The sequence below is a fragment of the Demequina sp. NBRC 110057 genome (genome assembly GCF_002090175.1).
Classification (GTDB): domain Bacteria; phylum Actinomycetota; class Actinomycetes; order Actinomycetales; family Demequinaceae; genus Demequina.
Genome location: NZ_BBRN01000004.1, coordinates 55,683 through 279,660 on the forward strand (window position 1 = coordinate 55,683; position 223,978 = coordinate 279,660).

A 223,978-nucleotide genomic window follows, 5' to 3' on the forward strand; every position below is an offset into this window, starting at 1 on the left:
CCCCGGGAAGGCGCACCTGGACGGCAACCGAGAAGCTGTCCCCCGCGAGTGCTCGGGTCAACGCTGACGTGTCGAGGGTGGCACCAGCGAACTCGCTCACGCGGGTCTCACCCTGCAGGCTGGCCCCGGGGGCGAGCTCGGCGAGGCGCGAATCAGACGACTGCACGGTGGCCCGGTCCGTCGACGTGAACCACAGGTCGTCCGCAGCCATGGTGAGCATGGCGACCTCGGGAACCGTGGTGCCTCGGTCGCCCGGCGCCACCTCAAGCAGCACCGCCACTGACTGATCGTCCAGCGTGAGGGTCTCGTCGGAAAGATTCACGATGTCCCAACCGACCACGATGGCGTCGCCCGAACCCTCCCGCCGTAGTGTCGTGTCGACGTAGATCAGCGGCGCGTCGCCCACCCAGACTGCCGGGCATTCGGAAGCGACGACGCCAGTGAGCGGCAGGTCGCGCGGGTCATCTCCCTCGCCCCACGTGCACGCGAGTGCGGCCTGCGCCTCGTCGCTGTGCGTCGGGTCCTCCTGGGTTCGCGCCTGGGCGTCCTCCCACAGGGACGCGGCGTCGGCGGCTCCTGTCTCGGTAGCCGTCGTGGTCTTGGCGGCGGACGCGGAGGGGGAGGGCGAGCCGCTCGCAGGAGCGACGGTCGTCGGCTCGCCACGCAAGGCGAGCGGTCCCGCCACCGCGGCGGCGATCACGGCAACCGAGGCGACCGACGTCGCCGCGTAGCCGGCGGAGCGGCGACGCCTGGCGCGCCCCACTGCCGCCACGCCCGACTCCGGGTGCCCGCCGAGGTCGGTGTCGGCGAAGGCCCGGCCCTCGTCCTCGATCAGGGCCGCGAGGCCCCGGCTCAGCTGCTCGCTCATCGTGCTGCTCCCTTCGTCGCGACGGGGACGTGGCGGCCGCCGCCGGCCACCGCATCGGCCGTGTCGAGGCCCCAGTCGCCGTGGCGAGCCTGGAGGCGCGCCATGGCATCGGACAGGTACTTGCGAACGGTGCCGGCGGTGAGGCCGGTCTCCTCGGCGATGGCGACGGCGCTGAGGCCGTCGACGTACCGCATGACGATGCAGGCACGTTCGCGGGGGCTGAGAATCGACAGCGCCTGGATGAGGGCGGAACGGTCGGCGACGGCGTCCGCGTGATCGGGGCTGGGGGAGTCTGGCACTACGTCCGTCGGGGTGCTGGGCCGGGCCGATGCGCGACGATGCCCGTCGATCGCCGCCGTCTGCATGGCGCGCTTGACGAACGCGTGCGCCTCGTTGAGGGACGCGTCTCCGCGTCCTCGCTTGAAGGTGCGAACCAGGGCGTCCTGGAGGAGGTCCTCCGCCGCGTGCCGGTCGCCGGTGAGCGCCACGGCGTAGCCGAAGAGGGCAGGTCCGCGCTCGCGGATGAGCGCGTCCACGGTGACGGCCCACGGCTTTGCCGCGGCCCGCGGCCTCATCGCGCCGTCCTCGTCGTCATCGCGTCCCCCTGGGTGTCGTGCCGATGGTCTCACCAGGTCATACGCATCGGCGCCCAGAAACGCGGGGGTCGCTTTCGTGTTTGCGTCGTCCCCAGGCCTTGTGGTGGTGGGGTGTTGTCCACAGTTTTTGTGGGTTTACCTGGGATGTCAGTGGTCGGGGGCATGCTGGTGTCATGACCTTTTCCACGTCCGCTTTGGCCGACAGCGTTGCCGCTGCCGGCGTCTTTGAGGGAGCGGATCTGGCCTCGACCCCGGCATCCCGGCTGGTGGAGGTCAAGGACGCTGTCGCGCGGGTGCGGCGCATGGCCGATGCCCTGCTGGTCGAAGTGGCCGGGGAGATCGCCCGCCGCTCCACCAAGGACGACGGTGTGGGCGGGCTTGCCCGCACCCGAGGGTTCACTTCACCGGGCAGGATGCTGGCCGATGCATTGGGTGGCTCCGAGGCCGAAGCGCACCGGTTACTCAAGGTCGCCGAGGCTACGCAGCCTTCCCTTGATGCCGACAGTGGCAGCGAGACCGCACCGCGGTTCCCGGTGATCGCGTCCGCGGTGCGCTCCGGCAGGCTGTCGATGGAGATCGCCGCCGTGCTCACGCGCGCATTGGAGAGGATCGCACAGGTCGCCCCGGACACGGTGGCGGGCCTGGAGAAGCGGATGGTCGCCAAGGCCGCGACCCTGTCCTTGGCCGATGTGAGGCGCATGGTCGCCGCCCACGAAGCCGCACATCGGCCCTTGGATGTGAAGGAACGCGATCAGGCGGCGTTCGACAACCGATACGTACAGATCAAGGACGAGGCCGACGGATCGGTCGCCATCCATGCCCGTCTCGATGTCGCCACCGCAGCCCCCATCGTCACCGTCCTCAAGGCTGCGGTGAAGAAAGTCATGCAAGCCAGGCGTGACAGTGCCCACGACAAGGGCATGACCGGCATGGACTACACCGTCGATGAACGCACCCCCGGCCAAATCCACGCCGACACCCTGTCCGCCCTCGCCAGACACGCCCTGGGCTGCGAGACGGTGCCCACCGGGGTAACGACCACCATCGTGGTCCGCGTCAACCAGGCAGACCTCCAGTCCGGGACGGGCTGTGCGAGCGTGGACGGCATCGACTCCTTCATCCCCGTCACCACCGCAACCCAGATGACCGTCGACGCCGAGATTCAACCCCTGATCATGGGCGACAGCATCCTGCCGATCGGCAAAGGCCCCAAAAAGCGTCTATTCACCGAGGACCAGAAACTCGCCCTCCTCGAACGCGACGGAGGCTGCGCCTGGTGCCACGCCCCACCCTCCTCCTGCGAAGCCCACCACCTGCGCTGGTGGCAACACGGCGGCACAACCACCCTGGACAACGGCGTCATGCTCTGTGTCTCCTGCCACCACCGCATCCACGCCCACCACTGGGACATCACCATCCACCACCAACACGTCTGGTTCACCCCACCCGCCACCATCGACCCCACCCGCACCCCCAGAATCGGAGGCAAAACCCACTACCAACTCGACGGCTAGCGCGACGCCCGGGGCGCTTTGCCCCAGGCTGCGCGGCTAGACGAGGCTTCACCGCGGCATCGGCCCTGTGCCATACTGACCGCGATGCACACCGCGATGATCATTCCGTAGCGCGTCGGCGACACCCTCCCCGACGCGCAGCCTCCCCACCCCGGGAGGCTTTTTTTGTGGGGATGGCGGCGCCGAGGCGAAACGGTGTGACGTGACTGGCCGAGGAGGCACACGATGACGGATCTCACTGTGGAGGTCTACGACACCACGCTGCGTGACGGCGCCCAGCAGGAGGGCATGAACCTCTCGGTCGCCGACAAGATGGCGATCGCGCCCCTCCTGGACGAGCTCGGCGTGGGAGTCATCGAGGGCGGCTGGCCCGGCGCCGTGCCTAAGGACACCGAGTTCTTCGGCCTCGCCGCCAAGGAGCTCACGTTCCGTAATGCCCAGCTCGCCGCCTTCGGTATGACGCGCAAGGCCGGTACGACGGCCGGCTCCGACCCCCAGGTGCGCGCCCTCCTCGACTCCGAGGCGCCCATCATCACGCTCGTGTGCAAGTCGGATATCCGTCACGCCGAGCGTGCCCTGCGCGTTAGCCCCGACGAGAACCTCGCGATGATCGAGGAGACCTTCGCCTTCCTCACGGGCGAGGGCCGCCGCGTCATCATGGACGCCGAGCACTTCTTCGACGGCTACCGCTTCGACCCCGAGTACACCGTGCGCGCCCTCCAGGCGGCGGTCAACGGTGGCGCCGACACCCTGTGCCTGTGCGACACCAACGGCGGCATGCTCCCCGAGGACGTCACCGAGATCGTGTCCGCCGTCCGCGCCCGCGTGGACCTCCCGCTCGGCATGCACGCGCACAACGACTCCGGCTGCGCCGTCGCGAACTCGATGGCCGCCGTCGCCGCCGGCGCCACCCACGTCCAGGGCTGCATCAACGGCTACGGCGAGCGCACGGGCAACGCCGACATCGTCTCGGTGGTCGCCAACCTCGAGCTCAAGAAGGGCCTGACGGTCCTCAAGGGCGGCGGCCTCACCGAGGCCACCCGCATCGCCCACGCCATCTCCGAGATCACCAACATCGCCCCCTTCGCGCGCCAGCCGTACGTGGGCGCCAGCGCCTTCGCGCACAAGGCAGGGCTCCACGCGAGCGCCATCCGCGTCGACCCCGACCTCTACCAGCACACCCAGCCCGAGCACGTCGGCAACGGCCTGCGTATGCTCGTGTCCGACATGGCGGGCCGGGCGAGCATCGAGCTCAAGGGCAAGGAGCTCGGCTTCGACCTCGAGGGGCAGGGCGAACTGCTCGGCCGCGTCACGGACCGCGTCAAGCACGCCGAGGCCGCCGGCTACACCTTCGACGCGGCCGATGCCTCGTTCGAGCTGCTGCTGCGCTCGGAACTGGGCGAGGACAACGTGTACTGGGATGTCGAGACTTGGCGCGTGCGCGTCTCCTCGAAGCCGGGCGACCCCACCGATGCCGACGCCGAGGCAGTCATCAAGCTGCACGCCGGGGGAGAGCGCCACGTCGCCGTCGGCGAGGGAAACGGCCCCGTCAACGCCCTCGACCACGCCCTGCGCTCCTCGCTCAAGGCCGCCTACCCGGAGATCGAGGCCTTCGAGCTCACCGACTTCAAGGTGCGCATCATGGAGGCGAGCCACGGCACCGACGCCATCACCCGCGTCCTCATCACCACCGTCCACCGCGAGACGGGCCGCAGTTGGCGCACCGTCGGCGTCGGGCCCAACGTCATCGAGGCCGCCTGGGAGGCGATGGTCGACTCGCTCGTCTACGGCCTCCTCAAGGAGGGCGTCGAGCGGCGCTGAGCCGCGGCATCGGCCACACCTCAAACGGGGAGACAATAGAGCCATGCACGGTGAATACAAGGTTCCTGGCGGCAAGCTCGTCATCGCCGACGTCGAGGCGGACGGCGACACCCTCACGAGGGTCGTGATCTCCGGCGACTTCTTCCTGGAACCGGCCGAGGCGATCCACGAGATCCGCCTCGCCCTGACCGGGATGCCGGCCGCCGCATCGGTCGCCGACCTCGCCGCCGCCGTACAGCGGGCTGCCGGTCCCGACGCTCACTTCGTGGGCTTCAGCCCCGAGGCCGTCGCCATCGCCGTGCGTCGCGCCCTGGGCCACGCCACCGGCTGGCATGACCACACCTTCGAGGTGTTGCACGACGAGCCGCGCGAGCCCCACCTGCAGATGGCGCTCGACGACGTCATCTCCCGCGCCGTCGCCGACGGCAGGCGCGGCCCCACCCTGCGCATCTGGGAGTGGGCCTCCTCGGCCGTCGTCATCGGCTCCTTCCAGTCGCTCGCCAACGAGGTGGATCCGGAGGGTGCCGCCAAGCACGACGTCACCGTCACGCGGCGCGTCTCGGGCGGCGGTGCCATGTTCATCGAGCCTGGTAACACCATCACCTACTCGCTTTCGGTGCCGCCCTCGCTCGTCGAGGGGCTGAGCTTCGAGCAGTCCTACGCCTTCCTCGACGACTGGGTGCTTGGTGCCTTGGCGGACGTGGGTATCAAGGCTCGTTACGTCCCCCTCAACGACATCGCCTCCGATGCGGGCAAGATCGCCGGCGCCGCTCAGAAGCGGTACGCCTCCGGCGCCGTCCTCCACCACGTGACGATGGCCTACGACATCGACGCCGACGCGATGATGGAGACCCTGCGCATCGGCCGCGAGAAGATGTCCGACAAGGGCACCAAGAGCGCCAACAAGCGCGTGGACCCGCTGCGCAGCCAGACCGGCATGGCGCGCGAGGCGATTATTGACGCCTTCCTCGCACACTTCGCGAGCCGCTACGCGACCCACGCGGGCGCCGTCACTCCCGACGAGCTCGCCGAGGCAAAGTCCCTGGTGGACTCCAAGTTCTCGACGCCTGAATGGATCGGGCTGGTTCCCTAAGGACTCTGGGTCGGCGGGGGTCGCGGGTGTTAGTGGACCGCGACCCCGATGATCGAGCCGATCGCGTAGGTGATCGCCATCGCGAGCGATCCGCCCACGATGTTGCGGATGACCGAGCGGCGGCGGGGCGAGTGGGCCCAGCGTGCCGCCACGTAGCCCGTGACGGCGAGCGCCGCGATCACGGCGACGTAGGTGGCGGGCACCTGCGCGCTCGTCGGGACCAGCAGCACCGTCAGCAGGGGCAGCAGGCCGCCGCTCGTGAAGGCGAGCAGCGACGCCCAGGCTGCGTGCCACGGGTTGGTGATCTCGTCGGGGTCGATGCCGAGGTGCATGCGCGCATGAATGGAGACCGGGTCGTGCGCCGTCTGCTCCTGCGCGGCGATCGTGGCGGTCTCCCGGCTCATGCCGGTCTCCATGTTGAGCTCGACCAACTGCGCGAGCTCCCAGTCGGGGCGGACCTGGTGCCAGCGGTGCTCGCGGCGCAGCTGCGACTTCTCGGCATCGGACTGCGAGGACACCGAGACGTATTCGCCGACGCCCATCGACAGGGCGCCGGCCGTGAGGCCCGCGACGCCCGCCGCGAGGATGGCGCCGTGGTTGTCGGGGGTCGCCGCCGCCACGCCGATGACGAGGCCCGCGACGGACACGATGCCGTCGTTCGCCCCCAGCACCGCGGCGCGCAGCGCGTTGAGGCGGCGGGAGACGGATTCCTCGTCAATATCGTGGGGGTCGCGGGTGGCCATGGCATGAGGGTAGGCCGATGCCGGGGCCGCCCGCCAGCAAGGCAAGCCTTTCTTACGCGCCCCCGAAATACCTGGTAGACGCCCCGAAAAGGAGATTTCGGCGCGCCGTCGCCGGGCGCTACTGAGGGCCGACGTGCAGCAGCTCGATCACCGGCGCTCCCGCCTCGTCCGAGGCGTCGAGGTCCACGAGGGCCGTGATCGCCCAGTCGCGATCGCCGTCGAGGTCGTCGATGACCTGCCGCACCAGCCAGCGTCCCTCGGGCAGGGCGGCGTCGGGAGTCGAGGCGAGCGCGGCCTGCGCCCGCGCCTCGCCGTGGTCCCCGCTCGGCTCCACGAATGTGACGAGCGCGGCGGAGCGGGCGTCGGGGCCGATGCGGATGGCGTCGTCTCCCTGCGCCACGAACAGCGGATCCAGGGCGTCCCGCCAGGCGTCAGCGCTCCAGCCGGCACCGCCGTCGAGGGCGCCGAGCGCCGCGTAGTCCTCGCGCGCCGCGAGCTCCACGCGGCGGAACATGGCGCCCTGCACCAGGCGCCGCAGCGCACGCGGGTTGCCCGTCATCGGCTTCGCGGGACCGGCCGCGGAGAAGGCGCCCACCGCGGCGGCGGGATCCACGTCGTCGGCGACCACGGCATCGGGGTTCATGAGGCGCTCCCACTCGTCGAGCAGCGACGAATCAGTGGTGCGCACCAGGTCGCCCAGCCACTCCGTGATCGCGACCACCTCATCGGTGCGGTGCTCCTCCGGCACTGTCTGGCGCAGCGCCCGGTATGCCTCCGCGAGGTAGCGCAACACCACGCCCTCGGTGCGTTCAAGGCCGTAGGCGGAGACGAGGTCGCCGAACGACATCGCCTTCTCCAGCATGTCGCGCACCACGGACTTGGGGGAGAGCTCGGCGTCGAGGACCCAGGGGTTCGCGCGTCGGTAGGTGATGAAGGCGGGCTCGAGCAGGTCGGCGAGCGGCCGCGGCCACGTCACCTCCTCGAGGAGCTCCACGCGCTCGTCGTACTCGATGCCATCGGCCTTCATCGCGGCCACCGCCTCGCCGCGTGCCTGGTACTGCTGGGCAACCAGGACCTGGCGGGGGTCGGACAGCGTCGACTCGATGACGGAGACCACGTCGAGGGCGTGGTCGGGGGCCTCGACGTTGAGCAGGTCCATGGCGGCCAGCGCGAAGGGCGACAGCGGCTGGTTGAGCGCAAAGTGGCGCGGCACGTCCACCGTGAGCCGCACCGAGGGGCGTTCACCGCGCGGGTGGCTCACGTCCGGCACCCGCACGTGCTCGACGACGCCGGCGATCCTGAGCGAACGGTAGATCCTGAGCGCCTGCCTCACGTGCGCCGAGCGCTGCGCCTCCGTCTCGTGGATGGCGGCAAGGAGGTCGCGCATCGCGAGCACGGGGTCCTGCGCCTCGCGGCCCAGCGCGGCGTTCTCCTGGCCGCGCGCGAGGACGTTGAGCACCATCGCGTGCGTCACCACAAAGCGGCTGGTGAGCGGCTCCGGGGGAGCGTCGCGCAGGCGCTCGAAGGTGGCATCGGTCCAATTCACGGAGCCCGCCGGGGCCTTCTTGCGCACAATCTTCTTGCGCTTCTTCGGGTCCTCGCCCGCCTTCTCGAGGAGTTTGCGGTTCTCGATAACGTGCTCGGGCGCCATCACGAGGACCTCGCCCTCGGTGTCGAAGCCCGCGCGGCCGGCGCGGCCCGCGATCTGGTGGAACTCTCGCGCCGTGAGGTGGCGCATGCGTTCGCCGTCGTACTTGACGAGCGAGGTGAGCAGCACCGTGCGGATGGGCACGTTGATGCCCACGCCGAGGGTGTCGGTGCCGCAGATGACCTTCAGCAGGCCCTGCTGGGTGAGGCGCTCCACGATGCGCCGGTACTTGGGAAGCATGCCGGCGTGGTGAACGCCGATGCCCGCGCGCAGGAACTTCGACAGCGTCTTGCCGAAGCCGGTGCCAAAGCGGATGCCGTCCAGGGCATCGGCGATCGCCGCCTTTTCTGTCTTGGACGCGACCTGCATGCTCAGCAGCGCCTGGGCGCGCTCTACGGCGTCCTTCTGCGTGAAGTGCACCACGTAGACGGGGGAGCGGCCCGTCTGGACCACCCGCTCCACGACCTCGGGCAGGGGCTCGACCACGTAGTCGAAGCTCAGCGGGACGGGGCGCTCAAGCGTGGTGACCTCGGCGACCGCGCGGTCCGAGCGCGACGAGAGGTCCTCGACCAGCCACGCGGTGTCGCCCAGGGTCGCCGACATCAGCACGAACTGCGTGTCCGGCAGCTCCAGCAGCGGCACCTGCCACGCCCACCCGCGCTGGGGGTCGGCGTAGAAGTGGAACTCGTCCATGACGACCAGGGAGGCGTCGGTCGCGGCGCCGTCGCGCAAAGCGAGGTTGGCGAGGATCTCCGCGGTGCAGCAGATGATGGGCGCGTCGGCGTTCACCGCCGAGTCGCCGGTCATGAGCCCCACGTTCTCCGAGCCGAACATGTCGATGAGCGCGAAGAATTTCTCCGAGACCAGGGCCTTCAGCGGGGCCGTGTAGAACGTGCGGCCGCCGGTGCCGGCACGGTGGGCGGCAAGCGCGGCGAAGTGCGCCCCCGCCGCGACGAGCGACTTCCCCGAGCCGGTGGGTGTCGCCAAGATGACATGCGAGCCCGAGACGATTTCCATGAGCGCCTCGTCCTGGTGCGGGTAGAGCACGAGGTGCTGGTCGGCGGCCCAGGCTGCAAAGGCCTCGTAGATGGCGTCGGGGTCGGGTGCCTCACCCGGCGTGGCGGCGGGGAGGCGGCTGAGGAGGGTGGCGTCGGCGGCAGTCATCGCGACCATTGTCCCGTGTTGCCGGGCGTCGTGGGGCCGATGCCGGGGTCCCCGTCAGCCCCGGCGCGCCTGGATGGCGGCGGAGGCGAGGAAGGTGAGAAGTCCCGCCCAGACGACGATGCCGGCCACGCCCGCCGCGGGGAGGCCATAGAACGACGCGACGAGGCACGCGATCGCCGCGCCGCCCATCGCGCAGGCCGAGTGGGCGAAGGCGTGGGTGAGGATGCGGTTGTCGCGTTCGTCGGCGAGCCCGTTCGCGGTGCGGCTTGCGAGGCCGCGGCGCGGGTTGACGGTCCACAGAACGAGGATCAGGGCGAGAGTCACTGCCCCGCCCTGGATGGCGCCCTTGCCGATGGAATCGTGGCCGGTGGCGTAGGAGACGACGGCGATAGCGGTGACGGCGGCGATGGCGGCGGTGGCGCTCGCGATCTTGGCGATGAGGGGCGTGGGGCGGGCGTCAGTCGACATGGAAGATCTCCTCGATGGTGGCGGCGAAGAAGGCGGCGATCGCGAAGGCGAGTGGAAGAGAGGGGTCGTAGCGACCCTTCTCGATCGAATTGACGGTCTGGCGAGAGACGCCGAGCGCATCGCCGAGCGCGGCCTGGGAGAGGCCTCGGGCCTCGCGGCGCTCGCGGACGTCGTTGCGCATCGTGCTCCTTCGTGTGACAAGCGACCTTGACATGTCAAGGGTGCTTGACATGTCAGGGCGTGTCAACAGCGAGGTGAGGGCTGATGTTCCTACGAGGGGCGGCGAGCGGCGGGAATGAGGGCTGACGTTCCTAGGCGGAGGGGCGGGAGCCCATCACCGCCGTGCCGACGCGCACCATGGTCGCGCCCTCGGCGATCGCCCACTCGAGGTCGTTCGACATGCCCATCGACAGATGCCACGCCGTCGACAGATCGATCGCGCCTCGCTCCGAGGAGATCAAGGCGGTATCCCGGATCTCGCGCAACGTGCGATACCCGGCCCGCACCTCGTCCTCCACGGGGGAGTTCAGCCCGATCGTCATGAACCCCACCACCTCGAGCGCGGGCAGCGCCTGGACGGCCGCCGCGAGGTCTAGCGCCTCCGCGGGCGCGACGCCCGCCTTCGACTCCTCGCCCGAGACGTTGACCTGGATCATCACCTGCAGGTCGCGCCCGGCCTCGAGGCACAGGCGCGACAGTCGCTCCGCGAGCCGCAGCGAGTCAACGGTCTGCACGCATGCCGCGTACTCGACGGCGATCGCCGCCTTGTTGCGCTGCAACTGCCCGATGACGTGCACCACCGCGCCGGCCTCGCGCAGCGCCTCACCCTTGTCGGCGAGCTCCTGCATTTTTGACTCTCCTACGAGGCGAGCCCCGCCGGCCACGGCCCTTGCCGCCGCCGCGGCGTCCCACGCCTTGGTGGCGACGAGCACCTGGACGCCGGATCCCGCGCGCCCCGCGGCGGCCTCGGCGACGTGCACCCTAGCGCGCACGTCGGCCAGCGCCGCCGCGTAGTCGTGTCCGGTGGGGGTGGTGGAGAGCGTCATGAGTCCTTCCCGATGGGGGCGGTCGAGGCGCCGGTGAGGCGCACCAGGTCGGCGGGGGCAAGCGACACGTCGAGGCCGCGCCGGCCTCCCGAGACGTAGACGGTGTCGTGGTCGAACGCCGACGAGTCCAGCACGGCCGGAAGTCGCTTGCGCCCTCCCAGCGGCGAGATGCCGCCCACCACGTAGCCGGTGGCGCGTTCGGCATCGGCCGGATCCGCCATCACGGCCCTCTTGGCGCCCACGGCCTTCGCCGCCGCCTTGAGGTCAAGCGAGCCGGACACGGGAACGATCCCGATCGTTAGCACCCCGTCGGCAAGGAAGCACAGCGTCTTGAACACCTCGCGGGGAGAGACGCCCAGCGCCTCGGCGGCCTCGAGACCGTAGGACAGCGAGGAGGACGCGTCGTGCTCGTAGGGGTGGACGCCGTGGTGCACGCCCTCCTTCTCGAGCAGCGCCAGGGCGGGGGTGCCGGTGGGGGACGTGCGGGCCATGGCCCCATTGTGGCCTATCGTTTCCGCGTGACTTCCGACGCCCCCGCACACGTGGACATGTGGACCGACGGCGCCTGCAAGGGCAACCCCGGCGTCGGAGGCTGGGGCACCCTCATGGTGTGGAACGGCCGCGAGAAGGAGATCTTCGGCGGCGAGAAGGACACCACCAACAACCGCATGGAACTCACGGCGGTCATCGAGGGTCTGCGCCTGCTCAAGCGTCCCTGCCAGATCACGCTGCACGTGGACTCGCAGTACGTCATGAACGGCGTCACCAAGTGGATCCACGGCTGGAAGCGCAACGGCTGGAAGACCGGCGACAAGAAGCCCGTGAAGAACAAGGAGCTCTGGATCGAGCTCGACGAGCAGGTCGCGCGCCACGAGATCAAGTGGGTCTGGGTGAAGGGCCACGCCGGGGACCCCGGCAACGAGAGGGCCGATGCCCTGGCCAACAAGGGTGTCGACCAGGCCCGCCGCGGCTAAACCCATGAGCCTGCCGTCCACGATCGCCTCCGCGGTCGAGCACCGGCTCGAGATCAAGCGGTCCGTCTTCCTGACCCGGCTCACCCCGGTCTCCTCCCTGGAGGCGGCCGATGCCGTGGTCGCCTCGATCCGCAAGGCCGACTGGGACGCGCGTCACCACTGCGTCGCCCTCGTCATCGGCCCCCACGGCGAGCGCCAGCGCTCGACCGACGACGGCGAACCGGCGGGCACGGCCGGGGTGCCAATGCTCGAAGTCTTGCGCCACCGCGACGTGACCGACGTCGTGGCCGTCGTGAGCCGGTGGTTCGGCGGCGTCAAGCTCGGCGCCGGGGGACTGGTGCGCGCCTATGGCTCGGCGGTGTCGGCCGCGCTCGACGAGGCGCGCTGGGTGGACCGCGTGCCCCTCACCTCGCTGAGCCTCGAGGTGCCGCACGCCGACGCCGGCCGCGTGCTCGCGTCCCTGCACACCTGGGCCGATGCCCACGGCGCTGTCCTCGACGACCCCCTCTACGGGGTCGCGGCGACCCTGGGGCTGCGCGTCGCGCCCGAGGCAGTCGACGCCGCCCGCGCCGAGGTGGCGGCGCTCACGCAGGGCGCCGTCGAGGCCGTCGTGGGGGAGACAACGATCGTCGACCGGCTCCGCTGAGTCCCCGCGGGCGTGGCGTGTACCAGGATGGGCGCATGACAGCCGACGCCCGCACCGCCGGAATGCCGCTCCTCGTGGTGCTCGGGCTCGTGTGCCAGGAGGCGGGGGCCGCGGTCGCCGTCAATCTCATGCCGGACGTGGGCCCCTGGGGCGTCATCGCGATGCGCCTCGCGTTCTCGGCGGTCGTGCTGCTTCCCCTCGCGGTGGTCAGCCTGCGGCGAGGGGGCGCCATCCATTGGCCCACCGTCGTCGCCTTCGGCGTGGCGCTCGCTGGAATGAACGCCTTCTTCTACCTCGCGCTCGAGCGCATCCCGCTCGGCATCACCGTCACCATCGAGGTGCTGGGCCCGCTCGTGCTGTCCGTGGTGGCGAGCCGCTCGTGGCAGGGGCTCCTGTGGGCGGCGCTCGCGGCGGCCGGCGTGATCCTGCTGGGCGGGGGAGCGCACGACCTCGACCTGCTGGGAGTGCTCTTCGCCGCCGGCGCCGCCGTCATGTGGGCCGCCTACATCCTCACGGCCCGCGCCGCGGGCGCCGCCATGCCCGGCGTCGTGGGACTCGCGCTCGCGATGGTGGTGGGGTCGGTGCTGACCCTCCCCGTCGCCGGAGCCGTGGTGGGGGCGGCCCTGCTGCAACCCCACGCGCTCGCGCTCGGCCTCGCCGTCGCGGTGCTGTCCTCCGCTATCCCCTACGGCATCGAGCTGTCGGCCCTGCGGCGCATGAAGGCCGAGACCTTCGCGATCCTGCTCGCCCTCGCTCCCGCCATCGCCGCGCTCGCGGGCCTTGTGCTTCTCGACCAGCGCCTCACCTGGGCGGTCGCGGCGGGCATCGGGCTGGTCACGATCGCCGGAGTGGGCGCGGTGATCTCCGCGGGCCGACGGGCCGTGCCGGCCTCCGAGGAGGCCGTGGTCGACGTGATGATGGACGAGGCTGACCAGGGCCCATCGTCCCGGCCGGACCAGGGCAGCACCGCCCTAGACTGACGCGCGATGAGCGCCGTCGCCCCCTCCGCCCGTCGCGCCCGCAGCAGGCTCGCGACGCGCTGGGCCGTGCTTGCGAGCCTCCTCGCGCTGGGCCTCGGCCTCGCGATGGGTGCCGCCCACGCGGCCGGTGCCGTGGGCGACGCGACCACCACCGTCGCCGCGACGCACGCGGGGCTTCACCCCGTCGAAAGTGCCACGGGAACCACCTGCGCGACCTGCGGGGACCACGACGATGGCGTCATGGTCGCGTGCCTCATGACGCTTGCCGTCATCGCCCTCGTCGCAGCAGTGCGCCCCCTACCAGTGGCGACGCTGATCACCCGCCGCGCGCCGGCATCGGCCGCCGTCCCGCTTCCGCGCGCGCTCGCGCGCACCCCCGACCTCACCGCCTTGGGCGTCTGCCGGACGTGAGCTGAGCGCGCCCCGCTCACCACTTCCGTTTCAGACAAAGGACAACCCCATGTTTTCGACCCGTACCCTGGCGCGCCACGGCGCCGCCGTGACAGTGCTCGCCCTCGCCCTCGCCGCCTGCGCGGCCGACCCCGCCGAGGCGCCGAGCGCCGACGCGTCGGCGACCACCGCATCGGCCGCCGACGAGATCCTCGCGGCCCACGACCTCGCCGGCCTCACCGCCCGCGAGGTGATCGACACGCTCGACGCGACGGCGCTCGAGGACCGCGACGCCGAGCTGATGGCCTCGATCCGCCCCGACGAGCTACTGCTCACCGATGCCGACGGCACCGAGGCGAGCCTGCCCATGCCGGACGACGCGTTCTACGTGTCGCTCGCGCCGTACGTCGACTCCACCCATGAGTGCTACTTCCACTCCCTGACCACCTGCACGGGCGAGATGCAGGCCGAGGATATCGATGTCACGGTGACCGACGTGGCGACGGGCGAGGTGCTGGTCGACGAGGAGATGACCACCTTCGCGAACGGCTTCGTGGGGCTGTGGCTGCCGCGCGACGCCGAGGTGGACGTCACCATCACGCAGGATGGCCTGACCGCCACCGAGCGGCTCACGACCGACGACGCCGACGACGCGACCTGCGTCACCACGATGCAGCTCGCGTAGCGGCGCGGCCGCCGGGGTCGGCGTCGGTGGCGCGCGCTACTGTGCACGCGTGGACATCGACGTCGTCAATCCTGCCGACGGGACCGTGCTCGCCACGGTCCCGCTGACCTCGGCGGCCCAGGTCGCCTCGCTTACTGCCGAGGCGGAACGGGTGTTCCGCTCGCGCGTCTGGTCGGGCCTGGCGCCCCGCGAGCGTGCCGCGGCGATGCTGCGGCTCGCCGACCTGATGGAGCGCGACGCCGAGGTGCTCGCGCGGCTCGACTCTGAGGACGCCGGCAAGCCCATCACGGAGGCGCGCGAGGGCGACATCCCCGGCGCCATCGAGTCGATCAGGTGGTTCGCCGAGGCGGCGGACAAGCTCGCGGGCACGGCCCCTGCCACGGCCCCCGGCGTGCTCGCCTACACGGTGCGCGAGCCGTTCGGTGTGGTCGCCGCGATCCTGCCGTGGAACTATCCGCTCGCCATGGCGGCCTGGAAGATCGGCCCGGCCCTCGTCGCCGGCAACTGCCTCATCCTCAAGCCGGCCGATGCCACGCCCAGGTCGGTCCTGCACGTCGCCTCGCTCGCGCTCGAGGCCGGGATCCCGCCCGCCGTGCTCACCGTCGCGACGGGGGACGGGCCCACCACGGGCGCCGCGCTCGCTGCCGACCCGCGCATCGGTGCCCTGTCCTTCACCGGGTCGACGGCGACCGGCCGCGCGATCCTCGAGGCGTCGGCCCGCTCCAACCTCAAGCGCGCGAGCCTCGAGATGGGCGGCAAGGCGCCCCACGTCGTGATGCCCGACGCGCTCGGCCTGGGCGACGCGCTCATCGATGGCATCACGGAGGCGGCGTTCCTCACGGCGGGCCAGAACTGCACCGCCGGCTCGCGAATCCTGGTGCACGAGTCGATCCACGACGAGGTGGTAGAGCGGCTCGCCGCAGCCGCGTCCGCGCTCGTGCTGGGCGACCCTGCCGACCCGGCGACCCAGGTGGGGCCGGTCATCAATGTTGCGGCGGCCGACCGCATCCTCGCGGCCATCGACGGCGCGGTGTCCCGCGGCGCCGTGGCGGTCGCCGGTGGCGGCGAGGTAGCGGTGGTGGAGGGAGGGCGCTACGTCGCCCCGACGGTCCTCGCGAACGTTGACCCCGCCGACCCGATCCTCACCACGGAGATCTTCGGGCCCGTCACGACCGTGCAGCGCTTCTCGACCCGCGAGGAGGCGATCGCGCTCGCCAATGCCGTCGAGTACGGCCTCCAGGCCACGGTGTGGACGGCGCGCCTGGACGATGCGCTCGCTTTGGCCGGTGGGATCGAGGCGGGCACCGTGTCCGTGGGGGCGTACAGCGAGGGCGACATGACAGTGCCGTTTGGCGGCTGGAAGGCGTCGGGATTCGGCGGCGCCGAGAAGTCCCTCGCGGCCTTCCACCAGTGGACCCGCGAGAAGGCGGTGTGGATCGAGCTGCCCGCGGACTGACGCTCCGTCGCGCGCCGACCCCCGACGCGACGACGCCCCCGGAGCGTGGCTCCGGGGGCATCGTGCGGCGGCTGGACGGGGACGCTTCGCAGCGTGCCCGGCTCGCCGGAGGTGGCGAGGGTTAGGGACGCGTCACCGCGTGCCAGCCTCGCCGGATGGGGAGCCGTCGGCGGCATCGGCCACCGCGACGGGGACCTCGGCGCCCGACAGGGGTGCGGCGGCCAGCTCGGCCTCTGCGCGCTCCTCGGCCGTGGGCTCCGTGATGGTGACCTCCTGCGTGGGACGGAAGCGCACCAGCAGCGCAGCCGTGACGGCGGCGACCAGCACGGCAGCGACCGACACCCACATGGCGGTGGTGAAGCCGTGGACCGCGGCCTGGGCCTGGTCCGCGTCGAGCCCGCCGTTGTCGGTGATCCACCGCGCCGTGGCGTTGGCGGCCACCGTGTTGAGCAACGCGATGCCGATCGAGCCGCCCACCTGCTGGGTGGTGTTGAGCGTCGCCGAGACCACGCCCGCATCGGTGCCGCGCACCCCGCCGGTGGCGGTCGCCATCGACGGCATGAACGTCATGCCCATGCCGAGCCCCAGGAAGATCAGGCCGGGGAACACGTGCAGCCAGTACGAGGAGCCGACCTCGATCTGCGTGAGGAACGCGAGGGATCCCGCCGCCAGCAGCAGGCCGGGGATCATGAGGCGGCGCGGGCCCACCCGGGGGAGCAGGCGGGCGGAGATGCCCACCGAGCCGGTCATCATGCCGACGACCATGGGAAGGAACGCGACGCCCGTCTTCATGGGGGAGAAGCCCTGGATGCCCTGCAGGTAGTAGGTGAGAAACAGGAAAACGCCGAACATGCCGATCTGGCTCAGCCCCACGGCGGCGAGCGCCCCCACGCGGTTGCGGTCGCGCAGCAGGTGCAGGGGCAGGAGGGCGTGCGGGGTGCGGCGCTCGACGGCGACGAACACTGCCATGAGGATCACTCCCGCCGCGAGCGAGCCGAGCACGATGGCCGAGCCCCAGCCGTCCGTCTCCGCCTCCGACAGGCCGTAGACGATCGCGAGCAGTCCGGCCGAGGCGAGCACGGCGCCGGGGATGTCGAGGCGCACGCGCACGTCGCCGCTGCCGCGGTCGTGAAGGAACAGCGAGGCGCCGATGACGGCGACGATGGCGATGGGCACGTTGACCATGAGGGTCCAGCGCCAGTCGACGTACTGGGTGAGGGCGCCGCCGAGGATGAGGCCGATCGCGGCGCCACCTCCCGCGATCGCTCCGTAGATGCCGAGCGCCCTGGCGCGCTCCTTAGCTTCGGTGAAGGTGACGTTGAGCATCGACAGTGCCGCGGGAGCGAGCAGGGCGGCGAAGACACCCTGGAGGGCTCGGGCGGAGATGAGCATCTCGAAGTTGCTGGCGACGCCGCCGAGCGCGGAGGCGCCGGCGAAGCCGATGAGGCCGATGAGCAGGGTGCGCTTGCGGCCGATGACGTCGCCGAGGCGCCCGCCGAGCAGCAGCAGGCCGCCGAACGCGAGCGTGTAGGCGGTGATGACCCACTGGCGGTCGGCGTCGGAGATGCCGAGGTCGGCCTGCGCGGTGGGCAGCGCGATGTTGACGATGGTCATGTCGAGCACGACCATGAGCTGCGCGAGGCCGATGGCGGCCAGTCCCCACCAGCGGCGGGGATCGGGGGTGGTGTCCATGGGGGACCTTTCGTGGAAGGGCGCGCACCGGCACGGGTGGCCGATGCGGGCGGCGCTGTCCGTGGGGTGCCGGAGGGCGGTGGCTTGCCCCGGGCGTGCGGCCCCGGTGGGGCCGCGGTTGACGGCGAGGGCTCTTGTGGAACTTCCTAGCCGTCCGGTAAGTTACGTAGATGACGATAGGCGTCTGCTAGCCGGGCGTCAAGTAAGTTTGCCGAAGTTTTTCTGTCAGTGCCAGCGAGGCACGAAGGAGGCATCCGTGATGGCCGAGGCCGCGACGCGCAGGCGTGGTGACACGCGCGAGCGCATCCAGGAGGTCGCTCTCGAGCGGTTCACCGCCAACGGCTACGACCAGACGTCGCTGCGGGAGATCGCCGAGGACCTGGGCGTCACGAAGGCGGCCCTGTACTACCACTTCAAGTCGAAGGAGGAGATCCTCGACGGTCTCCTCGCGAGCGTTGCGCAGCAGGTGGACGATCTTGTCGCCTGGATGCGCGAGGAGCCGCCCACGCACAAGCGGCGCATCGAGATGATCCGGCGCCTGGGCGACATCACCCGCGGCGCCGGCGGCGGCGTGCTCCAGTGCGTGCAGCAGAACGAGGTGGCGCTGGCCAACATGGGCCGCACCACCGAGCTGGTGCACCACATGAAGCAGCAGTTGTGGGACGCCGCGCTTCCCGCTGACGCGCCCCTCGAGGACAAGCTCAGCATGCGCATGGCCGTGATGGCAGTGCTCATCTCGTCGAAGCCCGACTCGGACCTCGGCGGCACCGCGACCGAGCGCGCCGCCGCGGCGCAGGTCGTCGCTGCCCGCCTCGTGCCTTAGTCGCTCTCGCGGTACTCGAGCACCGCGTCACATGCTTCGAGGAGTCGCTCGCGCAGCGGCGCCGCCCTGCGCGTGAACTCGCGCTGACGCGACGCGTACTCGCTCTTTCCCTCGGGCGTCTCCACGGCGATGGGGGCGAGCCCGTACGAGGACACGTCGTACGGCGAGGCTTGCATGTCGACGTAGCGCACGTCGCGCGCCAATGCGAAGCAGTCGAGAAGGAGGTCGCCCGGCACGGCGGGCCCCAGCTTGAATGCCCACTTGTACAGGTCCATCGTCGCGTGGAGGCAGCCGGGCTGATCCATCGCCACTTGGTTCTCGCGCGTCAGCCGGTGCGCGTTAAGCGGCGCGGCCTCGGGCGTGAAGAAGCGGAACGCGTCGATGTGCGTGCACACCAGGGGATTGGCCTCCACGGCGGCATCGGTGCCGCCCTGGCCGAGCCGCAGGGGAAGCGGGTGGCGCAGGTCCTCGCCGGCGCGGTAGACCATCGCCCACTCGTGCATCCCGAAGCAGCCCAGTAGTGGTTTGCGGCCGGCGGTGGCAGCCAGAAGCCGACGGATCTGCGCGACGGCGTCGCCGCGCTCGGCAGCGAAGGCCGCCGCGTCCATCGTCGTCACGCCGTCGCTCGAGGTGACGTACCAGCGGTAGCCCGCGTGCGCATCGGCCACCTGCAGGCCGACGCCGATGCCCGGGTGCCAGCGCCGCACCTGGGCGGGCTTCAGGCCGTAGTACTCGAAAAGGAAGTCCTCGATCGCGTGCCGCTCACCGCGTGCGACGCGCTCGCGGCGGCCGGCGGTGAGGGCATCGGCCCGCTCCTCGTGGGCCGATGCCCGCTCGCGCCAGGCGGCGGGGCTCAGCACGGTGGCGGCGAGGGTGGGCATGGCGCCCATTGTCTCAGGGCGCGAAGGGGGCACGACAGTACCTCCCTCCCGGGGCATGCGGCGGGGTGAACTGGGTGTTGGCATCGACGAGAGGAGTTTCTATGTCTGACGACACCATGACGCCCATGCAGCGGATGCTGGGCGACACCGCACCCACCTTTACCTCGCTCACGGACGACGTCCTGTTCGGCCAGGTCTGGTCGCGCACCGAGGCACTGAGCGCGCGCGACCGCAGCCTCGTGACCATCACGAGCCTCGTGACGGCGGGCAACACAGAGCAGCTGAGCGCGCACATCCCGATGGGGCTCGACAACGGGCTCACCCGCGACGAGATCGTCGAGGCGATCACCCACGTGGCGTTCTACGCCGGCTGGCCCCGCGCCGTCTCCGCTCTCACCCTCGCCCAGCGCCTCTTCGCCGAGCGCTGACGCGCGCCGCTCCCCATCGACAGGAGAACCCATGGACATCCAGCAGAAGGTACCCACCGTGAAGAATCCCCCCGAGCAGTTCGCCGGCGACGTGTGGGTGGACCCGCTCGTCGCGCCGCGCGACGGAGACCAGCGCACGGTCGTCGCGAAGGTGCGCTTCGCGCCCGGCGCGCGCACGGCCTGGCACTCTCACGAGCGCGGGCAGTTCCTGCATGTGACCGAGGGCGTCGCCTACTTTGGCGGCCGCGACGGCCGCATCATCGAGGTCCACCCCGGCCAGACGCTATACACGCCGCCGGGCGAGGACCACTGGCACGCGGCGGGCGAGGACACCTTCATGGAGCACCTCGCGATCCTCGAGAACGGCGACGACCCCGCGGTGACCACCACGTGGAAGGAGCACGTCACGGACGAGGAGCTGGGCAGGGCCTAACGGCCGCCGGCATGGTCGGAGGGCGTGGGCGCCACGCGCGGTGCCCACGCCTCGGCCGCCCGGGTGGACCACGCCGTGAGCCATCGTTCGAGCGGGCCGGCGCCGAGCCGCCAGCGCCACAGCGAGCACGTCAGCACGATGCCGGCCCACATCGCGACCAGCGATACGTTGGACGGCTGCCACACGATCTCGGTGCCGACCGCAGCGATGACGATGAGGTGGCCCACGTAGGCGGTGAGGGCCATCGCACCCACGGCCATCACCGGCCACAGCAGGGTGCGGGCGCGCCTGGCAAGCCACAGCGACGCCCCGATGGCGGCGCACGCTACGGAGACATCACCCAGCATCTCGGGCGGCGAATAACTGTGCGCCTCGAGGTCGAGCCACCACGACCCCGGGCTCACCCCGGCGGCCTCGGCGGCCATCACGGCGAGCCGCGACACGGCGAAGCCGCACGCGCCCAGCCCCACCAGGAGGAGCGCGGTCGCGTCCTCGCGAAGCCGCAGCCTGCCGATGCCGAGCCCCACCAGGACGTAGCCCATCCACGCGAGCGCCGGGTAGTACGGCCCCCACAGGGTTCCGATCACCGGGATGCCGGGGTAGGCGGGTCCCCAGAGGCTGTCCGCGGGGATGGCGGCAGCCAGCTGCGCGGCGGCGTACCCGCCCACGCCCAGGCACGCCGCCGCGAGGGCGAGCAGCCACGGGGTCGGCGCCCTGAGCAGCGGCAGCGCCAGCCAGAACATGACGCCGAGCGTGGGAAGGATCACGACGACGGGCGTCCCGAGCAGCGCGAGTAGAAGGCCGAGACCCACGAGGATGGCGCCGCGTACCGCGATGCGGATGCGGGTGCGTCGCGCGTGGCGAGACTCCACCTCCGTCACGGCGACGCGGCCACGCGAGGTGAGCATGAGCGTCATCGACACTCCCGCCAGCACCGCGAAGAGCGCCGAGGGGAACCCGTGGGTCACCACGAGCCACGGCCAGTCGTCCTGGTTCCCGACGTGGGCGCCCACCATGCCGAGCACGGCGATGCCGCGCGCGAGGTCGAGCCCGTCGATGCGTGACGCGGTGGGGGAGCCGGTCACTCGGCCTCGGCCTTGAGGAGAACCGCCTCGCCCCACGCGTAGTGGTTGCCCAGGCACTCGTGAGCAACCTCCGCGAGCGACTCGCGTCCCAGCCACGGCCGGGCCTCGGTGTCGAAGAGGCGGTCGTCGTCGAGCCGGCGCAGCAGGGCACACATCCTGGCGTGCGACTCGATGAGCAGGTCACGCGCCTGCCCATAGCTCCAGTGACGGTGGGCCATGTAGAGCGCGTCGTTCAGGGCGGTGAGGTCCCGCCACGTGTAGCCGGGGGCAGGGAAGTCGGGCTCCTCCTGCGCAAACTCGGCATCCAGCCAGTCAAAGAACAGCAGGTGCCAGGCGTGGAGATGGGTGAGGACGTCCGCGGTGCGGCGCCCCAGGTAGGCGTCGGTCAGGATGCGGTCGCGTCCGGCATCGGCCCGTGCCAGGAGCGCGTCGAGCCGTGCGTCGCCCTGGCTGATCAGCTCATCGACCGTGATGGGGGACATGCCTCCTCATCGTAGGGGCGGGCGGCCCGCCGCGACAGGTGAGGGCTCACCGGGCACCCCTCGCCGCGCGTTGCTACTGTGGCGCGCATGGGCTCTCGCGAGCCCGCCCGTCTGGTGGGGCGCGAGGCGGAGCGGCGCAGGCTCGAAGCGCTCCTGGGCGAGGCGCGCAACGGGGACGGTGGTTGCCTCCTGATGGTCGGCGATCCCGGGGTGGGGAAGACGTCACTCCTGGAAGGTGCCGTTGTCGCCGCTCGTGGGCTTTCCGTCTCGCAGGTCACCTGCTGCGACGTCGAGTCGGCGATGCCGTACGCGGCACTTCAGCGGCTCGTGGGTGCGATGAAGGGGCACCTTCCCGCCCTGCCGTCGTCGCACCGCGAGGCGCTCACGGTCGCGCTGGGCCACGGGGAGGGGCCGCCCCCACAACGGGCGCTCGTCGCGCTCGCCGTCCTCGGTCTCGTCGCCGCCGCGTCCGAGGAGGAGCCATGGCTCCTCGCCGTCGACGACGCCCATCTCCTCGACGCGGAATCCGCCGAGGTGCTCGGCATCGTGGGACGTCGGCTGGGAGCGGAGTCCGTCGCCCTCCTCGTCGCGAGCCGCCCCCATCAGGCGACCCACGCTGCGTTCGCCGGCATCGATGCAGTGACCGTCGACCCTCTCGGCCCCGACGCCGCCACCGAACTCCTCCGGGGCCTTGTGGAGGGGCCGCTCGACGCCGACGTGGCACGGGCCGTCGTGCGCGATACGGCCGGGAACCCTCTCGCGCTGTGCGAGGTGGCCCGCGAGTGGGACGGTCACGGACTCACTCGATTGACGCTCGCCGGATCTCCGGGGCCCGTGGGCGATCAGTTGGAGCGTCACTTCTCGGCGCTCGCGGGCTCGCTGAGCCCCGACGCTCAGACCTGGCTCCTGGTGGCGGCCGCCGAGTCCTCCGGTGACCTTGCCGTCATCCGCGCCGCCGCTTCGGCGCTCGACGCCGCGCCGGGCGCCGAGGCAGAGGTGGAGCGCGCGGGCCTGGTGCGCATCCGCGAGGCGGCACACCTGCGACACCCGCTCGCGCGAGCCGCGATCTACGGTGCGGCGTCGGACTCCGACCGCCGGGACGTCCACGGCGCGCTCCGTGACTACTACGCGCGTGTAGGACGCCGCGACTTGTCCGTGCAGCATGCGGCGGCCGCGAGCGCGGGACCCGACGACGCCATCGCCGGCGCGCTCCGCGAGCTCGCCGAGGACGCGGCGCAGCGAGGCGCCCAGGTGACGCGTGCGCGGCTGCTCGCTTCCGCGGCGGCCCTCTCGGCTCGCCCGGCCGCGCGGGCATCGTGCCTGATCGACGCCGCGCAGGCCGCGGTGTCGAGCGGACATCCGCACCTGGCGCTCGAACTCATCGCCGACGTCGACAGTGCGACGCTCGACGCGGTCGCGAGTGCGCGGCTGCTCATCGTCACCACCCGGTGCGCCCTCTTCTTGTCGAGCCTGGCGAACGCGGACGAGGTGATCGCGGAGGTGCTCGACGCGGCCGACGCGGTGGCGGGGGAAGCGCCGGGGCTCGAGCGCACCTTGCTGCTGTTCGCCTTCGAGCTGCTCCAGGTCACCCTGGCGCCCGGCGTGCTCGCCCGTCTCGAGGGCTTTGGCGCACGCCTGCGCGCGGCCCGCGACCCCGGAGACGACGCATGGGGACTCGTCCTCGCGGCCATTGCCGCGTTCATCCTCGACGACTATGCGGAGGCGGTCCCCGCGCTCGAACGCGCGCGCATCGCGCTCGAAAACCTCGACGACGCCGCGCTCATCGACACCTCCTCGTACCTCGTGGTGCCCGCGCTGGGCCTGTGGGACGCCGACGGCGCCGTCGCGATGCTCGAGCGTGCCGCCTCGAGTGCGCGACGGCTGGGTGCCCTGCGCGAACTCGACGCGATCCTGTGGACCCACAGCACGGTCGAGATGTCGAGGGGCTGCCCCTCCGCCGCGCGTCGGCTGCTCGTGCAGGTCGAGGGGATCCGGCAAGCGCTCGGCTACGCCGAAGTCTTGGCGGTGAACCCCGCGGTGCTGGCCTGGACGGGCGTGCCGCGCGCGCACATCGAGCCGATGGAAGCCGTGCTCGACGGCATGGGCTTTGGCGGGGTCGTGCGGATCAGTCGCGCGCACTGCGCCGTCGCCGACATCGCGGCCGGCGAATACGCGGCGGCGCTGCCGGTACTACTGGAGGTCCTGGACACTCCCTTCCTCCAGGCGTCCCTGCCGCAGCTCTCCGATGCGGTCGAGGCTGCGGTGCGCAGCGATCGCCCCGAGGTGGCGCGTCGCCTCGCCGACCACCTTGCCGCACACGCCGACGCGTGCGGGAGGCCGTGGGCGAGGGCGCTGGCGGCCCGCGCCGCGGCGCTCGTGACCGATGGCCCCGACGCCGAGCCCCTGTATGCGGAGGCCATCGCGAGCATCGACGCGACGGGACTCACGGGAGAGCAGGGGCGCACGCGACTGCTGTACGGGGAGTGGCTGAGGCGCAGGGGCCGACGCCTCGATGCGGCGCGCGAGCTCACTCGCGCCCACGAGATCCTCACCGAATGCGGCGCCACCGTGTTTGCCGAGCGCGCCAGGCGCGAACTCGCCGCGGCGGGGATGGCCGCGCCCCGGCGCGGCCCGCGCAACCCGCGCGAGGACCTGACGGCGCGCGAGGCCGCCATCGCCGCCCTCGCCGCGAAAGGCCGCACGAACGCCGAGATCGGCGCGCGCCTCTTCATCAGCGCCAACACCGTGGACTACCACCTGCGCAAGGTCTTCAGAAAGATGGGCGTGACCTCGCGCCGCCAGCTGGCCGATGCCCTCGCCGACCAGGGAGCCGACGGCACGTAGTCCGCGACGACTACGCGCCACGCGTGGTGACGCGGGCGAGCCCGGCTCGAAGCATGGGAGGACGGGCCCGCCGATCCACGGGAAGGCCCCCGGCGCCTCGAGGAGGCCCCTCATGCCCTTCGTCACCACCGAGGACGGCTCGCAGATCTTCTATAAGGATTGGGGATCCGGAGGCAGCCCCGTGCTGCTCAGTCATGGATGGCCGCTCAACGCCGACGCGTGGGAGGCCGCCGCGCTCTTCCTCGCCGAGCACGGGCATCGGGCCATCGCGCACGACCGGCGCGGCCACGGCCGCTCCAGCCAACCGTGGGGCGGCAATGAGATGGACACCTACGCGGATGACCTCGCTTGCCTGCTCGACCACCTCGACGTCACCGACGTCACCCTCGTGGGGCACTCCACGGGTGGCGGCGAGGTGCTTCACTATCTCGCGCGGCACGGCTCGGCGAGGGTTGCGAAGCTGGTGCTGGTGTCGGCGGTGCCGCCGCTCATGGTGCGCACCGACGACAACCCCGAGGGGCTGCCGCTTGACGTGTTCGACGGCATCCGGGCAGGCGAGGCGTCCAACCGCTCCCAGCTCTACCGAGACCTCGCGGACGGCCCGTTCTTTGGTCATAACCGCGGCGGCGACGTGCCGCAAGGGTTCCGCGATGCGTTCTGGCTGCAGGGCCTCGCCTCGGGCACCCGCAACGCGTACGAGTGCATCGCGGCGTTCTCCGCCACCGACTTCCGGCCCGACCTTGCCAAGGTCGACGTCCCGCTCCTGGTGATTCACGGCGACGACGACCAGATCGTGCCGTTCGAGATCTCCGGCAAACTCTCCGCCGCGGCAGTGCCGGGAGCGCGGTTGCTGGTGTACGAGGGCGGATCGCACGCCCTTCCCGATACCTCGCGGGACCGCCTCCATGGCGACCTGCTGGCCTTCATCGACGAGTGAGGTGACCCCCATGTCCACTCCGACCACCATCGTGCTCATTCACGGTCTTTGGATGACTCCCTCAAGCTGGGACACCTGGGCAGCGCGCTTCCGCGACAAGGGATTCACGGTGCTCACGCCCGGATGGCCCGGCGTCGGCGACGCGAGCCCCGCCAGCCTGCGCGACGACCCGTCGTCACTCACGAACAGGTCCATCACCGAGATCGTGGATGCGTACGACGAGATCATCCGCGGCCTCGACGCCCCGCCGATCATCATGGGCCACTCGTTCGGCGGGCTCTTTGTCCAGATGCTCCTCGATCGCGGACTCGGGGCCGCGGGCGTGGGCGTCGAGCCCGGGCAGCCGGCCGGCGTGCTGACGCTGCCGTGGCCGACGCTACGGTCAGGCCTGCCGGTCTTGTCCAACCCCTTCGCCAAGAAGGGAGCTAAGGCGCTCACCCCACAGCACTTCCACTACACGTTTGGCAACGACCTCAGCCGCGAGGACTCGGACCGCGAGTTCGAGGCGAGCGGCATCCCCGCCGTCAACCGGGTGTTCTTCGAGGGGGTGCTGTCGTTGCCGCGCACGCGCACCGGCATCACTCGCGTCGACTACACCAAGGCCGACAGGGCTCCGCTGCTCATCATCTCGGGCGAGCTCGACCACGTCGTGCCGCCATCGGTGCACCGCAGCCTGGTGAAGCAGTACGCGCGCGGGTCGGGCGTGGTCGAGCACATCGAATACCCGGGCCGGACCCACCGCATCGTCTCGCAGCCTGGCTGGGAGGAGGTCGCCGATCACGCGCTGCAGTGGTCGCTCGATCACGCGCGCCCGGGTGTGCCCAGCGCACAGGGGTGAGTGGCGGTGGACGTCACGGCGATCGGTGGGCCCACCATGCTCCTCGAACTCGACGGATGGCGGCTGATCGTCGACCCCACGTTCGATCCTGCCGGCGGCCGCTATCCCTTCGCCCTCGGCACGGCGTCTACCAAGACCGTTGGCCCCGCGGTCGCCGCAGCGGACCTGGGCCCGATCGACGCGGCTCTCGTCAGTCATGACCAGCATGCCGACAATCTCGACGCGGCGGGGCGCAGACTCCTGGAGCGAATCCCTGTGGTGATCACCACGCGTGCGGCGGCGCGCCGACTGCGTCATCCCGATGCGCGGGGCCTCGCGCCGGGGCGGGCGACTGCGCTCGCCGCGCCGGGGCGACCGACCCTCGTCGTCACCGCCACGCCGGCGCGTCACGGGCCGCCGCTCAGTCGTCCCATCCTCGGACCGGTCGTGGGGTTCGCGATCTCTCGGGTCGGCACCGAGGGGACGCGAGTATGGCTCACGGGGGACACCGTGGCGAGCCGGCGCGTCAGGCGTGCGGCGTCGCGCCTGGCGCCGGACGTCATGGTGGTCAACGCCGGGGGAGTGGCGTTTGGGATCACCGGACGCCTGCGGTACACGATGACCGGCATCGCGGCCGCGCGCCTCGTCGAGGCGGCGGCCCCGCGCGTGGCCATCCCCGCTCACGTTGAGGGGTGGTCACACTTCGTGGACGGAGTCGACGGCATGCGTGCCGGGCTCGCCCACGTGCCCGCGGCCCGCGCGGTCACGCGCTGGCTCCAGCCCGGGGAGGCCGTCTCGATCCCCGAACCCGACGGTCCCGCGCGCTCGCGGGCATCCGCCGACACCTGACCGCCGTTCGGCGGCACCTCACACTGCTCCTGGGAGTCCTCATGTCACCCTCGTTTTCCCCCGCGCGCCGCCTCATCGTCGTGGCGCTCGCCCTGATCGCCACCCTGGTCGCGGCAAGCCAGGCCGCGACGGCCAGCCCGTCCCCGTCCACCGCGGCGGCACCCCGCCCGGCAATACCCAGCGCGGCGCTGCCCGCCGCCGTCGCGGAGACGGCCTCCTCGCGAGGCCACGCGAAGCCAAAGCCCACGATCGTCCTCGTCCATGGCGCCTTCGCCGACTCGTCCGGGTGGGCGCTCGTGACGCCGGCCCTCGAGGCCGCGGGCTATCCCGTGATCGCCTTCTCGAACCCCCTGCGCGGGCCCCAGCACGACGCGGCATACCTGCGCGCCTTCCTCGACACGCTCGAGGGCCCCATCGTGCTCGTCGGACACTCCTACGGCGGCGTGGTCATCACCAACGCTGCCACGGGAGACGACGACGTGACCGACCTTGTCTACATCGCCGCGTATGCACCCGCCGAGGGAGAGTCGGTGCAAGCCATGAATGCCCTGGGAGGAGGCCACTCCGACGTCACGAACCATCTCGTCGTTCGCCCCTTCCCCGGAGCGTCGGAGGGCGACGCCGACGCCTACATCGACCCCGCGTACTTCCGGCAGCTCTTCGCTCAGGACCTCCCGCGGTCCGTCGCGGCCACCATGGCCGGATCCCAGCGCCCCGGCGCGCTGGCAGCACTCGTCGCGCCGTCCGGTGAGCCCGCGTGGGAGACGATCCCCAGCTGGTACATGGTCGCCAAGAACGACCGGATCATCCCGCCGGAGGCGGAAAGGGTGATGGCGGACCGTGCCGATGCGACAACCGTGGAGGTCTCCTCGTCGCACGTGCCCATGCTGTCCAAGCCCGCCCAGGTGGTCGCGCTGATCCTGCGCGCGGCCCGTTAGCCATCCCAGACCCCGTCCCCGTCGGGCTCGCCATCGCCCGGCGGGGGCGGCCCGCCGCGACAGGTGGGGCGCGGGCACTACGCTGGAGACCATGCGTATCGCCCGATTCACCACTGGAGACGAGCCCCGCTACGCGATCGTGGACGGCGCCCCGGGCGAGGAGGAGCTGGTGGTTCTCACCGGCGACCCCATGTACACCCCGGGCAACGTCACGGGCGAGCGGGTCAAGCTCACCGACGACGTCCGCCTCCTCGCGCCCGTCATCCCGCGCTCGAAGGCCGTGTGCCTGGGCAAGAACTATGCCGCCCACGCCGAGGAGATGAAGGACATCACCGGCCCCGCCGGCGAATACCCCATCGTCTTCCTCAAGCCCAACACCGCCGTCGTGGGGCCGGACGACCCGATCGTCCTTCCCTCCTACAGCGACGACGTGCAGCTCGAGGCTGAACTCGCCATCGTCATCGGCCGCATGTGCAAGGACGTGCTCCCCGAGCACGCCGAGCAATACATCTACGGCTACACCTGCGCCAACGACGTCACCGCGCGCGACGTCCAGAAGCAGGAGGGTCAGTGGTTCCGTGGCAAGGCGTTCGACACGTCGCTGCCCATCGGCCCCTGGATCGAGACCGAGCTCGACACCGAGGACGCGCGCATCACCGGCTCCATCAACGGCACCGTGGTTCAGGAGGGCAACCTCAAGGACATGATCAACGGCATCCACGAGGCCGTTGCGATCGCGTCCGAGGTGACCACCCTGCTGCCCGGCGACCTCATCCTCACCGGCACCCCCGCGGGCGTCACCCGCCTCAGCCACGGCGACATCGTCGAGGTCGAGATCGAGGGCCTTGGCACCCTGCGCAACCCGGCCATTCGCCGCTGAGGCGGCGGCGCCCCTGCCCGGCCGCAGCATCGGCCACCCGTACCACTCGCACCACCCCAGCACCAGGAGAACCTGACACCGTGAGCGACACCACCGCCCAGGCACCCGAGGTCCGCGTCCGCTTCTGCCCGTCCCCGACCGGGACGCCGCACGTGGGCCTCATCCGCACCGCCCTCTTCAACTGGGCGTACGCCCGCCACACCGGCGGCAAGATCATCTTCCGCATCGAGGACACGGACGCCGAGCGCGACTCCGAGGAGTCCTTCGAGCAGCTCCTCGACGCCCTCGACTGGATGGGCATCGACTACGACGAGGGCCCCGGCATCGGCGGCCCCTACGGCCCGTATCGCCAGTCCGAGCGTCACGACCTTCACAACGACGTCGCCAACCGCCTCCTGGGCGCCGGCTACGCCTACGAGTCCTTCTCGACCCCCGAGGAGATCGAGGCGCGCCACAAGGCCGCCGGCCGCGACCCCAAGCTGGGCTACGACGGCTTCGACCGCGACCTCACGGACGAGCAGAAGGCGGCCTTCCGTGCCGAGGGCCGCGTCCCCGTCATCCGCGTCCGCATGCCCGACGAGGACATCACGTTTACGGACCTCATCCGCGGCGAGATCACCTTCCGCGCGGGCACGGTTCCCGACTTCGTCATCGTTCGCGGCAACGGCGTCCCGCTGTACACGCTCGTGAACCCCGTGGACGACGCGCTCATGAAGATCACCCACGTGCTGCGCGGCGAGGACCTGCTGTCCTCCACCCCGCGTCAGATCGCCCTGTACCGCTACATGGTGGACCTGGGGATCGCCGACCGCGTGCCTCAGTTTGGCCACATGCCGATGGTGACCGGCGAGGGCAACAAGAAGCTGTCCAAGCGCGCCCCCGAGTCCAACCTGTTCCTGCACCGCGAGCGCGGATTCATCCGCGAGGGCCTGCTGAACTACCTGGCGCTGCTGGGCTGGAGCATCGGCCCCGACCGCGATGTGTTCACGCCCGACGAGCTGGTGGCGGCGTTCGACATCAGCGACGTCAACCCCAACTCGTCGCGCTTCGACCTCAAGAAGGCCGAGGCGATCAACGCCGACCACCTGCGCATGCTGCCCGTGGGCGAGTTCGTGGCCCGCATGGTTCCCTACCTGCACGCCTCCGGCCACCTGTCGAGCGCGGACCCGCAGGAGCTCACGCCGCACGAGGAGCAGGTGCTCGCCGAGGCCGCTCCGCTCGTGCAGACCCGCATGAACCTGCTGGGAGAGGCCCCCGCGATGCTGGGCTTCCTCTTCGAGGACGACCACGGCTACGAGTACGACGAGAAGGCCATCGCTAAGCTTCCCGAGAACGCCGCCGAGATCCTCGACGCCGCGATCGGCGTGCTCGAGGGGCTCGAGGACTTCGGCGCCGAGGCGCAGCAGGAGGCGCTGCAGGCGAAGCTCGTGGACGAGATGGGCATCAAGCCGCGCTTCGCGTACGGCCCGCTGCGCGTCGCCGTGACCGGGCGACAGATTTCGCCGCCGCTGTTCGAGTCGATGGAGATCCTGGGCCGCGAACACGCTCTCGAGCGCCTGCGTCGCCTGCGCGCCACCCTGTGACGGTGTCGCGGGGCTCTGGGGCCGATGCGGTGGCGGGCCCGGGTGACCGGCCCGCCATCCGCGGCATCCTCCTCGACGTCGACGACACCCTCGTCGACACCAGGGGAGCCTTCCGTCACGCCCTCCTGAGGGTCGCCGACGAGTACCTGGACGCCGGGGCCGATGCCGAGGCGGTGCTCGCGCACTGGCGTGACGACCGCGGCGGCTGGTACCGGGCTCACACCCGCGGCGAGATGAGCCACCGCGAGCAGCGCAAGCGCCGCGCCCAGGACCTTCACGCGACGTTCGGCGGTCCGGACCTTGACGACGACGCGTACGACGTCTGGGACGCCGGCTTCGAGCGTCACTTCCGCGAGGGCTGGAAGCCGTTCCCCGATGCGGCGCCGCTGCTTGATGCTCTCGACGCGGCAGGCATCCCCTACGGGTCGGTCTCCAACGCGAATCTCGCCTACCAGGAGCTCAAGCTCGCCGCGTGCGGCCTGGAGCGCGTGGAGATGTTCGTGGGCGTGGACACCTTTGGGGTCGGCAAGCCCGATCCTCGCGTCTTTCTCGAGGGCTGCGCACGGCTGTCCCTGCCGGCCGACGCCGTGGCCTATGTCGGCGACGAGCCCGACCTGGACGCCGCCGGAGCGGCAAGGGCAGGGCTCACCGGCGTCTGGCTCGACCGGCCCGGCACGCGCAGGACCGGTCACGACGGCGACGACCTGGGTGACCTGGGCGACCGCACGGTGCGCGCGAGCGGCCTCGACGACGTGATGGCGGCGCTCGGCCTGTAACTCTCTCGCGCGCGTCTGTCGCAGCCGCGGCGTAGCCTGAACGGCACGGGTCCTGAGGGGCCCATCGGAGGGGCCGATGAGCGGCGAGTTCATCGTCGTGGAGGAGCCGGCGTCCCATCGCGGGCGCCGCTCCCGCTTGCGCGCCCGGGAACGGCCGACTCGACGCCAGGTGAGGCGGCGTGCGGCGGTGGTCGCGGGCGCGGCCCTCCTCGTCGGGGCGCTCGTGCTCAGCGATCGCGCGGCGGGCGGGGCGGGGGACGCCGCGTCGGCCGTCACGCCTACGCCCTCCGCGACCCTCGCGAGCGCCACCTCCGCGCAGCAGGCCACCGCGATCGCGTACACGGAGTATCGGGCGCGGGTCGAGCTTGCGGCCTGTCTCAACGGCATCGGCGATCCGTACGAGCCGCGGGTGACGCGCCACGAGCCGCTGGTGGCCGACGTGGCGGCATACCTGGGCATCGATCCCGCGCCGATCGACGCGGCGGCCCCGAGCCCGGAGTTGCGCCATCCCCGGTACTACCTGGACTCCGTCCCCGCACCGCCGCGTTCTCCCGCGTGCCCCGCCCCCAACACGGAGATGAGCGCCTCGGACGCCGCCGAGATCGCCGCCACCGTACGCCAGGCGGTGGCGGACGACGGGTTTCGTGCGGCCATCGCCGAGCAGGAGTGGCTGCGCCGGCATCCGGCCGAGGCGTCGCACTTCTTCGCGCTGTTGGGGGCGGACGGCGCTGAGGCGCCCCGTAGCGACCCGGCCGCCAGCGAGCGCTGGGAGGTCTCCCTCGCCGAGGTCACGGAGTCCCTGGCCGACGTGGTGTGGATTCCCGTGACCCAGGAGGCGACGGACATGTTCGCCCAGGCGAGCGGGCTGACAGAATCCGGCAGCGCCATCGTGGTGCGCGTCAGCGGCGAGCCCTGGGCCCTCGTGCAGGGCGGCTACATGACCACTGTCATCGCCATCGAATGCGACGGCGCGGTGGTCTCCGTCGGGGCGCGCAGGCCGTGGGGAAACGCTCAAGAGGCCCTGGCCGTGGCGACGGCGGTGGCCGCCGCATGCGTCGCGACGGCGCCGGACGTAGCCTGACGGAGGCGCCCCTGTAGCGCCAGGAGGAGCGATGTCGCCCACCGAGTACGTCGTCGTCGACGATCCCCGTCATCACCGGGGTGCGGAGCCCGTCGAGGACGAGCGCGCCTCGCCCCGGCGTCCGTGGTGGAGGCTTCTCGCGGTGGCCGCGCTGGCGGTCATCGCGCTCCTGGTGGGGATGGAGGCGGGCGACGGCGGGGACGCGCGACCGGCTCCCGAGCCGACCCCGACGCCGCGGACGCTCGCCGTGGATCGCGCCGCCGCGCTTGCCTATCAAGAGTGGCGCGACCGCTCGGCCCTCGTCGAGTGCATGGCCGAGGGCGGCTACCCCTACGAGGCGCGGATCGTCGACAACGATCAGGACCTGGCGGGCGTGGCGGACTACCTGGGCGTCGACCCTGCGCCCATCGATCCCGACGCCCCCATCCCGCTGCTGCGCCAGCCCGACCTGTATCTGGGCCGCGGGGGTAGCGAGACCGTCGTCGCCACGGGCTCGGTGGGGTGCGACCTGGTGCGCACCGCGGTGGATGTCGCGAGCGCCGACGCCGTCGCGGCCTTAGTCGCGCAGGCGCGCTCCGACCGGAGCTTCCTGGCGGTCCTGGCCGAACAGGTGTGGGTCGCCCTCCATCCGGCCGAGGTCACCCAGCGCGTGGCGCTGCTGCGCGTGGACCGGGGCGAGCATCGGGCGGCCGATGCCGCGGCGCAGGCGCGCTGGACGGCCACCATGGGGGTGGTGTCCGGCTCCCTGCGCGACGGCACGGTGTGGGCCCCCGTCACGGTCACCACCACGGACACGTTTACGCAGACGGCGGGACTCACGGCATCGGGCGGCGCCCTGGTGCTGCGCGTGGGGGAGCGGGACGTCCCGCTTCAGGTGGGGTTCGTCATGAGTCGTGCGGACGTGATCTACTGCGGCCCCGTCGCGATCAGTGCGGCAGTGAAGACGCCGTACGGTGACGAGGGCGAGCTGCGGGACTTCGTGGGCGCGCTCGCGGGGGCGTGCGGCGCTCTGGCGAGCGCCGGGGTGGTCGAGGCGGAGACTCTCGCGGAGGTGTACTTCGAGTAGGTGGCGAGGGCCGGTTTGGAGCATTGGCTCGGACCCGGTACAGTTGTTCTCCGGTCGGCCCCCTGGGTTGATCGATCGGCCCGGCTTCTGTCGGGCCCGTTGGCCTATGGTGTAATTGGCAGCACGAAGGTTTCTGGTTCCTTTAGTCTTGGTTCGAGTCCAGGTAGGCCAGCCAGCAAAAAGCCCGCTACGGCGGGCTTTTTTGTTGCCCGGGCGAGTCCGGCATCGGCCGCCTCCCCCCCACTTTGAACCGGATCGCCGGGCGACACGCGGGCCGACCGGGCGTTTCGCCGGCGCCGGCCCGCGTGTCGCGGCTCGAATTGGTTCAAAGCGAGGGCGCGCGACGGGTTAGGCGACCTCGAGGGTGACGCCCTCGCCGTCCCAGCCGGCCGTGACGGCGTCGCCCTCGGCGATGCGCCCGTCCACGATCTCCCGCGCGAGAGCGTTGAGCAACCGGGTCTGGATGAGTCGCTTCAGCGGCCGCGCGCCGAACGCGGGGTCGAAGCCGTCGCGGGCGAGCGAGGCCCGGAGCTCGTCCGACACCGTGAGCCTCATGTCCTTCTGCGCCGCCATTCGCGCCACCGTCTTGGCGAGCTCGCTGTCGACGATGCCCTCCATCGCGGAGGGGTCGATGCGGTCGAAGATCACCACGTCGTCCAGCCGGTTGAGGAACTCGGGTCGGAAGGCCCGGCGCAGGACCGCCTGCAGGTCCGCCTCCAACGCGTCGCGATCGAGGCCGTCCCACGCGAGCACCACGTCGGAGCCCAGGTTGGACGTCATGATGAGGATCGTGTTCGTGAAATCCACGGTGCGTCCGCGGCCGTCGGTGAGGCGCCCGTCGTCGAGCACCTGCAGCAGCACGTTCCACACGTCGGGGTGCGCCTTCTCGACCTCGTCGAAGAGCACGATCGAGTAGGGACGCCGCCGCACCGCCTCCGTGAGCTGCCCGCCCTGCTCGTAGCCCACGTAGCCCGGGGGAGAGCCGATGAGGCGCGCCACCGCGTGGGACTCCATGTACTCGGACATGTCGAGCCTCACCATCGCGCGCTCGTCGTCGAAGAGCTGCTCGGCGAGGGCGCGCGCCAGCTCCGTCTTGCCCACTCCCGTGGGGCCCAGGAACAGGAACGAGCCGATGGGCCGATGCTCGTCGGCGATTCCCGCGCGGGCGCGCCGGATCGCATCTGACACGCTCTCGATGGCCCGGTTCTGGCCCACCACGCGCGCGTGGAGGCGCTCCTCGAGGTGGCCCAACTTCGCTGACTCGTCCGTCAGCAACTTCTCGACGGGCACCCCCGTCCAGCGCGCCACGACGGCGGCGATGTCCTCGCCGGTGACCTCCTCGCGCAGCATGCGCTCGGAGGCGGGAATGGCGTCGAGCTCGGCCCTGGCATCGGCCATCGCCTTCTCCGCCGCCGGGATCTCGCCGTAGCGGATCCGTCCGGCCGTCTCCAACTCGCCGAGCCGCTCGGCGCGCTCCAGGTCGCCCCGAAGGCCCTCCAGGCGTTCGGTGGCCGCCGAGACGCGCACGATGAGGTCCTTCTCGCGCGCCCAGCGCATGTTCAGGGCCTCTGACTCGGTGCGCAGGCGCGCGATCTCCGCGTCGATCTCGTCGCGGCGGGCCCGTGCCGCCTTGTCCTTGGCGACCTGGGTGCGCTCAATCTCAAGCTGCATGATGCGTCGGCGCTCGCGGTCGAGCTCCACGGGCATGGAGTCGAGCTGCATCTTCAGCGCGCTCGTGGCCTCATCGATCAGGTCCACTGCCTTGTCGGGGAGGAAGCGGTCGGCGATGTAGCGGTCGGACAGGCGCGCCGAGGACACGATCGCCTCGTCGGTGATCTTCACGCCGTGGTGGACCTCGTACTTCTCCTGAAGGCCGCGCAGGATCGCGACAGTGTCCTCGATCGACGGCTCGCCCACGTAGACGGGCTGGAAGCGGCGCTCGAGGGCGCTGTCGGCCTCGATGTGCTCCCGGTACTCGTTCAGGGTGGTGGCGCCGATCATGCGGAGCTTGCCGCGCGCGAGCATCGGCTTGAGGATGTTTCCCGCGTCCACGGAGCCGTCGGCCTTGCCCGCACCCACGATGGTGTGGAGCTCGTCGACGAACAGCAGGATGCGACCCTCGGCCTCCTCGACCTCGGCGAGGATCGCCTTGAGGCGCTCCTCGAACTGGCCGCGGAACGCGGCGCCGGCCACGACGGAACTCATGGCGATCTCGATGACGCGCCGGTCACGCAGGGAAGAGGGGACGTCGCCGGCGACGATGCGCTGGGCGAGGCCCTCGACGATCGCAGTCTTGCCGACGCCCGGCTCGCCGATGAGGACGGCGTTGTTCTTGGTGCGGCGCGTCAGGACCTGCATGACTCGGCGAATCTCCTCGTCGCGGCCGATGACGGGGTCGAGCGCGCCCGCCTCGGCGAGCGCGGTGAAGTCCTGGCCGAACTGCTCGAGCGCGGACTGCTCCTGCGTCTCAGGAGCCTGCGGCGTGGTGGTCATGGTGAGCCTCCTGTCGGGTTGAGGGGAGTGCGGCTCGGATTGAGTCGCCTACGCTCAACTTTACATAACCATATTCGACGAGCGCAAGAGGGGCGCGGGGGAGGGGTGGCTGCGAGAGGGCGCGCGAGGTTCTGCACAGGGGGTCTGCGGGGGTCCGCGCAGGGTGCCCGCGGCGGCCCGCGACGGGGGTCAACAGAGGGGCGCGGGGGCCGATTTGTTTTCTGCGCGATCCATGCTGTAGAGTCTTATCTCGCGCCAGCCGCCCGGAAGGGGGCCGGAGCAGCTAGGGCCCCGTTGTGTAGCGGCCTAGCACGCCGCCCTCTCAAGGCGGTAGCGCGGGTTCGAATCCCGTCGGGGCTACGGATAAAACTCCTCACCAAGCGGTGGGGAGTTTTTCTGTTTCCCGGCCGAATTTTACCGCCTCGCGTGGAGGGCCTCGACGTCCTCGAGCGTCGCCAGTCGCGCCCTCCAGTCGGCGACGAGCCCGGCCGGTGGGGTGCCGCACGCCGGGTCCTCGGCTGGCCGACGAGGGCGCCGAGCCGCAATCGCGTCGTAGACCCGGTTGCGCCAGCCTCGCGGCACGGCGCGTATGGCCGCGCCCAGCGTGCGCCACGGCCAGCTCAGGCGCGCGAGCACGGCGATCGTGGCATCGGACCTGAGGGCGGGGCCGGAGGGGCTCGCCACGACGAGCGTCGACGCCGCAATCTCCTGGGGTAAGCCCATTGCCGACAGCGCCGCGCGCCCCACCTCGCCCGCGGAGCCGGCGATGAGGAACTGCGCCTCGCGGTCGCGGCGGATCAGCCACGCGACGAACCCGTTGCAGAGTCCACAGTCGCCGTCGAAGACGACCACTGGTCGGATATTGGGACCGGACACAGGTGTCCACCTTTCTCGATTTTGAAACCGATTGTGCCTGGTAGACACGGGCACTGTGACCTATGTAACGTGACCACGGCCCGCGTGTCGAGGACGCATCGGGCACATGACCGACTCCGTCATCCGGCGGGGTCTTTTTCTTTTGCGCGATGCCACTGAGGGGCCTCGCGCTCAATCGCCGCGCTCGGGTGAATCCGTGCGCGCCCTGGGAGGGAACGATGGCAACTCCGAACGAGTCCATGACCGCCGTGATGAACATTGAGGGTGCGCTGGCCGCCGCTCTCGTCGATGCCGACTCGGGCATGACCCTCGCCACCGCTGGCGGAGGCCTTGACCTCGAGCTCGCCGCGGCAGGCAACACGGAGGTCGTGCGCGCCAAGATGCGCGTGATGGACTCCCTCGGCCTCGATGACCGTATCGAGGACATCCTCATCACCCTGGGCAAGCAGTTTCACCTCATCCGCCTGGTGAGCTCGCAGTCCGGCCAGGGCCTGTTCATCTACCTCGTGCTCCACCGTGACCGCGCCAACCTCGCGATGGCGCGCCGCCAGCTGCAGGGCATCGAGCAGGCACTCGACATCTGAGGCTCCGCGGGCGTTCCGCGCGGCTCGACCGCGCGGAACGCCTGGTGCCTCGTCGCGATATGACGGACATCACCAAGATCATCGTCGCCGGTCCCTTCGGGGCGGGCAAGACCACCTTCGTGGCCACGGCGAGCCCCAAGGCGCTGCGCTCGGAGCGCGCCGTATCCGACGACACTGCGCGGCTCAAGGAGCAGACGACCGTCGCGATGGACCACGGAACGCTGTCGCTCACGACGGAGCGTGGCGAGCACACCGTGACGCTCTTCGGCACTCCCGGGCAGGAGCGTTTCAGCTTCATGTGGCCGATGCTGTCGCAGGGCATGAGCGCCTACGTGGTGCTCGTCGACGCGAGCCGGCTGCAATCGCTCGCCCAAGTGAAGTCGGTGGTGCGCCGGTTCGAATCCTTCGCGCCCGGAGTGCCGTTTGTGGTGGCGGCCAATCGATGGGACCGCGCGACGCAAAGCGCGGCCCAACTTGCCCACTTCATCGGTGTGCCCGACTACTCCGTCGTCGCGTGTGACCCTCGCGATCGAGACGAGGTCCTCGCGGTCCTCCGGCTGGCGCTCGACTTTTCCGGCGCCCGCCGTGAGACGGGAGTGGGGCAGTGATCGTCGCTAAGCATGGCCTTCTCGCCGCTGCCCGGGTTCGCCAAGAACTGCCGGGAACGCGGCGCGTCATCGTCGCCCGCGCCGACGGCATCGCGTTGTACGACGACGTTCCCCTTGAGCAGCGCGACGGCGCCGCGGCCCTGACCGCGGCGGTCAACGGCCTCGCCGCGACCGCGGCCACGTCATTCGACCTGGGGATGGCGGGCGCCTCGATCACCATCGCGGAAGGGGGTGCGCTGGTGGTGTGTCCCATCGACGCCGGGCACCTGCTCGCGATCCTTACCGATGCCGAGGCCGACCTCCTCCGCGCGGCGACACTCGCGGGGCAGGAGGCCGAGCGCCTGCGTGTCCTGTCGGGAATGCGGATCTCGTGATCCTCTCGCGGGAGCGGTGCCTCGAGCTCGCCGCACCACTGGTCGAGCACTCGGGCGTGCGACGCGTCCTCGTGGCCCATGCCGATGGCGTGCCCCACGTGGATACCGAGAGCCTCGACGCCCGTTCCCATGGCGCCGCGGCGGCGGCGATGGCGGCGGGTACGGCGGCGATCATTGGCGACGGCATGCAGATCGATGCCGTGCAGGGGTTGGTCGTCTACGGCGTCGACGAGCAGGTCATCGCGCGCCAGGTCACCGCGGGGCTGATCCTCGTGGTGGTGGCGTCGCTCGGGGGCGACGGCGACGGCGTCTACGCCCTGGTGCGCAAGGTGGGACGCGACTTCGCCGCGGCACAGCGGTGAGGGGAGGGGTGACTACCCGACCTCGGCGAGCAGGCGTCGCAGCCGAATTCCCCATTCGAACGCGTGTTGCTCCTGGCCGGGCAGCAGCATCGCGCCAGGGGTCTCGGTGTGGGGCCGCATCGTGACGGTGAAACTGTGGGGCCGGTCCAGCTGCTCGTAGCCGGCGCCGGTGAGGGCGCGCGAGATGGCGGTGGCGGCGCCGTGGCCCAGCGGCCCCACGATCCTCGTCTCGAAGGCCGCGTAGAACCGCGGGCCGCGCGGCAGGTGCGTCAGCCATTCCCGCACGGGCAGGTGCCGGGTGTCCGCCGCGAGCGTCCCCGGCCGGTCCTTGGCGGCGGCCGATGCGCGGCTCACCTCCGTGGGCAGGCCGAGCGTGTGGACGGGGGAGCCGGCGACCACCAGCCGGGCGCCAAGGACGAGGTCGGCATCGGCCTGGTCCGTCGTCATCGCGGCGCTGCCGTCGCCGTAGCCGCGCGCGATCTCCCGCGCGATGGCGGAGGTGTTGCCCCACATCGACTCGAAGACCACGACGGCGTCCATGACTACCGGTCTACGCGGACGCGTGCCCGCGCGCGAGGGACCTACGTCCCGACGGCCGATGCGCCGGTCGCGCGGAGAGGGCGGCTTAGTGCTCCGTACGGCGCAGCACGTCGGAGAGCTGGCGCGCGGCGTCGACGACAGCGTCGGCGTGCTCGCCGGCCGGGTGGCTCGTGAGGCGGTCGATGGGGCCCGAGATCGACACGGCCGCGATCACGGTGCCCGCGGTGCCCCACACGGGAGCGGAGACGGACGAGACTCCGCTCTCGCGCTCGCCGGCGGACTCCGCGTACCCGCGCGTGCGCACGCGTTCGAGGTCGGCGGCGGAGAACACGGCGGCGGCGAGGGCGGCGTGCATGCGCTCGGGCTCGGCCCAGGCGAGCAGCACCTGGGCGGCGGAGCCTGCCGTCATCGTCATGGTGGTGCCCACGGGAATGGAGTCGCGCAGGCCCACGGGACGGTCCACGGCGGCGATGCAGATGCGCTGGTCGCCGTGCGGGCGGTACAGCTGGCTGGATTCTCCCGTGCGGTCGCGCAGGGTCGTGAGCACGGGAAGCGCGGCGGACACCAGGCGGTCCTCGCCCACGGACGCCGCGAGCTGCGCGAAGCGGGGCCCGAGGACAAAGGCCCCGGTAGTGTCGCGGCCCACCAGATGGTGGTGCTCGAGCGCGAGGGCGAGCCGGTGCACGGTGGGGCGCGCCAGATGCGTGGTGGCGACGAGCTCCGCGAGGGTGGCGGGGCCCTTCTCGAGCGCACCCAGGATCGCCGCCGTCTTGTCAACGACTCCGACGCCGCTATGATTGTCCATAGAGCGATACTAGCGTCTCAGATGGTGAGACGTCGAATGTTCGGAGGTAAGTCATGGGAACCACGCTCGCGGAGAAGCTGTGGGCCGATCACCTGGTCCGCAAGGGTGAGGACGGCGCGCCCGACCTCATCTACATCGATCTGCACATGTGCCACGAGGTCACGAGCCCGCAGGCGTTCGAGGGTCTGCGCCTCGCCGGCCGCCCTGTGCGCCGCCCCGATCTGACGATCGCGACCGAGGACCACAACACCCCCACCCTCGACATCGACAAGCCGATCGCGGACCTCACCAGCCGCACCCAGGTCGACACGCTGCGTGCCAACGCCAAGGAGTTCGGCGTGCGCATCCACTCGCTGGGCGACTCCGACCAGGGCATCGTCCACGTCGTCGGCCCCCAGCTCGGCCTCACCATGCCCGGCATGACGGTGGTGTGTGGAGACTCCCACACCTCGACGCACGGCGCCTTCGGGTCTCTCGCGTTCGGCATCGGCACCTCCGAGGTGGAGCACGTGCTCGCCACGCAGACGCTGCCGCTGAAGCCGTTCAAGACCATGGCGATCAACGTTGACGGCGAGCTGCCCGAGGGCTCGACCGCGAAGGACATCATCCTCGCGATCATCGCCAAGATCGGCACCGGCGGCGGCCAGGGCTACGTCCTGGAGTACCGCGGCGAGGCGATCCGCAAGCTGTCGATGGAAGCCCGCATGACGATCTGCAACATGTCGATCGAGGCCGGCGCCCGCGCGGGAATGATCGCGCCCGACGAGACCACCTTTGAGTACGTCAAGGGCCGTCCCCACGCGCCCGAAGGTGCCGACTGGGACGCCGCCGTGGACTACTGGCGCACGCTCACCACGGACGATGACGCCGTCTTCGACACCGAGGTGAACCTCAACGCCGCCGACCTCGAGCCGTTCGTCACCTGGGGCACCAACCCCGGCCAGGGTCTGCCGCTGTCCGCGACGGTTCCCAACCCCGCCGAGATCGCCGATGCCGACGAGCGCGAGGCCGCCGTCAACGCCATCCGTTACATGGGCCTCACGCCCGGCCAGCCGCTGCGCGACCTGGCGATCGACACCGTGTTCCTCGGCTCGTGCACCAACGGCCGCATCGAGGACCTGCGCGCCGCCGCGGAGATCATCCAGGGCCGCACCAAGGCCGCCCACACCCGCATGCTTGTGGTGCCAGGCTCGGCGCGCGTGCGCCTCCAGGCCGAGCAGGAGGGGCTGGACAAGATCTTCATCGAGTTCGGTGCCGAGTGGCGCAACGCCGGCTGCTCGATGTGCCTGGGCATGAACCCCGACCAGCTGAAGCCCGAGGAGCGCTCCGCGTCCACCTCGAACCGCAACTTCGAGGGCCGTCAGGGTAAGGGCGGTCGCACGCACCTCGTGTCGCCGCTCGTCGCCGCCGCCACCGCGGTCCGCGGCACCCTGTCCAGCCCCGCCGACCTGGCAGACGTCGACGTCCTCGTCGGCGCCGGCGCGTAAGGAGAAGCCGCCATGGAGAAGTTCACCACCCACACCGGCATCGGCGTCCCGCTGCGTCGTTCGAACGTCGACACCGACCAGATCATCCCCGCCGTCTACCTCAAGCGCGTCACCCGTACCGGCTTCGAGGACGCGCTCTTCGCCGCCTGGCGCGGCGACGAGTCGTTCATCCTCAACCAGGAGGAGTACAAGGCGGGCTCCGTGCTGGTTGCCGGCCCCGACTTCGGCACCGGCTCGTCCCGCGAGCACGCCGTGTGGGCGCTCAAGGATTACGGGTTCAAGGTGGTCCTCGCCTCGCGCTTCGCGGACATCTTCCGCGGAAACTCGGGCAAGCAGGGCCTCGTCACCGGCATCGTGAGCCAGGAGAACATCGAGCTCCTGTGGAAGATGCTCGAGACCGAGCCCGGCAAGGAGATCACCGTCTCGCTCGAGGACCGCACCGCCTCCTGCGGCGAGCTGACGGTACCCTTCGAGATCGACGACTACGTGCGCTGGCGCCTCATGGAGGGCCTTGACGACATCGGCCTCACCCTGCAGAACGAGGCCGACATCACTGCCTTCGAGGCGACGCGCGACGCGTGGCGTCCGAAGACCCTGCCGGCCAAGACCGACGAGAAGTTCGTCGTCGAGGTCGCCCGCCCCGTCGAGTAAGGACTCTCACGAGCGCCACAGACCAGCCTCAGCGACGCCGCGTCGCCCGACCGCTTCCGCATCGGGCCGCGGCGTCGCTTGCGTTGCCCGCGATCGCCTCCAACGTGGCGGTCCCCATCGCGGGTCTCGTGGACACCGCCGCGCTCGGCCACTTCTCGACGGCCACGGACATCGGCGCTGTGGGACTCGGCGCCGCCGTCATCTCGACGCTGTTCTGGATCTTCTCGTTCCTGCGCGCCGGCACCACGTCCCTGGTGGGCCGCGCGTTGGGTAGCGGCGACAGCACCGGCGCCGTCCGCCACGTGCAGCGCGCGGGGGCCCTCGCCGCGGCGATGTCGGTGGCATGGCTGATCCTGATGTGGGCGGTAGTCCCCGCGATCCTCACGCTCCTGGCGCCCGAGGGGCCGGCCCGTGACGCCGCGCTCACCTACACCCTCATCCGCGGGCTGTCGCTGCCCGCGCTCCTCGTGACGCTCATCGTGGCCGGCTACTTCATCGGCGCCAAGAACACCCGCGTTCCCCTGCTCGTCGCATCGGTGCAGGCGGTGGCGAACATCGTGCTCGACCTCGTCCTCGTCGGGGGAGCGGGCATGGGGGCCGCCGGCGCCGCCTGGGGCACCTTCGGCTCCGAGTGGATCGGCGCCGGCCTCGCCGTCGTGATCCTGTGGCGCCGCCTCGAGCCGGACCAGCGGGCCACGATGCGCGACTGGCGTGACGCCACCCTGCGCCGCGGCTGGGGCGCCCTCGCGCGCTTCAACGGTGCCCTCATGGGCCGCACCGCGCTCCTCACGTCGGTGGTGACATTTGTGGCGTCCATCGGATCCCACTTCGGGCCCGAGATCCTCGCGGCCAACGCGATCATGCTGCAACTGATGAACGTGGCGTCCTATGCGCTCGATGGGTACGCGAATGCCGCGGAGGCGCTCGTCGCGCACGCCGCGGGCGCCGGCGACGTGCCCGGCATGCACGCCGCGGTGATCGCCTCCGCGATCCCGATGGCCGCGATCGGTGCCGTCCTGAGCCTTGGGTATTGGCTGGGGCGCGACATCATCCTGGGCGCGCTCACCGACCTTCCCGAGGTGCGCGAGGCGGCCATCGGGTATTGGCCGTGGATCGCGCTGCTCCCGCTCGTGTCGTGGGGCGCGTGGTGGCTCGACGGCGTGTTCCTGGGAGCGGGCCAGTCCGGCCTCATGTTCGCCGCGATGACCGTCTCCGTGCTCGGGGTGTTCCTGCCGCTGCTGCTCGTGGGCGCGGCGGTGTGGGGGCTCAGCAACGGACTCGTCTGGACGGCGTTCCTGGTGCTCAACGCGGTGCGGCAGGTGACGCTCGGCGTGGCCTATCCACGCCTGACGCGCCGCGTTTCTCACCCCGCCCCCTCAATCTGAACCAGTTCTGCGGCGACACGCCGCGGCATCGGCCGTCCCCGGGCCGGATGCCGGCGTGTCGCACCGCGAGACGGTTCACAGTGAGGGGGAGGGGGCGCTGCAGACGTGGCATGCTGGCGCGCATGGCCGATGCCGTCGAGACCTCCGCACGCCCGGTACCGGCGTGGGAGGGGGACGCTCGCGACTGGTCGCGGCTCGGCGCGGCGGCGCTCGTGTGCGGAGCCGCCGTCCTGCTCTTCGCGGTGCACGTGCGCCCGCTGGGGTACATGCCGCTCCTCGTGGGGGTCGCGCTCGGCCTCGCCGTCGACCGGCGCCTGGGTCGCGACCTGGCGATCATCGCTGCGGGTCAGCTCATCATCTCGGCGATCTCCCTCAAGGCGGACCTGTCCGATGCCGGGATGGCCCGCTTCACCGCCGCGCTGGGCCTCGCCGTGCTGGTTCCGTGGGCGCTCGACCGATGGTGGACGCGCGAGAGGACCATCAGCTTCCCCGTGCGCACCGGCCGGCCGTGGACCCGCGCCCAGTGGATCTACCTGGGCGTCGTGGTGGTGGCCGGGTACCTCATCCTGCCGTTCTACTTCCTGGGCTCCGGCGCCTACCTCAACTGGCCCGACCTCGTGGGCGACACCGACGTCGCGAGGCTTTTCGTGGGCGTCAACGCGGTCGGCATTTGGGACGAGCTGTTCTTCATCTGCACGGTGTTCGCGCTCCTCGCCCGCCACTTCCCGATCGGGCTCGCCAACGTGTTGCAGTCCGTGGTGTTCGTGTCCTTCCTGTGGGAGCTGGGCTACCGCGAGTGGGGTCCGTTGCTGACGGTGCCGTTCGCGCTCGTGCAGGGCTGGATCTTCGCGCGCTGGAAGTCGCTGGGCTACGTGGTGACCGTGCACCTGCTGTTCGACGCCGTGGTCTTCGCCGTCCTTGTCCACGGCCACCTGGGCTACCTCGACGTGTTCGTGACGGCCCCATGACCCGCGTGGTGGGGCTCGCGGGGCCGCCGGGCTCGGGCAAGTCCACGCTCGCCGCACGGATGGCCGATGCCTGGGGCCCCGGGGTCGTCGCGGTCCCCATGGACGGGTTTCACCTCAGCAACGAGGTCCTCGCCAGCCGGGGCCTCGCCTCCCGCAAGGGTGCGCCCGACACGTTCGACGTGGACGGCCTCGTCGCGTTGCTCGGCGGGCTCGCGGACCCCGCCCGCGCCGACCTCGCGGCCCCGGCGTACTCGCGCGAGCTCCACGACCCCGTCCCCGACGCCATCGCCCTTCCCGCGGGCCTCGACACCGTCATCCTCGAGGGCAACTACCTGGGACTCGGGATGGGCGGATGGGAGCGGGTGCGCCCGCTGCTCGGGTACCTGTGGTTTCTCGACGTGCCGTGGGAGGTGACGCGAGAGCGGCTCATCGCCCGCCGCGCAGCGACGGGGCGGGACCCGGCGGAGGCCGTCGCGTGGGTCGACGCCGTCGACAGGGAGAACGATGCGCTGATCCGGGCCACGGCATCGGCCGCCGATGCGCCCCTCGCCGACGGCGAGGTGCCTCCCGCGCCCTAGGAGGGCAGAGGCTCCGCGAGCCAGGCCCGGGTGCCGAACGAGCGCAGCGACACCGCGACCACCCGCGAGGCCCACGCGAGGTCCTCGGGAAGCCGCGCCGCGTCGTAGCCCCGTGAGGCCAGCCGATGCGCCAGGGCCCCGTGCAGCACGTCGCCGGCCCCGAGCGTGTCGACCACGTCGACAGGCGCCACCGGCACCTCCCTCACGGGGCCGCCGGTCGTCACCAGGAGAGGGTCGCCGCCGCGACTGATGACGGCGGCGCGGGCGCCGAGCTCGAGGAGTCGCGCGAGCGTCGCGTAGGGGTCAGATCCGGCCTCGGGGAACGCGAAGTCGTCGGAGACCACCGCCACGTCGGTGACGGCAAGGAGAGCAGCGGTGTACTGCTTGTGGGACCCCGCGTCGAGGACGACGGGGATGCCGCGCTCGCGGGCCGCATGCGCCAACGGCAGGGACAGGTGGCGGTGATAGCCGTCGATCAGGACGGCGCCCGCGTCGTCCAGCAGCGCCGCAGGGTCGAGGCCCGCGGGCGTGCCAGGCACCGTCACGGCGGCGCCGGTGGGGGAGACCACGGCGCGCTCGCCGGTGGCGCGGGTGACCATGATCGCTGCCGTCAGCGGCGGCCCGGTGGGGGAGGCATCGGCCACCACCAGGTCGACCCCGCAGCCGGCGAGGTCGGCGGCAACGAGGTCCGACAGCGGATGAGACGGCAGCGCCGTCACGAGGCGCGCGGACCCTCCCAGGCGAGCGGCGGCGACGGCAGCGTTCGTCGCGGGCCCTCCCGCGGCCACGAAGAAGTCGTGCGAGGCGACCTTGCGGTTCGCGGGCGGCACGCCGTCCACGAGATGAGCGACATCAAGGGTCGTGAGACCCGCGCAGACCACCGTCGACCCCGTCATGCGGACGATCCTGCCACGCCCGGCCGCGCGCGCCGGGTGGGTGGGGGCCGCGAGGTAAGGGAAGATGGTCCCCATGATCGACTCCATCCGCGTCCATGGCGGGCGTGCGCTGCGTGGCGAGATCCACGTGCGCGGCGCCAAGAACTTCGTCTCCAAGGCGATGGTCGCCGCCCTGCTCGGCTCGACCCCGTCGACCCTGCGCAACGTGCCGCAGATCCGCGACGTCGAGGTCGTCTCCTCCCTCCTCAGCCTCCACGGCGCCCCGGTGGACTACGACGTCGAGACCGGCGTCCTGCACGCCGACACCAGCAACCTGTCGACCGCCGACGCCTTCCAGATCGCCCAGCACGCTGGCTCCAGCCGCATCCCGATCCTCCTGTGCGGGCCGCTGCTGCACCGCCTGGGCGAGGCGGTCATCCCCGACCTCGGCGGCTGCCGCATCGGCGACCGTCCCATCGACTTCCACCTGGAGATCCTCAAGAAGTTCGGCGCGCAGGTCTCCGAGGGGCCCGACGGCCTCCACCTCACGGCGCCGGACGGGCTCAAGGGCATCAAGCACGAGCTGACCTACCCGTCGGTGGGTGCCACGGAGCAGCTGCTGCTCACCGCCGTCATGGCCGAGGGCATCACCACGCTGCACAACGCCGCGGTGGAGCCCGAGATCAAGGACCTGATCGACACCCTGCAGCGCATGGGCGCGATCATCTCCGTCGACACCGACCGCTCGCTCACCATCGAGGGCGTCAGCGAGCTGCGCGGCTTCGACCACACCGCGCTGACGGACCGCATCGAGGTCGGCTCCTGGGCGTGCGCGGCCCTGGCCACCAAGGGCGACATCTTCGTGCGCGGCGCCCAGCAGCGCCACATGGGTTACTTCCTCAACGTGTTCCGCAAGGTGGGCGGCGAGTTCGACATCACGTCGGACGGCATCCGCTTCTACCACCCCGGCACCGAGCTCAAGCCGATCGCGCTCCAGACGGACGTGCACCCCGGTTTCATGACCGACTGGCAGCAGCCGATGGTGGTGGCCCTCACGCAGGCCACCGGCCTGTCTATCGTGCACGAGACCGTCTACGAGAACCGCCTGGGATTCACCGGCGCGCTTAACCAGATGGGGGCGCAGGTCCAGCTGTTCCGCGAGTGCCTGGGCGACAAGCAGTGCCGTTTCGGCCAGCTGAACTTCCAGCATTCCGCCGTGATCTCCGGCCCCACGCCGCTCGCCGCGGCGGACATCGAGGTCCCCGACCTGCGCGGCGGATTCTCGTACCTCATCGCGGCGCTCGCCGCCGAGGGCACGTCGACCGTGTCGAACATCGGGATCATCGACCGCGGCTACGAGAACTTCCGCGAGAAGCTCACGGCGCTGGGTGCGGCGGTCGACTGACCCATGCCCCGTCCCATGCCAGCGGGCTTTCGCGCCGCCGCCGTCTTCGTCAAACCCGTCCTGCTCGGCGTCACGCGCCGCGAGTGGTCCGGCGGCGAGAACCTGCCGACGGACTCGGGCTTCATCGCCGTGTCCAACCACATGACGTACGCGGACCCGTTCACGCTCGCCCACTTCCTGTACGACCACGGGCAGGCGCCGCACTTCCTCGCGAAGGCGTCGCTGTTCGACATCCCGGTGGTCGGCAAGGCGCTGCACGGCCTCGACCAGGTTCCCGTCCACCGCGGCTCGGCCAAGGCGAAGGACGCCGTCGACGCGGCGGTGACGCTCCTGAAGCGCGGCGACTCGATCGCCGTGTTCCCCGAGGGCACCCTCACGCGCGACCCCGACCTGTGGCCGATGCTCGCGCGCACCGGCGCGGCGCGCATGGCGCTCGATCACGACGTGCCCGTCGTGCCGATCGCCCAGTGGGGAGCGCAGGCGCTTCTCGACCCGTATGGCAAGAAGCCGCACCTGATCCCGCCCAAGAAGGTCATCGTCCGCGCTGGCCCTCCGGTCGATCTCGACGAGTTCCGCGGCCGTGACCTGGACATCGAGACGCTGCGTTCGGCGACGGATCGCATCATGGGTAGCCTGACGGGCATGCTCGAGGAGATTCGCGGCGAGAAGGCCCCCGAGAAGCCGTGGGACATGCGACGCGAGGGGGGCGGCCGATGACCCGGGCCGCCGTCCTCGGCTCGGGTGCCTGGGGCACCACGTTCGCGGCGGTCCTCGCCGATGCCGGCACGGACGTCACCCTGTGGGGACGCGACGAGGCGACGGCCGCGCAGATTGTTTCCGAGCGCCGCAACCAGCGCTTCCTTCCCGACCTCGACCTTCCCGAGGGCATCGCGGCGACCACGGACGTGGAGGCGGCGCTCGACGGTGCGGACATCGTTGCCGTGGCCTTGCCCGCCCAGATCCTGCGCTCCGTCGTCGCCGACTGGTCGGGCCTCGTCCCCGACGCCGCCGTCGTCACGTCGCTCATGAAGGGCATCGAGATCGGTAGCCACGAGCGGATGAGCGAGGTGCTCGCCGACGTGTGGTCCATCCCGGACGAGCGCATGACCGTCGTCTCGGGCCCCAACCTCGCCCGCGAGATCGCGGCGCGCCAGCCCACCGCGACGGTCGTGGCCGGCGCCCACCAGGAGGCCGCGGAACTCGTCGCCTCGGCATCGGCCTCCTCCTACTTCCGTCCGTACACGAATGCCGACGTGGTCGGCGTGGAGTTGTGCGGCGCCTTCAAGAACGTCATCGCGGTCGCCGTCGGCGTCGCCGACGGCCTCGGCTTCGGCCACAACACGACCGCCACCGTCATGACCCGCGGGCTCGCGGAGATCACGAGGCTCGGCACGGCGCTCGGCGCCCAGCCGGACACGTTCTCGGGGCTGGCCGGCATGGGCGACCTCATCGCCACCTGCGCGTCGCCTCTGTCGCGTAACCACACGCTCGGCGCCCACGTGGGCCGCGGGCTGTCGCTCGACGACGCGATCGCCCGCACCGGCGGCACCGCGGAGGGCGTGAAGACCTCCCAGTCCATCCAGGAACTCGCGCGCGCCCACGGAGTCGACGTGCCCATCTGCGACGCCGTGGTGGCGATGCTCCACGACGGCGCTCCCATTCAGGAGGTCCTGAATGCTCTCGTGTCTCGACCGCGCAAGGCGGAGGGGGTCTGATGTCGAAGCCCACCGTGGCCGTCCTGTTCGGCGGCCGCTCGTCCGAGCACGGGGTGTCGTGCGTCACCGCTGGCGGCGTCCTCGGCGCGATCGACCGGGACCGGTTCGACGTGGTCGCCGTCGGCATCACCCGTGAGGGACGCTGGGTGCCGGTGTCCTCCGACCCCGCCGACTGGCGCATCGTCGACGCGGGAATGCCCGAGGTCGAGGCGGGAGCCCAGACGGTGCTGCCCCCCGCCCAGGCGGGGGAGCGCACGTGGAGCGTGCTCGGCAAGGACGGCACGGTGACGGCGTTCGCCGACATCGACGTGGTGTTCCCGGTGCTGCACGGCCCGTACGGCGAGGACGGCACCGTCCAGGGCGCGCTCGAACTCGTCGACGTGCGCTACGTGGGATCCGGCGTGCTCGCCTCGGCTGCAGGCATGGACAAGCAATTCATGAAGACCGCGTTCCGGTCGGCAGGACTGCCGGTGACGCCCGATGTCACGCTGCTGCGCGGCGACAGCGTGGCCGACAGTTCCGCGCAGGTCGAGGAGCTCGGCCTTCCGCTGTTCGTCAAGCCCGCCCGCGCTGGCTCGTCGATGGGCATCTCCAAGGTGACTGACCTCGCGACGCTCGAGGCCGCCGTGGCCGATGCCGTCAAGCATGACCCGAAGGTGCTGATCGAGAAGGCCGTCGTGGGCCGCGAAATCGAGACCGCCGTCCTCGAGACGATCGACGGCGTGCGCGCCTCCCTTCCGGGAGAGATTGTCACGGGCGGCGACCACGACTTCTACGACTTCGAGGCCAAGTACCTCGACGAGGAGGCGGTCAACCTGGTGTCGACCGCGCAGCTCGCCCCCGACGTCGCCGACCGAGTCAGGGAGGTCGCCATCGCCGCCTTCCGTGCGGTGGGCGCCGAGGGCCTGGCTCGCGTCGACGTCTTCGTCGCGGACGACGGGGCCATCACGGTCAACGAGATCAACACGATGCCGGGCTTTACCCCGACCAGCATGTACCCGCGCATGTGGGCCGCTGCCGGGCTTCCCTACGAGGACCTCGTCGCGACGCTGCTCGAGACGGCGCTCGCGCGACCCGTGGGGCTGCGCTAGCCGCCTACAGGCATTCGAGGTTGTTGACCGGGGCAAGCGCTGCCGGGCCGGAGAAGTCCGCGAGGATCTCGTTGACGGCGTCGTCGGCACGCACCTTGGGCACCGTGACCTCGAGCGCGGGGGAGCGACCGAAGACGGTCGCGACCCACTGGTCGTCCTCCTCGCGCAGGAGCCAATCGACATCGGCCGATGCCGTGGTCACGTTGACGCACTGCTCGGTGGTGGGGCCGGGAGGCTCCACGCCGCAGCGGGCCACGATCTCGTACTCGTCGCCCCAGGCCTGCGTGGCCTGAGAGGTGGTGCCGCGCTGCTCGAGGCCGCCGATGGTCTCGGGGATGGCGAGCATGACCTTCGCGCAGTCGGGGTCCGCGGCGTACTCGGCGGGATCGACCACCAGGGGGTGCGTGCAGCCGGCGAGGGCGACGGTGGTGACGCCGGCGAGCGCGGCAAGGCTCAGGCGGGTCGCGGGCATGGGTCAAGGGTAGTTTGCGCGCGCGGCGTCGCCTGACACGTGGCCTACCCTCGTGCCATGGCTCGCATCAGTGACATGTCCGAGGACGCCCTCATCGCGCTGTTCGCGCCCCGCCTGCCGGAGACCGATGCCGAGGTGCTCGGGTCAGGGGACGACGCAGCGGTGCTCGCCGTGGACGGTCACCTGGTGGTCAGCACCGACATGGCGGTGGAGGACCACGATTTCCGCACCGCCTGGTCGACGGGCGCCGACGTGGGCTGGCGCGTCGCGATGCAGAACCTCGCGGATATCGACGCGATGGGGGCGGTGCCGACGGCCCTCGAGGTCGCGCTCGCGCTGCCGCGCGACACCGAGGTGGACTGGGTGCTCAGCTTCGCGGACGGCCTGCGCGAGGCGTGCGAGCCTCACGGCGTGGGGGTCGTGGGCGGCGACCTGTCCGGCGCCCCGCAGATCGTGGTGGCCGTCATTGCCTTGGGGGAGACGCACGGCACCGATCCCGTGACGAGGGCCGATGCCGCGCCGGGCGACGTGATCGCCGTCGCCGGGCCGCTCGGCGCGGCCGCGGCGGGGCTCGCACAGCTGGAGGCCGGCCGCCGCGTGGCTCCGGCCGCCATCGACCTGTTCCTGCGCCCCAGCCCGCGCATCGGCGCGGGGCTCGAGGCTGCACTGCACGGCGCGACGGCGATGATGGACCTGTCCGACGGCCTCGCGCGCGACGCTGCCCGCATCGCGAGGGCCTCACAGGCGCGGCTCGCCGTGGAGTCGGCGCTGCTTCCCGTGCACGAGGCCGCCGCGTTCGCGGCCCAGGCCCTCGGCGTCGACCCGCTCGCGTGGGCGCTTGGCGGGGGAGAGGACCACCACATGCTGGCGTGCTTCCCGCGCGAGTCCGCGGTGCCGGCCGGCTGGAGCATCATCGGAGTGGTGGAGGAGGGCGAGGGCCTCACGATCGACGGCGAGGCGCCTACCGTCAACGGCTGGGACCACTTCGCGTAGCGCAAGGGGCGCCGGGGGAAAGCAAAAGGCGCACGTTCCGTGAGGAACGTGCGCCTTGCTAGGCGACAGTCAGGTCAGACCGCGCGCTGCACCTTGCCGGCCTTGAGGCACGAGGTGCAGACGTTCACACGCTTGGGGGTACCCGCGACCACGGCACGAACGCGCTGGATGTTGGGGTTCCAACGACGCTTGGTGCGGCGGTGCGAGTGCGAGATGCTGTGACCGAAGGACGGTCCCTTGCCGCAGACGTCGCAGTTGGCAGCCACGATAGTTCTCCTCAAAATTCTGCGCGGCCGTGAGTCGGCGCGCCACGATGGTGAGCCCAGCCTCGCCGGGCAACCGCACTAGGGTAACCGACGACGCCCGGCGCGGGCAAATGCGCGCCTGCAACGCCATCGACGTCGGTGCTGCGTGACAGCATAGGCCAGGACGAGCCGCCGCACGGTGGCGCGAGGAAAGGGACGGATGGCGGACTCTCACGATCTGCGCCGATGGCTCGAATCAGGGGCCAGGGCGGTGAAGTCCGCACGCACGCGCCTGGACGCGATCAACGTGTTTCCCGTGCCCGATGCCGACACGGGCACCAATATCTATCTGACCCTTCACGAGGGAAATCGCGCCGTCGCCCGCCTTCCGGAGAGCGCGACGCACCGCGAGGTAGTCGCGGCCTTCGCCCGCGGCGCGCTGTTGGGGGCCCGCGGCAACTCTGGCGTCATCATGAGCCAGTACCTGACGACGTTCCTCACCGCTCTCGACCGGCACGGCGGGCTGCGACGGATCAGCGCCAAGCACCTTGCCGCGGCGCTGTCGCAGGCGGCCGATGCCGCGTACGGGGCCGTCGCCGAGCCCGCCGAGGGGACCATCCTGTCGGTCGCGCGCGCTGCCGCCGACGGCGCGGCGAGCGTCGCCGGCTCGCGGGCATCGGCAGGCGACACCGCCATGGCGGCGGTCGTGTCAGCGCGCGCCGCGCTGGTGCGCACCCACGACGACCTCCCCGCGGCGCACGACGCCGGCGTGGTCGACGCGGGCGCTGCCGGGCTGGTCCTCCAGCTCGAGATGCTTGCCGAGGTGATCGCGGGGCCCGAGGCGCTCGCGGCGCTTCCCGAGGTGCCGTGGGAGCTGCGCGAGGGGGGCGCCAGGGTGTCCACCGAGGGCCTCCACGCCCACCACGGAGGCGCCTTCGAGGTGATGTTCGTGACCCACGCCGAGGACGACATCCGCGACGCGCTCACCGGCGAGCTCGAGATCATCGGGGACTCGGTGGCCGTCACCGGAGCCAACGACCTGTGGCAGGCACACGTGCATACCGACGAGCCGCAGTCGGCCGTCGAGCGCGGGGTCGCGACGGGGGCCCGCCAGATCATCGTCCGCCACCTCACCCACGGCCACGACGCGGACCGCGCGTCGACGGGCATCGTCGCCCTCACCACGTGCCCGGGGCTCGCCGAGCCGCTCGCCGACGCCGGGGCGGTCGTCCTGGTCGTCCCGGATCCCTCGACCTTCACGCGCCGCTCCCTGCGACGCGCGGTCAAGGATGCCTCCGCCGAGCACGCGGTGGTGGTGGCGGGGCATCCTGAGTTGCGCGCCGCCGCGCGGGAACTCCAGGCGCGCCGCAGGCGGCCCGTCCTGACGGTCCTCGACGTTGACCACGAGGCGCGTGTCATCGCGGCTGTGGCCGCTGCCGCGCTGCTCACCCCGGGCCAGGATCTCGCCGAGGAGATGGCGAGGGCCGCGGAGGCCACCGCCGTCGGCGCCTCGAGCGGCGACGCGCTGGACGAGGACGTGGACCGCATGGTCGACCCCTCGACCGAGGTGGTGTCGCTCGTGCTGGCCGCGGGGGTGTCCGACGGGGTCGCCGATGCTGTGCGGCTGTCGGTCAGGGGTGCGGCCCCGCGCGCCGACGTGAACGTCTACCGCGGCGGCCAGCATGCTCCCGCTGTGCTCATTGGCGTGGAGGGGCGGGCGTGAGTGAGCGGCTCGGCGAGCCTCTCAAGGCTGTTCTCGGAGCGCGCACCGCTGGCGGGCTCGCCAAGCTCGGGCTCGAGACGGTCGGCGACCTGGTGCGGCATTACCCGCGCCGCTACGACTCGCCGGGAACGATGACGGACATCGCCGCCCTCGCCGTCGGCGAGCACGTGACGGTGATGGCGCAGGTGCGCTCCGCGCAGGTGCGGTCTATGCGTTCGCGCGGCGGGGCCATGCTCGAGGCGATCGTGACGGACGGCTCCGCCTCGCTTCAACTGACCTTCTTCGCCAAGCGCGCCGGCGTGCTGCGCATGCACGAGGACAAGTTGCGGGCGGGCCGCACCGGGTTGTTTACCGGCACGGTGGGGGACTACCGCGGGCGACGCCAGCTCACCCACCCCGACTACCTCATCGTCGGCGTGGACGCCCAGGACGAGGACGAGGCGGTGCTCGAGGCCTCGCGGCCCATCCCGATTTACCCGGCGACGGCCGCGGTTCCCACGTGGCGCATCGGGCGCTCCGTGCGCACGGTCCTCGACCCCCTGACGGAGGCCGACGTCCCTGACCCCCTCCCCGACGAGGTGAGGCGGGAGCGCCGCCTGCCGACGCTGCTCGAGGCGCTGCGCCTGGTGCACACGCCCGACGACGAGGCGGCCTGGCGGCGCGGCCGCGACCGCCTGCGCTACGAGGAGGCGTACGTCCTCCAGACGGCGCTGGCACGCCGTCGCGCGGCCCACGCCCAGTTGCGCGCGGTGCCGCGCCCGCGCACCACGGGAGGCCTGGCGCAGGCGCTCGACGCGCGGTTGCCGTTTCCCCTGACGGACGCACAGGTGGCCGTGGGCGAGGAGATCGCCGCTGACCTCTCGCAGGAGCGGCCGATGCTGCGGCTGCTGCAGGGGGACGTGGGCGCCGGCAAGACCGTGGTGGCGCTGCGTGCCATGGCGCAGGTGGTCGATGCCGGCGGACAGGCCGCGCTCCTGGCGCCCACCGAGGTGCTGGCGGCGCAGCACGCGCGCGGGTTGCGCGCGCTGCTCGGGCCCCTCGCAGACGGCGGCATGCTGACCGGGGCCGACGGCGCGACCCGCGTCGCACTGCTGACCGGCTCGCTCGGAGCGACGGCGAGGCGCCAGGCCCTGGCGGAGGCCGCCTCGGGCGCCGCGGGCATCGTGGTCGGCACGCACGCGGTGCTCGGCGAGCACGTGCAGTTCGCGGACCTGGGGCTCGTGGTGGTCGACGAGCAGCACCGGTTCGGTGTGGAGCAGCGCGACGCCCTGCGGGAGCGAGGGGAGCGTCCGCCCCACACGCTGGTGATGACGGCCACGCCGATCCCTCGCACCGTCGCCATGACAGTGTTCGGCGACCTGGAAACCTCCGTGTTGGCGGAGCGTCCCGCGGGACGCGTCGAGGTCGTGACGCACGTGGTGCCGGCGGACAACGAGGCCTGGCTGGCGCGCACATGGGCGCGAGCCCGCGAGGAGATCGACGCCGGGCGCCGCGTCTACGTGGTGTGCCCCCGCATCGACGCCGACGAGCCCGAGCCGGCGCAGGAGGCTGACGGCGACCCGGACGCGGAGGGGACGCTCGACCTCGACGGCGGCGCCGAGCCTGAGGTGCCGCTCGCGTCGGTCGCCGCGACCGTCGAGGCGCTCGCGGCGCGGCCAGAGCTCGCTGGCGTCACCATCGGCGCCATGCACGGCCGGCTCGCGGCCGACGACAAGGACGCCGCGATGTCCGCCTTCGCGTCGGGCCAGGCGCCGCTGCTGGTGTCCACGACCGTCATCGAGGTGGGCGTGGACGTGCCCGAGGCGACCATGATGGTGGTGCTCGACGCCGAGCGCTTCGGCATCTCGCAGCTGCACCAGCTGCGCGGCCGTGTGGGGCGCTCTGACCTGCCGTCGCTGTGCCTCTTGGTGAGCCGGGCCGAGGACGGCACCACTGCCGCGGAGCGCCTCGCCGCGCTCGCGGAGACCTCCGACGGCTTCGTGCTCGCCGAGAAGGACCTCGAGCTGCGCCGCGAGGGCGACGTGCTGGGGGCCTCGCAGAGCGGCGGCCGCTCGTCGTTGCGGCTGCTGCGGGCCGTGCGCGACGCGGCGCTCATCGAGGAGGCGCGTGTCGAGGCGGGGGCCGTGGTGGCCGCCGACCCGTCGCTCGCCGCCCACCCCACGCTGGCCGATGCCGTGGCCGCCTGGCTCGACCCCGAGCGCGAGGCTTTCCTCGAGCGAGGCTAGCCGGCGGCATCGGCCGTGAGTCAGCCGACCGAGGCGCCTCCGGCCTTGTAGTACTCGGTGACCGTCACGCCGCCAGACCCGAGGGGCACCTCGTGGTCGAGCCCCACGGCGGCGCCCGCGTCGTCGGTCCACAGCGCGGGGGCGAGCAGGGCGAGCTTGTCCTCGTCCCAGGTGGACCAGTCGTCGAGCAGCAGCCCGCCCGTGTCGCTCGAGTTCGGGTTGAGGGCCCAGAACGTGTGGTGAAGGTGGCGGTCGACGATGAGGTCGCGCAGGGCGGTGAGCCACTCGTCTTGGCGCGCGTCGTCACCGATCCTTCCGCCCCACTCGCCGATGAGCAGGGGAGAGATGCCCTCATCGTGAAGGTAGAGCCAGTTGGGGGTCCAGACGTCCGACTCGAGCGAGGCGGCGTCAAAGTCGCCCTGGAACCAGGGCTGCTCGTAGACCAGGGGGCCGTAGTCGTGGGGCGAGTACATGATCTTGCCGTCGGCGCCGGTGACGGGCTGGTCGCCCGCAAGGCGCAGGTTTCCTCCCCACCAGGTGGTGTCGTAGTCGCCCTCGTCGGTGCTGGACCAGGACTCGCCGTCCGCCGGTGTCGCCTCGATGCCCTCCACGAGGAGTAGGGCGTCGGGGTGCACGGCGTGGATGCGGGAGGCGGCCTCGGACGCGACCGCACGCCAATCGTCGTCTCCGCCGTCGCCCCAGGTGGCGCGCGGCGACTCGCTGGCCTTGCCGTGCGGCTCGTTCTCAAGGTCGAAGGCGACGATCGTGTCGTCGTCGCGGTATCGCTCGGCGACCCACTCCCACGCGACGTAGAAGTCCTCCTCCGAGACGTCGCCCGCGTACCAGACGGGGACGGTGTGGCCGGCGTTGTCCGCGAGTGCCGAATGCACGTCGAGGATCACCTTGATGCCCTCGTCGCGGCACCAGGCGAGCATCTTGTCGAAGATCTCGAGTGTGGTGAGGCCCACAAGCTCCTCGTTGAGGGCCTGGTTGACGCTCCCTGTGGTCTGCGCCTCACCTGCGCGCCACTCGAGCAGGAGCTCGGTGGAGATGGGCAAGCGCATCACGTTGAGGCCGTGGTCGGCGTACGCGGCAAGGGTGTCGCGCAGGTTCGCGGCCCACAGCCCGTGCAGCACGCGCTCGGACGTGTTGAAGCCGAACCAGTTGGCTCCGGTGAGCCACACGGCGTTGCCGTCCGCGTCGACGATGCTGTTGCCGTCGACGCTCAGCCAGTCGTCCCCGCTCGCGGGGTTGAGCGGGGCGGAGGCGTCGCCAGCGGCACCGGGGCCGTCGTCGCCGTCGTCGGCGGCGGCGGGGGTCGAGGAGGAGCCGGCCGCGGCATCGGCCACACACGAGGCGACGGTGACGGGGCCGGTGCCGCTCGCGGTGAAGCCGAAGTCTGTGCTCGCTTTCGCGGCGACGGCACCGTTGTAGTCCACGTTGCCCGCCTCGGCCGAGCCGGTGGCCCCTGACGACAGGGTGGAGTTCCACGCGCCGTCGACGCTCGCGTCGCCGAGGTCGAGGGTGACCGTCCACGAGGTGAGGTCGGCGCTGCCCGCCGTCACGGTGACGTCGGCCTGGAACCCGCCGTCCCACTCCTGCGACACGTCGACGGCGGCGCTACAGGCTGTGGTCGCGTCGGCAGGGGCGGCACTTGCCGAGGCCGATGCGTCCGGTGTGGCCGTCGCGCTGGGGGCGGGCGTCGTGGTGGCGTCGGGGTCATCGGACGATGCCCGCACGAGGCCCCACCCGGCGGCGACAAGGAGCACTACCGCGCCCGCAGCGACGGGCACGATGACGCGGGGACGGCGCCACCACGGCGCGCCCGGCGTGGGCGATGTGATCTCGGTCATAGGTGGCCTCCCCGCGCCCACAGTAGCGACCCCTCACGGCGCTGCACTATGTCCTTTTCGTGGGCACATGCCTAGTCTGAGAGCGTGGAGCCGGGCCCGGACCCACGCGCGGACGCACCCCGCGCAGCATCGAAGGCAGGGGAATCTCATGACGAACAAGGACGCGCGCCGCACCCGGCGCGACAGAGCCAAGCTGATCCTCGCAGGCGTTGCCGTCGCAGGCATCGGCGCGGCGGTCACCACGGCAGCCTGGACCGATGACGTCTGGTTCAGCGCGGAGGCGTCTGCCGCCGACTTCGACCTTCAGGGCCGAGTGGCTGGCACCAACGATTGGCTTGACTTGGGAGTCGACGCGTCGGTGGAGGATGACGCTGACGACACGGTGATCGCCATCCCCGCCACCTCCTGGCTGAGTGGTGGCGCTCCCGTCGATCTCACGAGCCTGGTTCCCGGCGACACCGCCACGGTCACGCTCGAGTTGTGCAACGCGGGTTCCACCGACATCACCCTTGCCGCGGCCGTCCCGCAAATGACAGGCACAATGTTTGAGGGGTCCGCGCCGGCGACCGTGACGGCGTCGACCTACACCTATGAGACGGCCGCTCCGCTGAGTCCTGCGGACCCCTACGTCGCCGGTGCCGACTGCGCCGGTGAAGAGGCGACCTTCACCGCCACGCTGACGATTCCTGAGGAATGGCCCGCAGGTGAGTACATGGGGTCCGAGGGCGACATCGCCATCCTGGTGGTCGGCACGGCCTCCTAACCTCGACCCTTCCTCGTCGTGACCCGCACCCTGCGCGCGCTCGGCGGCATCACCCTGTGGGTGGCCGCCGTCCTTGGCGTGCTCACGTGCGGGGTGTGGGCAGCGACGGCGCTGGGGTGGATCAAGCCCCTCATCGTGGTCTCGGGATCGATGGAGCCCGAGATCCCCACCGGTGCCCTCGTCATCGACACTCCCGTCGCCGTCGAGGACCTCGCGGTGGGCAACGTCGTGACCGTGTACTCGGACCTCGCGGACAATCTCGTCACGCACCGTGTCGCGGCGGTAGACGTGGACGGCTCCACGGCCACGCTGACGCTCAAGGGCGACGCCAACCCGATCGAGGACCCCGAGCCCTACGTCGTCGAGGACGAGACCTGGACCGTCTCGTGGGTCATCCCCGGCCTCGGCGAGGCGATTGCCGACGTGAGCCGCCCCGGCGTTGTCATCCCCGCCATGATCGCGATCGGCGCACTCCTGGGGCTGTCGCTGCTGCGTGACCGGGACGACGACGCCGATGGCGAGCCCGAAGACGACGCCAGTGCCGATGCCGAGCGCCCCGCGGCGCGCTCGGGAGGTGCGTCATGAGTCGCCTCGCACGGGCGCTGCCCGCCGCCCTGCTCGCCGTGCTGCTCGCCTGCGCCGCGGCGATTGCTGGCGGCGTCGAGACCACGCGCGCGGAAACCGACGTGGCGGTCGACATCGATCTTGGCGAGATCATGCCGGGCGAAACCGTGACGAAGTCCCTCGAGATTGAGGTTCCCGAGGACGCCCAGGTGGTGCGTTCGGAGTGGGTCCAGGTCGAGGGCGTCGCGGCGGACATGACCTGGGAAATCTCGCTGTGCTCCGACCCCGGCTGCCTGGACGTTGCACCGGTGAACACCGGCGCCAAGGTCGCGGCCGGCACCTGGACCATGACGGTGGCGGGTTCGCTCCCCGACAACGCGGAGGGCGACGGCTATGCGCTCGGCGTCGTCACGCTGCAGGCCGACGATCCCGACGGTGGCATGCTTCCCACGACGGGCGGCGAGGTGCCGTGGCTCGTGCTCGCCTTCGCGGCCGGCGCGGTGGCCGCGGGCGCCGTCGCGGTCGCCGCGGCGCGACGCCATGAGCCCGCGGGAGCCCGGTCATGAGGGCGCGGCGGCAGGGGCCCCTGCTCGCGGCGCTCGTGGGGCTTGCCGCGCTCGTCGCGCTGCCCTCGGTGACGGCGGCCGCGTGGACCGACGACGTGTGGTTCTCCGCCACGGCATCGGCCGGCACCTGGGACGACGGCGGCGGTGGTGGCGGCGGCGGGGGAGGCGGCATCGACGGCGGCGACGATGTCGACCTCGACATCACCTGGAACGTCTCCGGGCCTACCTCAACGTGCGCGACTGTCGACATCACGACCGATGGCACCGACGTCGAATGGGAACTGACCGTGGACGTGACGCAGCGCCCCTGGGACAACGGCCCGCCCTCGGAGGTGGAGGTCGACAACGGCGGCATCATCGTCAGCGATACCGACGTCAACCCCGTCGTCATCCACGGCAACACGGACTCGTCCGGCACGTTCAACAGCATGAGCAACAACACCCCGCTGAGCGCCGGGGAGACCGCCACTGTCGTGATCTGTGGGTTCAACAACGCGGGACCGGAGCCGCAGCCCGACGACGGCACGTGGTACACGACCGACTGGTCGGACGTGGAGGTTGTCGGCTCCGATTCCGTGTGCTCGACGCTCACGGTGCAGGGCCTCGTCGACCCCAGCGATCCGTTCTATTACGGATGGCAGACCGACGTGAACGTGCAGTGGCTGGTCGATGCGCTCGACGCGGAGGATGCCACGGTGTTCTATGTCAGTTCGTCGCCTTCTCCGTCGGGCGGTTACGACTTCACCTTCGAACAGGATCCCGACGACCCGTACTTGATCCACATCGAGTCCGGAGTCGCGCTCGCGCTTCAAGGCAACTCCTCCACGCCGCCCGGTCAACAGCAGGTCGAAGTCTGCGTCCATGGTTCCGTTCCCGAGACGTTTGAATTTACGCTGACCCCGTGACACGCATCATCGCTGGTGAGCTCGGCGGCCGCCGCCTCGCCGTCCCCGGCAAGGGCACGCGCCCTACCACCGACAGGGTGCGCGAGGCGCTCTTCAGTCGGCTGGACCACTCCGACGCGCTGCATGGCGCGCGCGTGCTCGACCTCTTCGCCGGCTCCGGTGCGCTGGGGCTCGAGGCCCTGAGCAGGGGAGCGGCGAGCGCCGTCCTCGTCGAGGCGAGCAGTGGGGCGGCGCGCATCCTCCAGCAGAACGTCCGCGACCTCGGCGTGGGCGCCCGCGCGCAGGCCGTGCGGGAGAAGGCCGCCGCTTACCTGGGGCGCGCCCCAGGCCCGTTCGACCTCGTCGTCATCGACCCTCCCTATGACCTCCCCGCCGCGGAGGTGGATGCCGTCCTCGCGGCCCTGCCCGCCGTGCTCGCGCCGGACGCGCTGGTGATCCTCGAGGGCTCCACCAGGGCATCGGCCCCCACCTGGCCGGAGGCGCTGGACGCGTACGACACCAAGGACTACGGCGAGACGCGGCTTCACTACGCCGAGGTCCGCCCCGCCGAGGCGCTGGGGTAGCGTCGCCGTCATGACCATCGCCGTCCTGCCGGGCACCTACGACCCCATCACCCTCGGCCACGTCGACATCGTGCGTCGGGCGAGCCGTCTGTTCGACGAGGTGATCGTGGCCGTCGCCCACAACTCGTCCAAGGCGCCGCTGCTGGGCGCCGAGGAGCGGGTGAGGCTGGCATCGGCGGCTATCTCCGGCATCCGCGGCGCGCGAGCCGTGCGCACCGACGGCCTCATCGTCGACTTCTGCCGCACGGTGGGCGCCGATGCGCTCGTCAAGGGCCTGCGTGGCGGCGCCGACTTCGACGCCGAGCGGCCCATGGCGCTGATGAACCGTTCGCTCACGGGCATCGAGACGGTCTTCGTGGTGGGCGACAACGCGCTCAGCCACGTGGCCTCCTCGCTCGTGCGCGACGTCGCTCGGCACGGGGGAGACGTATCCTCGTATGTGCCGCAGGGCGTGCCGGAGGCCATCGCGGCCGCCCTCGCGCGCGGGTAGTTCGCCGCATCGGCGCGCCCGTGTTGAGAACACCCCCAGTTGTCGCGTAAAGTAGTGCGCCGGTCCTGCCAACAGGTACGGGCCCGGGTCCAGTGCGGACCGGAAACGTGAGGAGGTGCGACATGTCGCACCGTCTGCAACCCTCGCCGTATCGATTCCCCGTCAGGGATCTCGTGCGGCGTCCGGGTGCTCACCACGAGGTGAGCGAGACGTTCCCGGCACCAGTGGTCCTGGGCACCGACGTGATGGGCGTGCCCGAGGGGACGGATATCGAGCTCAATGTGAGCATCGAGTCCATCTCGGAGGGCATCTGGGTCTCCGGAACTGTTCACACGCTCGCTGTCGGCGAGTGCGGACGCTGTCTGGACGAGGTACGTCGCGATGTCGACGCCGCCGTTCAGGGGCTCTTCGCGCTCGGTGAGATCGAGTCCGATGAGGACGGCGAGGAGCCCGAGGACGTTTTCGAGTTTGATGGGGAGACCCTTGACCTCGAGGACGTGGTGCGGGATGCGGTGGTGACATCGCTTCCCTTTACCCCACTGTGCAGTCCGGATTGCCCGGGCCTGTGCGACCAATGCGGCGCGCGGCTCGTGGATGACCCGGACCACACCCACGAGGTGATCGACCCGAGGTGGTCGGCCCTACAGAGTTTGACTGAACAGAAAGAGAGTTAGCCGTGGCAGTTCCCAAGCGCAAGATGTCGCGTTCGAACACGCGTGCCCGCCGTGCCCAGTGGAAGACCACCGCTGCGAACCTCACCACGTGCCCGTCGTGCAAGGCCGACAAGCTGGCCCACACCGCGTGCCCGTCGTGCGGTGCCTACAACGGTCGTCAGTACGCCGAGGCGCTTCGCACCGAGCACGAGGCGTAAGTCACGCTTTACCCCGTACGCGGACGCGAGGCGAGCAGTTGAGCATCCCGGGACAGGCCGCAGCCGACGCGCTGGTGGCCCGGCTCGGTGTGCCCGTCGACCCTGAACTGCTCGTCCTCGCGCTCACGCACCGGTCGTTCGCGTACGAGAATGGCGGTCTGCCGACCAACGAGCGCCTGGAGTTCCTGGGGGACTCCGTGCTCGGCATCATCGTCACCGACCGCCTGTACCGGGACCACCCGGATCTTCCCGAGGGTGACCTCGCCAAGATGCGCGCCGCGACCGTGTCGCAGAAGGCGCTGAGCGAGGTCGCGCGCGAGATCGACCTGGGCCCCTGCGTGCTGCTGGGCAAGGGTGAGACCGCCACCGGAGGTGCGGACAAGGACTCGATCCTGTGCGACTCCTTCGAGGCAGTGCTGGGCGCGATCTACCTCACCCACGGCATCGAGACCGCCCGCGAGGTGGTCGACAGGCTTGTGGGTCCCCACCTCGTCGCCGCCGCCCGCTCGGGTGTCGCGCTCGACTGGAAGACCTCGCTGCAGGAGGCCACCGCGGGGCGCAGCATGGGCGTCCCCGTCTATAGTTGCGTGGGCGAGGGGCCCGACCACGCCCGCACCTTCACGGCGACCGTCACCGTCGATGGCAACGCCTACGGCACCGGTGTGGGAAGCGCCAAGAAGCACGCCGAACAGGCCGCGGCCGCCGAGGCCTACGAGGCCATCACCGGCTCCGACGGCTCTGAGGCCGTCGCCTCCTGACCCCTTTCTCCGGTCCACGCGCGCATGCCTGAGTTGCCCGAGGTCGAGACCGTCCGCGAGGGCCTCGCCCCGTTCGTCACCGACGCAACCATCACCGCCATCGAGGTGCGTCGCGAGTCCGTCGCTCGGCTCCTTCCCGGCGCGGGCGCCGAGTTCTCCGCGCGCCTGGCGGGAGCGACCATCGCCGGTGCCGTGAGGCGCGGCAAGTTCCTGTGGCTGCCGCTGCGCCTCCCAGGAGATGCGGCCGATGCGCCCGCCACCGAGTCTCTCTCTGCCCACCTGGGCATGTCGGGCCAGTTCCGCGTCCACACGGCCGAGGACGCGCCAGACCCCCACCCGCATTGTCGTGCGCGCCTACACCTCAGCCGCCCGGGCGAGGACCTTGTCCTTGACTTCCTCGACCAGCGCACCTTCGGGTACCTGCACGTCGAAGAGCTGCTCCCGACGCCGGACGGGCTCGCCGGTGGGCACGGGCTCCCGGACGCGGCGGTGCCGCTGTCGGTGGCGCATATCGGCCGCGACGCGCTCGACCCGCACCTGGACACCCGCTCGGCGCTGCGCGCATGGCGGCGCGGCTCGCGAGGCGTGAAGCAGGTGCTGCTGGACCAGACCCTGGTCTCCGGCATCGGCAACATCTATGCGGACGAGGCGCTGTGGCGTGCCAGGGTTCACCCCGAGCGGCCCGCGTCCGCGCTGACCCCGGCCACCGCATCGGCCCTCCTCGAGGCCGCGCAGGAGGTGATGCGCCGCGCGCTCGCCGAGGGCGGCACGAGCTTCGACGCGCTCTACGTCAACGTCAACGGCCAATCGGGCTACTTCGCGCGCGGCCTGGAGGCCTACGGGCGCGGGGGAGAGCCCTGCCGGCGCTGCGGCAGGCCGCTGCGTCGCGCGACCATCGGCGGCCGCTCCAGCCACTGGTGCGCCACGTGCCAGTGCCGATACTCTCCGCGGCGCGCGGGCACGCGCTAGGTGTGAACGGCAGGTGACGCCTACGATGCAGGGTATGGCTGACGTACGAGTGCTGGTGCTGGACGATCACGAGGTGGTGCGTCGCGGCATCTGCGACATCCTCGACCGAGCCGAGGGTGTGGAGGTGGTCGCGGAGGCGGGCTCCGTCGCGCAGGCGGTGCGACGCGCCGATGCCGTGCGTCCCGACGTGATCCTGTCCGACCTGCGCCTTCCCGACGGCACGGGGCTGGACGTCATCGCCCACGTGCGCGAGTCGCTGCCGAACACCCACGTGGTGGTGCTCACGAGCTATGACGACGACGAGGCGCGCACGGCCGCCCGCCACGCCGGCGCCGACGCGTTCGTGGCGAAGACCGCCGGCTCCGCGGAGGTCCTCAAGGCTGTCCTCGATGCCGCCTCGGGCCGCGAGCACGGCCAGCACATCGCGGTGGGGGAGGACGAGGCGCTGGCCCGCCTGACGCCCACCGAGCGACGCATCCTCTCGGCGGTCGGCGACGGCCTGTCGAACAAGGAGATCGCTGACCAGCTGGGCATTGCGGAGAAGACCGTCAAGAACCACGTGACGTCGGTCCTCGCGAAGATGGGCCTCAAGCGCCGCACCCAGATCGTGGCCTGGGCCACGCAGCGCCGCGCGCAGTCCTTCCGCGGGTGAGTTAGCGCTTCACCTGAACGTTCCAGGTGGCGCGGGACCCTGGCATCGTCGCGCCGGCGTTCACCGGCTCCAAGGAGAAACTCCCGTCGCGCCTGATGGCGCGGTTGCCGAGGTTCGAAGTTCCCGAGTAGCGCTTGGTGGCGCCCGCGGGGCCGATGCCGTTGTCCTCCACCCCGAGCTCGAGCCTGTCACCCTCGAGGCGCACCCAGAGCTTGACCGCGCTCGCCTTGGCGTGACGCGCGACGTTGGACAGGAGCTCCCTCATCACGGCGATCGCGTCGTCCGCGAGCGTCGCGTCGATGGTGCAGACGCGGTCCAGATCGGCCCATGCCGCCTCCGTGTCGACCACGAACCCCAGCGTCGCCTGCGCAAGCGTGATCTCGCGCCGCATGCGGTCGCTGGCGGGCTCCGACGAGCGCTGGCCGGCGAGATTACGCATGACCCCGCGCACCTCGTACTGGGCGCGCTTGACGTGGTCGGCGGCGCTTGCCAGCCTCGCGGATTGCGCATCGGACGCGTCCTCACCCAAGGCCTCGAGGTGCATCGCCGCGGCGAAGAGCTCCTGGGAGACGAAGTCGTGGAGGTCGTCGGCGATCTGCTCGCGCTCCTCCAGCAGCGCCGCGTGGCTGCGCGCCTGATTGAGCTCCGACAGCGTGAGAGCGAGAGCGGCCTGGTGCGCGAAGCGCTGCGTCACCTCGAGGTCCGCCGCGGAAAACTCGTGGTCGCCCTTGTCGCGCCACAGCATGAGCAGGCCGATGGTCTCGCCGTCCGAGGCCAGCGGCGCGTACAGGCTGGGCCCGTACTCGGTGATCTCGTGCAGGACGTGGCGGCCGGGCGGCTCCGGCGCGACGATGCCGGTGGAGGTGCGGATGACGTCCATGGCCGAGCCCTGGTCGGGAAGCTCGAGGCCGATGATGTTGCTGGCGTAGTCGCCAGCTGCCATCTCGATCACCCAGGCGTCGTCAACACCTGGCAGCACGAGCGCGGCAGTGGGGGCGTGGGCGAGGATGCGCGCCGCGTCGACGATGCCCTGGAGGGCGGCCTCCTCGTCCTGGGTGGTGAGCATCTGGGTGGTGAGTCGCTGCGAGGCCTCGAGCCAGCGCTGCCTCTCCACGGCATCGTCGTGAAGCTTGGCATGGTCGATCGCCACGGCGGCCGCCGCGGCGAGGGCGAGGATCATGCGCTTGTCCTCGTCGTCGAAGGGCCCGCCCTTCTTGTCCGCGAGGTAGAGGTGGCCAAACACCTGCTCCCTGACCGTCAGGGACGTGCCGAGGAAGCTCTCGAGTCGCGGGTGCCAACGCGGCATACCGCGATGGTCGGGGTCCGCGTCGATGTTCTCGACGGCAAGGGTGCCGTGCGCGGGGATCTTCGCCAGCACCCCCACGCGGCCCGGAGGGTGGCCGATCCTGTCCTTCGCGTCGTCGGGGATGCCCTTGGTGAGGAACGCCACGGATTCGCCCTGCGCGTCGAACACGTGCAGCGCGGCGTAGTGCGCGTCGGTGAGCAGCCGCGCCGACTCGACCAACGTGTCGAGCACCGCTGACAGCGACAGGTCAGCGTTGAGCGCCGTGATGGCATCGGCGAGGGTGAGGCTCGCCTGGTGGTCATCGACCTCAGTCATCGAGGCTCACCACCGCATCGGCGAGCGCGGTCAGGTGAAGGTGATGGGTCACGATCACCACGGTACGGCCTTCGTCGCGCAGCCTGCCCAGGACAGCGTCGAGCGCGTCGCGGCCCGCCGCGTCCAGGTGCTCGGCGGGCTCGTCGATGAGGACCACCGGCTGCGGGGTCAGCAACGCCCGCGCGAGCAGCAGCCGGCGCCGCTCGCCTCCCGACACCGTGTTTCCTCCCGAGCCGAGCACCGTGTCGAGGCCGTCCGGGAGCCCGGCGACCCAGGCGTCGAGGCCCACGAGTGCGATCGTCTCCCGTGCGTCCTCCTCGGTGACGTCGCCGCGCGCCACGCGCAGGTTCTCGAGGACCGTGGTGCCGAAGAGGTGCGCGTCCTCGGCCGTCATGCCGATCGTGGGGCCCATCAGGTCGCGCCGTGTGGGGGTGCCGCCGATGCGAACCTCGCCCGCCGCGGGAGGGAGGACCCCCGCGAGGGTGAGCAGCAGGGTGGTCTTCCCCACGCCCGAGCGGCCGACGATCGCGAGGACGCCGCCTCCGGGGACCGCGGCGGTGGCGGGGTGGGTGGGGGCCATTCCCGGCCACGCGGCGCTGAGACGGTCCAGTTCGAGGGCGGGGCCGGTCACCGGGAATCGACCGCGAGGCGCGCCTGCCGGCGCTCCTTCCGCCGTGTATCTACCGCCAGCAGGCGAGGGGGCGGGGGCGGGGCTGGGGGAAGAGGCGGGGGATTCCGCGGCAGCCATCGCGACGATGCGGCGGGCCGCCTGCTGCGACCGGAAGAGCTGCTGCGTGGCGGCGGGAACGGCGTTGACGGCCTCGAAGGCGGCCAGCGGCAGCAGCGAGATCATCGCCGCCGTGGTGGCGCCGTAGTCGCCGGCGTTCGCGCTCGTGACGGCGATCGCGAGGGAGCCGATGAGGGCGGCGCCCGCGGCGAGCTGCTGGACCGCTGCGGCTAGCGAGGCGGGACGCGCTGCCGCCTCCTGGGCACGCTCGGAGGCGGCGTTGGCCTCGGCGAGGGCATCGTGCGCCGCGGCGGCGGTGCCCCACACGCGGTGCTCGGCGGCGCCATCGAGACCCGACAGGGCCGCCTCGGCGACGCGTGCATCGGCCGCGACCCCGGCGACGGCCGCGATGCGCGCCGACCGCCACGTGAGCAGCGCGGCGCCGATCCCTGCCACGAGGATCGCGGCCGCAAGGACGACGCCGGCGGCGGGGTCGAGGAAGCCCGAGATGCCCACGGCGATTCCCGAGACGACGACCGCCACCCCGAGGGGGATCACGGCGCGCACCACGGCGTCGCCCACGGCATCGACGTCGCCGCCGATGCGCGCGAGCACGTCGCCGCGCCGCAGACCGAGGACGGCGTCGACGCGGGCGTCGGCGAGACGCTCGTAGACGCGTGCCCGCAGCGCGACGACCCCACGTAGCGCGGTGTCGTGGCTGACGAGGCGTTCGAGGTACCTGAAGAGGCCGCGCCCGATGCCGAAGAAGCGCACCACGACGGCGGCGAGCGCCAGGTCGGCGGGGGAGGGCATGCCGGCCGCGCGCGCGATGAGCCACGCGGCGATCGCGGACAGCCCCACGGCGGACCCGAGGGCGGCCGATCCCGTGAGGATCGACAGCGCCACGCGACGGCGCGGAAGGTCGGACTCCCGCAGGAGGGAGCGCAGGGCGCCCTTGGCCGCGGTCATCGGGCGACCTCCAGCGCGGCGACGTGGACGGTGGTGTCGGCGGCGGCGATGAGGTCGGCCTCGTGGGTGGCGACGATCACCGTGGCGCCGGTGGCGGCGGCAGCGCCGATGCGGGCGATCACCTCGTCGCGGCTGGCGCGATCCAGGTGACTCGTGGGCTCGTCGAGCACGATCACGGGCCTGCCGGCGGACAGCGCTCGGTCGAGGGCGACGCGTTGACGCTGGCCCAGGCTGAGGGTGCGCCCCTCGGGACCGAGGTCGGGGCGCTGCGGGGCCCACGCGAACTGCTGCGACCAGTCACTCGCGATGACGTCCTGGGCGTCGGTGCGTCCCTCGGGAGTGAGCGCCGCGACGTATCCCGAGTCGGGAGTGAGCAGACCCATGAGAGCCGCGAGCGCGGTCGACTTGCCGTCGCCGTTGGGTCCCACGAGCGCCGTCACGGTTCCGGGCCGCGCCATCATCGATAGCCTCCCGGGTGCGAGGCGACGGCCGTCGGGGGTCGCGACGGCGAGGTCCTCGACCACGAGCGTGGCTCCCGCGAGGTTGGGCGCCGGGGCGGAGCCGCCGGGGGAGGCGACGGGGGTCTCGAGCACCTCGAACGCGGCATCGGCGGCCGCCATGCCGTCGGCGGAGGCGTGGAAGTGAGTGCCGACCATCCTCAGCGGCAGGTACACCTCCGGCGCGAGGACCAGCACCGCCAGCGCGGTCTCGATCGACACGGCGCCGTCGACGAGCCGGAAGCCGAGCGTGACGGCGACGAGGGCGACCGCGAGGGTCGTGAGCAGTTCGAGCACCATGCCCGACAGGAACGCCACCCTCAGGGAGCCCATCGTCGCGCGGCGCTGAGCGTCGCCGAGTTCCCGCACGCGCGCCGCGGGGCCGTGCTCGCGCCCGAGCGCGCGCAGCGTGGGCAGGCCCGCGATGAGGTCGAGGGTGCGCGATGCGAGCCGCTGCATGGCCTCAAGGTGGCGGGCGGAGCGGTCGCGGGTGGTGTAGCCGATGAGGATCATGAAGATCGGCACCAGGGGGAGGGTGCCGATGACGATCGCCGCGGAGATCCAGTCGAGGCCCAACACGACGACGATCATGAGCGGGGTCACCGTCGCGCTCAGCAGCAGCTGCGGCAGGTAGCGCACGAAGTACGGCAGCAGCGAGTCGAGCCCGCGGGTGACCGTGGTCGCCACCGCCGTGCCCTCTCCCGAGGCCGCCCAGCGGGGGCCGAGCGCCGCGGCGTGGTCCACGACCTGGGACCTCAGCTCGGAGATGACGCGCGCGCCGGCGCGGTGGGCGAGGCGCTCCTGCGTCCAGGTGAGGAGCACGCGGATCGCGACCACGACCGCGAGCCACGCGAGCGCCGTGTCGAGTTCGCGCGCATCCTCGGGCACGAGAGTGCCGAGCCACCCCAGCCCGTCCTCCTCGAGAGGCGCGGGGGCGAGCACGGGTGCCAGCGCGCGGGCGATGAGCAGCGCCTGGAACAGGATCGCGACGGCCGTCGCGAGGCCCAGCAGCGCGGTCGTGACGATGTAGCGGCGGGCGGGGCCGATGCGGCCCACGAGCCGGGGGTCAAGCGGTCGCATCGGGCGCTACGCCACTCCTCGTCGCATCGGCCGCGCGGCATACGCGACGAGGAGGGCGGGCGTCACGCGGACGCCTTGGACTTGCGCAGGGTGGGGAAGCCGTGCTGCTCGGGCATGTGCTCGAGCGACAGGCGGCGACGGAACACCCAGTAGCTCCAGCCCTGGTAGATCAGCACCACGGGGACTAGGAACACCGCGACCCACGTCATGACGGTGAGCGTGTAGTCGGTGGACGACGCGTTCTCGATGGTGAGCGAGTAGGCGGGGTCGGTGGTCGAGGGCATGACGTCGGGGTACATCGAGCCGAAGATCAGCACCACGGCCCCCACGATCGCGAGGGCGTTGGCCGCGAAGGCCTTGCCGTAGGAGCCCGCGTTTCCCCACAGCCAGGCGGCCACGAGCGCGACGGCGGCGACGGCCACCGCCGCCCAGGTCCACGCCACGGAGTAGGCAATCTGGGTCCAGATCGCGAACACCGCGGCGACCACGAGGGCGATGGGCGCCATCGTCTTCGCGGCGGCGCGGGCACGGTCGTGAACCTCGCCCGCCGTCTTCAGCGACAGGAAGATGGCGCCGTGGCTGAGGAACAGCACCAGAGTGGTGGCTCCGCCGAGCAGCGCGTAGGGGTTGAGCAGCGTCCACAGGGTGCCGGTGAACGTGCCGTTCTCGTCGATGGGCACACCGCGGACGATGTTCGCGAAGGCCACACCCCACAGGATCGAGGGGATCCAGGCGGTCACGATGATCGCCCAGTCCCAGCGCGAGCGCCACGTCTCGGAGTTGATCTTGCCGCGCCACTCGATTGCGCATGCGCGCACGATGAGCGCGACGAGGATCAGCAGGAGCGGCAGGTAGAACCCGGAGAACAGGGTGGCGTACCACTCGGGGAAGGCGGCGAAGGTGGCGCCACCGGCCGTGAGTAGCCACACCTCGTTGCCGTCCCAGACGGGGCCGATGGTGTTGAGGGCGACGCGGCGGCCCTTGTCGCCCTTGCCGACCTTCTCGAGCAGCATGCCGACGCCGAAGTCGAAGCCCTCGAGGACGAGGTAGCCGGTCCACAGGACGGCGATGAGGATGAACCAGAGGAGGGGGAGATCCATGTCAGCTCACTCCTAGTACGCGAAGGACATCGGGCGGTCGGGATCGGAGGACACTTCCTCCGGCTCGGGACTGGGTGCCCCCTCGGAGGCGTACCGCTTCATGAGCAGGAACCAGAAGACTCCCAGCACCGCGTACAGCAGCGTGAAGACCGTGAGGGAGATCGCGACTTCCGCCACGGAGGTCGCCTCGGAGACGCCGAACATGGTCATGAGCATGATCTCGTCGACGCCGTCGGGGTTGGGCGCGACCACGAACGGTTGGCGTCCCATCTCGGTGAAGATCCAGCCGAAGCTGGCGGCGAGGAACGGCATCGGCAGCGAGATCAGCGCGAGCTTCTTCATCCACGGCTGGTCGATGGCCCTGCCCTTGCGGGTGAACCAGAAGATGGCGACGCACAGCGCGGCGGAGAAGGCCGCGAGGCCGATCATGAGGCGGAACGACCAGTAGGTGATGAGCAGGTTCGGGCGGTACTCGATCTCCTCGCCGTCGGGCGTGGTGGCGCCGTAGCGCTCCGCATAGATCTCCTGGAGATCCTCGAGGCCGAGCACCTCGCCGTCGAAGGAGCCGGTGGCCATGAACGAGAGCATGCCCGGGATCTCGATGAGGTGCTGCACGGAGGCGGGATCGTCGCCGGCGAGGTTGCCGATCGACAGGATCGAGAACGGCGCCGGGCCGTCCGGTGTCTCGACGAGGCCCTCGGCGGCTGCCATCTTGATGGGTTGCTGCTGGAACATCAGCTTGGCCTGCTCGTCACCGGTGATGATGACGCCGAGCCCCGCCAGGAGCATGACGACGGCGCCGAAGCGGGCCGCGGTGCGGTACATCGGGAGGTCCGCGTGGTCCTTGTTCTTGCGGCTGTGACGCACCATCCAGTACACGGCGATGCCGGCCACGAACGTGCCGGCGACGAGGAACGCGGTGGCGATCACGTGCGGGAACGCCACGAGCGTCGTGTTGTTCGTCAGCACGGCCCAGATGTCGGTCATCTCGGCGCGGCCGGTCTCCTCGTTGTAGACGGCACCGACGGGGTGCTGCATCCACGAGTTCGCGGCGATGATGAAGTAGGCGGACAGGAGCGAGCCGATGGCGAAGGCCCACACGGTGGCGAGGTGCACCTTGCGGGGGAGTCGGTCCCAGCCGAAGATCCACAGGCCAAGGAACGTCGACTCGAGGAAGAACGCGGCGAGAGCCTCCATCGCGAGCGGGGCGCCGAACACGTCTCCCACGAAGCGCGAGTACTCCGACCAGTTCATGCCGAACTGGAACTCCTGCACGATGCCCGTGGCGACGCCGAGGGCAAAGTTGATGAGCAGCAGCTTGCCGTAGAACTTGGTCAGCCGGAAGTACTTTTCCTTGCCGGTGACGTTCCACGCGGTCTGCAGGATCGCGACGAGCGTCGAGAGGCCGATCGTGAGCGGCACGAGCACAAAGTGATAGACGGTGGTGATGCCGAATTGCCACCGCGCGAGGTCAAGAACGTCCACGGTGCGCCCCTTCATTTCCCATGGGTACGAACCTAACCGAAATCTCACGATTCGGACCCTGGGACCAAGGTCCTAGTCCGGGTCACGGTTGGGTCACGGTGCCCGATGCCGGGCCGCGAGACACGCCCTGACCTGCGACTTCGAGGCGTGTGCGCGGGGGTGTGTCACAATAGGCGCCAGGTCAGGCGCTCCTCCACACGGGGGCGTCAACCGCGCGACAGAAGCAGCGACTGCGCAGCAGCCAGTCCCGTCACGGTCCCGCCGGGCTACAGCCGGCAGGCGGAGACATCGGGGATAGGCGCTTCCACGCAGGCGCCGCTGTCCGCCGCGACCTGAAGACTTGCGTGGCCGCGACCGCGGATCACGAACGACGAGACAGTCGATGCGCAGTGTGGGCGCATTGATCCGAGGTACCCGCGTTGAGCGAGGACAGCACCACTCCCGAGAACCCCACGACCGCCGTGATCTTCCAGGCGCCCGAGCCGGCGAAGCCGCGCCGCGCCTCGGCGCCGGCGGGTCCCCCCGCCAGCTCCGCCGACCGCGCCAAGAGCGCTGCCGGCGCGACGACGGACGACTCCGGCAAGGCCCCCGCGGGGGACGGCGCCGCGAAGTCGGCCCCGAAGGGCCGCAAGCCCGCCGCCAAGAAGGCCAAGGCGGCCGCGACCACCGACGGTGACGCGGAGGCCCCCGCCGAGAAGAAGCCTGCGGCCAAGGGCGCCAAGGGTGGCTCGCGCAAGAACTCCAAGGCCGCGCAGACCGATGCCGGCGACGCCCCCGAGCAGCAGCCGGCAGCCGCCGAGTCCGCTGGCGCTGACGACTCGTCCGACTCCGGCGATGGCGACGGCGAGGGCGGTGCCGCCAAGCGCCGTCGCCGCCGTGGCGGCCGCGGCCGTGGCAAGAAGCGCACCGGTGGCGAGGACGGCGCTCAGGACGAGGCCGGCGAGGACGAGGGCGACACCTCCAAGCCCGCCGCGGCCCGCGCCGACGACGCGTCCCAGGAGGACTCCTCGCAGTCCGACGCCGACTCCTCGAGCGACTCCGAGGGCGACGACGACTCCGACGGCGAGGGCTCGAGCTCCTCGCGCCGCCGTCGCCGCCGCCGTGGCTCGCGGTCCGGCTCGAGCACCGGCGGCTCCAGCTCGTCCGGCGGCTCCGACGACCAGCTCCAGGGCTCCACGCGCCTGCAGGCCAAGCGCCAGCGCCGCCGCGAGTCCCGCGACGGCCAGCGCCGCCGCCCCGTGATTTCCGAGGCCGAGTTCCTCGCCCGCCGCGAGTCGGTCAAGCGCGACATGATCGTGCGCGAGAAGGACCACCGCGTCCAGATCGCCGTGCTCGAGGACGACGTCCTGGTGGAGCACTACGTCTCCCACCAGGCCCAGCAGTCGATGGCCGGCAACGTGTACCTGGGCCGCGTGCAGAACGTGCTGCCCGGCATGGAGGCAGCGTTCGTCGACGTGGGCCGCGGCCGCAACGCCGTGCTGTATGCGGGCGAGGTGAACTGGGATGCCGCCGGCCTCGAGGGCAAGCCGCGCCGCATCGAGCTCGCGCTGAAGCAGGGCGACACGGTCATGGTGCAGGTCACCAAGGACCCCATCGGCCACAAGGGCGCCCGCGTCACGAGCCAGATCTCGCTGGCCGGCCGCTTCCTCGTCTACGTGCCCGGCGGCGGCGTGACCGGCATCAGCCGCAAGCTTCCCGACACCGAGCGTGCGCGCCTCAAGAAGCTGCTGCGAGAGGTCATCCCGGCCGATGCCGGCGTGATCGTCCGCACCGCGGCCGAGGGCGCCTCCGAGGAGGAGCTGCGCGCCGACGTCGAGCGACTCAAGCGTCAGTGGGACGTCATCCAGGCCGAGGCCGCCGGTGGCAAGGCCCCGAAGCTGCTGCGTGGCGAGCCCGACATGGCCATCCGCGTGGTGCGCGACATCTTCAACGAGGACTTCGAGTCGCTCACCATCCAGGGTGAGGACACGTGGAACTCCCTGAGCGCGTACGTGGGTCAGGTTGCTCCCGACCTCATGCCGCGCCTGCACAAGTTTGTCGCCGAGGGCGACGTCTTCGCCGAGCACCGTGTGGACGAGATGCTCACCAAGGGCATGGACCGCAAGGTCTGGCTGCCCTCGGGTGGATCGCTCGTCATCGACCGCACCGAGGCGATGACGGTCATTGACGTCAACACGGGAAAGTTCGTCGGTAAGGGCGGCACGCTCGAGGAGACGATGACGCTCAACAACCTCGAGGCCGCCGAGGAGATCGTTCGCCAGCTGCGCCTGCGCGACATCGGCGGCATCATCGTGATCGACTTCGTCGACATGCTGCTCGAGGCCAACCGCGACCGCGTGCTGCGCCGCCTCATCGAGTGCCTGGGCCGTGACCGGACCAAGCACCAGGTGGCCGAGGTCACCTCGCTCGGACTCGTCCAGATGACCCGCAAGCGCGTGGGCCAGGGTCTTGTCGAGGCATTCTCCGAGACGTGTGAGCACTGCAAGGGCCGCGGGTTCCTGGTGCACGGCGAGCCCGTGGCCGAGGCCAGCGAGAAGCAGCCGGAGCCCCGCCGTCGCGGCGGCCGCGGCGGCAACAGCAGCGGCGGCAACAACGGCAACGCCGGCAACAACAACTCCGGCAATAACGGTGGTGGCAACCGTCAGCAGCAGGGCCAGCAGCACCAGGCCCCCAAGAAGCAGCAGGCGGAGCAGCACCACGACGAAAGCCACGCCCACGCCGCGGCGCAGGGGGAGACCCACGCGCTCGACGATCGTGAGGAGGCCAGGGCCGCCGTGAAGGCGACGCTGGCGTCCATCGCGGCGGCGGCAGAGAAGGCGCACCACCTCGACGACGAGCACGAGGAGCACGCCGATGCGACGGCCGCCCCTGAGGCTCCCGCCGAGGCAGTGACGCCCGAGGCCGCGACCGATGCTGAGCAGACCGACGCATCGGACGCCAAGGACGAGGCCGCGGCACCCGCGGTCGAGCCCACCGAGGGCGCCGACGAGGCGGGCGAGAAGCTCGTCGAGGAGGCAACCGAGGACGAGGTCCGTCAGGACTAGTGACGCGCCCCCGCCCGGTTTGACCTCAGGGGGTAGCGGAGCGTATATTTGTACGTCGGCGCGCGAGCGCCGAGACCTGCCTGCGCCTCGCATGGCAGCGGCAGGAAACCAACCGAAGCTTTGAAGGACAGATTCATGGTGTACGCGATTGTGAAGGCGGGCGGCCGCCAGGAGAAGGTCTCCGAGGGTGACATCCTCGTCGTCGACCGTCTCAAGGCCGACCAGGGCTCGACCATTGAGCTCGCCCCGGTGCTGCTCGTCGACGGTGACAAGGTCACGTCCGACGCGAAGGCGCTGGCCAAGGTCAAGGTGACCGCTGAGGTCATTCGTGACGAGCGCGGCCCGAAGATCGACATCCTGAAGTACAAGAACAAGACCGGATACCGCAAGCGCATCGGCCACCGCCAGGACCTGACGCGCCTCAAGGTCACCGGCATTAAGTAAGCGAGGAGACACTCATGGCACACAAGAAGGGCGCGAGCTCCTCGCGCAACGGCCGCGATTCGAACCCCCAGTACCTGGGCGTGAAGCGCTTCGGTGGCCAGACCGTCAACGCGGGTGAGATCATCATCCGCCAGCGTGGTACCCACCACCACCCCGGCCTCAACGTTGGCCGCGGCAAGGACGACACCCTATTCGCCCTCGAGGCGGGCGTGGTGGCGTTCACCAACCGTCGTGGCCGCAAGGTCGTCGACGTGGTGGCGGCGGTCTAACCACCGCTCACACAGCTTCTCGTCAGGGGCGTCGCCGTTACCGGCGGCGCCCCTGACGTTTATCTTGGGACGGATGGACGCGCGCCGCGTCCCCGCCCACCCCTCAGCGAGATCGGCCCGACAGGAGGCACGAGCATGGCGACGTTCGTCGACCGCGTGGTGCTCCACGTGACGGCAGGTAAGGGCGGCCACGGCGTGGCCTCCGTCCACCGCGAGAAGTTCAAGCCCCTGGGCGGCCCCGATGGCGGCAACGGCGGCCGCGGAGGCTCCGTGGTGCTGGTGGTCGACCCTCAGGTGACCACCCTTCTCGACTACCACCACCTGCCCCACCGCGTGGCCGACAACGGCAACCAGGGCGCCGGCGACATGCGCCACGGCGCCAACGCCAAGGACCTGCGCCTTGGAGTCCCCAGCGGCACCATCGTGAAGTCCGCCGACGGCGAGGTCATCGCCGACCTCGTGGGCGAGGGAGCGGAGTGCGTGATTGCGCAGGGCGGCCGCGGAGGCCTGGGCAACGCGGCGCTGGCCACGACCAAGCGCAAGGCCCCCGGCTTCGCCCTTCTCGGCGAGCCTGGCGATGAGGCTACCGTCATCCTCGAGCTCAAGTCGATCGCCGACGTCGCACTCGTGGGCTACCCGAGTGCCGGCAAGTCATCGCTCATCGCTGCCATGAGCCAGGTGCGCCCCAAGATCGCCGACTACCCGTTCACCACCCTGGTGCCGAACCTTGGTGTGGTGCAGGCGGGGGAGAACCGCTTCACGATGGCCGATGTTCCCGGCCTCATCGCCGGCGCCTCCGAGGGCAAGGGGCTGGGCCACCACTTCCTTCGCCACATCGAGCGCTGCGCCGTGATCGCCCACGTGCTGGACACGGCCACCCTCGAGACCGACCGCGACCCCGTGAACGACCTCAAGGTCATCGCTGGCGAGCTGCGCGCGTACACGGGCGACGAGGCGATCAGCGGCGTGCCGCTCGCCGAGCGCCCGCAGATCATCATCCTCAACAAGATCGACGTGCCCGACGGCCGCGAGCTCGCCGCGATGGTGCGCGAGGAACTCGAGGAGACCGGCATGCCGGTGTTCGAGGTCAGCGCTGTCAGCCACGAGGGCCTGCGCGAGCTGGGCTTCGCGCTGTCCGCGATGGTGGCCGAGCACCGCGCCGAGGAGCCCGAGCTCGAGGCGGCCCCGATCGTCATCCGGCCGCGCGCCGTCGACGACGGCGGCTTCACCGTCAAGCACGTGCGCGACGGTGCCGAGGACTACTTCCAGATCCGCGGCGCGAAGGTCGAGCGCTGGGTCAAGCAGACTAACTTCGTCAACGACGAGGCCGTGGGCTACCTCGCGGACCGGCTCGCGAGGGCCGGCGTCGAGGAGGCGCTGTTCAAGGCGGGTGCCGTGCCCGGCTCCGAGGTCCTCATCGGCCCTCGTGAGGGCGGCGTGGTGTTCGACTGGGAGCCCACCATGATGGCCGGCGCCGAGCTGCTGGGCTCGCGCGGCTCTGACCTGAGGGTCGAGCAGCACGAGCGCGGCGACGGCCGTGCGACGCGTGCCCAGAAACGCGCCGAGCACAAGGAGCGCATGGACGGCAAGAGCGCCGCGCGCGAGGAGCTGCGCGGCGAGCGCGACTCCGGCCTGTGGACGGACCCGACCTCCGACGACTAAGGGACGGATCGAGGCCGACCGCGCGAGGCGCGGGACGCCTCGACTCTCGGATGCGCCAGGATAGACGTCAGCGTGACGTCCCCCTTCTCCGGTGGGGCGCGGATGGGTCGAGGGGAGTGCGGTGAGCGAGGTACGCGAGAGCGTCGTCCAGGCGCGACGGGTGGTCGTGAAGATCGGCTCGTCGTCGCTGACCGGTCCCGACGGCCGCCTGTCCGGCTCCGCCGTGCGCCGCCTCGCCGACGTGATCGCCGGCGTGCGGGCGCAGGGGCGCCAGGTGGTGCTCGTCACCTCCGGCGCGATCGCCGCGGGCCTCGCGCCGATGGGGCTTCCCGTGCGGCCCAAGGACCTCGCGACCGCGCAGGCGACGGCCTCGGTGGGCCAGGGAGTCCTGGTCGCCGCGTACAGCGCCGCCTTCGAGGACCACGGCATCACCGTCGGCCAGGTGCTGCTGACGGCCGTCGACATGGCACGGCGGTCCCATTACAACAACGCCCAGCGCGCCTTCAACCGGCTGTTGGACCTCGGGGTGCTGCCCATCGTGAACGAGAACGATGCGGTGGCGACCGACGAGATCCGCTTCGGCGACAACGACCGCCTCGCCGCGCTCGTCGCCACGGTGGTCCACGCCGACGCGCTCGTGCTGCTCACCGACGTCGACGGCCTGTACACCGCCGCGCCCGGCACGCCGGGCGCCCAGCGCATCGACGAGGTGCACTCCTCCGACGAGATTGGCGGCGTCGACGTGTCCAAGCGCGGTAGCGCGCTCGGCACCGGCGGCATGATCACCAAGCTCGAGGCGGCGTCCATCGCCACCACGTCGGGCATCGCCGTGGTGCTCGCCTCGGCCCCGGCGGCGGCGGACGCCCTCGCCGGCCGGCGGGTCGGCACGCTGTTCCACCCCACGGGCAAGCGCGACACCACACGCCTGCAATGGCTCGCCCACGCCGCGCGCACGCGCGGGACCATCGTGGTCGACTCGGGCGCGGCGCGAGCATTGCGAGGCCGCCGGGCGTCGCTGTTGTCGGCGGGGGTTACCGAGGTCCGCGGCGCCTTCGAGGCAGGGGAGCCGGTGGACCTCATCGGCCCCGACGGCACTGTGGTCGCGCGCGGCTTCGCCGGCTTCAGCGCGGAGGAGGCCCACGCGATGAAGGGCCTCAGCACTGACGTGCTGCGCGAGCGGCTCGGGGAGCACTTCGCCCACGAGCTGATCCACATCGACGACCTCGTCGTCATGTAACGCGCCGCCCTCGCGCGCCTCTTCATCGTTGTCCTTTCGATTTGTTGTCGGCTGTGACGAAATCGTGACCAAAAAGACGCTCACAAAGCGGTAAGTCGCCCTTTCTCCGACACGCGCGCGGGTCTACTGTGACGAACGTCACTCAACGTCGAGTGACGCCGAGGAACTTTCCTCCAGCTGCACAGAGAGGTGTGTGTTGTGAAGAAGAACTCTTGGATCGCGCTGGCCGCCGCGGCGGGCGCGACAACCCTCGTCCTCGCCGGATGTTCGTCCGGCGACGACGACACCCCGGCATCGTCTGACGAGCCGACGTCCGCCTCGACGGCGAGCGGCGGCGAGGGCGAGGTCGCAGCGGGTGGGGAGCGCGCGTGCGTGATCCTGCCCGACGCCGTGTCCTCCCCACGCTGGGAAAACGGCGACCGTCCCGCGCTCGAGGAGGCCATCACGGCGGCCGGCTTCGAGGCGGACATCCAGAACGCCCAGGGCGACACCGCGAAGTACGCGACCATCGCCGACCAGATGCTCACGCAGGGCTGCGGCGTCATGCTGCTGGTGGACCACCAAGGCGCGGCGGTCAACGTCACCGAGACGGCGCAGGCCCAGGGCATCCCCGTCATCGCCTACGACCGTCCCATCGAGGGCGCCGACTATTACGTGTCGTTCGACAACGTGAAGGTGGGCGAGCTCGAGGGCCAGATGGTCGTCGACGGGCTTGCCGACGCCGGGGTGGACCCGGCCGAGGCCGTCGTCGTCTACATCGGCGGCGACCCCGCCGACGGCAACGCCGCCATGTTCCATGACGGCGCGGACTCCATCATGTCCGCCGCCGGCATCACCCCGGCGGCCGAGCCCCCGGGCAAGTGGGACGGCGAGTACTCCGCGACAGCGTTCGAGCAGGCGCTGACGGATCTCGGCGGTTCGGTCGACGCCGTGTGGGCGGCCAACGACACCAACGCCGCCGGCGTCATTTCGATCCTGGACAAGAACGGCCTGACCGTTCCCGTCTCGGGTCAGGACGCCTCGGTCGCCGGGCTGCAAAACGTCCTGCTGGGCAAGCAGTACGGCACGGTGTACAAGCCCTACCAGCTCGAGGCGACGGCTGGCGCCGACCTCGCCATCCAGTTGCTGGGAGGCGAGACCCCGAGCGTCGACAAGCAGCTCGACGACGGCACCCCCTACATCGCCGTCGACCCCATCTCCGTGGGCAAGGACGGAGTCCAGCAGGTCATCGACGACGGCAACGCCTCGTACGACGAGATCTGCGCGGGCGACGTCATGGCCGCGTGTGACGAGGCGGGCCTGACCGCAGGCTCCTGACCCCGCACGCTCGGCCATCGCCGATGCGCCAGGCCGTCTCGTACCCGGGTCACCCGGGTACGAGACGGCCACCCTGCATCGGCCACCCCCACCGATCAAGGAGAGAACAGGGTGAATTCACCGATCATCGAGCTCAAGGCAGTCACCAAGTCCTTCGGCCCCGTCAACGTCCTGAAGGGGGTGGACTTCGCCGCACATGCCGGGCGCGTGACAGCGCTCGTCGGCGACAACGGTGCCGGCAAGTCCACGCTCATCAAGGGCCTCGCCGGGGTCCAGCCCTACGACGGCGGCGAGGTGCTGTTCGCGGGCGAGCCCGTCCAGTTAGGACACCCCCGCGATGCCTCGAAGCATGGGATCGAGGTCGTCTACCAAGACCTCGCGCTGTGCGACAACCTCGACATCGTCCAGAACATGTTCCTGGGCCGCGAGGAGGTGAGGGTCGGGACCTTCGAGGAGGGGCGCATGGAGGTCGAGGCGGCCGCGGCGCTGCAGTCGCTGTCCGTGAGGACGGTGAAGTCGCTGCGCCAGAAGGTGGCGTCCCTGTCGGGAGGTCAGCGGCAGACGGTGGCGATCGCGCGCGCCGTCGTGAAGCAGTCGAAGGTGGTCATCCTCGACGAGCCCACCGCGGCCCTCGGCGTCGCGCAGACGGCGCAGGTACTGAGCCTCGTGCGCCGCCTCGCCGACCACGGCGTCGCGGTCATCATGATTTCCCACAACCTCGCCGACGTGTTCGAGGTCGCCGACGACGTCTCGGTGCTGTACCTGGGCGAGATGACGGCGCGGCTGCCCGTGGCGGAGACGACGCGAGACGACGTCGTCGCCTACATCACCGGCACCAAGCGGATGGAGCGCGTCGCATGAGCGCCGAGATCGAGAACCCCATCGCGCGGGAGGCGGCGGAGCGCGGCCAGGCGGAGAGCCTGCTGGGCAAGGGCATCGAGCAGGGAGTGGGCGACCACCTCCGCGCCTACGTGAAGCGCGTGGCGGGCGGCGAGATGGGGGCGCTGCCGGCGATCGGCGGGCTCGTGGTCCTGTTCCTCGTCTTCTGGTTCTCGCACGACGCGTTCCTGTCCGAGCGCAACATGGCGAACCTGCTGACCCAGGCGGCGCCGCTCGTCATGCTCGGCATGGCGCTCGTGTTCGTGCTGCTGCTGGGCGAGATCGACCTGTCCGCCGGAGTGACGTTCGGCGTGGCGATGGCGGTCTTCGTGCGTCTCACCCAGCCCGACGGCATGGCGTGGCCGCTCGCGCTGCTCGTGGCGCTCGGCATCGGCCTCGCCATCGGCGCGTTCATCGGCTTCTTCGTGGCGAAGGTGGGCATCCCGTCCTTCGTGGTGTCCCTGGGCATGTTCCTCGGCCTCCAGGGCGTGCTGCTGGTGATCATCGGCGACGCCGGCGCATACCGCCTGATCCCCGAGCCGATCAAGGCTCTCAATACCCAGAACCTCCCGGTGTGGGGCGGCTGGCTGATGCTCGCGATCATCCTCGGGCTACTCGCAGGAGTGGCGCTGTGGGACCGGGCGCGGCGCGCCAAGGTCGGTGCCCCCAACCCGTCGATCACCATCATGCTCGTCAAGCTCGGCGCGATCGCCGTGCTCGGCGTGCTGGCCGTGTGGTTCTTCAACCAGGACCGCGGTTCGGCGGCGATCAGCATCCAGGGCGTGCCCATCGTGGCGCCCATCGTCATCGGCATCGCGATGATCGGCACCTTCCTGCTGGACCGCTCGCGCTACGGGCGCTACCTGTACGCGATCGGCGGCAACAAGGAGGCGGCGCGGCGCGCGGGCATCAACGTCACGATGGTGCGCTGGGGCGCCTTCATGGTCTGCTCGACGCTCGCCGTCAGCGCCGGAGTGTTCTACGTCTCGCGCGTCGGTTCGGCCGATGCCGGCATGGGGCGCGAGATCGTGCTGTCCGGCGTCGCGGCGGCCGTCGTGGGAGGCGTGAGCCTCTTCGGTGGGCGCGGCCGCCTGGTACACGCCGTCATCGGCGCCCTGGTCATCGCGACCATCCAGAACGGCCTGGGACTCCTGGGGCTGCCGGCGGGAGCGACCCTCGCGGTCTCCGGAGGCGTCCTCATCCTCGCCGCGACGGTCGACGCGCTCGCACGGCGCCGCGCCGGATCCGGGGGATAGGCGGCGGCCGATGCCGACGCCGGCCCCGTACGGACGGAGACGTCCGTACGGGGCCTCCTGGCGCATCGGGCCCGGTGGCTAGACTCGCCGGTATGACCGACACCGCCATCTCCGCCGACACCGAGCGCGCGGTCCTCGAGGCCTGCCAGCGCGCCAAGGTCGCGTCGCGCGCGCTCGCGACCGCCACCCGCACCGTCAAGGACGCCGCGCTCGAGGCCATGGCCGACGCGCTGGTGGCGCAGTCGGGCCGCATCATCGAGGCGAACGGGCAGGACCTCACGCGCGGCCGCGCGAACGACATGTCGTCCGGTCTGCTCGACCGCCTGGCGCTGACGGAGGATCGCATCGCGGCCATCGCCGACGCGCTGCGCTACCTCGCGGCGCTTCCCGACCCGGTCGGTGAGGTCAAGCGAGGCTCGACCCTTCCCAATGGCATGCGCCTCATCCAGAAGGCAGTGCCCATGGGCGTGGTCGGCATGATCTACGAGGCACGCCCCAACGTCACCGTCGACGCCGCGGGGCTCGCGCTGAAGTCGGGTAACGCCGCCGTGCTGCGCGGAGGCTCGGCCGCCGCGAGCTCCAACGAGGTCATCGTCGAGGTGCTGCAGGAGGCGCTCGAGACTGCGGGCCTGCCGCGCGACGCCGTGCAGTCCATCGACGCCTACGGGCGCGAGGGTGCACGCGTGCTGATGAACGCCCGCGGCCTCGTCGACGTGCTGGTGCCGCGCGGGGGACGCGACCTCATCCAGACAGTGGTGCGTGACTCGACAGTGCCCGCCATCGAGACCGGCGAGGGCAACTGCCACGTGTACCTCGACGCCTCCGCGCCGCGCGAGCGCGCTGTCGAGATCGTGGTGAACTCCAAGGCGCAGCGAGTGGGCGTATGCAACGCCGCCGAGACCCTGCTGGTGCACCGCGACGCCGCCGAAAGCGTCCTTCCCGCCGTGCTGAAGGCGCTCGCGGACGAGAACGTGGTGCTGCACGCCGATGCCGCCGCGGCGGCGCTGGCGCCCGAGGGTGTCGCGACCGTTCCCGCGACGGAGGAGGACTGGGGTACGGAGTACCTGAGCCTCGACATCGCGGTGAAGGTGGTCGACGATCTCGACGAGGCCATCTCCCACATCCAGCGCTACACGACCGGCCACACCGAGGCGATCGTGACCGACGACATCGGTGCCGCCGAGCAGTTCTCCGCGCGGCTCGACACCGCGGCCGTGATGGTCAATGCCTCGACCCGCTTCACGGATGGCGCACAGTTCGGCCTCGGCGCCGAGATCGGTATCTCCACCCAGAAGCTCCACGCCCGCGGACCCATGGGCCTGGGCGAACTCACCACCACCAAGTGGATCGCCTACGGTGACGGGCACGTGCGCCCGTAGGCGCGCCCGAGCCGTGGAATAATCGCCAAGCACCGTCACGAGAGGAAGTCCCCACTGTGAGCACCGTCGTCATTGCCGAGGCTGCCGAGCACGTCGTCAACGAACTGCCGTTCCCCGCGCCCGTCTTCGGCCTGATCGCCTTCGCCGCCCTCATGGGTCTGCTGGGCGTCACCTACGCCTTCCGGAGCGTCGGCACCCGTCACTGACGGAGGCCGGGCTCGACGTGACCGTCCCTCAGCGCCGCATCGGCGTCCTGGGAGGAACGTTCGACCCCATCCACCACGGGCACCTGGCCGCGGCCTCTGAGGTCGCGGCCGCGCTGCATCTCGACAAGGTGATGCTGGTGCCCGTGAATAGCCAGCCGTTCAAGCTCGACCGGCTCGCGGCAGCTCCGGAGCATCGGCTCGCCATGTGTCGCCTCGCCGTCGAGGGTGACGACCGCCTGGCGGTGTCCGATGTCGACGTGGTGCGCGGGGGAGTGACCTACACCCTCGACACCCTGACCGACCTGCATGCGCAGATGCCCGACGCGCACCTGCATTTCATCACCGGTTCGGACGCGCTGGCGCGGCTGCACGAGTGGAAGGACGCGGAGCGTCTGACGGAGCTCGCGCGTTTTATTGGGGTGACCCGCCCGGGTCACTCGCTGCCCGACCTCGACATGCCGCATACGCTGGTCGAGGTCCCCGCGATGGCGGTATCCTCGACCGATGTTCGCCGCCGGGTGCGAACGGGAGCGCCGATCCGCTACCTGGTTCCCCGGGCGGTAGCCGACTACATCGCGGAGCACGACCTGTACGCGGGAGGAATGGATGACTGACGAGAGCCGGCCGCTCTCACGCCGTGAGCGCCGCGCGCAGGAGTTGCGCGACGCCGCACGCACCGAGGACACCACACCGCTGGAGGCGGGCCTCGATACGTCAGGCTTCCCCGTGACCGACGGCCTCAACCTGAGCCGTCGCGAGCGCCGCCGCCTGGAGCGCCTCGAGAACCCCGTGGAGACGTGGACCGCGGAGGAGGAGATGCTCGCCACCGGGCAGATCCCCGCGATGACGCCCGAGCGCATCGCCGAGCAGGAGCGCATCGAGCGAGAGGCAGCCGCGGCAGCGCAGCGCGACGCCGAGACGTCCGCCCAGCCCGGGGTCTCGCAGGACGCCGCGGATGATTCCGACGACCAGGCCGACGACCAGGCCGCCGAGGCCGACCCCGAGCTTGTGGGCGTCGACGCCGATGAGCAGGATGAGCCTGCCGTGGACGAGGCGCCGCGTCGCGAGTCGCTGATTCCCGAGCCCGTCGTGGACGACGCGCCTGTCGAGGATGACTCTGTCGGGCAGGACACTTCCTTCGACGAGCCCGATGACGTCGCCGAGGTTTCCGAGGTTGCCGCGGCTGCTGAGGTCGTCGATGAGGCGCCCGCGTCCGAGGCCGAGCCGGACCTCGAGCCGGAGGACGAGACTGACGTCGAGACCGAGCCGGAGCCGGCGTTCGACGCCGTGGCGGATGCCGACCCGCAGGCCTTCACCGCCCCCGACGCGCCCGTCGAGGACAACGAGCCCGAGGCCGAGGCTGACGAGCCCGAGGCTGAGGACTCCGCGCCGCTTGGTATGCCCCCGGGCATGTCGCCCGAGATGTTCGCCGCGCTCTTCCCGCCGGGGTCTCTCCAGCGCAAGCTGATGGAGGACCAGGCGCGCGAGGCTGCGCAGCAGCAGGCACCCGTCGCCGCGGCCGAAGCTGACCCCGAGCCCGAGCTCGAGCCCGAGCCCGAGCCCGCGGTCGCGATCGCCCCGGAGACCGTCGAGGAGGCGGCCGCCGCCGTCGAGGACGCCGAGCCGACGTTCGCCGTGGCGGACGACGAGCCCGTCTCCACGGAGGAGCCGCAGGTCATCGAGGCACCCTCGTCGCCGTCCGCCGAGCCCGCTTTCCCGTGGATCTCGACGTCGGCCGCCGCGGGTGCAGCCTTCAGCCCGTCGCCCCTCAACCCGGCCGAGCCCGTCGCCCGGCCGATCGTGAGCGAGCCGAGCCCTGCCAGCGCATCGGCCGCAAGCCAGGTGGAGGCCGAGGACGCGTCCGAGCTCGACGAGCAGCTCGTGAGCGAGCAGCCGTCGTTCGACGCGATCCTCGGCACCGGCGCGATCCCCGTGGCGCCCTCGGCGTCGACGCGGACGGCATCGGCCCCGAGTGCAACCTCCGCACCGTTCGCCCCCGTCGAACCCGCAGCTGCGCCGACGATGTGGGACTCCCACCCCCTCAGCACCGCGGCCCTGCCGCAGGTCGAGGACCAGGTGGACCTGGACATTGACGAGGACGAGCTCGAGAGCGAGCCGCTGCCGCGGCCCGACCTCTCGGGAGTGCGCCCGCTGAGCCCGGTGCACACCGGCGAGTTCCCCCCGGTCGAGCCCGTTCCCACGGGCCAGATCGAGGTGGAGCGTCGTGAGCGCCCCGAGCTGGGGCCGGCCGGTGGCGCACGACACTTTGGATGGGCGCAGGTCGCCGTGCTGGGCGCCGTGGCGTTCGTGCTCGGCGTCGTCGTTTGGAACGTGGCAGGAATGGGTTGATGACAGCAACGACACACGCGATCGAGCTCGCACGCGCCGCCGCAGCGGCGGCGGAGGACAAGAAGGCGGAGAACATCGTCGCCCTCGACGTCAGCCAGCAGCTTCCGCTGACCGACATCTTCGTGCTCGCCTCGGCGAGCAACGAGCGCCTCGTCGGCGCCATCGCCGACGCGATCGAGGAGGCCCTTCACGGGCTCGGCGCCAAGGTGATCGCCCGCGAGGGCCACCGCGAGGGCCGCTGGATTGTGCTGAACTTCGCGGACATCTACGTCCACGTGATGCACGACGAGGAGCGCGTCTACTACGACCTGGAGCGCCTGTACAAGGACTGCCCGGTCGTCGAGCTGGCCGCGTAAGAGCGCCGCCGATGCAGGTCTTCCTCGTTCGCCACGGTCAAACCCAGTGGAACGTGGAGGGCCTGCTGCAGGGCTCCTCCGACATCCCGCTGACCGATCTGGGACGCCGGCAGGCGGAGTCCGCCGCCGCGGCCCTGGTCGCACGCGTCGGTGACGATCCGCTGATCGTCGCCTCGCCGCTCGAGCGCGCGCGCCACACCGCTCACGCACTCGCCGACCGGCTGGGCGTCGACGTGGAGGTGGACGAGCGCCTGCGCGAGCGCGCGTACGGCGTGTGGGAGGGCGTCACCCCCGAGGAGCGCGAGCGCCGCTGGCCCGAGGAGGTGGCGTTGTGGCACGCGCACGGCGACCCGATGCTTCCCGGATTCGAGGAGCACGATGCCGTGCAGTCGCGCATGATCGCCGGCGTCGAGGACTGGACCGACCGCGCCGAGGCGGAGGGGCGCATCCTGGTGGCCTTCGCCCACGGCAGCTGCGTGCGCGTGGGGCTCCACGGCCTGCTTGACCTCCCGCTGACGCACCGCACGCTGGGCAACCTCGGCAACACCGCCTGGTCCCAGCTCACGCGGCGTGCAAGGGGCGACTGGACGCTGGATCGCCACAACGTCACGGCTGACACGGTGGCCGTCGCATGACCACCCTGATCCTGTGGCGGCACAGCCGCACCGCCTACAACGTCGAGGGCCGCCTTCAGGGAGGCCTTGACATCCCGCTGGGCGACGGCGGGCGCGCGCAGGCGGGCGAGGCGGCACGCGCCATCGTCGACCGCCACGGCGTACCCGCGCGCATCCTGTCCTCGCCCCTGGCGCGGGCACGCGAGTCCGCGCAGGAGTTGGCGGCGCTCACGGAACCCGGGCTTCCGGTCGAGGTCGACGATGCCTTCACCCAGCGCTCCTACGGCATCTGGGAGGGGCTCACGTGGGACGAGATCGCGCGTGACTGGCCCGACGAGCTCGCCGCCCGGCGCAGGGGAGAGGATCCCGCCATCGAGGGGTGGGGGACCGCCGCCGACGTCGCCGCGCGCGTGGGTGCCGGCCTGCGCTCCCTCGCCGGCGAGGATGCTCCCGTGGTCGTCGTGAGTCACGGCTCGGCGATCATGCTGGGAATCCTCGACCTGATCGAGCAGCCGCCGATGTCTCGCATCCTTGGTCATGTGCCGCACGCGGCATGGTCCGTCGTGACCCAGTCGGAGTCCGGCGCATGGCACCTGGAGCACTATGGAATGGGCGCTCCCTGAGGCGATTAGGTTTCTCGCGAAATCTGGGCTAGTATTTCTCTCGCCCTCAGGGGCACGGGATCGCAAGATCACGGGGCTGTGGCGCAGCTGGTAGCGCACCTGCATGGCATGCAGGGGGTCAGGGGTTCGAGTCCCCTCAGCTCCACGATGTGTTGAGACAGCATCGTAGAAAAGCCGCTCTTCGGGGCGGCTTTTCGCTTGTCCGGGGGGCTTTGCCGACGGCTGGGTAGCATCGAGCCGTGCTTCCTCCCTTCGACCTCGTCCCGGGCGTCCGGCTTCGCCTCGTGAGGGCCGGAGACGGCGACGCCCTCGCCGCCGCGGCGCGGCGCAACGCCGACCACCTCGCCCCGTGGGAGCCCATCCGTGGTGCCGACCACGCGACGCCCGCCCGCCAGGAGGCCTTCGCGGCCGACATGGTGGCGCAGCACGCCGCTGGCACGGCTGCGGCGTTCGTGATCGTGAGGGATGACACGATCATCGGCCAGGCGACAGTGACGCATGTGGTGCGCGGACCGTTCCTCAGCGCCAACCTCGGCTACTGGCTCGACGCCCACGAGACCGGGCGCGGGATCATGACCCTCGCCGTCGGGGCCGTCGCGGAGTATTGCCGCGACGCGCTGGGGCTCCACCGTCTCCAGGCGGCGACGCTCGTGCACAACGATGCCTCCCAGGCGGTGCTCGCCCGCGCGGGCTTCGAGCGCATCGGCCACGCTCCGCGCTATCTCAAGATCGCGGGCTCCTGGCAGGATCACGTCCTGTTCCAGCGGATCCTCAAGCGCTGAGACGCTAGCCTCGGCTCCATGAGCACCAGGGACACCCCCGCGCAGATCGGCGACCTGCCGCCCCTGGGGCGTCCCGCGAACAGCGCGCTGCTCGCCATCGGCGTGACGACGGTGGCCGATGCCGCCGCGCTGGGCCGACGCGGGCTCCTCGCCCTGCATGGCGTGGGCCCCAAGGCCGTCAGCATCCTCGCCGAGGAGTGCGCGCGGCGGGGCACCGCGTTCGGGGACTAGCCGCCCTACTCGCCCAGACGCGAAAGGCCCTGCGGCGTCTCGACCCAGAGGTCGAACCCATCGGCGTCGGGCCACCTGACCGCCACCGCGTACTCGGCCTCGTCCTCCAGGAGGTCGAGTCGCTCCTCGACCTGGATCGCCTCGAGGTGCCCGTCCGAGACCTGCAGCGAGACCGTGAACGCGTGGCCGTCGTCCTCGAACCGGCCGACCACGGGGAACCGTGCGTCGCCCGGCACCGCACGGGGAGCATCCTGCGGAATCGCGAAAGGCTGGTAGGAGGACTCGTCGAGCGGATCCGTCCATGAGTACGTCACGAGACGTGCCACCGCGAGCTGCTCGCGCAGCTCCGGAGCTCCCCAGTCCTCCGTGGCCTCCAGCAGGCGCGCCGTGACGCGCCTGATGGACTCCGGCAGGTCGATGAGGACGGTTTCCTCCTCGAGGTCGATGAGGGGCTCGTCAGCGGCGGCAGTGCGGTCGGCCCACTTCCACGTGGCGAGCGACAGCAGCGCCGTCGCCCCTGCCATGACGGCCCGGGGGCGCGCCACTCCCCGTCGAGCGAGGGCGTCGGCGAGGCGCGCGTCGGTGGCCTCGCCAGCCTCGGCGATGCCGAACGCGAGGCCCGCCGCCCCCACCGTGAGTCCCGCGCGCGTGGCGGGCGTGAGGAGGAACGGCGCGGTGTCGCGCGTCTCGGCCCAGGTGCTCCACGCCGTCACGCCGGCGATGGCGGCGCGATACGCCAGGCGACCGCCGACCGAGAGCCGGCGCGGCTCGACGAGCGTGAGCGCCGCGAGCGCCGCCGCCGAGGCGACGCCGTAGGCGGGGGAGCGGGCATCGGTCAGGCGGGCGAGGCGTCCGTCGGTCATGCCGCGATCCTAGGTCAGGCGCACGCACGGAGGGCCGATGCGGTGGGTGACCACCGCATCGGCCCTCCGTGGAGGGGGAGGCTAGGCGCCGGCGAGGGCCGCCACCTCGTCGGCCGTCAGGGCCGAGGAGGAGACGAGGAGCTCGTCGACGTCACCCTGGTACGGGGTGTCCCAGTAGTTGACGCCGAGCGCGAAGACGGCGCTGGGGCTCGTCAGCGCGTCAAGGAACCCGGCGCCGGCGTAGGCGGCCTCGCCGTTGAGGTAGAGCGTGACGTCGCCCTCGTCGACGGTGACCGCGACGTGCGTCCACTCGCCGACGGGGATGAGCTGCCCGGTGAGGCCATCGAAGTAGTCCGAGCCGACGTTGGACCACAGCATGGTGTCGCCGTTCCAGCCCTGGGGCACGACGCTCAGCCACCGGTTCGAGGCGCTCGCGGCAAAGAAGGCGCTCGTGTACTGCGTCAGCGCGTCGGGCCGCAGCCACATGCTGAACGAGTACGTGTCGCCCTGCACCAGGCCGTCCGGCAGACGCACGCCCGAGGAGCCGTCGAGGTGGAGGGCGGAGCCGACAGCGCCATCGGCCACGTAGGACACGGTGCCGCCGGTGTTGTCGGCGCGGTTGCCGGTGACGGTGGGCTCGGACAGGGCGCCGGCGTTGTCCGCCAGCGTGTCCTCGAAGGACCACGTGCCGACGGTGCCGCCCAGCGGGCGCGCCTTGACGGTGACGTCGAAGGACACTGTCTCGCTGCGCTTGCCGTTGGCGACGGTCGCCGTGAGCGTGACGGTGGCGTCCGCCTCGCCGGCGGCGGGGCGGGTGACGGAGCCGTCGGCGCCGATCACTGACTCGTCGCTCGACGCCCACGCGATGGTCGTACCCGAGGTTCCCTCGACGGGAAGGTCGAGGTCGGCGACTACTGCCGAGGTGTCGCCGAGGCTGAGCTCGTCGACCACGGCGGCGACCGCCTTCTTGGGGGCGAGGACCTCGACGCCACGTCCCCACAGGGTCACTCCCTCATCGGAGACGACCGACAGGGACGGAGCCCACTCGCCGGTGGTCTCGTCCCAGCCGCGGGAGATGATTCCCGAGTAGGTCTGGCCGTCGATGCGCAGCTCGACCTCGTCGGCTCCGCGAAGCCTCCACGTGCCGGTGACGTCGCCGGTGACGCGGCCCAGCGCCGTGAGGCGTACGTCGGAGGGCAGGGCGGGCTCGGCGGTGATGTCGTGGCCGAGGTTGACGATCTGCCAGTCGCCGATCATGTCGGACAGCTTGGCGCGCAGGTCTCCCTCTCCCGAGTAGCGGGTGGGCATGACGACGGGCCAGCCGTCCTCGTTCATCTCCATGCGGTGCACGCGGACCTCGTGCATCTCGCCGGTGCCGGGGAAGCGCGAGTGGAACACCATGTACGACTGCCCGGTCTCGGGGTCGTCGTACCAGGACGTGTGGCCCGCGGAGACGTAGCCGGTGCCGGTGCCCTCGCCCGGGTCGCCCAGCAGGCGCGGGAACTCGTAGCCGCCCATGAGCTTCACGCCGTACTCCTGGATGGTGGCGTCATCGAAGATGGTGCCCTCGGCGCCCTTCACCTCTGCCATGTCGTTGCCCTCGGCGTCGAGGTAGGGGCCGGCGGGCGAGGTCGAGCGGGCGACGCGCACGTCGTAGCCGCCGTCGGCGTCGAGCCCGCCGAACGACAGGAACAGGTAGTAGTACCCCGTCTCCTCGTCGTAGCGGATGGTGGGGGCCTCGATGCGCGAGTGGTTGCCGCCCACCAGGTGGGTGCCGTACCCCTGGTCGGGAAGCGGCAGGCCGGTCTCCTCGTCCATCTCGAGGATGTAGATCCCGCCCGAGTATGAGCCGTAGACCATCCACAGGTTGCCGTCGGCGTCGTAGAACGCGTCGGGGTCAACGGCGTTGGGGTGCACCGTGGCGTCGTAGATCTCGCCGGGGTTTTCCGACTCCTCGTCCCACATGCCGGACTTCAGGAGGATGCCCTGGTCCTCGTACGGGCCGTCCACCTCGTCCGAGGTGGCGAGCCCGAGCGCGGAGCGCGGCGAGTCACCCTTGCAGGCGTTGTAGTACATCGCGAACGTGCCGTCGGGGAGCTCGATGACGTCGGACGCCCACAGGGTGTCCGTCTGTGCCCACTCGAACGTCTCGGCGAGCTCGTCGTAGACGTCCTCGAACAGCGGGTTGTCGGAGTCCTGAGACAGGTCGACGGAGTTCTGGGTCCAGTTCATGAGGTCGGTGGTGTGGGCGGAGGCGCCGTGGGAGCCGAAGACCCACACGTCGTCGCCGTCGGCGACGATCGAGGGGTCGTGCACCGTCACGTCCGTGAACGTGGGGTCCGCGGGGTCGCGGTAGAGGTCGAGCCGCGAGGGGCCCGATGCGGGGGTGGTGCTCGCGGGTGCGGCGCCGGTGAGCGCCGCGGTGAGGACCACGGCCGATGCCGTGGTGGCGGCGGCGGCCGTGAGCCGGCCGCCGCGGGGGAGGGTTGCCACGAGGGATCTCCTGTTCGTCGTTGGACAGAGACGAGGTGGCCGACCTCTCCTCGGCATGCCTCGGCACGGACCTTACAACGATGTAAACGGGCGCCGCAATCAGGTTTCCGAAATCTGTGGCGGCGACTATCCACCTAGAGTGGGCATCGGCCCCTCCCCGTCGTGCCAAGGAGTCCCTTCGTGCCCAGCCGCCGCCGTTGGCTTGCCCTCGTCACCGTGTCCGTCGCTGTCGCGCTGATCATCGTCGATTCCACGATCGTGTCGGTGGCGATTCCGTCGATCGTCGACGAGCTCGGCATCAGCTCGACCGAGGTGCAGTGGGTGCAGGAGTCGTACACGCTCGTGTTCGCGTCGCTGCTGCTCGTCTGCGGCGTGCTGGCGGACAGGGTGGGGCGCCGGCGTGTCATGTTCGTCGGCGTGGTGGTGTTTGCCGCCGCCTCGGTGATGGCGGCCTTCGCGCCCACGGGGGCCGTCCTGATCGTCGCCCGGCTCATCCAGGGGCTCGGCGGGGCGATGATTCTTCCCACCACGCTGTCGATCATCAACGCGACGTTCCGCGGGCGGGAGCGCGGCATCGCGTTCGCCGTGTGGGGGTCGACCATCGGCGGCATGGCTGCCGTGGGGCCGCTGCTCGGCGGGTGGCTCACCACCGACTTCTCGTGGCGCTGGGCCTTCGGCATCAACCCGCCCATCGCCGTCGCAATCCTCATCGTCGGGGCACTTGTCGTCGAGGAGTCGCGCGCCTCGACCCAGCGCGGCACCGACCTCGTCGCCGCGGGACTCTCCGTCGTGACCTTCGGCGGCATCGTCTTCGGGCTCATCGAGGGGCGCTCGCTCGGGTGGTGGACCACCCTGGACGGAGCCGCCGACTGGTGGCCGCTGGGGATCTCTCCCGCCCCGTGCGCCCTCGTGGTCGGCGTGCTCGCGGGAGCGTGGTTCATCCGGCGCGGGCTCGCCCGCGCTCGCGCCGGCCTCCCGACGCTGATCCCGCTCGACCTGTTCTCGATCGCGTCGTTCCGCAACGGCAACGTGGCCGCCCTGGTGGTATCGCTGGGGGAGTTCGGCATCCTGCTGTCGCTTCCCATCTGGCTGCAGAACGTCCTGAACTACGACGCTTTGGGCACGGGGTGGATCCTCGTGGCGCTCGCGGTGGGCTCCTTCGTGGCCAGCGGCCTCGCCCAGGTCCTCGTGGGGCGCCTGGGCGCCGTCGGAGTGGTGCGGATCGGCATCGGCGCGGAGATCGTCGGCGTCGTGGGGCTCGGCGTGATCGCCCAGGTCGACTCGACGTGGGCGTCCGTGGTGCCGCTGCTGTTCGTCTACGGCTTCGGCGTGGGGCTCGCGACCGCTCAGCTCACCGGGGTGGTGCTCGTCGACGTCCCGGTGGAGCAGTCGGGCGCCGCGTCCGGCACGCAGAGCACCGCCCGCCAGGTCGGCTCCGCGCTCGGCATCGCGATCCTGGGTACGGTGCTGTACGTGTCCACGGCCCAGGTGCTCGACTCGCGCCTGGCCGACGAGGGGGTGCCGGCGGGACAGCGCGACCAGGTGGTCACGGCGGTGGTGGACTCGTCCGGTGGGGCGATCGCCGGCCTCGACGCCGACCCGGCGACGGCTCAGGCGGCCGATGCTGCCCGCGAGGCGCTCACGGACGGCACCCGCTACGCGGCCTGGACCGCGGGTGGCTTCCTGGTGCTCGGCCTGCTGGCCACGCTGTCGCTGGGCCCCGCGCGGCGGGAGGACGAGGCGGCACTGGACGGGGCCGAGACCCGCGCCTGAACCGCCCCGGCCCCGGCCCCGGGGCCGTGGCCTACGCCTCCGGGATCTCCCGGTAGCGGTTCTCGCGAGTGTTGTCGGTGGGCTCGGGTCCGCCGCGCACGCCGGTGTCGAGCGCGTCGATCTGCGCGAGCTCCTCGTCAGTGAGGGAGAAGCCAAACACGTCGAGGTTTTGCGCGATGCGCGCGGGGGTGACCGACTTGGGGATGACCTGGCGACCCTGCTGGATATGCCAGCGGAGCATCACCTGGGCGGCAGTCACGCCGTGCGCCTGGGCGATCGCGCCGATGGTCGGGTCGTCAAGCGTGCTGCGACGCGAGTCGTCGCCCCAGCCGGGGTAGAACGTGATGCCGCCCAGCGGCGACCAGGCCTGGGACACGATGCCGAGGTCGGCATGCTTGGCCAGGAGTTCCGAGTTGCGGAAGTACGGGTGCACCTCGATCTGGTTCACCGCCGGTACGATGTCGCGCTCGTCGAGGAGCCGGTCGAGGTGGTGGGGGAGGAAGTTGGACACGCCGATGGCGCGCACCTTGCCGTCCGCGTAGAGCGTCTCGAGCGCCCGGTAGGCCTCCAGGGCGTATGGCTCTTCCTCGCCGTTCAGCGGTTGGTGGAGGATGAACAGGTCGATCTGGTCCACGCCGAGCTTGGCCGCGGCCTTGTCGAACGCGTGAAGGGTCTCGTCGTACCCGTAGTCGGTGATCCACGCCTTGGTCTCGAGGAACACGTCATCCCGCGCGAGTCCCGAGCGACGCAGGCCCTCGCCCACGCCGGACTCGTTTCCGTACGCGGCCGCGGTGTCGATCATGCGGTAGCCGGCCTCGAGGGCTGTCGCGACCGCGGTGGCGGTCTCGTCGGGCGGAGTCTGAAAGACGCCGTAGCCCACGGAGGGAAGCGTGACGCCGTTGTTGAGGGTGATGGTGGTGGTCATGCCTTCCACGTTAGGCAGGGCCCGCACGCCCGTGACAGGGCATGCCAGTACCTGTCTTGGGCGGAACTGTTGCCGGCTCCGTCGGGTTGTCACGATGGTCATGTACCCATCCCCGCCACGTGAGGAGAGCCCATGAAGGCCGCATACATGTACGGAGCAGGAGACGTCCGCGTCGAGGACGTCGCCGCCCCGCAACTGAAGGAATCGACCGACGCGATCGTGCGCATCACCCGCACCTGCATCTGCGGGTCCGACCTCCACCCGTACCACTCCAAGCCCGCGAGCGACGCTGGCACTCCCATGGGCCACGAGCTCATCGGCGTGGTCGAGCAGGTCGGCTCCGACGTCACCTATGTCAAGCCCGGCGACTTCGTCATCGCCCCGTTCGCTTTCTCGGACAACACGTGCGAGATCTGCAAGGCCGGCTTCCAGACGGCGTGCCCCCACGGCGGCTGGTACGGCAACACCGAGGTGGGTGGCCTGCAGGCGGAGGTCGCGCGCATCCCGCTCGCCAACGGCTCGCTCGTGAAGGTGCCCGGCGTGAACCCGGACACGGCGGACGATGCGCTGCTCGCCTCGCTCCTGACCCTGTCCGACGTCTACCTCACCGGGTACCACGCGGCGTTCATGGCGCAGGTGGCCCCCGGCCAGTCGGTCACGGTCGTGGGTGACGGCGCGGTGGGCCTTGGCGCGGTGCTCGCCGCCAAGCAGTTGGGAGCCGAGCAGATCATCCTCATGGGTCGTCACGCCTCGCGCACCGACCTCGGCCGTGAGTTCGGCGCCACCGACGTTGTCGCCGAGCGCGGAGACGAGGGCGTGGCGAAGGTTCTCGAGCTCACCGGCGGCTTCGGCTCGCACGCGGTCCTCGAGGCCGTGGGCCACATGCCCGCCTACGAGCAGTCCTACGGTGTGGTGCGTCCCGGCGGCGTGATCTCGCGCGTGGGAGTTCCGCAGTACGAGGAGGCGCCCGTCGGCTTTGGCTCCCTCTTCGGCAAGAACGCCCGGCTTGCCGGAGGCCCCGCGCCGGTGCGTGCCTACATGGAGGACGCCATCACGCAGGTCCTCGACGGTGTCATCGAGCCCGGCAAGGTCTTCGACCGCACCCTCGGCTTCGACGACATCCCGGCCGGCTACCAGGCCATGGACAACCGCGAGGCTCTCAAGGTCATGATCGACCCGAGCCTGTAAGACCCCACGTATCACCCCGGGCCCCACGCGCTCGCCGAGAGGCGACCGCCGGGCCCGGCACGGAAGGAGCAGCACTCATGACGTCCACTATCTCCGCCGGCGCTACCGTCCTCGCGATCGGCGCCACCGGTTCCATCGGCCGCCTCGTGGTCGACGACCTGATCCGCCACGGCTTCGCGGTGCGCGCCCTGGTGCGCGACCCCAGCCGCGCGCGGGCCACCCTGCCCGACAGCGTCGACCTGGTGCGCGGCGACCTCGCCACCGGCGAGGGGCTGGCCGATGCCGTGGCGGCAGTGGACGGCATCGTCTTCACCCACGGCGGCGACCCCCGCACCGTGGACTACGAGGGCGTGGCGCGACTCATCGACGCGCTCGGCGAGAGCCGACCGCGCATCGCGCTCATGACCTCCATGTCCGTCTCGGTCGGCAGCGACGTCTACGGCGGGGTCCTGCACTGGAAGCGTCGCTCCGAGCGGCTCGTCCGTGCCGCGGGACTTCCCCACACCATCGTCCGTCCAGGATGGTTCGACAACGAGACGGCAGACCAGACCGGCCTCGTGCTCGAGCAGGGCGACGCCACCCCGCTCAACGACCGGCGCGGCGTGGCGCGAGTCGACATCGCGCGCACGCTCGTGGCGTCGCTGACGTCCGACGCCGCCACGGACGTCACGCTCGAGCTGTTCGCGGCACCAGGGGCGAAGCCGTCCGACTGGGCGGCCGCCTTCGCCGCCCTCGACAAGGACGACGCCGAGGCGCTCGCTGGCGCCCACGATGCCGGCGTCGCCCTCGCAGACGAACCCGACGAGGTCCTCGCGGACATCGACCGCCTGCGCGGCTGATGCGTCGCCACCACTCCGGCACTGACAAGGACGCCAGCGCGACCCTCTCAGACCCCAGGAGCCTCCTATGACAGACGCCGCACCGCGCATGACATCCGGTCGCAAAACCGCGATCCTCGTCATCGTCCTCGCCAGTTACTTCATGATCCTGCTCGACAACTCGGTGATCTTCACCGCGCTGCCCAGCATGGAGGCGGACCTCGGCCTGACCGTCGGCCAGACCGCGTGGGTGCAGGACGCTTACACCCTCGTGTTCGGGGGGCTGCTGCTCCTGGGGGCCAGGGCCTCCGACATCCTGGGCCGCAAGCCGGTCTTCATCGGGGGACTCATCGTCTTCTCGGTCGCATCGCTGCTGGTGGGGATGGCACCCACCGGTGGCGCCGCCATCGCCGCCCGTGCGCTCCAGGGCATCGGCGCCGCGATCGTCGCCCCCTCGTCGCTGTCGCTCATCACCGCCTCCTTCCCGGCGGGACACGAGCGCAACCGGGCCGTCGCCCTGTACGGCGCCACCGCCGGCATCGGCGCCTCGCTGGGACTTGTGGTGGGCGGCCTGCTTGCCTCGGCCTTCTCGTGGCGTGCCGGCTTCTACGTCAACGTGCCGATCGGCATCGTCATGATCCTCATGGCGCCGCGCTTCCTTCCCGCCTCGCACCCCGTCCGCGGCCGCTTTGACGTGGTCGGTGCCATCGCCGCGACGCTCGGCGTGGGCGCGCTCGTCTTCGCGACGATTCACGCCGCCGAGGCGTCGTGGGGTGCGCCGCTCACCATCGGCTCGCTCGTCGGCGGCCTCGCCCTCATCGCGCTGCTCGTGTGGAACGAGGCGCGCGCCGCGCAGCCGATCATGCCGCTGCGCCTCTTCGACGACCGTGTCAGGGTCGGCGGCTACGTAGGCAGGCTGCTGTTCATGGGCGCCATGATCGGGTTCTTCTTCTTCACCACCCAGTTCATGCAGGACGTCCTCGGTTTCACGCCGCTCCAGGCCGGCCTGGGCTTCCTTCCCATGACGGCGGTGAACTTCGCCGTGGCGCTCGCCTCCCCCCGCATCGCGCGGAGGGTGGGGGAGGCCCCCGCGTTGGTCGCCGGCGTCGCCGTCACGATGGTCGGGATGCTGTGGCTCAGCCGCATCGGGGTCGACTCCACGTATGTGACCGATGTGGCGCTGCCCATGGTGCTCATCGGCGCAGGTCAGGGCCTGGTGTTCGCGCCGCTCACCTCCGCCGGCATCCACGGAGCCAGCGAGGCCGATGCCGGGGCAGCCTCCGGACTCGTCAACACCTTCCACCAACTGGGCATGGCGCTCGGGCTAGGCATCCTCGTCGTCGTCGGCTCCCACGCGGTGGGCGCCGGGGTCAGCGGGGTGGAGGCCGTCGCCGTCGGCGCATCGGCCTCCCTGGCCGCGGGCACGGCGCTGCTGCTGGCCAGCCTCGTCGTCTGCGCCGCGCTCATCCTCCCCGCAGCTCGCCGCGAGGCGACCGACGTCCCTGCCACCGCATCCGTCGCCGACTGACGCCTCACCAAGGAGCCACTCATGCACACCAGAACACTCGGCCAGGGCCTCGAGGTCTCCGCCATCGGCCTGGGCGCCATGGGCATGTCCCAGAGCTACGGGCCCAACCGCGGCGACCGCGACGACATGATCGGCGTGCTGCGCCACGCGATCGAATCGGGCATCACCCTCATCGACACCGCCGAGGTCTACGGGCCCTTCGATAACGAGGAGCTCGTCGGAGAGGCGATCGCGCCGCTGCGGGACCGCGTGGTGCTCGCCACCAAGTTCGGCTTCGACCTCAGTTCCGGCGCGATGGGCGGGCCGGACTCGCGGCCCGACAGCATCCGCGCCGCCGTCGAGGGCTCGCTGAGGCGACTGGACATCGACACCATCGACCTGCTGTACCAGCACCGCGTGGACCCCGACGTGCCTATCGAGGACGTCGCCGGGACCGTCGGCGAGCTCATCGCCGAGGGCAAGGCGCGCCACTTCGGCATGTCCGAGCCAGGAGTGGAGACGCTCCGCCGCGCCCATGCCGTCACGCCCGTCACCGCGGTGCAGAACGAGTACTCCCTGTGGACCCGCGACCCCGAAAAGGAGATCCTGCCCGCCTGTCGCGAGCTCAGCATCGGCCTGGTGCCGTTCAGCCCGCTCGGCAAGGGATTCTTCACCGGCACGGTGAAGCCCGGCGACACCTTTGCCGCGGGGGAGATCCGCGCGAACGTGCCGCGCTTCAGCGAGGAGAACCTTGCCGCCAACTACGCGCTCGTGGAGCACGTGACGGCGCTCGCGGACGCGAAGGACGCGACCCCCGCCCAGGTGGCTCTCGCGTGGCTCCTCGCGCAGGACCCGCACCTGGTGCCCATTCCCGGCACACGGCGTCGCGAGCGCGTCGACGAGAACGCCGCCGCCACCGCGCTCGCGCTGAGCGCCGACGAGGTCGCTGACCTGAACGGGCTCGCCGACCGCATCGGCATCGCGGGGGAGCGCTACAACGAGGCGCTCATGCGTATGGTGGGGCGATGAGCGCCCGCAACGCCGACGAGGTCAAGGCCTTCCTGTCCTCCCGTCGCGCCCGCGTCACTCCCGAGGAGGCGGGGCTTCCCGCCTACGGCGGACGCCGCCGGGTAAAGGGCTTGAGGCGCGAGGAGGTGGCGATGCTCGCCGGCGTCTCCGTCGACTACTACGTGCGGCTCGAGCGCGGCAACCTCGCAGGCGCCTCGGACTCCGTGCTCGACTCGCTCGCCACCGCGCTGCGGCTCGACGAGGCCGAGCGCGAGCACCTCTTCGACCTGGCGCGCGCCGCGGGTCCATCGCGACCCTCGGGACGGCGGGCCGATGCGTCGGTGCCGTGGTCGGTCCGCGCCATCCTGGACGGGATGCACGGCGTCCCGGCGTGGGTGCGCAACGGGCGGCACGACATCATCGCCGCCAACCTGCTGGGAAGGGCCCTGTACTCCCCGGTGTTCGACGGCTCCGCCGAACGCCCCGTCAACACCACCAAGTTCACCTTCCTCGACCCCGCGGCAAGGAGCTTCTGGCGCGATTACGAGCAGGTCGCCCACGACGGCGTCGCCATGCTCCAGATGGAGGCCGGGCGTCACCCCCACGACAAGCGGCTCATCACCCTGGTGGGCGAGCTGTCGACGCGCTCGGAGGAGTTCCGGCGGCACTGGGCGTCGCGGGACGTGACCCTTCACCGCAGCGGGCTCAAGCGCCTCCATCACCCGGTGGCGGGCGACCTCGACCTCACGTACGAGTCGCTTCCGCTCGCGAGTACGCCGGGCCTGACGCTCAACGTCTACACGGCGCCGCCAGGCTCGCCCACGGCCGATGCCCTCGCCATCCTGGGGTCGTGGGCCGCCACCCAGCGCGAGGACTTCCTCGCGCTCGACGCCTCGGTGCTCGGGGAGTCGATTCAGGCGGGCTGACGCTCGCTGGCCGCCTCGACAAGGCTGACCAGGCTCGCGGCGTCGGTGTTCGCGCCGAAGGCTGGCATTCCCGGCTGCAGGGCGCGTCCCGCGTGGAGGCCTCCGATGCGGACGGCGTCGAACCCGAGCGCGTCGACGAGCCGCGCGACGGTCGTGACGGCGGTGTCGTCGTCGCCCGCCACCGCGATGGCGCGCCTGCCGGGCTCGCCCGCGGGCAGGTGGCTCTCGTCGAGGTCGTGGTAGCCCATGTGGTTGAGGGCCTTGACGACGCGGGCACCGGGAAGGTGGCGCGCGACGATCTCGCTCGAGGTGGTGCGGGGGTCGGTCAGGTCGGCACGCTCGCCGTCGACCTCCCACCAGTAGTTCATAGCGTCCAGCACGATCGCGCCCGCAAGGGCGTCGCGGTCGAGTTCGTGGAAGCGGCCCAGTGGGAGCGCGAGGATGACCACGTCGGCCTCGGCGACCACCGCATCGGCCGTCGTGGCGACCGCGCCGGGGGCGAGGACGTCGACGGTGAGGGAGATGCGCTCGGCCTCGCGCGAGCCGGCGATGAGGGTGCGATAGCCCGCGGCCACGGCGAGGCGGGCGAGCACGGTGCCGAGCTTGCCCGCTCCGAGGATGCCGACGGTGCGCACCTGCAGCGGGGTCACTTGGCACCTCCCTCGGCGAGCAGTTCGCGCACGCGCGGGATGACCTGGGTGCCGAAGAGGTCGACGGCGCGCATCCTCGAGGAGGCGGGCATCGCCCCGCCGCCGGTGTAGACGAAGTCGAAGCGGCCCACGCCGAGCGTGCGGATCGCCTGCGCCATCTTGGCGGCGACGGTCTCGGGCGAGCCGACGTACAGCGAGCCGTGTGCGACCTCCGCGTCGAACTCGGAGCGGGTCATGGCGGGCCAACCGCGCTCGGCGCCCACGCGGTCACGCATCGCCTTGTAGCCCGGGAAGTAGGACTCGCGCGCCTCCTCGTCGGTGGGCGCGATGAAGCCGTGGCTGTGCATGCCGACCGGGTGCTGCGGCGTGCCGAACTGCTCGGTGGCGCGGCGGTAGAGGTCGAGGTAGGGGGCGAAGCGGCCGGGGTCGCCGCCGATGATCGCGAGCATGAGCCGCAGCCCGTACTTCGCGGTGCGCACCACCGACTGTGGAGAGCCGCCCACGCCCACCCAGGTGGTGAGCGAGCCGGAGTCGGTCTTGGGGTAGACGTCTGCCTCGTGCAGGCCCGGGCGGGTGGTGCCCTGCCACGTCACGGGCTTCTCCGTGAGGAGCTGACTGAAGAGCTCGAGCTTCTCCTCGAAGAGGACCTCGTAGTCGGCGAGGTCGTAGCCGAACAGCGGGAAGGACTCGGTGAAGGAGCCGCGGCCCAGGATCACCTCGGCGCGGCCGTCGCTCACCGCGTCGAGCGTCGAGAAGCGCTGGAAGACGCGGACGGGGTCGTCGGAGCTCAGCACCGTGACGGCGGAGCCGAGCGTCACCCGCTCGGTGCGCGATGCGATCGCGGCGAGCACCATCTCGGGGGAGGAGATGGCGAAGTCGGAGCGGTGGTGCTCGCCCAGGGCCACGGCGTCGATGCCGATCTGGTCGGCAAGCGCGGCCTCCTCGACCACCTGGCGCAGGGACGCCGCGTGGGTCATCGGCTCGCCGCTGTCGTGCAGCGGCAGATCGCCGAAGGTCTCGATGCCGAACCGGACGTCTTCCGGGGCGATGCTCATGGCTGTGCTCCTTGCCGACACCCCGCGGTTGTTGAGGTGTCAACTAAAGAGCGTACCGGGGCGCGGAAGTATTCCCGGCCACCGCATCGGGCGCCGTTACTCGGAGGCGAGGGCCGCCTTGATGTCCGCCGCGATCTGCTCGGGCTCGGTGCTGGGGGCGTAACGCTTGATGACGTGTCCGTCGCGGCCCACGAGGAACTTGGTGAAGTTCCACTTCACCGCGGAGCCGAGCGCTCCGCCCGCCTCCGAGCGCAGCCACTGGTAGACGGGGTGCGCGTGCTTGCCGTTGACGTCGATGGTGGCGAACATGGGAAAGGTGACGCCGTAGTTCTTCTGGCAGTAGTCGGCGACCTCGTCCGCGTCGCTCAGCTCCTGCTTGAACTGGTTGCTGGGGAAGCCCAGCACGGTGAAGCCCTCGGGGGAGAACTGCTCGTGGAGCTTCTCGAGCCCCGCGAACTGCGGCGCGAAGCCGCACTTGGAGGCGGTGTTGACGACGAGGACCACCTTGCCCGCGTGCTGGGCGAGGTCGTGGTCGGACCCGTCGAGGGCGGTGGCGGAAAAGTCGGTAAGAGTCGGCATGCCCCCATCCTGACACCGCCGCGCGTCGTTGTGAACGGGGTCAGTTCGCTGGGCCGATGCGGTACACCAGCCCCGCCTCGTCGTCCGTCACGTAGAGGTCGCCTCCGGGGCCAATGGCCGTGGCGACGACGCGCCCCCACCGGGAACCGTCTGCGTCCTGAAAACCGCTGACGAGGGCGACGGGCTCGCCGAGCGTTGCCTCGTCGGCGTCCCACGGGAGGAACGCGATGCCGGGCTCGCGGGGTGGCTCGCGGTTCCACGAGCCGTGCATCGTGACGACCGCGCCGTCTCCGAGTTCCGTGGCTCCGGCGTCGTGGGTGAAGGTGAGGCCGAGCGGGGCGCTGTGGGACGGCAGGCCCACCGCTGTGGGGGTGAGGGCCGCGCAGTCGAGGGCGGCGCCGTCGGGGTTGAGGGCGGGGTCGTTGACGAACGGAAGGTCGAGGTTGCCGTCGCGGGCGTCGGGGACGCAGTAGGGCCAGCCCAGGTCGCCGCCCTCCTCCACGCGGGTGACCTGCTCCACGGGATTCTCGTTGATGTAGCCGCGGTCCTCGGTGCCGTACAGGCCGGTGTCGTCGTCGAAGGGGTAGGGCTGGTTGTCTGCCTGGTTCACTGCCGTCCACACGGTGCCGTCCGGCGCGAGGGCGAGCCCGAAGCCGTTGCGCACGCCGCGCGCGATGACCTCGTGGTCGCCGCCCGCGACGGGAACGGAGGCGACGACCGCGCGCTCCGGCGTGCTCTCCCGGTCCGCCGGATCGCGGTTGGAGGCCGAGCCGAGGCTAAACACCACGCGATCGCCGTCGACGACCACCGCCTTGCTCGCGTGACCTCCGGCGGGGAGGCCGTCGGCCACGACCCGTCTGCCCGTGGCGGTGCCGTCCGAGTAGTCGTAGGCGGCGATCGTCGTGGACTCGCCGACGATGAGCGTGGCTTGATCGGCGAAGGCGAGACCCTGAGGATTGTCGAGGCCGTCGAGGATGGTGGTCGCCGACGGCGCCCGACCGTCGGTGGTGGGGCGCAGGGCCACGACCTCGCCGCGGTCGCCTGTGGAGACCAGCAGCGCGCCGTCTGGTGTCCACGCCGCGAGCCGTGCCCCGGGGACCGCGGCCCATGCCTCGGCCTCCCAGCCCGCGGGTACCTGGAGCGAGCGGCCCTCGGCCCGTGGCGCGTCGGTGCCTTCGGCGATCGTGACGTCGACGGGGGCGAGGCCCTCCACCCCATCGGGAGCCGCCTGCCCCGTCGCCTGGGGCGAGTCCGACGCCGTGGCGGCGGGGGCATCGGCCGTCGGCCGGGAGCTGGCAGACGCGGTGGGTGACGACTCGGCGTCGTCCGCGCCACACGCGGTGAGGGCGAGGCTTGCCGCCAGGGCGAAAAGGAGGACGGTCCGGGTCATTCCTCGACACTAGGCCGGGTCGGAGGGGAGCGCTCCGTAGCGGCAGCACGGAATGTGTCAGCGGGTGACAAAACAGCCGCCTGCCGGGTTTATCGTGAACCTCATGCGTTTTGTGGCGATCGGGGACAGCTTCACCGAGGGTGTGGGCGACGGCATCGAGGGCGGGGCGGTGCGCGGCTGGGCCGACCTCGTGGCGGCGGGACTCGCCGCGGGCCTCGACGAGCCGGTGGACTACGCGAACCTCGCGATTCGTGGACGACTCATCGGCCCCATCGTGGGGGACCAGTTGGAGCCCGCGTTGGCGCTGTCGCCGCGTCCCGACGTCCTCGCGTTCAATGGCGGCGGCAACGACATGATGCGTCCCGGCTTTGACCGCGACGAGATCGTCCGCCTCACCGAGCAGGTGGTGCGCCGCACCGAGGAGGAGGGGGTCAGGCTGCTCCTCCAGACCGGCGCGGATGCGACGTTCGGCCTTCCCCGCGGCGACATGATGCGCTCGCGCGTCTCCGTCTTCACCGACCTGCTGACCGACCTCCAGGACCGCTACGAGCACGTGACCTTCGTCGACAACTTCTCCGACGAGGAGATGCGCCAGCCCGGTTACTGGGACTCGGATCGCCTTCACCTGAACGCGCTGGGGCATCGGCGTGTGGCGGCGCGTGCGCTGACCGCGCTGGGCGTGCCGACGGAGTTGCCGTCGCTCGAGCCGGGCCACCGGGCGCCCTCGGGCGTTTTGGTCGAGGCCCGCTACTACGCGACGTATGTGTTGCCGTGGATCGGGCGCCGGCTCACGGGGCGGTCGTCGGGCGACGGGCGCAGCGCGAAGTTCGCCGACTGGGTGCGCATCGACCCGTCCTGATGCCGCGCGCTCGCTAGCCTGGGCCGCATGGCGACCCCCGACTTCATCCTGTCCCTGCGCGAGAAGATCGGCCACGAGCCGCTGTGGCTCGCGGGGGTGACCGCCGTCGTCCTACGGGAGCCGGCCGCGGCATCGGCCGCGCGCGAGATCCTGCTGGTGCGCCGCGCCGACACGGGTGCGTGGACGCCGGTCACCGGCATCATCGACCCCGGCGAGCACCCCGCCGTCGCCGGCGCTCGCGAGGTGCTGGAGGAGGCCAATGTGGTCGCCGTGCCCGAGGCGCTGGTGCGCGTGGGCGTCACGCCGGAGGTGACCTACGACAACGGGGACGTGTCCCAGTACCTCGACCTCGTGTTCCGCTTCCGCTACCTCAGCGGCGACCCGCACCCCGCCGATGGGGAGAACCTCGAGGCGGCCTGGTTCGACGTCGATGCGATGCCGCCGATGAGCGAGGACATGCTGGCGCGCGTCGCCGCCGGCCTGACGGGCTCGGACGTCGCGGAGTTCACCGGCTAAACCGTCAAATGGATCCCATTGGTGCTTTTAAGGCCTTAGACGCACCAAATGGATCCATTTGACCGCAAACTAGTGGGCGAGGATCGGGCCTTCACCCTCGACCGACTCCGGGCGCTTGACGAACAGCGCGAGCACGATGCCGCCTGCGGCGAGAACGGCTCCCACCAGGAATGCAGCGCGCACGCCGTCGGCGTAGGCGACCGCCTCCGCCTCGCCCGCGTCGAGGCCTGTCGCCATCACGGCCGCGAGGATCGACACGAACAGCGCGGTGCCCGCCGCGGCGGCCACCTGCTGGAGCGTGGAGACCATCGCTGAGCCGTGCGAGTAGAGCTTCTTGGGAAGCGACCCGAGCGACGCCGAGAACAGCGGCGTGAAGACGAGCGCGAGGCCGAGGCTCATGGTGACGTGACCGGCGAGCACCACCCACCACGGCGTGCCCTCGTGCAGGGTGAAGGCCATCATGCCGAGCGCAAGCGTCAGCAGGATGGTGCCGGGGACGAGCAGCGGGCGGGGGCCGATGCGGTCGTAGGCGGAGCCGATGGGCGTGGCGAGCAGGCCCATCGCGAGCCCGCCGGGCAGCAGCATGAGGCCGGACGCGAGCACCGAGAGTCCCAGCACGTCCTGGGTGTACAGCGGCAGCAGCATGATGCCGCTGAACAGGCCCATCATGCACACGATGAACATGGCGCAGGCCAGCGCGAAGGTGCGCGAGCGGAACACCCTGAGGTCGAGGAGCGCGCCGTCGTGACGCTGCAGCACCAATTGGCGCCACACGAACAGGGCGAGAGCCACGACGCCGATCACGATGGCTACCACGGCACTGCCGGCGCCTCCCTCGGCCGACTCGCCGATGCGCGACAGGCCGAACACGATGCCGCCGAAGCCGAACGCGGACAGGACCACGGACAGCACGTCCATGCGGGTGGGCTCCGGCTCGTTGGTCGAGCGCATCTTGAGGATGCCGAACACGAGCACCGTCACCGCGACGGGGAGCACAAAGATGAACAGGAAGCGCCAGGGCAGCACCGCGAGGATCAGGCCCGAGATGGTGGGGCCGATGGCGGGCGCGACCGAGATCACCATGCCGATGGTGCCCATGCGCTTGCCACGCTCGTGCTCGGGCACGATCGAAATGACGGTCGTCATCAGCAGCGGGAGCATCACCGCGGTGCCGCAGGCCTGGACCACGCGCGCCGCGAGCAGCACCTCGAACCCGGGCGCGCACGCAGCGAGAAGCGTGCCGGCCGCGAACAGCGACATCGCGACGATGTACAGGGGGCGCGTGGGGAAGCGCTGCAGCAGGAAGCCGGTAATGGGGATGACGATCGCCATCGTGAGGAGGAACGCGGCGGTGAGCCACTGCGCGAGGACCGTCGTGATGCCCAGGTCGGCCTTCAGGTGCGGGATCGCGACGCCCATGATCGTCTCGTTCAGGATGACGGTGAACGCGGAGACGATGAGGACGCGGATCACGAGCTCGTCGCGCGCACTCACGGACGAGGGCGCGGCGGAGCGGGCGGGGGACTGGGTCATGCGGGGGCCTTTCTGGCATGTCGCGACGGGCGCGGCGGCGGCCGGGCAGAGGGCGCGCGACGATGCGGGGACGAGAAGCATTGTGTCACCGGCCCCCGACATCGGACAGGGCCAGTGTGACGAATCGGGCGGCGGCCAGTGAGGGTGGCCGATGCCGGGAAGGCCTAGGCGAGCCCCAGGCGAGCGAAGGCCTGGGCCAGGCCGGCCTGCTCCGGGCCGGGCACCACGATGTCGGCCGCGGCGATGACGCCCGGGTGGCCGCCCTCGATGCCGATGGCCGTGCCCACCATGGCGAGCATCTCGAGGTCGTTGGGGCCGTCGCCCGCACCCACGGCATCGGCCGCGGTGAGGCCCAGGTGGTCGAGAACCACCTGGATGCCCACGGCCTTGGTGATGTGCGCGAGGTAGAGCTCGCCGGCGCCGCGGCCCAGGTCCTGGATGGAGGTCTCGACGGCGGCGACCTCGTCGCCGATCTCGGCCGCGATGGCGCTGAGGTCGCTCGCGGCGGACATCGTCACGATCTTGGCGAAGTCGAGGCCGTGGAGGTCGTCGACCACGCGCCGGGCCGCGAGGAGGTCCTCCCACACCGCCGCCTGGGCGCCGCTCGCGCCCTCGCCCGGCGCGCGCCTGTCCATGAGCGCGGCGGCCTCGTCGAGGACGTGGAGCGCCTGGGTGGACTCCACGATCATCTGCGCGTGGTGAGCGAGCAGCACGTCGATGCTGCGGTCCGCGAGCTCGCGCGGGAAGGTCACGTCGGCAAGCACCTCGCCGTCGACCTCGGCGTAGGCGCCGGCGCCGCACACGAGGCCGTCGAAGCCCGCCTCGGTGAGGCGCTCGGAGACCGCGGAGCGGGGACGCCCGGTGCACAGCAGCACGCGGTGGCCGTTGGCGCGCACGCGCCGCACCGCCTCGACGTGGGCCGCGGGGACCGCGCCGTGGCTCGCATAGGTGCCGTCGATGTCCAGGAAGATCACGCTCACGGCGTTCACCCTAACCCGCGTCAGGGCCCCCTCCGGTGGTCTCCGACGCGGGAGGCGCCTCCACGGCGCTCAGCACGCGACGCAGCATCGCGACGAGCTCCGCGCGGGCGTCGTCCGGCATCTCCACCCGCCAGTCGACGTCCTGAGGCAGCCATGACAGCCCGTAGAAAAGGTCGCGCACGTCGGCGCCGCCCAGCCCCCAGCGCGTGACGCCGGGCCGAGGCTCGTCGGAGCCCTCCGCCCACACCCCCATGTGCGCCGCGAAGTCGGCCAGCGACATCGGGAGGACGGCGGTGGCCTCGAGGGGCTGCCGCTGCGCGGAACTGGCGACGAGGATGCGCTCGTCGATGTCCGCGCGCGTGAGGGCACGCGACGCAAAGTGCGCGCCGGTCGCGGTGAGCTCGCCCATGCGGTCCAGCCGGAACGTCCGCCAGTCGTCGCGCTCGAGGTCCCACGCGACCAGGTACCAGCGCCCGCGCGCCGGTGCCAGGGCGTGGGGCTCCACCCGGCGGCGGGTCGCGGCGCCCTGGGCGTCCTCGTAGGAGAACCGCACGCGCTCGCGGTCGCGGCACGCGAGCGCCACCTGGCCCAGCAGTGCGGGCGGCACGTGGGGCGCACGCCCCTGCTCGGGCGACGTCATCGCTGTCGCGAGCGCCGTCACCTGCCGCCGCGAGGCGGGGGAGAGGACCTGCTCGAGCTTCGCGATCGCCGACAGCGCGGTCGACGTGCCGTCCACCAGTTGCTCGGCCGCCGCGACGCGCAGCCCCACGGCGATCGCGACGGCCTCCTCCTCGCTCAGGAGCAGGGGAGGCATCGCGCCGCCCGCGGCGAGCCGGTATCCGCCCTCGCGGCCGGTGCGGGACTCGACGCGGTAGCCCAGCTCGCGCAGCCGTTCGACGTCGCGCCGCACGGTGCGTTCGGTGGTGTCGAGCCGTGCGGCGAGCTCGGCGCCGGTCCACTCCCGGTGGCGCTGGAGCAGGTCCAGGAGCGCGAGGGTGCGCGTGGTCGTGGCGGACATGTCCCAAGTTTCTCTCACATTGCGGACGGTTTCTGTCCGCAATAAGTCGTAGCGTGGCCGCATGACCACCCCGATCATCGAGGCGCACGGCCTCACCAAGCGGTTCAGTCGCGGCAAGACCACTGTCGATGCCGTCACCGACGTGACGTTCGACGTCGACGCGGGCTCGCTCGTCGCCTTCCTGGGTCCCAACGGCGCCGGCAAGTCCACCACCATCCGGATGCTCACCACCCTCATCCCTCCCACGTCGGGCGGGGCGCGGGTGGTGGGCCACGACATCGCCGGCGCTCCTCACGAGGTCCGCGCGCGCATCGGCTACGTGGGCCAGGGCACTTCAGGCTCGTTCGCCCAGCGCGTGAGGGACGAGCTCATCAGCCAGGGAGCTTTCTACGGGGTGGGCAAGGCCCAGTCCCGCCGCCGGGCCGACGAGCTCATCGAGTCCCTCGACCTTGCCTCGTTCGGCTCGCGCACCGTGCAGCAGCTCTCGGGCGGGCAGAAGCGCCGGCTCGACATCGCGCTGGGCCTCATGCACGCGCCCACGCTGTTGTGCCTCGACGAGCCGTCCACCGGCCTCGACCCGCAGTCACGCGCCAACCTCTGGCAGCACATCCTCGACCTGCGCGAGCGCTACGGCACCACGGTGTTCCTCACCACCCACTACCTGGACGAGGCCGACCACTACGCCGAGCGCGTCATGGTCATGGACGGCGGCCGGGTCATCGCCGACGACTCGGCGGCCGCGCTCAAGGCGACGCTCGCCGGCGACGCCGTCTCGCTCGGCTTCGCCAGTGCGGCCGATGCCGACGCCGCCCTGGCGCACGTCGCCCGGCTCGCGGGCCGGGAGGTGACGCGCGCCGACGCGCTCACGCTCACCACCAATGTCGCCGACGGCGAGCGGCTGCTGCCGCGCGTGATCCGCGACCTCGACGCGCAGGGCATCGCCGTCGAGCGCGCCACGGGAGTGCCTCCCACCCTCGACGACGTGTTCCTCGCCCTCACCGGACGCTCGCTGCGCGACGCCGACGCCGGCACCCCCGACCCCGGCGCGGACGCCGACGCCACCCTCACCACCACGGCAGGAGAGCCCTCATGACCGCCGCCACCCCCGCATCGGCCGGACCCCAGAGCCCGACGGCGCCCGTGCGCGGCAGCGCCGCGCGCGACACCCTGAACGTGATGCTGCGGGAGCTGCGCCCCGTGGCCCGCGACCCGTTCTCGGTCATCTTCTCGCTGGTGCAGCCCCTGGTGTTCCTTGGCCTGTTTACGCCGCTGCTCATCGGATCCTCGGGCGAGTCCACGGCCGACACCCTCGCGTGGTTCGTGCCAGGCGTCCTCGCCATGATCGTGCTGTTCGGAACGGGCGCCACGGGCTCCAACCTGCAGTACGAGATGATGACCGGCTCGCACGAGCGCACCCTGGTGGCGCCGCTCAGCCGCGCCTCGCTGCTGGCCGGGCGCGCCCTCAAGGAGGTGGTGCCGATCGTCGTGCAGGTGCTCGTGATCGTCCTGGTCTCGGTACCTTTTGGGTTCCGTCCCAACGTCGCCGGACTCGCCATCGGCATCGTGCTGCTTGCCGCGTTCGGCGTGGGCCTCGGCTCGCTCAGCTACGCGCTCGCGCTCGTCACCAAGGATCGCGAATGGATGTTCTGGGCCGTCCAGCAGAGCCTCATCTTCCCGCTCCTGATCCTGTCGGGGATGCTGCTGCCCCTCGACTCCGGGCCACGGTGGATGTCCGTCGTGGCGTCCGTGAACCCGGTGAACTGGGTGGTGCAGGCCGAGCGTCACCTCATGGCGGGCGACCTGCTTGCCTCCGAGGTGGGCTGGGGAGTGCTGTGTGCCGCGGCGGTCGCCGCCGTGGGCCTCGTGGTCGGTATCCGCACCATGCGGCGCTCGGACTGACCGTCGGTACCGTACGCGTGTGAGTGCACGCATCCAGACCCTCGGAATCCTGGGCGCGGGGCGCGTCGGCAAGGCCGTCGCCGCCCTCGCTGCCCGGGCCGGCATCGACGTGGCCATCGCCGGTTCGGCCGATGCTGTGGACGCCGTGGTGGCGGCCGATGCTGTGGTCCTCGCCGTCCCCCTGGGCCGCTACCGCTCGCTTCCGGCGGAGCGGCTCGCCGGGTGCGTGGTGATCGACGCCATGAACTACTGGTGGGAGCTCGACGGGGCGCGGCCCGACCTCGACGATCCGACCACGTCGACGTCGCAAACCGTCGCCGCATTCCTCCCCGGGGCCCGGGTGGTGAAGGCGCTCAATCACCTGTCGGGGTACGCGCTCGAGGAGTTGGCGCGCCCCGCGGGGGACCCCGAGCGCATCGCGGTCGCGGTGGCCGGCGACGACGACGAGGCGGTGGCGCTCGTCGCCGGCCTCGTGGACGCGCTGGGCTACGACCCGGTGACGGCCGGGACGCTCGCGGAGGGGATGCGGTTCGAGCCGGGCACCGAGTTGTTTGGCGCCGACGCGGACGAGGAGGAGGCGCGCGCGATGCTGGAGCGCTTCTGGGACACGCAGCGCGGCCGGGTGGTGGCCCGCGCGCGCGGCGGGCGGTAGGCTCGCACCGTGCTTGATTACAACGATGTAGAAGACTGCGCGAAGGGCGGCGCGACGCTGCTCGCCTACGACCGCGTGCCCACGAGCGAGGCCGAGGCCAACAATGCCGACATCGCCTTCAGCCTCCACCTCGCGCTCGACGGCGTGCCGCTGTTCGACAACTACGGAGTGTGCTTCGCGTCAGTCGCGCAGACGCCCGGCCCCGACGGCACCTTCGACCCCGACCTGCGCGGCCTGAGCGACCCCCACGTGCTGGCCCTCACCGAGGGCGGATACGGCATCGTCGCCACCCGCACCGCGCGCGGCGGCGGCGACGACGGCACGCGGGCCTCCTCGGTGCTGCTGCTGCGCACCGACGACTTCATCGACTACACCGAGCTCGGGTTGCTCGACCTCGGCGTCACGCACGGCGTCAACGCTCCCGCCGTCGCGGCCGCCGGCGACGGGTACGTCGTGGGCTGGCGCGACGACCTGGGAGTCGCCTGGCACGCCACGCTCGACGCGTTCGCGGCCGATGCGACGGTGGGCGAGGCCGGGCGAGGCGACGCTCCCATCCGCGGCGAGATCGCGCCGGGGGACGGCGTCGCGCTCGCCGTGCCCTCCTTCCGCTCCGGCAACGTCATCGAGATTCCGCCAGCGATCGCCGAGGCGCTGCGACTGCGCTTCCGTGCCGTGACCAATACCGGCGCCGCGGTGAGCCCCGTCACGGTGCCGGTGGGCGCCGCGCTCGCGGCCTCCGATCTCCCCGCGCGGGCGGACCTCGACTACTCGGACGGCTCCACCGGATCGCTCGCCGTGACGTGGGATGCCTCCTCGGTCGGCGCCGTCGACACCGCGCGCCCCGGTGAGCATCGCGTCACCGGCCGCGTCCGCCAGGCCGTGTATCCCACGCCGTTCGCCGACGAGCGTGCCGACCCGAGCATCGTCCCGTTCCGCTACCGCGGCCACGACGTGTTCCTCATGATCGCCACCAAGGACCTCAACCTCGACCCGATCGCGAACGACGGCGGGCCCATCGGCATGCCGATCCGTATGGCGGCGACCATCGCCGACCTCGCCGACGCCAACGGGGGAGCGGCGCTCGAGCGCGACATCCTCGTCGCGGGCGACCTCGACGCCGACGGCCGTCCCATGACGGGCTGCTTCTGGGCGCCCGAGATCCACGTCATCGGCGGCGAGTTGTCGATCCTGTTCATGCCCTCCTACGACGGCGAGGACGGCCGCACCGACATGTGGACCGGCCGCGCGAGCATCATCCAACTGCGCCGCGACGGCGACGGCGAGCACCTCGACCCCACCGAGCCGGACAGCTGGACCACGGCTCGCCACGTCACGCGCGCGGACGGCTCGGTGCTCAACGACCGTGCAGGGATCTCGCTCGACATGACCTACGTCGAGGATGCTGGCCGCCACTATTACGCCTGGCAGATGCTCGGCTCTATCTTCATCGCCACCATGGACCCCGCCCGGCCCGACCGTCTCACCGGCGAGCCCGTGAGGATCCTCGCCCCCGAGTACGCGTGGGACAACACCATCGCCGAGGGGCCGAACATCATCGTGCGCGACGGCCGCGTCCTCATGCTCTATTCGGGGTCGACGGTGGGCGACACCTACACGACAGGCCTCGCGACCGCGGCCTCGGGCGCCGACCTCACCGACCCGCAGTCGTGGACGCGACTGAACGCCCCCATCCAGAAGTCCGGCCCCTACAACGGCGAGTACCAGCTGGGCACCGGGCACGGCATGTGGTCGCGAGACGAGGACGGCAACGACCTCTACGTGTTCCACGCGCGCACGGACCACCTGGGGCTGACCGGCCGGGACACCTTCGTGCGCCGCGTCCACTGGACGGCCGATGGCCTGCCGCGCCTGGACATGGAGACCGAGGAGGAGCTCGCGCCCGAGCACCGCGAGGTCGCCGTGACGGTGACGGTCGCGGGGGACGCGGCGTGAGCGGCACGGAGCCGTACGGCTACCTCATGGTCCACTTCGTGGAGGACCCGCACGGCTACCGCGAGAAGGTGCACTTCTCGCTGTCGCGCGGAGACGACCCCACCGCCTGGGACAGGCTCAACGGCGGCGAGCCCATCCTCGCCTCGCACCTGGGCACCACCGGTGTGCGCGACCCGTACCTGTTGCAGCGCCCCGACACCGGCCGCTACTACCTGATCGCCACAGACCTGAGGGTATTCGGCGCCGACGACGCGGGTTGGCAGGCGTGGGCCACCGACTACTCCACCGCGATGAACGTGTGGGAGTCGGACGACCTCATTCACTGGGAGCCGCAGCGACGGATCGACGTCGCGTGCGGTCCCGACGGGACGCCCGACCCCATGCTTCCGCACATGGGGATGATGTGGGCGCCCGAGGCGCTCTGGGTCGACGAATACGACGAGGCGGGCGGCGCGTTCGTCGTCTACTGGGCCTCGTCCGGCGAGGACGGCCGCCAGCGCATCCTGTGGGGCGCGACGCGCGACTTCACGCAGGAGGGCTGGACGACGGGCGGCGTGCTCATCGATGCCCCCGGCGACGTGATCGATACCACCATGATCCGCCGCGGGGGTCGCACCTACCGCGTGACGAAGGACAACGGCACCGGCCGCGGGCTCTTCATGGAGCACACCGACGCGCGCCGCTGGTGGCTTCCCGGTGCCGCCTGGACCGAGACGCAGCGCCACATCGGCGCCGCCTACGCCGGGGGTGACCCCGGCCTCGTGGAGGGGCCCGCCATGTTCCGGGTCCGGGGCGAGGACCGCTGGTACCTGCTGGTGGACGTGATCCCCGACGTGGGCTACCGTCCCCTGGTCGCGACCGACCTCGACCTTCCCGAGCCGTGGGCCCTCGTCGGCGACGGCGACTTCGACCTCGCCCTTGCCACCAAGCACGGCGGCGTCATCCCGCTCACCCGTGAGCGCTACGACGCCCTGCGAGCGGCCGATGCCGCGGCTCCCGTCTCCGTCCGTGTCGCCGATGCCGTGGTCGCCGTCGGTGCGAGTACCGAGGAGGCGCTCGCGGCGCTTTCCGCGACCGCCGAGGCGACCCTGCACGACGGGTCCGTCGCGACCTTCGAGGTCGAGTGGGACCTGGCCGCAGTGGATCTGTCGGTGGCAGGCTCGCACGCCGTGGCGGGAGTCCTGAGCGGCACCCTCGGGGCCAACCTCAACGACTGGGTCGCCGCCGACGGCTCGCGCGACTGGGACGCGGACGGCAAGACTCCGCGCTCGGCGACGGCGATCGAGGTGACCGCGACGCTGACGGTCGATTAGGGCGTCTCGTCCCAGGCGCGACGGCGTCGCGGAGTGAGGCGCACCCCGGGAAGCGGGGGAGCGGGGATGCGGGTGTCGCCGTGCCCGGCGACCTCTCCGAACCGCTCCGAGTGCGCCTCCCAGTCATCGCGCGCCGTGGCGATGTCCTCGTGGGTGCGCCCGATGAAGTTCCACCACATCACGAGGTCCTCGGCGAAGGGCTCGCCTCCCAGGAAGAAGACCGTCGCATCGGTCGCCGCGGTGACGGAGATGCCGTCGCGTCCGTCGCCCAGGTAGAGCAGCCCGCGAGCCGGCAGCGGCGTCTCGCCATCCGCGACGGTCACGTCGCCGTCGACGTGGACGATGCCGTGCTCCCAGGCGGGGTCGAGCGGCAGATCGACGATGGTCCCGGCGGTGAGCGCGACCTGCGCTCCCACCAGCGGAGTGTGAGTGGTCGCGGGCGACGTGACGTGAGCGAACGTGCCCATGACCACGGTGACGACGGCATCGTCCCCCTGGGAGGCCGGAAGGGAAACGGAGGGAAGGTCAGCGTGAGTCTCGAAGGCCGGGGCGCCCCTCCGCGACGCGTCAGGTAGCGCCACCCACAGTTGGAGGGCGTCCAGGAGCTCATCCTCGGATCCCAACGAATACTCGGAGTGCGCCACGCCGTCGCCCGACGTCATGAGGTTGAGCTGGCCCACGTCGAGCACGGTGTCCACGCCGAGGGTGTCGCGGTGGCGGATGCGACCGGTGAGGGGCCACGTGACCGTCTGGAGGCCCGTGTGCGGGTGCGGGTCCACGCGCATCGTGACGCGTTGCGGGCCGAAGCGGTCCACGAAGCACCACGCGCCGATGGTGGGCAGGTCGCGATAGGGAAGGACGCGCTGCACGCTCATGGCGCGCAGGCCGCCCAGGGGAACCTCGCGCGCCTCCAGCGGAATGAGGCGCGGCCCCGGACGGCTCATGACCGCTCGGGCCACAGCACCTCGAGCCCGGCGACCTCATTGCGGGTGAGATAGCGGGCGATGTACGGGCACAGGGGGATGACCGCGAGGCCGCGGTCGGCGACGTCGGCAAGGGCCTCGCCCGCGAGGGTGCGGGCGGCAGCGGTGCCACGGAACGCCTCGAACACTTCGGTGTGGGTCATCGCGAGGGTGCCGTCGCCCTCGATGTAGTCGATGAAGCCGGCGGTCTCGCCGTCGACGCTTACCTCGTACCGGTGAGACATGTCGTCCCTGGTCACCTGGAGGTCCTGGGCGTCGGGCATGCGGGCTCCTTACAACGTAGGTGGGACCACTCGGACACTACCGCCGAGCGGCCCCGGGGCGGGGAAAGGTCGCACAACCGTGACCTTTCCCCGCGTGGGGTTCACCCGAAGTCGAGCAGGTCTCCCAGCCACGACTCCTTCTTCTTGCGCTTGCCGTAGGCGTTGCGGTCGTTGTCGTAGCGGCGCTCGTCGTAGCGCGAGTCCCCGCGGTACGAGTCGTCGTAGCGACGCGAACGGTCGTCCGCGACGCGCTGCTGGGGAGCCGCGGGCGCCTCGTGCTGGGCGGAACGCTCGATGATCTTGTCGAGCTCGCCGCGGTCAAGCCACACGCCGCGGCACTGGGGGCAGTAGTCGATCTCGACGCCTTGGCGGTCGCTCATCACGAGCGTCGCGTCGTCCACGGGGCACTTCATTCTCGGTCTCCTTCGTCGGGGATCGGGCGGGCGGCGGTGCCGCGTCGGCGGCACTCCGTGCCGAGCTAACGCGCGAGGTGCGGCGACTGCTCCCGCCGCCGCCGCATCGGCCGGCCGTCAGCCCTGGTCGGCCCTGTGCGAGCCGCCCGTGGCGAGCCGCATGAGGTCGCTGGACAGGTCGATCCCCAGCTCCGTACCGCCCGCGGAGCCGTATTCGTGCTGGTAGGCGCCCCACGTGTCGCCGCGGACGGCGCGAGCGAAGCCGGACTCCATGAGCAGCACCAGCTCCTGCGCCGCTCGCGAGATGCGCGCGGTGAGGGCGGTCGAGGAGAAGTCCTCGGGGGCCGCGAAGAGGCCCGTGGGGACCGGCAGCGTGCGCAGGTAGGCGAACAGCGAGCGCATTTCCTCGTCCACCACGAGCGCGTGACGGGCAGTGCCTGCGGTGGCCGCGAGGATCACGGGCTTGCCGATGAGCAGGTCATTGTCGAGCACCTGCAGGAAGCCCGTGAAGGCCGCCGAGGCGCCCGCCTTATAGACCGGAGCCGCGGCGATGATGCCGTCCGCGTCGACAAGGGTGTCGATCGCGGCGCGGAACTTGGGTCCCATGAACTGACTCGACAGCGCCTGGGGCAGCTCGGGAAGCAGCTCGCGGATCTCGATGACCGAGACGCGGACGTCGTGGCCGCGCTCGCGGGCAAGCGACGTGACGCGCTGAGCGGCGCGGTCGGCGAGCATCTTGGTGGAGGAAGGGTCGGACGCCCCCGCGGAGACGACGACCAGGTGGAACGTGTCGGCGGTCATGACTGCTCCTTGCCTGCAAGTTTGAGGGAGAGGGATTCGAGGAGGCGCATCTCGTCCTCCGTGAGGGTCGCGGTGACGGCCTCGGCCACGGCGGCGCCGTGTGCGCGGCCCACCTGGCGCTGGAGCGCCACGCCCTCCTCGGTAAGGGAGAGCTGGTGGGCCCTGGCATCGTCCGGGTTGGCGCAACGGAACACCAGGCCGCGCTGCACCAACCTGTCCACCAGGCGGCTGAGCGCGGGCTGGCTCAGCAACACACCCTCGCCGAGGTCACGCAGCCGCAGGGGAGCGTCGGCCTTGGCGAGCGTGTAGAGCACGTCGTACTCCCGCATGGACAGCCCCGCCCACACGTCCTGCTCCGAGAACCGGCGCATGAGGACGGCGTGCGCGAGCATCGTCGCCTCCCAGGTCTCGTTGGCGAGCCTGGTCTTCGAGCGGGTGCCCGATGCGGTGGCTGGCGTGGTGGTCACGGTCGCCTCACAGGGTGGGGTAGACGGCCTCGGCGCCCTCGGAGTCCTGGTACGGCGAGGCTCCGGTGACGTTGTCGCCGCGGTTGGCGTTGGGGCGCGGCTGGCGCGGCTCGGCGTCGCCGTACTTGGCGCGCACGAGGTCCGCGTGGCTCGGCGGGTTGGACGCGACCTCGGGGTCGCGCCTGGACTCGAGCTCCTTGCGCAGCACCGGGACCACCTCGCCGCCCAGCAGGTCCAGCTGCTCAAGCACCATGTCGGTGGGGAGGCCGGCGTGGTCGATGAGGAAGAGCTGGCGCTGGTAGTCGCCCACGTACTCGCGGAAGGTCATGATCTTGTCGATGACCTCCTGAACGGAGCCGACGGCGAGCGGCGTCATCGAGGAGAAGTCCTCGAGCGAGGGGCCGTGGCCGTACACCGGAGCGTTGTCGAAGTAGGGGCGGAAGCGGTCCTTGGCCTCCTGGCTGGTCTTGCCGATGAAGGTCTGGCCGCCCAGGCCCACGATCGCCTGCTTGGCGGTGCCGTGGCCGTAGTGCTCGAAGCGCTGGCGGTAGAACTGCACCATGCGCTTGGTGTGCTCCTTGGGCCAGAAGATGTGGTTGGCGAAGAAGCCGTTGCCGTAGTAGGCGGCCTGCTCGGCGATCTCGGGGGTACGGATCGAGCCGTGCCACACAAACGGCGCCACGTCGTCGAGGGGGCGGGGTGTCGACGTGAAGCCCTGGAGCGGCGTGCGGAACGAGCCCTCCCAGTCGACGACGTCCTCGCGCCACAGCCGGTGCAGCAGGTTGTACGCCTCGAGCGCGAGGGGAAGGCCCTGGCGGATGTCCTGGCCAAACCACGGGTACACCGGCGCGGTGTTGCCGCGTCCCAGCATGAGGTCCATGCGGCCGCCCGAGAGGTGCTGCAGCATGGCGTACTCCTCGGCGAGACGCACCGGGTCGTTCGTGGTGATGAGCGTGGTGCTTGTCGTGACCGTCAGGGTCTCGGTCTGCGCGGCGATGCTGCTCAGCAGGGTCGTGGGGGAGGAGGAGAAGAAGGGCGGGTTGTGGTGCTCGCCCACGGCGACGACGTCGAGGCCCACCTCCTCGGTCTTCTTGGCGATGCGCACCAGGTCGCGGATGCGCTCGGCCTCGGAGGGGGTGTAGTCGTTGACGGGATCGCGGGTGATGTCCGAGACGGACATGATGCCGAACTGCATGGTGTGCTCCTTGGTCGAGGCGTGTCGTAGGACCTGGGTCCTAATATATGCGTTTGCATCTAATAACGCCAGGGGGTGCGGATCATTCCCGGCTCCCGCGTCCTCGCGCGCCCCTGTTCCATTCAAGGGGGTAGATGTCGCCCACTTCTGGGACCTGCGGGTGCCTCATGGGGAGATCCGGGCTATCCCTGGCGTACGAAAGTGACGGTTCTCGGCGGCGACCCGCCGCCGCATCGGCCGTCCGTACCGGCGTGTCGCCCCGCGGGACCGTCGCGTCGAGACGCGGGCCGCACGGTCGTAGCCTGGCGGAGTGATCCTCACCAAGCACACCCACGCCACCATCGAGATCGACGACGCTCACGGCCACCTGCTGGTGGACCCGGGGACGTACACGCCGAATGCGCCGGAGCTCCTCGCGCGGACCTCCGCGGTCCTGCTCACGCATGGCCACCCGGACCATGCGGATGTGGAGGCGATCGGCGCCGCGCTCGCGGCCGACCCCGACCTGCGGGTGTGGGGCCCTCGCGACGCGGTGGCGGGCTGGCTCGAGGCCTATCCCGGGCGCGTGATGGCGGCCGAGCCCGGCCAGGTCGTCGTTGCCGGCGGCATCGACGTGGAGGTGTTTCCCGCGGCGCACGCCTCGATCCACCCCGACATCTCGCTGCCCGAGCACCTCGCTTTCATGATCGGCGGGCGCGTGTTCCACCCCGGCGACTCGTACGCTGTGCCCGCCGTGGAGGTCGACATGCTGCTCGTGGGCGTATCGGGGCCGTGGGCGGTGCTGGCCGATGCCGTCGAGCAGGTGCGTGCCGTCGAGCCGCGCCGTGCCGTGATGATTCACGACACGATGCTGTCCGACGCGGGCCTGGCGGCCACTGAGCGGTGGCTCAGCTCGGGAATGCTCTCGCCGGTTGACTTCGAGCGGCTCGCGGTGGGGGAGTCGACCGAGGTCTGAGCGGCCGCGCGTCACGAAGTGACGGTTGTCTGAGGCGACATGCCGTGACATCGACCCACCAGATCGGCGTGTCGCCCGGCGGAACCGTCGCTTCGTGACGCGGGAGGGCAGGGGTGAGCGGGTGCCGGGCGCGGGAGGGGCCCCGCCCGCCGGTCCCTAGGCCGCCGGCGCCTTGCGCGGCGCCATCACTCCCGCCAGCAGCACCACGAGGATGCCGAAGAGCGGCACCAGGCTGAGGCCCACCTGCAGCGACGTCTGGTCGGCGATCCATCCCACGAGCGGCGGCGAGGCCAGGAAGGCGAGGCGCAGCAGCCACGACAGGATCGTGAGGCCCGTCCCCGGACGGAGGCCAGGCAGCTCGTCGGCGGCGTGCATGGCACCGGGGATGAGGGTGGCCACGCCGAAGCCCGCCGCGCCGAATCCCACGATGGTGCCCCACGGCGAGGGGAGGGCGAGCGCCAGGCCCATGCCGACGGCGACGAGTGCGCCACCGGCCCTTGCGACGGCGCGCTGGCCCCAGCGGTCCACCATTCCGTCGCCCAGGATGCGCCCGACGAACTGGCAGCCCTGCATCGCGATGAACGCGAAGGCGGCGAGGCCGGCCCCGGCGAGCAGCTCGTCCTGCATATAGGACGCCGACCACGTCGAGGCGGCGTCCTCGGCCCAGCCTCCGGCGATCGCGATGACGGTGAGCGCGAGAAGCACGCCCCACGTGCGCGCGGAGATCTTCCTCAAAGGTGTGTGCTGCGGCACGGCGGACTCGCCCGCGGCGTGGTCGACCTCGTCCGAGGTCGGCGCGTCCTTCTTCAGCAGCATCGGGTAGGCGACGATGTTCGCCGCCACCACGATGACGAGTGACACGACGAACTGCACCGGGACCGCGTACCCGAGCCCCGCGAAGAGGCCGCCGATGAGGCCTCCTGTCACGGCGCCGATCGACCACAGCGCGTGGAACGAGTTGAGGATCGACCTCTTGTAAAGCTTCTGCACCTGCAGCCCGTGTGCGTTCTGCGCCACGTCGACCCACGCATCGGTCACGCCCACCAGGAACAGCGCCGCGCCAAAGAGCCACACGTTGGGGGCCGCGCCCGCCGCGAGCATCGCGGCGGCCGAGACCAGCATCGTGAGGGTGGCCACCTTGGCCGAGCCGAAGCGGCGGATCAGCGCCGCCGCAAATAGGCCGAGCGCGAGCGCGCCGATGGACCACATGGCCATCGCCACGCCCAGCGTTCCGTACGAGATTCCCAGGTTGGCGCGGATCTCCGGCACGCGCGGCGCGAACCCGCCCAGCACGATGCCGTTGGTGAAGAAGATCAGCGACACGCCAAGGCGCGCGCGCCGAAGGTAGGGCGCCACCGTGGAGGTGGGGGACGTGGCCACGGGCTGTTACTCCTTGTCGACGATGACGAACGGGGCGGGCGTGAGGTCCGCGAGTCGCGAGGTGGGGCCCACCAGCAGGGTGAAGTCCCCGGGCTCGACCACGCGCTCGCCGGCGGCGTTGACGATGCTGCAGGCGCTCGCGGCGACCTCGAGCGACACGGAGGCGGACTCGCCCGGCTGCAGCGCAACGTGCGCCACGGCCTTGAGCTCGCGGTCGGCCCACGTGGCCGAGGTCACGTTGTCCCTCACGTAGCCCTGCACGGTCTCCAACACCGGACGCGAGCCGGTGTTCGTCACCGTCACGCTCGCTCGCAAGGTGTCGGCCAGGCCCACGGTCGATGCCTCGAGCGCCACGTCGCCGTACTCGACGGACGAGAAGGACAGGCCGTCGCCGAAGACCCACTGCGGCTCCTGCGTGAGGTCGGCGTAGCGGTACCCGTGCTGGGCGTCGATCTGGTTGTAGAAGGTGGGCTGCTGGCCCACGTGGCGGGGCCACGAGATCGGCAGGCGGCCGCTGGGCTCGATGGCGCCCATCAGCAGTTCGCCCACGGCGCGGCCACCGGCCATGCCGGGGTTGGCGGCCCAGATGATGGCCGATGCCTGGGCCGCCGAGGCGGGGAGCACGTGCGGCTTGGAGGCGAGCACCACCAGGATCACGGGGGTGCCGGTCGCGACGAGCGCGTCGAGCAGCGCGACCTGGCCGCCCAGCAGCTCGAGCGTCGCGGTCGACTTTCCCTCGCCCACCAGCTCGATGCGGTCGCCCAGCACGGCGACGACTGCATCGGCGCCCGTGGAGGCCGCGACTGCCTCGTCGATCATCGCCTGGTCGGGCTCGACGGGGAACGCGATGTGGGGGCGCGGCTGGCCGTCGGGGAAGAAAGCGCCCTTCGGGTCGGGCCCGGTGGTGATGATTTCGGCGCCCTTGGCGTAGGTCACCTCGGAGCCCTCGGGGGCGGCGGCGCGCACGCCGTCGAGCACGGTCGAGATCATCTCGCGCGGGTGCCCCTGCATGAGCCAGTCGGCCTGGCCCGACGCGCCTGCCCAGTCTCCGAGCGTGGTGTGCGGGTCGTCGGCGTTGGGGCCCACGACCGCGAGGCGCAGCGCCCGGTCAGCGGGCAGCGGCAGGGTGCCGTCGTTCTCGAGCAGCACCAGGGAGCGGCGCGCCGCCTCGAGGTTGAGGGCGCGGTGCTCGGGGGAGGCGATGACCTCGCGCTGACGCTCGGGGTCGGCGAGCCGCACGTCCTCGAACAGGCCCAGGTCGAACTTCAGGGTGAGGATGCGCGCGACGGCCTCGTCGATGCGCGCCTCGTCCAGGAGGCCCTGCTCGACGGCGTCCTGCGCTCCCTGGAAGAAGGCGGGCGTCGTCATGATCATGTCGTTGCCGGCGTTGACGGCGGCGGCCGATGCCTGGGCATAGTCGGGGAACAGGCGCTGCTCGCGCACCAGGTTGCCGACGTTGTCCCAGTCGGTAATGAGGGTGCCGGTGTAGCCCCACTCGTCGCGCAGCACGTCGTTCAGCAGCCACTTGTTGATGGTGATGGGTACGCCGTCGGTGGCCTGGTAGCCGAGCATGAAGGTGGCCGAGCCCTCGCGGGCCACGCGCTCGAAGGCGGGCAGGTACCAGGAGCGCAGCTTGCGGCGCGAGATGTCCGCCTCGGAGGCGTCGCGGCCGCCCTGCGTCTCGGAGTATCCGGCGAAGTGCTTGGACGTGGCGACGATCGCGGTCGGGTCGGCCAGCCCGTCGCCCTGGTAGCCGCGCACCATCGCGGCGCCGAGCTCGCCCAACAGGTAGGGGTCCTCACCGAACGTCTCGGACACGCGGCCCCAGCGCAGGTCGCGCGCGATGCACAGGACGGGGGAGAACGTCCAGTGGATGCCGGTCGCCGCGACCTCCACCGCTGTCGCGCGGGCGACGCGCTCGAGCAGGTCGACGTCGAACGATGCCGCCATGCCCAGCTGGGTGGGATAGATCTCGGCGCCCTCGAAGAACGAGTGGCCATGGATGCAGTCCTCGCCGATGAGTAGCGGGATGCCCAGGCGGGTCTGCGCGTTCAGCTCGTGTGCCTGCGCCAGGCGCTCGGGGGAGGCGTGGAGGATCGACCCCACGTGCATGTCCTCGATGAGGTGCGGCACTCCGTCGTACGTGTGCATCTGCATCATCTGCCCCACCTTCTCGGGCAGCGTCATGCGGCCGACGAGGTCGGCGACGCGCTCCGGGGTCGGCAGCGAAGGGTCGAGGTAAGCGGCGGTGGTCACGCGCGAATCCTTTCGATAAGGGTCGATGCGGCCCACAGTAGCCTAATTTCTACCGTGTGGTAAGTTGAGGCACGTGAACACCAATGTGACCGCTGGTCAGGACCGCACCTACGCACGCGGGCGGGCTACCAAGTCCCACCTCCTCGACGTCGCGCGCGATCACTTCGCCGAGTTCGGCTACCGCGGCAGCTCCCTCAGGGACATCGCCCAGCGCGCCGGAATGTCGCACCCGGGGCTGCTATATCACTTCCCCGCCAAGGAGGCCCTGCTGATGGCCGTCCTGGAGCGGCGCGACCAGGTGGATGGCGAGGTGAACCCGGTGCGTGGCGAAGACGGGCTCGTGGCCCTGCGCAACCTCGTGCAGTCCGCCTACCGCAACGAGGGGAACAGGGGAGTGGTCGAACTCTTCGCCGTCGTCTCGGCCGAGGCCACGTCCGCCGACCATCCCGCGCACGACTTCTTCGTGGCGCGCTACGAGCGCCTCGTGGAGCGCGTCACCCTGGCCTTCGAGAACGTGAAGGCCACCGGCCTGCTCCGCGACGGCATCGTGCCTGGCATTGCCGCCGTGCAGACGGTCGCGCTCATGGACGGTCTCCAGGTGCAGTGGCTGCTGGGCTCGACCGACCTGTCGATGGGCGACGCTATGCGCGCGCACTTCGCCGCCCTGGTGGACGCCGACCTGTAGTCCGCGGCGCCCCGCGGGTTCCGACCTGCACGTGTGTCGTAAATGTGACGCATGTGACAACTTGGCAAAGACCTGCGCTTTTATCGTGCAAAGTCGGGGTGGCGGCGCTACCTTGTGAGTGAGACGCCACGCACGCCTCGCCTGTCAACGCCGGCAACAGTCACGTCGCAAGGAGAGCACGCCATGTCCACCACACCCGTTCCCACCTCGAGCGAGGTCGAGGGGCCGGTCGGCTCCAAGACCGGCTGGGTCTTCCTGTCGATCACCCGCATCGTGATCGGCTTCTACTTCTTCTGGGCCTTCATTGACAAGCTGTTTGGCCTGGGCTTCTCCACCTGTCGCGCCGAGGACGGCTCCGTCGAGGTCATGTGTGACCGCGCCTGGCTGTCCGGCGCGCGCATCACCGAGGGCTACCTCGGCTCCTCTTCCGGCCCGTTCGCCGACTTCTTCGCGAGCCTCGGTGAGCAGGCGTGGACAGACTGGCCGTTCATGCTCGGCCTGTGCGGCATCGGCCTCGCGCTCATGCTTGGCATCGGCACGCGCGTGGGCATGTGGTCCGGCTGCATCATGCTCGCCATGATGTGGATCTCGCACTCCTGGCCCGGCGAGGGTGGTAACACCACCAACCCCTTCGTTGACGACCACATCATCATGATCGTCGCGATCATCGGCGTCGTCCTCGTCGAGCTGCGCTACCAGGCGGTCGGCCTCGGCCCCTGGTGGAGGAGCCTCGACGTGGTCCAGAAGCAGCGCTGGCTGATCTGATTCCACCTTTCACCCGTGCATGGCGGGGCGGCCCTCGGGCCGTCCCGCCATCGGCGTCTCTAGGCCTTAAGTCCTTTTCTGCAGGATTCCCGAAAAGGCCAAAAAAGTGAGAACAAGGTCCCAGATTTGGCCTCCCGGCTGCCGTTATGGAAATCGCCTTAAAAGTGGGATCAACCTGGGAATATGCACGCGCAAGTGATGTCAGAACCCCTATGTTGGAAGCAAGACGCCGCCCCCGGGGCGCGTTGGCAACCTCCACAAGAGATACCGACATAAGGAGTCACCATCATGGCGACCGCAAGCACCGACGTGACCACCCCGCAGGGTCCCGTCGGCTCCAAGACCGGCTGGGTTTTCCTCTCGATCACCCGCATCACGATCGGCTTCTACTTCTTCTGGGCCTTCATCGACAAGCTGTTCGGCCTTGGCTTCTCGACCTGCCGCCTCGAGGACGGCTCGGTGCAGGTGCTGTGCGACAACGCCTGGCTGTCCGGCTCGCGCATCACCGAGGGCTACCTCGGCTCCTCGTCCGGCCCGCTGGCTGACTTCTTCGCCACCCTCGGTGGCTACGCCTGGACCGACTGGGCCTTCATGATCGGCCTGTGCGGCATCGGCCTCGCGCTGATCCTGGGCATCGGCACCCGCATCGGCATGTGGTCGGGCGTCGCGATGCTCGCCATGATGTGGGTCTCCCACGCCTGGCCCGGCGCCGGTGGCAACACCACCAACCCCTTCGTCGACGACCACATCATCATGATCGTCGCGATCATCGGCATCGTCCTGGTCGAGCTGCGCTACCAGGCCGTGGGCCTCGGTGGCTGGTGGAGGCGCCTGGACATCGTCCAGAAGCAGCCCTGGCTGATCTAAGACCTCGCATTACCCGCACACGGCGGGGCGGCCCTAGGGCCGCCCCGCCGTTGTCGTGTCCGCGGCCGATGCGGTGGTGGCCCGCATCTCGGCCCGCACCGTGTGCAGCACCTGAGGCAGGAGGTCGCGGCTGCGCCGCGCGGCCCACGGCACGCCGTGACGCGTGAGCCACCACGCGCGGGCGGCGAGCGACGGTTCCCGCGCCGGCGGCGACAGGGGAGCAACCTGCGGCCACGCCGGGCCGAGCGCCTCGACGGCGGCGCGCGCGAGCGCCCGGTGCCCCCTCTGGGACGGGTGAATGCGGTCGATGTGCCAGGCGTGGGCGCCGTCCGCGGCGAAGATGACGGAGCCATCGACGATCGTCACGGGCATGCCGGCAGAAGCCCGTCGCAGCGCGGCGTTCACCGCCTCGGCTCGCCGGGCCATGGCGCTCGCGACGCGTTCGGGAAGCAGGTCGAACAGGCCGATGCGGTCGATAGTGGCGAGCACCACCGCCCGGTCGCCGCGCGTCAGCTCTACGAGCGCCGCGCGGGTGCACCTCTCCACCTCGCCGGGGTCGAAGTCTCCTCGCAGCGCATCGTTGCCTCCCACGGTCAGCAGCGCCACGTCCGGATCGAGCGCGACGGCGTCAGCCACCTGGGCGGCGAGGTCCCGGGCCCGGGTCCCGTTCGCGGCCAGGTTCGCAAAGGCGCGCGCACCGAGCGCCGCGGCCGCGTGAGCCGCCCAGCCCACGTGACCCCAGTCCTCCCGCACGCCGTCGCCCACACCCAGGGTGATCGAGTCGCCGAGCGCGACGACGCTCGGGCCGCTCACGCCGCCTCACTGACCCGCACCCCCGCGAGGGCGGCCAGGTGCAGCGCCTCCATGGTCTCCACGGTGCGCTCCCACGGCATCGTCTCGGCGCGTGCCCGTGCGTCGGCACGCCTCACGACCGGGTCGCGCGCCAGCAGGGTGCGGATGCCGGCCGCGACGTCGCCCGGCGTCCCCCGCACCTCCACCCCCGCCGCGCCGATCACCTCGGGCAGCGCCGATTCGGCGTGGGCCACCACCGGCGTGCCGGAGGCGAGCGCCTCGAGCGCGGCGAGCCCGAAGGTCTCGATGGGGCCAGGGGCGACCACGGCATCGGCCGTCGCGAGGAGTGCGGCGAAGCGCTCCGCGTTGTCGACGAATCCCAGGAGATCGACGGGAAGTGCCTGCGCGAGGTGCCGCATGCGCGGCTCGAGCGGGCCGGCGCCTGCCACGACCAGCCGGACGCGGCGACCCTGACTCATGAACACCCGCACGGCCTCCACTGCCAGGAGCGGCGCCTTCTCGCGGGATAGTCGCGAGGCGAGCACCAGGAGCGACTCGTCCGGGGCCGCCAGGAGTCCTCGCAACGCGGGATCCCGTCGGGAGGGGTGAAAGCGGGCGAGGTCGACGCCCAGCGGCACGGTGACCGTCGGCAGGCCGAGTCGCGTGAACTCGCCTGCGGCGAAGTCCGTGGTGCACACGACGGCGTCGAAGCGGGCGTGTGTCGCGGAGTTGTGACGGTCGACGGCGCGCCGGATCCAGGCAGCGTGAGTAAGCGCGGGCCCGAGGTTGGCGCGCAGCACACCGTCGGCGCGTTCGTGCGCGAAGAACACGGTGGGGATGTGGCCGGCGCGTGCCCAGTCGGCGAGGGGCGTGAGCGTGGTGCGGTCGGACACCTCGAGGACGTCGGGCGCGAAGCGTGCAAGCGCCGTGCGCACCGCGTCGAGCCTGACGATGGCGCGGTACCCTCCGCTGCGTGGGATGAGGGGCGAGCGCAGGGTGACGCGCGTGCCCCACGGCGTGTCCTCGCGGACGTCGCGGGTGCCAGGCACGACCAGCAGCACCTCGTGGCCGCGCTGCCGGTAGCCCGCGCCGAGCGCGTGCATGGCGGTGCGCAGCCCTCCCGAGCGCGGGCCGTAGAAGTTGGCGACGTGCGCGATCCTCATGCGCCCGCCGCCGCGGACGCGAGCGGGCGCGCATGCATGCCGATGGCCTCCTCGTAGTAGCCCATCAGCTGCGTGCAGACCGAGGCCCACGTGCGGTCGCGCACGGCGTCGCGGGCGTGCGCCCCCGCGCGGTCCCGCCACTCGTCATCGTCGACGAGCCCCTGCACCGCCGCGACCAGCTCCTCGGGCTTGCCGGGGTCGTAGAGCATTCCCGTCACGCCCTCCGCCACCAGGTCCACCGGTCCGCCGCGGCGCGGCGCCACCACGGGAAGCCCGGAGGCGTGCGCCTCCTGGATGGTCTGGCAGAACGTCTCGAGGTCTCCGCAGTGCACAAAGAGGTCGAACGACGCCATCGCCCGGGCGAGCGCCTCACCCGCAAGGAAGCCGGTGAAGACCGCGTCGGGGAGGCTTGCCTCGAGCTCGTCGCGGCTGGGGCCGTCACCCACCACCACGAGACGGGCTCCCGCGACGGCGGCGAGGCGAGCGAGGTGGTCGACGCGCTTCTCGGGGGCCAGGCGGCCCACGTAGCCGACGATGCGCTCGCCCCGCGGTGCCCACTCGCGTCGCAGCGCCTCGTCGCGACGCGAGGGGTGAAACCGCACGGTGTCCACGCCGCGCCCCCACCGCCGCAGCCGCGGGACCCCGTGCTCCTCGAGCTGGCGCTCCGCGTGCGTGGAGGGGGCGAGAGTGAGGTCGGCGAGGGAATGCAGCTCGCGCACCCGATTCCACAGCAGCGCCTCGCCCCACGGCGCGCGGTAGCGGGCGGCGTAGCTGGGCACCTCGGTTTGGTAGACGGCCACGGTGGGAAGGTCGAGCGCCGCTGCCGCGCGCACCGCGGTCCAGCCGAGCATGAAGGGGGAGGCGAGGTGGACCACGTCCGGCGAAAAGTCCGCCAGGAGGCGCTCGACCCGTGCGGCCGATGCGACGCTCACCCTGACGTCGGCGTACCCCGGCCACCCCACGGAGGGCAGGCGCACCACCGGGGCCACGCCGTACCGCACCGGTCCGCGCCCGCGCGGCTCGGGGGCGATCACGAGCGCCTCATGCCCGTGTGCCGTGAGGTGCTCGATGACCCGCAGGAGCGAATGCGTGACGCCATTCGCGTGCGGGAGGAAGGACTCGGCTACCAGCGCGACTCTCACGACTTCCATCGTCGCCACCGCGGCGGCGACGATGGAGACCCGGGAGGCGAAAGCCCGGTGAACCTTGGGTGTCCGGACCGTGACGGAGGCACACGGGCGCATGGGATGATGGCGGCTATGCAGTCGCCGGTCCTCGCCCGTTCCCGTGCCCTCGTTGTCCTCGCTCTCGCCGCGATCGCGGCGGTGATGATCGCGCCGGCGGCCTCGGCGCACACCGACCTCAAGGAATCGAACCCCGCGGAGGGCGCGAGCGTCACTTTGCTCGACGAGGTGTCGCTGACGTTCACGAGCGACCTGCTCGAGATCGGCAACGAGCTGAGCATCGTCGACGCGGAGGGTGCCGCCCACGCGCTCGAGCCCACGTTCCCCGAGCCCACCAGCATCGCGGCCACCGTGGATGTGGACCTCCCCGAGGGCGACACCCAGCTCGTGTGGCGCGTCGTCGCCGAGGACGGCCACCCCATCGAGGGTGTCATCGACTTCACGTACGCCCCCGAAGGCGACGGGGCCGATGCCACGGCGAGCGCCGCTCCCACCCCCAGCCCCAGCGACTCGCCCTCCAAGGAGGCGCGCGCCGCCACGCCGAGCGCCTCCGCATCGGCCGTCCCCCTGACGACGGACGCCTCCGCGAGCCCCTCGCCCACGGCCGCCGCAGAGGCCGACGACGAGGGCGGCGTTCCCGCGTGGATCTGGTGGGTCGTCGGAGCCGCCGTCATCGGCACGGGCGTCACGGCGCTCGTCGCCGTCAACCGGCGGTGACCGACCTTCCCGCGCTGAGCGCCGCGGGCCAGCCGCGATGGCGGCTGCCGCGCACCGCGACGAGCCCGCGTGCGCGCTACGTCCTCGCGGCCTTCGCGCTGATCGGATTCTCGATCGGCATCTCGCAGAACGCCGCGCCCGCGGTGATGCAGGACCAGTTGCGTGACCTCGGCACCACCGTCGATGTCCTCGGCCTCGCGCAGGTGTCGTACTGCCTCGGCGTGGTCGTGGGCGCACCGCTCATCCTCGTGGGCCTCGGCCGCGTGGGGCGCCGGCCCCTGCTCGTCGTGCTGTCCCTGGCGTTCGCGCTGCTCTCCGTCGCCACGGTGGCGGCCCCGAGCATCGGCGCGCTCATCGGCATCCGCTTCATCGCCGGGCTTCCGCACGGCGCGCTGCTCGGCGTCGCGTCATTCGTCGCGATGACCGTGCTGGGGCGTGAGCGTCGCGGCACGGGCGTCGCGATCATCATGCTGGGCCTCACCTGCTCGCAGATCATCGGCGTGCCGTTCTCCCAGTGGCTGTCGGAGGCGGTGAGCTGGCGCGCCTCCTACGCCGTCGTCGCGGCGGTGGGCCTGCTCGCCTTCGCCGCGGTGTGGGCCTTCACGCCCGACGTCCCCGGCAACCCCCACGCCTCGCCCCGGCAGGAGATGACCGCCATGCGGTCGGTGCCGCTGTGGACAGCGATCGTCACCATCACCGTCGGTTTCAGCGGCCTCGGCGCCGTGCTTGCCTACATCGTGCCCCTGCTGGAGATCGACAACGGCCTCGACCCCTCCGCCGTGACCTGGGTGCTGGTGCTGTGGGGCGTCGGCACGTCCGTCGGCGCCTTCGTGGGAGGGCGTCTGACGGACCGCGATCACCTGTCGGCCGGCCGCCTCGGGCTGTGGCTGACCGCCGCGGCGCTGCTCGGCATCGGCGCCGTGGGATCCAGCCCCGTCGCCACCATCCCGCTGCTGTTCCTGCTGGCGATCGCCACTCAGATCTACGCCCAGAGCGGGCAGGTACACCTCATGGACGTCCTGCACGGCTCGCCGTCGCTCGGCTCGGCCCTGTCGCATGCGGCGCTCAACGCGGCATCGGCACTCGGCACGGGCATCGGCGCCCTCATCATCGCCGCCGGCCTTGGCTATCAGGCACCCGCCTGGGCCGCGCTCGTCCTCACCGGCGTGGCGTTGGTGCTCATGGCCGTCGGCCCCGGTTTCCGCCGTTCTCGCACGGTCGCGGCGTTGTGAAAGAGTTGACCCCATGAAACTTCGCCTGGGAACCCGCGCCTCCGAGCTCGCGCGCACCCAGTCCGGCATGGTCGCCCGCGACATCGAGGCCGCCGCGGCCGCGCGGGGCATCGACCTCACGGTCGAGCTGGTCCACATCACCACCGAGGGCGACGTCAACCGCGCCTCCCTCGTGGGGCTGAGCCAGACCGGCGTCTTCGTCAACGCCCTGCGCGACGCCCTCCTCGCGGACGAGTGCGACCTGCTGGTGCACTCCCTGAAGGACATCCCCGTCGAGCAGCCCGCCGAGATCGAGTTGGCCGCCGTGCCGCCGCGCGAGGACGTGCGCGACGCGCTGTGCACGCTCGGCGCCGGAATCGACGACCTCCCCGCCGGTGCGCTCGTGGGAACCGGGTCGCCGCGCCGCGCCGCCCAGGTGCTCGCGCTGCGCCCCGACCTCAGGGTCGAGGGCATCCGTGGGAACGTCGACACCCGCCTGGGCAAGCTCCACGACGGCTTCGACGCCGTGGTGCTGGCCGCCGCCGGCCTCAGCAGGCTCGGACGCCTCGACGACGCCACGGAGCTGTTCGCCCCCGAGGCGATGGTGCCGGCTCCCGGCCAGGGCGCGCTGAGCATCGAGATCCGTCCCGATGCCGACCCCGAGTGGGCGGACGTGGTGCGCTCGCTCGACGACGCCGACACGCGCGCGGCGGTCATCGCGGAACGGGCAGTGCTGCAGGTCCTCGAGGCCGGATGCGCCGCACCCGTGGCCGCCCACGCCACCGTCGACGGCGCCACCCTCACGCTGCACGCCCGCGTGGTGAACACCGCCGGAACCCTGGCGCTCAACGAGACCGCCTCCGGACCCGCCGCGCAGGCGGCGTCCGTGGGGCGGCGCATCGGACACACCCTGCTCGGCCGCGGTGCCGGGCGCCTGATGGGAGGAACCCCGTGAACCTGTCGATCCTCGAGGGCAAGCGACTCCTCGTCCCCGTCACCGCGCAGCGCCGCCACCTCGCGCAGCGCCTCGCCGCCGCCGGCGCGCTGGTCGAGGAGGTCGAGTTCATCGCGATCGACGGCCCCAGCGACCCCGAGCGCCTCGAGGAAGCGACCCTCGCGTGGTGCGCGGGTGACTATGACTGGATGGCCGTCACCAGTCGCAACGCCGTCCTCGCCATGGACGCGATCGCGCGCCGCCGCGGCACGTCGCTCGGCAACGCCCAGCCCGAGGCCAAGGTGACGACCGTGGGCGAGGCCACGCGTTCCGTATGCGCCGAGGTGGGGCTCGAGGTGACGCTCGTGCCCACGGACAAGCAGAACGCTCGCGGCATGGTCGCCGAGTTCCCCGAGGGCGAGGGCAAGATCCTCGCGCCCCTGGGCAACCTGGCCTCGCCGGTGCTCGAGCGCGGGCTGGCCCGCAAGGGCTGGAGCGTCGACGTGGTCGAGGCCTACCGCACCGTGGACGGCGACGGGCCCGACCCAGACGTCCGCGAGATGCTCGCACACGGCACCATCGACGCCGTGTTGCTCACCTCGGGCTCCGTGGCCGAGCGCCTGGCAGCCACCGTTCCCGAGCTGTCCGACGACGTCATGCTCATCGCGATCGGCGACATGACCGCCGCCGCCGCGCGGGCCGCCGGCTTCCGCCTCGCCGCCGTGGCGCAGGCGCCGTCCTACGACGGCATCGTCGCGGGGCTCGTCGAGGCGCTGAGCGCCGCGCCCGCCGAGGCCGATGACGTGGCCGAGCCCGAGCCCGACGAGCCGGAGGAGGACGAGGTTGCGGCCGATGCCGTGGTCGCCGACGTCGAGGACGACGCCGCGCCCGAGGCCGAGGTCGAGGCGCCCGAGGATGCCGCGGAGGGCGAGGACGAGGTCTCCGGAGCCGACGTTGAGGACGACGGCTTCGACGAGGCTGCCGACGCCGACTCCGAGTCCGACGACGCCCCCGCGCGGCCCGCCTGGGCGCCCGTGATGGTCGAGGAGGAGCGCTCGTGAGCCTGGTGCGCCGCCCCCGCCGCCTGCGCACCACCCCCGCTATGCGGCGCCTGGTGCGCGAGACCCATGTCCACCCCGCCCAGCTGGTGCTGCCCGTGTTCGTGCGCGAGGGCCTCGAGGCGCCGCGCGAGATTGAGTCGCTGCCCGGCGTCCGCCAGCACACGCTCGACTCGCTCGCGGGGGTCATCGACGAGGCCGCCGCCGCGGGCATCGGCGGAGTGATGCTCTTCGCGATTCCCGAGGTGCGGGACGCGACCGGCACTGCCGCGTGCGCCGCCGACGGCATTCTCAACCTCGCGATCGCCAGGGCGGCCGAGGCATCGGCCGGACGCCTTGTCGTCATGGCGGACCTGTGCCTTGACGAGTTCACCGACCACGGTCACTGCGGTGTCCTCGCCGCGGACGGCAGCGTCGACAACGACGCGACGCTCGAGGTGTACGCCCAGATGGCGCTCGCCCAGGCCCGCGCCGGCGCCGAGGTGTTGGGGCTGAGCGGCATGATGGACGGCCAGACCGCCGCCGTGCGCGCCGCGCTCGACGCCGAGGGCCTCATCGACGTGAGCATCCTCGCCTACAGCGCCAAGTACGCCTCCGCCGCCTACGGGCCGTTCCGTGACGCCGTCGAGTCCGAGCTCGTCGGCGATCGCAAGGCGTACCAGATGGACCCCGCCAACCGTCGCGAGGGGCTCGTGGAGTCCACGCTCGACGAGGCGGAGGGCGCCGACATCGTCATGGTGAAGCCGGCCCTGCCGTACCTCGACGTGCTCGCCGACGTGGCCGCGGCATCGGCCGTGCCCGTTGCCGCGTACCACGTGTCGGGGGAGTACTCGCAGATCGAGGCCGCCGCCGAGCGTGGCTGGATCGATCGCCGCGTCGCGCACCTCGAGGCGGTCACGTCGATCGTCCGTGCCGGCGCCGACATCGTGCTGACCTATGCGGCCGTCGAGGCCGCGACCTGGCTCAAGGAGGACATGTGAGCATCCGTGCCGACCGCGCCGCGGCCATCCTGCCCGGCGGCGTCAACTCTCCCGTGCGCGCCTGGAACGGCGTCGGGGGAGAGCCCGTGCCGATTGCCTCGGCGCGCGGCTCCCGCGTGACCGATGCCGACGGCCGCGAGTACGTCGACCTCGTCGGCTCCTGGGGCCCCGCGATTCTTGGCCACACCCACCCCACGGTGGTGCAGGCCGTGCAGGAGGCCGCCGCGCGTGGCCTGTCGTTCGGCGCCACCACGGAGCGCGAGGTGGAGCTGGCCGAGGAGATCCGCGGCCGCTACGCCCCGGCGGAGCGCGTCCGCCTCGTGTCGACCGGCACCGAGGCCACCATGACGGCGATCCGCCTCGCGCGCGGCGCGACGGGCCGCGACGTGATCGTGAAGTTCGCGGGTTGCTACCACGGCCACTCGGACTCGCTGCTGGTCGCGGCCGGCTCCGGCCTCGCGACCGCGGGAGTTCCCGACTCGGCCGGCGTCACGAAGGGCGCGGCCGTCGACACTCTTGTGCTTCCCTACGGTGACGAGGACGCGCTGACCGCGGCCTTCGCCGAGCACGGCCAGTCGATCGCCGCCGTCATCACCGAGGCCGCCCCGGCCAACATGGGCACCGTTCAGCCGCCCGCGGGATTCAACCGACTCATCGCGACCCTGTGCCGCAACGAGGGCGCCGTGTTCATCGTCGACGAGGTCCTCACGGGCTTCCGTGCCGGCCCCGCGGGCTACTGGGGCATCGAGCGCGACGCGGACCTCACCGCCGGCGTGGAGCCGTGGCAGCCCGACCTCGTCACGTTCGGCAAGGTCATCGGCGGCGGCATGCCCGTCGCGGCGCTCGGCGGGCGCGCGGACCTCATGGAGCAGCTCGCGCCGCTGGGCCCCGTCTACCAGGCCGGCACGCTGTCCGGAAACCCTGTGGCCGTGGCCGCTGGCCTCGCGACCATGCGACTCCTGACCGACGACGTCTACACGCACCTGAGCGCGCTGGGCGACCGCCTCATCGCGGGGGTGTCGGGCGCCTTTGCCGACGCCGGGGTCACCCACTCCGTGGGCCGCGCGGGAACGCTCTTCTCGTTCTTCCTGGGTCTGGCCGATGCGCCCGTCACCTTCGAGCAGGCGGCCGCGCAGGACACGGCGGCCTTCGCGCGGTTCTTCCACGCGATGCACGACGCTGGCATCTACCTCCCCCCGAGCGCCTTTGAGACGTGGTTCCTGTCGCACGAGCACACCGAGGCCGACGTCGACGCGATCGTCGCCGCGGCATCGGCCTGGGCGGTTTAGCCGTCCGCGCTGTGCGTCCTGGCAGGACATGAAGGTCGCGTCAATCGATTCAGGTGACCCTCATGTCCTGCCAGGGGACGTGCAGCGAGCGACCGCCCGCATCTCACCTCACACCGACCCCTCTCGTGAGGTGAGGAAGAGTTCCCCCACGTTTCACACAAGCCGCCTGGCGGCGAAACATCCCCTCCCTACCGTGATGAGTGTCCGGAAGATCGCTGATGCGGAGCGATCGACAGCCGATGGCGGCCCGGGCTTCCACCACACACGGAACCCTGGGAGGGGTCATGTCCGTTACGGACCGGCAGGATCAGGCAGCGACCGCGGCTGTCGAGCCAGGCGTCATCGGCAGGGGCCGATGGATCGAGCGCTGGACGCCAGAGGACGAGGTCTTCTGGGAGGCCAAGGGCAAGGCGATCGCCTTTCGCAACCTCATCTTCTCCATCGTCGCCGAGCACATCGGCTTCTCCATCTGGATGCTGTGGTCCATCGTCGTCGTGCGGATGTACGGCACGTTCGATGACGCCGGCACCCTCGTCGCCGCCGGCGCCAACGGCTGGGCGCTGACCGCCGAGCAGGGGCTGACCCTGCTCGCTGTCGCCTCGGGAGTCGGCGCCTTCCTGCGCATCCCGTACACGTTCGCCGTGCCGATCTTCGGCGGCCGCAACTGGACAGTCATCTCCGCGCTGCTGCTGATCATCCCGACCGCGGGCCTCGCGTGGGTCGTGGGCCGCCCCGACACGTCCTTCGGCGTGCTTGTCGCGATCGCCGCGACGGCCGGCTTTGGCGGCGGCAACTTCGCCTCGTCGATGTCCAACATCACCTTCTTCTACCCCGACAAGGCCAAGGGCTGGGCACTCGGGCTCAACGCCGCGGGCGGCAACATCGGCGTCGCCGTCGCGCAGAAGCTCGTACCCGTCGTCATCGGCATCGGCGGCGTAGGCCTCGCCATGGCGGGCCTCGTGTACCTCCCGCTTGCCGTCATCGCCGCCGTGCTCGCCTTCGTCTTCATGGACAACCTGCGCGAGGCGAAGGCCGACCCCAAGCCGACCGGTCGCTCGCTGCGCCACGGCCACACCTGGCTGATGGCCTTCCTCTACGTGGGCACCTTCGGCTCCTTCATCGGCTACTCGGCCGCGTTCCCGACGCTGCTCACCGTGGTCTTCGACAGGGCCGACATCGCGCTCGGGTGGGGCTTCCTCGGCGCCCTGCTGGGCTCGCTCGCCCGCCCCTACGGCGGTCGCCTCGCCGACCGCTTCGGCGGCTCAATCATCACGGCGTGCGCGTTCGTGCTGATGGCCTGCGCCGGCTGGTGCGCCGTGCTCGGGGTGCAGGGGGAGAACCTGCCGATGTTCTTCGTCAGCTTCCTCGCGCTGTTCCTCATCACGGGGCTCGGCAACGGGTCCACCTACCGGATGATCCCGTCGATCTTCAACCGCCTGCGCGACGCGGACGGCGAGCCCGACGAGTCCCGCGTCCTCGACTTCAAGCGCCAGAGCGCCGGCGCGGTGGGCATCATCTCCGCGGTCGGCGCCTTCGGCGGCTTCGCGATCCCGTTCGTCTACAAGTGGTCGCGGGAGTCCTTCGAGGGGTCGATCGTCCCCGCCCTCCAGATCTACATCGGAGTCTTCCTCCTCATGGCGGCGCTCACGTGGGTGTTCTACCTGCGCAAGGGCGCCAGGATGCAGGGGGTCTGAGCGTGCCCGCATCGCACGGCACCGCGTCGCCCGGGGACGGTACCCCTCCGGGCGACGCGGTCGCGACCCACTGCCCGTACTGCGCGCTCCAGTGCGCGCAGACGCTCACCAGGACGGCGGCCGATGCGCCCCTTCCGGTGGAGGTCTCGGGTCGCCAGTTCCCCACGAACCGGGGTGGGCTGTGCCAGAAGGGGTGGACGTCGGCGGAGGTGCTGCGGGCCAAGGACAGGGTCACCATGCCGCTGATCCGCACCGAGGATGGCGGCTTCCGTGAGGCCGACTGGGAAGAGGCGCTCGACCTTATCGCCGGCCGCCTCGCCGTGCTGCAGGAGGCCCATGGCCGCGACGCCGTCGCGATCTTCGGCGGCGGGGGGCTGACCAACGAGAAGGCGTATGCGTTGGGCAAGTTCGCGCGGGTCGTGCTGCGCACCCGGTACATCGACTACAACGGCCGCTTCTGCATGTCCTCGGCCGCGGCGGCCTCGAACCGCTCGCTCGGGCTCGACCGCGGGCTCGGCTTCCCGCTGGCGGACCTGGGTGGGGCCGATGCGGTGCTCGTCGTCGGCTCGAACATGGGCGTGACCATGCCGCCCTTCGTGCAGCACCTCGCCGGCGTGCGCGAGCGCGGCGGCCTGGTGGTGGTCGACCCGCGCGAGACCGTCACCGCGCGGCTGACCCGCGAGGGTCAGGGCATCCACCTCTCGCCGGTGCCCGGGACCGATCTCGTGGTGCTGCTGGCGCTCGCCCACGTGGTGCTCGCGGAGGGGCTGCAGGACGCCGCCTACCTGGACGCCCGCGTGAACGGCCTCGACGAGGTGCGTCGCTCGGTCGCCGCGTGGTGGCCCGAGCGCGCGGAGGCCGTGTGTGGCATCCCCGCCGACGACCTGCGTCGCACCGCGCGCCTGCTCGCCGCCGCCTCCCCCTCGCGTGGCGGGCGCGGCGCGTACGTGCTGACCGGCCGCGGGCTCGAGCAGATGAGCCAGGGGACCGCGGGCGTCACCGCCGCGATCAACCTGGCCCTCCTGCTGGGGCTCGTCGGCCGCGAGGGCTCCGGCTTCGGGCCCGTCACGGGGCAGGGCAACGGCCAGGGAGGGCGCGAGCACGGCCAGAAGTCGGACCAGCTGCCCGGCTACCGGATGATCACGGACCCCGCCGCGCGCGCCCACGTCGCCGGGGTGTGGGGCGTGGACCCCGACACCCTGCCGGGGCCCGGGGTCCCCGCGGTCCAATTGCTCGACTCGCTCGGCACCGCGGACGGCCCCAAGGCCCTGCTGGTGCACGGCAGCAACGTGGTGGTCTCGGCGCCCCACGCCGACAAGGTGCGCGGCGCACTGGGCCGCCTGGACCTGTTGGTGGTCGCCGACCTGGTGCCCTCCGAGACGGCCATGCTCGCCGACGTGATTCTCCCCGTCACGCAGTGGGCGGAGGAGGAGGGGACCATGACCAATCTCGAGGGCCGCATCATCCGGCGCAGGCAGGCGGCCGATGCCCCCGGCGAGGCCCGCTCCGAGCTGTGGATCCTGAACCGGCTCGCCGCCAGGCTCGGCGTCGACAGCGGCTTCCCCACGGAGCCGGAGGCTGTGTTCGCGGAGCTCGCCCGTGCCTCGGCCGGCGGCAAGGCGGACTACTCCGGGGTCACCTACGCGCGGCTGGACCGCGGCGAGGAGCTGTTCTGGCCCGTCCGGGGCGACGGGCCCGGCGGCGAACACCCTGGCACCCCGCGCGTCTTCCTCGACGGGTTCCCCACCCCCGACGGCCGCGCCAGGATGATCCCCGTCGACCACCACGCCCCGGCCGACGACGTGCGGGCCGAGGCGCCGCTGTACCTCATCACGGGGCGCGTGCTCCAGCACTACCAGTCGGGGGCGCAGACGCGCCGCGTCGCCGAGCTCGTCGCGGCCCAGCCCGAGCCGTTCGTTGAGATGCACCCGCTGCTCGCCGACCGCCTGGGGCTCGCCGACGGCGACCTGGCCTCCCTCACGACGGCGCGCGGCCGCGGCCACGCCACGGTGCGCCTGACCGAGGACACCCGCCCCGACACGGTGTTCATGCCGTTCCACTGGGCAGGCGAGGGAAGCGCCAACCGCCTCACCAACGACGTCACCGACCCGATCAGCGGCATGCCCGAGTTCAAGGTCACTGCCGTGCGCATCGCGCCGGCACGCCTGAAGGAAGGAGCCCCCGCATGAGAGTCGTCGTCATCGGCCACGGCATGGTCGGCTCGCGGTTCGCCGAGGACCTCGTGGCGCGCGAACCCGGCGCCCGGGTGACCGTCATCGGCCGCGAGCCCGGCGGACCCTACAACCGGGTGCTGCTATCGAGCGTCGTCGCGGGAAAGACCGATCCCGCCGCGCTCGCCATGAGCGCCGTCGATCCCGCACGCGCCACCGTCCTCGCGGGCGTCCACGCGATCGAGGTGGACCGCGCCGCCCGCACCGTCACCGACTCACGCGGCGATGTCCACGGCTACGACCGCCTGGTGTTCGCTACCGGCTCCGCGGCGCGCATCCCCGACATCCACGGCGTCGCCACGGACCGGGGCCTCATCCCCGGCGTGAGCGTCCTCAAGGACCTGGCCGATGCCGAGGGCATCCTGGCGAGGCTGCCGAAGGCGCGCAGGGCCGTCGTCCTGGGCGCCGGGGTCCTCGGGCTCGAGGTCGCCACGGGCCTCGCGGCGAGGGGCCTGTCGGTGACCCTGGTGCACCACTCCGGGCGAGTCATGGAGCGCCAGCTGGGCGACGCCGCCGCGCAGATCGCCACCGGGTCCCTCGCGCGCCTGGGCGTCAGGGTCGTGACGGGCACGTCCGTCGCCGCAGCGCTCGACCGGCGCGGCGTCCTCAGCGCCGTTCGCCTCACCGACGGCACCGAGGTGCTGACCGACCTGCTCGTGATGTGCGCGGGAACCATCCCCGAAGCGTCGCTCGCGCGCCGCGCGGGGCTGCCGTGTGACCGCGGCATCCTCGTCGACGCGTCCCTCGCGAGCCCCGCCGACGCCAACGTCTTCGCGATCGGCGACTGTGCTCAGCCGCCCGAGGGCGGCACGGGCCTCGTGGCCCAGGGCTGGGACCAGGCCACGCGGCTCGTCGACGCCTGGTCCGGCGCCTCCGTGCCGGTGGCGCGCGAGGCCGACGAGGACCTCACCAACGTGGTGAGGGTCAAGGCCTCGGGGCTCGACGTCGTGACGATGGGGCTATCGGGAAAGTTCGACCACGGAGAGCGGGAGCTGCGCGCCGTGCGCCTCGCCGACCCGAGCATCGGCCGCTTCGTCGAGGTGGTCGTGTCTCACGGGCTGCTGGTGGGGGCGACAGTGGTGGGGGACAAGGAGTGCGCCTCGCAACTGTCCGCCATGTACACCCGGATGATCCCCGTGCCGGCGGACCCCGCCCACCTCATCATCCGGCCCCTCGCCGGCGCCGCCCCCGCGGCCGCCGTCGCGGTGGAGGACATGGACGACGACGCCACCGTGTGCCAGTGCAACACGGTCTCGAAGGGGCGCATCACCCAGGCGATTGCCGGCGGCTGCGCCTCCGTCGAGGACGTCGCCAAGGCCACGCGGGCGTCCACGGGCTGCGGTGACTGCCGCGGCAACGTCGCCCGCCTCATCGAGGCCGCCACGCCAGACAAGGTTCCCGCGCTCGCGGGTTGAGGAGGAACACCATGACCGAGACCCAGCAGATCGTCGTCGTCGGCGGCGGCATGGTCGCGCACCGCTTCACCGAGGCGATGCGCGCGCGCGACACCGAGGGCCGCTACGCCGTGACGGTGCTCGCGGAGGAGCCCCGCGCCCCCTACGACCGCGTGGCGCTCACCAGCTACTTCACGGGCAAGGATCCGGAGGACCTCGCGCTCGGCGACCCGGCGTTGTGGGACGACTCCCTCGTGACGCTGCGGCGCGACGCCAAGGCCGTCAGCGTGAACCGCGAGGCGCGCGAGGTCACCGACGTCCACGGCGTGGTGCACCCCTACGACCACCTCGTGATGGCGACCGGCTCGTACGCCTGGGCGCCGCCGGTCAAGGGAGGCGACCTTCCCGGCGTCTTCGTCTACCGCACCATCGATGATGTTGCCGCGCTGCGCATCTACGTCGAGCGACGCCGCAAAGAGCTGGGCCGCACCGTGCGAGGTGCGGTGATCGGCGGCGGCCTGCTGGGCCTCGAGGCGGCAGGCGCGCTCCAGGAACTCGGCGCCACCTCGACGGTCATCCAGTTCTCGGACCGCCTCATGAATCTTCAGGTGGACGAGGGCGGCGGCCAGGCGCTCAGCCGGCTTATCGAGGGAATGGGCGTCAAGGTGCGCTGCAACACCGCGACCGACGCCATCAAGCCGGACAAGCACGGCCACGTCGGCTCCCTGAAGTTCGCCGATAAGGGCGAGCAGCTTGTCGACGTGGTGGTCTTCGCCACGGGTGTCCGGCCGCGCGACGAGCTGGGCCGCGACATGGGGCTCGCGATCGGCGAGCGCGGCGGCATCGTGGTCGACGACACGTGCCTCACCGCGGATCCCGCGATCTCCGCGATCGGCGAGGTGGCGTGCATCCAGGGGGCGTGCATCGGCCTCATCGCGCCGGGAAACACGATGGCCGAGATCGCCGTGGACAGGCTCCTGGGAGGCGAGTCGACCTTCCCCGGCGCCGACACCGCTGCCAAGCTCAAGCTGCTTGGCGTGGACGTCGCGAGCTTCGGCGACGCGTTCGCGACCACCCCCGGTTCGCTCGAACTGACGTACGCCGACCCGGTCGCGGGGGTCTACAAGAAGCTCGTCGTCACGGACGACGCGCGCACCCTCCTGGGCGGCATCCTCGTGGGCGACGCGTCGGCGTACGCGAGCCTGCGACCGCTGGTGGGGGCGGAGCTGGGGGGAGACCCCGCCGGATGGCTCCTTCCTGAGGGGGCGATCGAGCGGCCCAACGTCGACCTCCCCGACGAGGCGTCCGTGTGCTCGTGCAACAACGTCACCGCCGGGACCATCCGTCACGCGGTCACGGACCAGGGCTGCCACGAGATCGGCGAGGTGAAGGCCTGCACCAAGGCGGGCACGTCGTGCGGCTCGTGCCTGCCGCTGGTCAAGAAGATCGTCGGCACGGAGCTCGAGAAGTCCGGCATCGAGCTGTCCCACGCGCTGTGCGAGCACTTCGACATGTCGCGCGCCCAGCTGTTCTCCGCCGTCCAGGTGAGCGAGCTGCGCACCTTCTCGCAGATCGTCGAGCGCTTCGGCTCCGGCCGCGGCTGCGACATCTGCAAACCGACCATCGGCTCCATCCTCGCCTCGATCTACAACGAGCACGTCCTCGCGGCCGACCGCGCGGCGCTCCAGGACACCAACGACCGCGTGATGGCGAACATGCAGAAGGACGGCACGTACTCCGTGGTGCCGCGCGTGCCAGGAGGCGAGATCCTCCCCGAGCACCTCATCCTCATCGGCCAGATCGCCCAGGACTACGGGCTCTACACGAAGATCACGGGCGGCCAGCGCATCGACCTGTTCGGCGCCCGTCTGGAGCAGCTGCCGTCTATCTGGAAGCGCCTCGTGGACGCCGGGATGGAGTCCGGTCACGCGTACGGCAAGTCGCTGCGCACCGTGAAGTCCTGCGTCGGGTCTACCTGGTGCCGGTACGGAGTCCAGGACTCGGTGGGCATGGCCATCGCGCTCGAGCTGCGCTACCGCGGCCTGCGTAGCCCCCACAAGATCAAGCTCGGCGTCTCGGGATGCGCGCGCGAGTGCGCGGAGGCACGCGGCAAGGACGTGGGCGTCATCGCCACGGACAAGGGCTGGAACATCTACGTGGGCGGCAACGGCGGCTTCACCCCCAAGCACGCGCAACTTCTTGTCGAGGACGTCGACGACGAGGCGGTGTTCCGCCTGGTGGACCGCTACCTCATGTACTACATCCGCACCGCCGACCGCCTGCAGCGCACGGCGCCGTGGCAGGAAGACCACGAGGGCGGCCTCGACGCCATCCGCGCGGTCATCATGGACGACTCGCTCGGCATCTGCGCCGACCTCGACGCCCACATGGCGCGCCACATCGACTCCTACGAGGACGAGTGGGCGGCAGTCCTGAAGGACCCCGAGCGTCTCAGGCAGTTCACGAGCTTCGTCAACGCCCCCGACGAGCCCGACCCCACGCTGGCGTACGTCGAGCAGCGCGGCCAGCGCCGCCCCGCGAACGACGCCGAGCGCTCGTCCGGAGCGGTGCTCATCGCGCCGTCGCGTCTGGAGGTGCGGTCGTGACCGCGGTGAGTTCGCACGCGGGCTCGGCCGAGGCATCGGCCAGCCAGGGTGGTGTGGCGGTGTGCGCGTACGACAGGCTGACGCCCGACCTCGGCGCGGCGGCGCTCGTCGGCACCACCCAGGTGGCGCTGTTTCGCCTGGCCGATGGCACCGTGCACGCGGTGCAGAACCTCGACCCGTTCTCGGGGGCCTCGGTGATGAGCCGCGGCATCACCGGCACGCGAGGCGAGACACCCACCATCGCGTCGCCCATCTACAAGCAGGTGTTCTCCCTGCTCACTGGCGAGTGCCTGGCGACGATGGACAAGCAGCCGCACGGCGACCTGCCTGCGGACCTCGTCGTCTTCGGCGTCACCGTCCGCGACGGCATGGTGCACGTCGATGTGCCAGGCCCGATGTAGGGACAAGGTCACGGAATCCGCCCGAATCCGGGACCTAACCTCGAAGTACCCGGTCACGCGCGAGGGTCGCGCGGCGCACGCCGCGGCGGTTCCCCGGACGCGCGACGGCCGGGGGAGGAGGGGTGCCATGGGCACCGAGAAGATCGTCGTCGTAGGTGCGGGCATGGTCGCCCAGCGCTTCGTCCAGTCCCTGCGCACGTCCGATGCGGAGGGCAGGTTCGACGTCGAGGTGATCGGCGAGGAGGCGTACGCGCCGTACGACCGCGTGGCGCTCACCAGCTTCTTCTCGAAGGCCGGCCCCGAGGACCTCCTGCTCGGCGACCAGGCGCTGTGGGACGACCCGGCGGTGACGCTGCGCCGCGACACCCGCGCCGTCGCGATCGACCGCGACGCCGCGACGGTGACCCTCGCCGACGGCGAGGCGCTCGCCTACGACCACCTCGTCATGGCCACCGGCTCCTCGGCCTGGGCGCCGCCGCTTCCCGGCATCGACCTTCCCGGCGTCTTCATGTACCGCACCCTCGACGACGTTGCTCGCATGCGCGACTGGGTCCGCTCCCGTCAGGCCATCGTGGGTCGCCCCGTGCGCGGCGCCGTCATCGGCGGAGGCCTCCTGGGCCTCGAGGCCGCCGGCGCGCTCCAGTCCATGGGCGCCACCGCCACCGTCGTCGAGTTTGCCGACCGCCTCATGGCGCTGCAGGTCGATAAGTCAGGAGGCGAGGCGCTCAAGGGCCTCATCGAGCGCCTTGGCGTCAAGGTCCGCACGTCGCTCGCCACCACCGAGGTGGTGGCCGACGCCGAGGGCCGCGCGGGCACCCTGCGCTTCTCCGACGGCTCGGAGCAGCTCGTCGACATCGTCGTCTTCGCCACCGGAATCCGGCCCCGCGACGAGCTGGGCCGGGAGGCCGGCCTCGCCGTCGCCGAGCGCGGCGGCATCGTGGTCGACGACGCATGCCGCACCGCCGACCCCCGCATCAGCGCCATCGGCGAGTGCGCCGCCGCCGCAGCGGACGGGCACGTGTCAATCGGCCTTATCGCCCCCGGCAACACCATGGCCGATGTCACCGCTCACCGGCTCCTGGGCCGCGAGGAGGCGTACCTCGGCGCGGACACCGCGACCAAACTCAAGCTGCTGGGTGTGGACGTCGCGAGCTTCGGCGACGCGTTCGCCGCCACTCCAGGCGCGCTCGAGGTCGTTTACTCCGACCCGTTCTCCGGCTCCTACAAGAAGCTCGTCATGACCGACGACGCGTCGACCCTGCTGGGCGGCATGTTCGTGGGCGACGCGAGCGCATTCGCCCAACTGCGGCCGATGGTGGGCGCCGCGCTCCCCGGCGACCCCAGCTCGTGGATCCTCCCCGAGGGCGCCGCCGCGCGCCCCGAGCTGGAGCTGCCCGACGAGGCCACGGTGTGCTCGTGCAACAACGTCACCGCCGGCTCCATCCGCCACGCGGTCAACGAGGACGGCGTTCACGACCTCGGCGAGCTGAAGTCCTGCACCACCGCCGGCACCGCGTGCGGCTCGTGCCTGCCGCTCGTGAAGAAGATCCTCACCACGGAGCTGGGCAAGGCGGGCATCGAGGTGTCGCAGGCGCTGTGCGAGCACTTCGAGATGTCGCGCACCCAGCTGTTCTCTGCGATCCAGGTCGCCGGCCTCACCACGTTCTCCGACATCATCGAGCGCTTCGGCACCGGCCACGGCTGCGACATCTGCAAGCCCACCGTCGGCTCGATCCTCGCGTCGATCTATAACGGCCACGTGCTGGCCGAGGACCGCGCGGCGTTGCAGGACACGAACGACCGCGTGATGGCGAACATGCAGAAGGACGGCACCTACTCGGTGGTGCCCCGTATCCCCGGCGGCGAGATCACCCCGGACAAGCTCATGGTGATCGCCGAGGTCGCCAAGGACTTCGGGCTGTACACGAAGATCACGGGCGGCCAGCGCATCGACCTGTTCGGCGCCCGCCTCGAGCAGCTTCCCCACATCTGGCAGCGCCTCGTGGACGCGGGCATGGAGTCGGGTCACGCGTACGGCAAGTCCCTGCGCACCGTGAAGTCCTGCGTGGGCTCCACGTGGTGCCGCTACGGTGTCCAGGACTCGGTGGGCATGGCGATCCGCCTCGAGGAGCGCTACCGCGGCCTGCGCAGCCCCCACAAGATCAAGGTCGGCGTCTCGGGGTGTGCACGCGAGTGCGCGGAGGCGCGCGGCAAGGACGTGGGCGTCATCGCCACCGAGAAGGGCTGGAACGTCTACGTGGGCGGCAACGGGGGATTCTCTCCGGTCCACGCCCAGCTGCTCGTGGAGGACGCCGACGAGGACACCGTCATCCGCGCCATCGACCGCTACCTGATGCTCTACATCCGCACCGCCGACCGCCTGCAGCGCACCGCGCCGTGGCAGGCCGAGTACGAGGGCGGGCTCGACGCGATCCGCGAGGTGATCCTCGAGGACTCGCTCGGCATCTGCGCGGACCTCGACGCGCACATGCTCCACCACCTCGACACGTACGAGGACGAGTGGAAGGCCGTCCTGGACGACCCCGAGCGCCTCAAGCAGTTCACCAGCTTCGTCAACGCCCCCGAGACGGCAGACCCGTCCCTCGCCTACGTCGAGGAGCGCGGCCAGCGCCGCCCCGCCACCCCCGCCGAGCGCGTCGCGCTCGTCGGCTCCGCATCCCTGGAGGAGACCCGATGACCACCCTGGCCCCCGCATCGGCCGTCGCCGTGTGCGCCTACGACGACCTCACCCCCGACCTCGGCGTCGCCGCGCTTGTCGAGGGCATCCAGGTGGCGGTGTTCCGCCTCGACGACGGCAGCGTCCACGCCGTCCAGAACCTCGACCCGTTCTCCGACGCGCACGTGATGAGCCGCGGGATCACCGGGTCGCGCGGCGAGGTACCCACCATCGCGTCGCCCATCTACAAGCAGGTGTTCTCGTTGCTCACGGGGCAGTGCCTGGTGACGATGGACAAGGCTCCGCAGGCGGGACACGCCGCCGACTTGGCCGTCTACCCCGTGAGCGTCGACAATGGCCAGGTGATCATCCACCTGGTAGGTACTGCATGACGGCACTGTTCGGTCTCGACCTGCGCGGGCGGCGCGTGGTCGTGGCGGGCGGTGGCTCCGTCTCCGCACGGCGCGTGCGCCGCTTTGTGTCCGAGGGCGCCCACGTCACCGTGGTCGCCCCCCAGATCGACGCCGATCTCGAGCGCCACGCCCTTCACGGGGACGTGACCCTGGTGCGTCGCGGCATCGAGGAGTCCGACCTGGACGGGGCGTGGTTCGTGCTCGCGGCCACCGACGACAAGGCGCTCAACGACACCGTCGCGCGGTGGGCAGAGTCCCGCCGCATCTGGTGCATCGACGCCTCGGATGCGTCGCGCGGGACGGCGCGCCAGGCGGCAGCGAGCCGCCACGGGGAGATCACCATCGGCGTGCTGTCGACCGGCGCCCCCGACCCCGGCCGCATCCGTAAGGTGCGCGACCAGATCGCGCAGCGCCTCGACGCGGGCGAGATGGACATGCGGCGCGAGCGCGAGGGCGCCGGCCGGGTCATCCTCGTCGGCTCCGGCCCTGGCGACCCCGGGCTCATCACCGTGCGCGGCCGCCAGGCCCTCGCTGAGGCCGATGCCGTGGTCACCGACCGCCTTGGCGCCACCGAGCTGCTCGTCACGGTGCCCTACGACGTCGAGGTCATCAACGTCGGCAAGAGCCCCACCCATCACCCCGTCCCGCAGCACGAGATCAACCGGATCCTCGTGGAGCTTGCCCAGCAGGGAAAGACGGTGGTGCGCCTCAAGGGCGGCGACCCGTACGTGTTCGGCAGGGGCGGCGAGGAGGTCCACGCGTGCCTCGAGGCGGGCGTGGACGTCGAGGTCGTCCCTGGAGTCACCTCCGCGCTGTCCGTTCCCGCGCTCGTGGGCATCCCCGTGACCCAGCGCGGCGTCGCGACCTCGCTGCTCGTGACGACGGGCCACGCCGGGGCCGACCGCGCGGCCGTCGCGGCGATGGCGGCCGGCGCGACGGTGGTGTTCCTCATGGGGGTGAGCGCCCTGGAGCAGATCGTCGAGTCCGCCCGCGGCGCCGGCTGCTCGGGCGAGACCGCCGTCGCGATCGTCGAGAACGGCTCCACCTCACGGGAGCGCGTGACGCGCGGCACCCTTGACGACATCAGCGTTATCGCGAGGGAAACAGGGGTGAAACCTCCGGCGATTATCGTCGTGGGCGACGTCGCACGACCGGGCCTGCTGGCCTCAGCGGTCGCGGCGACGCCCGATCCGAAGGGGGACTGAATGACCGACGCGGGGGAGCCCCTCACCGGGTGCGTGATGGTCATCACGGCCGATCGTCGCAAGCGCGAGCTCGCGTCAGCGCTCGAGCGCAGGGGGGCGACAGTGCGTCACGCCGCCGCGCTCAGCACCATTCCTCACCTCGACGACGCCCGCCTCCTCGAGGACACGCGCGCCGTCATCGCGAACCCTCCCGACGTGGTCGTGGCGACCACGGGCATCGGCTTTCGCGGATGGGTCGAGGCGGCCGATGCCGCGGGCCTCGCCGAGGACCTGCTCGCCGCCATGCGCGGCGCGCGCCTGATCGCGCGCGGGCCCAAGGCTCGCGGCGCGATCCAGCAGCAGGGCCTCGAGGCCGACTGGGTGGCGGAGTCCGAGACGGCGGCCGAGCTGCGCGACTACCTGCTCGCCGAGGGGGTCGAGGGTCTCAACATTGCTGTGCAGCACCACGGCAACGGCTCCGACGGCCTCGACGAGGCCTTCGCGGGTGCCGGCGCCACCGTGCAGTCGCTCGTGGTCTACGGCTGGGGCCCGCCCGTGGACCCCGAGCCGCACCTCGCCATGATCGAGGCGGCGGCGTCAGGCTGCGTCGACGCCGTGCTGTTCACCTCCGCGCCGGGCGCGAGCGCGTGGCTCGCGGGGGTGGACGATGCGGGGCACCGGGACGCGATTGCGGCCCGCGCCGCGACGGGGGAGCTGGTGCTCGCCTGCGTGGGCCCCGTGACGGCCGCGCCGCTCATCGATGCCGGCCTCGTCGCACACTGGCCCGACAGGTGGCGGCTGGGGGCCCTCGTCCGCGAGCTGGTCAAGCATTACAGCGAGAACACCGCCGCGCTGGCCACCCCCGACGGCGGCCTCGTGATGCGGGCCACCGCCGCCCTCCTCGACGGGCGCGTCCTGCCGCTGACGCCCACGGGTCTCGAGATTCTGCGCGCGCTCGCCACGGCGCGCGGCAACGTGCTGACGCGTGAGCAGTTGGGAGGCCTCCTTCCCGGCGCCCAGGCGGGACCCCATGCGGTCGAGGCCGCGATCAATCGCCTGCGCGAGAATGCCGGGTCCCGCGCCCTGGTGCGCACGGTGGTCAAGCGCGGCTACGCCCTGGCGGTGACAGCATGACCTCTCCCATCCTCATCGCCTGTGGCCACGGCACCCGGTCGGCCGAGGGCCGCGCGACCATCAGCGCCGTGGTGGACCAGTTGCGCGAGGCCACGGGCCTCGATGTCCGCGAGGCCTACGTTGACGTGCACGGACCCGAGCTCGCTGACGTGGTCGCGGGGGTCGAGGCGGGCGAGGGCGTGAGCGCCGTCGTGGTGCCGCTCCTGCTCGCGGGCGGCTATCACGTGTACGTCGACATCGCCAACGCCGTGGCCGAGCGCCAGGACGTGCTCGCCGCCCATGCGCTGGGGCCCGACGGGCGCCTGCTCGACATCGTTCACCAGCGCCTCGAGGAGGCAGGCGTGCCCGAGGACGCGACGGTGGTGCTCGCAGCTGCCGGATCCTCCGACCCCCGCAGCCAGGCGGACACCGCCGCCGCCGCCGAGCTCCTGCGCGAGCGCTGGGGAGGCCCGGTCCGCGTCGGCTACGCCGCCGGCATGAAGCCGTCGGTGGCCGATGCCGTCGCCGACGCCAGGGTCAACGGCGAGGACGGCGTTGTCGCCGTCGCGTCGTACCTCCTGGCTCCGGGCCTGTTCCAGCGCCGGCTCGAGGAGGCCGGCGCCGACTACGTGACGCCCCCGCTCGCTCCTCACCCGACGCTTCTCGAGATCGTCGCCGACCGCTTCGCCGATGTCCTCGGCACCTGACGCGTTCGCCCGCCAGCGCGGCCTCGCCGGGTTCGGAGACGAGGGCCAGCGCGCCCTCGCCGGGGCACGGATCGTCATCGTGGGGGTCGGCGGACTCGGCTGTCCCGCCGCGCAGTACCTCGCCGCCGCCGGCGTGGGCGCGCTCACGCTCGTCGACTCGGACCACGTGTCCGCGTCCAACCTCCACCGCCAGATCCTGTTCGGCCCCGACGACGTGGGCCGGCTCAAGGTCGACGCGGCCGCCGAGGCGCTGGGCCGCCAGGCCCCCGGGTGCGCCGTGACTGCCGTGCCCGAGCGCCTCACCGCCGCCACCGCATCGGCCCTCCTCACGGGCCACGACGTGGTGGTCGACGCGACCGACACCATGCCAGTGCGGCGAGCCATCGAGGCCGCGGCCCATGCGCTGACCATCCCCGTGAGCTGGGGCGCGGTGCAGGGTTGGCACGGGCAGGTCACCGTGTTCGACCACGGCCACCGCCTTGGCGACGTGTTCCCCGGACCGGACGCCCTCGACCTCGACACGTGCGACGGCGGGCCCGTGCTGGGCACCGTGTGCGGCCAGGTGGGGGCCGCGATGGCGGGAGAGGCGGTCAGGCTCGTCGCGGGGGTCGGCGTGTCACTCGCTGGCACGCTCGCTATCGTCGACGGCAGGACCGGGCGGTGGCGCGACGTGGCGCTGACGCCCGCCGCCGGCACCTGAATTTCACCGATCGGAGGTTCCATGCGCCCCCTGTCCGAGCACCTCGCCGAGGCCGTCTCGCTCGTCAGCCCCCTTCCCGCCGAGCGGGTGCCGCTGCTGGACGGCATGGACAGGGTGCTCGCCGAGGACGTCATCGCGACGCTCGACGGGCCGGCGTTCGATAACTCGGCAATGGACGGCTACGCCGTACGGGTGGCCGATGCTGTGGCGGGCGCCGTCCTGCCGGTCGCGGCCGACATCCCCGCAGGTAGCGGCCTTCCCGCGGCGCTCGCGCCGGGCTCCGCGGCGCGCATCATGACGGGCGCGCCGCTGCCCGCGGGGGCCGATGCTGTGGTGCCCGTCGAGGCCACGGACGGCGGCGTCGTGACCGTCGAGATCCGCGAGGACGCCGTCGTGGGCGCCCACATCAGGCGCCGCGGCGAGGACGTGCGGGTGGGCGACGTGGTGGTCGCGGCCGGCGTCGCGCTGGGCTCCTGGCAGCTCTCGGCCGCAGCGTCCGCCGGCGCGGCCGAGATCGCGGTGCGTGCGCGCCCCCGCATCGCTGTGCTCACCACTGGCGACGAGTTGGTGGATCCCGGCACCACGCCGGGCCCGGGCCAGATCGTGGACTCCAACACCACGCTGCTGGCGGCCATGGTGAAGGGCGTGGGAGGCATCCCCGTGATCCTTCCGCGCGCGGGAGACACCCCCGAGGCGGTGCTGGCGTCCCTCGAGGGCGTCGAGGTCGACCTCATCGTCACCGCCGGCGGTGCCTCCGTGGGGGCGTACGACCCGGTCAAGGCCGCGCTCGCGGACCGTGGCGTGGGCTTCCACGCCGTCGCCATGCAGCCGGGCAAGCCTCAGGGCCTCGGCACCTACCGCGGCATCCCCGTCGCGTGCCTGCCGGGAAACCCCGTGTCGGTGGCCGTGACGTTCTCCGTGGTGGTGGGCGCCATGATGCGCGCGATGCTGGGCGCCCCCGAGCCGTCGATCCCGACGGCGCCAGCGGCCGTCGGCTGGGCGTCCCCGCCGGGGCGGGCGCAGTTCGTCCCCGCGGTGTTCGACCCCAACGGCGCGCTGCGCCCGGCCACGGCGGGAGGCTCGCGCTCGCACCTCGTGGCGTCGCTGGCCAAGGGACGCGTGCTCGCCGTCGTCCCGGCCGAGGTGGACGAGGTGCTGCCCGGCGATACCGTCAGCTTCATGCTCAGCCACCTGGAGATCCTGTCGTGACCGACTTCACCCACCTGGACGCGCGGGGACACGCCCGCATGGTCGACGTCACGGACAAGCAGCCGACGGTGCGCGCGGCGACCGCCGAGGCGTTCGTCGCCTGCGCGGCGCCCGTCGTGGCCGCGCTGCGGGACGGATCGGTGCCCAAGGGCGACGTGCTCGCCGTGGCGCGCGTCGCGGGGATCGCGGCGGCGAAGCGGACCCCCGAGCTGCTGCCGCTCGCCCACGTCATCGGCGTCCACGGCGTGACGGTCGACGTCGCTGTCGAGGACGACGGCGTGCGCGTGACGGCGACCTGCCGCACCGCGGACCGCACCGGCGTGGAGATGGAGGCACTCACGGCCGCGTCCGTGGCCGCCCTCAACGTGGTCGACATGGTCAAGGGCCTCGACAAGTCCACCTCCATCCGCGACGTACGCCTGCTGTCCAAGCGGGGCGGCAAGTCGGGGGACTGGAACCGGTCGTGACCCCCGCAGCCCCCGCGGTCGACGCCATCGTCCTGGCGGGAGGGCGCGCGTCGCGGCTCGGGGGAGCCGACAAGGGGGCGCTCGTGCTGGGCGGCGACACGCTCCTCGCGCGGGCCATCGACGCCGCCGCCGATGCGCGGGCCCTCGTGGTCGTCGGCCCGCCCGGCGTGGCGCCGGAGGACATGCTGAGCGTGCGGGAGGACCCGCCGTTTGCGGGACCCGTCGCCGCGATCGCCGCGGGACTCGAGGCACTGCCGTCGCCGCCGGCCGAGCGTGTCCTGGTGCTCGCCTGCGACATGCCGTACGCCGCCGAGGCAGTGCCGTCCCTGCTCGCCTCCGCCTCCGGGGACGGGACGTGGGCCGTCGACACGGACGGGCGCGTCCAGCCGCTGCTCGCGGTCTACCGGCGCGCCGCGCTCGCGGCCGCCCTCGCGGGGCTCGACTCGATGGTGGACGTGTCGATGCGTCGCCTCACCGCGGGCCTGTCGATGACGGCGGTGCCGGTGGTTCGCGCAGCGACGGATGCCGACACCTGGGAGGATGTGGAACGACTGCGGAAGGAACTGTCATGACCAACACCCAGCTTGACCTGTGGGTCGAGGCTCTCGCCGGCGAACTCGGCATCGACACCGCGGTGGTCGACATCGACCGGCTGCTCGACTCTGCGCGGGACGCCGCCCACGCCGTCGCGCGTCCCAGCGCGCCCCTCACCACGTTCCTCATTGGCTACGCGGTGGGCCAGGCGGCCAACCGTGAGGACGGTTTCGACGAGGGCGCCGCCATGGAGGCCTTCGACCTCGCCGTCGCCACCGCCGCGCGCCTCACCGAGGAGTGGACCGAGGAGATGCCCGGCTGATGGCGACGGTGCGGCTCTTCGCCGCGGCAGCCGAGGCGGCCGGGGTCGACGAGGCCGTCGTGACGGGCGCCGCCACCGTGGGCGAGCTGCGCACGCGGCTGACCGACCGCTTCGGTGACGACCTCGCGCGCGTCCTGCGCCAGTGCTCGATCATCGTCGACCGCGTGCGCGCTGACGACCACGCCCCCGTGGGTGACGGCTCTCTCGTCGACGTGCTGCCGCCGTTCGCCGGGGGATAGGCGCCCTACGCGGCGTAGCGATCCGTTCCCGCGGCCACCGTGCACCGCACCGCCGCGCCGCGGCCGAGGAGCCTGGGGTCGACCGTGACCGGGTCGACGTCGCACGCCAGCGTGCCCTGCTCGACGTCGATCCACAGCCGCACGGACTCGCCGTGGGCCTCGACCCGCGCGACGGTGCCCGCGAGCCCCTCGTCGCCGGAAGCGAGCCGGACCTGGCCCGGGCGGGGCGCGCTGAGGGTGCCGTCGGCGTGACGCAGCAGGCCGCGACCCGCGAGCCTCGCGGTGAAGTCGTGGCGGGGGCGCGTAAGCACCTGGGCCCGCGGGCCGCTCTCGGCGAGCGTGCCCTCGTGCATCACCATCACGTCGTCGGCGAGCATCGCGGCGTCCAGCAGGTCGTGCGTCGCGATCACCGCGGTGACGTTGCGCAGGACGTCCACGAGCAGGGTACGCATCGCGCCCGCCGCCTCCACGTCGAGCGCCGACAGAGGCTCGTCGAGCAGGAGCACCTGGGGCTGCGTGGCGAGCGCCCGGGCGAGGGCTACCCGCTGAGCCTGGCCGCCGGACAGGGCGTGGGCGGGCTTGTCGGCGAGGCTCGATGCCCCGACGCGCTCGAGCCAACCGCGGGCCTGTTCCCGCGCGGCGCGGCGCGACAGCCCGCGGGCGCGTGGGCCGAACGCGACGTTGTCCAGCACGCTCATTCCCGCGAAGAGCGCGGGGTCCTGCGTGAGCAGGGTGAGGGGCCTCCGATGCGGGGGCAGCCACGTGCGGCCGTCCTGGCACACGGTGGCGCGCTCCTCGCCAAGGGTGACGGTGGCATCGGGCGCCCGCAACAGCCCTGCGGCGACGGCAAGCAGTGTCGACTTCCCCGACCCATTCGGCCCCAGCAGGGCGACGGTGCTGCCGGGCTCGACGCCGAGGCGCGCGTCGACGCCGCGCTCGGGCACCCGGGCGGCGACCTCGAGCCTCACGCGGCGCGCTCCGTGACGCGGCGCGCGGCACGCGCCGAGCCGCCATAGGCCAGCGCCACCACCGCGAGCGACACCAGGACGAGGACCAGGGCGAGCGCCACCGCGGCATCGGCGTCGATCTCGCGCTGGAGGTAGATCTCCAGCGGCACCGTACGGGTGACGCCCTCGAGCGACCCGGCGAACGTGAGGGTCGCGCCAAACTCGCCTAGGGCGCGGGCGGCGGCGACCACCAGCCCCGACACGAGCGCGGGCCACACCCGGCGCAGCGTCACGTGAGTGAGCGTGAACCATGGGCCCGCGCCGAGCGTCGCGGCGACCTCTTCGTGCCGCGTGCCGTCCGCGCGCAGCGCCGCCTCGAGGCTCAGCACCAGGAACGGCAGTGCCACGAAGGCCTGGGCGAGGACCACTGCCGTGGTGGAGAAGGCGATGTCGACGCCGAGGGCCTCGAACGTACCCCCCAGCAGTCCGCGCTTGCCGAAGGCGTAGAGCAGGCCGAGGCCGCCGACCACGGGCGGCAGCACGAGCGGCGCGAGCACGAGCGTGCGCACCAGCGTCCTGCCGCGGAAGTCCACGCGCGCGAGCAGCACGGCGAGCGGCACCCCCAGCACGAGCACCAGGAGCGTCGAGGCGGTCACGGTGCGCGCCGACAGCGCCAGCGCGGCGAGGGCACTGTCGGAGGTGATGAGCGTCGGCAGCTCCGCCCACGGCACCCGCGAGACGAGCCCCGCGAGCGGCAGCAGGATGAGACCCGCGCCGATCGCGGCAGGGACGAGAAGCCAGCGCGGGGCGCCGAACGTCACGCGGGACCGAACCCGTAGGAGGCCAGCGTGGCCTCGCCCTCGTCGGACAGCACCGCCGCGATGAACTGGTCGGCGAGCTCGGGCTCGGCAGCCTGAGCGAGGCGAGCGATGGGGTAGCTCGTGCCCGCGGCGGCGGCCACATCCTCGCCGCCGCCCAGCGGGACCGCCTCCGCCTCGCCCCCCGAGCCGGCGACGTCGGTCGTGTACACGAGGCCCGCATCGGCCTGACCGGAGGTGACCTTCGCGAGCACGTCCGTGACGGACTGCTCCTCGCTCACGGGGGACAGGGTGACTCCCGCTGCCTCCTCGACGCCCGCGGCCACGGCGCCGCAGGGCACGGGTGCGGCGCACACGACGACGTCGAGGGCCTGGTCGTCCAGGTCGTCGAGACCCGTGATGCCGGCCGGATTGCCGGCGGGCACGGCGATGGTGAGCGTGTTGGTGGCGAAGGTGACGGGCGGCTCGGCGAGCTCCTCGTCGGTGACGACGGTCATCTGGGCCTGGTCGGCCGAGGCGAAGACGTCGCCGGGCGCGCCCTCGATGATCTGGGTGGCAAGGCCGGAGGAGCCGCCGACGTTGAGGCGCACTGTCACGCCGGGATGCTCCGCCTCGAAACCGGCCGCGATGTCCGTCATGGCGGCGGTCAGCGAGGCGGCCGCATGCACGGTGATCTCCCGGGTGTCAGTGGCGCTGGCCGATGCCCCCGCGTCGGCCCCCGCGGTGCAGCCCGCGAGGAGTGCGGCGGCCGCGGCCCCGGCCGTGAGGGCTGCGAGTCGCGCCGTCACGCGGACGCCTGCGGGCGCTCGACGATCACCGTCGTGGACTTCACCACTGCGGTGGCGACGACCCCGGGTTCGAGGCCGAGGTCGTCCACCGCCTCGGTACTCATGAGGGAGACGATGCGGTGCGGGCCGCAATGCAGCTCGACCTGAGCCATGACCGCGTCCTTCACGACGCGCGTGACGATGCCGACCAGCTGGTTGCGGGCGCTGCGCGCCATCCCCGATCCGTCCGTGGTGGCGCGGGCACGCTCGGCGGCGTGGCGCGCCACGTCGGCGCCGTCGATCAGCACCCGGCCGGCGCCGTCCTTGACGGTGGCGACGGCCTCGGCGTCGATCCAGCGGCGCACGGTGTCGTCGGACACGCCCAGCAGCGAGGCGGCCTCGGTGATTCGCAGATGCGGCATGAATCAGACGTTAGTGCCGCATCTGCGGGCGAAACAAGCCAGAAATGCCTCAGCCGCCGATGGCGCTCATGGGCCGGTCGGGCTGCAGGAAGCCGGGGTCGTCGATGTCGTGGCCGGGCCTCTTGAGCCGCAGGTTCGCGGCGATCGCGTCCGCGAGGTCCGCGTCGGTGCCGCCGCCGCGCAGCAGCCCCCGCAGGTCTGACTCCTCGCGGGAGAACAGGCATGCGCGGAGCTGGCCGTCCGCGGTGAGGCGCACTCGGTCGCACGTCCCGCAGAACGGCGCCGTCACAGACGCGATGACGCCCACCGAGGCGGCGGTGCCGGCGATGTCCCACACCTGGGCCGGGGCGGCGCCGCGGTCGCCGCGCTCGACGAGGGTCCACTCGGCGCGCAGGGACGCGAGGATCTCCTCGCCCGTGACCATCTCCTTGCGGTCCCAGGTGTGGCCGCCGTCGAGCGGCATCTGTTCGATGAACCGCATCTGGTAGCCGTGGTCCACGCAGAAGCGCGTGAGGTCCGCGACCTCGTCGTCGTTGACGCCGCGCATGGCGACGGCGTTGATCTTGATGGGGCTGAGCCCGGCCGCGTCGGCCGCCGCGATGCCCGCGAGGGTCTCGACAAGCTTGTCGCGGCGGGTGAGCTCAAGGAAGCGGTCGCGGCGCAGGGTGTCGAGCGACACGTTGACGCGTGTGAGGCCGGCGTCGACGAGGCGCGAGGCGAGCTGCGGAAGGCGCAGGGCGTTGGTGGTGAGGGAGATCTCGGGACTGCCGCCGGGGCCGGTGAGGTGGGCAAGGCGGTCCACGACGTCGACCACGTCCGCGCGCAGCAGGGGCTCGCCGCCCGTGAGGCGGATCTCCTCGATCCCCATCTCGACCGCGACGCGCGCGATGCGAACGATCTCGTCGGTGCTGAGCATCGTGTCGCGCTGCAGCCACGGCACGCCGTCGGCCGGCATGCAGTAGGTGCACCGCAGCGAGCATCGGTCCGTCAGCGAGATGCGCAGGTCCCTGTGCACGCGCCCGAACCTGTCGGTCAGCCCCGCGTGCGTCACGAGATTCCCACCCAGGTGTGCGAGCCGTCGGCGAGGATCTCTCGCTTCCAGATGGGCGCCTCCGCCTTGACGCGCTCCACGAGGTCCCGGCAGGCCTCGAACGCCTCGGCGCGGTGAGCGGAGGACACCGCCGCGACGATCGCGGCCTCTCCCACGCCCAGGCGGCCGATGCGGTGGCTGAGCGCCGCTCGCACTCCGCCCGCGGCGGTGAGGGAGGCGGCGATCCCGGCGAGGACCTCGCCGGCGTCAGGGTGGGCCGAGTACTCGAGGACCACCACCTCACCGTCCACCGAGGGGTCGTGGTCGCGGACAAGGCCCACGAAGGTCGCGACGGCGCCGTCCGCGCTGGTACTCACGGCGGCGACGTGCTCCATAAGGTCGAGCGGCTCCTCGGTGATGCGGGCGATCAATGGTCCGCCCCGTCCACCTGGGCGACGAGGTGGCCCAGCAGCGGCAGGAGGGCGGCGACGCCGTCCCTGGCCGCCCCCTGCGAGCCGGGAAGGTTGACGATCACCGCACGCTGGGGGGCCGCCGTGATGCCGGCGAGGCCTCGGCTCACTGCCGCCATCGGGGTGGCATGGGCGCCCTCGCGGCGCAGCAGTTCGGGGATGCCGGGCAGGTCCCGCTCGAGAAGGGGCGCGGTGGCCTCGGGGGTGAGGTCGCGCGGTGCGACGCCAGTGCCGCCTGTGGTGAGGATCACGCGCGCGCCGGAGGCTCGGGCGGCAACGATGGCGTCGCGGACGCTCTCGACGCCATCGGGGACGATGCTCACGGCCACGCTCGCGCCGGCCTCGGTCAACGCGGCCGCGATGGTCGGGCCGGACGAGTCGGCGGCGGTGCCGCTCGCGCGTCGGTCGGACACGGTGATCACGGCGGCGGTGACGCCGGACAGGTCGCTCGGCATGGGTCCTCCCGGGCTGGTGAGTCTGTCACGGTACGCGGTCCCCGCGACGCCCGTGTGGCGGGCGCCTCACGACGCGCCGCACGCGGCCGTGAGGACGTCAGCCGGTGGTGGTGTCGGTGGTCGGGTTGTCGTCCCCGTCGAGGGCGTCGAACACCTCGTCGTAGAGCAGGGCGTGGACCTTTTCGACGTCGGGGATGTCGTCGAACTCCAGCGGGTCGTCGGATGCCGACTCGATGATGAGCGTTCCCGTGCGGAACAGGCGGTCCACCAGGCCGTGGCGGAACTGCACGGTGTTGATGCGCTGCAGGGGGATGTCGATTCCCGTCTTGGTGAACACGCCGGTGCGGAAGATCACGCGGCGATCCGTGATGACGAAGTGCGTGGTGCGCCACCGGATCCAGGGTGCGACTGCCAGCCATGCGACGAGCACCACGCCGAGGACGCCGAGGATGATCGCGATCCAGTTCTCCGCGGTGTCGCTCCAGTGGGTGGACGCCAGCCACCACCACACGAGGATCACTCCCGCGATCGCGAGCAGCGAGACCGCGATGGGCCAGAAGAGCGCCTTCCAGTGCGGATGACGGTCGACGACCACGGCCTCGTCGGGGGCAAGCAGTCCGCGCGGGTATCCCATGGCGCCACTGTACTGAGCGGTGTCGTCGGCAGGAAGAGCGGCCGGCCACAGCATCGGCCGCGCGCAATCGACACGACACATTGCTGCCACGCGAGAGACATGATTCCTGGTTAGCGTGGGGGTCATGAGCGAAGCTGCTACCCCCTGGAGCGGGTATACCCCCGCCGCGGCGTGGGACGAGGCGATGGATCTGCACGGCACGGTGCGCGAGCACTACCGGCACGTCTATGCCGAGATCGACAGGATGAGTGGCGACGACCTGTACTCCAGGGCGGAGGCGCTCGCGTCGACCTACCTGGCCCAGGGAGTCACGTTCGATCATGCCGGTGAGGAGCGGCCGTTCCCGCTGGACATCGTTCCGCGCGTCGTGGGCTCGGACGAGTGGGACATCATCTCGCCGGGCGTCGCGCAGCGCGTGCGCACCCTCGAGGCGTTCCTGGCGGACGTCTACGGCTCGCAGCGGTGCGTGACGGACGGCCTGGTGCCGCGCCGGCTCATTGCCTCCAGCCAGTACTACTACCGGCAGGTCGCCGGGGTGGAGCCTGCGAACGGCGTGCGCGTGCACGTGGGAGGCATCGACCTGGTGCGCGACCAGCACGGCATCTGGCGTGTGCTCGAGGACAACGTGCGCGTTCCCTCGGGAGTGAGCTACGTGCTGTCTAACCGGCGCGCGATGAGCCAGATGTTCCCGGAGATGTTCGGCGCGATGGGCATCCGCCCGGTCCTGGAGTACTCGCGGCGGCTGCGCTCCGCCCTCGCCAAGTCCGCGCCCGAGGGGGTCGACGATCCGACCATCGTGGTGCTCACGCCGGGCGTCTACAACTCGGCCTACTACGAGCACTCCCTGCTGGCCCGCACCATGGGCGTGGAGCTGGTCGAGGGCCGCGACCTGGAGACCGTCAACGGGCGCGTGTACATGCGCACCACGGCGGGAAGGCGGCGCGTGGACGTGATCTACCGGCGCGTCGACGACGACTACCTCGACCCGGTGCAGTTCCGCCCCGACTCGGCGCTGGGGGCGCCCGGTCTGGTCAACGCCGCTCGTCAGGGAAACGTCACGATCGCCAACGCGATCGGCAACGGCGTGGCCGACGACAAACTCATCTACACGTACATGCCCGAGCTCACGCGCTACTACCTCGAGGAGGAGCCGATCCTCCCCAACGTCGACACATGGCGACTCGAGGAGCCGGCCGCGCGCGAGGAGGTCCTCGACAGGCTCCACGAGCTGGTCGTGAAGCCCGTCGATGGCGCGGGAGGCAAGGGGGTGCTGATCGGACCCAAGGCGTCGGCGGCCGAGCTCGCGGCGGCGAAGGATCAGATCAGCGCCGACCCGCGCGGCTGGATCGCGCAGCCCGTGGTGCAACTGTCCACGGTGCCGACGCTGACGGAGGATGGGCTCGAGCCGCGCCACGTGGACCTGCGCCCGTTCGCGATTAACGACGGGGACGACGTCTGGGTGCTGCCCGGCGGCCTCACGCGCGTGGCACTCGAGCGCGGCCAGCTCATCGTGAACTCGTCGCAGGGCGGGGGATCCAAGGACACCTGGGTGCTGGGAGGGGTGCGAGACCGCACGCCCCGCCAGGCGCCCGAGGCGAAGGTCGAGTTCGGCGGCATGCACGCGGTGCCTCAGACCGCCCACCCCGAGGACGTCGTCGCGGGCCAGCAGCAACAGCAGCAGCAACAACAGCAGCAGCGCGAGGACGGGGGAGCGTCATGCTGAGCCGCATCGCCGAGTCCCTGTTCTGGATCGGGCGCTACGTGGAGCGCGCGGACAACACCGCGCGGCTCCTCGACGTGCACCTCAACGTGCTGCTCGAGGACCCGTGGGTCGACGAGCCCAGCGCCAACGCCTCCATCCTCACCGTGATGAGTGCCGAGGCCGACGGGCCGGTGTCGCGCACCGACGTGCTGCATCGGCTCGCATTCGACCGCGAGGCGACATCGTCGATCGCCGGCTCGCTGATGGCGGCACGCGAGAACGCGCGCCGGGCACGCGAGGTCATCTCGACCGAGGTGTGGGAGTCGCTCAACACCACCAGGATGGAGCTGTCGCGCTGGTCGCAGGCGGCGCGTCCGCACGAGTACTTCGTGTGGGTGCGCGAACGCACCGCGGTGGTGCGGGGCCTCGCCTCCGCGACCACGTCCCGCGACGACGCATGGCACTTCCTCGAGCTGGGCCGCTCCCTGGAGCGGGCGGACATGATCGCGCGCCTGCTCATGACGCGGTCGCTCGACGGCACCGCGGGACCCGACTGGACCACGCTGCTGCGCACCTGCTCGGCCCACGAGGCCTACCTGCGCACCGTGCGCGCGCTCGTGACCGAGGAACGCGCCGCCGAGTTCCTGCTGGTGGACCGGCTGTTCCCGCGCTCCATCGCGTACAACCTCGACATGGCCGAGTCGATCCTGGCGGACATCGAGGGCTCGTCGCGCTCGCGGACGCTCGCCGGGCGTGCCCAACTGGCGCTCGGGCGGGCGCGCACCAACCTCGAATACTCGGCGGTGAGGGAGATCCTCGACGACCTGCCGTTCCAGATGCAGGCAGTGCAGAAGGCCTGCGCCACGGCATCGGACATCATCCGTGACCGCTACTTCCTTCCCGACGCCACCGTCGTGTGGAACCAGGAGGCACTGTGACCACGCTGCGCATCGAGCACCGCACGCACTTCCGGTATGCGGCGGACGTCGGCTCGTCGTACAACGAGGCGCGCGTGACGCCCGCGTGGCTGCCACGCCAGCGCGTTCTCGACTCCACCGTCGACATCTCCCCGGTGTCGTCGCGCTCGTCGTACCGCGACTACTGGGAGTGCGACGTCACGACGTTCGAGGTGCTGCAGCCGCATCGGTCCCTCACCGTGGACAGTCGCTCCGTGGTCGAGGTGTCGAGCCTGCAGCCGCGCGGCGAGAAGGCCGGCTGGGAGGCGCTCCAGGGGCCCCGGTTTCAGGACCTGTTGTGCGAGTACCTCGAGAACTCCGCGACAACGGCCCCGCCGGAGGACCTCGCGCAGTTCGCGCTCGACGCGTCGCACCGCAACGGTCCCGAGGCCACGGCGCGCGCCATCTGCGAGTACCTGCACAGCGAACTGAACTACGTGCCGGGCGCCACGACGGTGCACACGGCGGCGACGGAGGCGTGGGAGGCGCGGTCGGGAGTCTGCCAGGACTTCGCGCAGCTGGCTCTCGGGGCGCTGCGGTCGGTGGGCATCCCCGCGCGGTACGTCTCGGGCTACCTGCACCCCAAGCGCGATGCCGAGATCGGCGAGACCGTCGCTGGAGAGAGCCACGCCTGGGTCGAGTGGTGGACCGGGGAGTGGACCGGCTTCGATCCCACCAATGACCGCGAGGTGGGCGACCACCACGTCATCGTGGGTCGCGCCCGCGAGTATCGCGACGTGCCGCCGCTGTCGGGGGTCGTCGCCGGTTCCACCGAGAAGCTCGACGTCACGGTGAAGGTTACCCAGATCGCGTGAGGCCCGGCGCGGGGCTCAGCCCTGGTGCTCCAGGTGCCAGGGCTCGGGCTTCGCGCCCCCCGGGGACGCCCACTCGGGAAGCGCCCAGTCGAACCGTGGCGCGTTCTCGATGAGCCACGCGTAGGCCTCGCCGCCGTACCCGCCGGGTAAGCCCGACGCGTTGAGGTCGATCGCCGCGCCCCAGCCGTGCTGAGACGTGCCCGGTCGCGCCGCCATGCGTCCCTTGGTGGCGCGCGCCACCACCTGGCCCGTCAGGTCGCGGTACGAGTCGGTGATCGTGATGTGGGAGCCGAAGCGGTCGTGGAACGCGGCGTCGAGCAGGTCGAGGTCAGCTGCGGCGTGACACGACAGGCGATGGTCCTCGTCCCACGGCAGGACGCACAGGGCGGTGTCGGGAAGGAGCCCGTTGCGGGTGCCCACGAGCGTCGGCACGTCCTCGCCTGTGTACCCGATGCGTTCGGCGAGCGTGGGGGAGTCCGTGAGCGGAATTCCCTCGCTCACCACCTCGAACAGAAGCTGCGCGAGCTCGCCGCGGGTGAGGGTGTCGCCGGCGGCGGCGTCGACGGCGTCGCCATCGGGGTCGGCCACGCCGAGGCTCTCGAGCCACTGGGTCGAGGTCTCGAACTCCGTCGGCACCTTGAGGGGCTCGAAGGACAGCCCGGGGACGAAGACGATGCGGCGCTCGCCCGCGACGCGGTGGAGCGCGAGAGCCACCTCGCCCCGCGTGGTCGCGGCGTCCGGCGCGAACTCGTCGCCGCCGCCGGCGAGGTCCACGTCGTTCGCCGCGAGCCAGGCGATCTCGATCAGCGCGGGAGCGTCGTCCTCCAGGTCCGCGTAGGGAGGCTCGGCCGGCGGCACCTGATACGGCATCCCCGCCGCCCGGTAAAGGAAGGCCGCGAGGTCCGTGCGGGTCGCGTCATCGTCCGCACGGAAGGCGTCGTCGTCCTCGGCAAGGCCCCAGCCCAATCCCGCGCCAAGCGTCGCGAGCCATCCGATGGCCTCCGCGTACGGGGTGAAATGGGGGTCTCCCTTGACCGCGGACACGTCGCCGAACGTGGTGCGCGGCGTGGTCGCCGACCACAGCCCTGGCGAGGCGTAGGCGGAGGCGGTGGGGGACGGCTCGGTGGGGGTGTCGGTGTCCTCGTCGGCCGTGGTGCCGGCGTCGGGGCCGGCGCTCGCGGACGGCTCCGGGGTGGCGCTGGGGTCCGGCTCTGCGGTGCCGCTGGGGCGAGGGGAGGGCTCGGCCGTCGCGCTCGGCTGGGGCGTCGCCGTGCCGGTGGGTTGGGGCGTCGACGTGCCGGTGGGCTGGGGCGTCGCCGTGGCGGACGTCTCCGGCGTCGGGCTCGCGGTGCCGGCGGACTGGCTTGTCGACGACTCCGGCGTCGGTTCCGCGCTGGGGGTGGCCGATGCGGGTCCCGCCACGGCGAGAGCCGCCACGATCGCGGCGGTCGCCGCCACCGAGACGGCCCGCGTCGCGCGGGTCCACCAGCCCTGCCGCATCGTGCGCTCCTCCGGCCACGGGGGCCGTTTCCCGCGCCATCGTTCAAGAGTCGCACCGGGGACGCGATCTGTCCCGGCGAACGGCGAAACCGGCCCCCGCATCGGCCCCGTACACGGCGCGCCTGCGCGCCGATAGAATCCTGTGCGTGACTTCTGCGCCCGAGACCGACGAGACCAGGTACGACTTCCGCGCCATCGAGGAGCGCTGGCTTCCCGTGTGGCGCGAGACCCAGCCCTTCCGCTCGGGCGACCCCGACGACACCCGCCCCACCAAGTACGTGCTCGACATGTTCCCGTACCCGTCGGGCGACCTTCACATGGGCCACGCCGAGGCGTACGCGCTCGGCGACGTCATCGCCAGGTACTGGGGCCAGCGGGGCTTCAACGTCATGCACCCCATCGGCTGGGACTCGTTCGGTCTTCCCGCGGAGAACGCCGCGATCAACCGCGGCCTTGACCCGCGCGGCTGGACCGAGGACAACATCGCGCAGCAGCGCTCGTCGATGGAGCGCTACGCGTGCTCGTTCGACTGGGACCGCGTCCTCGCGACCCACCGCCCCGACTACTACCGCTGGAACCAGTGGCTGTTCACGCGCCTGCACGAGAAGGGCCTGGCGTACCGCAAGCACTCCAACGTGAACTGGTGCCCCAAGGACCAGACGGTGCTCGCCAACGAACAGGTGGTCGGCGGCCTGTGCGAGCGCTGCGACACCCCCGTCACCAAGAAGAAGCTGAACCAGTGGTACTTCAAGATCACTGACTACGCGGACCGCCTGCTGGACGACCTCGAGGGCCTCGAGGGGTCGTGGCCGTCCAAGGTCATCGCGATGCAGCGCAACTGGATCGGACGCTCGACCGGTGCCGACGTGGCCTTCGTCATCGAGGGTCGCGACGAGCCCATCGACATCTACACGACGCGTCCCGACACCCTTCACGGCGCCACGTTCATGGTGGTGGCGGCCGACTCCGACCTGGCAGCGGAGCTTGTTGAAGGTGCCGAGGCGTCCGTCGCGGAGGAATTCGCGACCTACGTGGACCAGGTGAAGTCGGCAAGCGAGATCGACCGCCTGTCCACGGAGCGCCCCAAGACCGGCGTGTTCCTGCAGCGCTACGCGATCAACCCCGTCAACGGCGAGCGCCTGCCCATCTGGGCATCGGACTACGTCCTTGCCGACTACGGCCACGGCGCCATCATGGCCGTCCCGGCGCACGACCAGCGCGACCTCGACTTCGCCCGCGCCATGGACCTTCCCGTGCGCGTCGTGCTCGACGTGCGCGGCGAGGACGGCGAGCCGGTGGAGGACCCCGCGGTCTCTGGCGTCGCCGCAGCCGGCGACGGCACGCTGATCAACTCGGGCGCGCTCGACGGCAAGTCGAAGGCCGACGCCATCGAGGCCATCGTCGCGGATCTGGGCGCCGCCGGCACCGGCAAGGCGTCCACGAACTACCGCCTGCGCGACTGGCTGATCTCGCGTCAGCGCTACTGGGGCACCCCCATCCCGATCGTCCACTGCGACGCCTGCGGTGAGGTGCGGGTCCCCGACGACCAGCTGCCCATCGAGCTGCCGCCGGCCGAGGGCCTTGACCTCAAGCCCAAGGGCACGTCGCCCCTGGGTGGAGCGACCGACTGGGTCAACACCGAGTGCCCGTCGTGTGGCGGCCCCGCCCTGCGTGATACGGACACGATGGACACCTTCGTCGACTCGTCCTGGTACTACCTGCGCTACACGTCGCCCGGCAAGACCGACGGCCCCTTCGACCTCGACGCGGTCAAGAAGTGGGCGCCCATCGACCAGTACGTGGGTGGCGTCACGCACGCGATCCTGCACCTGCTGTACTCGCGCTTCTTCACCAAGGCGCTGTTCGACATGGACCTCGTGGACTTCCAGGAGCCCTTCTCGGCGCTGCTGAACCAGGGAATGGTCCAGATGGACGGCTCGGCGATGTCGAAGTCGCGCGGCAACATCGTGCGCCTGTCGGAGCAGCTCGACGAGTTCGGTGTGGACGCCGTCCGCATCACGATGGCGTTCGCCGGCCCGCCCGAGGACGACATCGACTGGGCCGACGTCTCGCCCGGCGCCTCGTCGAAGTTCCTGGCGCGTGCCTGGCGCCTCGCCCGCGACGTGGCCTCCGAGCCGGGGGCCGATGCCGCCGCCGGTGACGCCGCGCTGCGTGCCATCACCCACCGCACCATGGCCGACTGCGCGCAGCTGGTCGAGGGCTTCCGCTTCAACGTGGTGGTCGCCCGCACCATGGAGCTGGTCAACGCGACCCGCAAGGCCATCGACTCGGGTGCCGGCGCCGCCGACCCCGCCGTGCGCGAGGCCGTCGAGGCCGTCTCCGTGCTGCTGAGCCTCTTCGCGCCCTACGTCGCCGAGGACATGTGGTCGATCCTTGGCCACGAGAACGTCGCGACCGCCGGCTGGCTCGAGGTCGACGAGTCGCTCCTCGTGGAGGACACCGTCACCTGCATCGTCCAGGTCAAGGGCAAGGTGCGCGGCCGACTGGAGGTCGCCCCCGACATCACGGAGGACGCGCTGAAGGAGCTCGCGCTGGCCGAGCCGGGTGTCGCGCGTGCCATCGGCGATGCGGGAATCCGCACCGTCATCGTGCGAGCCCCCAAGCTCGTGAACATCGTGACCGCGTAAGGCTCCGCCACAGGGAGCACTGAGATGACCGTCGCCGTCGTCACCGATTCGTCGGCCACACTGCCGGCCGATCTGGTGTCGCGGTGGGGCATCACGGTGGTGCCGCTGCAGGTGGTCGTGGACGGCTCGCCCCGCGCCGAGGGGGTCGAGATCTCCTCCGCGGAGGTGCTGGCGGCGCTGGTGGCCGGGCAAGAGGTGGCGACGTCTCAACCCTCCGTCGAAACCTTCGCGGCGACCTTCAGGCGGCTCGCCGACGACGGCGCCACCTCCATCGTCGCCGTGCTCCTGTCCTCTCGCCTGTCCGGGACCGTGGCGGGGGCACGTCAGGCGGCCGATGCGGTCGCCATTCCCGTCACCGTCGTCGACTCGGCGCAGGTCGCGATGGCGACGGGCTTCGCCGCGCTCGCCGCCGCGTCCGCGGCGTCGGCCGGGCTCGGCCCTCAGGAGTGTGCCGAGCGGGCACGCCAGGTCGCAGCCACCGCGACCTGCACCTTCACCGTCGACACCCTGGAGTTCCTTCGCCGCGGCGGACGTCTGTCCTCGGCGGCCGCCGCGATGGGGCGCATGCTGCAGGTGCGGCCCGTCCTCGACATCGTCGGCGGCGAGGTGGCGGTGGCGGAAAAGGTGCGCTCGACGGCCCGCGCACGTGAGGCCGTGACGCGGCGCGCGCTCGACGCGGCGCAGGCGTGCACCAACCCGGTCTTCGCGGTCCTGACCCTGGGCGGCGACTACGGGGACCAGTGCGTGGCCGAGCTCCCGGCCGGAGCGACGGTGGTGCGGGCCGACGTGGGCGCCGTCCTCGCGGTGCACGCGGGCCCGGGCGCCCTCGCCATCGCGACGGCCGACCTCTCGCTGCCGCCTACCTAAGCCCGCGGCGCCTCGTCCCCAGGACCGGTGCGACGTGGGCGCCGTCCCCATGGTGGGACGGCTCCCACCCCGCGGGAGCGCGGCCGGCCTAGCGTCGACGCATGGATGCCGAACAGCGCGAGACCGATGCCTTGGCCCGGTGGCGCGATAGTGCGTCGGCCGCCGCCGGGCGAGCCTACGAGGCCGCGCACGGCAGGGAGATCGCGGACGAGTCCCGCGGCATGCGCTGGGCGGTCTCGCCACGGGTCGCCATGACCGTGGCGTGTGGCCTCGCCCTCGCCGTCCTGCTCGCGTGGGCGCTCCTGCGTCCCACCGCCGAGTCGCTGGGCCCTGTCCCCGCCGTCGCCGTGTCGCCGACCGTCTCCGCAAGCGTGGGCGCCGTGGCCGAACAGGCGCCGTCCGATGACGGTGGCGCTCACGCGGCGGCGTCAGCGACGGAGGCCCCGATCGTCGTCTACGTCTCCGGAGCCGTCGCGCGGCCCGGCCTCGTGGAACTCGCCGCTGGCGACAGGATCGCCGATGCCGTGGAGGCCGTCGGGGGCGCCCTGCCGGACGCCGACCTCTCGGCGGTGAACCTCGCGCGGGTCCCCGCCGACGGCGAGCAGATCGCCGTGCCGGTCGAGGGCGAAGCGCCCGCGGCGCCCGCCTCGGGTGCGGGCGCGCCGTCGCTGGTGGCGCTCAACTCCGCCGACGCAGCGGCGCTCGAGGAACTCCCCGGCATCGGTCCCGTGCTTGCAGAGAGGATCGTGGCCGACCGCGACGCCAACGGACCCTTCGCGACCGTGGAGGACCTCGCCCGGGTGTCGGGGGTGGGGGATGCCCTCGTGGAGAACCTCGACGGACTCGTCACGATGTGACGCCGCGTCACGACGCGCGGCTCGTCTCCGTCGCCGGCGGGGCATGGTGTGGAGCCGCGCTCGCCGTCGTGGGGCCGCCGGGAGGGGTCGCCCGCGGCGTTTTCGTGGCCCTCGTCATCGCGGTGGGCGCGCTGGTCGCGGCCGCGTGGGGCGAGCGGCGGTCGCCGACCACGCCATGGTGGTGCGCCTGGGCGGCCGCGCTGGGACTCGCCTGCGCGGGCGCCGCTGCCGCGGCGACCACCGCCACGCTTCACGACGGCGCGGCGAATCACGCTCCCGCGGACGCGGTCCAGGCGGGAACCGTCCGGCTCACCGGCACAGTGACCGCGCCGCCTCGCGCCGCGTCGCTGCGTGGCACCCACGTCGTGTTCGTCGAGGTACGCCTCTCGGGCTGGACCCGCGATGCCGGCGAACCGGAGTGGCATCCAGCCGAGGGAACCGCCACGGTCGTCCTCGCGCGGGGCGAGGTGGAACGCGACGACGTCATCGAGGTCGCGGCTGATCTCACCGAGGACGACGAGGGAGAGGCCATCGCGTGGGATGCCGTGCTCGTGACCCGCGAGGCGACGGACGGTGGTCCGCTCGCCGAGTCGCGGCGCTGGGTCGCTCTGCACGCCGCGCGGCTCCCCGAGACGACGGGCGGCCTCGTGCGCGGGATGCTCACGGGGGACACGAGCGCGATGCCGGAGTCGCAGGTCGCCGCGATGCGCGTGGCGGGACTCGCCCACCTCACCGCCGTCTCCGGCGCGCACTTCGCCGTCGTGACCATGGTGGTCCTCCTGGCGTCTGGGTGGGTGCGCGCGGGTCGGGCTGTGCGCGCGGTGAGCGTGGGCGCGGCGGCGCTCGTGTTCGCCGCCTTCGTGGGCCTCGAGCCCTCGGTAGCGCGCGCCGTCGTCATGGCCCTCGTGGTGGCCTGCGCGCTGGCCGCGGGACGGCGCGCCAGGGGGCTACCCGCGCTGAGCGTTGCAGTGGTGGGGGTGAGCCTTGTCTCGCCGGATCTCACCCTGCGGCAAGGCTTCATCATGTCCGTCGTCGCCGTCGCCGCCATCGTGCTGTGGGCTCCCGCGCTCGCGCGCAGGCTGGCGAGGGTGCTCGCGCCGCGCGCCGCCCGCGCCGTCGCGGTACCCATCACCGCGCAGGCGGCCCTCACGCCCTTGTTGTTGCTGCTGCAGCCGGGCGTCAGCATGCTCGCTGTCCCCGCGAACCTCGTCGTCGTGCCCTTCCTGGCGCCGCTGACGGTGACCGGACTCCTCGCCGCGGGCATCGGCCCCTGGTGGCCCGCGGCCGGACACGCGCTCCTGGAGGCTTCCGCCATCGCCGCCTGGCCCGTGGCACGGGTGGCCGATGCCGTCGCGGCACTCCCCGGCGCGACGCTGGCCTGGCCCTCGGGGGCCACGGGAATGTCCGTGGCGATCGCCGCCGTCGTCGCGGGAATCGTCGCCACTGTCGCGCACACGAGGCGCTCCCGCGTCGCGGCAGGCGTCGCCGCGGCGGCACTGGTCGCCGGCGCGCTGGCGCCCGGGCTGCGCCCGGTCTCGCGCATCGAGGACTGGAGCGTCGTGGCCTGCGACGTGGGCCAGGGGGACATGATGCTGGTGCGCGCCGGCCCCCAGGCGGCAGTGGTGGTGGACACGGGGCCGGAGGACGAGCTCGCCGTGGCCTGCCTCGACCGCTACGGGGTGACCGAGGTGCCGCTCATGGTGCTCACCCACCCCCACGCGGATCACGACTCGGGAGCGGCGGCCGTGGCGACGGCGGTACCCGTCGCCCAGGCGTGGGTCGCCGCCATCGCCCTCGACGGCGAGGCGGCCCGTGACCTGCGCGGTCAGGGCGTGCCCGTCGTCGTGCCGGCGCTCGGGGCCACGTCCGCGGTGGGCGAGGTGGGCGTCGAGGTGCTCTCGACCCGCCACCTCGACCCGGACGAGGACAACGTCAACGACGCCTCTATCGTGACGCGCCTCACCGTCGACGCGATGGCGGTGCTGACCCTCGGCGACCTCGAGCCGGACGCCCAGCGCGAGCTGGCGACCCGCGGCGGGCCCCAGGACGTGGGGGTGGTCAAGATCGCCCACCATGGGTCGCGCTTCCAGGACGAGGGGCTGGCCGCGGACATCACGGCGGACGTCGGCGTGGTGAGTGCCGGCGCGGACAACGACTACGGGCATCCCGCGCGCGCGGCGTTGGACCTGTACGACGACCGGGTGGGCGCACTCGCGGTGACCGCAACCTGCGGGGACGTGGTCATCACCGCGGACGCTTCTGGCACGGCCGCCGCCCGCTGTCGGGGGGACGTGGGACCCTAGTGCCATGGCAGCCCGCACCCGCACCGCAGAGCCCACCTGGCACCGCGCCGCCCCCGCACCCGTGGTGCTCGTCTCCGGCCCGGAGGCGCTCCTGGGTCAGCGCGCGATCGAGCGCATCGTGGCGGCAAAGAACGGCGCCCCGGTGACTCGTCTCGACGCGGGCGCCTACACGCGTGGCGCGCTGCTCGCGGCTGCCTCGCCGTCCCTGTTCGACGACGCCGGGATCGTGGTGGTCGAGGGCGCCGAGGCCATGAACGACGAGTTCCTGCAGGACGCGCTTGCGTACGTGACGCAGCCCGACCCCGACGTGGTGGTGGTGATCCGCCACGGTGGGGGAGTGCGCGGCAAGAAGCTGCTGGACACCCTGCGCAAGGGCGGCGCGCCCGAATACACGTGCCCGGCAGTGAAGAAGGACGCGGAGATCGTCGACTTCGCGCGCGGCGAGTTCGAGCGCGGCAAGCGGCCCGTGTCCGCCGCCGTGGTCCGCAGCCTTGTCGACGCCGTGGGTAGCGACATCGCCGAGGTCGCCGCCGCGTGCCACCAGTTGATGAGCGACGTCGACGGCACCATCGACCAGGACGCCGTCACGCGGTACTACGGCACGCGCGTCAATGCGACGGCCTTTAGCGTGGCCGATGCTGCCGTGGGTGGCGACGTCGCCACCGCCCTGTCGCTGGTGCGGCACGCGCTCGCGACCGGGAACGACCCCGTCCCGCTCAATGCGGCGCTCGCCGCGAAGCTGCGCATCCTCGCCAAGGTGGGTGCCGCGCGCGGGCGCCGTCTCGACCCCACCCGTGACCTGGGGATCTCGCCGTGGCAGGCGGACCGGGCGCGGCGCGAACTCCAGCGCTGGAGCGCCGAGTCGTTGGCACAGGCGATCGACGCCGTCGCGACGGCCGATGCGGAGATCAAGGGAGCGTCTCGTGCCCCCCAGTTCGCCCTCGAGCGCGCCGTGAGGACCGTCGCGCAGCTCGCGCAGCGCTAGTACGCAGGGAGCTCGCGCGTCGCACCGGCGCCGGCGGCATCGGGCATGCGAAAAGCCCCGCCGCACCGCGAGGTGCGACGGGGCTCGTCGTGAAGAGGTGAGGCGCCTTAGAGAGCGGCGACCTTCTTGGCCAGCGCCGACTTGCGGTTCGCGGCCTGGTTCTTGTGGATGACGCCCTTGGAGACGGCCTTGTCGAGCTTGACCTCGGCGACCTTCAGGGCGGCGACGGCCTTGTCCTTGTCGCCCGCGGTGATGGCCTCGCGCACCTTGCGCACGTTGGTCTTCAGCTCGGACTTGACGGCGACGTTGCGCTGGCGGGCCTTCTCGTTGGTGCCGATGCGCTTGATCTTGGACTTGATGTTTGCCACAGCGATCCTTCTCGATGATGGTGAAACTGATGAAAACTTAGAGGGCTGGAGCGCGAGCCGCGCTCACACACGAACGACAATCCTACCAGCATCGGCGCTTTTTTGCTGCATCGATGACGGAGTCGAATCGGGTCCTGTCCAGGATAGCGCCCTCGCGGCGCACCGCTGCCGGGTCGACGCGCACGATTCTGTCGAGCCTGACCTCGCTGGGGCGGCGCTGTCCGTCCCAGGCGCCGGTGCCGATGTCGAGCCAGTGGCGACCCCACCTGGCCTCCTTCACGGCGTCGAGGTCGTGGTCCTTGCTCGTGAGCATCAGCCCTAGGAGCCAGTCGCCGTCGCGACCGATGAGTAGGACGGGGCGATCCTTACCGCGAGAGAAGTCCTCCTCGAACGGCACCCAGGTCCACACCACCTCGCCGGGGTCCGCGCGCCCGTCCAGCGTGGGGGAGTACGACACGGTGGGCCGCCCGGTGAAGTCCCCCGGATAGGCGCGCCGTGTGCCGGCACGCGGCCGTGTCGAGGGGCGCGTCGTGCGCGTGGGGCGGCGTAGCCGCGACGCGATGACGGCGAGCGCGATGACAGCGACCGCGGCGAGCAAGACCTCCATGGGCCCCAAGGGTAGGGCCAGACGGCGGTGCCTACGCGAGCGAGGCGGCGGGCTCGGCGGACGGGCCCGCCGTGGGCGGCGCGATGCGCGCGCCGGGGATGAGGTGGGACGGCTGGGGGTGGCCAAAGAGGTAGCCCTGGGCGAGCTTCCAGCCGTGGGCGAGGGCCTGACGGTACTGCGCCTCGGTCTCGACCCCCTCGATGATGCCGTCCATGTCGAGGCTCTCCACGAGGCTTGCTACGGCGGTCGAGATGCGGTCGCCGGTCGAGCGATCTCCCAGGCGCAGGGTGAATTCGCGGGCGAGCTTGAGGCCGGACACGGGGGAGCGCAACACGCTCGACAGGGCGCTGTAGCCCGTGCCGAAGTCGTCGAGGAGGAGCTCGACGCCCATCTCGGTGAGCCCCTGCAGGTCGGCGACAGCGGTCTGCGTCGCGACGAGCATCCCCGACTCGGTGATCTCGAGGGCGAGGCGGCGAGGGTCGATCCCGTGGGCCTCGATGGCACGCGTCACCACACCGGTGAGGTCGGCGGGGCCGATCTGCCTGGTGGAGACGTTGACGAGGACCTTGCCGCCGAAGTCGGGGCGCGCAGCGAGGAACGCGCACGCCTCGTTGAGGACGAACTCGCCGAGCGGGATGACCAGGTTGGCCTCCTCGCACACGTCGATGAACTCGCCGGGCATGAGCAGGCCGCGCTCCGGGTGGCGCCAGCGCACCAGCGCCTCGTACGCGACGGGGCGGCGCGTGCCCATGTCGACCACCGGCTGGTAGTGCACCTCGAGGTGACCCTCGCGCAGCGCGACGCGCAGTTCCGTCTCGATGGACAGCCGCACCATTGCCTCGTTGCGGAAGTCGGCGGAGAACACGGCGAGGCGGTCGCGGCCAGAGGACTTGGCACGGGACATGGCGATGTCCGCGTCGCGCAGCAGCGTCTCGGCCGTCACGCCCGGCGCGCCCATGGCGAGGCCCGCGGAGACGGTGGGCACCACCTCGTGCCCCGCGACGATGACGGGCTCGCGCACGGCGGCCAGCAGCGCCGTGAGGAGGGACCGGGCGGCGTCCTCCGTCAGGTCCGTCGCCGCGATGACGAACTCGTCTCCGCCGAGCCGGGCGACGGTGTCCCCGGGACGCACCGACGTCTGGATGCGCTTGGCGACCTCCGTGAGGAGGCGGTCACCGGCCTCGTGGCCCAACGAGTCGTTGACCACCTTGAAGTGGTCGAGGTCCACGAAGAGACAGGCCGTCGACGTGGCGGCGCGCTCGAGCGACACCTTGAGGCGCTCGAGCAAGAGGGTCCGGTTGGCCAGCCCGGTGAGCCGGTCGTAGTACGAGTGCTGCTCGACAAGGGCGTGGGCGCGGCGCACCTCGGTGAGGTCCTCGACGTGCAGCACCGCGCGCCACGGCGAGCCGGGGAGGCGGCTGAGCGTGGCGCGCGTCCACAGCACGTCGCCCGTCGCGTGCACGCACCGCTGCTGAAGCTGCACGCGGTCGTGGGTGCCGTGGGCGAGGTGGCTGACCACCTGCCGATGCTGGGGTCGGTCGTCGGGATGCGTCAGGTCGGCAAGGGCGCGGCCCAGCAGCGCCTCGGCGGTCGAGCCCAGGAGGACGGCGAGCGACGGGTTGACGGCGTCGAGACGGCCGTCAGCGTCCAGGATCGCCATCCCGACGGGCGAATCCTGGAAGGTGCGGCGAAACACCTCGGCGTCGTGGGTCACGTCGCGCCTCTCCTCAGCATCAGGGCGGGGTGCCATCTCCTCGCCTCCACGAAAGGTATCGGCATATCCGACCGACGCATGAGAATTCCGTCACTCGTGGGACAATGGCGTGTCCCGCCCCCCGCAAGACGAGGAACGCCCTTCACCGTGTCATCTGCGCACCGCATCGAGCCCGCCGCCACCGCGCCCGAGCTGATCCGCAACTTCTGCATCATCGCCCACATCGACCACGGCAAGTCGACCCTTGCGGACCGCATGCTGGGCATTACCGGCGTCCTCGAGGCCCGCCTGCAGAAGGCGCAGTACCTCGACCGCATGGACATCGAGCGTGAGCGCGGCATCACCATCAAGTCGCAGGCAGTGCGCATGCCGTGGGAGGTCGACGGAACCCCGCACGCGCTGAACATGATCGACACTCCCGGTCACGTCGACTTCACCTACGAGGTCTCCCGGTCGCTCGCCGCGTGCGAGGGAGCCATCCTCCTGGTCGACGCCGCGCAGGGCATCGAGGCGCAGACCCTCGCGAACCTCTATCTCGCGATGGAGAACGACCTCACCATCATCCCGGTGCTCAACAAGATCGACCTGCCCTCGGCGGACCCGGACAGGTACGCGGCGGAGCTCGCGCAGCTCATCGGCTGCGAGCCCGAGGACGTGCTGCGGGTCTCCGGCAAGACCGGTGCCGGCGTCCCCGAGCTGCTGGACCGCGTGGTCCGCGACATCCCCGCCCCCGTGGGCGACCCCGCGGCACCGACCCGCGCGATGATCTTCGACTCCGTCTACGACACCTACCGCGGCGTGGTCACCTACGTGCGCGTGGTGGACGGCGCGCTGAAGCCCCGCGAGAAGATCGCGATGATGTCCACCCTGGCCACCCACGACCTTCTCGAGATCGGCGTCATCAGCCCCGAGCCCAAGCCCACCAAGGGCCTCGGCGTGGGCGAGGTGGGCTACCTCATCACCGGCGTGAAGGACGTCCGCCTGTCCAAGGTGGGTGACACCGTCACGGCGGCGGCGCGCCGCGCCGAGCAGTCGCTCGGCGGCTACCGCGACCCGCAGCCGATGGTGTATTCGGGCCTGTTCCCGCTGGACGGAGCCGACTTCCCGGTGCTGCGCGATGCGCTCGACAAGCTGCAGCTGAACGATGCTGCGCTCGTCTACGAGCCCGAAAGCTCCGTCGCGCTGGGCTTCGGCTTCCGCTGTGGCTACCTGGGCCTGCTTCACCTGGAGATCGTCCGCGACCGCCTGGAGCGCGAGTTCGGCCTCGACCTCATCTCGACCGCGCCCAACGTGGTCTACGAGGTCGAGATGGAGGACCGCAAGGTCGTCACCGTCACCAACCCCTCCGAGTTCCCGGCGGGCAAGATCTCGCAGGTGCGCGAGCCCGTGGTGAAGGCGTCGATCCTTGTTCCTAGCGAGTTCATCGGCACGGTCATGGAGCTGTGCCAGGAGCGCCGCGGCGTCATGGGCACCATGAACTACCTGTCCGAGACGCGAGTGGAGATGCACTACACCCTCCCCCTGGCCGAGGTGGTGTTCGACTTCTTCGACCAGCTCAAGTCCCGCACGCGCGGCTACGGCTCGCTCGACTACGAGCCCGCCGGCGACCAGGTCGCCGACCTCGTCAAGGTGGACATCCTGCTGCAGGGTGAGACCGTCGACGCGTTCTCCGCAGTGGTGCACAAGGACGCCGCCTACGCGTACGGCGTGTCGATGGTGACCAAGCTCAAGGACCTCATCGACCGCCAGCAGTTCGAGGTCCCCATCCAGGCGGCCATCGGCTCGCGCATCATCGCCCGCGAGACCATCCGCGCCATCCGCAAGGACGTCCTCGCCAAGTGTTACGGCGGCGACATCTCGCGTAAGCGCAAGCTGCTCGAGAAGCAGAAGGCCGGTAAGAAGCGCATGAAGAACATCGGGTCGGTCGAGGTGCCGCCCGAGGCCTTCATCGCCGCGCTCAGCACCTCCGACGACGGCTCGGACAAGGGCAAGAAGAAGTAGCGGTGGCCGCGCCCACGCACGCGGATCCCGGGCGTGACCTCGGGGTCTACATTCACGTGCCGTTCTGCGCGGTGCGCTGCGGATACTGCGATTTCAACACCTACGCGCCCGGCGAGGGTGAGTTCTCCTCGCGCGACGACTACGTGGGGGCGGCGCTCGCCGAGATGACGCTCGCACGCACCGCCATGGAGGGCGACGAGCGGCCGGTGAGCACCGTGTTCCTCGGCGGCGGCACGCCCACCATGCTCGATCCGCGCGCGCTGATCGCCCTGCTCGACGGGGTGAAGCAGACGTGGGGACTCGCGGCCGATGCCGAGGTCACCACCGAGGCCAACCCCGACTCGGTGACCCGCGAGTCGCTCGCGGCGCTCGCCGCGGCCGGCTTCACGCGGGTCTCGTTCGGCATGCAGTCCGCGGTGCCGCACGTCCTCGCGACGCTGGAGCGCACGCACCGCCCCGAGAACGTCGCGCGCGCCGTGGGGTGGGCGCGCGAGGCGGGCCTGGCGGTCAGCCTCGACCTCATCTACGGCACGCCGGGGGAGTCGCTTGCCGACTGGCACGCGAGCCTCGACGCGGCGATCGCGCTCGCGCCCGACCACGTGAGCGCCTATGCGCTGGTGATCGAGCCGGGAACGCGGATGGGCAGGCAACTGCGGTCGGGCGAGATCGAGCCCGTCGACCTCGACACGCAGGCCGAGATGTACGAGGCGGCCGATGCTCGCCTCGCCGCCGCGGGGTACGCCTGGTACGAGGTGTCGAACTGGGCGCGCGAACCCGGGCAGCGGTGCCGCCACAACGTCGCGTACTGGACCAGCCAGGACTGGTGGGGTGTCGGACCCGGCGCCCACTCGTACCTGGGTCCGCGCATCGGCCCCGTGGGGGAGGAACTCCCTGCGCAGCGGTGGTGGAACGTCAAGCTGCCGCGGGCCTACGCCGCACGCCTGGCCACCGGCGATAGCCCGGTGGCGGAGGCCGAGCCCCTCACGGCCGATGACCTCGCGCTTGAGGCCGTCATGCTGCAGCTGCGCCTTGCCGACGGCATGGCTATCGCCGACCTTCCCGAGCCGCGGAGCCGTGAGGTCGCGGCGCTGGTCGCGGACGGCATCCTCGACGGGAGGGCGGCGATCGCGGGGCGCCTCCTGCTGACGCTGCGCGGCAGGCTGCTGGCGGACGCCGCGGTCCGCCAGCTCACCTGACCGGCTACTTGAAGAACGGGATGGTGAAGCGGATCGGGGAGTACTCGCCCGCGTTCGCCTTGGTCGCCGCGATGAACGACACGACGATCGAGTAGACCCAGTAGGCCAGCCATGCCGGCAGGGCGAGGATCATGCCGATGCCGAGGGTCGCAATGCTGATGATCACGGCGGCGACGCCGACGATGAGTCCCGTGATCTGCAGATTGAGTTGCTGCTTGCCGTGGAAGTCCACGAGGGCGCTGCGCTGGCGGAAGATCAGCCAGATGACCAGGGGGGCCACGAAGCCGAGGAAGCCGGCGGACACGACGGCCGCGATACCCGCGACCAGGTGGATCAGCATGGAGTACATGCGCGCGTCCGACTCGAGCATCGGCTGGTGCGGCGGCTGTGGGTACGGCTGCTGCGGCGGAGGCGGCGGGAAGGATCCCTGGGGCGTGCTGTCTGTCATGGCATCAGCCTGGCACGCGGGCGGCGCCGGTGGCATCGGCCCGCTGGGCGATCCGCGTCCCTGACCGCCTCGGGGTGTGCGATCAGGGACGGGTCGGGGTTACTTGATGAGGTCGATGGTGAAGGGGTAGCGGTAGCCCACTCCCTTGTTGGCGGTCACGGCGCCTTGGATGCCGAGGATCACGGCCACCACGAACACCGCGGCGGTCAGGATCGCGCCGAGCCACCCGATGAGCGGGATGACGCCCAGCACGTTGGCCGCGACGTAGCCCAGGGTGACGAGGATGCCGAAGTTCAGCGCCTTCTTGCCCTCGGCGTCGACGAACGACGACTGGTCCTTGCCCACCAGCCAGAAGATCAGCGGGAACAGGAAGCCGGTGAACACGAAGGCGTGCGAGAGCACGGCGAGAAGGTTCGAGTTGCCCTGCGCGGAGGGCTGGGGGTGGTGCTCGGAAGGCTGCTCAGTCATGCACGAAGACTCTCACACGCGGCCCGCCTGCGACGGGCGCCTTGCCGCGCCGCGCCGCCCGAACGCGCCTGGTACCCCTGCGCTACACTCGGCCGCATCGAGGCAAAGGGGCCTCGACGCGCGGCGCACGGCGTCGCGTGATCGTGTTCATGCGTCACCGTGCAAGCAACCGAGGGGTACGTCATGCCAGACGACCGCAACGAGAACGATCAGCCCACCGGAGCCACGCCTCCCGAGCCGCCCGGCGGCATCCCGTCGTCGCCGCCACCGCAGTCAACGCCGCCCCCGCAGCCAGGACAGTACGGCGCGACGCCCCCGCCGCCCCCGGGCTACGGCACGCAAGGTGTGCCAGGAGGGGACGGGGCGCCCACCGTGGGCGATGCGTTCAACTGGGGGTGGACAAAGTTCACCCAGAACGTCGGCCCCATCCTTCTGGGCGTCCTCGCCTACTTCGTCGCGTTCGCTGTGCTCACCGGCATCGCGTTCGCGCTCCTGGGCGGCGCCTCCGGCGTGGCCGACGACGACGCGAACGTGCTCACGGCGATGTTCTCGTTCGGGTTCATCGTCATCTGGGTGCTGTTCCTGGTGCTGTCCCTGCTGATGCAGGCCGGGATCATCCGCGCCTCGCTCGAGATCAGCCACGGCCGCACCGTCGAGCTGCGCACCTTCTTCGCCTTCGACGACTTCGGCAAGCTACTCGTCGCCGTGCTCCTCGTGGGCCTCGGCACCGCGATCGGCTCGGTGTTGTGTTACCTGCCGGGACTGATCTTCGCCTTCTTCGCCCAGTTCACCCTGCTGTACGTCATCGACAAGAGCCAGGGCCCGGTGGACGCGATCAAGTCCAGCTTCGCGCTCGTGAACCGCAACCTCGCCAGCGTGGTGCTGCTCTACCTGGGCGTGGTGCTGGCGATGTTCATCGGCTACCTGCTGTGCGGCATCGGCATCATCGTCGCGATGCCCGTCGCGATGCTCGCCACGACGTACATGTACCGCCGACTGAACGGAGAGCAGGTCGCGGCCTGACTGCCGTCGCGGCGACGGCCGGTCACGCTGTCCCACCCTCGCGCTAGAATTAGCACTCGGACCCCACGAGTGCCAGACGATCGAGGGAGGATTGCATGAGCGAGGACCGTCGCCGCGCCGTCCTGCACGCGATTGTCGAGGGCTACGTCTCGACCTCGGAGCCCGTGGGCTCGAAGGCGCTTGCCGACTCCCACCGCCTCGGCGTGAGTTCGGCGACCATCCGCAACGACATGGCGATCCTCGAGGAGGAGGGGCTCATCGCGCAGCCCCACACCTCCGCCGGCCGCATCCCCACGGACGCCGGCTACCGGTCCTTCGTCGACCATCTTGCCGCCTCCGCGCTGCAGGACCCGCACAAGCGTGCGATCCACACGTTCCTGTCCGACGCCGTCGACCTCAACGATGTGGTCGAGCGTTCCGTCCGCCTGCTCAGCCAGCTCACGCGCCAGGTCGCCGTCGTGCAGTACCCGAGCCTGCGTGAGTCCGCGGTGCGCCGCGTCGAACTGGTGCGCATCGGCACCGACCGCACCCTCGTGGTGGTGGTGTCGGCCGATGCCCGCGTCGAGCAGTCCACCGTCGCCCTCGGCATCGAGCCAGGGGACGAGGAGTTCGAGCGCGTCGCGCGCGAACTCAACGAGGCCTCCGTGGGCCTCACGCCCGCGCCGCTGGCGCAGTCGCTCGAGCGCTGGGTCACCCGGCCCGGCCAGGTGATCTGGGCATCGGCCGTGGCCGATGCCGTGGTGGCCGCGGCGAAGGGCGGCACCGTCCGACGCGTCGTGTTCGCGGGCACGTCCAACCTCGCGCGTGCGGGGACGGACTTCGAGTCCGACGCGATCGGACCCATCCTCGAGGCGCTCGAGGAACAAGTCGTGCTGCTCCGGCTGTTGCATGAGATGACCGGCGAAGGCCAGGACATCGCCGTGCGCATTGGAGCAGAGACCAGGACCGAGGCGCTGGCGCGCACGTCGATCGTCGCGGCGGGGTATGGCCCCGTCGGCGAGTCGACGTCGTTGCTCGGCGCGCTGGGTCCCACCCGTATGGACTACCCGGGGACGATGGCCGCCGTGCGAGCCGTCGCCCGCTACCTGTCGAGAGTCGTGGAGAACGAGTGAACGATTACTACGCCACCCTGGGCGTTGCCAGGGACGCCTCCGAGGCGGACATCAAGAAGGCCTACCGCAAGCTCGCCCGCGAGCTGCACCCCGACGTCGCCGGCGCCGAGAGCGCCGACCGCTTCAAGGAGGTAGCAGCGGCGTACGAGGTGCTCGGCAACTCGGACAAGCGCGCGCAGTACGACCGCGGCGTTGACCCGCGCGGCGCGCGCGGCGGCCAGCAGGGCGGCGCGCAGGGCTTCGGGTTCGAGGACATCTTCGAGCAGTTCTTTGGCGGCGGTGGCAGCCCCTTCGGCCAGCAGCAGCGCGGGCCGGCCTCGCGCACGCAGCGCGGGGGCGACACCCTGGTGCAGGCGACGCTGTCGCTCAAGGAGGCGGTGTTCGGCGTCTCGCGCGAGGTCCAGGTAGACCTGGCCGACGTGTGCGGCACCTGTTCGGGCTCGTGCTGCGCCCCCGGCACCCAGCCGCAGCAGTGCGCGCAGTGCCACGGCCAGGGCGTCGTGCAGCGCATGGCGCGCTCGCTGCTGGGCAACGTCATGACGACCTCGCCGTGCCCCGCGTGTGGAGGCTACGGCACCACCATCCCCAGCCCGTGCCCCGACTGCTCCGGCCAGGGCCGCACGCACTCGCGTCACACGGTCAAGGTGGACATCCCCGCGGGAGTCGAGACCGGCACGCGCATCCGCCTCGCCGGCCGCGGCGACGCGGGAGTGGCAGGCGGCCAGAAGGGCGACCTGTACGTCGAGATCCGCGAAAAGCGCGACGAGGTCTTCGAGCGCCGCGGCGACGACCTGCACTGCACCCTCGAGGTGCCCATGACGGCCGCGGCCCTGGGCGCCACGATGACCGTGGACACGTTCGACGGCGATCAGGCCGTCGAGGTGCGCCCCGGCACGCACGCCGGCTCCACCGTGAAGCTCAAGGGCCTCGGCGTGGGCAGGCTGCAGCGCAGCGGCCGCGGCGACCTTCACGTCCACCTCGACGTGCAGACCCCCACGGACCTCACCGACGAGCAGGCCGAGTTGCTGCGTCAGCTCGCGACGGCGCGCGGCGAGGAGATGCCTGAGGCCAACCTCGCACCCGTGGGCGGCGGCGTGTTCCACCGCCTTCGCGACGCGTTCAAGGGTCGCTGAGCCGCGTGAGCGCCCCCGTCTTCCTGGCCCCCGCGGCCACGGATGCCTCCGTGGGCTCGCAGGCGACGGTCACCGGCGCAGAGGCGCGTCACGCCGTCACCGTGCAGCGGCGCCAGGTGGGGGAGGTGGTCGACCTCGTCGACGGCGCCGGCCGCCGTGTGCGGGGCGAGATCGTGTCCGCGCAGCCCGACGCCATGACCATTGCCGTGCGTGTGGTGAGCCGTGACGAGGACCCCGAGGTCACTCTCGTGCAGGCGCTCGCGAAGGGTGGCCGCGACGAGCAGGCCATCGAGGCGGCGATCGAACTGGGGGCGACCGCGGTCATCCCGTGGGCGGCGCAGCGGTCCATCGTGCAGTGGCGCGGGCCCAAGGCCGACAAGGCGCGCCAGAAGTGGGAGGACCTCGTCCTCGCGGCGACCAAGCAGTCCCGACGCGCCACGCTCGCCAGCGTGAGTACGGCGGTGACCACGCGCGAGCTGGCCACGCAGGTGGCCGCAGCCACCGCATCGGGCACCCGGGTGCTCATCCTTCACGAGGAGTCCTCCACGACCATCGCGTCGCTCACCTGGGAGGCACGGGACCAGCCGGTGTGGCTCATCGTGGGCCCCGAGGGAGGCATCGCCGCCGAGGAGATCGAGGCTCTCGTCGCCGCCGGTGCCGAGCCAGTGCTGCTCGGCCCGCACGTGCTGCGCGCCTCGAGCGCGGGGCCGGCGGGCATGGCCGCCCTTGCCGCGGCGAGGGGTACCTGGGCCGATGCCGCCTTGCGCGGGGGCCTACGCTAGCCGTATGAGTGACGACTGCCTGTTCTGCGCGATCGCGGCCGGGTCGATCCCCGCCGAGAAGGTGCTGGAGAACGACCGCCTGATCGCGTTCCGCGACATCGCCCCCAAGGCGCCCACCCACGTCCTGGTGGTGCCCCGCCTGCACGTCGAGAACGTCGCGGAATTGGCCGCGGCGGATGCCTCGCTGCTGGCCGAGATGGCGGCGGCCGCGCAGCAGATCGCGGACAAGGAATGCGGCGGCGAGTTCCGCTGGATCTTCAACACCGGCGCCACGGCCGGCCAGAGCGTCTTCCACGTTCACGGCCACGTGCTGGGCGGCGGCGAGCTGGGATGGGAGCCCGCGTGAGTGTGAGGCAGGTCGTCATCGTCGAGGACGCGGCGCGGATGCCCGACCTCATGGGCTCGGGCGATGAGGTGATGCGCGAGATCGAACGCGCGTACCCGTCGGTACAGATCCTGGTGCGCGGCAACGAGATCACGTTCTCTGGCGAGGAGGCGGACGTCGCGGCGGCCGCCGGCGCCGTCGAGGAGCTGCGGTCGGTGATGGCGGCGGGAGTGCCGCTGACCCCGCAGGTCGCGCGCGAGAGCGTGCGGATGCTGTCCGGGGCGCGCGGCGTTGTCGCCGCCGCCGCGGGAGCAGCGGGCGCCGAGGCATCGGCCCGGCCAGTGTCCGTCCTCAGCCGCTCAATCCTGTCCACGCGAGGCCGCACCATCCGTCCCAAGACGGAGGGTCAGGCGGCCTACGTCCAGGCGATCGAGAGCCACACCATCACGTTCGGGATCGGCCCCGCCGGCACCGGCAAGACGTACCTCGCGATGGCCCAGGCCGTGGCCGCGCTGCAGGCCAAGAAGGTCAACCGCATCGTGTTGACGCGCCCCGCTGTCGAGGCGGGCGAGCGGCTCGGCTTCCTGCCGGGCGGGCTCAACGAGAAGATCGACCCCTACCTGCGCCCGCTGTACGACGCGCTTCACGACATGGTGGATCCGGAGTCCATCCCGCGCCTCATGGAGGCCGGCACCATCGAGGTGGCGCCGCTGGCCTACATGCGCGGCCGCACCCTCAACGACGCGTTCATCATCCTCGACGAGGCGCAGAACACCACGCGCGAGCAGATGAAGATGTTCCTCACCCGCCTGGGCTTCGGCTCCACGATGGTCGTCACGGGAGACGTGACCCAGGTGGACCTTCCCGGCGGCACCCAGTCGGGGCTGCGCGCGTCGCGCGAGATCCTTACGGGCATCGACGACATCGCGATCTGCGAGTTGTCCGCCGAGGACGTGGTGCGTCACCGCCTTGTCTCGGACATCATCACCGCCTACGCCAAGGCCGACGAGTCGCGTGGACCGCGCGGCGGGGGCCAGCAGCGCCGCTTCAAGGAGGAGCGTTCATGATCGACGTCAACAACGAGACGGACATCGACGTCGAGGAGATCGAGTTCTCCGAGCTGGCGACGTTTGTGCTGCGCGAGATGCACGTCGCCGACGGCGCCGAGCTGTCGATCATCTTCGTCGACGAGCCGGCCATGGAGCAGCTGCACATCCAGTGGATGGATGAGCCGGGCCCCACTGATGTGCTGAGCTTCCCCATGGACGAACTGCGCCCCGGCACCGCCGAGGAGCCCACTCCCGCCGGCCTGCTGGGCGACATCGTGGTGTGCCCCACCGTGGCCGCGCGCCAGGCCGAGGCGGCCGGGCACACTGCCGAGGAGGAGATGCTGCTCCTCACCACCCACGGCATCCTTCACCTGCTGGGCTACGACCACGTGGAGCCCGAGGAGGAGAAGGAAATGTTCGCCCTCCAGCGCAAGCTTCTGCTCACCTTCCTCGCCAGCCGCGGCTAGGTAGGGCGTGTCAGGCACGGTGCTGCTCGCGCTGACGGTCGTCGGCGTCCTGAGCCTGCTGGGGGCGGCGGTGCTGCACGCCGTCGTCGCCGCCTTCGAACAGCTTCCGCATGCCCAGGAGCGCGAACTCGCCCAGGTGAGGCGCCCCGACGGGCGCCCCACCGCATCGGCCCGGCTTGCCGCGACCGCGGACCAGACCGACGCCTCCGCCTCGGTGGCCTACGCCACCTTCGAGGCCGTGGGCCTCGTCTGCCTCACCCTGGTGGTGGCCGATGCCCTGGTCGCCGTCGAGTGGCCGATGCTCCTGGTCGCGCTCGTCGCCGCCGTGATCGCCGCCGGCCTCTCGCTCGTGGTCGTGCGCGCCTTCCCGCGCCAGATCGCCCGGGGCAACCCGCTCATGACGGTGCGGCTGCTCGCGCCGCTGGCGTGGTCATCGATCGGGCTCACCACGCCCATCCGGCGCCTGGTTCCCGCGCTGAGAGCGCCGCCGCTGGCCGAGCCGGAGGACCTCGTCGAGCAGGCGCAGGACGCGCTCGAGGAGGAGGACGCCGAGCTGCTGCGCTCGGTGGTGTCGCTCGGCGACACCCTCACGCGCGAGGTGATGGTGCCGCGCACCGACATGATCACCATCGCCGCGGGCACGCCGGCGCGCAAGGCCATGGCGCTGTTCCTGCGCTCGGGATTCTCGCGTGTGCCGGTGATCGACGACGGCGTGGACGACACTGTGGGAGTGATCTTCCTCAAGGACGTGGTGGCACGCACCTGGGACGACCCCGCCGGACTCGACGTGCCCGTCGACGACTTCATGCGCGAGCCGGAGTTCGTCCCCGAGTCAGTGCCCGTCGACGACCTGCTGCGACGCATGCAGTCCGAGGTGTTCCACATGGCGATCGTGGTCGATGAGTTCGGCGGCGTGGCCGGGCTCGTCACCATCGAGGACGCGCTCGAGGAGATCGTGGGCGAGGTGGTCGACGAGCACGACCGCACCGCACCCGATGTCGTAGACCTCGGCGGGGGCGAGTACCGTGTCCCGGCACGCTTCCCCCTCGACGAGCTGGGGGAACTGTTCGATCTCGAGATCGAGGACGACGACGTGGAGACCGCGGCGGGGCTGCTCGCCAAGGCCATCGGCAAGGTGCCGATCAGGGGCGCCACCGGCACCATCCACGGCGTCACGCTCACGGCCGACACGGTCGAGGGACGCCGCCGACGCCTGACGGGCGTCATCGTGAAGGCCGCACCGCAGGAGGATGAGGATGACTGACCAGGACGACACTGTGCACCGCAGCGGATTCGCGTGCTTCGTGGGACGGCCCAATGTGGGCAAGTCCACGCTCATGAACGCGCTGGTGGGGGAGAAGGTCGCGATCATGTCCTCGCGGCCCCAGACCACCCGCCGCGCCATCCGCGGCGTCCTCACCCGCGACGACGCCCAGCTGGTCGTCGTCGACACGCCCGGGCTGCATCGGCCCCGCACCCTGCTGGGTGAGCGCCTCAACGACCTGGTGCGCGAGACCTTCGCCGAGGTCGACGTGATCGGCTTCTGCCTGCCTGCCGACGAGAAGGTGGGCCCCGGTGACAAGTGGATCGCGCGCGAGCTCGCCGACGCCAAGGCCCCCGTGGTCGCAATCGTGACCAAGGTCGACGCCGTGTCGCGCGAGCGCGTCGCCGAGCACCTGCTCGCCGTGTCGCAGCTGGGGGAGTGGGCGGACATCGTGCCCGTGTCCTCCGTCAAGGACATCCAGGTCGACACCCTCCTGGACGTGCTGGTCCAGCACCTTCCCGAGGGCCCCGCCCTCTACCCCGAGGGTCACGTCACGGACGAGCCCGAGGACGTGCGCATCGCCGAGCTCATCCGCGAGGCCGCGCTCGAGGGCGTGCGCGACGAGCTTCCTCACTCGATCGCCGTGGTGATCGAGGAGATGGTCGAGCCCGACAGCGAGGACGCTCACCGTGACGTGCTCGAGATCCGCGCGCACCTGTTCGTAGAGCGCGAGTCGCAGAAGGGCATCATCATCGGCCGCGGCGGCTCACGCCTCAAGGAGGTGGGCGCCACCGCCCGCGCCGGCATCGAGCGCCTGCTGGGACGCCGCGTCTACCTCGACCTCCATGTGAAGGTCGCGAAGGACTGGCAGCGAGACCCCAAGCAGCTGGGCCGCCTGGGCTTCTAACCGCCCCCGGCCCTCCCGCCCTCTGGGCGCAAATGGCCTCATTTGCGGCATCTCGGGCGCTGACGTGCCGCAAATGTGGCCATTTGCGGCGCAGTGGGGCAGCGGGGCGGGAGGGCGGGGTGACCGGGGCATCGGCCGTCCGCTATGGTGAATCCATGCGTGCACGCTCGCTGCTCCTTCGCTGCCGCGACGAGGCCTAGACCCAGGCCGGATCCTCGTCGCGGAGTTTCGTGCGCCGGCTGAGCGAAAGCCCCCGAGACCCGAAGGATTGACCCCAGCATGAGCGAGCACTACACCGGCGGAGCGCAGAACGCCTCCTCGATGCCCATCCAGAAGTACCGCCCCTTCCACGAGCAGATCCAGGTGGACCTGCCCGACCGCACCTGGCCCGCGCAGCGGATCACCGAGGCCCCGCGCTGGTGCGCGGTGGACCTGCGTGACGGCAACCAGGCCCTCATCGAGCCCATGAACGTCGAGCGCAAGATGCGCATGTTCGACCTGCTGGTGCGCATGGGCTACAAGGAGATCGAGGTCGGCTTCCCGTCGGCCAGCCAGATCGACTTCGACTTTGTGCGCGCCCTCATCGACGAGGACCGCATCCCCGACGACGTCACCATCCAGGTGCTGACGCAGGCGCGCGAGCACCTCATCGAGCGCACGTATGAGTCGCTGAAGGGCGCCAAGCAGGCGATCGTCCACCTGTACAACTCGACGTCCGTCCTGCAGCGCGAGGTCGTCTTCCGCGCCAACGAGGACGAGATCATGGACATTGCCACCCACGGCGCGATGCTGTGCCAGAAGTTCGAGGAGACCATCCCCGACACCCAGGTGTTCTACGAGTACAGCCCCGAGTCGTACACCGGCACCGAGCTGGAGTACGCGGTCAAGGTCTGCAACGCCGTCCTGGACGTGTGGAAGCCCACCCCCGAGCGCAAGGTGATCATCAACCTGCCCGCGACCGTCGAGATGGCCACCCCCAACGTCTACGCCGACTCGATCGAGTGGATGAACAGGAAGCTGGACTACCGCGACTCGGTGGTGCTGAGCCTGCACCCGCACAACGACCGCGGCACCGCCGTCGCCGCCGCCGAGCTGGGCTACATGGCCGGCGCCGACCGCATCGAGGGCTGCCTGTTCGGCAACGGCGAGCGCACCGGAAACGTGGACCTGGTCACGCTGGGCATGAACCTGTTCAGCCAGGGCATCGACCCCCAGATCGACTTCTCCGACATCGACGAGATCCGCCGCACCGTCGAGTACTGCAACCAGCTCGACGTTCACCCGCGCCACCCGTGGGGCGGAGACCTGGTCTACACCGCCTTCTCCGGGTCCCACCAGGACGCCATCAAGAAGGGCCTCGACGCCATGCAGGCGAAGGCCGATGCGGCGGGCACCACGGTGGACCACGTCGAGTGGGGAGTGCCGTACCTGCCCATCGACCCGCGCGACGTCGGACGCTCGTATGAGGCCGTCATTCGCGTCAACGCCCAGTCCGGCAAGGGCGGCGTCGCCTACCTGCTGAAGACGGAGCGCCAGCTGGACCTGCCGCGCCGCCTGCAGATCGAGTTCTCGCGCGTGGTCCAGGTCGCGGCCGATGCGACGGGCAAGGAGCAGACGGCCGAGAACATCTGGACGACGTTCCGCGACGAGTACCTGCCGTCGCCCACGGCCGAGGGCCAGTGGGGCCGCTTCTCGTTGCGCGGCACCCGTGCCACCAGCACCGATGCCGGCGAGGACACCCTTGCGGCCGACATCGTGGACAACGGCCAGGACGTGACGATCGAGGCCTCGGGCAACGGCCCGGTGGCGGCCTTCGTCGCCGCGCTCGCGACGCGCGGCGTCAAGGCCGACGTGCTGGATTACCACGAGCACGCGATGACGGCCGGTGGGGATTCCCAGGCGGCAGCGTACGTCGAGTGCCAGATCGGTGACGAGATCTACTGGGGTGTCGGCATCGACCCGTCGATCACGACCGCGACCCTCAAGGCGATCATTTCGGCGGTGAACCGGGCGGACCGCTGATGACCGGCGGCGCGTTCGGCCGGGTGGCCGCGGCATCGGCCATGGGCCTGGCGCTTGCCGCCGGCCTCGCCGGCTGCACGGGCGACACCCAGGCCGAGCGCGCCGCCGACCAGCTTCCCGACCTCACCGTCGAGGGCCTTGAGCAGGTGGACTGTGACCAGTTCTCCGCGCAGAACCTCGACCCGATCGAGGACCCCTACGTGCGCGAGTGCTGGACGGGTTCGCCCGAGACGCCGTTCGCGCAGGAGGCCGACGCGATCATCGGCATCATCGAGTCGTCCACCGATTCCGAAGACGTGACGGACTACATCTGCCCCGACGACATCCTCATCGACTCGGTCGCGTACGCGTGCCGTGCGGCGTACGACGACGAGGTGATGTACCGCGTGGTCGTGTCGCTCCCCGACCCCGAGTCGATCGTGTCGGCGTTGCCCGACGCGCCCACGGAGGACGAGATCGAGGAGGCCGTATCCGGCGCTCCCGTGCAGGTGGTCGTCCAGACCGAGAAGACCCCAGAGGAGTGACATGCCCGCCCGCGTGAGACGGTTTGCCCCGCGAGACACCGATGCGGTGGTGGCCCTGTGGGAGGAGTGCTTCCCCGACGATCCGGCGCGCAACGAGCCGCGCGGCGTCATCGAGCGCAAGCTCGCGCGCGACCCCGACCTGTTCTGGGTGGCGACCGATGGGGACGCCGTGGTGGGCGCGCTCCTCGGCGGCTACGACGGCTACCGCGGGTGGCTCTATCACCTCGCGGTGACGGCCGAGCGGCGCGGCGAGGGAATCGCACGACGCCTCGTCGAGCGCGCCGTGCTGGAGCTCGAGACGCTCGGCTGCGTCAAGGTCAATCTGCAGGTGCGCCGCTCGAACTCGATGGTCGTGGGTCTGTACGAGGCCGTGGGCTTCGAGGAGTTCGACGCCTTCAACCTCGGGCGGGTCATCGGCTCGTAGTCGCGCGGCGGGGGACAATGGGGCGTGCCCCTGTACCGAGACGACGCGATCATCCTGCGCACCCACAAGCTGGGTGAGGCGGACCGCATCGTCACGATGCTCACGCGTCGCCACGGCAAGATCCGCGCGGTGGCGAAGGGCGTGCGGCGGACTACCAGCCGGATTGGCTCCCGCGTCGAGCCATTCATGCTGGTGGACGTCCAGCTGTACGAGGGGCGCAGCCTCGACATCGTCAGCCAGGTCGAGACCAAGGAACCCTACGCGCGCCGCATCGCCGAGGACTACGCGCTCTACACCGCGGCCACCGCCATGGTCGAGACGGCCGACAAGCTCGTGGACCACGAGAAGGAGCCGTCGTACGACCAGTACCGGCTGCTGCACGGCGGGCTCGGGGCGCTCAGCCGGCGCGCGCACGACCCGGGGCTGGTTCTCGACTCGTTCCTGCTGCGCTCGCTCGCGCTTGCCGGCTACGAGCCGAGCTTCGACGACTGCGCGTCGTGCGGCAGGGCCGGCCCCCACCGCGCCTTCGCGGTCGCCGGGGGAGGAGCGGTGTGCGAGGCGTGCAGGCCGCCGGGGGCCGCGGCTCCGGCAGCCGAGACGTTCTCCCTGCTTGAGGCGCTGCTGAGCGGGGACTGGACCGCGGCCGATGCCTCGGCGGACCGGCCCCGCAAGGACGCCGCCGGGCTCATCGCGGCATACGCGCAGTTTCACCTCGAGCGCAAGGTGCGGTCGCTGAGCCACGTGGACCGCTCGGGCGCCTGACCTCGCGGTGCCCGCGACCTTGGGTCCTGGCCCGGTGACGAAGTGACGGTGATCGGGGCGCCTCACCGGCGTGTCGAGCCCTTCGCCTCGGCGTGTCGCCGCAGCGACCGTCACTTCGTCACGTGGGCCGTGCGTGCGGGTGACCGGAGCGTGCCGAGATTTAACGCAATCGTCATCGTTTCGTGGCCCATTCGTCCACAACTGGACGATAGCGTGGACGCAACGTCCAGAACCGGGCGTGATCCGTCACGAGGAGCCCCATGCGTCCCACCGTCATCTTCGACTTCGATGGCACCCTTGCCCTCGGGGACGGCCCCGTGCGCGCCTATGCCAGGTGCGTCGCGGATGCCGCCGGTGACAGCCGGATCGTCGACGACTTCGAGGACGCCTTGGTGCGCATCGCCGCGGGATCGACGGCCTTCCGCGACGGGTACCACGCGGTGGCAGCATCGGCCGCCTCCCACGGGGTCGATGCCGCGACCATGGACGCCGCCTACCTCGCCAGCCGCGCGCTGCTCGGCACCGACGAGGCGCCCATCGAGGCCCCCGCGGGGCTCGGGGACTTCCTCGACGCGCTGGCCGAGCACGCCGACCGTCTGCTCGTGACCAACGCCCCCGACATCAACCTCGACCTCGCGATCGCGTCTCTCGGTGCCGCTGGCAAGTTTGAGGGCCGCGTGACGAGCGCCCGCAAGCCCGTGGGCATCGAGGCCGTGGTGACCGACGCGCTCACGCGCGGCCCCGTGTTGTCGATCGGCGACATTCACGAGTACGACCTCGCGCCCGCGGCGGCCTTGGGCGCGGACACCGCGCTCGTGGGCCCCGCCGCGGCGCGCCCCCCGGCCACCATCACCATGGCGGCCGTCCACCTGCCGGACCTGTATCCGGCCATCCAGTCGTGGGCGGCGCAGTCCGCCCGCCTCGGGTAGCGCTCCGGCTTCCCGAGCCCACACGAAAGGTCTCACCCCATGCGCACCACGCTCACCGCCGCCGGTGTCGCCGTCACGGCCCTCGTCGCACTCGCGGGCTGTAGCGCCGACTCCGACTCGGACGCCACGACGGACGCCACCACCGCATCGGCCACCTCGGATGCGGCCGCGGCCGGCGCCGACTGGCCCGAGGAGATCACCCTCGCGCTGATCCCCAACGAGAACGTCACCGACCTCGTCACCACCGTTGCGCCGCTGACGGACTACCTGTCGGAGGAGCTCGGCATCACCGTCGAGGGCGTCGTCACCCAGGACTACCAGGCCGCGGTCGAGGCCATCGGCTCGGGCCAGGCGCAGATTGCGATCGCCGATGCCGGCTCGCTGGCCGCGGCCGAGGACATGTACGGCGCCCACGCGGTGCTGCAGGATGTCCGCTTCGGCGCCTCGTCCTACGCGTCGATGGCGTTCACGAACAACCCGGACAAGTACTGCGACGACGAGCCCGTCGAGGCGACCTACGCCGCCACCGGCCAGACCTTCCTGTACTGCAACGGCGTCGCCTCGGGCGAGGAGAACACTGGCGTGGGGCCCGTCGCGATGGACGCGCTCGCCAAGATCGAGCCCGGCACCACGGTCGCGTTCGGCAACACCACGTCGCCCGCCGGCTACCAGCTGCCCGTGCTCGCGCTGGAGGAGAACGGCGTCACCATCGACGACCTTCAGCAGGTGCCCGTCACCGGCAACGACACCCTGCTCATGGCGGTCTACAACGGCGACGCCGAGGTGGGCTTCGCCTACTGGGACGCCCGCAGCTCGATCGACGCGGCCGAGGTTCCCGACCTGGGCGAGAAGGTCGTCGTGTTCGGCCTGTCCGAGATGTACCCCAACGGTGGAGTGGTCCTCTCGGACGACCTCCCGCAGGACCTTCGCGACGAGATCACCGACCTGATGGACGGCTACTCGGACGTGGACCCCGACACCCTGCAGGAGATCTTCGACCAGACCGACTGGGTGCCCGCCGACGCCGACGCCATCGACCTTGCCCGCGAGGTCAACGCGCGCTTCTCGGGTCAGTGAGTCGATGAGCGACACCGCTGCCGCGCGGCGGCCCGAGGCCGGGGACCACGTGTCCCCGGCCTCCGGGCCGTGGCCCATCACCCTCGACAACGTCACCGTGCGCTACCCCAACGGGGTGGTGGCGCTGAAGGACGTCTCCCTCAGCATCGGCGCCGGGGAGATGGTCGCCGTCGTGGGCCTGTCGGGCTCGGGCAAGTCGACCATGATCCGCACCATCAACGGGCTGGTCCAGCCCACGCAGGGCACCGTCACCGTCGGCCCTCACGCGATGACCTCGCTCAAGGGTGCGGCGCTGCGCCGCGCGCGCGGCGACATCGGCATGATCTTCCAGTCCTTCAACCTCGCCGACCGCACGAGCGTCTACCGCAACGCGATGGTGGGTCGCTTCTCGCACACTCCCACGTGGCGCACGCTGCTGGGGATCTCGACAGCGGAGGACCGCGATATCGTCATGCGCGCCCTCGCCTCGGTGGGGATGCTCGAAAAGGTGTGGGGCCGCGCGGGAGCGCTGTCCGGCGGCCAGAAGCAGCGCGTCGCGATCGCCCGCGCCCTCGCGCAGGAGCCGGCCGTCATGCTGGCCGACGAGCCCGTCGCGAGCCTCGACCCGCCCACGGCGCACTCCGTGATGGCCGACCTCGCGGACATCAACGCCGACCGCGGCCTCACCGTATTGGTCAACCTCCACCTCATGGACCTGGCGCGCCAGTACACGACAAGGATGATCGGCTTGCGCGCCGGCGAGGTGGTCTACGACGGACCCGCCGCGTCCGCCACGGACGCCGACTTCGAGCAGATCTACGGCCGTCCCGTCCAGCAGCGCGACAGGCTGGGGGAGAAGTGACGGCGGCCGATGCGGCGGCCCCGGCCCGTACCGACCTCGCCATCCCGCCGCGGCCACGCACGTGGCCCAAGGCGGTCGTCGTTGGCGCGGCGCTCGTGGCCTTCACGGTCGCGACCACCATCCCCGCCATCGGCGGCGTCGAGATCGACCTCGCGTCCATCGCGAGGAACTGGACCAACGGCCTCGACCGCATCGGCCAGATGCTCACCCCCGACTTGTCCATCCTGCCGCGCACGTGGCAGCCGCTGCTCGAGACCCTCGAGATGGCGCTCGTGGGAGCCGCCATCTCGGCCGTCCTCGCGGTGCCGCTGTCGCTGTGGGCCGCGCGGCCCACGAACCCGAACGGCGTCACCAGGCGCGCCGTGCGCTTCGTGCTGAACGTCGTGCGCGCGGTTCCCGACCTCGTCTACGCGACGGTGCTGGTTGCCATGGTTGGCGTCGGCACCCTGCCCGGCATCATCACGCTGATCCTGTTCGACGTCGGCATCGTGGTGAAGCTGGTGAGCGAGGCGATCGACTCTGCCGACGCCCAGTACATGGAGGCAGGCCGCGCGGCCGGCGGCAACCAGACGCAGATCAACCGCGTGACTGCACTGCCGCAGTCGTGGCCCGCCATCGCGTCTCAGGTCCTGTACTCGCTCGAGCTCAACGTGCGCATCTCGGCGATCCTCGGCCTCGTGGGCGCCGGAGGCATCGGGCGCCTGATCGACGAGATGCGTGGCTTCTACCGGTACGACGCGCTCGGCACCATCGTGCTCGAGATCCTCATCGTCGTCATCGCGATCGAGATCGCCTCGAACCTGCTGCGAAAGAGGCTGCGATGACCGCCACCGCCACCACCGCATCGGCCACGCGCCTGGCCATCCCTGCGAAGCCCCGCCGGCTCGCGGTGCGCGCCGCGGGATGGGCCGCGACCGTCGTCATCCTCCTCGCGTTCTGGGACATCGACCTGGAGTGGGACAAGATCGCCGGCCTGCCCGCCGACCTCGCCCACTACGGCGCGCTCATGTTCTCCGACCCCAACTGGTCCATGCTGGGCGAGGCGGCGCTGCAGACGTGGCGCTCCGTCTCCATGGCGTGGATCGGCGCCATCCTCGGCGTGGTCCTCTCGACCCTGCTGGGCATCCCGGCGGCCCAGGGAGTCGGGCCCGCGTGGGTGCGCCTGCCGCTGCGGGTGATCTTCGCGGTCATTCGCGCCATGCCGGAGGTCCTCATCGCGATCCTCATCCTCACCGTCACCGGCCTCACGCCGTTCACCGGCGCGCTCGCCCTCGCGATCGGGGGCATCGGCACGCACGCCAAGTGGACCTACGAGACCATCGAGGCCGTCCCGCCCGGCACCGCCGAGGCAGTGCGTGCCTCGGGAGGCTCGCTGGTGGAGGTGATCCGGTGGGGCCTGTGGCCGGTCGCCGCGCCCGAGCTCATGAGCCTCGCGCTGTACCGGTTCGAGATCAACGTGCGCACCTCCGCCATCCTCGGCCTCATCGGCGTGGGCGGCATCGGCGCGATGCTCACGGACTACACGCAGCACCGCGAGTGGGATACCGTCGGCGTGCTGATCATCGTGGTCATCGTGGTGACCATGGTCATCGACGCCATCTCCGGGGCCATCCGGCGACGCATCATGGAAGGGGCCAAGGTTCGTGGCGTGGAACGGCAGCACTGACGCACCCCCGACCGTACGCATCGCCGCGCTCGCGCCGGCGCTACAGCCGAGCGAGCGACGCGTCGCCGAGGCCATCGCGGCCGATGTCGGCGCCGCCGTCGACATGACGGCCCAGCAGCTCGCTGAGTCGGTCGGCGTGGGCCGCGCCTCCGTAGTCCGCACTGCCCAGACGCTGGGTTACGAGGGCTACCCGCAATTGCGCGTCGCCATGGCGCGTGAGCGCGCCTTCGGGGGTGCCCCGGTGGCCGATGCCGAGGGCGCCATGGGCATCGTGCGCGCCTCGATGGAACGGTTCGGGCGGGCGCTTCCACACGTCGCGGCCGCGATGACGGAGGAGCACCTCGAGCCGTTCCTCGCGGCCCTGGACACCGCCCCGCGGGTCCTGGTCGCGGCGAACGGGCTGTCGGCGCCGCTCGGGTACGACCTGTCGCTGAGGCTGTCGAGCATCGGCCGTCCCACCGAGTACGTGCCCGACACGTTGGGCCAGCGGATCCTTGCCGCGCAAATGGAGGCGCCGAGCGTCCTGCTGACCGTGTCCGGCTCCGGCGCCAACCGTGCGACGCTCGACGTGGTCGACGCGGCGCTCGACGCGGGGGCGACGGTGCTCGCCATCACGAGCTTCTCGCGGTCCGCGCTGGTAGAGCGGGCGACGACCACGCTGGTGGTGCCTCCCGTCAGCGAGTCCTTCCAGGATGAGCTGCTGCTCACGTCGCGTGCCGCGCTGACGCTGGTCGTGGAGGCGCTCGTGGAAGCGCTCGTGGCTCGCCGCGGCCAGCGTGCCCAGGACGCGCGCTCCGCGGCGCTCACCGTGCTGTCGCGCTCGCTGGGGGAGTAGCGCCGGGTAGCCCCGGCACGGCGTGGCTGGGGTCGCGCCCACGGCTAGGCTGGCCATCGTGACCTACGCACGCCCGTTCCCTCACCCCGGCGGCGCCACGGCGCCCGCCCTGCCCCAGGAGGCGGTGCCGGCGCACGTCGCCGTCGTCATGGACGGCAACGGCCGCTGGGCGAAGGAGCGCGGGCTGCCTCGCACGGCGGGACACGAGCGCGGCGAGGCCTCGCTGCTCGACGTGGTGGCCGGCGCCGTGGAGATCGGCGTGAGCCACCTCAGCGCCTACGCGTTCAGCACGGAGAACTGGAAGCGCAGCCCCGACGAGGTGCGCTTCCTCATGGGATTCAACCGCGACGTGATCCGGCGCCGGCGTGACGAGATGCACGAGTGGGGGGTGCGCGTGCGCTGGGCCGGACGCCGCCCCAAGCTGTGGACGTCGGTCATCAAGGAGCTCGAGAAGGCCGAAGAACTCACGCAGCACAACACCGGGCTGACGCTCACGATGTGCGTCAACTACGGTGGCCGCGCGGAGATCGCCGACGCGGCGCGTGAGATCGCGCGCAAGGTCGCGGCGGGACAGCTCAACCCGGACAAGGTCACCGAGGCGACGCTCGCGGCGCACCTGGACGAGCCCGACATGCCCGATGTCGACCTGTTCTGGCGCTCGAGCGGCGAGCAGCGGTCGTCCAACTTCCTGCCGTGGCAGGCCGCCTACGCCGAGTACGTGTTCTCCGACGTGCTGTGGCCCGATGTGGACCGCACGCACCTGTGGGCGGCTATCGAGGAGTACGCGCGGCGGAACCGGCGCTTCGGCGCTGCCTGACGATCCGCGTGACGCGGGTGGCGGCCCAGGCGACCGCCACCACACCCACGACGAAGGCGATGGCCAGCGTGGGGCTGTGCTGCCACAGGTGCACGATGGACGCGCCCACGATCGTGTAGGCGGCCGTCCACAGCGCGCAGCCGGGAAGCATCACGAGCGTGTACAGCCCCCAGCGCATCTTCACGTATCCGGCCGTCGCATTGATCACCGTCTGGAATCCCAGCGTCAGGAACGACAGCGGGATGGCGACGTAGCCCCAGCGATCGAGGACCGCCTCGCCGCGCGCCATCATCGGCCCGTCGAGGCGCCTCGAGGCGCGGGCCAGGAACTTCTCGGACGGGCTCTCGGCGAGGCGCGACGCGCCCGTGCGCGCCCAGCGTCCCAGCCAGTAGGTGGCCTGGGTGCGCACGAACACCACGACGAACAGGAAGGGCACGAGTGCCCACCAGCCGAGGTCCGAGATGAATCCCGGCACTCCCGCCATCAGTGACCCTTGGCCGTGCAGGCAGCGCACACGCCGGTGATCTCGACGGTGTGGTCGATGCGCGCGAAACCGTGCTCGGCGGCGACCTTCTCCGCCCATTCCTCGAACTGCGGAACCTCGATGTCCTCCGCGGCTCCGCACACGCGACAGCGCAGGTGGTGGTGGTGCTCGTCGACGGCGCCGCAGCGTCGGTAGAGCGTCTCGCCGGTGTCGGTGACGACAGCGTCGACCTCGCCGGCCTCAGCAAGCGCCTGCAGCGAGCGATAGACCGTCGCGAGGCCCACGGTCGAGCCCTCGTGGCGCAGCGCGTCGTGCCAGGACTGGGCGGACCGGAACTCGTCCGAGGCGGACAGGGCGTCGAGGACCGCCGCGCGCTGCTTGGTCATGCGGGGGGCCGATGCGCCACTGGTGGGGGTCATGCGGGTGCTCCTTCCGCGGTGGCGAGCTCGCGGTCGTGGCGGTGGCGTCGACGCTTCACGAGGCCCGCGCCGGAGGCGACGACCACGTAGAGGATGACGCCGAGGACCACGATGAGCGCGCCGGGCTGGAGGTTGTAGAACAGGGTGATGCCCACGCCGGTGAGGCACAGGGCGACGCCGATGGCCATGGCGATGCCCATGGTGCGCGTGAAGGAGCGCGTGATGAGCTGGGCGATCGCGACGGGAAGGATCATGAGGCCGCTGACCAGCAGCACGCCGACCACGCGCATCGCCGCGGTGACGGTGACGGCCGCGAGGACGGCGACGATCATGTTGAGCGCCGCGACGGGAAGGCCCGTGGAGTACGCGAACTCCTGGTCGTGGGTGACGGCGAACAGCGCCGAACGCAACCCCAGGCCGATGACGAGGATGACGGCCGAGAGGACTACGGTGACCCAGACGTCGGCCCAACTTGCCGTGGAGATCGAGCCGAACAGGTAGCCCATCAGGTTCGCGTTCGAGCCTCCGGCGGCGGAGATCAGCAGGACGCCGGACGCGATGCCGCCGTAGAACATGATCGCCATGATGACGTCGGCCGCCGCGACGCCGCGGGCGCGCATGCGTTCGATGACGACGGCCCCGGCGACCGCAAACACGATCGCGCCGGGGATCGCGAGGGCGTCGACCTGCACGAGGTCGGCCCAGGACCCGGCCAGCCAGCCGGCGGCGACGCCGGCGAGGGCCACGTGGCCGATGCCGTCGCCCAGCAGCGACATGCGGCGGTGGACCAGGTAGGTGCCGACGATGGGTGCGGTCGCGCCCACCATGAGCGCGACGAGCAGCATGCGCTGCACGAGGGGGTCGGTGAACAGGTCGATCACTGGCGGACCTCCCAGGCGAACGTGGACGGCGTCTGTTCGGGCACGTCGGAATGGGCGTGGTCGTGGTCGTGACCGGGCAGGGCGTGCACGCCGAGCGCGCGCGGAGGCTCGCCCACGTGTGTCACGCAGCCCTGCTCGAGCACGACAGCGTGGTGGACCAGCGGGGCGAGCGCCCCGAGCTCGTGGAGCACCAGGATGATCGCCTTGCCCGCGTCGCGGCGGGCCGTGAGGGCGGCCGCGAGGGCCTCCTGGCTCGGCACGTCGACGCCGGCCATCGGCTCGTCGAGGATCAGCAGGTCAGGGTCGCGTACGAGGGCGCGGGCGATGAGGACGCGCTGCTGCTGGCCGCCCGAGAGGCGGCTGACGTCGCGGTCCGCGAGGTCAGCGACCCCCAGGTCGTCCAGCGCGGCGAGGGCGCGCGCCTTCGCATCGCGGGGCGCCCGCAGGTGGCCCACTCCCAGCAGGCCGGCGGTGACGACCTCGCGGGCGGTGGCGGACACTCCGCCTCCCGCGGAGGCGCGCTGCGGCACGTAGCCGATGCGTCGGGCGCTCGCGCGGCTGCGCGGCTGATCGAAGACCGTGACGTCTCCCGCGGCCATCGGGATCGCGCCCACGAGGGCGCGGACCAGCGTCGACTTGCCGGAGCCGTTGCCGCCCATGATGGCGACGGCCTCGCCGGGGTGGGCGTCGAGGTCGACGCCGTGGAGGATCTCGTGGCCGCCCAGACGCACGCGCACCCCGCGCGCGGTCAGCACGGGCGGGGCGTCGTGGTCGAGCGACGTGGCGTCAGCTGCAGTCAAGGCCGGTCCTCAGCTCCTCGAGGTTGCGGGTCATCACTGCAATGTAGTCGTCGCCGTCGGCGATGGTCTCGAGCGGGTCGAGCACCGCGGTGGTGACGCCGGCATCGTCCGCGAGGGACTCCGCGACGGCCGCGGACACCTTCGATTCGGTGTAGATGGTCGTGGCGCCGGAGTCCTCGATCAGGTCGCGGATCTCGCGGATGCGCGCGGGGGAGGGCTCGGCCTCGGGGTCGAGGCCCGACATCCCCTCCTGGGCGAGGTCGTAGCGCAGGCCGAGGTAGCCGTATGCCTCGTGGCTGACGAAGATCTCGCGTCGCTCGCACGTCGCGAGGCCGTCGGTGAACGACTGGTCGAGCGCGTCGAGGTCGGCGATCAGCGCGTTGCCGCGCTCCTCGTACGAGGCCGCGTTGTCGGGGTCGAGCTCGGAGAACTCCGCGACGACGTCCTCGGCGTACTCCGCGAGCAGCGTGGGGTCGAGCCAGAAGTGCGGGTCGAGCGTGCCGTGGTCGTGGCCGTCCTCGCTCGCGTACTCGTCGTCCTCGTGGGTCTCATCCTCGTGCTCGGCCTCCTCTTCGCCGTGCTCGTCGACGATGTGGTGGGCGTCGAGCGAGCGGGCGCCGGTGGTGTCGACGGCGTCGTCCACGGCCGCGGAGAAGTCCGAGAGGAACAGGACGGTGTCCATGTCCTGCATGGACCGCACGGTGGCGGGGGACATCTCCGCGTCGTGCGGCTCGACGCCCGCGGCGATGAGGGAGGTCACGGCCACGTCGTCGCCGCCGACGGCCTCTGCGACGTACTGCAGCGGGTAGAAGGAGGCGCCGACGCTGAGCGACGCCTCGGAGGCGTCCGCGTCGGCGGACGAGGTATCGGCGGAGCAGCCGGCGAGAAGGAGGGAGCCGACCGCTCCGCCGACGATCAGGGGACGGGTGACGTTCATGACGGCAACGCTACGGCTAAATGAGAATCATTGTCAAACTCAGCTGGGCGCGACGGGCAGGTGCGGACGGCCGATGCCACGGCGTGGCACGCTTCCGCACTAGTCGACAAGGATCCTCGCCTCACGCCGCCTCCTCGCCCTCGTCAGGGGCTCCGAACCAGTCGTCGAGGCGGTCGTCGCCGATGGGCTCAGCGGGGGAGTGAAGGGCGGCCGCGAAGGCGTCGGCGATGATGGCCCGTTCCTCGCCGACGCCGGTCACGACAAGCGTGGTGCGCGGCTGCCTGCCGTTCCAGGAGTCGACCGTCCCCACGCTGAGCTGGCCGCCGGCCTCTTCCCAGATGCACGCTGAGTGCGGCCGCGAGGCGACCCAGAAGTGGCCGCGCACGCGAATCGGGTGATCGGCCATCCTGTGCAGGCTTTCGCGCAGTCGCCGCGCGTCGAAGGGGCGGTCACTCTCGAGGCGAAGGCTCCAGACTCCCGCCCGATCGCGAGGAGTGCGGCGCGGGGTGCGCAGGGGGTCGGCGCGTTCGAGGCAGTCCCTGCTGCGCCCACGCGGACGGCCCAGGAGGAGAGGCGTGAGGCTCTCAAGTTCAGCCGAGACGACCTGGCTCCCGTCGCCGCGCAGGTGATCCGCCACCGCAAGGGCGTCTTCGGGTGCGGGGGTGGCTCCCGCCAGCACGATGACGTCGGCTGCCGCGAGGATGGGGGCGAGGGCCTCGGCGACCACGCGGTCGTCCTCGTCGCGCAGCCCCAGGTCGCGGTCGGTGAGCCAGTCGTCACTGAAGGCGTCTTCGCGGACGGTCGCGGCGTCGAGGATGGCGGCGACCGTGCCGAACTCGGCGCCGGCGAGCTGGCCATCGGGCCGCAGGGCGCCGTCGAGTAGGCGGACGAGGGGCGCAGGCTCCGCCGTGACGGGGAGCGCGACCACCGCGTGGCGCCAGCGGTCCTGGCGGCGCAGGCCCACGAGCGTGGGGAGGACGTCCTCGCGGATGGCGCACGAGACACACGCATGGGCGAGTGGCGTGATGGTCTGCTCGATGACGCCGGTGATATCCGCCACGGTGCGTCGCACGCCGCCGTCGAGGATGTCGTGGGTGACGACCACCAGGTCCGGACGGTCCAGCGTGAGGTTCATGGCCGCCGCGGCGCGCATCAGGGGGTCGATCGTGGTGAGGGTGGAGATGGTGAAGGAGCTCATGGCGTCACCGTAGCACTTGACGAGAATGATTCTCATTACTAGGTTGTCCGGCATGTCACGACAGCGATGCCAGGTCACAGGAGCCGTTCCGAGCTTCGGCAACACCATCTCCCACTCCCACCGGTGCACCTCCCGGAGGTGGAACGTCAACATCCAGCGCAAGCACTTCTGGGTGCCGTCGCTCGGACGCAAGGTCACGCTCAACGTCTCTGCGAAGGGCCTCAAGGTCATCGACCGCGACGGGATCGACGCGGTCGCCGCGCGGCTGATCGCTAAGGGGGAGCGGATCTGATGGCCAAGGGCAAGGACATCCGAGACAAGATCACGCTCGAGTCGACCGCGGGCACCGGCACGCGCTACGTGACGACCAAGAGCCGCCGCAGCACCCCCGACCGGCTCGTGATCCGCAAGTACGACAAAGCGATCCGTCGCCACGTCGAGTTCAAGGAGACCCGCTAATGGCCAAGAAGTCCAAGATCGCGCGTAACCGGCAACGGGAGGAGGTGGTCGCGCGCTACGCCGAGCGGCGGCGCGAACTGAAGAAGGCATCGGTCAACCCTCACCTCTCGCCCGGGGAACGCGACGCCGCCATGAAGGCGCTGCACGCCCTCCCGCGCGACGCGAGCCCGACGCGCCTGAGGGCGCGCGGCGCAAGCGACGGCCGCCCCCGCGGAAACCTGCGCAAGTTCGGCCTGTCCCGCGTGCAGTTCCGCGACGCCGCGCACCGCGGAGAACTTCCCGGCGTGACGAAGTCGAGTTGGTGACATGAAGAAGGGAATCCACCCCCGGTACGAGCCCGTCGTCTTTCGCGACAAGTCGGCAGACTTCGCGTTCCTGACCCGCTCGACCGCCACATCCACCGAGACGATCACCTGGGAAGACGGCAATGAGTATCCCGTGATCGACGTCGAGATCTCGGCCGCGAGCCACCCGTTCTACACGGGCCAGGCCAAGGTCATGGACACCGCCGGCCGCGTCGAGCGCTTCCGCCGGCGCTACGGAAAGGCACAATCATGAAGGTGAGAGCAAGCATTCGCTCGCTTGCGAAGAAGGACGGCGCCATCGTGGTGCGCCGCCGCGGCAAGACGTACGTCATCAACAAGCGCAACCCGCGCTTCAAGGGCCGCCAGGGGTAGCCGTGGCCGTCCCCAAGCGAAAGAAGTCCCGCTCCCGCACGCGCTCGCGGCGAGCCCAGTGGAAGACGACCACCGTCGACCTCGTGCCCGTCACCATCAACGGCACCGAGTACCGCGTGCCCCGACCCCTGGTCCGCGCCGCCCGGCGCGGGCTCATCGATGTCGAGGATCTCGCCCCGGCATCGACCCCGACGAAAGGACAATCATGACCCTCCAGCGCTCCGACATCGCCCAGCGAGCCGCCGCACACGCCGGCGTCGACAAGGCCACCGCGGAGGCGGTGCTCAAGGGCGTCGAGTCCGCCCTCGTCGAGGCCGCGGCAGCCGGCGAGTCAGTGCGGTTGACCGGAACCCTCAGCCTCGAGGTGGTGGAGCGCCCGGCCCGCACGGGACGCAACCCCCGCACTGGCGAGGCGCTCGAGATCGCGGCGGGGCGCGTCGTGCGCCTCAGCGCCGGCGCGACGCTGAAGAAGGCCGCCAAGGGGGAGTAGGCGAGCGGCTCGCTGAGGGGCGGCGGGATCGGGTGGTGCCGTGGCGGACACGGCACCACCCGATCCCGTTTCGTCGTCTTGCGGCGGCCCGCCACCGCATCGGCCGCTCGCGGTGACAAGGTAACGGTGGTGCGGGGCGACACGCCGGTGTGGACGGCCGATGCCTCGGCGCGGCGTGCGTACGACCGTCACTTGCGTACGTGGCGGCTCGGGACCGGCGGCCCAGCACGGGGCAGGCGCGAGCCCCACCCCGGCCCGCCACCGCATCGGCCGCCGATAGACTTGGCGCCAGCCAAGACCGCATGACCCCCACCCAAGGAGCACCCAGTGGCACAGCCGTCCCGCCTCGACAACGTGATCTCGCTCGCGAAGCGCCGTGGCTTCGTCTTCCCCTGCGGCGAGATCTACGGCGGAACCCGCTCCGCGTGGGACTACGGGCCGCTCGGCGTCGAGCTCAAGGAGAACATCAAGCGCCAGTGGTGGCGTGCCATGGTCTCGAGCCGCGACGACATCGTGGGCCTCGACTCGTCGGTGATCCTTCCCCCGGCCGTGTGGGAGGCCTCGGGCCACCTCAAGGCGTTCGTCGACCCGCTGGTCGAGTGCCTGTCGTGCCACAAGCGTTTCCGCGAGGACCACCTCATCGAGGAGTTCGAGGAGAAGAAGGGCCGCGCACCCGAGGGCGGCCTCGCCGAGATCGCCTGCGGCCACTGCGGCACGCGCGGCCAGTGGACCGAGCCCAAGATGTTCAACGGCCTCCTCAAGACCTACCTCGGCGTCAACCAGGACGAGTCGGGCCTGCACTACCTGCGCCCCGAGACCGCCCAGGGAATCTTCGTCAACTACGACAACGTGCAGCGCACCTCGCGCATGAAGGTGCCCTTCGGCATCGGCCAGATCGGCAAGTCGTTCCGCAACGAGATCACGCCCGGAAACTTCATCTTCCGCACCCGCGAGTTCGAGCAGATGGAGATGGAGTTCTTCGTCAAGCCCGGAACCGACGACGAGTGGCACCAGTACTGGATCGACACCCGCCTGCAGTGGTACAAGGACCTCGGCATCGCCGCCGACAACCTGCGCCTGTACGCGCACCCGCAGGAAAAGCTCTCGCACTACTCCAAGGGCACCACGGACATCGAGTACCGCTTCGGCTTCACGGGCTCGGAGTGGGGCGAGCTCGAGGGCATCGCGAACCGCACCGACTTCGACCTGTCGACGCACTCGGAGCACTCCGGCAAGGACCTGTCCTACCTCGACCCCGCCACGAACGAGCGCTACACGCCGTACGTGATCGAGCCCGCGGCGGGCCTCACCCGCTCGCTCATGGCCTTCCTCGTGGAGGCCTACGACGAGGACGAGGCGCCCAACACCAAGGGCGGCGTCGACAAGCGCACGGTCCTGCACCTCGACCCGCGCATCGCGCCCGTCAAGGCGGCCGTCCTGCCGCTGTCCAAGTCCGAGGAGCTCTCGCCCACCGCGGAGGCGCTCGCCAAGGAGCTGCGCGGCGCCTGGAACGTGGACCTCGACGTCACGCAGGCCATCGGCAAGCGTTACCGCCGCCAGGACGAGATCGGCACGCCGTTCTGCATCACCGTCGACTTCGACACCAAGGACGACCAGGCCGTCACCATCCGCGACCGCGACACCATGCAGCAGGAGCGCGTGGGCCTGTCGCAGGTCCAGGCGTACCTCGCGACGCGCCTCATCGGCGCGTAAGGGCTGACGGGCGGGCGATGCCGGCGCTGGGTTCTCGTTGATGGGTGCCGGGCACTCGCACGGCTTCGCCGCGGACGGCTCCCTGGAGCGCGCGCCGCGGGCCTCGGAGCGGACCACGACGGTCCTCACCATCCTGGTGGGGGTCATCGTGTTCCTCACCGTGGCCGGGGCGGTTGCCGTGTGGCCGTCGAGCTGGGACGTGCTGCGCTCGGTGCCCACCTCGTACGAGGGGGCCGAGTGGGTGTCGGTCACCGTTGAGTCGGTGGACGAGGAGACCGGGCAGGCCACTGTCGACCTCGATGGTGAGGAGCGCGTCCTCGACGACGCTGGGTATTCGACGTTCACCTACGAGGTGGGCGACCACGTGCGGGCGCTGTCGCTGGACACCGGCGAGCTCGTCTTCGGCGACTTCGAGCGCGGGCCGCCGATGCTGCTCCTGCTCGTCGTCTACGTGGTGCTCGTGGTGGCCATCGCCAGGTGGCGCGGCATCGGAGCGCTGCTGGGCCTCCTCGGGGCCTTCGGCGTGGTGGTGTTCTTCACCGTGCCCGCCCTGTTCGACGGTCAGAACCCGCTGGTGGTGGCGCTCGTCACCGGTTCCGGGGCACTCTTCGCGCTGCTGTATCTGGCGCACGGCGTCAACGCCAGGACCACCACCGCGTACCTGGGGACGCTCGCCGGCTTGCTGATCACCGCGCTGCTCGCCTGGTGGGCGGTGGGGGCCTCGCGCCTCACCGGAATCTGGTCGGAGGAGGGCACGCACCTCGAGCTGGCCGGGCGATCGGTGGACCTCCAGGGCCTCGTCCTGTGCGGCATCATCATCGCCGGGCTCGGCGTGCTGAACGACGTGACGGTGACGCAGTCGTCCGCCGTGTGGGAGCTGCGTGCGGCCCGCCCCGACATCTCGCGCTGGTCACTGTTCTCGCGCGGCATGCGCATCGGCCGCGACCACATCGCCTCCACGGTCTACACGATCGCCTTCGCCTACGTGGGCGCCGCGCTCCCGACCCTCATGCTCGTCACCCTGTACGACAACTCCATCGCCACCACGCTCACCAGCGCCGAGATCGCCGAGGAGGTGGTGCGCACGCTTGTGACCTCCATCGGCCTGGTGCTCGCCGTGCCACTCACCACCGGCATCGCCGCGCTCGTGGTCGGGTACGAGGGCGCGATCGAGGGGGAATCCGTCGAGGGCAAGGCCGATGCCGGGGACCCCGGTCGCGCATCCGATGCCGAGGCATCGGCGACAATGGAGGAATGACCGCCACCGCATCGGCCGCCGCCACGCCCTCCTCCGACGCCCCCCGCGCCGCCGAGCGCGTGCTGCCGCCGCTGCAGATCGGTCCTCTCACCGTCGACACCCCCGTGGTGCTCGCGCCGATGGCGGGCATCACCAATGCCGCGTTTAGGCGCCTGTGCCGCGAGCACGGCGGCGGCATCTACGTTGCCGAGATGGTGACGTCGCGTGCCCTCGTGGAGCGCACCAAGGAGTCGATGCGGATCATCCACCACGACCCCGATGAGACCCCGCGGTCGGTCCAGCTGTATGGCGTGGACCCCGCGACCATCGGCGCCGCCGTGAAGATGCTCGTGAGCGAGGACCGCGCGGACCACATCGACATGAACTTCGGCTGCCCCGTGCCCAAGGTCACCAAGAAGGGCGGCGGCGCCGTCCTGCCGTGGAAGAAGGACCTGTTCCGCGACATCGTGCGCGCGGCGGTGCGCGAGGCAGCGCCGTACGACGTTCCCGTGACCGTGAAGATGCGCAAGGGCGTCGACGACGACCACCTCACCTACCTCGACGCCGGCCGCATGGCCGAGGCCGAGGGTGCCGCCGCCGTCGCCCTCCACGGACGCACCGCCGCGGACTACTACTCGGGCACCGCCGACTGGGAGGCCATCGCGCGCCTCAAGGAAGCCGTGACGACCATCCCCGTGCTCGGCAACGGCGACATCTGGTCCGCCGAGGACGCGCTAGCAATGGTGGAGCGTACGGGGGTCGACGGCGTGGTCGTCGGCCGTGGCTGCCAGGGGCGGCCGTGGCTGTTCGCCGACCTGCAGGCGGGCTTCGAGGGCCGCGCTGACCGCGTGCGCCCCGGCCTGCGCGTGGTCGCCGACACCATCTACCGCCACGGCGAGCTGATGATCCCGTTCTTCGGGGACGACGAGCTCAAGGCGATGCGCGAGATTCGCAAGCATGTGGCCTGGTACCTCAAGGGTTACCCGGTCGGGGGAGAGGTGCGCAAGAACCTCGGCCTGGTGGAGACCCTCGGCGACCTGCGCGCCCTGCTCGACGCCCTGCCGCTCGACCTGCCGTACCCCGGCGAGGGCGCCGAGGGGCCGCGCGGTCGCCAGGGAAGCCCCAAGAGCCCCTCGTGCCCGGAGGGCTGGCTCGACACCCAGGACATCACGCCCGACCTCGAGGTGCGCCTGCGCGAGGCGGAGCTCAGCGTCTCCGGAGGCTGAACCCGCGCCTAGGCGTGCCCGACCCCGCCCCCCCACGGTGCGCAAATGGCCGCATTTGCGGCTCTTCGGGCGACGACACGCCGCAAATTGGGCCACTGGGGCTTGATGCCAGTCGCTAGGCGTGCCCCAGCGCGCCGGGATTGTCGGCATCGTCCAGCGCAGGGCCTCCATCCGACGGCAGGGGCGAATCGTCGCGCGGTTCGCGCGCGGGCGTCATTACCAGCTGCACCATGCCGTCGCCGAACCGGCGCACGTCACTCACCGTCACCATTCGGCGCTGCTCCGCGCCGGCGAAAAGCGGGTGACCAGCGCCGAGGATGGTCGGGTGGATGGTGACGATCATCTCGTCGACAAGGTCGGCATCGAGCGCCTGACGGATGAGCGATCCGCCGTCGAGATACACGTCCTTGTCTCCCGCGGCATCCTGCGCCTCGGCGACGAGATTGGCGATGGGGGCCGATGCGGCCGAGACGCTCGCCGGCACGGCGCCCTCCGTCGGCAGCGGTCGGCCCGTGGCCACCAGCACTGGGGTGTCGCCGTAGAACCACTCACCCATGGCGTGCACCACATCAAAGGTGCGGCGGCCCATGAGCATCGCGCCGATGCCCGAGAAGAAGTCCTCGTACGTCACCGCGTCGCCTGGGGCATCGGCCCACTGCCCGTCAGCCATCGGCGCCCATGCCGGGCGTGGAGCCTCCAACCAGGCGATGTCGTCGCCGGGGCCGGCGATGAAGCCGTCGACGGACATGGCGCAGTAGACCAGCACACGGGACATGTCTCCACCGTACGCCGGGCGTGCTCGCGGCGCCCCGTGGGCGCCAGCCCGTGACAAGGTGACGGTTCGCTGGGCGACACGCCGGAGGCTCGGTGGCGACACGCCGCGATCGGGACGGTGCAACCGTCACTTCGTCACGGCGCCGCCCGTGCGCCCGCCCGCCCGCGCGCCGTGTCACGACCCCGGCACCGGGCATGACTAGGTTGGACGGGTGAACGCGATCTCGCCCGGGTACTCCGACGCCGACGTCGAGCGGTGGATCCCCGAGCCAGCCAAGGCAGCCCAGCGCACTCCCTTCGAGCGCGACAGGGCCCGCATCCTGCACTCCAGCGCCCTGCGCAGGCTCGGCGCCAAGACCCAGGTGCTCGGCCTGGGCAGCGGCGACTTCGTGCGCACGCGCCTCACCCACTCTCTCGAGGTCGCTCAGGTGGGCCGCGAGCTCGGCAAGGCGCTCGGCTGCTCGCCCGACATCGTCGATGCCGCGTGCCTCGCGCACGACCTCGGCCACCCGCCGTTCGGCCACAACGGTGAGCGCGCGCTCGACCAGGTGGCCCGCGACATCGGTGGCTTCGAGGGCAACGCCCAGACCCTGCGCCTGCTGACACGACTGGAGCCCAAGACGTTCGATCCCGCCACGGGACGCAGCGCCGGCCTCAACCTCACGCGCGCGAGCCTCGACGCGGCGGTCAAGTACCCGTGGCGCGAGCCGGCGGCGCCGATGCGGCCCGACGGCACCCCCACCCGCAAGTTCGGCGTCTACGAGGACGACATCCCGGTGTTCGAGTGGTTGCGCGAGGGCGCTCCCGGCACCCAACAGTCGTTCGAGGCGCAGGTCATGGACGTCGCCGACGACATCTCATACTCGGTGCACGACGTCGAGGACTCGATCGTCTACCGCGCCGTCCAGCTCGCGACGCTCAGGGACCCGGGCCAAGTGAGCGCCGTGATCGAGCACACGCGCGAGTGGTACGGCGGCGGGGACGACGAGGCCCTGCGCGCCGCGCTCGGACGCCTCCAGGCGTTCCCCTGGTGGGCCGAGCGTTTCGACGGCACCCGCCACTCGCTCGCGGCGCTGAAGGACATGACCAGCCAGATCATCGGCCGCTTCGCCCAGGCCATCATCGGCGCGACGCAGGCCGAGCACGGCGACGAGCCGCTGACCAGGCACCACGCGTCGATCGTGGTGCCGCAGGAGACCCTCGACGAGATCCTCATCCTCAAGGGCATCGCCGTGCACTTCCTGATGGCACCGCGCGAGACCAGCCCCACGTACGCCAAGCAGCGCAAGGTGCTCAAGGAGCTGGTGACGGCCCTCGCGGACCGCGGCCCCGAGGCCCTCGAGCCGCAGTTCGCGGCCGACTATCGCGAGGCCCCCGACGACGCCGCGCGCCTGCGCGTCGCGGTCGACCAGGTCGCCTCGCTCACGGACACGTCGGCCTACAACTGGCACCACAAGTACTGCGTGCAGTCCTGACCTTCAGGCGGCCGATGCTGTGGCCGAGTCAACGGTCCGGCCGTCAGTCGGCGCTGGCGTGCGGAGCCGTGGCCGGGTCGGCGTCGATCTGCGCCTGCTGGCCGGCGAGGATGCGCTCCTCGACGATCAGCAGGATGACAACCACCGCGAAACCGGCGACGAAGGCGAGCAGCGGCGCGACCAGGTCGCCCGAGGGGGCGAGCTTGTGGCCGTCCTCGTCCTGCCACGGCCACAGCGCGACGAGCGATCCCGCCATGACGCCGGTCAGCACCACGAGGGTGTTGCGGCGGTGGTGCTCCAGCATGAACTGCAGCACCTTCACGATCGACACGAGGCCGATCGCACAGCCCAGAGCGAACCACACCAGGTAGCCGAGGTCGCGGTCGTTCACGGCGGCGAGCGTGGGCTCGTACAGGCCCATGGTCAGCAGCAGGAACGAGCCGGACAGGCCCGGCAGCGCGAGAGCGGAGATGGCGATCGCGCCCGCGGGCACGAGCACCAGGGGAGACGGCTCGAGGTTGCCCCCTGGCAGCGACACGATCACGGCCGCCGCGATGGTGCCGATGAGCGCGTATGCCCAGTCCTTGCCGCCCCAGCGGCCGTCGGGACGGGCGGGCATCGGCGCGTGCGCCGCCAGGCGGAAGGGCACCGCGAGCGACGCGAGCACCAGTCCGAAGAACAGCGCCCGCATGGTCTCGGGGTGCTCCTCGACGAGCGTCTCCATGACCGATGCCATGGCGACCAGTGCAATCACCATGCCGATGCCGATGGGGATGATGACGCGCCACGACACGCGCGCGTACTCGTCGCGCGACCGGGACACGCCGCGCCCGCGCACGAGGTCCACGGCCGCGATGCGCGTGCCGGTGATGAAGTGGCCGGCGGACGTGAGCAACGTCTCGTAGACGCCGGTCATGAGGGCGATCGTGCCGCCGGAGACGCCGGGAACGGACTCGGCGGCGCCGATCAGCGCGCCGCGCACGGCGTTCAGCGCGGTGCGGCCGACGCCGGCCCCACCGCTCACGCCGCCCGTGCCGCTCACGAGGCGACCTCGTCCGAGGAGGCGGCCCCGGCATCGGCCGTCTGGACACGCCCGCCGCGACCGCGCAGGAGCACCCACAGCGCCGCGAGCGGCAGCAGCAGCGGCACCCAGCCGTAGGCCGAGCCGTAGCCGGTCCACACCGTCTCGTCGGCCCACCAGTCGGCCTCGATGTAGCCCAGGGTGCCCACGATCAGCACGCCGGCGAGCTCGAGCGACGTTCCCCACAGGGCCACGCGCCGCCAGCCGCGCCACAGCGCGACGGCGATCACGACGTACAGCACCGCGGAGACTCCCGAGATGAGGTACGGCAGGGGAGCCTCGGCCAGCTTTGTCGAGATCTGGTACGACGAGCGGCCCACGGCGGCGAGGCCGAGGACCGCGTACGCGGCGATGAGGACGATGCGTCCCACGGGGTTCATCTCAGCCTCCCAGCAGGATGATGACGCGCCAGGCGAGCACGGCACCGGCGATGCCGATGATGACGGCGGCACCGCCGTCGACGCGCGCGATCTGGTCGGGCTGAAGGACGGGGCGGTTGGGGTCGGGATCCATGGCGGCGGCGTCGGGCTCGCCCAGGCGGCCGATGCCGAGCAGCGGCACCAGGATGACCGACGCCAGCAGGTAGCCGACGGTGAGCACGATCGGCGCCGAGTGGCCGCCCAGCAGGATCACCGCGACGGCGAGCACCTGCAGGGCGGTCACCACCCACATGGCCGTCACGATCCACTTGAGGCCCTCGTGGAGGCGCACCCAGATCATCGTGGCGATCCCGCCGAGGACCAGCAGTGCACACACCACCAGGTAGGCGGGGTAGATCAGCCCCTCATAGAGCCCCATGGACCCTCGGTTAGCTCTGTGCGGCCTGGACGCGCATCGGCAGGCGCGAGAGCTCCTCGCCGTCCACCGAGACGACCCACTCGAACATACCGGCCTGGACAAACCGGATGCCGTCGATCGTGAAGGCGAAGCAGGCGACCTGCTCGTCGCCGTCCACGAGGTGCGCGGGGCGGCCGAGCGTGAACTCGCCACCCATGCCGCGCACGGGCTGGGGCTTGCCGTCGGCGTCGGCGCGCACGCCGATGGGGTACTCCTTGCCGTCCTCGGTCAGCAGCTTCAGCTCGAGCTGGTGCGAGACGTTGGTGGCGGTGAAGGGGACGTGCACGGTGGCCGCGACGGCGAGGCGACGGTGCGCGGCGGGGAACTGCCGCACAAAGATGGTGTTCCATCCCGCGCCGAGCGCGTAGATCTTGCCCTGGACGACCTCGGCCGAATCGGCGAGGAAGGCATCGACTCTCACTGGATTTCCTTTCGTGGATGCGAACGCGGTCCAGCGTACCGGGCCGCTGCGGGCGTTCCTCTCGTGGCGTACCTGGCCGATGCGGGGGCGCCCGGACGCCGCGAGTACCATTCCGGTGTGGCTGGCACGATCAACAGGGACGACATCGCCGCGGTGCGCGAGCGGGCTCCCATCGAGGACATCATCGGCCAGCACGTGACCCTCAAATCGGCGGGTGTGGGCTCCGTCAAGGGGTTGTGCCCCTTCCACGACGAGCGCTCGCCGTCGTTCCACGTGCGCCCCGGCGCCGGCCGCTGGCATTGCTTCGGCTGCGGCGAGGGCGGCGACGTCATCGAGTTCGTGATGCGTATGGACGGGTTGCCGTTCGCGGAGGCCGTCGAGTACCTGGCCGAACGCGCGGGAGTGACGCTGCGTTACGAGGCCGGAGGAGGTCCGCGTCGCGAGGGAACCGCTGGCCAGCGCAAGCGCCTGCTGGAGGCCCACCGCGTCGCCCAGGAGTACTTCTCGGAGCAGCTCGCCGGGCCCGACGCGCGCATCGGCCGCGACTTTCTGCGCGAGCGTGGCTTCGACCGCGGCGCCGCTGAGCACTTCGGCGTGGGCTACTCGCCGCAGGGGTGGAACCACCTCACGGACTATTTGCGTTCTAAGGGCTTCACGCAGGACGAGCTGCGCGCCTCGGGGCTCGTCTCCGAGGGGCAGCGGGGCATCTACGACCGCTTCCGGGGCCGCCTCATGTGGCCCATCCGCGACGTGACGGGCGAGGTCATCGGCTTCGGCGCGCGCCGCCTTCACGACGACGACCAGGGCCCCAAGTACCTCAACACCCCCGAGACGCCGCTGTACAAGAAGAATCAGGTGCTGTACGGCATCGACCTTGCCAAGGGGTCGATCCGCTCCGAGCGCACCACCGTCGTGGTCGAGGGCTACACGGACGTGATGGCCTGCCACCTTGCGGGCATCACCAACGCCGTGGCGACGTGTGGCACCGCATTCGGCGAGGAGCACGTCAAGGTGGTGCGCCGCCTCATGGGTGACACCGGCTCCTCGACGATGAAGGTGGGGGCCACCGGGGCGAAGGTCATCTTCACGTTCGACGGCGACGAGGCCGGCCAGAATGCCGCCCTCAAGTCGTTCCAGTTGGACCAGCAGTTTCTCGCCCAGACGTTTGTGGCGGTGGATCCCGAGGGTAAGGATCCGTGCGATCTGCGCATGGGAGGCGGCGATGCCGCGGTGCAGGCGCTGCTTGAGCACCGCCAGCCGCTGTTCGAGTTCGTGATCCGCACCACGCTGTCCCAGCACGACCTCGACACCCCCGAGGGGCGCGCCGCCGCGCTGCGTGCCGCGGCCCCGGTGGTGGCGGGCATCCGCGACAGGGCCATTCAGCCCGAGTACGCGCGCCTGCTCGCCGGCTGGCTGGGCATGGAGGTGGAGCTGGTCCGCAGGACGGTGGCCGATGCCGCACGCGGCTCGCGCGGAGGCGGCGCCCCTCGTACCGGTGCGGTCCCGACGGCCGATGCCTGGGGCGGGCCCGGCGGCTACGGCGGCGAGGAGGCCGGGTACGCCCGTCCCGACCGGCGCGACCCCGTGGTGAGGGCCGAGGCGCTGTCGCTGGGAACCCTCCTGCAGGCACCGGTGGAGATCACGAACGACCCGCTCGCCTCGAAGGTGGTGCGCGAGCTGGCGCCCGACGGGTACTCGGTGCCGCAGTACCGCGCGATTTATGAGGCGATTCAGTCGCTCGGCGGTCCCGGTCAGGCCGGGCCCGACTGGGCCAACGATGTCGCGGAGGCGGCGGGTGAGACGCTCGCCGCGACGGTGAGCGAGCTCGCTGTGTCGCCGCTGCCGCACGACAAGCCCGAGACGCTGGGCCACTACGCGGGGACGGTGCTCGCGCGGGTGCTCGACCTCAGCCTGACGCGTCAGGTGGCCGCGCTGCGCGGCGCGATGCAGCGCGCGGGGACGGGGACGCCCGAGGCTCAGCAGGCGTTCGCGGAGATGATCGGGATCGAGACCCGCCGGCGGGAGCTTCGCGAGGGGTAGTCCCACGGTGTCCGTGTGGGCGGCCGGGGTTAGCCTGGCGCCATGACGGTTCAACGTGTGTCCCTTGTCACGCTCGGCGTCGCCGACCTTCCGCGTTCGCGCGCCTTCTATGAGGCGTGGGGGTGGATGGTGCGTCAGAGTGCGGACGAGATCGTGTTCTTCCAGATGGACTCGCTGGTGGTGGGGTTGTTTGGCCTCGCCGACCTCGCGGAGGACCAGGGGAGGGCGGATGCTGCCTTGGGCACGGGTGCCATGACCCTCGCGCAGAACTATGCGACGACGGAGGAGGTCGATGAGCGCTTTGAGGCTGCGCTCGCGGCGGGCGCGACCGAACTGAAGCGCCCCGTGACGGCCGAGTGGGGCGGGTACAGCGGCTACGTCGCCGATCCCGACGGCCACGTGTGGGAACTCGCGATGAACCCCTACTGGGTGACATCGGAGAGCGGAACCCAGATCCCAGCCGACCTCCCCGAGTCGTGACCCAGTTGCAGCATCGGCCCTGCTAGGGCCGTGGAAACACAAAAGCCGGCCCCGAGGGACCGGCTTTCTGTGAGCTCCTCCAGTTGGACTCGAACCAACAACCTGCCGATTAACAGTCGGCTGCTCTGCCAATTGAGCTATGGAGGATCAGCAGTCAGAAATACTACAGGATGATTTGGGGTGGTGATGACGCCATACGCCCCCTGGCTAGACTTGTCGGCGGCCGCACGGCCCCGGTGCCAAGCGCGGCGGGGGAGTCCGGCCCCGGGCCAGTAGCTCAGCCGGTCAGAGCAGTGGACTCATAATCCATCGGTCGCGGGTTCGAGCCCCGCCTGGCCCACCCTTGGGGTGCACTCGCCGCTCGCGGTGGCCCGACGACGAGAGCCCGCGGTGTCGGGGCCCGATGACACAATTCCTGCACAAGTGTGCGGCGGCGGGAGGTGTGAGATGCGTGGCGAGGCGACGGTGCTCCACGCCGACCTCGACGCGTTCTACGCCTCTGTCGAGCAGCGTGACCATCCGGCGCTCCTGGGACGCCCCGTGATCGTGGGCGGCGGCGTCGTGGTCGCGGCGAGTTACGAAGCCAAGGCGCGGGGAGTGCGCACGACGATGGGGGTGCATCGGGCGCGGGCGCTCTGTCCCGACGCCATCGTCGTTCCTCCCCGGATGGAGGCCTACTCGGCGGCGAGCCGTGCAGTGTTCGCGATCTTTGATGACACGACGCCGTACGTGGAGGGAATCTCGATCGACGAGGCGTTTCTCGAAGTGGGAGGACTTCGCCGCCTGGCGGGGACTCCCGAGGAGATCGCGGTGCGTCTGCGGGAGCGCGTACGTGCCGAGGTGGGGCTCCCGATCTCCGTGGGCGTCGCGAGGACCAAGTTCCTCGCGAAGGTGGCGAGCGCGGCCAGCAAACCCAACGGGCTCCTCGTAGTGGAGCCGGACCGTGAGGAGGCGTTCCTCCATCCGCTCCCCGTCGAACGGCTCTGGGGTGTGGGTGCGGTGACCGCGAACAAGCTGCACAGCAACGGCGTCTTCACGGTCGGGCAACTGGCCGAACTCGAAGCGGCGACCGCCGAACAGTGGCTCGGGAGGGCGGCCGGTGCGCGGCTGCACGCGCTGGCACGCCTGCGTGACCCGCGACCCGTCGAGACGGCCAAGCGGCACGGATCGATCGGCTCACAGCGCGCACTTGGCGATCGGTCGTACACCGGGGATGAGCTCGGGCTCATGGTCACTCAGATCGTGGACGGCCTTGCGAAGCGCCTGCGCGATCGCGGATCGTCGTGCGCGACGGTGGTGTTGAGGCTTCGCTATCGCGACTTCACGAAGGCGACCCGATCGCGCACGCTCGCCGCGCCCACCGATCGCACGGAGGTGCTGCGCGGAGTCGCCCAGAGCCTGCTTGCGGCCGCGGGGCCCGACATTGCCCACCGGGGCGTCACCCTCATCGGAGTCTCTCTCACACAGCTCTCGAGCGCCGGCATGGTTCAGCTCGAACTGCCGATCGACGGCGACGACGGCAATGACGGGGCGCGCATCGACACCGCGCTCGATGCGGTGCGCGATCGATTCGGCTCCGCCGCCGTCACGCGAGCAGCGCTCATCGGTCGCGACCCTGGCGTGTCGGCACCGCGGCTGCCGGAACACGAGTAGCGCATCGCCGAGTATCGCTCCTGGTACTCACGCGATTCAAGGAGGAGTGCGAGCCTAGGATGGGCTGCATGCAGATCGGACATGGACTGAGGCCTCCCACGTCAGGGGCCCGTCAACCCCGAGTCGCGGCCGCGTTTCCGGGGGTTTTCCCTACCCCCACAGGGCGGACAACCCCGCGGCGCGCGGAGAAATCCGCGTGTCGAATAGAGCCATGAACACGAATCCTTCCGCGCAGCGCCCCTGGATTGCTCGACAGGCGGCCCAGATGGGCCGCGACCTCGGCTACCTGCTGCCGCTCCTCCCGATCGCGACCGTCGCCTTCACGGTGGTCTTCTCCCTGCTCGCGACGAGCATCAGCCTCGTCATCATCTGGGTCGGTGTGCCGCTCATGGTGGCCACCCTCTGGATCGCCCGCGGCTTCGCGAACGCGGAGCGGGCCCGCCTCGGAGCGCTGGGCCATGGCCCGCTGGTGGCGGTGTACTCCCGCGCAGACGCGGAGGCGAGCCGCATGCGCCGCCTCTTCGCTCCGCTGCGGGACGGCCGTATGTGGCTCGACGTCCTGCACGCGATCGTCGTGTTCCCCGTCGCGGTCGCGTCCTGGAGCATCACCATCGCGTGGACATCGGCGGCGTTGGCTGGAACCACATCGTTCATCTGGGAGCGCTACCTGCCCGAGCAGGAGTCGACGGGCGTGGGAATCCTCGACTGGCTCAACTCGGTCGCTGGCCAGGTGACCATCGGCGTGGTGGCGCTCGTCACCCTGCCCGTCGTGGTGCGCGGACTGGCGCTCATGCACCTCGCGATGGGGCGCGGCCTGCTCGTGACGAGCGAGGAGCGGCGCCTGCGCGAGGAGGTGGCGAGGCTCGAGGGCGCGCGGGGTGCCGCGGCGGCCGCGGAGGCATCGGCGCTGCGTCGCATCGAGCGCGACCTTCACGACGGGCCACAGCAGCGCCTGATCCGGCTGCAGATGGATGCGGAGCGTGCCGAGCGTCAGCTGGCCGACAACCCGGAGGCCGCGCGCGCCTCGCTCGCCGAGATCCGGGGGCAGGCGGCCGAGACGCTCGCCGAGCTGCGGGCCATGACGCGCGGCTTCGCACCCCCGCTGCTCACCGAGCGCGGCCTGGTGGCCGCTGTCGAGTCGCTCGCGGAGCGGTCGACCATTCCGGTGGACCTCGACGCGCGCGTGCCCGCCGACCTGAGCGCCTCGGTGGAGGGGGCGGCGTACTTCGTGGTCTCCGAGGCCCTTGCCAACGCGGCGAAGCATTCGGGGGCCTCGGCGGTGGCCGTGAGCGTGGTGAGCGACGGCGCTGACCTCGTCGTGGTCGTGGCCGACAACGGCAGCGGTGGCGCCCACCTGGCGAAGGGGCACGGCCTGGCGGGGCTCGCCGATCGGGTCGCCGGCGCCGGCGGTACGCTCACGGTGGCCGATGCGCCCACGGGTGGAACCCTCCTGACCGCCCGGGTGCCGGTCGGATAGGAGCCCGCATGCGCATCGTCCTCGCCGACGACAGCGCGCTGCTGCGCGAGGGGCTCGCACGCCTCGTCGCGGACATGGGACACGAGGTGGTCGCGGCCGTGGGCAGCGCCACCGAGCTCACCCCGGCCGTGACGCGCGAGCGGCCCGACCTCGTGATCTCCGACATTCGCATGCCCCCGCGGGGTGCGGACGACGGGCTCGTCGCCTGCCTCGCGCTGCGCCGGGACACCCCGGGACTTCCTGTGTTGTTGCTGTCGCAACACACTGAACGCGCGTACGCCGAGGAACTGCTCGCGGACGGCGCAGGCGGCGTCGGGTATCTCCTGAAGGACCGCATCACTGACATGGCCGCGTTCGCGCGCGCCATCGACACCCTGGTCGCCGGCGGCACCGTGCTCGACCCCGAGCTTGCCGCGCTCCTCGTGGCGCGCCGGCGCGACCCCCTGGCGGCGCTGACCCCCAGGGAGCGAGAGGTCCTCACGCTCATGGCCGAGGGGCGCTCCAACGCGGGCATTCAGGAGGCGCTCGTGCTGAGCGCCGGCGCGGTGGAGAAGCACGTCACGGCGATCTTCGCGAAGCTGCGCTTGCTGCCGGCGTCGGACGATCACCGCCGCGTCCTCGCAGTGCTCGCCTACCTGGGTGCCCAGGGGTAGTCACCGTCCGCACGCGTGACGACGTGACGGCTGCTGTGCGTGACACGCCGCAGCATCGGCCGATGCCACGGTGCGTCGCGGCAATCAACCGTCACTCCGGTACGGGCTAGCGGAGCGTCGCCCCAGCGTGTGCGCGGCCGGCGTTGCCGCCCCTGCGTCGCGCCTCGTGCAGCACCGCCCGCGCCGTGCCCGAGTCGAGGACCAGCTCGGTAATCGTGCTGGCGTGCAGCGCGGCGAGGAGCGCGACGGCCTTCGCCGGGGCCGCGACCACCGCCACACGCCGGGGGATCCGTTGCAGCTCCAGCGGTGTGGGGCCCGACGCCCGCGTATTGATGGCAATGTCGCGCCAGGAGCCATCGGCGCGCAGGAAGACGGTGCACACGTCGCCCACCACGTCCTGGGACGCGAGCATGCGGCGGTCGGGCTCGTCGAGGTAGCCCGAGGCGTACACATGCGAGGGCACGGGGGAGTGGATGGCACCGATGCCGAACAGCGCGAGGTCGGCGGCCCCCTGGCGCGACAGCACCTGCTGCACGGAGCGCTCCTGCCACATCATCTGCCGCGTGCGCGGAAAGTCGAAGAAGGCCGGCACGGGGAAGGGGATCATCTCGGCGTTGAAGGCCTGCGCAATGGCGCCCATCTGCTCGGCTCCTACGGCGACGCCCGCCATGGTGGGGGTGACGGAGCCGTTGAGCTGGACCACGGTGGCCCCGGTGAGGGGGTGGTCGGCGAGGTGGGCGATGATCGCGTCGATGGTGGTGCCCCATGCGACTCCCATCGTCATGCCGTCGCGGAACCACTCCGGCAGGACTGACGCGGTGTAGCGCGCCACCTGTGCCAGCCGTTCCGCGTCGGTGACGGGCTCGCGGACCCTCACCACCTGGGAGGGCACCCCGAGCTCGTCCTCGAGCTCGCGGGATAGGACGTCGACGGTGTCGAGGTCGCGCACCTCGATGCGCACCACGCCTGTCTCGCGGGCCGCCTTGAGGAGCCGGGAGACGCTGGACCGGGACTGTCCCAGGCGTCGAGCGACCGCCTCCATCGTGTGATCTTCCAGGTAATACATGGCCGCCGCGGCCCGCATCAGGTCCTCGCGCGTGCGCATTCCCGAGAGCGCCAAGTCGTCACGACTTCCCATCACCACACCGCCTCGCTGCACATATGTGCATGCTACTTGCCCATTCGTTCACACGCGAGTGAGATGTGCGGAAAGAAGGAGGCACTGACGCCATGAGAAGCATGCTCACCCCGGAGAGCAGAACCGCGGCACTGGCCGCGATGAGCGGAGACGAGCCGCTGGATGTCCTCGTCATCGGCGGCGGCGTGACCGGCGCGGGAGTCGCGCTCGACGCCGTGACCCGCGGCCTGCGCACCGGCATCGTCGAGGCCCAGGACTGGGCCTCCGGTACCTCGTCGCGCTCGTCGAAGCTGGTCCACGGCGGCCTGCGCTACCTGCAGATGCTCGACTTCCGCCTGGTGCACGAGGCCCTGACGGAGCGCGACCTGCTCGTCACCGAGCTCGCACCCCACCTCGTCAAGCCCGTCTCTTTCCTCTACCCGCTCGAGAACCGGGTGTGGGAGCGCGCCTACGTGGGCGCAGGCGTCGCCCTGTACGACACGCTCGCCTCGGTCAACGGCCGTCGCCGCCGCGCGATGCCGATCCACCGTCACCTCACCCGTCACGGCATGGCCAAGAAGTTCCCCGACCTGCGTCACGACGCGGCGATCGGCGCCATTCGCTACTGGGACGCCGCCGTCGACGACGCGCGCCTGGTCCTCACCCTCGTCCGCACCGCCGCGCAGTACGGCGCGATGGTTGCCAACCGCACCCAGGTCGTCGAGCTCACGCACGGAGAGTCCGGTGCCGTCAACGGCGCGGTGGTGGAGGACCTCGAGTCCGGCCAGCGCCACACCATTCGTGCCCGCCACGTCATCAATGCCACCGGAGTGTGGACGGAGGACACCGAGGCCCTCGCCCAGGGCGAGGGTGGCCTGCAGGTGCTCGCCTCGAAGGGCGTCCACCTGGTGGTGCCGCGCGAGAAGATCCGCGGCGACGTGGGCCTCATCCTGCAGACCGAGAAGTCGGTGCTGTTCGTCATCCCGTGGTCGCGGTACTGGATCATCGGCACCACGGACACGCCGTACGAGTTCGACCCCACGCACCCCGTCGCGACCAGCGAGGACATCGACTACATCCTCGCCCACGCCAACGACGTCCTGGCGGACCCGCTGACGCGCGACGACATCATCGGCACCTACGCCGGACTGCGCCCCCTGTTGCAGCCGGGCACCAAGGAGGGCACCAGCTCCTCCAAGGTCTCGCGCGAGCACACCGTGGCGTCCCCGGCGCCCGGCCTCACGGTCGTGGCGGGAGGCAAGCTCACCACCTACCGCGTGATGGCCAAGGACGCCGTGGACTTCGCCATCGGCCCCCGCGCCAAGGGTCTGCCGTCGATCACCGACCGCATCCCGCTGTGGGGTGCCGAGGGCCTGAAGGCGGTCCGCCGCCAGGCTCGCGCCCTCGCGCAGCGCCACGGCTGGGACAAGCCGATGGTCGAGCACCTGCTCCACCGTTACGGTGCCGGCATCTACGACCTCATCGAGGCCGTGGAGGCCGACCCGAGCCTCGCGCGTCCGCTCGAGCACGCGCCCGCCTACCTGCGCGCCGAGATTCACTTCGCCGCGACGCACGAACAGGTGCTGCACCTCGAGGACGTGATGATGCACCGCACGCGCCTGGTCTACGAGGTGGCCGATGCGGGTGTCGCCGCCGCGGACGAGATCGCCGCGATCATCGCCGACGTCCAGGGCTGGGACGACGCCCGGGTCGCCGAGGAGGTCGCCTCCTACCGTGCCCGCGTCGAGGCCGATGCCGACGCCGCGCGCCAGGCCGACGACGAGGCCGCCAACCGCGCCCGCGCGGTCGCCGCCGATATCGCCCCGATGCGGCCGCTGCACCCCGCGGAGGAGACGGCCGTCCCCTAGCCGTCACAGCATCGGCCGGCCGCACCCGCGGCCCGCCGATCCCCTCACACGTGCCGCCCCGATCCCCGGGGGGCTCCCAGGCGCTACCCCGTGCGCCGCCGTCACAACGACGTGATCGAAAGGAATGCCCGTGTCCGATATTTTCCTCCCAGAGCTTCTGGGTACGGCGATGCTCCTCCTCCTGGGAGGTGGTGTGGTCGCCAACGTGTTGCTGACGAAGTCGAAGGGCTTCGACGGCGGATGGCTGCTGATCAACTTCGGTTGGGGCCTCGGTGTCTTTTCCGGTGTCTATGTCGCCTTCTCCACGGGTGCCCACCTGAACCCCGCCGTCACCTTCGGCATCTGGGCGTCCGGCGCTGAAGAGTTCGCGCCCGGCATCGCCGTCAACGCCGCGAACTTCGCCACCTACCTTGCCGCGCAGGTCGCCGGTGCCTTCATCGGTGCGGTGCTGGTGTACCTCGTGTACAAGAAGCACTTCGACGAGACCGAGGACGCCGGGCTCAAGCTCGCCGTGTTCTCGACCGGCCCCGAGATCCGCTCCTACGGGTGGAACGTCCTGACCGAGGTCGTCGCGACCTTCGTGCTGGTCTTCGTGGTGCTGAGCTTCGGCAACTCTCCCGTCGATCTTGGCCCGCTCGCCGTGGCCCTGCTGGTGGTCGGCATCGGCGCGAGCCTCGGTGGTCCCACCGGCTACGCCATCAACCCCGCCCGTGACCTCGGCCCCCGCATCGCCCACGCCCTCCTTCCCATCAAGGGCAAGGGCACCTCCGACTGGGCGTACTCGTGGGTGCCGATCGTCGGCCCCATCCTCGGTGGCGTCGCCGCCGGCCTCCTCGCCGCGGCCGTCTACTAAACCCGCGTCTGACATCCTCAAGGCAGTAGCCCTGCCGTCCCCGCACAATGAAGTGAAAGGCACCACCATGAACGACTTCGTCCTCGCCATCGATCAGGGCACCACCAGCTCCCGCGCCATCGTCTTTGACGCGAAGGGCACCATCGTCTCCACCGGCCAGAAGGAGCACGAGCAGGTCTTCCCCAAGGCCGGTTGGGTGGAGCACGACCCGCACGAGATCTGGACCAACGTCCGCGAGGTCGTGGGTCAGGCCCTCACCAAGGCCGACCTCACGCACGAGAACATCAAGGCCGTCGGCATCACCAACCAGCGCGAGACCGCGGTGGTGTGGGACAAGACCACCGGCAAGGCCGTCTACAACGCCATCGTGTGGCAGGACACCCGCACCCAGAAGATCATCGACAGGCTCGCCGGTGACGAGGGCGCGGACAAGTACAAGGACACCGTCGGCCTGCCGCTCGCGACCTACTTCGCCGGACCCAAGGTGGTTTGGGTGCTGGAGAACGTCGACGGCGCGCGGGAGAAGGCCGAGGCAGGCGACCTGCTGATGGGCACCATCGACACGTGGGTGCTGTGGAACATGACGGGAGGCAAGGACGGCGGCGTCCACGTCACCGACGTCACCAACGCCTCGCGCACCATGCTCATGGACCTCGACACGCTTCAGTGGGACGAGTCCATCGCGAAGGACATGGGCATCCCGCTGTCGATGCTTCCCGAGATCCGCTCCTCCGCCGAGGTCTACGGCGAGGGCCGCCGCGGTGGCCTGCTTCCCGGCGTGCCGATCGCGGGCATCCTGGGCGACCAGCAGGCCGCGACGTTCGGCCAGGCGTGCTTCGAGGTCGGCATGGCCAAGAACACGTACGGCACCGGCAACTTCATGCTGATGAACACCGGCACCGAGAAGGTCCCGTCCAAGAACGGCCTGCTCACCACCGTCGCCTACAAGATTGGCGACGCGGCACCCGTGTACGCGCTGGAGGGCTCCATCGCCGTGACCGGGTCCCTGGTGCAGTGGCTGCGCGACAACCTTGGCCTCATCAAGGACGCTCCGGACATCGAGAAGCTCGCCGCGACCGTCGAGGACAACGGCGGCGCCTACTTCGTTCCCGCCTTCTCGGGGCTGTTCGCCCCGCACTGGCGCTCCGATGCCCGCGGCGCCCTGGTGGGCCTCACCCGCTACGTGAAGGCCGGGCACATCGCCCGTGCCGTGCTGGAGGCCACCGCCTTCCAGACGGCGGAGGTGCTGGACGCCATGAAGGCTGACTCGGGCGTCGAGCTGTCCGAGCTCAAGGTGGACGGCGGCATGGTGGCCAACGAGGTCCTCATGCAGTTCCAGGCGGACCTGCTGGACGTCGACGTGGTGCGGCCCCAGGTGGCGGAGACCACGGCGCTCGGCGCCGCCTACGCCGCGGGCATTGCTGTGGGCTACTGGTCGGGAGAGCAGGACGTGATCGACAACTGGGCCGAGGACAAGCGCTGGACCCCCTCCATGGATGCCGACGAGCGCGGCCGCCTCATGCGCAACTGGAAGAAGGCGGTCACCAAGACCCTCGACTGGGTCGACGACGACGTGGACTGATCCCCGTCACCCCGTACGGCCGATGCCGTGGTCGCCTCACGCGGCCACGGCATCGGCCGTAATGAGGGTGGCTCAGGTGCCGCGGCGCTCGCGGCCCACGGGGAAGGCGACGCAGAACTGCGCGGTCGCCAGCGCGAGCACCAGCAGGAGCGAGGCGTGCCAGGCGCCGGTGGCCTGAGCGAGCCATCCGGCCGTCACGGGTCCCGCGGCGGCGAGCAGGTAGCCGAGCGACTGGGCCATGCCGGACAGCCGGGCCGCCTCTCCCGCGGTCCTTCCGCGCAGGCCAAACAGCGACAGGGCGATGACGAGCGACGCGCCGGAGCCCGCGCCCGCGAACACTACCCACAGGCCGCTCAGCGTGGGAGCGAGCAGCAGCCCGGCGACGCCGATGATCGTCGGCACTCCCGCGACCGCGGCGGCGAGCACCTGGGTGTCGGCGCGCATGAGGCGGGGGATGGCGAGCCCGGACAGCACGCCCACCAGCTGGAACAGGAACAGGTGCACTCCCGCCTGCGAGGCGCTCACGCCCTCGGAGGCGTCGATGGTGGGAAGCCAGTTGACCAGGATGTAGAACGTCGTGGACTGCAGGCCCATGTAGGCGGTGACCAGCCACGCCGTGGGCTGGTGCCACACGCTCTCGGTGGGCTCGACAGCCGTCGACGGGGCTGCCGGCATGCGGTGGCTGTGGCGCACCCGAGGGATCCAGATGAGCGCCACGAGGATGGCGGGGATGGCCCAGAAGGCGAGTGAGCCGCGCCAGCCGTCGGTACCGGCGAGGGGCACGGCGATGGCCGATGCGAGAGCCGCGCCGACGGTCATGCTCGCCGAGTAGATGCTGG

227 protein-coding genes and 5 tRNA genes (2 of these 232 only partly in view) are annotated in these 223,978 nt (G+C 71.3%); 158 read left to right on the forward strand and 74 right to left on the reverse strand.

The features are described 5' to 3' along the window. Together B7K26_RS12930 and B7K26_RS05080 are read right to left on the reverse strand one after the other, a co-directional pair. Positions 1-868, reverse strand: partial view of a hypothetical protein gene (locus B7K26_RS12930; RefSeq protein WP_159449614.1) — the 5' portion only. It extends 65 nt beyond the left edge of the window; the window shows 868 of its 933 coding nt (coding positions 1-868); it begins with the start codon at positions 866-868; its stop codon lies off the left edge, out of view. After that, entirely contained in the window at positions 865-1,443 is a 579-nt protein-coding gene (locus tag B7K26_RS05080) for an RNA polymerase sigma factor (protein WP_084077691.1), read from the reverse strand. Before B7K26_RS05080 ends, B7K26_RS12930 begins: the two co-directional genes overlap by 4 nt. A gap of 194 nt (positions 1,444-1,637) precedes the next feature. Here B7K26_RS05080 and B7K26_RS05085 point away from each other — a divergent pair, with 194 nt between their 5' ends. The 3 genes from B7K26_RS05085 (at position 1,638) to B7K26_RS05095 (ending at position 5,892) form a co-directional block, all read left to right on the forward strand. Further along, positions 1,638-2,978, forward strand: a complete 1,341-nt coding sequence (locus B7K26_RS05085) for an HNH endonuclease signature motif containing protein (RefSeq protein WP_159449615.1) — start codon at positions 1,638-1,640, stop codon at positions 2,976-2,978. Positions 2,979-3,203: 225 nt separating this feature from the next. Continuing rightward, the gene (cimA, locus tag B7K26_RS05090; RefSeq protein ID WP_084077694.1) at positions 3,204-4,799 is read left to right on the forward strand and encodes a citramalate synthase; all 1,596 of its coding nucleotides are present in this window, start codon (positions 3,204-3,206) and stop codon (positions 4,797-4,799) included. 43 nt (positions 4,800-4,842) lie between these two features. After that, entirely contained in the window at positions 4,843-5,892 is a 1,050-nt protein-coding gene (locus B7K26_RS05095) for a biotin/lipoate A/B protein ligase family protein (RefSeq protein WP_084077696.1), read from the forward strand. Between the two features lie 29 nt (positions 5,893-5,921). On the opposite strand, the gene B7K26_RS05100 is transcribed toward B7K26_RS05095, so the two are convergent. The 6 genes from B7K26_RS05100 to ybaK form a co-directional block, all read right to left on the reverse strand. Beyond that, entirely contained in the window at positions 5,922-6,635 is a 714-nt protein-coding gene (locus tag B7K26_RS05100) for a VIT family protein (protein ID WP_084077697.1), read from the reverse strand. Between the two features lie 118 nt (positions 6,636-6,753). Then, the gene (locus B7K26_RS05105) at positions 6,754-9,456 is read right to left on the reverse strand and encodes a DEAD/DEAH box helicase (RefSeq protein ID WP_084077699.1); all 2,703 of its coding nucleotides are present in this window, start codon (positions 9,454-9,456) and stop codon (positions 6,754-6,756) included. Between the two features lie 45 nt (positions 9,457-9,501). Continuing rightward, a complete protein-coding gene (locus B7K26_RS05110; RefSeq protein ID WP_084077701.1) occupies positions 9,502-9,915 on the reverse strand; it encodes a hypothetical protein in 414 nt (137 codons plus the stop codon). Further along, positions 9,905-10,096, reverse strand: a complete 192-nt coding sequence (locus B7K26_RS05115; protein WP_084077703.1) for a helix-turn-helix transcriptional regulator — start codon at positions 10,094-10,096, stop codon at positions 9,905-9,907. The genes B7K26_RS05110 and B7K26_RS05115 overlap by 11 nt, the downstream gene beginning before the upstream one ends. Before the next feature lie 130 nt (positions 10,097-10,226). Further along, entirely contained in the window at positions 10,227-10,961 is a 735-nt protein-coding gene (locus B7K26_RS05120) for a YggS family pyridoxal phosphate-dependent enzyme (protein ID WP_084077704.1), read from the reverse strand. Then, a complete protein-coding gene (gene ybaK, locus B7K26_RS05125) occupies positions 10,958-11,452 on the reverse strand; it encodes a Cys-tRNA(Pro) deacylase (RefSeq protein WP_084077706.1) in 495 nt (164 codons plus the stop codon). The genes B7K26_RS05120 and ybaK overlap by 4 nt, the downstream gene beginning before the upstream one ends. A 57-nt stretch (positions 11,453-11,509) precedes the next feature. Here ybaK and rnhA point away from each other — a divergent pair, with 57 nt between their 5' ends. The 6 genes from rnhA to B7K26_RS05155 are packed head-to-tail and all read left to right on the forward strand — an operon-like array spanning position 11,510 to position 16,092. Beyond that, the gene (rnhA, locus tag B7K26_RS05130; RefSeq protein WP_084078554.1) at positions 11,510-11,935 is read left to right on the forward strand and encodes a ribonuclease HI; all 426 of its coding nucleotides are present in this window, start codon (positions 11,510-11,512) and stop codon (positions 11,933-11,935) included. A gap of 4 nt (positions 11,936-11,939) precedes the next feature. Then, a complete protein-coding gene (locus B7K26_RS05135; RefSeq protein ID WP_084077708.1) occupies positions 11,940-12,581 on the forward strand; it encodes a YigZ family protein in 642 nt (213 codons plus the stop codon). Between the two features lie 35 nt (positions 12,582-12,616). After that, complete coding sequence (locus B7K26_RS05140) at positions 12,617-13,561, forward strand: DMT family transporter (RefSeq protein ID WP_084077710.1); 945 nt, start codon at positions 12,617-12,619, stop codon at positions 13,559-13,561. Positions 13,562-13,567: 6 nt separating this feature from the next. Continuing rightward, positions 13,568-13,972 carry a hypothetical protein gene (locus B7K26_RS05145; RefSeq protein ID WP_084077712.1) on the forward strand — a complete coding sequence of 135 codons (405 nt, stop codon included), beginning with the start codon at positions 13,568-13,570 and terminating at the stop codon, positions 13,970-13,972. 49 nt (positions 13,973-14,021) lie between these two features. Continuing rightward, the gene (locus tag B7K26_RS05150; RefSeq protein ID WP_084077714.1) at positions 14,022-14,636 is read left to right on the forward strand and encodes a CueP family metal-binding protein; all 615 of its coding nucleotides are present in this window, start codon (positions 14,022-14,024) and stop codon (positions 14,634-14,636) included. 49 nt (positions 14,637-14,685) lie between these two features. Next, on the forward strand, positions 14,686-16,092 hold the full coding sequence (locus B7K26_RS05155; RefSeq protein WP_084077715.1) for an aldehyde dehydrogenase family protein: 1,407 nt from the start codon (positions 14,686-14,688) through the stop codon (positions 16,090-16,092). Positions 16,093-16,224: 132 nt separating this feature from the next. Here B7K26_RS05155 and B7K26_RS05160 read toward each other — a convergent pair whose 3' ends face one another. Then, on the reverse strand, positions 16,225-17,784 hold the full coding sequence (locus B7K26_RS05160) for an MFS transporter (RefSeq protein ID WP_084077717.1): 1,560 nt from the start codon (positions 17,782-17,784) through the stop codon (positions 16,225-16,227). A gap of 259 nt (positions 17,785-18,043) precedes the next feature. On the opposite strand from B7K26_RS05160, the gene B7K26_RS05165 reads away from it, so the two are divergent. Continuing rightward, entirely contained in the window at positions 18,044-18,607 is a 564-nt protein-coding gene (locus B7K26_RS05165; protein ID WP_234998754.1) for a TetR/AcrR family transcriptional regulator, read from the forward strand. Here B7K26_RS05165 and B7K26_RS05170 read toward each other — a convergent pair. Then, positions 18,604-19,488: a 3-methyladenine DNA glycosylase gene (locus B7K26_RS05170; protein WP_084078555.1), complete on the reverse strand. Its 885-nt coding sequence runs from the start codon at positions 19,486-19,488 to the stop codon at positions 18,604-18,606. The genes B7K26_RS05165 and B7K26_RS05170 overlap by 4 nt on opposite strands. Before the next feature lie 101 nt (positions 19,489-19,589). Here B7K26_RS05170 and B7K26_RS05175 point away from each other — a divergent pair, with 101 nt between their 5' ends. Continuing rightward, positions 19,590-19,916 carry a carboxymuconolactone decarboxylase family protein gene (locus tag B7K26_RS05175; protein ID WP_084077721.1) on the forward strand — a complete coding sequence of 109 codons (327 nt, stop codon included), beginning with the start codon at positions 19,590-19,592 and terminating at the stop codon, positions 19,914-19,916. A gap of 31 nt (positions 19,917-19,947) precedes the next feature. Next, positions 19,948-20,349 (forward strand): cupin domain-containing protein, encoded by a 402-nt coding sequence (locus tag B7K26_RS05180; RefSeq protein WP_084077722.1) that lies wholly within the window; start codon positions 19,948-19,950, stop codon positions 20,347-20,349. Here the strand turns inward: B7K26_RS05180 and B7K26_RS05185 are convergent. Together B7K26_RS05185 and B7K26_RS05190 are read right to left on the reverse strand one after the other, a co-directional pair. Then, positions 20,346-21,434: a heparan-alpha-glucosaminide N-acetyltransferase domain-containing protein gene (locus B7K26_RS05185; RefSeq protein WP_084077724.1), complete on the reverse strand. Its 1,089-nt coding sequence runs from the start codon at positions 21,432-21,434 to the stop codon at positions 20,346-20,348. The genes B7K26_RS05180 and B7K26_RS05185 overlap by 4 nt on opposite strands. After that, positions 21,431-21,916, reverse strand: a complete 486-nt coding sequence (locus B7K26_RS05190) for a ClbS/DfsB family four-helix bundle protein (RefSeq protein WP_084077726.1) — start codon at positions 21,914-21,916, stop codon at positions 21,431-21,433. Before B7K26_RS05190 ends, B7K26_RS05185 begins: the two co-directional genes overlap by 4 nt. Before the next feature lie 87 nt (positions 21,917-22,003). On the opposite strand from B7K26_RS05190, the gene B7K26_RS05195 reads away from it, so the two are divergent. The 11 genes from B7K26_RS05195 to B7K26_RS05245 all read left to right on the forward strand — a co-directional run bounded on the left by B7K26_RS05195 (position 22,004) and on the right by B7K26_RS05245 (position 33,862). Further along, entirely contained in the window at positions 22,004-24,760 is a 2,757-nt protein-coding gene (locus B7K26_RS05195) for a LuxR family transcriptional regulator (protein ID WP_084077728.1), read from the forward strand. 112 nt (positions 24,761-24,872) lie between these two features. Then, on the forward strand, positions 24,873-25,697 hold the full coding sequence (locus tag B7K26_RS05200; protein ID WP_084077729.1) for an alpha/beta fold hydrolase: 825 nt from the start codon (positions 24,873-24,875) through the stop codon (positions 25,695-25,697). Between the two features lie 10 nt (positions 25,698-25,707). After that, positions 25,708-26,535, forward strand: coding sequence for an alpha/beta hydrolase (locus B7K26_RS05205; protein WP_084077731.1), 828 nt, complete (start codon positions 25,708-25,710; stop codon positions 26,533-26,535). A gap of 6 nt (positions 26,536-26,541) precedes the next feature. Beyond that, positions 26,542-27,363 carry an MBL fold metallo-hydrolase gene (locus tag B7K26_RS05210; protein ID WP_084077732.1) on the forward strand — a complete coding sequence of 274 codons (822 nt, stop codon included), beginning with the start codon at positions 26,542-26,544 and terminating at the stop codon, positions 27,361-27,363. 41 nt (positions 27,364-27,404) lie between these two features. After that, entirely contained in the window at positions 27,405-28,301 is an 897-nt protein-coding gene (locus B7K26_RS05215) for an alpha/beta fold hydrolase (RefSeq protein ID WP_084077734.1), read from the forward strand. A gap of 91 nt (positions 28,302-28,392) precedes the next feature. Continuing rightward, complete coding sequence (locus B7K26_RS05220) at positions 28,393-29,181, forward strand: fumarylacetoacetate hydrolase family protein (protein ID WP_084077736.1); 789 nt, start codon at positions 28,393-28,395, stop codon at positions 29,179-29,181. An 80-nt stretch (positions 29,182-29,261) separates the two neighbouring features. Then, positions 29,262-30,764, forward strand: coding sequence for a glutamate--tRNA ligase (gene gltX, locus B7K26_RS05225; protein WP_084077738.1), 1,503 nt, complete (start codon positions 29,262-29,264; stop codon positions 30,762-30,764). A gap of 2 nt (positions 30,765-30,766) precedes the next feature. Next, complete coding sequence (locus B7K26_RS05230) at positions 30,767-31,540, forward strand: HAD family hydrolase (RefSeq protein ID WP_084078556.1); 774 nt, start codon at positions 30,767-30,769, stop codon at positions 31,538-31,540. A gap of 76 nt (positions 31,541-31,616) precedes the next feature. Next, a complete protein-coding gene (locus B7K26_RS05235) occupies positions 31,617-32,621 on the forward strand; it encodes a hypothetical protein (protein ID WP_084077740.1) in 1,005 nt (334 codons plus the stop codon). 31 nt (positions 32,622-32,652) lie between these two features. Next, complete coding sequence (locus B7K26_RS05240; protein WP_084077742.1) at positions 32,653-33,687, forward strand: hypothetical protein; 1,035 nt, start codon at positions 32,653-32,655, stop codon at positions 33,685-33,687. 100 nt (positions 33,688-33,787) lie between these two features. Continuing rightward, positions 33,788-33,862 (forward strand) — tRNA-Gln (locus B7K26_RS05245). Positions 33,863-34,035: 173 nt separating this feature from the next. Here the strand turns inward: B7K26_RS05245 and B7K26_RS05250 are convergent. Beyond that, positions 34,036-36,180, reverse strand: a complete 2,145-nt coding sequence (locus B7K26_RS05250) for an ATP-dependent Clp protease ATP-binding subunit (RefSeq protein WP_084077744.1) — start codon at positions 36,178-36,180, stop codon at positions 34,036-34,038. A gap of 287 nt (positions 36,181-36,467) precedes the next feature. On the opposite strand from B7K26_RS05250, the gene B7K26_RS05255 reads away from it, so the two are divergent. Next, positions 36,468-36,540, forward strand: a tRNA-Glu gene (locus tag B7K26_RS05255). A gap of 54 nt (positions 36,541-36,594) precedes the next feature. Here B7K26_RS05255 and B7K26_RS05260 read toward each other — a convergent pair. Next, the gene (locus B7K26_RS05260) at positions 36,595-37,056 is read right to left on the reverse strand and encodes a thiol-disulfide oxidoreductase DCC family protein (RefSeq protein ID WP_159449617.1); all 462 of its coding nucleotides are present in this window, start codon (positions 37,054-37,056) and stop codon (positions 36,595-36,597) included. Positions 37,057-37,274: 218 nt separating this feature from the next. Between B7K26_RS05260 and B7K26_RS05265 the strand changes: the two genes are divergently transcribed. Genes B7K26_RS05265 through B7K26_RS05280 form a run of 4 tightly spaced genes read left to right on the forward strand, consistent with a single transcriptional unit; the run spans position 37,275 to position 38,984 of the window. Continuing rightward, entirely contained in the window at positions 37,275-37,640 is a 366-nt protein-coding gene (locus B7K26_RS05265; protein ID WP_084077747.1) for a hypothetical protein, read from the forward strand. Positions 37,641-37,699: 59 nt separating this feature from the next. Continuing rightward, the gene (locus B7K26_RS05270; RefSeq protein WP_084077749.1) at positions 37,700-38,248 is read left to right on the forward strand and encodes an ATP/GTP-binding protein; all 549 of its coding nucleotides are present in this window, start codon (positions 37,700-37,702) and stop codon (positions 38,246-38,248) included. After that, positions 38,245-38,622 carry a hypothetical protein gene (locus B7K26_RS05275; RefSeq protein ID WP_084077751.1) on the forward strand — a complete coding sequence of 126 codons (378 nt, stop codon included), beginning with the start codon at positions 38,245-38,247 and terminating at the stop codon, positions 38,620-38,622. Before B7K26_RS05270 ends, B7K26_RS05275 begins: the two co-directional genes overlap by 4 nt. Beyond that, positions 38,619-38,984, forward strand: coding sequence for a hypothetical protein (locus B7K26_RS05280; protein ID WP_084077753.1), 366 nt, complete (start codon positions 38,619-38,621; stop codon positions 38,982-38,984). Before B7K26_RS05275 ends, B7K26_RS05280 begins: the two co-directional genes overlap by 4 nt. 12 nt (positions 38,985-38,996) lie before the next feature. Here B7K26_RS05280 and B7K26_RS05285 read toward each other — a convergent pair whose 3' ends face one another. Both B7K26_RS05285 and B7K26_RS05290 read right to left on the reverse strand, forming a co-directional pair. Continuing rightward, the gene (locus B7K26_RS05285) at positions 38,997-39,524 is read right to left on the reverse strand and encodes a hypothetical protein (protein WP_084077755.1); all 528 of its coding nucleotides are present in this window, start codon (positions 39,522-39,524) and stop codon (positions 38,997-38,999) included. A gap of 85 nt (positions 39,525-39,609) precedes the next feature. After that, entirely contained in the window at positions 39,610-40,329 is a 720-nt protein-coding gene (locus B7K26_RS05290; protein WP_084077757.1) for an IclR family transcriptional regulator, read from the reverse strand. A gap of 53 nt (positions 40,330-40,382) precedes the next feature. On the opposite strand from B7K26_RS05290, the gene leuC reads away from it, so the two are divergent. From leuC to B7K26_RS05315, 5 genes are all read left to right on the forward strand, one after another. After that, on the forward strand, positions 40,383-41,816 hold the full coding sequence (leuC, locus tag B7K26_RS05295) for a 3-isopropylmalate dehydratase large subunit (protein WP_084077759.1): 1,434 nt from the start codon (positions 40,383-40,385) through the stop codon (positions 41,814-41,816). Between the two features lie 12 nt (positions 41,817-41,828). Beyond that, entirely contained in the window at positions 41,829-42,467 is a 639-nt protein-coding gene (gene leuD, locus B7K26_RS05300) for a 3-isopropylmalate dehydratase small subunit (RefSeq protein ID WP_084077761.1), read from the forward strand. Continuing rightward, entirely contained in the window at positions 42,395-43,852 is a 1,458-nt protein-coding gene (locus B7K26_RS05305) for an MATE family efflux transporter (protein ID WP_084077763.1), read from the forward strand. Before leuD ends, B7K26_RS05305 begins: the two co-directional genes overlap by 73 nt. 122 nt (positions 43,853-43,974) lie before the next feature. Beyond that, positions 43,975-44,820 carry a CPBP family intramembrane glutamic endopeptidase gene (locus B7K26_RS05310; protein ID WP_084078558.1) on the forward strand — a complete coding sequence of 282 codons (846 nt, stop codon included), beginning with the start codon at positions 43,975-43,977 and terminating at the stop codon, positions 44,818-44,820. Further along, positions 44,817-45,398 (forward strand): hypothetical protein, encoded by a 582-nt coding sequence (locus tag B7K26_RS05315; protein WP_084077764.1) that lies wholly within the window; start codon positions 44,817-44,819, stop codon positions 45,396-45,398. Before B7K26_RS05310 ends, B7K26_RS05315 begins: the two co-directional genes overlap by 4 nt. Here the strand turns inward: B7K26_RS05315 and B7K26_RS05320 are convergent. Further along, positions 45,395-46,369, reverse strand: coding sequence for a PfkB family carbohydrate kinase (locus tag B7K26_RS05320; RefSeq protein WP_200810990.1), 975 nt, complete (start codon positions 46,367-46,369; stop codon positions 45,395-45,397). The two genes, B7K26_RS05315 and B7K26_RS05320, sit on opposite strands and share 4 nt — an antisense overlap. On the opposite strand from B7K26_RS05320, the gene murA reads away from it, so the two are divergent. Genes murA through B7K26_RS05340 form a run of 4 tightly spaced genes read left to right on the forward strand, consistent with a single transcriptional unit; the run spans position 46,368 to position 50,484 of the window. After that, complete coding sequence (murA, locus tag B7K26_RS05325) at positions 46,368-47,678, forward strand: UDP-N-acetylglucosamine 1-carboxyvinyltransferase (protein WP_084078562.1); 1,311 nt, start codon at positions 46,368-46,370, stop codon at positions 47,676-47,678. The two genes, B7K26_RS05320 and murA, sit on opposite strands and share 2 nt — an antisense overlap. Positions 47,679-47,681: 3 nt before the next feature. Then, positions 47,682-48,395: a 1-acyl-sn-glycerol-3-phosphate acyltransferase gene (locus B7K26_RS05330; protein WP_084077766.1), complete on the forward strand. Its 714-nt coding sequence runs from the start codon at positions 47,682-47,684 to the stop codon at positions 48,393-48,395. After that, the gene (locus B7K26_RS05335; protein WP_084077768.1) at positions 48,392-49,393 is read left to right on the forward strand and encodes an NAD(P)H-dependent glycerol-3-phosphate dehydrogenase; all 1,002 of its coding nucleotides are present in this window, start codon (positions 48,392-48,394) and stop codon (positions 49,391-49,393) included. Before B7K26_RS05330 ends, B7K26_RS05335 begins: the two co-directional genes overlap by 4 nt. After that, entirely contained in the window at positions 49,393-50,484 is a 1,092-nt protein-coding gene (locus B7K26_RS05340) for a D-alanine--D-alanine ligase family protein (protein ID WP_084077770.1), read from the forward strand. The genes B7K26_RS05335 and B7K26_RS05340 overlap by 1 nt, the downstream gene beginning before the upstream one ends. Before the next feature lie 4 nt (positions 50,485-50,488). Here the strand turns inward: B7K26_RS05340 and B7K26_RS05345 are convergent, their stop codons facing one another. Next, positions 50,489-50,956: a DUF3515 family protein gene (locus B7K26_RS05345; RefSeq protein ID WP_084077771.1), complete on the reverse strand. Its 468-nt coding sequence runs from the start codon at positions 50,954-50,956 to the stop codon at positions 50,489-50,491. Between the two features lie 57 nt (positions 50,957-51,013). Between B7K26_RS05345 and thiL the strand changes: the two genes are divergently transcribed. Then, positions 51,014-51,949, forward strand: a complete 936-nt coding sequence (gene thiL, locus B7K26_RS05350; RefSeq protein WP_084077773.1) for a thiamine-phosphate kinase — start codon at positions 51,014-51,016, stop codon at positions 51,947-51,949. 74 nt (positions 51,950-52,023) lie between these two features. Here thiL and rpmB (B7K26_RS05355) read toward each other — a convergent pair whose 3' ends face one another. Beyond that, entirely contained in the window at positions 52,024-52,215 is a 192-nt protein-coding gene (gene rpmB / locus B7K26_RS05355) for a 50S ribosomal protein L28 (RefSeq protein WP_061962473.1), read from the reverse strand. Positions 52,216-52,465: 250 nt separating this feature from the next. On the opposite strand from rpmB (B7K26_RS05355), the gene B7K26_RS05360 reads away from it, so the two are divergent. Both B7K26_RS05360 and B7K26_RS05365 read left to right on the forward strand, forming a co-directional pair. After that, positions 52,466-53,917 carry a DAK2 domain-containing protein gene (locus B7K26_RS05360; RefSeq protein ID WP_159449619.1) on the forward strand — a complete coding sequence of 484 codons (1,452 nt, stop codon included), beginning with the start codon at positions 52,466-52,468 and terminating at the stop codon, positions 53,915-53,917. Then, a complete protein-coding gene (locus B7K26_RS05365; RefSeq protein ID WP_084077776.1) occupies positions 53,914-56,142 on the forward strand; it encodes an ATP-dependent DNA helicase RecG in 2,229 nt (742 codons plus the stop codon). The genes B7K26_RS05360 and B7K26_RS05365 overlap by 4 nt, the downstream gene beginning before the upstream one ends. A 20-nt stretch (positions 56,143-56,162) precedes the next feature. Here B7K26_RS05365 and B7K26_RS13170 read toward each other — a convergent pair whose 3' ends face one another. After that, positions 56,163-57,995 carry a cellulase family glycosylhydrolase gene (locus B7K26_RS13170; RefSeq protein WP_084077778.1) on the reverse strand — a complete coding sequence of 611 codons (1,833 nt, stop codon included), beginning with the start codon at positions 57,993-57,995 and terminating at the stop codon, positions 56,163-56,165. A 148-nt stretch (positions 57,996-58,143) separates the two neighbouring features. Between B7K26_RS13170 and B7K26_RS05375 the strand changes: the two genes are divergently transcribed. From B7K26_RS05375 to B7K26_RS05420, 11 genes are all read left to right on the forward strand, one after another. Continuing rightward, positions 58,144-58,758, forward strand: a complete 615-nt coding sequence (locus tag B7K26_RS05375) for a hypothetical protein (protein ID WP_084077779.1) — start codon at positions 58,144-58,146, stop codon at positions 58,756-58,758. 18 nt (positions 58,759-58,776) lie between these two features. After that, positions 58,777-59,343, forward strand: a complete 567-nt coding sequence (locus B7K26_RS05380; RefSeq protein ID WP_084077781.1) for a signal peptidase I — start codon at positions 58,777-58,779, stop codon at positions 59,341-59,343. Then, positions 59,340-59,888 (forward strand): hypothetical protein, encoded by a 549-nt coding sequence (locus B7K26_RS05385; protein WP_084077783.1) that lies wholly within the window; start codon positions 59,340-59,342, stop codon positions 59,886-59,888. Before B7K26_RS05380 ends, B7K26_RS05385 begins: the two co-directional genes overlap by 4 nt. Beyond that, positions 59,885-60,793, forward strand: coding sequence for a hypothetical protein (locus tag B7K26_RS05390; protein WP_084077784.1), 909 nt, complete (start codon positions 59,885-59,887; stop codon positions 60,791-60,793). Before B7K26_RS05385 ends, B7K26_RS05390 begins: the two co-directional genes overlap by 4 nt. After that, positions 60,790-61,356: a 16S rRNA (guanine(966)-N(2))-methyltransferase RsmD gene (rsmD, locus tag B7K26_RS05395; RefSeq protein ID WP_084077785.1), complete on the forward strand. Its 567-nt coding sequence runs from the start codon at positions 60,790-60,792 to the stop codon at positions 61,354-61,356. The genes B7K26_RS05390 and rsmD overlap by 4 nt, the downstream gene beginning before the upstream one ends. A gap of 10 nt (positions 61,357-61,366) precedes the next feature. Beyond that, positions 61,367-61,846: a pantetheine-phosphate adenylyltransferase gene (coaD, locus tag B7K26_RS05400; RefSeq protein ID WP_084077787.1), complete on the forward strand. Its 480-nt coding sequence runs from the start codon at positions 61,367-61,369 to the stop codon at positions 61,844-61,846. A 200-nt stretch (positions 61,847-62,046) separates the two neighbouring features. Beyond that, complete coding sequence (locus B7K26_RS05405; RefSeq protein ID WP_234998709.1) at positions 62,047-62,520, forward strand: DUF177 domain-containing protein; 474 nt, start codon at positions 62,047-62,049, stop codon at positions 62,518-62,520. Positions 62,521-62,522: 2 nt separating this feature from the next. Next, positions 62,523-62,717, forward strand: a complete 195-nt coding sequence (gene rpmF / locus B7K26_RS05410; RefSeq protein ID WP_084077790.1) for a 50S ribosomal protein L32 — start codon at positions 62,523-62,525, stop codon at positions 62,715-62,717. 38 nt (positions 62,718-62,755) lie between these two features. Beyond that, positions 62,756-63,475: a ribonuclease III gene (gene rnc / locus B7K26_RS12830; protein ID WP_143340512.1), complete on the forward strand. Its 720-nt coding sequence runs from the start codon at positions 62,756-62,758 to the stop codon at positions 63,473-63,475. 24 nt (positions 63,476-63,499) lie between these two features. After that, complete coding sequence (mutM, locus tag B7K26_RS12835; protein ID WP_143340514.1) at positions 63,500-64,444, forward strand: bifunctional DNA-formamidopyrimidine glycosylase/DNA-(apurinic or apyrimidinic site) lyase; 945 nt, start codon at positions 63,500-63,502, stop codon at positions 64,442-64,444. A gap of 34 nt (positions 64,445-64,478) precedes the next feature. Further along, positions 64,479-65,096 (forward strand): response regulator transcription factor, encoded by a 618-nt coding sequence (locus B7K26_RS05420; RefSeq protein ID WP_234998710.1) that lies wholly within the window; start codon positions 64,479-64,481, stop codon positions 65,094-65,096. Between the two features lies 1 nt (position 65,097). On the opposite strand, the gene B7K26_RS05425 is transcribed toward B7K26_RS05420, so the two are convergent. The 5 genes from B7K26_RS05425 to B7K26_RS05445 form a co-directional block, all read right to left on the reverse strand. Further along, complete coding sequence (locus B7K26_RS05425) at positions 65,098-66,717, reverse strand: GAF domain-containing protein (RefSeq protein WP_084077793.1); 1,620 nt, start codon at positions 66,715-66,717, stop codon at positions 65,098-65,100. Continuing rightward, positions 66,710-68,413: a thiol reductant ABC exporter subunit CydC gene (cydC, locus tag B7K26_RS05430; RefSeq protein WP_084077795.1), complete on the reverse strand. Its 1,704-nt coding sequence runs from the start codon at positions 68,411-68,413 to the stop codon at positions 66,710-66,712. Before cydC ends, B7K26_RS05425 begins: the two co-directional genes overlap by 8 nt. Beyond that, positions 68,410-69,990, reverse strand: coding sequence for an ABC transporter ATP-binding protein/permease (locus B7K26_RS05435; protein WP_084077796.1), 1,581 nt, complete (start codon positions 69,988-69,990; stop codon positions 68,410-68,412). Before B7K26_RS05435 ends, cydC begins: the two co-directional genes overlap by 4 nt. A gap of 62 nt (positions 69,991-70,052) precedes the next feature. Further along, entirely contained in the window at positions 70,053-71,090 is a 1,038-nt protein-coding gene (cydB, locus tag B7K26_RS05440) for a cytochrome d ubiquinol oxidase subunit II (RefSeq protein ID WP_084077798.1), read from the reverse strand. Positions 71,091-71,102: 12 nt separating this feature from the next. Continuing rightward, positions 71,103-72,575, reverse strand: coding sequence for a cytochrome ubiquinol oxidase subunit I (locus B7K26_RS05445; RefSeq protein ID WP_084078564.1), 1,473 nt, complete (start codon positions 72,573-72,575; stop codon positions 71,103-71,105). A 419-nt stretch (positions 72,576-72,994) separates the two neighbouring features. On the opposite strand from B7K26_RS05445, the gene B7K26_RS05450 reads away from it, so the two are divergent. The 18 genes from B7K26_RS05450 to B7K26_RS05530 all read left to right on the forward strand — a co-directional run bounded on the left by B7K26_RS05450 (position 72,995) and on the right by B7K26_RS05530 (position 89,223). Then, a complete protein-coding gene (locus B7K26_RS05450) occupies positions 72,995-75,619 on the forward strand; it encodes an Rne/Rng family ribonuclease (protein ID WP_084077800.1) in 2,625 nt (874 codons plus the stop codon). Between the two features lie 135 nt (positions 75,620-75,754). Then, entirely contained in the window at positions 75,755-76,063 is a 309-nt protein-coding gene (gene rplU / locus B7K26_RS05455) for a 50S ribosomal protein L21 (protein WP_084077801.1), read from the forward strand. 14 nt (positions 76,064-76,077) lie between these two features. Next, entirely contained in the window at positions 76,078-76,332 is a 255-nt protein-coding gene (gene rpmA, locus B7K26_RS05460) for a 50S ribosomal protein L27 (protein WP_084077803.1), read from the forward strand. Between the two features lie 135 nt (positions 76,333-76,467). Further along, positions 76,468-77,994: a GTPase ObgE gene (gene obgE / locus B7K26_RS05465; protein ID WP_084077805.1), complete on the forward strand. Its 1,527-nt coding sequence runs from the start codon at positions 76,468-76,470 to the stop codon at positions 77,992-77,994. A 121-nt stretch (positions 77,995-78,115) separates the two neighbouring features. Continuing rightward, positions 78,116-79,231, forward strand: coding sequence for a glutamate 5-kinase (proB, locus tag B7K26_RS05470; RefSeq protein WP_234998711.1), 1,116 nt, complete (start codon positions 78,116-78,118; stop codon positions 79,229-79,231). 198 nt (positions 79,232-79,429) lie between these two features. After that, positions 79,430-80,548 carry a sugar ABC transporter substrate-binding protein gene (locus B7K26_RS05475; RefSeq protein WP_084077809.1) on the forward strand — a complete coding sequence of 373 codons (1,119 nt, stop codon included), beginning with the start codon at positions 79,430-79,432 and terminating at the stop codon, positions 80,546-80,548. 111 nt (positions 80,549-80,659) lie between these two features. Continuing rightward, positions 80,660-81,409: an ATP-binding cassette domain-containing protein gene (locus tag B7K26_RS05480; RefSeq protein WP_084077811.1), complete on the forward strand. Its 750-nt coding sequence runs from the start codon at positions 80,660-80,662 to the stop codon at positions 81,407-81,409. Further along, entirely contained in the window at positions 81,406-82,683 is a 1,278-nt protein-coding gene (locus B7K26_RS05485; protein WP_084077813.1) for a sugar ABC transporter permease, read from the forward strand. Before B7K26_RS05480 ends, B7K26_RS05485 begins: the two co-directional genes overlap by 4 nt. A 92-nt stretch (positions 82,684-82,775) precedes the next feature. Next, positions 82,776-84,062 (forward strand): glutamate-5-semialdehyde dehydrogenase, encoded by a 1,287-nt coding sequence (locus B7K26_RS05490; protein WP_084077815.1) that lies wholly within the window; start codon positions 82,776-82,778, stop codon positions 84,060-84,062. Positions 84,063-84,118: 56 nt separating this feature from the next. Continuing rightward, the gene (locus tag B7K26_RS13020) at positions 84,119-84,268 is read left to right on the forward strand and encodes a hypothetical protein (RefSeq protein ID WP_200810992.1); all 150 of its coding nucleotides are present in this window, start codon (positions 84,119-84,121) and stop codon (positions 84,266-84,268) included. Between the two features lie 17 nt (positions 84,269-84,285). Then, the gene (nadD, locus tag B7K26_RS05495) at positions 84,286-84,882 is read left to right on the forward strand and encodes a nicotinate-nucleotide adenylyltransferase (RefSeq protein ID WP_200810993.1); all 597 of its coding nucleotides are present in this window, start codon (positions 84,286-84,288) and stop codon (positions 84,880-84,882) included. Then, on the forward strand, positions 84,875-86,617 hold the full coding sequence (locus tag B7K26_RS05500) for a hypothetical protein (protein WP_084077818.1): 1,743 nt from the start codon (positions 84,875-84,877) through the stop codon (positions 86,615-86,617). Before nadD ends, B7K26_RS05500 begins: the two co-directional genes overlap by 8 nt. Next, positions 86,617-86,973: a ribosome silencing factor gene (gene rsfS, locus B7K26_RS05505; RefSeq protein WP_084077820.1), complete on the forward strand. Its 357-nt coding sequence runs from the start codon at positions 86,617-86,619 to the stop codon at positions 86,971-86,973. The genes B7K26_RS05500 and rsfS overlap by 1 nt, the downstream gene beginning before the upstream one ends. An 11-nt stretch (positions 86,974-86,984) precedes the next feature. Then, entirely contained in the window at positions 86,985-87,608 is a 624-nt protein-coding gene (locus tag B7K26_RS05510; protein WP_084077822.1) for a histidine phosphatase family protein, read from the forward strand. Beyond that, on the forward strand, positions 87,605-88,210 hold the full coding sequence (locus B7K26_RS05515) for a histidine phosphatase family protein (protein WP_084077824.1): 606 nt from the start codon (positions 87,605-87,607) through the stop codon (positions 88,208-88,210). The genes B7K26_RS05510 and B7K26_RS05515 overlap by 4 nt, the downstream gene beginning before the upstream one ends. Positions 88,211-88,282: 72 nt before the next feature. Beyond that, a tRNA-Ala gene (locus tag B7K26_RS05520) sits at positions 88,283-88,355 on the forward strand. Positions 88,356-88,449: 94 nt separating this feature from the next. Then, positions 88,450-88,992: a GNAT family N-acetyltransferase gene (locus B7K26_RS05525; RefSeq protein ID WP_084077825.1), complete on the forward strand. Its 543-nt coding sequence runs from the start codon at positions 88,450-88,452 to the stop codon at positions 88,990-88,992. Between the two features lie 18 nt (positions 88,993-89,010). Then, entirely contained in the window at positions 89,011-89,223 is a 213-nt protein-coding gene (locus B7K26_RS05530) for a hypothetical protein (RefSeq protein WP_084077827.1), read from the forward strand. A gap of 5 nt (positions 89,224-89,228) precedes the next feature. Here the strand turns inward: B7K26_RS05530 and B7K26_RS05535 are convergent, their stop codons facing one another. Together B7K26_RS05535 and B7K26_RS05540 are read right to left on the reverse strand one after the other, a co-directional pair. After that, complete coding sequence (locus tag B7K26_RS05535; protein WP_084077829.1) at positions 89,229-90,086, reverse strand: hypothetical protein; 858 nt, start codon at positions 90,084-90,086, stop codon at positions 89,229-89,231. 81 nt (positions 90,087-90,167) lie between these two features. Then, positions 90,168-92,579 (reverse strand): family 43 glycosylhydrolase, encoded by a 2,412-nt coding sequence (locus B7K26_RS05540; protein ID WP_234998712.1) that lies wholly within the window; start codon positions 92,577-92,579, stop codon positions 90,168-90,170. Positions 92,580-92,759: 180 nt separating this feature from the next. Between B7K26_RS05540 and B7K26_RS05545 the strand changes: the two genes are divergently transcribed. Next, positions 92,760-94,352, forward strand: a complete 1,593-nt coding sequence (locus tag B7K26_RS05545) for a DHA2 family efflux MFS transporter permease subunit (RefSeq protein ID WP_084077832.1) — start codon at positions 92,760-92,762, stop codon at positions 94,350-94,352. A gap of 31 nt (positions 94,353-94,383) precedes the next feature. On the opposite strand, the gene B7K26_RS05550 is transcribed toward B7K26_RS05545, so the two are convergent. Then, positions 94,384-95,277, reverse strand: a complete 894-nt coding sequence (locus B7K26_RS05550) for an aldo/keto reductase (RefSeq protein ID WP_084077834.1) — start codon at positions 95,275-95,277, stop codon at positions 94,384-94,386. A gap of 132 nt (positions 95,278-95,409) precedes the next feature. Here B7K26_RS05550 and B7K26_RS05555 point away from each other — a divergent pair, with 132 nt between their 5' ends. The 5 genes from B7K26_RS05555 (at position 95,410) to B7K26_RS05575 (ending at position 100,724) form a co-directional block, all read left to right on the forward strand. After that, positions 95,410-96,465 carry a zinc-binding dehydrogenase gene (locus B7K26_RS05555; RefSeq protein WP_200810995.1) on the forward strand — a complete coding sequence of 352 codons (1,056 nt, stop codon included), beginning with the start codon at positions 95,410-95,412 and terminating at the stop codon, positions 96,463-96,465. A gap of 77 nt (positions 96,466-96,542) precedes the next feature. After that, the gene (locus tag B7K26_RS05560) at positions 96,543-97,304 is read left to right on the forward strand and encodes an SDR family oxidoreductase (protein ID WP_084077835.1); all 762 of its coding nucleotides are present in this window, start codon (positions 96,543-96,545) and stop codon (positions 97,302-97,304) included. 67 nt (positions 97,305-97,371) lie between these two features. Continuing rightward, the gene (locus B7K26_RS05565; RefSeq protein ID WP_084077837.1) at positions 97,372-98,811 is read left to right on the forward strand and encodes an MFS transporter; all 1,440 of its coding nucleotides are present in this window, start codon (positions 97,372-97,374) and stop codon (positions 98,809-98,811) included. A gap of 21 nt (positions 98,812-98,832) precedes the next feature. Next, entirely contained in the window at positions 98,833-99,819 is a 987-nt protein-coding gene (locus tag B7K26_RS05570; protein ID WP_084077839.1) for an aldo/keto reductase, read from the forward strand. After that, entirely contained in the window at positions 99,816-100,724 is a 909-nt protein-coding gene (locus B7K26_RS05575; protein WP_084077841.1) for a helix-turn-helix transcriptional regulator, read from the forward strand. The genes B7K26_RS05570 and B7K26_RS05575 overlap by 4 nt, the downstream gene beginning before the upstream one ends. Here B7K26_RS05575 and B7K26_RS05580 read toward each other — a convergent pair. The 4 genes from B7K26_RS05580 to B7K26_RS05595 form a co-directional block, all read right to left on the reverse strand. Continuing rightward, positions 100,712-101,374: an NADPH-dependent F420 reductase gene (locus B7K26_RS05580; protein ID WP_084077842.1), complete on the reverse strand. Its 663-nt coding sequence runs from the start codon at positions 101,372-101,374 to the stop codon at positions 100,712-100,714. The two genes, B7K26_RS05575 and B7K26_RS05580, sit on opposite strands and share 13 nt — an antisense overlap. Continuing rightward, positions 101,371-102,429, reverse strand: coding sequence for an LLM class flavin-dependent oxidoreductase (locus B7K26_RS05585; RefSeq protein WP_084077844.1), 1,059 nt, complete (start codon positions 102,427-102,429; stop codon positions 101,371-101,373). The genes B7K26_RS05580 and B7K26_RS05585 overlap by 4 nt, the downstream gene beginning before the upstream one ends. 96 nt (positions 102,430-102,525) lie before the next feature. Next, complete coding sequence (locus B7K26_RS05590; RefSeq protein ID WP_084077846.1) at positions 102,526-103,008, reverse strand: glutathione peroxidase; 483 nt, start codon at positions 103,006-103,008, stop codon at positions 102,526-102,528. Positions 103,009-103,048: 40 nt separating this feature from the next. Further along, complete coding sequence (locus B7K26_RS05595) at positions 103,049-104,398, reverse strand: sorbosone dehydrogenase family protein (protein WP_084077848.1); 1,350 nt, start codon at positions 104,396-104,398, stop codon at positions 103,049-103,051. Positions 104,399-104,501: 103 nt separating this feature from the next. On the opposite strand from B7K26_RS05595, the gene B7K26_RS05600 reads away from it, so the two are divergent. Continuing rightward, complete coding sequence (locus B7K26_RS05600; RefSeq protein ID WP_084077850.1) at positions 104,502-105,257, forward strand: SGNH/GDSL hydrolase family protein; 756 nt, start codon at positions 104,502-104,504, stop codon at positions 105,255-105,257. Positions 105,258-105,284: 27 nt separating this feature from the next. Further along, the gene (locus B7K26_RS05605) at positions 105,285-105,773 is read left to right on the forward strand and encodes an NUDIX domain-containing protein (protein WP_084077852.1); all 489 of its coding nucleotides are present in this window, start codon (positions 105,285-105,287) and stop codon (positions 105,771-105,773) included. Positions 105,774-105,842: 69 nt separating this feature from the next. On the opposite strand, the gene B7K26_RS05610 is transcribed toward B7K26_RS05605, so the two are convergent. The 3 genes from B7K26_RS05610 to B7K26_RS05620 all read right to left on the reverse strand — a co-directional run bounded on the left by B7K26_RS05610 (position 105,843) and on the right by B7K26_RS05620 (position 109,304). Further along, positions 105,843-107,306 (reverse strand): MDR family MFS transporter, encoded by a 1,464-nt coding sequence (locus tag B7K26_RS05610; protein WP_084077854.1) that lies wholly within the window; start codon positions 107,304-107,306, stop codon positions 105,843-105,845. Between the two features lie 164 nt (positions 107,307-107,470). Continuing rightward, the gene (locus B7K26_RS05615) at positions 107,471-108,286 is read right to left on the reverse strand and encodes an HAD-IIB family hydrolase (protein WP_200810996.1); all 816 of its coding nucleotides are present in this window, start codon (positions 108,284-108,286) and stop codon (positions 107,471-107,473) included. A gap of 10 nt (positions 108,287-108,296) precedes the next feature. Continuing rightward, positions 108,297-109,304, reverse strand: coding sequence for a YafY family protein (locus B7K26_RS05620; protein WP_084077857.1), 1,008 nt, complete (start codon positions 109,302-109,304; stop codon positions 108,297-108,299). 61 nt (positions 109,305-109,365) lie between these two features. On the opposite strand from B7K26_RS05620, the gene B7K26_RS05625 reads away from it, so the two are divergent. Genes B7K26_RS05625 through B7K26_RS05645 form a run of 5 tightly spaced genes read left to right on the forward strand, consistent with a single transcriptional unit; the run spans position 109,366 to position 115,121 of the window. Beyond that, a complete protein-coding gene (locus tag B7K26_RS05625; RefSeq protein ID WP_200810998.1) occupies positions 109,366-110,397 on the forward strand; it encodes an ABC transporter ATP-binding protein in 1,032 nt (343 codons plus the stop codon). Further along, a complete protein-coding gene (locus B7K26_RS05630; protein ID WP_084077858.1) occupies positions 110,394-111,203 on the forward strand; it encodes an ABC transporter permease in 810 nt (269 codons plus the stop codon). The genes B7K26_RS05625 and B7K26_RS05630 overlap by 4 nt, the downstream gene beginning before the upstream one ends. A gap of 19 nt (positions 111,204-111,222) precedes the next feature. Further along, complete coding sequence (locus B7K26_RS05635; RefSeq protein ID WP_200811000.1) at positions 111,223-111,855, forward strand: NADPH-dependent F420 reductase; 633 nt, start codon at positions 111,223-111,225, stop codon at positions 111,853-111,855. Positions 111,856-111,864: 9 nt separating this feature from the next. After that, positions 111,865-113,808 (forward strand): family 43 glycosylhydrolase, encoded by a 1,944-nt coding sequence (locus B7K26_RS05640; protein WP_084077860.1) that lies wholly within the window; start codon positions 111,865-111,867, stop codon positions 113,806-113,808. Beyond that, positions 113,805-115,121: an Ig-like domain-containing protein gene (locus tag B7K26_RS05645; RefSeq protein ID WP_159449620.1), complete on the forward strand. Its 1,317-nt coding sequence runs from the start codon at positions 113,805-113,807 to the stop codon at positions 115,119-115,121. The genes B7K26_RS05640 and B7K26_RS05645 overlap by 4 nt, the downstream gene beginning before the upstream one ends. On the opposite strand, the gene B7K26_RS05650 is transcribed toward B7K26_RS05645, so the two are convergent. From B7K26_RS05650 to B7K26_RS05675, 6 genes are all read right to left on the reverse strand, one after another. After that, positions 115,118-116,065, reverse strand: a complete 948-nt coding sequence (locus tag B7K26_RS05650; RefSeq protein ID WP_084078572.1) for a pirin family protein — start codon at positions 116,063-116,065, stop codon at positions 115,118-115,120. The two genes, B7K26_RS05645 and B7K26_RS05650, sit on opposite strands and share 4 nt — an antisense overlap. Continuing rightward, positions 116,062-116,367 (reverse strand): GNAT family N-acetyltransferase, encoded by a 306-nt coding sequence (locus tag B7K26_RS05655; RefSeq protein ID WP_084077862.1) that lies wholly within the window; start codon positions 116,365-116,367, stop codon positions 116,062-116,064. Before B7K26_RS05655 ends, B7K26_RS05650 begins: the two co-directional genes overlap by 4 nt. A 101-nt stretch (positions 116,368-116,468) precedes the next feature. Further along, entirely contained in the window at positions 116,469-116,780 is a 312-nt protein-coding gene (locus tag B7K26_RS05660; RefSeq protein ID WP_084077864.1) for a zf-TFIIB domain-containing protein, read from the reverse strand. Positions 116,781-116,897: 117 nt separating this feature from the next. Beyond that, positions 116,898-117,581 (reverse strand): CE1759 family FMN reductase, encoded by a 684-nt coding sequence (locus tag B7K26_RS05665; protein ID WP_084077865.1) that lies wholly within the window; start codon positions 117,579-117,581, stop codon positions 116,898-116,900. Beyond that, complete coding sequence (locus B7K26_RS05670; RefSeq protein WP_234998713.1) at positions 117,578-118,048, reverse strand: MarR family winged helix-turn-helix transcriptional regulator; 471 nt, start codon at positions 118,046-118,048, stop codon at positions 117,578-117,580. Before B7K26_RS05670 ends, B7K26_RS05665 begins: the two co-directional genes overlap by 4 nt. Before the next feature lie 7 nt (positions 118,049-118,055). Continuing rightward, positions 118,056-119,243: a CE1758 family FMN-dependent luciferase-like monooxygenase gene (locus tag B7K26_RS05675; protein ID WP_084077867.1), complete on the reverse strand. Its 1,188-nt coding sequence runs from the start codon at positions 119,241-119,243 to the stop codon at positions 118,056-118,058. 310 nt (positions 119,244-119,553) lie between these two features. On the opposite strand from B7K26_RS05675, the gene B7K26_RS05680 reads away from it, so the two are divergent. Next, complete coding sequence (locus B7K26_RS05680) at positions 119,554-120,198, forward strand: MBL fold metallo-hydrolase (protein ID WP_084077869.1); 645 nt, start codon at positions 119,554-119,556, stop codon at positions 120,196-120,198. 156 nt (positions 120,199-120,354) lie between these two features. Here the strand turns inward: B7K26_RS05680 and B7K26_RS05685 are convergent, their stop codons facing one another. After that, a complete protein-coding gene (locus B7K26_RS05685; protein WP_084077871.1) occupies positions 120,355-121,578 on the reverse strand; it encodes an MFS transporter in 1,224 nt (407 codons plus the stop codon). A gap of 6 nt (positions 121,579-121,584) precedes the next feature. Beyond that, entirely contained in the window at positions 121,585-123,834 is a 2,250-nt protein-coding gene (locus B7K26_RS05690; protein ID WP_234998714.1) for a glycoside hydrolase family 3 N-terminal domain-containing protein, read from the reverse strand. Positions 123,835-123,907: 73 nt separating this feature from the next. On the opposite strand from B7K26_RS05690, the gene B7K26_RS05695 reads away from it, so the two are divergent. The 3 genes from B7K26_RS05695 (at position 123,908) to B7K26_RS05705 (ending at position 126,151) form a co-directional block, all read left to right on the forward strand. Further along, positions 123,908-124,519, forward strand: coding sequence for a TetR/AcrR family transcriptional regulator (locus B7K26_RS05695; protein WP_234998715.1), 612 nt, complete (start codon positions 123,908-123,910; stop codon positions 124,517-124,519). A 183-nt stretch (positions 124,520-124,702) separates the two neighbouring features. Next, positions 124,703-125,284, forward strand: coding sequence for a DoxX family protein (locus B7K26_RS05700; RefSeq protein WP_084077873.1), 582 nt, complete (start codon positions 124,703-124,705; stop codon positions 125,282-125,284). Between the two features lie 288 nt (positions 125,285-125,572). Next, complete coding sequence (locus B7K26_RS05705; protein WP_084077874.1) at positions 125,573-126,151, forward strand: hypothetical protein; 579 nt, start codon at positions 125,573-125,575, stop codon at positions 126,149-126,151. A gap of 33 nt (positions 126,152-126,184) precedes the next feature. Here the strand turns inward: B7K26_RS05705 and B7K26_RS05710 are convergent, their stop codons facing one another. Genes B7K26_RS05710 through B7K26_RS05720 form a run of 3 tightly spaced genes read right to left on the reverse strand, consistent with a single transcriptional unit; the run spans position 126,185 to position 129,248 of the window. After that, positions 126,185-126,964, reverse strand: coding sequence for a GDSL-type esterase/lipase family protein (locus B7K26_RS05710; protein WP_084077876.1), 780 nt, complete (start codon positions 126,962-126,964; stop codon positions 126,185-126,187). Then, complete coding sequence (locus tag B7K26_RS05715) at positions 126,961-128,106, reverse strand: glycosyltransferase (RefSeq protein ID WP_084077878.1); 1,146 nt, start codon at positions 128,104-128,106, stop codon at positions 126,961-126,963. The genes B7K26_RS05710 and B7K26_RS05715 overlap by 4 nt, the downstream gene beginning before the upstream one ends. Continuing rightward, the gene (locus B7K26_RS05720) at positions 128,103-129,248 is read right to left on the reverse strand and encodes a glycosyltransferase family 1 protein (RefSeq protein ID WP_084077879.1); all 1,146 of its coding nucleotides are present in this window, start codon (positions 129,246-129,248) and stop codon (positions 128,103-128,105) included. Before B7K26_RS05720 ends, B7K26_RS05715 begins: the two co-directional genes overlap by 4 nt. 117 nt (positions 129,249-129,365) lie before the next feature. Between B7K26_RS05720 and B7K26_RS05725 the strand changes: the two genes are divergently transcribed. The 22 genes from B7K26_RS05725 (at position 129,366) to B7K26_RS05830 (ending at position 153,370) form a co-directional block, all read left to right on the forward strand. Beyond that, a complete protein-coding gene (locus B7K26_RS05725) occupies positions 129,366-130,007 on the forward strand; it encodes a copper resistance CopC family protein (protein ID WP_159449622.1) in 642 nt (213 codons plus the stop codon). Beyond that, the gene (locus tag B7K26_RS05730; protein WP_159449623.1) at positions 130,004-131,239 is read left to right on the forward strand and encodes an MFS transporter; all 1,236 of its coding nucleotides are present in this window, start codon (positions 130,004-130,006) and stop codon (positions 131,237-131,239) included. The genes B7K26_RS05725 and B7K26_RS05730 overlap by 4 nt, the downstream gene beginning before the upstream one ends. Positions 131,240-131,252: 13 nt before the next feature. After that, positions 131,253-132,173: a hydroxymethylbilane synthase gene (hemC, locus tag B7K26_RS05735; protein ID WP_084077885.1), complete on the forward strand. Its 921-nt coding sequence runs from the start codon at positions 131,253-131,255 to the stop codon at positions 132,171-132,173. Continuing rightward, positions 132,170-133,213, forward strand: a complete 1,044-nt coding sequence (locus B7K26_RS05740) for a uroporphyrinogen-III synthase (RefSeq protein WP_084077887.1) — start codon at positions 132,170-132,172, stop codon at positions 133,211-133,213. Before hemC ends, B7K26_RS05740 begins: the two co-directional genes overlap by 4 nt. Before the next feature lie 5 nt (positions 133,214-133,218). Then, positions 133,219-134,190 carry a porphobilinogen synthase gene (hemB, locus tag B7K26_RS05745; RefSeq protein ID WP_084078581.1) on the forward strand — a complete coding sequence of 324 codons (972 nt, stop codon included), beginning with the start codon at positions 133,219-133,221 and terminating at the stop codon, positions 134,188-134,190. Further along, positions 134,187-135,479 (forward strand): glutamate-1-semialdehyde 2,1-aminomutase, encoded by a 1,293-nt coding sequence (gene hemL / locus B7K26_RS05750; RefSeq protein ID WP_084077888.1) that lies wholly within the window; start codon positions 134,187-134,189, stop codon positions 135,477-135,479. The genes hemB and hemL overlap by 4 nt, the downstream gene beginning before the upstream one ends. 284 nt (positions 135,480-135,763) lie before the next feature. After that, a complete protein-coding gene (locus B7K26_RS05755; protein WP_084077890.1) occupies positions 135,764-137,173 on the forward strand; it encodes an MFS transporter in 1,410 nt (469 codons plus the stop codon). A gap of 2 nt (positions 137,174-137,175) precedes the next feature. Then, positions 137,176-139,362: a molybdopterin oxidoreductase family protein gene (locus tag B7K26_RS05760; protein ID WP_084077892.1), complete on the forward strand. Its 2,187-nt coding sequence runs from the start codon at positions 137,176-137,178 to the stop codon at positions 139,360-139,362. Then, positions 139,359-140,819 (forward strand): FAD-dependent oxidoreductase, encoded by a 1,461-nt coding sequence (locus B7K26_RS05765; RefSeq protein WP_084077893.1) that lies wholly within the window; start codon positions 139,359-139,361, stop codon positions 140,817-140,819. The genes B7K26_RS05760 and B7K26_RS05765 overlap by 4 nt, the downstream gene beginning before the upstream one ends. Positions 140,820-140,830: 11 nt before the next feature. After that, the gene (gene nirB / locus B7K26_RS05770) at positions 140,831-143,404 is read left to right on the forward strand and encodes a nitrite reductase large subunit NirB (protein ID WP_084077895.1); all 2,574 of its coding nucleotides are present in this window, start codon (positions 140,831-140,833) and stop codon (positions 143,402-143,404) included. Beyond that, entirely contained in the window at positions 143,401-143,805 is a 405-nt protein-coding gene (nirD, locus tag B7K26_RS05775; RefSeq protein ID WP_084077897.1) for a nitrite reductase small subunit NirD, read from the forward strand. The genes nirB (B7K26_RS05770) and nirD (B7K26_RS05775) overlap by 4 nt, the downstream gene beginning before the upstream one ends. 127 nt (positions 143,806-143,932) lie before the next feature. Continuing rightward, positions 143,933-146,503: a nitrite reductase large subunit NirB gene (gene nirB, locus B7K26_RS05780; protein ID WP_084077898.1), complete on the forward strand. Its 2,571-nt coding sequence runs from the start codon at positions 143,933-143,935 to the stop codon at positions 146,501-146,503. Continuing rightward, complete coding sequence (gene nirD / locus B7K26_RS05785; RefSeq protein WP_084077900.1) at positions 146,500-146,874, forward strand: nitrite reductase small subunit NirD; 375 nt, start codon at positions 146,500-146,502, stop codon at positions 146,872-146,874. Before nirB (B7K26_RS05780) ends, nirD (B7K26_RS05785) begins: the two co-directional genes overlap by 4 nt. Next, a complete protein-coding gene (cobA, locus tag B7K26_RS05790; RefSeq protein ID WP_084077902.1) occupies positions 146,871-148,100 on the forward strand; it encodes a uroporphyrinogen-III C-methyltransferase in 1,230 nt (409 codons plus the stop codon). The genes nirD (B7K26_RS05785) and cobA overlap by 4 nt, the downstream gene beginning before the upstream one ends. Continuing rightward, entirely contained in the window at positions 148,101-149,213 is a 1,113-nt protein-coding gene (locus B7K26_RS05795) for a uroporphyrinogen-III synthase (RefSeq protein WP_084077904.1), read from the forward strand. Beyond that, the gene (locus B7K26_RS05800; RefSeq protein ID WP_084077905.1) at positions 149,210-149,899 is read left to right on the forward strand and encodes a sirohydrochlorin chelatase; all 690 of its coding nucleotides are present in this window, start codon (positions 149,210-149,212) and stop codon (positions 149,897-149,899) included. Before B7K26_RS05795 ends, B7K26_RS05800 begins: the two co-directional genes overlap by 4 nt. Continuing rightward, positions 149,883-150,599: a HesA/MoeB/ThiF family protein gene (locus B7K26_RS05805; RefSeq protein WP_084077907.1), complete on the forward strand. Its 717-nt coding sequence runs from the start codon at positions 149,883-149,885 to the stop codon at positions 150,597-150,599. Before B7K26_RS05800 ends, B7K26_RS05805 begins: the two co-directional genes overlap by 17 nt. Positions 150,600-150,620: 21 nt before the next feature. Continuing rightward, complete coding sequence (gene glp / locus B7K26_RS05810) at positions 150,621-151,808, forward strand: gephyrin-like molybdotransferase Glp (protein WP_084077909.1); 1,188 nt, start codon at positions 150,621-150,623, stop codon at positions 151,806-151,808. A 38-nt stretch (positions 151,809-151,846) separates the two neighbouring features. Further along, complete coding sequence (gene moaC / locus B7K26_RS05815) at positions 151,847-152,275, forward strand: cyclic pyranopterin monophosphate synthase MoaC (protein WP_234998758.1); 429 nt, start codon at positions 151,847-151,849, stop codon at positions 152,273-152,275. Further along, positions 152,272-152,847: a molybdenum cofactor guanylyltransferase gene (locus B7K26_RS05820; RefSeq protein WP_143340518.1), complete on the forward strand. Its 576-nt coding sequence runs from the start codon at positions 152,272-152,274 to the stop codon at positions 152,845-152,847. The genes moaC and B7K26_RS05820 overlap by 4 nt, the downstream gene beginning before the upstream one ends. Next, on the forward strand, positions 152,844-153,131 hold the full coding sequence (locus B7K26_RS05825) for a DUF6457 domain-containing protein (RefSeq protein WP_084077915.1): 288 nt from the start codon (positions 152,844-152,846) through the stop codon (positions 153,129-153,131). The genes B7K26_RS05820 and B7K26_RS05825 overlap by 4 nt, the downstream gene beginning before the upstream one ends. Continuing rightward, the gene (locus B7K26_RS05830; RefSeq protein ID WP_084077917.1) at positions 153,131-153,370 is read left to right on the forward strand and encodes a MoaD/ThiS family protein; all 240 of its coding nucleotides are present in this window, start codon (positions 153,131-153,133) and stop codon (positions 153,368-153,370) included. The genes B7K26_RS05825 and B7K26_RS05830 overlap by 1 nt, the downstream gene beginning before the upstream one ends. Positions 153,371-153,375: 5 nt before the next feature. On the opposite strand, the gene B7K26_RS05835 is transcribed toward B7K26_RS05830, so the two are convergent. The 8 genes from B7K26_RS05835 to B7K26_RS05870 form a co-directional block, all read right to left on the reverse strand. Then, complete coding sequence (locus B7K26_RS05835) at positions 153,376-154,338, reverse strand: ABC transporter ATP-binding protein (protein ID WP_084077918.1); 963 nt, start codon at positions 154,336-154,338, stop codon at positions 153,376-153,378. After that, positions 154,335-155,138 carry an ABC transporter permease gene (locus B7K26_RS05840; protein WP_084077919.1) on the reverse strand — a complete coding sequence of 268 codons (804 nt, stop codon included), beginning with the start codon at positions 155,136-155,138 and terminating at the stop codon, positions 154,335-154,337. The genes B7K26_RS05835 and B7K26_RS05840 overlap by 4 nt, the downstream gene beginning before the upstream one ends. Then, positions 155,135-155,923, reverse strand: a complete 789-nt coding sequence (modA, locus tag B7K26_RS05845; RefSeq protein WP_084077921.1) for a molybdate ABC transporter substrate-binding protein — start codon at positions 155,921-155,923, stop codon at positions 155,135-155,137. The genes B7K26_RS05840 and modA overlap by 4 nt, the downstream gene beginning before the upstream one ends. Then, positions 155,920-156,324, reverse strand: coding sequence for a molybdopterin-binding protein (locus B7K26_RS05850; protein ID WP_084077923.1), 405 nt, complete (start codon positions 156,322-156,324; stop codon positions 155,920-155,922). Before B7K26_RS05850 ends, modA begins: the two co-directional genes overlap by 4 nt. A 49-nt stretch (positions 156,325-156,373) precedes the next feature. Beyond that, a complete protein-coding gene (gene moaA, locus B7K26_RS05855) occupies positions 156,374-157,390 on the reverse strand; it encodes a GTP 3',8-cyclase MoaA (RefSeq protein ID WP_234998759.1) in 1,017 nt (338 codons plus the stop codon). Further along, the gene (locus tag B7K26_RS05860; RefSeq protein WP_084077927.1) at positions 157,372-157,785 is read right to left on the reverse strand and encodes a molybdenum cofactor biosynthesis protein MoaE; all 414 of its coding nucleotides are present in this window, start codon (positions 157,783-157,785) and stop codon (positions 157,372-157,374) included. The genes moaA and B7K26_RS05860 overlap by 19 nt, the downstream gene beginning before the upstream one ends. Further along, positions 157,782-158,279 carry a molybdenum cofactor biosynthesis protein B gene (locus B7K26_RS05865; protein WP_084077929.1) on the reverse strand — a complete coding sequence of 166 codons (498 nt, stop codon included), beginning with the start codon at positions 158,277-158,279 and terminating at the stop codon, positions 157,782-157,784. The genes B7K26_RS05860 and B7K26_RS05865 overlap by 4 nt, the downstream gene beginning before the upstream one ends. 97 nt (positions 158,280-158,376) lie before the next feature. Further along, complete coding sequence (locus B7K26_RS05870; RefSeq protein ID WP_084078582.1) at positions 158,377-158,913, reverse strand: PH domain-containing protein; 537 nt, start codon at positions 158,911-158,913, stop codon at positions 158,377-158,379. A gap of 184 nt (positions 158,914-159,097) precedes the next feature. Here B7K26_RS05870 and B7K26_RS05875 point away from each other — a divergent pair, with 184 nt between their 5' ends. Genes B7K26_RS05875 through B7K26_RS05885 form a run of 3 tightly spaced genes read left to right on the forward strand, consistent with a single transcriptional unit; the run spans position 159,098 to position 162,386 of the window. Then, positions 159,098-160,636, forward strand: a complete 1,539-nt coding sequence (locus B7K26_RS05875) for a circularly permuted type 2 ATP-grasp protein (RefSeq protein ID WP_234998761.1) — start codon at positions 159,098-159,100, stop codon at positions 160,634-160,636. Beyond that, positions 160,630-161,553: an alpha-E domain-containing protein gene (locus tag B7K26_RS05880; RefSeq protein ID WP_084077932.1), complete on the forward strand. Its 924-nt coding sequence runs from the start codon at positions 160,630-160,632 to the stop codon at positions 161,551-161,553. The genes B7K26_RS05875 and B7K26_RS05880 overlap by 7 nt, the downstream gene beginning before the upstream one ends. Beyond that, positions 161,550-162,386, forward strand: coding sequence for a transglutaminase family protein (locus B7K26_RS05885; RefSeq protein ID WP_084077934.1), 837 nt, complete (start codon positions 161,550-161,552; stop codon positions 162,384-162,386). Before B7K26_RS05880 ends, B7K26_RS05885 begins: the two co-directional genes overlap by 4 nt. Positions 162,387-162,401: 15 nt before the next feature. On the opposite strand, the gene B7K26_RS05890 is transcribed toward B7K26_RS05885, so the two are convergent. Next, a complete protein-coding gene (locus B7K26_RS05890) occupies positions 162,402-163,886 on the reverse strand; it encodes a D-alanyl-D-alanine carboxypeptidase family protein (RefSeq protein WP_143340521.1) in 1,485 nt (494 codons plus the stop codon). Positions 163,887-164,032: 146 nt separating this feature from the next. Here B7K26_RS05890 and leuS point away from each other — a divergent pair, with 146 nt between their 5' ends. The 5 genes from leuS (at position 164,033) to holA (ending at position 171,546) form a co-directional block, all read left to right on the forward strand. Next, on the forward strand, positions 164,033-166,534 hold the full coding sequence (gene leuS, locus B7K26_RS05895) for a leucine--tRNA ligase (protein ID WP_234998716.1): 2,502 nt from the start codon (positions 164,033-164,035) through the stop codon (positions 166,532-166,534). A gap of 24 nt (positions 166,535-166,558) precedes the next feature. Beyond that, entirely contained in the window at positions 166,559-167,401 is an 843-nt protein-coding gene (locus B7K26_RS05900; protein WP_084077939.1) for a DegV family protein, read from the forward strand. Positions 167,402-167,502: 101 nt separating this feature from the next. Then, complete coding sequence (locus tag B7K26_RS05905) at positions 167,503-168,258, forward strand: ComEA family DNA-binding protein (RefSeq protein WP_234998717.1); 756 nt, start codon at positions 167,503-167,505, stop codon at positions 168,256-168,258. Further along, complete coding sequence (locus B7K26_RS05910) at positions 168,255-170,561, forward strand: ComEC/Rec2 family competence protein (RefSeq protein ID WP_084077941.1); 2,307 nt, start codon at positions 168,255-168,257, stop codon at positions 170,559-170,561. The genes B7K26_RS05905 and B7K26_RS05910 overlap by 4 nt, the downstream gene beginning before the upstream one ends. A 4-nt stretch (positions 170,562-170,565) precedes the next feature. Further along, positions 170,566-171,546 carry a DNA polymerase III subunit delta gene (holA, locus tag B7K26_RS05915; RefSeq protein ID WP_084077943.1) on the forward strand — a complete coding sequence of 327 codons (981 nt, stop codon included), beginning with the start codon at positions 170,566-170,568 and terminating at the stop codon, positions 171,544-171,546. 107 nt (positions 171,547-171,653) lie between these two features. On the opposite strand, the gene rpsT is transcribed toward holA, so the two are convergent. From rpsT to B7K26_RS05930, 3 genes are all read right to left on the reverse strand, one after another. After that, positions 171,654-171,914, reverse strand: coding sequence for a 30S ribosomal protein S20 (rpsT, locus tag B7K26_RS05920; RefSeq protein WP_084077945.1), 261 nt, complete (start codon positions 171,912-171,914; stop codon positions 171,654-171,656). 82 nt (positions 171,915-171,996) lie between these two features. Further along, entirely contained in the window at positions 171,997-172,521 is a 525-nt protein-coding gene (locus B7K26_RS05925) for a type II toxin-antitoxin system PemK/MazF family toxin (protein ID WP_084077947.1), read from the reverse strand. Between the two features lie 31 nt (positions 172,522-172,552). Then, positions 172,553-174,235, reverse strand: coding sequence for a bifunctional diguanylate cyclase/phosphodiesterase (locus B7K26_RS05930; RefSeq protein ID WP_159449624.1), 1,683 nt, complete (start codon positions 174,233-174,235; stop codon positions 172,553-172,555). Between the two features lie 147 nt (positions 174,236-174,382). Here B7K26_RS05930 and lepA point away from each other — a divergent pair, with 147 nt between their 5' ends. Beyond that, positions 174,383-176,236 (forward strand): translation elongation factor 4, encoded by a 1,854-nt coding sequence (gene lepA / locus B7K26_RS05935; RefSeq protein ID WP_234998718.1) that lies wholly within the window; start codon positions 174,383-174,385, stop codon positions 176,234-176,236. Between the two features lie 2 nt (positions 176,237-176,238). Further along, positions 176,239-177,432 (forward strand): radical SAM family heme chaperone HemW, encoded by a 1,194-nt coding sequence (hemW, locus tag B7K26_RS05940; protein ID WP_084077952.1) that lies wholly within the window; start codon positions 176,239-176,241, stop codon positions 177,430-177,432. 4 nt (positions 177,433-177,436) lie between these two features. On the opposite strand, the gene B7K26_RS05945 is transcribed toward hemW, so the two are convergent. Together B7K26_RS05945 and B7K26_RS05950 are read right to left on the reverse strand one after the other, a co-directional pair. Continuing rightward, positions 177,437-177,880, reverse strand: a complete 444-nt coding sequence (locus B7K26_RS05945) for a DUF4870 domain-containing protein (protein ID WP_159449625.1) — start codon at positions 177,878-177,880, stop codon at positions 177,437-177,439. A gap of 99 nt (positions 177,881-177,979) precedes the next feature. Beyond that, positions 177,980-178,348: a DUF4870 domain-containing protein gene (locus tag B7K26_RS05950; protein WP_084077956.1), complete on the reverse strand. Its 369-nt coding sequence runs from the start codon at positions 178,346-178,348 to the stop codon at positions 177,980-177,982. A gap of 183 nt (positions 178,349-178,531) precedes the next feature. Here B7K26_RS05950 and B7K26_RS05955 point away from each other — a divergent pair, with 183 nt between their 5' ends. The 20 genes from B7K26_RS05955 to B7K26_RS06050 all read left to right on the forward strand — a co-directional run bounded on the left by B7K26_RS05955 (position 178,532) and on the right by B7K26_RS06050 (position 196,307). Further along, positions 178,532-179,371 carry a hypothetical protein gene (locus tag B7K26_RS05955; protein WP_143340523.1) on the forward strand — a complete coding sequence of 280 codons (840 nt, stop codon included), beginning with the start codon at positions 178,532-178,534 and terminating at the stop codon, positions 179,369-179,371. A 95-nt stretch (positions 179,372-179,466) separates the two neighbouring features. After that, positions 179,467-180,483 (forward strand): heat-inducible transcriptional repressor HrcA, encoded by a 1,017-nt coding sequence (gene hrcA, locus B7K26_RS05960; protein ID WP_084077959.1) that lies wholly within the window; start codon positions 179,467-179,469, stop codon positions 180,481-180,483. Continuing rightward, positions 180,480-181,616, forward strand: coding sequence for a molecular chaperone DnaJ (gene dnaJ, locus B7K26_RS05965; RefSeq protein ID WP_084077961.1), 1,137 nt, complete (start codon positions 180,480-180,482; stop codon positions 181,614-181,616). Before hrcA ends, dnaJ begins: the two co-directional genes overlap by 4 nt. Before the next feature lie 5 nt (positions 181,617-181,621). Next, the gene (locus B7K26_RS05970; RefSeq protein WP_084077963.1) at positions 181,622-182,398 is read left to right on the forward strand and encodes a 16S rRNA (uracil(1498)-N(3))-methyltransferase; all 777 of its coding nucleotides are present in this window, start codon (positions 181,622-181,624) and stop codon (positions 182,396-182,398) included. A gap of 4 nt (positions 182,399-182,402) precedes the next feature. Then, positions 182,403-182,744: an HIT domain-containing protein gene (locus B7K26_RS05975; protein ID WP_084077965.1), complete on the forward strand. Its 342-nt coding sequence runs from the start codon at positions 182,403-182,405 to the stop codon at positions 182,742-182,744. Further along, positions 182,729-183,790: a PhoH family protein gene (locus B7K26_RS05980; RefSeq protein WP_084077967.1), complete on the forward strand. Its 1,062-nt coding sequence runs from the start codon at positions 182,729-182,731 to the stop codon at positions 183,788-183,790. Before B7K26_RS05975 ends, B7K26_RS05980 begins: the two co-directional genes overlap by 16 nt. After that, on the forward strand, positions 183,787-184,239 hold the full coding sequence (gene ybeY, locus B7K26_RS05985) for an rRNA maturation RNase YbeY (protein WP_084077969.1): 453 nt from the start codon (positions 183,787-183,789) through the stop codon (positions 184,237-184,239). The genes B7K26_RS05980 and ybeY overlap by 4 nt, the downstream gene beginning before the upstream one ends. Positions 184,240-184,246: 7 nt before the next feature. Beyond that, on the forward strand, positions 184,247-185,503 hold the full coding sequence (locus B7K26_RS05990) for a hemolysin family protein (RefSeq protein WP_084077971.1): 1,257 nt from the start codon (positions 184,247-184,249) through the stop codon (positions 185,501-185,503). Next, positions 185,496-186,410 (forward strand): GTPase Era, encoded by a 915-nt coding sequence (gene era / locus B7K26_RS05995; RefSeq protein WP_084077972.1) that lies wholly within the window; start codon positions 185,496-185,498, stop codon positions 186,408-186,410. The genes B7K26_RS05990 and era overlap by 8 nt, the downstream gene beginning before the upstream one ends. 279 nt (positions 186,411-186,689) lie before the next feature. Further along, a complete protein-coding gene (gene leuA, locus B7K26_RS06000; RefSeq protein WP_084077974.1) occupies positions 186,690-188,432 on the forward strand; it encodes a 2-isopropylmalate synthase in 1,743 nt (580 codons plus the stop codon). Continuing rightward, positions 188,432-188,956: a hypothetical protein gene (locus B7K26_RS06005; protein ID WP_084077976.1), complete on the forward strand. Its 525-nt coding sequence runs from the start codon at positions 188,432-188,434 to the stop codon at positions 188,954-188,956. The genes leuA and B7K26_RS06005 overlap by 1 nt, the downstream gene beginning before the upstream one ends. A 1-nt stretch (position 188,957) precedes the next feature. Continuing rightward, entirely contained in the window at positions 188,958-189,380 is a 423-nt protein-coding gene (locus B7K26_RS06010) for a GNAT family acetyltransferase (protein WP_084077978.1), read from the forward strand. 24 nt (positions 189,381-189,404) lie between these two features. Continuing rightward, on the forward strand, positions 189,405-190,142 hold the full coding sequence (gene recO, locus B7K26_RS06015) for a DNA repair protein RecO (protein WP_084077979.1): 738 nt from the start codon (positions 189,405-189,407) through the stop codon (positions 190,140-190,142). A gap of 260 nt (positions 190,143-190,402) precedes the next feature. Further along, the gene (locus tag B7K26_RS06020; protein WP_084077981.1) at positions 190,403-191,071 is read left to right on the forward strand and encodes an HAD family hydrolase; all 669 of its coding nucleotides are present in this window, start codon (positions 190,403-190,405) and stop codon (positions 191,069-191,071) included. A 39-nt stretch (positions 191,072-191,110) separates the two neighbouring features. After that, positions 191,111-192,148, forward strand: a complete 1,038-nt coding sequence (locus B7K26_RS06025; RefSeq protein WP_084077983.1) for a phosphate/phosphite/phosphonate ABC transporter substrate-binding protein — start codon at positions 191,111-191,113, stop codon at positions 192,146-192,148. Between the two features lie 4 nt (positions 192,149-192,152). Further along, entirely contained in the window at positions 192,153-192,989 is an 837-nt protein-coding gene (phnC, locus tag B7K26_RS06030) for a phosphonate ABC transporter ATP-binding protein (RefSeq protein WP_084077984.1), read from the forward strand. After that, positions 192,986-193,813 (forward strand): phosphonate ABC transporter, permease protein PhnE, encoded by an 828-nt coding sequence (phnE, locus tag B7K26_RS06035; RefSeq protein ID WP_084077986.1) that lies wholly within the window; start codon positions 192,986-192,988, stop codon positions 193,811-193,813. Before phnC ends, phnE (B7K26_RS06035) begins: the two co-directional genes overlap by 4 nt. Beyond that, entirely contained in the window at positions 193,810-194,655 is an 846-nt protein-coding gene (gene phnE / locus B7K26_RS06040) for a phosphonate ABC transporter, permease protein PhnE (RefSeq protein ID WP_084077988.1), read from the forward strand. Before phnE (B7K26_RS06035) ends, phnE (B7K26_RS06040) begins: the two co-directional genes overlap by 4 nt. Continuing rightward, the gene (locus tag B7K26_RS06045) at positions 194,633-195,490 is read left to right on the forward strand and encodes a MurR/RpiR family transcriptional regulator (RefSeq protein ID WP_084077990.1); all 858 of its coding nucleotides are present in this window, start codon (positions 194,633-194,635) and stop codon (positions 195,488-195,490) included. Before phnE (B7K26_RS06040) ends, B7K26_RS06045 begins: the two co-directional genes overlap by 23 nt. 58 nt (positions 195,491-195,548) lie before the next feature. Beyond that, on the forward strand, positions 195,549-196,307 hold the full coding sequence (locus B7K26_RS06050) for an isoprenyl transferase (protein ID WP_375537572.1): 759 nt from the start codon (positions 195,549-195,551) through the stop codon (positions 196,305-196,307). Here B7K26_RS06050 and B7K26_RS06055 read toward each other — a convergent pair. The 6 genes from B7K26_RS06055 to B7K26_RS06080 all read right to left on the reverse strand — a co-directional run bounded on the left by B7K26_RS06055 (position 196,261) and on the right by B7K26_RS06080 (position 201,026). Then, positions 196,261-196,791: a DedA family protein gene (locus B7K26_RS06055; protein ID WP_084077992.1), complete on the reverse strand. Its 531-nt coding sequence runs from the start codon at positions 196,789-196,791 to the stop codon at positions 196,261-196,263. The two genes, B7K26_RS06050 and B7K26_RS06055, sit on opposite strands and share 47 nt — an antisense overlap. After that, complete coding sequence (locus tag B7K26_RS06060; protein ID WP_084077994.1) at positions 196,791-197,210, reverse strand: Fur family transcriptional regulator; 420 nt, start codon at positions 197,208-197,210, stop codon at positions 196,791-196,793. Before B7K26_RS06060 ends, B7K26_RS06055 begins: the two co-directional genes overlap by 1 nt. Beyond that, positions 197,207-198,091, reverse strand: a complete 885-nt coding sequence (locus tag B7K26_RS06065) for a metal ABC transporter permease (RefSeq protein ID WP_255376056.1) — start codon at positions 198,089-198,091, stop codon at positions 197,207-197,209. Before B7K26_RS06065 ends, B7K26_RS06060 begins: the two co-directional genes overlap by 4 nt. Beyond that, positions 198,088-198,891: a metal ABC transporter ATP-binding protein gene (locus B7K26_RS06070; RefSeq protein WP_084077995.1), complete on the reverse strand. Its 804-nt coding sequence runs from the start codon at positions 198,889-198,891 to the stop codon at positions 198,088-198,090. Before B7K26_RS06070 ends, B7K26_RS06065 begins: the two co-directional genes overlap by 4 nt. Further along, positions 198,878-199,828: a metal ABC transporter substrate-binding protein gene (locus tag B7K26_RS06075; protein WP_084077997.1), complete on the reverse strand. Its 951-nt coding sequence runs from the start codon at positions 199,826-199,828 to the stop codon at positions 198,878-198,880. Before B7K26_RS06075 ends, B7K26_RS06070 begins: the two co-directional genes overlap by 14 nt. 121 nt (positions 199,829-199,949) lie before the next feature. Continuing rightward, positions 199,950-201,026, reverse strand: coding sequence for a GTP-binding protein (locus tag B7K26_RS06080; protein ID WP_084077999.1), 1,077 nt, complete (start codon positions 201,024-201,026; stop codon positions 199,950-199,952). Between the two features lie 52 nt (positions 201,027-201,078). Here B7K26_RS06080 and rpmB (B7K26_RS06085) point away from each other — a divergent pair, with 52 nt between their 5' ends. The 10 genes from rpmB (B7K26_RS06085) to dusB all read left to right on the forward strand — a co-directional run bounded on the left by rpmB (B7K26_RS06085) (position 201,079) and on the right by dusB (position 206,828). Then, positions 201,079-201,318, forward strand: coding sequence for a 50S ribosomal protein L28 (rpmB, locus tag B7K26_RS06085; RefSeq protein WP_084078001.1), 240 nt, complete (start codon positions 201,079-201,081; stop codon positions 201,316-201,318). After that, complete coding sequence (rpmG, locus tag B7K26_RS06090) at positions 201,318-201,485, forward strand: 50S ribosomal protein L33 (protein WP_084078003.1); 168 nt, start codon at positions 201,318-201,320, stop codon at positions 201,483-201,485. The genes rpmB (B7K26_RS06085) and rpmG overlap by 1 nt, the downstream gene beginning before the upstream one ends. Continuing rightward, complete coding sequence (gene rpsN, locus B7K26_RS06095; protein WP_084078005.1) at positions 201,485-201,790, forward strand: 30S ribosomal protein S14; 306 nt, start codon at positions 201,485-201,487, stop codon at positions 201,788-201,790. The genes rpmG and rpsN overlap by 1 nt, the downstream gene beginning before the upstream one ends. Before the next feature lies 1 nt (position 201,791). Then, on the forward strand, positions 201,792-202,043 hold the full coding sequence (locus B7K26_RS06100) for a type B 50S ribosomal protein L31 (RefSeq protein WP_084078007.1): 252 nt from the start codon (positions 201,792-201,794) through the stop codon (positions 202,041-202,043). Continuing rightward, entirely contained in the window at positions 202,040-202,162 is a 123-nt protein-coding gene (gene rpmJ / locus B7K26_RS06105; protein WP_084078009.1) for a 50S ribosomal protein L36, read from the forward strand. The genes B7K26_RS06100 and rpmJ overlap by 4 nt, the downstream gene beginning before the upstream one ends. 2 nt (positions 202,163-202,164) lie before the next feature. Then, the gene (gene rpmF / locus B7K26_RS06110; RefSeq protein WP_084078011.1) at positions 202,165-202,371 is read left to right on the forward strand and encodes a 50S ribosomal protein L32; all 207 of its coding nucleotides are present in this window, start codon (positions 202,165-202,167) and stop codon (positions 202,369-202,371) included. Continuing rightward, on the forward strand, positions 202,368-202,652 hold the full coding sequence (locus B7K26_RS06115) for an HU family DNA-binding protein (RefSeq protein WP_084078013.1): 285 nt from the start codon (positions 202,368-202,370) through the stop codon (positions 202,650-202,652). Before rpmF (B7K26_RS06110) ends, B7K26_RS06115 begins: the two co-directional genes overlap by 4 nt. A gap of 327 nt (positions 202,653-202,979) precedes the next feature. Next, positions 202,980-204,365 carry a glycine--tRNA ligase gene (locus tag B7K26_RS06120; protein ID WP_084078014.1) on the forward strand — a complete coding sequence of 462 codons (1,386 nt, stop codon included), beginning with the start codon at positions 202,980-202,982 and terminating at the stop codon, positions 204,363-204,365. Between the two features lie 40 nt (positions 204,366-204,405). After that, the gene (locus B7K26_RS06125) at positions 204,406-205,623 is read left to right on the forward strand and encodes a YibE/F family protein (protein ID WP_084078016.1); all 1,218 of its coding nucleotides are present in this window, start codon (positions 204,406-204,408) and stop codon (positions 205,621-205,623) included. After that, positions 205,620-206,828, forward strand: a complete 1,209-nt coding sequence (dusB, locus tag B7K26_RS06130) for a tRNA dihydrouridine synthase DusB (RefSeq protein ID WP_084078018.1) — start codon at positions 205,620-205,622, stop codon at positions 206,826-206,828. Before B7K26_RS06125 ends, dusB begins: the two co-directional genes overlap by 4 nt. A 115-nt stretch (positions 206,829-206,943) precedes the next feature. Here dusB and B7K26_RS06135 read toward each other — a convergent pair whose 3' ends face one another. Beyond that, positions 206,944-207,603 carry a dihydrofolate reductase family protein gene (locus B7K26_RS06135; RefSeq protein ID WP_084078019.1) on the reverse strand — a complete coding sequence of 220 codons (660 nt, stop codon included), beginning with the start codon at positions 207,601-207,603 and terminating at the stop codon, positions 206,944-206,946. Between the two features lie 211 nt (positions 207,604-207,814). On the opposite strand from B7K26_RS06135, the gene B7K26_RS06140 reads away from it, so the two are divergent. Beyond that, positions 207,815-209,077 carry a deoxyguanosinetriphosphate triphosphohydrolase gene (locus B7K26_RS06140; RefSeq protein ID WP_084078021.1) on the forward strand — a complete coding sequence of 421 codons (1,263 nt, stop codon included), beginning with the start codon at positions 207,815-207,817 and terminating at the stop codon, positions 209,075-209,077. A 43-nt stretch (positions 209,078-209,120) separates the two neighbouring features. On the opposite strand, the gene B7K26_RS06145 is transcribed toward B7K26_RS06140, so the two are convergent. The 4 genes from B7K26_RS06145 to B7K26_RS06160 are packed head-to-tail and all read right to left on the reverse strand — an operon-like array spanning position 209,121 to position 211,416. After that, on the reverse strand, positions 209,121-210,119 hold the full coding sequence (locus B7K26_RS06145; protein WP_084078023.1) for a DUF368 domain-containing protein: 999 nt from the start codon (positions 210,117-210,119) through the stop codon (positions 209,121-209,123). Then, the gene (locus B7K26_RS06150) at positions 210,116-210,538 is read right to left on the reverse strand and encodes a hypothetical protein (protein WP_084078025.1); all 423 of its coding nucleotides are present in this window, start codon (positions 210,536-210,538) and stop codon (positions 210,116-210,118) included. The genes B7K26_RS06145 and B7K26_RS06150 overlap by 4 nt, the downstream gene beginning before the upstream one ends. 1 nt (position 210,539) lies before the next feature. After that, complete coding sequence (locus B7K26_RS06155) at positions 210,540-210,956, reverse strand: hypothetical protein (RefSeq protein WP_084078027.1); 417 nt, start codon at positions 210,954-210,956, stop codon at positions 210,540-210,542. A gap of 10 nt (positions 210,957-210,966) precedes the next feature. After that, positions 210,967-211,416 carry a DUF6941 family protein gene (locus B7K26_RS06160; RefSeq protein WP_084078028.1) on the reverse strand — a complete coding sequence of 150 codons (450 nt, stop codon included), beginning with the start codon at positions 211,414-211,416 and terminating at the stop codon, positions 210,967-210,969. A gap of 117 nt (positions 211,417-211,533) precedes the next feature. Between B7K26_RS06160 and dnaG the strand changes: the two genes are divergently transcribed. Both dnaG and B7K26_RS06170 read left to right on the forward strand, forming a co-directional pair. Further along, the gene (dnaG, locus tag B7K26_RS06165; protein WP_084078590.1) at positions 211,534-213,456 is read left to right on the forward strand and encodes a DNA primase; all 1,923 of its coding nucleotides are present in this window, start codon (positions 211,534-211,536) and stop codon (positions 213,454-213,456) included. Between the two features lie 42 nt (positions 213,457-213,498). Beyond that, a complete protein-coding gene (locus B7K26_RS06170; protein WP_084078030.1) occupies positions 213,499-213,936 on the forward strand; it encodes a VOC family protein in 438 nt (145 codons plus the stop codon). Between the two features lie 74 nt (positions 213,937-214,010). On the opposite strand, the gene B7K26_RS06175 is transcribed toward B7K26_RS06170, so the two are convergent. Next, positions 214,011-214,083, reverse strand: a tRNA-Asn gene (locus B7K26_RS06175). Between the two features lie 119 nt (positions 214,084-214,202). On the opposite strand from B7K26_RS06175, the gene B7K26_RS06180 reads away from it, so the two are divergent. The 4 genes from B7K26_RS06180 (at position 214,203) to B7K26_RS06195 (ending at position 217,719) form a co-directional block, all read left to right on the forward strand. Continuing rightward, positions 214,203-214,276 (forward strand) — tRNA-Ile (locus B7K26_RS06180). A 107-nt stretch (positions 214,277-214,383) separates the two neighbouring features. Continuing rightward, positions 214,384-215,589, forward strand: coding sequence for a DNA polymerase IV (dinB, locus tag B7K26_RS06185; RefSeq protein WP_084078031.1), 1,206 nt, complete (start codon positions 214,384-214,386; stop codon positions 215,587-215,589). Positions 215,590-215,800: 211 nt separating this feature from the next. After that, on the forward strand, positions 215,801-217,066 hold the full coding sequence (locus B7K26_RS06190) for a sensor domain-containing protein (RefSeq protein WP_084078033.1): 1,266 nt from the start codon (positions 215,801-215,803) through the stop codon (positions 217,064-217,066). Between the two features lie 8 nt (positions 217,067-217,074). Next, on the forward strand, positions 217,075-217,719 hold the full coding sequence (locus tag B7K26_RS06195) for a response regulator transcription factor (RefSeq protein WP_084078035.1): 645 nt from the start codon (positions 217,075-217,077) through the stop codon (positions 217,717-217,719). A 106-nt stretch (positions 217,720-217,825) separates the two neighbouring features. Here B7K26_RS06195 and B7K26_RS06200 read toward each other — a convergent pair whose 3' ends face one another. Further along, the gene (locus B7K26_RS06200) at positions 217,826-218,857 is read right to left on the reverse strand and encodes a sugar-binding transcriptional regulator (protein WP_234998719.1); all 1,032 of its coding nucleotides are present in this window, start codon (positions 218,855-218,857) and stop codon (positions 217,826-217,828) included. 101 nt (positions 218,858-218,958) lie between these two features. Between B7K26_RS06200 and B7K26_RS06205 the strand changes: the two genes are divergently transcribed. The 3 genes from B7K26_RS06205 to glpK all read left to right on the forward strand — a co-directional run bounded on the left by B7K26_RS06205 (position 218,959) and on the right by glpK (position 223,139). After that, complete coding sequence (locus tag B7K26_RS06205) at positions 218,959-220,704, forward strand: glycerol-3-phosphate dehydrogenase/oxidase (RefSeq protein ID WP_375537577.1); 1,746 nt, start codon at positions 218,959-218,961, stop codon at positions 220,702-220,704. Positions 220,705-220,828: 124 nt separating this feature from the next. After that, positions 220,829-221,557 carry an MIP/aquaporin family protein gene (locus B7K26_RS06210; protein WP_084078038.1) on the forward strand — a complete coding sequence of 243 codons (729 nt, stop codon included), beginning with the start codon at positions 220,829-220,831 and terminating at the stop codon, positions 221,555-221,557. Between the two features lie 67 nt (positions 221,558-221,624). Then, positions 221,625-223,139: a glycerol kinase GlpK gene (gene glpK / locus B7K26_RS06215; protein ID WP_084078040.1), complete on the forward strand. Its 1,515-nt coding sequence runs from the start codon at positions 221,625-221,627 to the stop codon at positions 223,137-223,139. A gap of 72 nt (positions 223,140-223,211) precedes the next feature. Here glpK and B7K26_RS06220 read toward each other — a convergent pair whose 3' ends face one another. Next, positions 223,212-223,978: the 3' portion of an MFS transporter gene (locus B7K26_RS06220; protein ID WP_084078042.1), read on the reverse strand. Its footprint extends 427 nt past the window's final position; the window shows 767 of its 1,194 coding nt (coding positions 428-1,194); its start codon lies off the right edge, out of view; its stop codon occupies positions 223,212-223,214.

What these genes read in the sequence shown, in the direction of transcription:
- B7K26_RS05080 (WP_084077691.1), bottom strand. Translation starts at nt 1,443, where the DNA reads ATGAGGCCGCGGGCCGCGGCAAAGCCGTGGGCCGTCACCGTGGACGCG.
- B7K26_RS05085 (WP_159449615.1), top strand. Translation starts at nt 1,638, where the DNA reads ATGACCTTTTCCACGTCCGCTTTGGCCGACAGCGTTGCCGCTGCCGGC.
- cimA (WP_084077694.1), top strand. Translation starts at nt 3,204, where the DNA reads ATGACGGATCTCACTGTGGAGGTCTACGACACCACGCTGCGTGACGGC.
- B7K26_RS05095 (WP_084077696.1), top strand. Translation starts at nt 4,843, where the DNA reads ATGCACGGTGAATACAAGGTTCCTGGCGGCAAGCTCGTCATCGCCGAC.
- B7K26_RS05100 (WP_084077697.1), bottom strand. Translation starts at nt 6,635, where the DNA reads ATGGCCACCCGCGACCCCCACGATATTGACGAGGAATCCGTCTCCCGC.
- B7K26_RS05105 (WP_084077699.1), bottom strand. Translation starts at nt 9,456, where the DNA reads ATGGTCGCGATGACTGCCGCCGACGCCACCCTCCTCAGCCGCCTCCCC.
- B7K26_RS05110 (WP_084077701.1), bottom strand. Translation starts at nt 9,915, where the DNA reads ATGTCGACTGACGCCCGCCCCACGCCCCTCATCGCCAAGATCGCGAGC.
- B7K26_RS05115 (WP_084077703.1), bottom strand. Translation starts at nt 10,096, where the DNA reads ATGCGCAACGACGTCCGCGAGCGCCGCGAGGCCCGAGGCCTCTCCCAG.
- B7K26_RS05120 (WP_084077704.1), bottom strand. Translation starts at nt 10,961, where the DNA reads ATGACGCTCTCCACCACCCCCACCGGACACGACTACGCGGCGGCGCTG.
- ybaK (WP_084077706.1), bottom strand. Translation starts at nt 11,452, where the DNA reads ATGGCCCGCACGTCCCCCACCGGCACCCCCGCCCTGGCGCTGCTCGAG.
- rnhA (WP_084078554.1), top strand. Translation starts at nt 11,510, where the DNA reads ATGTGGACCGACGGCGCCTGCAAGGGCAACCCCGGCGTCGGAGGCTGG.
- B7K26_RS05135 (WP_084077708.1), top strand. Translation starts at nt 11,940, where the DNA reads ATGAGCCTGCCGTCCACGATCGCCTCCGCGGTCGAGCACCGGCTCGAG.
- B7K26_RS05140 (WP_084077710.1), top strand. Translation starts at nt 12,617, where the DNA reads ATGACAGCCGACGCCCGCACCGCCGGAATGCCGCTCCTCGTGGTGCTC.
- B7K26_RS05145 (WP_084077712.1), top strand. Translation starts at nt 13,568, where the DNA reads ATGAGCGCCGTCGCCCCCTCCGCCCGTCGCGCCCGCAGCAGGCTCGCG.
- B7K26_RS05150 (WP_084077714.1), top strand. Translation starts at nt 14,022, where the DNA reads ATGTTTTCGACCCGTACCCTGGCGCGCCACGGCGCCGCCGTGACAGTG.
- B7K26_RS05160 (WP_084077717.1), bottom strand. Translation starts at nt 17,784, where the DNA reads ATGGACACCACCCCCGATCCCCGCCGCTGGTGGGGACTGGCCGCCATC.
- B7K26_RS05165 (WP_234998754.1), top strand. Translation starts at nt 18,044, where the DNA reads ATGGCCGAGGCCGCGACGCGCAGGCGTGGTGACACGCGCGAGCGCATC.
- B7K26_RS05170 (WP_084078555.1), bottom strand. Translation starts at nt 19,488, where the DNA reads ATGCCCACCCTCGCCGCCACCGTGCTGAGCCCCGCCGCCTGGCGCGAG.
- B7K26_RS05175 (WP_084077721.1), top strand. Translation starts at nt 19,590, where the DNA reads ATGTCTGACGACACCATGACGCCCATGCAGCGGATGCTGGGCGACACC.
- B7K26_RS05180 (WP_084077722.1), top strand. Translation starts at nt 19,948, where the DNA reads ATGGACATCCAGCAGAAGGTACCCACCGTGAAGAATCCCCCCGAGCAG.
- B7K26_RS05190 (WP_084077726.1), bottom strand. Translation starts at nt 21,916, where the DNA reads ATGTCCCCCATCACGGTCGATGAGCTGATCAGCCAGGGCGACGCACGG.
- B7K26_RS05195 (WP_084077728.1), top strand. Translation starts at nt 22,004, where the DNA reads ATGGGCTCTCGCGAGCCCGCCCGTCTGGTGGGGCGCGAGGCGGAGCGG.
- B7K26_RS05200 (WP_084077729.1), top strand. Translation starts at nt 24,873, where the DNA reads ATGCCCTTCGTCACCACCGAGGACGGCTCGCAGATCTTCTATAAGGAT.
- B7K26_RS05205 (WP_084077731.1), top strand. Translation starts at nt 25,708, where the DNA reads ATGTCCACTCCGACCACCATCGTGCTCATTCACGGTCTTTGGATGACT.
- B7K26_RS05215 (WP_084077734.1), top strand. Translation starts at nt 27,405, where the DNA reads ATGTCACCCTCGTTTTCCCCCGCGCGCCGCCTCATCGTCGTGGCGCTC.
- B7K26_RS05220 (WP_084077736.1), top strand. Translation starts at nt 28,393, where the DNA reads ATGCGTATCGCCCGATTCACCACTGGAGACGAGCCCCGCTACGCGATC.
- B7K26_RS05235 (WP_084077740.1), top strand. Translation starts at nt 31,617, where the DNA reads ATGAGCGGCGAGTTCATCGTCGTGGAGGAGCCGGCGTCCCATCGCGGG.
- B7K26_RS05240 (WP_084077742.1), top strand. Translation starts at nt 32,653, where the DNA reads ATGTCGCCCACCGAGTACGTCGTCGTCGACGATCCCCGTCATCACCGG.
- B7K26_RS05250 (WP_084077744.1), bottom strand. Translation starts at nt 36,180, where the DNA reads ATGACCACCACGCCGCAGGCTCCTGAGACGCAGGAGCAGTCCGCGCTC.
- B7K26_RS05265 (WP_084077747.1), top strand. Translation starts at nt 37,275, where the DNA reads ATGGCAACTCCGAACGAGTCCATGACCGCCGTGATGAACATTGAGGGT.
- B7K26_RS05270 (WP_084077749.1), top strand. Translation starts at nt 37,700, where the DNA reads ATGACGGACATCACCAAGATCATCGTCGCCGGTCCCTTCGGGGCGGGC.
- B7K26_RS05285 (WP_084077755.1), bottom strand. Translation starts at nt 39,524, where the DNA reads ATGGACGCCGTCGTGGTCTTCGAGTCGATGTGGGGCAACACCTCCGCC.
- B7K26_RS05290 (WP_084077757.1), bottom strand. Translation starts at nt 40,329, where the DNA reads ATGGACAATCATAGCGGCGTCGGAGTCGTTGACAAGACGGCGGCGATC.
- leuC (WP_084077759.1), top strand. Translation starts at nt 40,383, where the DNA reads ATGGGAACCACGCTCGCGGAGAAGCTGTGGGCCGATCACCTGGTCCGC.
- leuD (WP_084077761.1), top strand. Translation starts at nt 41,829, where the DNA reads ATGGAGAAGTTCACCACCCACACCGGCATCGGCGTCCCGCTGCGTCGT.
- B7K26_RS05310 (WP_084078558.1), top strand. Translation starts at nt 43,975, where the DNA reads ATGGCCGATGCCGTCGAGACCTCCGCACGCCCGGTACCGGCGTGGGAG.
- B7K26_RS05315 (WP_084077764.1), top strand. Translation starts at nt 44,817, where the DNA reads ATGACCCGCGTGGTGGGGCTCGCGGGGCCGCCGGGCTCGGGCAAGTCC.
- murA (WP_084078562.1), top strand. Translation starts at nt 46,368, where the DNA reads ATGATCGACTCCATCCGCGTCCATGGCGGGCGTGCGCTGCGTGGCGAG.
- B7K26_RS05320 (WP_200810990.1), bottom strand. Translation starts at nt 46,369, where the DNA reads ATGGGGACCATCTTCCCTTACCTCGCGGCCCCCACCCACCCGGCGCGC.
- B7K26_RS05330 (WP_084077766.1), top strand. Translation starts at nt 47,682, where the DNA reads ATGCCCCGTCCCATGCCAGCGGGCTTTCGCGCCGCCGCCGTCTTCGTC.
- B7K26_RS05335 (WP_084077768.1), top strand. Translation starts at nt 48,392, where the DNA reads ATGACCCGGGCCGCCGTCCTCGGCTCGGGTGCCTGGGGCACCACGTTC.
- B7K26_RS05340 (WP_084077770.1), top strand. Translation starts at nt 49,393, where the DNA reads ATGTCGAAGCCCACCGTGGCCGTCCTGTTCGGCGGCCGCTCGTCCGAG.
- B7K26_RS05345 (WP_084077771.1), bottom strand. Translation starts at nt 50,956, where the DNA reads ATGCCCGCGACCCGCCTGAGCCTTGCCGCGCTCGCCGGCGTCACCACC.
- thiL (WP_084077773.1), top strand. Translation starts at nt 51,014, where the DNA reads ATGGCTCGCATCAGTGACATGTCCGAGGACGCCCTCATCGCGCTGTTC.
- B7K26_RS13170 (WP_084077778.1), bottom strand. Translation starts at nt 57,995, where the DNA reads ATGACCGAGATCACATCGCCCACGCCGGGCGCGCCGTGGTGGCGCCGT.
- B7K26_RS05375 (WP_084077779.1), top strand. Translation starts at nt 58,144, where the DNA reads ATGACGAACAAGGACGCGCGCCGCACCCGGCGCGACAGAGCCAAGCTG.
- B7K26_RS05385 (WP_084077783.1), top strand. Translation starts at nt 59,340, where the DNA reads ATGAGTCGCCTCGCACGGGCGCTGCCCGCCGCCCTGCTCGCCGTGCTG.
- B7K26_RS05390 (WP_084077784.1), top strand. Translation starts at nt 59,885, where the DNA reads ATGAGGGCGCGGCGGCAGGGGCCCCTGCTCGCGGCGCTCGTGGGGCTT.
- coaD (WP_084077787.1), top strand. Translation starts at nt 61,367, where the DNA reads ATGACCATCGCCGTCCTGCCGGGCACCTACGACCCCATCACCCTCGGC.
- mutM (WP_143340514.1), top strand. Translation starts at nt 63,500, where the DNA reads ATGCCTGAGTTGCCCGAGGTCGAGACCGTCCGCGAGGGCCTCGCCCCG.
- B7K26_RS05420 (WP_234998710.1), top strand. Translation starts at nt 64,479, where the DNA reads ATGGCTGACGTACGAGTGCTGGTGCTGGACGATCACGAGGTGGTGCGT.
- B7K26_RS05425 (WP_084077793.1), bottom strand. Translation starts at nt 66,717, where the DNA reads ATGACTGAGGTCGATGACCACCAGGCGAGCCTCACCCTCGCCGATGCC.
- cydC (WP_084077795.1), bottom strand. Translation starts at nt 68,413, where the DNA reads ATGACCGCGGCCAAGGGCGCCCTGCGCTCCCTCCTGCGGGAGTCCGAC.
- B7K26_RS05435 (WP_084077796.1), bottom strand. Translation starts at nt 69,990, where the DNA reads ATGCGACCGCTTGACCCCCGGCTCGTGGGCCGCATCGGCCCCGCCCGC.
- cydB (WP_084077798.1), bottom strand. Translation starts at nt 71,090, where the DNA reads ATGGATCTCCCCCTCCTCTGGTTCATCCTCATCGCCGTCCTGTGGACC.
- rplU (WP_084077801.1), top strand. Translation starts at nt 75,755, where the DNA reads ATGGTGTACGCGATTGTGAAGGCGGGCGGCCGCCAGGAGAAGGTCTCC.
- rpmA (WP_084077803.1), top strand. Translation starts at nt 76,078, where the DNA reads ATGGCACACAAGAAGGGCGCGAGCTCCTCGCGCAACGGCCGCGATTCG.
- obgE (WP_084077805.1), top strand. Translation starts at nt 76,468, where the DNA reads ATGGCGACGTTCGTCGACCGCGTGGTGCTCCACGTGACGGCAGGTAAG.
- B7K26_RS05485 (WP_084077813.1), top strand. Translation starts at nt 81,406, where the DNA reads ATGAGCGCCGAGATCGAGAACCCCATCGCGCGGGAGGCGGCGGAGCGC.
- B7K26_RS05490 (WP_084077815.1), top strand. Translation starts at nt 82,776, where the DNA reads ATGACCGACACCGCCATCTCCGCCGACACCGAGCGCGCGGTCCTCGAG.
- B7K26_RS05500 (WP_084077818.1), top strand. Translation starts at nt 84,875, where the DNA reads ATGACTGACGAGAGCCGGCCGCTCTCACGCCGTGAGCGCCGCGCGCAG.
- rsfS (WP_084077820.1), top strand. Translation starts at nt 86,617, where the DNA reads ATGACAGCAACGACACACGCGATCGAGCTCGCACGCGCCGCCGCAGCG.
- B7K26_RS05510 (WP_084077822.1), top strand. Translation starts at nt 86,985, where the DNA reads ATGCAGGTCTTCCTCGTTCGCCACGGTCAAACCCAGTGGAACGTGGAG.
- B7K26_RS05515 (WP_084077824.1), top strand. Translation starts at nt 87,605, where the DNA reads ATGACCACCCTGATCCTGTGGCGGCACAGCCGCACCGCCTACAACGTC.
- B7K26_RS05530 (WP_084077827.1), top strand. Translation starts at nt 89,011, where the DNA reads ATGAGCACCAGGGACACCCCCGCGCAGATCGGCGACCTGCCGCCCCTG.
- B7K26_RS05535 (WP_084077829.1), bottom strand. Translation starts at nt 90,086, where the DNA reads ATGACCGACGGACGCCTCGCCCGCCTGACCGATGCCCGCTCCCCCGCC.
- B7K26_RS05550 (WP_084077834.1), bottom strand. Translation starts at nt 95,277, where the DNA reads ATGACCACCACCATCACCCTCAACAACGGCGTCACGCTTCCCTCCGTG.
- B7K26_RS05555 (WP_200810995.1), top strand. Translation starts at nt 95,410, where the DNA reads ATGAAGGCCGCATACATGTACGGAGCAGGAGACGTCCGCGTCGAGGAC.
- B7K26_RS05560 (WP_084077835.1), top strand. Translation starts at nt 96,543, where the DNA reads ATGACGTCCACTATCTCCGCCGGCGCTACCGTCCTCGCGATCGGCGCC.
- B7K26_RS05565 (WP_084077837.1), top strand. Translation starts at nt 97,372, where the DNA reads ATGACAGACGCCGCACCGCGCATGACATCCGGTCGCAAAACCGCGATC.
- B7K26_RS05570 (WP_084077839.1), top strand. Translation starts at nt 98,833, where the DNA reads ATGCACACCAGAACACTCGGCCAGGGCCTCGAGGTCTCCGCCATCGGC.
- B7K26_RS05575 (WP_084077841.1), top strand. Translation starts at nt 99,816, where the DNA reads ATGAGCGCCCGCAACGCCGACGAGGTCAAGGCCTTCCTGTCCTCCCGT.
- B7K26_RS05585 (WP_084077844.1), bottom strand. Translation starts at nt 102,429, where the DNA reads ATGAGCATCGCCCCGGAAGACGTCCGGTTCGGCATCGAGACCTTCGGC.
- B7K26_RS05590 (WP_084077846.1), bottom strand. Translation starts at nt 103,008, where the DNA reads ATGCCGACTCTTACCGACTTTTCCGCCACCGCCCTCGACGGGTCCGAC.
- B7K26_RS05595 (WP_084077848.1), bottom strand. Translation starts at nt 104,398, where the DNA reads ATGACCCGGACCGTCCTCCTTTTCGCCCTGGCGGCAAGCCTCGCCCTC.
- B7K26_RS05600 (WP_084077850.1), top strand. Translation starts at nt 104,502, where the DNA reads ATGCGTTTTGTGGCGATCGGGGACAGCTTCACCGAGGGTGTGGGCGAC.
- B7K26_RS05605 (WP_084077852.1), top strand. Translation starts at nt 105,285, where the DNA reads ATGGCGACCCCCGACTTCATCCTGTCCCTGCGCGAGAAGATCGGCCAC.
- B7K26_RS05610 (WP_084077854.1), bottom strand. Translation starts at nt 107,306, where the DNA reads ATGACCCAGTCCCCCGCCCGCTCCGCCGCGCCCTCGTCCGTGAGTGCG.
- B7K26_RS05620 (WP_084077857.1), bottom strand. Translation starts at nt 109,304, where the DNA reads ATGTCCGCCACGACCACGCGCACCCTCGCGCTCCTGGACCTGCTCCAG.
- B7K26_RS05625 (WP_200810998.1), top strand. Translation starts at nt 109,366, where the DNA reads ATGACCACCCCGATCATCGAGGCGCACGGCCTCACCAAGCGGTTCAGT.
- B7K26_RS05630 (WP_084077858.1), top strand. Translation starts at nt 110,394, where the DNA reads ATGACCGCCGCCACCCCCGCATCGGCCGGACCCCAGAGCCCGACGGCG.
- B7K26_RS05650 (WP_084078572.1), bottom strand. Translation starts at nt 116,065, where the DNA reads ATGAGCCGTCCGGGGCCGCGCCTCATTCCGCTGGAGGCGCGCGAGGTT.
- B7K26_RS05655 (WP_084077862.1), bottom strand. Translation starts at nt 116,367, where the DNA reads ATGCCCGACGCCCAGGACCTCCAGGTGACCAGGGACGACATGTCTCAC.
- B7K26_RS05660 (WP_084077864.1), bottom strand. Translation starts at nt 116,780, where the DNA reads ATGAAGTGCCCCGTGGACGACGCGACGCTCGTGATGAGCGACCGCCAA.
- B7K26_RS05665 (WP_084077865.1), bottom strand. Translation starts at nt 117,581, where the DNA reads ATGACCGCCGACACGTTCCACCTGGTCGTCGTCTCCGCGGGGGCGTCC.
- B7K26_RS05675 (WP_084077867.1), bottom strand. Translation starts at nt 119,243, where the DNA reads ATGCAGTTCGGCATCATGTCCGTCTCGGACATCACCCGCGATCCCGTC.
- B7K26_RS05700 (WP_084077873.1), top strand. Translation starts at nt 124,703, where the DNA reads ATGTCCACCACACCCGTTCCCACCTCGAGCGAGGTCGAGGGGCCGGTC.
- B7K26_RS05705 (WP_084077874.1), top strand. Translation starts at nt 125,573, where the DNA reads ATGGCGACCGCAAGCACCGACGTGACCACCCCGCAGGGTCCCGTCGGC.
- B7K26_RS05715 (WP_084077878.1), bottom strand. Translation starts at nt 128,106, where the DNA reads ATGAGGATCGCGCACGTCGCCAACTTCTACGGCCCGCGCTCGGGAGGG.
- B7K26_RS05725 (WP_159449622.1), top strand. Translation starts at nt 129,366, where the DNA reads ATGCAGTCGCCGGTCCTCGCCCGTTCCCGTGCCCTCGTTGTCCTCGCT.
- hemC (WP_084077885.1), top strand. Translation starts at nt 131,253, where the DNA reads ATGAAACTTCGCCTGGGAACCCGCGCCTCCGAGCTCGCGCGCACCCAG.
- B7K26_RS05755 (WP_084077890.1), top strand. Translation starts at nt 135,764, where the DNA reads ATGTCCGTTACGGACCGGCAGGATCAGGCAGCGACCGCGGCTGTCGAG.
- B7K26_RS05765 (WP_084077893.1), top strand. Translation starts at nt 139,359, where the DNA reads ATGAGAGTCGTCGTCATCGGCCACGGCATGGTCGGCTCGCGGTTCGCC.
- nirB (WP_084077895.1), top strand. Translation starts at nt 140,831, where the DNA reads ATGACCGAGACCCAGCAGATCGTCGTCGTCGGCGGCGGCATGGTCGCG.
- nirB (WP_084077898.1), top strand. Translation starts at nt 143,933, where the DNA reads ATGGGCACCGAGAAGATCGTCGTCGTAGGTGCGGGCATGGTCGCCCAG.
- nirD (WP_084077900.1), top strand. Translation starts at nt 146,500, where the DNA reads ATGACCACCCTGGCCCCCGCATCGGCCGTCGCCGTGTGCGCCTACGAC.
- cobA (WP_084077902.1), top strand. Translation starts at nt 146,871, where the DNA reads ATGACGGCACTGTTCGGTCTCGACCTGCGCGGGCGGCGCGTGGTCGTG.
- B7K26_RS05795 (WP_084077904.1), top strand. Translation starts at nt 148,101, where the DNA reads ATGACCGACGCGGGGGAGCCCCTCACCGGGTGCGTGATGGTCATCACG.
- B7K26_RS05800 (WP_084077905.1), top strand. Translation starts at nt 149,210, where the DNA reads ATGACCTCTCCCATCCTCATCGCCTGTGGCCACGGCACCCGGTCGGCC.
- B7K26_RS05805 (WP_084077907.1), top strand. Translation starts at nt 149,883, where the DNA reads ATGTCCTCGGCACCTGACGCGTTCGCCCGCCAGCGCGGCCTCGCCGGG.
- glp (WP_084077909.1), top strand. Translation starts at nt 150,621, where the DNA reads ATGCGCCCCCTGTCCGAGCACCTCGCCGAGGCCGTCTCGCTCGTCAGC.
- moaC (WP_234998758.1), top strand. Translation starts at nt 151,847, where the DNA reads ATGGTCGACGTCACGGACAAGCAGCCGACGGTGCGCGCGGCGACCGCC.
- B7K26_RS05825 (WP_084077915.1), top strand. Translation starts at nt 152,844, where the DNA reads ATGACCAACACCCAGCTTGACCTGTGGGTCGAGGCTCTCGCCGGCGAA.
- B7K26_RS05830 (WP_084077917.1), top strand. Translation starts at nt 153,131, where the DNA reads ATGGCGACGGTGCGGCTCTTCGCCGCGGCAGCCGAGGCGGCCGGGGTC.
- B7K26_RS05850 (WP_084077923.1), bottom strand. Translation starts at nt 156,324, where the DNA reads ATGCCGCATCTGCGAATCACCGAGGCCGCCTCGCTGCTGGGCGTGTCC.
- B7K26_RS05865 (WP_084077929.1), bottom strand. Translation starts at nt 158,279, where the DNA reads ATGCCGAGCGACCTGTCCGGCGTCACCGCCGCCGTGATCACCGTGTCC.
- B7K26_RS05870 (WP_084078582.1), bottom strand. Translation starts at nt 158,913, where the DNA reads ATGGGATACCCGCGCGGACTGCTTGCCCCCGACGAGGCCGTGGTCGTC.
- B7K26_RS05875 (WP_234998761.1), top strand. Translation starts at nt 159,098, where the DNA reads ATGGATCTGCACGGCACGGTGCGCGAGCACTACCGGCACGTCTATGCC.
- B7K26_RS05880 (WP_084077932.1), top strand. Translation starts at nt 160,630, where the DNA reads ATGCTGAGCCGCATCGCCGAGTCCCTGTTCTGGATCGGGCGCTACGTG.
- B7K26_RS05890 (WP_143340521.1), bottom strand. Translation starts at nt 163,886, where the DNA reads ATGCGGCAGGGCTGGTGGACCCGCGCGACGCGGGCCGTCTCGGTGGCG.
- B7K26_RS05900 (WP_084077939.1), top strand. Translation starts at nt 166,559, where the DNA reads ATGACCGTCGCCGTCGTCACCGATTCGTCGGCCACACTGCCGGCCGAT.
- B7K26_RS05905 (WP_234998717.1), top strand. Translation starts at nt 167,503, where the DNA reads ATGGATGCCGAACAGCGCGAGACCGATGCCTTGGCCCGGTGGCGCGAT.
- holA (WP_084077943.1), top strand. Translation starts at nt 170,566, where the DNA reads ATGGCAGCCCGCACCCGCACCGCAGAGCCCACCTGGCACCGCGCCGCC.
- B7K26_RS05925 (WP_084077947.1), bottom strand. Translation starts at nt 172,521, where the DNA reads ATGGAGGTCTTGCTCGCCGCGGTCGCTGTCATCGCGCTCGCCGTCATC.
- B7K26_RS05945 (WP_159449625.1), bottom strand. Translation starts at nt 177,880, where the DNA reads ATGACAGACAGCACGCCCCAGGGATCCTTCCCGCCGCCTCCGCCGCAG.
- B7K26_RS05950 (WP_084077956.1), bottom strand. Translation starts at nt 178,348, where the DNA reads ATGACTGAGCAGCCTTCCGAGCACCACCCCCAGCCCTCCGCGCAGGGC.
- B7K26_RS05955 (WP_143340523.1), top strand. Translation starts at nt 178,532, where the DNA reads ATGCCAGACGACCGCAACGAGAACGATCAGCCCACCGGAGCCACGCCT.
- hrcA (WP_084077959.1), top strand. Translation starts at nt 179,467, where the DNA reads ATGAGCGAGGACCGTCGCCGCGCCGTCCTGCACGCGATTGTCGAGGGC.
- B7K26_RS05975 (WP_084077965.1), top strand. Translation starts at nt 182,403, where the DNA reads ATGAGTGACGACTGCCTGTTCTGCGCGATCGCGGCCGGGTCGATCCCC.
- B7K26_RS05980 (WP_084077967.1), top strand. Translation starts at nt 182,729, where the DNA reads ATGGGAGCCCGCGTGAGTGTGAGGCAGGTCGTCATCGTCGAGGACGCG.
- ybeY (WP_084077969.1), top strand. Translation starts at nt 183,787, where the DNA reads ATGATCGACGTCAACAACGAGACGGACATCGACGTCGAGGAGATCGAG.
- era (WP_084077972.1), top strand. Translation starts at nt 185,496, where the DNA reads ATGACTGACCAGGACGACACTGTGCACCGCAGCGGATTCGCGTGCTTC.
- leuA (WP_084077974.1), top strand. Translation starts at nt 186,690, where the DNA reads ATGAGCGAGCACTACACCGGCGGAGCGCAGAACGCCTCCTCGATGCCC.
- B7K26_RS06005 (WP_084077976.1), top strand. Translation starts at nt 188,432, where the DNA reads ATGACCGGCGGCGCGTTCGGCCGGGTGGCCGCGGCATCGGCCATGGGC.
- B7K26_RS06010 (WP_084077978.1), top strand. Translation starts at nt 188,958, where the DNA reads ATGCCCGCCCGCGTGAGACGGTTTGCCCCGCGAGACACCGATGCGGTG.
- B7K26_RS06020 (WP_084077981.1), top strand. Translation starts at nt 190,403, where the DNA reads ATGCGTCCCACCGTCATCTTCGACTTCGATGGCACCCTTGCCCTCGGG.
- B7K26_RS06025 (WP_084077983.1), top strand. Translation starts at nt 191,111, where the DNA reads ATGCGCACCACGCTCACCGCCGCCGGTGTCGCCGTCACGGCCCTCGTC.
- phnC (WP_084077984.1), top strand. Translation starts at nt 192,153, where the DNA reads ATGAGCGACACCGCTGCCGCGCGGCGGCCCGAGGCCGGGGACCACGTG.
- phnE (WP_084077988.1), top strand. Translation starts at nt 193,810, where the DNA reads ATGACCGCCACCGCCACCACCGCATCGGCCACGCGCCTGGCCATCCCT.
- B7K26_RS06055 (WP_084077992.1), bottom strand. Translation starts at nt 196,791, where the DNA reads ATGGCGGGAGTGCCGGGATTCATCTCGGACCTCGGCTGGTGGGCACTC.
- B7K26_RS06060 (WP_084077994.1), bottom strand. Translation starts at nt 197,210, where the DNA reads ATGACCCCCACCAGTGGCGCATCGGCCCCCCGCATGACCAAGCAGCGC.
- B7K26_RS06075 (WP_084077997.1), bottom strand. Translation starts at nt 199,828, where the DNA reads ATGAACGTCACCCGTCCCCTGATCGTCGGCGGAGCGGTCGGCTCCCTC.
- B7K26_RS06080 (WP_084077999.1), bottom strand. Translation starts at nt 201,026, where the DNA reads ATGAGCTCCTTCACCATCTCCACCCTCACCACGATCGACCCCCTGATG.
- rpmB (WP_084078001.1), top strand. Translation starts at nt 201,079, where the DNA reads ATGTCACGACAGCGATGCCAGGTCACAGGAGCCGTTCCGAGCTTCGGC.
- rpmG (WP_084078003.1), top strand. Translation starts at nt 201,318, where the DNA reads ATGGCCAAGGGCAAGGACATCCGAGACAAGATCACGCTCGAGTCGACC.
- rpsN (WP_084078005.1), top strand. Translation starts at nt 201,485, where the DNA reads ATGGCCAAGAAGTCCAAGATCGCGCGTAACCGGCAACGGGAGGAGGTG.
- B7K26_RS06100 (WP_084078007.1), top strand. Translation starts at nt 201,792, where the DNA reads ATGAAGAAGGGAATCCACCCCCGGTACGAGCCCGTCGTCTTTCGCGAC.
- rpmJ (WP_084078009.1), top strand. Translation starts at nt 202,040, where the DNA reads ATGAAGGTGAGAGCAAGCATTCGCTCGCTTGCGAAGAAGGACGGCGCC.
- B7K26_RS06115 (WP_084078013.1), top strand. Translation starts at nt 202,368, where the DNA reads ATGACCCTCCAGCGCTCCGACATCGCCCAGCGAGCCGCCGCACACGCC.
- B7K26_RS06125 (WP_084078016.1), top strand. Translation starts at nt 204,406, where the DNA reads ATGGGTGCCGGGCACTCGCACGGCTTCGCCGCGGACGGCTCCCTGGAG.
- dusB (WP_084078018.1), top strand. Translation starts at nt 205,620, where the DNA reads ATGACCGCCACCGCATCGGCCGCCGCCACGCCCTCCTCCGACGCCCCC.
- B7K26_RS06135 (WP_084078019.1), bottom strand. Translation starts at nt 207,603, where the DNA reads ATGTCCCGTGTGCTGGTCTACTGCGCCATGTCCGTCGACGGCTTCATC.
- B7K26_RS06150 (WP_084078025.1), bottom strand. Translation starts at nt 210,538, where the DNA reads ATGAACCCCGTGGGACGCATCGTCCTCATCGCCGCGTACGCGGTCCTC.
- B7K26_RS06155 (WP_084078027.1), bottom strand. Translation starts at nt 210,956, where the DNA reads ATGGGGCTCTATGAGGGGCTGATCTACCCCGCCTACCTGGTGGTGTGT.
- B7K26_RS06170 (WP_084078030.1), top strand. Translation starts at nt 213,499, where the DNA reads ATGACGGTTCAACGTGTGTCCCTTGTCACGCTCGGCGTCGCCGACCTT.
- dinB (WP_084078031.1), top strand. Translation starts at nt 214,384, where the DNA reads ATGCGTGGCGAGGCGACGGTGCTCCACGCCGACCTCGACGCGTTCTAC.
- B7K26_RS06190 (WP_084078033.1), top strand. Translation starts at nt 215,801, where the DNA reads ATGAACACGAATCCTTCCGCGCAGCGCCCCTGGATTGCTCGACAGGCG.
- B7K26_RS06195 (WP_084078035.1), top strand. Translation starts at nt 217,075, where the DNA reads ATGCGCATCGTCCTCGCCGACGACAGCGCGCTGCTGCGCGAGGGGCTC.
- B7K26_RS06200 (WP_234998719.1), bottom strand. Translation starts at nt 218,857, where the DNA reads ATGGGAAGTCGTGACGACTTGGCGCTCTCGGGAATGCGCACGCGCGAG.
- B7K26_RS06205 (WP_375537577.1), top strand. Translation starts at nt 218,959, where the DNA reads ATGCTCACCCCGGAGAGCAGAACCGCGGCACTGGCCGCGATGAGCGGA.
- B7K26_RS06210 (WP_084078038.1), top strand. Translation starts at nt 220,829, where the DNA reads ATGCCCGTGTCCGATATTTTCCTCCCAGAGCTTCTGGGTACGGCGATG.
- glpK (WP_084078040.1), top strand. Translation starts at nt 221,625, where the DNA reads ATGAACGACTTCGTCCTCGCCATCGATCAGGGCACCACCAGCTCCCGC.